The 220,687-nt window shown below is 72.1% G+C and carries 209 protein-coding genes, 1 tRNA gene, 3 pseudogenes and 1 riboswitch (1 of these 214 only partly in view); of the genes and pseudogenes, 108 read left to right on the top strand and 105 right to left on the bottom strand.

The window, feature by feature from the left end:
* Nucleotides 1-396: 396 nt before the first annotated feature.
* Nucleotides 397-807 carry a DUF1801 domain-containing protein gene (locus NMQ01_RS14695; protein ID WP_255184647.1) on the top strand — a complete coding sequence of 137 codons (411 nt, stop codon included), beginning with the start codon at nt 397-399 and terminating at the stop codon, nt 805-807.
* Entirely contained in the window at nt 804-1,367 is a 564-nt protein-coding gene (locus NMQ01_RS14690) for a GNAT family N-acetyltransferase (RefSeq protein ID WP_255184646.1), read from the top strand. The genes NMQ01_RS14695 and NMQ01_RS14690 overlap by 4 nt, the downstream gene beginning before the upstream one ends.
* 13 nt (nt 1,368-1,380) lie before the next feature.
* Here NMQ01_RS14690 and NMQ01_RS14685 read toward each other — a convergent pair whose 3' ends face one another.
* Nucleotides 1,381-2,283 carry a LysR family transcriptional regulator gene (locus NMQ01_RS14685; protein ID WP_255184645.1) on the bottom strand — a complete coding sequence of 301 codons (903 nt, stop codon included), beginning with the start codon at nt 2,281-2,283 and terminating at the stop codon, nt 1,381-1,383.
* 93 nt (nt 2,284-2,376) lie between these two features.
* Here NMQ01_RS14685 and NMQ01_RS14680 point away from each other — a divergent pair, with 93 nt between their 5' ends.
* A complete protein-coding gene (locus NMQ01_RS14680; protein ID WP_255184644.1) occupies nt 2,377-2,616 on the top strand; it encodes a hypothetical protein in 240 nt (79 codons plus the stop codon).
* Between the two features lie 280 nt (nt 2,617-2,896).
* Here NMQ01_RS14680 and ppdK read toward each other — a convergent pair whose 3' ends face one another.
* The 3 genes from ppdK to NMQ01_RS14665 all read right to left on the bottom strand — a co-directional run bounded on the left by ppdK (nt 2,897) and on the right by NMQ01_RS14665 (nt 7,470).
* A complete protein-coding gene (ppdK, locus tag NMQ01_RS14675) occupies nt 2,897-5,596 on the bottom strand; it encodes a pyruvate, phosphate dikinase (protein ID WP_255186384.1) in 2,700 nt (899 codons plus the stop codon).
* A 129-nt stretch (nt 5,597-5,725) separates the two neighbouring features.
* Nucleotides 5,726-6,238 carry a GNAT family N-acetyltransferase gene (locus NMQ01_RS14670; RefSeq protein WP_255184643.1) on the bottom strand — a complete coding sequence of 171 codons (513 nt, stop codon included), beginning with the start codon at nt 6,236-6,238 and terminating at the stop codon, nt 5,726-5,728.
* 74 nt (nt 6,239-6,312) lie between these two features.
* Nucleotides 6,313-7,470 (bottom strand): MFS transporter, encoded by a 1,158-nt coding sequence (locus NMQ01_RS14665; protein ID WP_255184642.1) that lies wholly within the window; start codon nt 7,468-7,470, stop codon nt 6,313-6,315.
* A 153-nt stretch (nt 7,471-7,623) separates the two neighbouring features.
* Between NMQ01_RS14665 and NMQ01_RS14660 the strand changes: the two genes are divergently transcribed.
* From NMQ01_RS14660 to NMQ01_RS14640, 5 genes are all read left to right on the top strand, one after another.
* On the top strand, nt 7,624-10,146 hold the full coding sequence (locus NMQ01_RS14660; RefSeq protein WP_255184641.1) for an MMPL family transporter: 2,523 nt from the start codon (nt 7,624-7,626) through the stop codon (nt 10,144-10,146).
* 11 nt (nt 10,147-10,157) lie between these two features.
* Nucleotides 10,158-10,634 carry an SRPBCC family protein gene (locus NMQ01_RS14655; protein ID WP_255184640.1) on the top strand — a complete coding sequence of 159 codons (477 nt, stop codon included), beginning with the start codon at nt 10,158-10,160 and terminating at the stop codon, nt 10,632-10,634.
* 502 nt (nt 10,635-11,136) lie between these two features.
* Nucleotides 11,137-11,919 carry a hypothetical protein gene (locus tag NMQ01_RS14650; protein WP_255184639.1) on the top strand — a complete coding sequence of 261 codons (783 nt, stop codon included), beginning with the start codon at nt 11,137-11,139 and terminating at the stop codon, nt 11,917-11,919.
* Nucleotides 11,920-12,033: 114 nt separating this feature from the next.
* Nucleotides 12,034-12,843 carry a crotonase/enoyl-CoA hydratase family protein gene (locus tag NMQ01_RS14645; RefSeq protein ID WP_255184638.1) on the top strand — a complete coding sequence of 270 codons (810 nt, stop codon included), beginning with the start codon at nt 12,034-12,036 and terminating at the stop codon, nt 12,841-12,843.
* A complete protein-coding gene (locus tag NMQ01_RS14640; protein ID WP_255184637.1) occupies nt 12,840-13,934 on the top strand; it encodes an N-acetyltransferase in 1,095 nt (364 codons plus the stop codon). The genes NMQ01_RS14645 and NMQ01_RS14640 overlap by 4 nt, the downstream gene beginning before the upstream one ends.
* Before the next feature lie 105 nt (nt 13,935-14,039).
* Here the strand turns inward: NMQ01_RS14640 and NMQ01_RS14635 are convergent, their stop codons facing one another.
* Complete coding sequence (locus NMQ01_RS14635) at nt 14,040-15,338, bottom strand: trans-acting enoyl reductase family protein (protein WP_255184636.1); 1,299 nt, start codon at nt 15,336-15,338, stop codon at nt 14,040-14,042.
* 138 nt (nt 15,339-15,476) lie between these two features.
* Between NMQ01_RS14635 and NMQ01_RS14630 the strand changes: the two genes are divergently transcribed.
* From NMQ01_RS14630 to NMQ01_RS14615, 4 genes are all read left to right on the top strand, one after another.
* Nucleotides 15,477-15,707: a hypothetical protein gene (locus NMQ01_RS14630; RefSeq protein ID WP_255184635.1), complete on the top strand. Its 231-nt coding sequence runs from the start codon at nt 15,477-15,479 to the stop codon at nt 15,705-15,707.
* Nucleotides 15,708-16,943, top strand: coding sequence for a cupin domain-containing protein (locus tag NMQ01_RS14625; protein ID WP_255184634.1), 1,236 nt, complete (start codon nt 15,708-15,710; stop codon nt 16,941-16,943).
* 10 nt (nt 16,944-16,953) lie between these two features.
* Nucleotides 16,954-17,847, top strand: coding sequence for a sucrase ferredoxin (locus tag NMQ01_RS14620; RefSeq protein WP_255184633.1), 894 nt, complete (start codon nt 16,954-16,956; stop codon nt 17,845-17,847).
* A gap of 73 nt (nt 17,848-17,920) precedes the next feature.
* Nucleotides 17,921-19,378 (top strand): glyceraldehyde-3-phosphate dehydrogenase, encoded by a 1,458-nt coding sequence (locus NMQ01_RS14615; RefSeq protein WP_255184632.1) that lies wholly within the window; start codon nt 17,921-17,923, stop codon nt 19,376-19,378.
* A gap of 27 nt (nt 19,379-19,405) precedes the next feature.
* Here the strand turns inward: NMQ01_RS14615 and NMQ01_RS14610 are convergent, their stop codons facing one another.
* A complete protein-coding gene (locus NMQ01_RS14610) occupies nt 19,406-20,920 on the bottom strand; it encodes a metallophosphoesterase (RefSeq protein ID WP_255184631.1) in 1,515 nt (504 codons plus the stop codon).
* Between the two features lie 72 nt (nt 20,921-20,992).
* Between NMQ01_RS14610 and NMQ01_RS14605 the strand changes: the two genes are divergently transcribed.
* From NMQ01_RS14605 to NMQ01_RS14590, 4 genes are all read left to right on the top strand, one after another.
* Nucleotides 20,993-22,657: an FAD-binding dehydrogenase gene (locus tag NMQ01_RS14605; RefSeq protein ID WP_255184630.1), complete on the top strand. Its 1,665-nt coding sequence runs from the start codon at nt 20,993-20,995 to the stop codon at nt 22,655-22,657.
* Nucleotides 22,658-22,724: 67 nt separating this feature from the next.
* A complete protein-coding gene (locus tag NMQ01_RS14600; RefSeq protein ID WP_255184629.1) occupies nt 22,725-25,757 on the top strand; it encodes an FtsX-like permease family protein in 3,033 nt (1,010 codons plus the stop codon).
* Complete coding sequence (locus tag NMQ01_RS14595) at nt 25,754-26,590, top strand: ABC transporter ATP-binding protein (RefSeq protein WP_255184628.1); 837 nt, start codon at nt 25,754-25,756, stop codon at nt 26,588-26,590. Before NMQ01_RS14600 ends, NMQ01_RS14595 begins: the two co-directional genes overlap by 4 nt.
* Nucleotides 26,587-27,306: an ABC transporter ATP-binding protein gene (locus NMQ01_RS14590; protein ID WP_255184627.1), complete on the top strand. Its 720-nt coding sequence runs from the start codon at nt 26,587-26,589 to the stop codon at nt 27,304-27,306. Before NMQ01_RS14595 ends, NMQ01_RS14590 begins: the two co-directional genes overlap by 4 nt.
* Nucleotides 27,307-27,402: 96 nt before the next feature.
* Here the strand turns inward: NMQ01_RS14590 and NMQ01_RS14585 are convergent, their stop codons facing one another.
* Nucleotides 27,403-28,380, bottom strand: coding sequence for an NAD(P)H-quinone oxidoreductase (locus NMQ01_RS14585; protein WP_255184626.1), 978 nt, complete (start codon nt 28,378-28,380; stop codon nt 27,403-27,405).
* On the bottom strand, nt 28,380-28,667 hold the full coding sequence (locus NMQ01_RS14580) for a DUF4235 domain-containing protein (RefSeq protein ID WP_255186383.1): 288 nt from the start codon (nt 28,665-28,667) through the stop codon (nt 28,380-28,382). The genes NMQ01_RS14585 and NMQ01_RS14580 overlap by 1 nt, the downstream gene beginning before the upstream one ends.
* A 132-nt stretch (nt 28,668-28,799) precedes the next feature.
* Nucleotides 28,800-28,902: riboswitch (TPP riboswitch) on the top strand.
* 76 nt (nt 28,903-28,978) lie between these two features.
* On the opposite strand from NMQ01_RS14580, the gene NMQ01_RS14575 reads away from it, so the two are divergent.
* Nucleotides 28,979-29,623 (top strand): ECF transporter S component, encoded by a 645-nt coding sequence (locus NMQ01_RS14575; protein ID WP_255184625.1) that lies wholly within the window; start codon nt 28,979-28,981, stop codon nt 29,621-29,623.
* Between the two features lie 8 nt (nt 29,624-29,631).
* Entirely contained in the window at nt 29,632-31,929 is a 2,298-nt protein-coding gene (locus NMQ01_RS14570; RefSeq protein ID WP_255184624.1) for an ATP-binding cassette domain-containing protein, read from the top strand.
* A 7-nt stretch (nt 31,930-31,936) separates the two neighbouring features.
* Here NMQ01_RS14570 and NMQ01_RS14565 read toward each other — a convergent pair whose 3' ends face one another.
* The 12 genes from NMQ01_RS14565 to NMQ01_RS14510 all read right to left on the bottom strand — a co-directional run bounded on the left by NMQ01_RS14565 (nt 31,937) and on the right by NMQ01_RS14510 (nt 43,466).
* Complete coding sequence (locus tag NMQ01_RS14565) at nt 31,937-32,527, bottom strand: hypothetical protein (RefSeq protein ID WP_255184623.1); 591 nt, start codon at nt 32,525-32,527, stop codon at nt 31,937-31,939.
* Nucleotides 32,524-33,450 carry a hypothetical protein gene (locus NMQ01_RS14560; protein WP_255184622.1) on the bottom strand — a complete coding sequence of 309 codons (927 nt, stop codon included), beginning with the start codon at nt 33,448-33,450 and terminating at the stop codon, nt 32,524-32,526. Before NMQ01_RS14560 ends, NMQ01_RS14565 begins: the two co-directional genes overlap by 4 nt.
* Before the next feature lie 13 nt (nt 33,451-33,463).
* Entirely contained in the window at nt 33,464-36,694 is a 3,231-nt protein-coding gene (locus tag NMQ01_RS14555; RefSeq protein WP_255184621.1) for a LysM peptidoglycan-binding domain-containing protein, read from the bottom strand.
* The gene (locus NMQ01_RS14550) at nt 36,660-37,157 is read right to left on the bottom strand and encodes a pilus assembly protein TadG-related protein (RefSeq protein WP_255184620.1); all 498 of its coding nucleotides are present in this window, start codon (nt 37,155-37,157) and stop codon (nt 36,660-36,662) included. The genes NMQ01_RS14555 and NMQ01_RS14550 overlap by 35 nt, the downstream gene beginning before the upstream one ends.
* Nucleotides 37,157-37,633: a TadE family protein gene (locus NMQ01_RS14545; RefSeq protein WP_255184619.1), complete on the bottom strand. Its 477-nt coding sequence runs from the start codon at nt 37,631-37,633 to the stop codon at nt 37,157-37,159. The genes NMQ01_RS14550 and NMQ01_RS14545 overlap by 1 nt, the downstream gene beginning before the upstream one ends.
* Nucleotides 37,634-37,635: 2 nt before the next feature.
* Nucleotides 37,636-38,094: a TadE/TadG family type IV pilus assembly protein gene (locus NMQ01_RS14540; RefSeq protein ID WP_255184618.1), complete on the bottom strand. Its 459-nt coding sequence runs from the start codon at nt 38,092-38,094 to the stop codon at nt 37,636-37,638.
* On the bottom strand, nt 38,094-38,312 hold the full coding sequence (locus tag NMQ01_RS14535; protein WP_255184617.1) for a hypothetical protein: 219 nt from the start codon (nt 38,310-38,312) through the stop codon (nt 38,094-38,096). Before NMQ01_RS14535 ends, NMQ01_RS14540 begins: the two co-directional genes overlap by 1 nt.
* A 157-nt stretch (nt 38,313-38,469) precedes the next feature.
* Nucleotides 38,470-39,381, bottom strand: a complete 912-nt coding sequence (locus NMQ01_RS14530) for a type II secretion system F family protein (protein WP_255184616.1) — start codon at nt 39,379-39,381, stop codon at nt 38,470-38,472.
* A complete protein-coding gene (locus NMQ01_RS14525; RefSeq protein ID WP_255184615.1) occupies nt 39,378-40,259 on the bottom strand; it encodes a type II secretion system F family protein in 882 nt (293 codons plus the stop codon). Before NMQ01_RS14525 ends, NMQ01_RS14530 begins: the two co-directional genes overlap by 4 nt.
* On the bottom strand, nt 40,256-41,899 hold the full coding sequence (locus NMQ01_RS14520) for a CpaF family protein (protein ID WP_255184614.1): 1,644 nt from the start codon (nt 41,897-41,899) through the stop codon (nt 40,256-40,258). The genes NMQ01_RS14525 and NMQ01_RS14520 overlap by 4 nt, the downstream gene beginning before the upstream one ends.
* Nucleotides 41,896-42,702: a hypothetical protein gene (locus NMQ01_RS14515; protein WP_255184613.1), complete on the bottom strand. Its 807-nt coding sequence runs from the start codon at nt 42,700-42,702 to the stop codon at nt 41,896-41,898. Before NMQ01_RS14515 ends, NMQ01_RS14520 begins: the two co-directional genes overlap by 4 nt.
* Nucleotides 42,702-43,466 (bottom strand): SAF domain-containing protein, encoded by a 765-nt coding sequence (locus NMQ01_RS14510; protein ID WP_255184612.1) that lies wholly within the window; start codon nt 43,464-43,466, stop codon nt 42,702-42,704. Before NMQ01_RS14510 ends, NMQ01_RS14515 begins: the two co-directional genes overlap by 1 nt.
* A gap of 128 nt (nt 43,467-43,594) precedes the next feature.
* Between NMQ01_RS14510 and NMQ01_RS14505 the strand changes: the two genes are divergently transcribed.
* The gene (locus NMQ01_RS14505) at nt 43,595-44,086 is read left to right on the top strand and encodes a flavodoxin family protein (protein ID WP_255184611.1); all 492 of its coding nucleotides are present in this window, start codon (nt 43,595-43,597) and stop codon (nt 44,084-44,086) included.
* 60 nt (nt 44,087-44,146) lie between these two features.
* On the opposite strand, the gene NMQ01_RS14500 is transcribed toward NMQ01_RS14505, so the two are convergent.
* Genes NMQ01_RS14500 through NMQ01_RS14490 form a run of 3 tightly spaced genes read right to left on the bottom strand, consistent with a single transcriptional unit; the run spans nt 44,147 to nt 46,024 of the window.
* The gene (locus tag NMQ01_RS14500; RefSeq protein WP_255184610.1) at nt 44,147-44,629 is read right to left on the bottom strand and encodes a hypothetical protein; all 483 of its coding nucleotides are present in this window, start codon (nt 44,627-44,629) and stop codon (nt 44,147-44,149) included.
* Nucleotides 44,630-44,670: 41 nt separating this feature from the next.
* Nucleotides 44,671-45,420: a hypothetical protein gene (locus NMQ01_RS14495; RefSeq protein ID WP_255184609.1), complete on the bottom strand. Its 750-nt coding sequence runs from the start codon at nt 45,418-45,420 to the stop codon at nt 44,671-44,673.
* A 13-nt stretch (nt 45,421-45,433) separates the two neighbouring features.
* Nucleotides 45,434-46,024: a DinB family protein gene (locus NMQ01_RS14490; RefSeq protein WP_255184608.1), complete on the bottom strand. Its 591-nt coding sequence runs from the start codon at nt 46,022-46,024 to the stop codon at nt 45,434-45,436.
* A 274-nt stretch (nt 46,025-46,298) separates the two neighbouring features.
* On the opposite strand from NMQ01_RS14490, the gene NMQ01_RS14485 reads away from it, so the two are divergent.
* Genes NMQ01_RS14485 through NMQ01_RS14470 form a run of 4 tightly spaced genes read left to right on the top strand, consistent with a single transcriptional unit; the run spans nt 46,299 to nt 49,458 of the window.
* Nucleotides 46,299-47,003, top strand: coding sequence for a DUF1361 domain-containing protein (locus NMQ01_RS14485; protein ID WP_255184607.1), 705 nt, complete (start codon nt 46,299-46,301; stop codon nt 47,001-47,003).
* Complete coding sequence (locus NMQ01_RS14480; RefSeq protein ID WP_255184606.1) at nt 47,000-48,205, top strand: MFS transporter; 1,206 nt, start codon at nt 47,000-47,002, stop codon at nt 48,203-48,205. The genes NMQ01_RS14485 and NMQ01_RS14480 overlap by 4 nt, the downstream gene beginning before the upstream one ends.
* Complete coding sequence (locus NMQ01_RS14475) at nt 48,202-48,924, top strand: DsbA family oxidoreductase (protein WP_255184605.1); 723 nt, start codon at nt 48,202-48,204, stop codon at nt 48,922-48,924. Before NMQ01_RS14480 ends, NMQ01_RS14475 begins: the two co-directional genes overlap by 4 nt.
* A 30-nt stretch (nt 48,925-48,954) precedes the next feature.
* Complete coding sequence (locus tag NMQ01_RS14470; protein WP_255184604.1) at nt 48,955-49,458, top strand: DUF664 domain-containing protein; 504 nt, start codon at nt 48,955-48,957, stop codon at nt 49,456-49,458.
* Here the strand turns inward: NMQ01_RS14470 and NMQ01_RS14465 are convergent.
* Nucleotides 49,448-50,152 carry an NUDIX domain-containing protein gene (locus NMQ01_RS14465; protein WP_255184603.1) on the bottom strand — a complete coding sequence of 235 codons (705 nt, stop codon included), beginning with the start codon at nt 50,150-50,152 and terminating at the stop codon, nt 49,448-49,450. The two genes, NMQ01_RS14470 and NMQ01_RS14465, sit on opposite strands and share 11 nt — an antisense overlap.
* Before the next feature lie 92 nt (nt 50,153-50,244).
* On the opposite strand from NMQ01_RS14465, the gene NMQ01_RS14460 reads away from it, so the two are divergent.
* From NMQ01_RS14460 to NMQ01_RS16000, 4 genes and pseudogenes are all read left to right on the top strand, one after another.
* The gene (locus NMQ01_RS14460) at nt 50,245-51,285 is read left to right on the top strand and encodes an SPFH domain-containing protein (RefSeq protein WP_255184602.1); all 1,041 of its coding nucleotides are present in this window, start codon (nt 50,245-50,247) and stop codon (nt 51,283-51,285) included.
* 3 nt (nt 51,286-51,288) lie between these two features.
* Nucleotides 51,289-52,179 carry a hypothetical protein gene (locus tag NMQ01_RS14455; protein WP_255184601.1) on the top strand — a complete coding sequence of 297 codons (891 nt, stop codon included), beginning with the start codon at nt 51,289-51,291 and terminating at the stop codon, nt 52,177-52,179.
* Nucleotides 52,176-52,619 carry a hypothetical protein gene (locus NMQ01_RS14450; RefSeq protein ID WP_255184600.1) on the top strand — a complete coding sequence of 148 codons (444 nt, stop codon included), beginning with the start codon at nt 52,176-52,178 and terminating at the stop codon, nt 52,617-52,619. Before NMQ01_RS14455 ends, NMQ01_RS14450 begins: the two co-directional genes overlap by 4 nt.
* A 238-nt stretch (nt 52,620-52,857) precedes the next feature.
* Nucleotides 52,858-53,052, top strand: a pseudogene (locus NMQ01_RS16000) (hypothetical protein); the annotation flags it as partial.
* 91 nt (nt 53,053-53,143) lie between these two features.
* Here the strand turns inward: NMQ01_RS16000 and hrpB are convergent.
* From hrpB to NMQ01_RS14425, 4 genes are read right to left on the bottom strand one after another with little or no spacing between them, the layout of a single operon-like run.
* Entirely contained in the window at nt 53,144-55,708 is a 2,565-nt protein-coding gene (hrpB, locus tag NMQ01_RS14440; RefSeq protein WP_255184598.1) for an ATP-dependent helicase HrpB, read from the bottom strand.
* 31 nt (nt 55,709-55,739) lie between these two features.
* Nucleotides 55,740-56,285: a GNAT family N-acetyltransferase gene (locus NMQ01_RS14435; protein ID WP_255184597.1), complete on the bottom strand. Its 546-nt coding sequence runs from the start codon at nt 56,283-56,285 to the stop codon at nt 55,740-55,742.
* A 46-nt stretch (nt 56,286-56,331) separates the two neighbouring features.
* Entirely contained in the window at nt 56,332-56,880 is a 549-nt protein-coding gene (locus tag NMQ01_RS14430) for a DUF1697 domain-containing protein (RefSeq protein WP_255184596.1), read from the bottom strand.
* Entirely contained in the window at nt 56,877-57,686 is an 810-nt protein-coding gene (locus NMQ01_RS14425; RefSeq protein ID WP_255184595.1) for an SDR family NAD(P)-dependent oxidoreductase, read from the bottom strand. The genes NMQ01_RS14430 and NMQ01_RS14425 overlap by 4 nt, the downstream gene beginning before the upstream one ends.
* 122 nt (nt 57,687-57,808) lie before the next feature.
* Between NMQ01_RS14425 and NMQ01_RS14420 the strand changes: the two genes are divergently transcribed.
* Genes NMQ01_RS14420 through narI form a run of 5 tightly spaced genes read left to right on the top strand, consistent with a single transcriptional unit; the run spans nt 57,809 to nt 65,985 of the window.
* Nucleotides 57,809-59,056 (top strand): MFS transporter, encoded by a 1,248-nt coding sequence (locus NMQ01_RS14420; RefSeq protein WP_255184594.1) that lies wholly within the window; start codon nt 57,809-57,811, stop codon nt 59,054-59,056.
* 39 nt (nt 59,057-59,095) lie between these two features.
* Nucleotides 59,096-62,812, top strand: a complete 3,717-nt coding sequence (locus NMQ01_RS14415; RefSeq protein WP_255184593.1) for a nitrate reductase subunit alpha — start codon at nt 59,096-59,098, stop codon at nt 62,810-62,812.
* A gap of 1 nt (nt 62,813) precedes the next feature.
* Complete coding sequence (gene narH / locus NMQ01_RS14410) at nt 62,814-64,493, top strand: nitrate reductase subunit beta (RefSeq protein ID WP_255184592.1); 1,680 nt, start codon at nt 62,814-62,816, stop codon at nt 64,491-64,493.
* On the top strand, nt 64,493-65,242 hold the full coding sequence (gene narJ / locus NMQ01_RS14405; protein WP_255184591.1) for a nitrate reductase molybdenum cofactor assembly chaperone: 750 nt from the start codon (nt 64,493-64,495) through the stop codon (nt 65,240-65,242). The genes narH and narJ overlap by 1 nt, the downstream gene beginning before the upstream one ends.
* Nucleotides 65,239-65,985, top strand: a complete 747-nt coding sequence (narI, locus tag NMQ01_RS14400) for a respiratory nitrate reductase subunit gamma (protein WP_255184590.1) — start codon at nt 65,239-65,241, stop codon at nt 65,983-65,985. The genes narJ and narI overlap by 4 nt, the downstream gene beginning before the upstream one ends.
* A gap of 46 nt (nt 65,986-66,031) precedes the next feature.
* On the opposite strand, the gene NMQ01_RS14395 is transcribed toward narI, so the two are convergent.
* Entirely contained in the window at nt 66,032-66,520 is a 489-nt protein-coding gene (locus NMQ01_RS14395; RefSeq protein ID WP_255184589.1) for a hypothetical protein, read from the bottom strand.
* A 134-nt stretch (nt 66,521-66,654) separates the two neighbouring features.
* Nucleotides 66,655-67,188: a GNAT family N-acetyltransferase gene (locus NMQ01_RS14390; RefSeq protein ID WP_255184588.1), complete on the bottom strand. Its 534-nt coding sequence runs from the start codon at nt 67,186-67,188 to the stop codon at nt 66,655-66,657.
* A 27-nt stretch (nt 67,189-67,215) separates the two neighbouring features.
* Between NMQ01_RS14390 and NMQ01_RS14385 the strand changes: the two genes are divergently transcribed.
* The 5 genes from NMQ01_RS14385 (at nt 67,216) to NMQ01_RS14365 (ending at nt 71,180) form a co-directional block, all read left to right on the top strand.
* A complete protein-coding gene (locus NMQ01_RS14385) occupies nt 67,216-67,956 on the top strand; it encodes a VOC family protein (RefSeq protein WP_255184587.1) in 741 nt (246 codons plus the stop codon).
* A 43-nt stretch (nt 67,957-67,999) separates the two neighbouring features.
* Nucleotides 68,000-68,716, top strand: a complete 717-nt coding sequence (locus NMQ01_RS14380; RefSeq protein WP_255184586.1) for a hypothetical protein — start codon at nt 68,000-68,002, stop codon at nt 68,714-68,716.
* A 72-nt stretch (nt 68,717-68,788) separates the two neighbouring features.
* Nucleotides 68,789-70,084 (top strand): MFS transporter, encoded by a 1,296-nt coding sequence (locus NMQ01_RS14375; protein WP_255184585.1) that lies wholly within the window; start codon nt 68,789-68,791, stop codon nt 70,082-70,084.
* A 32-nt stretch (nt 70,085-70,116) separates the two neighbouring features.
* A complete protein-coding gene (locus NMQ01_RS14370; protein WP_255184584.1) occupies nt 70,117-70,584 on the top strand; it encodes a PaaI family thioesterase in 468 nt (155 codons plus the stop codon).
* Entirely contained in the window at nt 70,584-71,180 is a 597-nt protein-coding gene (locus NMQ01_RS14365; RefSeq protein ID WP_255184583.1) for an ATP-binding protein, read from the top strand. The genes NMQ01_RS14370 and NMQ01_RS14365 overlap by 1 nt, the downstream gene beginning before the upstream one ends.
* 133 nt (nt 71,181-71,313) lie before the next feature.
* On the opposite strand, the gene NMQ01_RS14360 is transcribed toward NMQ01_RS14365, so the two are convergent.
* The 4 genes from NMQ01_RS14360 to NMQ01_RS14345 form a co-directional block, all read right to left on the bottom strand.
* Complete coding sequence (locus tag NMQ01_RS14360) at nt 71,314-71,904, bottom strand: mismatch-specific DNA-glycosylase (protein WP_255184582.1); 591 nt, start codon at nt 71,902-71,904, stop codon at nt 71,314-71,316.
* A 145-nt stretch (nt 71,905-72,049) separates the two neighbouring features.
* Nucleotides 72,050-74,299, bottom strand: a complete 2,250-nt coding sequence (locus tag NMQ01_RS14355) for a cation-translocating P-type ATPase (protein WP_255184581.1) — start codon at nt 74,297-74,299, stop codon at nt 72,050-72,052.
* Nucleotides 74,289-75,275, bottom strand: a complete 987-nt coding sequence (locus NMQ01_RS14350) for a heavy-metal-associated domain-containing protein (protein WP_255184580.1) — start codon at nt 75,273-75,275, stop codon at nt 74,289-74,291. The genes NMQ01_RS14355 and NMQ01_RS14350 overlap by 11 nt, the downstream gene beginning before the upstream one ends.
* A 2-nt stretch (nt 75,276-75,277) precedes the next feature.
* On the bottom strand, nt 75,278-75,487 hold the full coding sequence (locus tag NMQ01_RS14345) for a heavy-metal-associated domain-containing protein (RefSeq protein ID WP_255184579.1): 210 nt from the start codon (nt 75,485-75,487) through the stop codon (nt 75,278-75,280).
* A gap of 199 nt (nt 75,488-75,686) precedes the next feature.
* Between NMQ01_RS14345 and NMQ01_RS14340 the strand changes: the two genes are divergently transcribed.
* Nucleotides 75,687-76,178: a GNAT family N-acetyltransferase gene (locus NMQ01_RS14340; RefSeq protein WP_255184578.1), complete on the top strand. Its 492-nt coding sequence runs from the start codon at nt 75,687-75,689 to the stop codon at nt 76,176-76,178.
* Nucleotides 76,179-76,187: 9 nt separating this feature from the next.
* On the opposite strand, the gene NMQ01_RS14335 is transcribed toward NMQ01_RS14340, so the two are convergent.
* Complete coding sequence (locus NMQ01_RS14335; RefSeq protein WP_255184577.1) at nt 76,188-76,808, bottom strand: TetR/AcrR family transcriptional regulator; 621 nt, start codon at nt 76,806-76,808, stop codon at nt 76,188-76,190.
* A gap of 90 nt (nt 76,809-76,898) precedes the next feature.
* On the opposite strand from NMQ01_RS14335, the gene NMQ01_RS14330 reads away from it, so the two are divergent.
* Genes NMQ01_RS14330 through NMQ01_RS14320 form a run of 3 tightly spaced genes read left to right on the top strand, consistent with a single transcriptional unit; the run spans nt 76,899 to nt 80,529 of the window.
* Nucleotides 76,899-77,792: an alpha/beta fold hydrolase gene (locus NMQ01_RS14330; RefSeq protein WP_255184576.1), complete on the top strand. Its 894-nt coding sequence runs from the start codon at nt 76,899-76,901 to the stop codon at nt 77,790-77,792.
* Nucleotides 77,789-78,790, top strand: a complete 1,002-nt coding sequence (locus NMQ01_RS14325) for a VOC family protein (protein ID WP_255184575.1) — start codon at nt 77,789-77,791, stop codon at nt 78,788-78,790. The genes NMQ01_RS14330 and NMQ01_RS14325 overlap by 4 nt, the downstream gene beginning before the upstream one ends.
* A complete protein-coding gene (locus tag NMQ01_RS14320; RefSeq protein ID WP_255184574.1) occupies nt 78,787-80,529 on the top strand; it encodes an FAD-dependent monooxygenase in 1,743 nt (580 codons plus the stop codon). The genes NMQ01_RS14325 and NMQ01_RS14320 overlap by 4 nt, the downstream gene beginning before the upstream one ends.
* 653 nt (nt 80,530-81,182) lie before the next feature.
* Here NMQ01_RS14320 and NMQ01_RS14315 read toward each other — a convergent pair.
* Nucleotides 81,183-81,806, bottom strand: a complete 624-nt coding sequence (locus NMQ01_RS14315; protein ID WP_255184573.1) for a papain-like cysteine protease family protein — start codon at nt 81,804-81,806, stop codon at nt 81,183-81,185.
* 178 nt (nt 81,807-81,984) lie between these two features.
* Between NMQ01_RS14315 and NMQ01_RS14310 the strand changes: the two genes are divergently transcribed.
* Entirely contained in the window at nt 81,985-82,863 is an 879-nt protein-coding gene (locus NMQ01_RS14310; RefSeq protein ID WP_255184572.1) for a helix-turn-helix domain-containing protein, read from the top strand.
* A 112-nt stretch (nt 82,864-82,975) separates the two neighbouring features.
* Here NMQ01_RS14310 and NMQ01_RS14305 read toward each other — a convergent pair whose 3' ends face one another.
* A complete protein-coding gene (locus NMQ01_RS14305; protein ID WP_255184571.1) occupies nt 82,976-83,383 on the bottom strand; it encodes a TrkA family potassium uptake protein in 408 nt (135 codons plus the stop codon).
* The gene (locus NMQ01_RS14300; RefSeq protein WP_255184570.1) at nt 83,376-84,740 is read right to left on the bottom strand and encodes a TrkH family potassium uptake protein; all 1,365 of its coding nucleotides are present in this window, start codon (nt 84,738-84,740) and stop codon (nt 83,376-83,378) included. The genes NMQ01_RS14305 and NMQ01_RS14300 overlap by 8 nt, the downstream gene beginning before the upstream one ends.
* A 101-nt stretch (nt 84,741-84,841) precedes the next feature.
* On the opposite strand from NMQ01_RS14300, the gene NMQ01_RS14295 reads away from it, so the two are divergent.
* A complete protein-coding gene (locus NMQ01_RS14295; protein ID WP_255184569.1) occupies nt 84,842-85,552 on the top strand; it encodes a spermidine synthase in 711 nt (236 codons plus the stop codon).
* Between the two features lie 4 nt (nt 85,553-85,556).
* Here NMQ01_RS14295 and NMQ01_RS14290 read toward each other — a convergent pair whose 3' ends face one another.
* Both NMQ01_RS14290 and NMQ01_RS14285 read right to left on the bottom strand, forming a co-directional pair.
* Complete coding sequence (locus NMQ01_RS14290) at nt 85,557-85,835, bottom strand: type II toxin-antitoxin system RelE/ParE family toxin (RefSeq protein ID WP_255184568.1); 279 nt, start codon at nt 85,833-85,835, stop codon at nt 85,557-85,559.
* The gene (locus tag NMQ01_RS14285; protein WP_255184567.1) at nt 85,832-86,098 is read right to left on the bottom strand and encodes a type II toxin-antitoxin system Phd/YefM family antitoxin; all 267 of its coding nucleotides are present in this window, start codon (nt 86,096-86,098) and stop codon (nt 85,832-85,834) included. The genes NMQ01_RS14290 and NMQ01_RS14285 overlap by 4 nt, the downstream gene beginning before the upstream one ends.
* Before the next feature lie 63 nt (nt 86,099-86,161).
* Here NMQ01_RS14285 and NMQ01_RS14280 point away from each other — a divergent pair, with 63 nt between their 5' ends.
* Complete coding sequence (locus NMQ01_RS14280) at nt 86,162-86,743, top strand: TIGR03086 family metal-binding protein (RefSeq protein WP_255184566.1); 582 nt, start codon at nt 86,162-86,164, stop codon at nt 86,741-86,743.
* Nucleotides 86,744-86,750: 7 nt separating this feature from the next.
* On the opposite strand, the gene NMQ01_RS14275 is transcribed toward NMQ01_RS14280, so the two are convergent.
* Entirely contained in the window at nt 86,751-87,107 is a 357-nt protein-coding gene (locus NMQ01_RS14275) for a hypothetical protein (protein WP_255184565.1), read from the bottom strand.
* 345 nt (nt 87,108-87,452) lie between these two features.
* Between NMQ01_RS14275 and dnaK the strand changes: the two genes are divergently transcribed.
* The 4 genes from dnaK (at nt 87,453) to NMQ01_RS14255 (ending at nt 91,564) form a co-directional block, all read left to right on the top strand.
* Nucleotides 87,453-89,339, top strand: coding sequence for a molecular chaperone DnaK (gene dnaK, locus NMQ01_RS14270; protein WP_255184564.1), 1,887 nt, complete (start codon nt 87,453-87,455; stop codon nt 89,337-89,339).
* Nucleotides 89,336-90,013 carry a nucleotide exchange factor GrpE gene (locus NMQ01_RS14265; RefSeq protein ID WP_255184563.1) on the top strand — a complete coding sequence of 226 codons (678 nt, stop codon included), beginning with the start codon at nt 89,336-89,338 and terminating at the stop codon, nt 90,011-90,013. Before dnaK ends, NMQ01_RS14265 begins: the two co-directional genes overlap by 4 nt.
* Nucleotides 90,014-90,037: 24 nt before the next feature.
* Nucleotides 90,038-91,060, top strand: a complete 1,023-nt coding sequence (locus NMQ01_RS14260) for a DnaJ C-terminal domain-containing protein (protein ID WP_255184562.1) — start codon at nt 90,038-90,040, stop codon at nt 91,058-91,060.
* Nucleotides 91,061-91,126: 66 nt separating this feature from the next.
* Entirely contained in the window at nt 91,127-91,564 is a 438-nt protein-coding gene (locus tag NMQ01_RS14255) for a heat shock protein transcriptional repressor HspR (RefSeq protein WP_303708391.1), read from the top strand.
* Nucleotides 91,565-91,675: 111 nt separating this feature from the next.
* Here the strand turns inward: NMQ01_RS14255 and NMQ01_RS14250 are convergent, their stop codons facing one another.
* Nucleotides 91,676-92,515 (bottom strand): SGNH/GDSL hydrolase family protein, encoded by an 840-nt coding sequence (locus tag NMQ01_RS14250; RefSeq protein ID WP_255184560.1) that lies wholly within the window; start codon nt 92,513-92,515, stop codon nt 91,676-91,678.
* A 200-nt stretch (nt 92,516-92,715) separates the two neighbouring features.
* On the opposite strand from NMQ01_RS14250, the gene NMQ01_RS14245 reads away from it, so the two are divergent.
* Together NMQ01_RS14245 and NMQ01_RS14240 are read left to right on the top strand one after the other, a co-directional pair.
* Nucleotides 92,716-93,207, top strand: coding sequence for a hypothetical protein (locus NMQ01_RS14245; RefSeq protein ID WP_255184559.1), 492 nt, complete (start codon nt 92,716-92,718; stop codon nt 93,205-93,207).
* Between the two features lie 32 nt (nt 93,208-93,239).
* Nucleotides 93,240-93,818: a maleylpyruvate isomerase family mycothiol-dependent enzyme gene (locus tag NMQ01_RS14240; protein ID WP_255184558.1), complete on the top strand. Its 579-nt coding sequence runs from the start codon at nt 93,240-93,242 to the stop codon at nt 93,816-93,818.
* Nucleotides 93,819-94,002: 184 nt separating this feature from the next.
* On the opposite strand, the gene NMQ01_RS14235 is transcribed toward NMQ01_RS14240, so the two are convergent.
* Nucleotides 94,003-95,205: a cysteine desulfurase-like protein gene (locus tag NMQ01_RS14235; protein ID WP_255184557.1), complete on the bottom strand. Its 1,203-nt coding sequence runs from the start codon at nt 95,203-95,205 to the stop codon at nt 94,003-94,005.
* Nucleotides 95,206-95,246: 41 nt separating this feature from the next.
* Nucleotides 95,247-95,708, bottom strand: coding sequence for an SRPBCC family protein (locus NMQ01_RS14230; RefSeq protein ID WP_255184556.1), 462 nt, complete (start codon nt 95,706-95,708; stop codon nt 95,247-95,249).
* Nucleotides 95,709-95,771: 63 nt separating this feature from the next.
* On the opposite strand from NMQ01_RS14230, the gene NMQ01_RS14225 reads away from it, so the two are divergent.
* From NMQ01_RS14225 to NMQ01_RS14195, 7 genes are all read left to right on the top strand, one after another.
* Nucleotides 95,772-96,038, top strand: coding sequence for a ribonuclease E inhibitor RraB (locus tag NMQ01_RS14225; RefSeq protein WP_255184555.1), 267 nt, complete (start codon nt 95,772-95,774; stop codon nt 96,036-96,038).
* 161 nt (nt 96,039-96,199) lie between these two features.
* Nucleotides 96,200-97,702, top strand: a complete 1,503-nt coding sequence (locus NMQ01_RS14220) for an LCP family protein (RefSeq protein WP_255184554.1) — start codon at nt 96,200-96,202, stop codon at nt 97,700-97,702.
* A gap of 479 nt (nt 97,703-98,181) precedes the next feature.
* Nucleotides 98,182-100,755: an ATP-dependent chaperone ClpB gene (clpB, locus tag NMQ01_RS14215; protein WP_255184553.1), complete on the top strand. Its 2,574-nt coding sequence runs from the start codon at nt 98,182-98,184 to the stop codon at nt 100,753-100,755.
* 134 nt (nt 100,756-100,889) lie between these two features.
* On the top strand, nt 100,890-101,912 hold the full coding sequence (locus NMQ01_RS14210; protein WP_255184552.1) for an NAD(P)/FAD-dependent oxidoreductase: 1,023 nt from the start codon (nt 100,890-100,892) through the stop codon (nt 101,910-101,912).
* Nucleotides 101,913-101,921: 9 nt separating this feature from the next.
* Entirely contained in the window at nt 101,922-102,338 is a 417-nt protein-coding gene (locus NMQ01_RS14205) for a hypothetical protein (RefSeq protein ID WP_255184551.1), read from the top strand.
* Between the two features lie 75 nt (nt 102,339-102,413).
* Nucleotides 102,414-103,106 carry an LppX_LprAFG lipoprotein gene (locus tag NMQ01_RS14200; protein ID WP_255184550.1) on the top strand — a complete coding sequence of 231 codons (693 nt, stop codon included), beginning with the start codon at nt 102,414-102,416 and terminating at the stop codon, nt 103,104-103,106.
* 1 nt (nt 103,107) lies between these two features.
* Complete coding sequence (locus NMQ01_RS14195; RefSeq protein WP_255184549.1) at nt 103,108-104,817, top strand: MFS transporter; 1,710 nt, start codon at nt 103,108-103,110, stop codon at nt 104,815-104,817.
* On the opposite strand, the gene NMQ01_RS14190 is transcribed toward NMQ01_RS14195, so the two are convergent.
* A complete protein-coding gene (locus NMQ01_RS14190) occupies nt 104,779-105,660 on the bottom strand; it encodes an alpha/beta fold hydrolase (protein WP_255184548.1) in 882 nt (293 codons plus the stop codon). The genes NMQ01_RS14195 and NMQ01_RS14190 overlap by 39 nt on opposite strands.
* Nucleotides 105,657-106,490 carry an exodeoxyribonuclease III gene (locus NMQ01_RS14185; RefSeq protein WP_255184547.1) on the bottom strand — a complete coding sequence of 278 codons (834 nt, stop codon included), beginning with the start codon at nt 106,488-106,490 and terminating at the stop codon, nt 105,657-105,659. The genes NMQ01_RS14190 and NMQ01_RS14185 overlap by 4 nt, the downstream gene beginning before the upstream one ends.
* A gap of 40 nt (nt 106,491-106,530) precedes the next feature.
* On the opposite strand from NMQ01_RS14185, the gene NMQ01_RS14180 reads away from it, so the two are divergent.
* The 3 genes from NMQ01_RS14180 to NMQ01_RS14170 all read left to right on the top strand — a co-directional run bounded on the left by NMQ01_RS14180 (nt 106,531) and on the right by NMQ01_RS14170 (nt 108,585).
* Nucleotides 106,531-107,001, top strand: coding sequence for an SRPBCC family protein (locus tag NMQ01_RS14180; protein ID WP_255184546.1), 471 nt, complete (start codon nt 106,531-106,533; stop codon nt 106,999-107,001).
* A gap of 70 nt (nt 107,002-107,071) precedes the next feature.
* Entirely contained in the window at nt 107,072-107,818 is a 747-nt protein-coding gene (locus NMQ01_RS14175; RefSeq protein WP_255184545.1) for a dienelactone hydrolase family protein, read from the top strand.
* Nucleotides 107,815-108,585: an SDR family oxidoreductase gene (locus NMQ01_RS14170; protein WP_255184544.1), complete on the top strand. Its 771-nt coding sequence runs from the start codon at nt 107,815-107,817 to the stop codon at nt 108,583-108,585. Before NMQ01_RS14175 ends, NMQ01_RS14170 begins: the two co-directional genes overlap by 4 nt.
* A gap of 103 nt (nt 108,586-108,688) precedes the next feature.
* Here NMQ01_RS14170 and NMQ01_RS14165 read toward each other — a convergent pair whose 3' ends face one another.
* Complete coding sequence (locus NMQ01_RS14165; protein ID WP_255186402.1) at nt 108,689-108,823, bottom strand: hypothetical protein; 135 nt, start codon at nt 108,821-108,823, stop codon at nt 108,689-108,691.
* A 65-nt stretch (nt 108,824-108,888) separates the two neighbouring features.
* Nucleotides 108,889-109,146 (bottom strand): annotated as a pseudogene (locus NMQ01_RS14160) (hemerythrin domain-containing protein); the annotation flags it as partial.
* A 122-nt stretch (nt 109,147-109,268) separates the two neighbouring features.
* Between NMQ01_RS14160 and pyrE the strand changes: the two are divergent.
* From pyrE to NMQ01_RS14135, 5 genes are all read left to right on the top strand, one after another.
* On the top strand, nt 109,269-109,823 hold the full coding sequence (gene pyrE, locus NMQ01_RS14155) for an orotate phosphoribosyltransferase (protein WP_255184543.1): 555 nt from the start codon (nt 109,269-109,271) through the stop codon (nt 109,821-109,823).
* A gap of 84 nt (nt 109,824-109,907) precedes the next feature.
* The gene (locus NMQ01_RS14150; protein WP_255184542.1) at nt 109,908-110,774 is read left to right on the top strand and encodes a siderophore-interacting protein; all 867 of its coding nucleotides are present in this window, start codon (nt 109,908-109,910) and stop codon (nt 110,772-110,774) included.
* Between the two features lie 106 nt (nt 110,775-110,880).
* The gene (locus NMQ01_RS14145) at nt 110,881-111,672 is read left to right on the top strand and encodes an HAD family hydrolase (protein ID WP_255184541.1); all 792 of its coding nucleotides are present in this window, start codon (nt 110,881-110,883) and stop codon (nt 111,670-111,672) included.
* Between the two features lie 30 nt (nt 111,673-111,702).
* Nucleotides 111,703-112,524, top strand: coding sequence for a DUF1206 domain-containing protein (locus NMQ01_RS14140; RefSeq protein ID WP_255184540.1), 822 nt, complete (start codon nt 111,703-111,705; stop codon nt 112,522-112,524).
* 304 nt (nt 112,525-112,828) lie between these two features.
* Nucleotides 112,829-114,505 (top strand): ABC-F family ATP-binding cassette domain-containing protein, encoded by a 1,677-nt coding sequence (locus tag NMQ01_RS14135; RefSeq protein ID WP_255184539.1) that lies wholly within the window; start codon nt 112,829-112,831, stop codon nt 114,503-114,505.
* Nucleotides 114,506-114,543: 38 nt separating this feature from the next.
* Here NMQ01_RS14135 and NMQ01_RS14130 read toward each other — a convergent pair whose 3' ends face one another.
* Complete coding sequence (locus tag NMQ01_RS14130) at nt 114,544-115,209, bottom strand: phosphatase PAP2 family protein (RefSeq protein WP_255184538.1); 666 nt, start codon at nt 115,207-115,209, stop codon at nt 114,544-114,546.
* Between the two features lie 30 nt (nt 115,210-115,239).
* Between NMQ01_RS14130 and NMQ01_RS14125 the strand changes: the two genes are divergently transcribed.
* The 6 genes from NMQ01_RS14125 to NMQ01_RS14100 all read left to right on the top strand — a co-directional run bounded on the left by NMQ01_RS14125 (nt 115,240) and on the right by NMQ01_RS14100 (nt 121,021).
* Entirely contained in the window at nt 115,240-116,049 is an 810-nt protein-coding gene (locus NMQ01_RS14125) for an RNA methyltransferase (RefSeq protein WP_255184537.1), read from the top strand.
* A gap of 92 nt (nt 116,050-116,141) precedes the next feature.
* Nucleotides 116,142-116,783: a VOC family protein gene (locus tag NMQ01_RS14120; protein WP_255184536.1), complete on the top strand. Its 642-nt coding sequence runs from the start codon at nt 116,142-116,144 to the stop codon at nt 116,781-116,783.
* Between the two features lie 10 nt (nt 116,784-116,793).
* Complete coding sequence (locus tag NMQ01_RS14115; RefSeq protein ID WP_255184535.1) at nt 116,794-118,104, top strand: sensor histidine kinase; 1,311 nt, start codon at nt 116,794-116,796, stop codon at nt 118,102-118,104.
* The gene (locus tag NMQ01_RS14110; RefSeq protein ID WP_255184534.1) at nt 118,101-118,790 is read left to right on the top strand and encodes a response regulator transcription factor; all 690 of its coding nucleotides are present in this window, start codon (nt 118,101-118,103) and stop codon (nt 118,788-118,790) included. Before NMQ01_RS14115 ends, NMQ01_RS14110 begins: the two co-directional genes overlap by 4 nt.
* A 90-nt stretch (nt 118,791-118,880) precedes the next feature.
* Entirely contained in the window at nt 118,881-119,798 is a 918-nt protein-coding gene (locus tag NMQ01_RS14105) for an ABC transporter ATP-binding protein (RefSeq protein ID WP_255184533.1), read from the top strand.
* Nucleotides 119,795-121,021, top strand: coding sequence for an ABC transporter permease (locus NMQ01_RS14100; RefSeq protein WP_255184532.1), 1,227 nt, complete (start codon nt 119,795-119,797; stop codon nt 121,019-121,021). Before NMQ01_RS14105 ends, NMQ01_RS14100 begins: the two co-directional genes overlap by 4 nt.
* Nucleotides 121,022-121,477: 456 nt before the next feature.
* On the opposite strand, the gene NMQ01_RS14095 is transcribed toward NMQ01_RS14100, so the two are convergent.
* The 5 genes from NMQ01_RS14095 to NMQ01_RS14075 form a co-directional block, all read right to left on the bottom strand.
* Nucleotides 121,478-123,685: a cation-translocating P-type ATPase gene (locus NMQ01_RS14095; RefSeq protein ID WP_255184531.1), complete on the bottom strand. Its 2,208-nt coding sequence runs from the start codon at nt 123,683-123,685 to the stop codon at nt 121,478-121,480.
* 61 nt (nt 123,686-123,746) lie between these two features.
* The gene (locus tag NMQ01_RS14090; RefSeq protein WP_072625692.1) at nt 123,747-124,028 is read right to left on the bottom strand and encodes a metal-sensitive transcriptional regulator; all 282 of its coding nucleotides are present in this window, start codon (nt 124,026-124,028) and stop codon (nt 123,747-123,749) included.
* 67 nt (nt 124,029-124,095) lie between these two features.
* The gene (ilvA, locus tag NMQ01_RS14085) at nt 124,096-125,346 is read right to left on the bottom strand and encodes a threonine ammonia-lyase IlvA (RefSeq protein ID WP_255184530.1); all 1,251 of its coding nucleotides are present in this window, start codon (nt 125,344-125,346) and stop codon (nt 124,096-124,098) included.
* A 193-nt stretch (nt 125,347-125,539) separates the two neighbouring features.
* Complete coding sequence (locus NMQ01_RS14080; protein WP_255184529.1) at nt 125,540-125,914, bottom strand: DUF779 domain-containing protein; 375 nt, start codon at nt 125,912-125,914, stop codon at nt 125,540-125,542.
* A 29-nt stretch (nt 125,915-125,943) separates the two neighbouring features.
* Entirely contained in the window at nt 125,944-127,467 is a 1,524-nt protein-coding gene (locus NMQ01_RS14075) for an aldehyde dehydrogenase family protein (protein WP_255184528.1), read from the bottom strand.
* A 170-nt stretch (nt 127,468-127,637) separates the two neighbouring features.
* On the opposite strand from NMQ01_RS14075, the gene NMQ01_RS14070 reads away from it, so the two are divergent.
* Genes NMQ01_RS14070 through NMQ01_RS14060 form a run of 3 tightly spaced genes read left to right on the top strand, consistent with a single transcriptional unit; the run spans nt 127,638 to nt 130,941 of the window.
* Nucleotides 127,638-128,879, top strand: a complete 1,242-nt coding sequence (locus NMQ01_RS14070; protein ID WP_255184527.1) for an iron-containing alcohol dehydrogenase — start codon at nt 127,638-127,640, stop codon at nt 128,877-128,879.
* The gene (locus NMQ01_RS14065; protein ID WP_255184526.1) at nt 128,876-130,276 is read left to right on the top strand and encodes a sensor histidine kinase; all 1,401 of its coding nucleotides are present in this window, start codon (nt 128,876-128,878) and stop codon (nt 130,274-130,276) included. The genes NMQ01_RS14070 and NMQ01_RS14065 overlap by 4 nt, the downstream gene beginning before the upstream one ends.
* Nucleotides 130,273-130,941, top strand: coding sequence for a response regulator transcription factor (locus NMQ01_RS14060; RefSeq protein WP_255184525.1), 669 nt, complete (start codon nt 130,273-130,275; stop codon nt 130,939-130,941). The genes NMQ01_RS14065 and NMQ01_RS14060 overlap by 4 nt, the downstream gene beginning before the upstream one ends.
* Nucleotides 130,942-130,951: 10 nt before the next feature.
* Here the strand turns inward: NMQ01_RS14060 and mftM are convergent, their stop codons facing one another.
* The 13 genes from mftM to NMQ01_RS13995 form a co-directional block, all read right to left on the bottom strand.
* The gene (gene mftM / locus NMQ01_RS14055) at nt 130,952-131,869 is read right to left on the bottom strand and encodes a mycofactocin oligosaccharide methyltransferase MftM (RefSeq protein ID WP_255184524.1); all 918 of its coding nucleotides are present in this window, start codon (nt 131,867-131,869) and stop codon (nt 130,952-130,954) included.
* The gene (locus NMQ01_RS14050; protein WP_255184523.1) at nt 131,866-133,395 is read right to left on the bottom strand and encodes a VWA domain-containing protein; all 1,530 of its coding nucleotides are present in this window, start codon (nt 133,393-133,395) and stop codon (nt 131,866-131,868) included. The genes mftM and NMQ01_RS14050 overlap by 4 nt, the downstream gene beginning before the upstream one ends.
* Before the next feature lie 13 nt (nt 133,396-133,408).
* The gene (locus NMQ01_RS14045; RefSeq protein ID WP_255184522.1) at nt 133,409-134,599 is read right to left on the bottom strand and encodes a MoxR family ATPase; all 1,191 of its coding nucleotides are present in this window, start codon (nt 134,597-134,599) and stop codon (nt 133,409-133,411) included.
* A 99-nt stretch (nt 134,600-134,698) separates the two neighbouring features.
* Entirely contained in the window at nt 134,699-135,991 is a 1,293-nt protein-coding gene (gene mdo, locus NMQ01_RS14040) for an NDMA-dependent methanol dehydrogenase (protein WP_255184521.1), read from the bottom strand.
* 200 nt (nt 135,992-136,191) lie between these two features.
* A complete protein-coding gene (mftF, locus tag NMQ01_RS14035; RefSeq protein ID WP_255184520.1) occupies nt 136,192-137,577 on the bottom strand; it encodes a mycofactocin biosynthesis glycosyltransferase MftF in 1,386 nt (461 codons plus the stop codon).
* Nucleotides 137,574-138,359: a mycofactocin-coupled SDR family oxidoreductase gene (locus tag NMQ01_RS14030; protein WP_084449795.1), complete on the bottom strand. Its 786-nt coding sequence runs from the start codon at nt 138,357-138,359 to the stop codon at nt 137,574-137,576. The genes mftF and NMQ01_RS14030 overlap by 4 nt, the downstream gene beginning before the upstream one ends.
* Nucleotides 138,356-139,069 carry a mycofactocin biosynthesis peptidyl-dipeptidase MftE gene (gene mftE / locus NMQ01_RS14025; RefSeq protein ID WP_255184519.1) on the bottom strand — a complete coding sequence of 238 codons (714 nt, stop codon included), beginning with the start codon at nt 139,067-139,069 and terminating at the stop codon, nt 138,356-138,358. Before mftE ends, NMQ01_RS14030 begins: the two co-directional genes overlap by 4 nt.
* 5 nt (nt 139,070-139,074) lie before the next feature.
* Nucleotides 139,075-140,325, bottom strand: a complete 1,251-nt coding sequence (gene mftD, locus NMQ01_RS14020; protein WP_084449797.1) for a pre-mycofactocin synthase MftD — start codon at nt 140,323-140,325, stop codon at nt 139,075-139,077.
* 13 nt (nt 140,326-140,338) lie between these two features.
* Nucleotides 140,339-141,601 carry a mycofactocin radical SAM maturase gene (mftC, locus tag NMQ01_RS14015; protein ID WP_068328741.1) on the bottom strand — a complete coding sequence of 421 codons (1,263 nt, stop codon included), beginning with the start codon at nt 141,599-141,601 and terminating at the stop codon, nt 140,339-140,341.
* A gap of 9 nt (nt 141,602-141,610) precedes the next feature.
* On the bottom strand, nt 141,611-141,871 hold the full coding sequence (gene mftB, locus NMQ01_RS14010) for a mycofactocin biosynthesis chaperone MftB (RefSeq protein ID WP_223277665.1): 261 nt from the start codon (nt 141,869-141,871) through the stop codon (nt 141,611-141,613).
* A 58-nt stretch (nt 141,872-141,929) separates the two neighbouring features.
* The gene (gene mftA / locus NMQ01_RS14005; protein ID WP_082807721.1) at nt 141,930-142,037 is read right to left on the bottom strand and encodes a mycofactocin precursor MftA; all 108 of its coding nucleotides are present in this window, start codon (nt 142,035-142,037) and stop codon (nt 141,930-141,932) included.
* A 115-nt stretch (nt 142,038-142,152) separates the two neighbouring features.
* The gene (gene pgm / locus NMQ01_RS14000; protein ID WP_255184518.1) at nt 142,153-143,811 is read right to left on the bottom strand and encodes a phosphoglucomutase (alpha-D-glucose-1,6-bisphosphate-dependent); all 1,659 of its coding nucleotides are present in this window, start codon (nt 143,809-143,811) and stop codon (nt 142,153-142,155) included.
* Between the two features lie 102 nt (nt 143,812-143,913).
* On the bottom strand, nt 143,914-145,125 hold the full coding sequence (locus NMQ01_RS13995; protein ID WP_255184517.1) for a transcriptional regulator: 1,212 nt from the start codon (nt 145,123-145,125) through the stop codon (nt 143,914-143,916).
* A 58-nt stretch (nt 145,126-145,183) separates the two neighbouring features.
* Here NMQ01_RS13995 and NMQ01_RS13990 point away from each other — a divergent pair, with 58 nt between their 5' ends.
* Nucleotides 145,184-145,726: a YbaK/EbsC family protein gene (locus NMQ01_RS13990; protein WP_255184516.1), complete on the top strand. Its 543-nt coding sequence runs from the start codon at nt 145,184-145,186 to the stop codon at nt 145,724-145,726.
* 30 nt (nt 145,727-145,756) lie between these two features.
* On the opposite strand, the gene NMQ01_RS13985 is transcribed toward NMQ01_RS13990, so the two are convergent.
* The 3 genes from NMQ01_RS13985 to arsM are packed head-to-tail and all read right to left on the bottom strand — an operon-like array spanning nt 145,757 to nt 148,064.
* Nucleotides 145,757-146,149: an arsenate reductase ArsC gene (locus NMQ01_RS13985; RefSeq protein WP_255184515.1), complete on the bottom strand. Its 393-nt coding sequence runs from the start codon at nt 146,147-146,149 to the stop codon at nt 145,757-145,759.
* On the bottom strand, nt 146,146-147,228 hold the full coding sequence (gene arsB / locus NMQ01_RS13980) for an ACR3 family arsenite efflux transporter (protein WP_255184514.1): 1,083 nt from the start codon (nt 147,226-147,228) through the stop codon (nt 146,146-146,148). The genes NMQ01_RS13985 and arsB overlap by 4 nt, the downstream gene beginning before the upstream one ends.
* Nucleotides 147,225-148,064: an arsenite methyltransferase gene (gene arsM, locus NMQ01_RS13975; RefSeq protein WP_255184513.1), complete on the bottom strand. Its 840-nt coding sequence runs from the start codon at nt 148,062-148,064 to the stop codon at nt 147,225-147,227. The genes arsB and arsM overlap by 4 nt, the downstream gene beginning before the upstream one ends.
* A gap of 83 nt (nt 148,065-148,147) precedes the next feature.
* Here arsM and NMQ01_RS13970 point away from each other — a divergent pair, with 83 nt between their 5' ends.
* The 5 genes from NMQ01_RS13970 to NMQ01_RS13950 all read left to right on the top strand — a co-directional run bounded on the left by NMQ01_RS13970 (nt 148,148) and on the right by NMQ01_RS13950 (nt 154,052).
* A complete protein-coding gene (locus NMQ01_RS13970) occupies nt 148,148-148,498 on the top strand; it encodes a helix-turn-helix transcriptional regulator (protein WP_084449803.1) in 351 nt (116 codons plus the stop codon).
* Between the two features lie 56 nt (nt 148,499-148,554).
* Nucleotides 148,555-149,409, top strand: a complete 855-nt coding sequence (locus NMQ01_RS13965; protein WP_255184512.1) for a transglutaminase family protein — start codon at nt 148,555-148,557, stop codon at nt 149,407-149,409.
* Between the two features lie 144 nt (nt 149,410-149,553).
* Complete coding sequence (locus tag NMQ01_RS13960; protein WP_255184511.1) at nt 149,554-150,624, top strand: SGNH/GDSL hydrolase family protein; 1,071 nt, start codon at nt 149,554-149,556, stop codon at nt 150,622-150,624.
* 96 nt (nt 150,625-150,720) lie between these two features.
* Complete coding sequence (locus tag NMQ01_RS13955; RefSeq protein ID WP_255184510.1) at nt 150,721-151,794, top strand: SGNH/GDSL hydrolase family protein; 1,074 nt, start codon at nt 150,721-150,723, stop codon at nt 151,792-151,794.
* Nucleotides 151,795-151,937: 143 nt separating this feature from the next.
* Nucleotides 151,938-154,052, top strand: a complete 2,115-nt coding sequence (locus NMQ01_RS13950) for an MMPL family transporter (protein WP_255184509.1) — start codon at nt 151,938-151,940, stop codon at nt 154,050-154,052.
* A 253-nt stretch (nt 154,053-154,305) separates the two neighbouring features.
* Here the strand turns inward: NMQ01_RS13950 and purB are convergent, their stop codons facing one another.
* On the bottom strand, nt 154,306-155,715 hold the full coding sequence (gene purB / locus NMQ01_RS13945; RefSeq protein ID WP_255184508.1) for an adenylosuccinate lyase: 1,410 nt from the start codon (nt 155,713-155,715) through the stop codon (nt 154,306-154,308).
* 232 nt (nt 155,716-155,947) lie between these two features.
* Between purB and NMQ01_RS15920 the strand changes: the two genes are divergently transcribed.
* A complete protein-coding gene (locus tag NMQ01_RS15920; protein WP_303707925.1) occupies nt 155,948-156,607 on the top strand; it encodes a transglycosylase family protein in 660 nt (219 codons plus the stop codon).
* Nucleotides 156,608-156,727: 120 nt separating this feature from the next.
* On the opposite strand, the gene NMQ01_RS13935 is transcribed toward NMQ01_RS15920, so the two are convergent.
* From NMQ01_RS13935 to NMQ01_RS13915, 5 genes are all read right to left on the bottom strand, one after another.
* Complete coding sequence (locus NMQ01_RS13935) at nt 156,728-157,234, bottom strand: low molecular weight protein-tyrosine-phosphatase (RefSeq protein ID WP_255184507.1); 507 nt, start codon at nt 157,232-157,234, stop codon at nt 156,728-156,730.
* Between the two features lie 23 nt (nt 157,235-157,257).
* Entirely contained in the window at nt 157,258-158,295 is a 1,038-nt protein-coding gene (locus NMQ01_RS13930) for a 2-dehydropantoate 2-reductase (protein WP_255184506.1), read from the bottom strand.
* A gap of 168 nt (nt 158,296-158,463) precedes the next feature.
* Nucleotides 158,464-160,818, bottom strand: a complete 2,355-nt coding sequence (locus NMQ01_RS13925; RefSeq protein WP_255184505.1) for an MMPL family transporter — start codon at nt 160,816-160,818, stop codon at nt 158,464-158,466.
* Between the two features lie 86 nt (nt 160,819-160,904).
* Nucleotides 160,905-161,489: a TetR/AcrR family transcriptional regulator gene (locus NMQ01_RS13920; protein ID WP_255184504.1), complete on the bottom strand. Its 585-nt coding sequence runs from the start codon at nt 161,487-161,489 to the stop codon at nt 160,905-160,907.
* A 130-nt stretch (nt 161,490-161,619) separates the two neighbouring features.
* Nucleotides 161,620-162,159: an NADPH-dependent FMN reductase gene (locus NMQ01_RS13915; protein ID WP_255184503.1), complete on the bottom strand. Its 540-nt coding sequence runs from the start codon at nt 162,157-162,159 to the stop codon at nt 161,620-161,622.
* A gap of 97 nt (nt 162,160-162,256) precedes the next feature.
* Here NMQ01_RS13915 and NMQ01_RS13910 point away from each other — a divergent pair, with 97 nt between their 5' ends.
* A complete protein-coding gene (locus NMQ01_RS13910; RefSeq protein WP_255184502.1) occupies nt 162,257-162,733 on the top strand; it encodes a MarR family winged helix-turn-helix transcriptional regulator in 477 nt (158 codons plus the stop codon).
* A gap of 23 nt (nt 162,734-162,756) precedes the next feature.
* On the opposite strand, the gene NMQ01_RS13905 is transcribed toward NMQ01_RS13910, so the two are convergent.
* A complete protein-coding gene (locus NMQ01_RS13905) occupies nt 162,757-163,029 on the bottom strand; it encodes a hypothetical protein (protein ID WP_255184501.1) in 273 nt (90 codons plus the stop codon).
* A 174-nt stretch (nt 163,030-163,203) separates the two neighbouring features.
* Here NMQ01_RS13905 and NMQ01_RS13900 point away from each other — a divergent pair, with 174 nt between their 5' ends.
* Nucleotides 163,204-164,025: a L,D-transpeptidase family protein gene (locus NMQ01_RS13900; RefSeq protein ID WP_255184500.1), complete on the top strand. Its 822-nt coding sequence runs from the start codon at nt 163,204-163,206 to the stop codon at nt 164,023-164,025.
* A gap of 46 nt (nt 164,026-164,071) precedes the next feature.
* Here the strand turns inward: NMQ01_RS13900 and NMQ01_RS13895 are convergent, their stop codons facing one another.
* Nucleotides 164,072-164,464, bottom strand: coding sequence for a hypothetical protein (locus NMQ01_RS13895; protein ID WP_255184499.1), 393 nt, complete (start codon nt 164,462-164,464; stop codon nt 164,072-164,074).
* A complete protein-coding gene (locus NMQ01_RS13890; protein ID WP_255184498.1) occupies nt 164,457-165,182 on the bottom strand; it encodes an AIM24 family protein in 726 nt (241 codons plus the stop codon). The genes NMQ01_RS13895 and NMQ01_RS13890 overlap by 8 nt, the downstream gene beginning before the upstream one ends.
* Nucleotides 165,183-165,314: 132 nt before the next feature.
* On the opposite strand from NMQ01_RS13890, the gene NMQ01_RS13885 reads away from it, so the two are divergent.
* Complete coding sequence (locus NMQ01_RS13885) at nt 165,315-165,800, top strand: hypothetical protein (protein ID WP_255184497.1); 486 nt, start codon at nt 165,315-165,317, stop codon at nt 165,798-165,800.
* A gap of 75 nt (nt 165,801-165,875) precedes the next feature.
* On the opposite strand, the gene NMQ01_RS13880 is transcribed toward NMQ01_RS13885, so the two are convergent.
* The 9 genes from NMQ01_RS13880 to NMQ01_RS13840 all read right to left on the bottom strand — a co-directional run bounded on the left by NMQ01_RS13880 (nt 165,876) and on the right by NMQ01_RS13840 (nt 177,508).
* Nucleotides 165,876-166,721, bottom strand: a complete 846-nt coding sequence (locus NMQ01_RS13880) for a M56 family metallopeptidase (protein WP_255184496.1) — start codon at nt 166,719-166,721, stop codon at nt 165,876-165,878.
* Nucleotides 166,718-167,146, bottom strand: coding sequence for a BlaI/MecI/CopY family transcriptional regulator (locus NMQ01_RS13875; RefSeq protein ID WP_255184495.1), 429 nt, complete (start codon nt 167,144-167,146; stop codon nt 166,718-166,720). Before NMQ01_RS13875 ends, NMQ01_RS13880 begins: the two co-directional genes overlap by 4 nt.
* Complete coding sequence (gene cydC / locus NMQ01_RS13870; protein WP_255184494.1) at nt 167,121-168,902, bottom strand: thiol reductant ABC exporter subunit CydC; 1,782 nt, start codon at nt 168,900-168,902, stop codon at nt 167,121-167,123. The genes NMQ01_RS13875 and cydC overlap by 26 nt, the downstream gene beginning before the upstream one ends.
* Nucleotides 168,899-170,548, bottom strand: a complete 1,650-nt coding sequence (gene cydD / locus NMQ01_RS13865; RefSeq protein ID WP_255184493.1) for a thiol reductant ABC exporter subunit CydD — start codon at nt 170,546-170,548, stop codon at nt 168,899-168,901. The genes cydC and cydD overlap by 4 nt, the downstream gene beginning before the upstream one ends.
* Before the next feature lie 2 nt (nt 170,549-170,550).
* Nucleotides 170,551-171,603: a cytochrome d ubiquinol oxidase subunit II gene (cydB, locus tag NMQ01_RS13860; RefSeq protein ID WP_255184492.1), complete on the bottom strand. Its 1,053-nt coding sequence runs from the start codon at nt 171,601-171,603 to the stop codon at nt 170,551-170,553.
* Nucleotides 171,604-171,617: 14 nt separating this feature from the next.
* Nucleotides 171,618-173,057 (bottom strand): cytochrome ubiquinol oxidase subunit I, encoded by a 1,440-nt coding sequence (locus tag NMQ01_RS13855; RefSeq protein ID WP_255184491.1) that lies wholly within the window; start codon nt 173,055-173,057, stop codon nt 171,618-171,620.
* A 169-nt stretch (nt 173,058-173,226) separates the two neighbouring features.
* On the bottom strand, nt 173,227-174,804 hold the full coding sequence (locus NMQ01_RS13850; protein ID WP_255184490.1) for an alkaline phosphatase: 1,578 nt from the start codon (nt 174,802-174,804) through the stop codon (nt 173,227-173,229).
* 184 nt (nt 174,805-174,988) lie between these two features.
* Nucleotides 174,989-176,260, bottom strand: coding sequence for an MFS transporter (locus NMQ01_RS13845; protein WP_255184489.1), 1,272 nt, complete (start codon nt 176,258-176,260; stop codon nt 174,989-174,991).
* Between the two features lie 9 nt (nt 176,261-176,269).
* Entirely contained in the window at nt 176,270-177,508 is a 1,239-nt protein-coding gene (locus tag NMQ01_RS13840; protein ID WP_255184488.1) for a GAF domain-containing protein, read from the bottom strand.
* A 127-nt stretch (nt 177,509-177,635) separates the two neighbouring features.
* On the opposite strand from NMQ01_RS13840, the gene NMQ01_RS13835 reads away from it, so the two are divergent.
* On the top strand, nt 177,636-179,450 hold the full coding sequence (locus NMQ01_RS13835) for an NAD(P)/FAD-dependent oxidoreductase (RefSeq protein ID WP_255186382.1): 1,815 nt from the start codon (nt 177,636-177,638) through the stop codon (nt 179,448-179,450).
* Nucleotides 179,451-179,469: 19 nt separating this feature from the next.
* Here the strand turns inward: NMQ01_RS13835 and NMQ01_RS13830 are convergent, their stop codons facing one another.
* The 4 genes from NMQ01_RS13830 to NMQ01_RS13815 all read right to left on the bottom strand — a co-directional run bounded on the left by NMQ01_RS13830 (nt 179,470) and on the right by NMQ01_RS13815 (nt 184,071).
* Nucleotides 179,470-180,276 (bottom strand): amino acid ABC transporter ATP-binding protein, encoded by an 807-nt coding sequence (locus NMQ01_RS13830; RefSeq protein WP_255184487.1) that lies wholly within the window; start codon nt 180,274-180,276, stop codon nt 179,470-179,472.
* Nucleotides 180,273-181,289, bottom strand: a complete 1,017-nt coding sequence (locus tag NMQ01_RS13825; RefSeq protein WP_255184486.1) for an amino acid ABC transporter permease — start codon at nt 181,287-181,289, stop codon at nt 180,273-180,275. The genes NMQ01_RS13830 and NMQ01_RS13825 overlap by 4 nt, the downstream gene beginning before the upstream one ends.
* Complete coding sequence (locus tag NMQ01_RS13820; protein ID WP_255184485.1) at nt 181,289-182,179, bottom strand: ABC transporter substrate-binding protein; 891 nt, start codon at nt 182,177-182,179, stop codon at nt 181,289-181,291. Before NMQ01_RS13820 ends, NMQ01_RS13825 begins: the two co-directional genes overlap by 1 nt.
* A gap of 122 nt (nt 182,180-182,301) precedes the next feature.
* Complete coding sequence (locus tag NMQ01_RS13815) at nt 182,302-184,071, bottom strand: substrate-binding and VWA domain-containing protein (protein WP_255184484.1); 1,770 nt, start codon at nt 184,069-184,071, stop codon at nt 182,302-182,304.
* A gap of 128 nt (nt 184,072-184,199) precedes the next feature.
* Between NMQ01_RS13815 and NMQ01_RS13810 the strand changes: the two genes are divergently transcribed.
* Nucleotides 184,200-184,598 (top strand): phage holin family protein, encoded by a 399-nt coding sequence (locus NMQ01_RS13810; RefSeq protein WP_255184483.1) that lies wholly within the window; start codon nt 184,200-184,202, stop codon nt 184,596-184,598.
* Between the two features lie 148 nt (nt 184,599-184,746).
* Nucleotides 184,747-185,820, top strand: coding sequence for a histidinol-phosphate transaminase (gene hisC / locus NMQ01_RS13805; protein WP_255184482.1), 1,074 nt, complete (start codon nt 184,747-184,749; stop codon nt 185,818-185,820).
* A 146-nt stretch (nt 185,821-185,966) separates the two neighbouring features.
* Here hisC and NMQ01_RS13800 read toward each other — a convergent pair whose 3' ends face one another.
* The gene (locus NMQ01_RS13800; RefSeq protein ID WP_255184481.1) at nt 185,967-186,905 is read right to left on the bottom strand and encodes an endonuclease domain-containing protein; all 939 of its coding nucleotides are present in this window, start codon (nt 186,903-186,905) and stop codon (nt 185,967-185,969) included.
* Nucleotides 186,906-187,246: 341 nt separating this feature from the next.
* Between NMQ01_RS13800 and pdhA the strand changes: the two genes are divergently transcribed.
* From pdhA to NMQ01_RS13785, 3 genes are read left to right on the top strand one after another with little or no spacing between them, the layout of a single operon-like run.
* Nucleotides 187,247-188,488: a pyruvate dehydrogenase (acetyl-transferring) E1 component subunit alpha gene (gene pdhA / locus NMQ01_RS13795; RefSeq protein WP_255184480.1), complete on the top strand. Its 1,242-nt coding sequence runs from the start codon at nt 187,247-187,249 to the stop codon at nt 188,486-188,488.
* Nucleotides 188,485-189,474 (top strand): alpha-ketoacid dehydrogenase subunit beta, encoded by a 990-nt coding sequence (locus NMQ01_RS13790; RefSeq protein ID WP_072625654.1) that lies wholly within the window; start codon nt 188,485-188,487, stop codon nt 189,472-189,474. Before pdhA ends, NMQ01_RS13790 begins: the two co-directional genes overlap by 4 nt.
* 11 nt (nt 189,475-189,485) lie before the next feature.
* Nucleotides 189,486-190,865: a dihydrolipoamide acetyltransferase family protein gene (locus tag NMQ01_RS13785; protein WP_255184479.1), complete on the top strand. Its 1,380-nt coding sequence runs from the start codon at nt 189,486-189,488 to the stop codon at nt 190,863-190,865.
* 72 nt (nt 190,866-190,937) lie between these two features.
* Here the strand turns inward: NMQ01_RS13785 and NMQ01_RS13780 are convergent, their stop codons facing one another.
* Nucleotides 190,938-192,914, bottom strand: a complete 1,977-nt coding sequence (locus NMQ01_RS13780) for an FG-GAP-like repeat-containing protein (RefSeq protein ID WP_255184478.1) — start codon at nt 192,912-192,914, stop codon at nt 190,938-190,940.
* Between the two features lie 95 nt (nt 192,915-193,009).
* Complete coding sequence (locus NMQ01_RS13775) at nt 193,010-193,453, bottom strand: MarR family winged helix-turn-helix transcriptional regulator (RefSeq protein ID WP_255184477.1); 444 nt, start codon at nt 193,451-193,453, stop codon at nt 193,010-193,012.
* A gap of 76 nt (nt 193,454-193,529) precedes the next feature.
* Here NMQ01_RS13775 and NMQ01_RS13770 point away from each other — a divergent pair, with 76 nt between their 5' ends.
* A complete protein-coding gene (locus tag NMQ01_RS13770; protein WP_255184476.1) occupies nt 193,530-195,536 on the top strand; it encodes a cytochrome c oxidase assembly protein in 2,007 nt (668 codons plus the stop codon).
* A gap of 20 nt (nt 195,537-195,556) precedes the next feature.
* Here NMQ01_RS13770 and NMQ01_RS13765 read toward each other — a convergent pair whose 3' ends face one another.
* The gene (locus NMQ01_RS13765; protein ID WP_255184475.1) at nt 195,557-196,309 is read right to left on the bottom strand and encodes a hypothetical protein; all 753 of its coding nucleotides are present in this window, start codon (nt 196,307-196,309) and stop codon (nt 195,557-195,559) included.
* 134 nt (nt 196,310-196,443) lie between these two features.
* On the opposite strand from NMQ01_RS13765, the gene NMQ01_RS13760 reads away from it, so the two are divergent.
* Complete coding sequence (locus tag NMQ01_RS13760) at nt 196,444-196,644, top strand: hypothetical protein (protein WP_255184474.1); 201 nt, start codon at nt 196,444-196,446, stop codon at nt 196,642-196,644.
* A gap of 23 nt (nt 196,645-196,667) precedes the next feature.
* Nucleotides 196,668-196,871, top strand: coding sequence for a DUF6458 family protein (locus NMQ01_RS13755; protein WP_255184473.1), 204 nt, complete (start codon nt 196,668-196,670; stop codon nt 196,869-196,871).
* An 87-nt stretch (nt 196,872-196,958) separates the two neighbouring features.
* Here the strand turns inward: NMQ01_RS13755 and NMQ01_RS13750 are convergent, their stop codons facing one another.
* Nucleotides 196,959-198,830 (bottom strand): acyl-CoA dehydrogenase, encoded by a 1,872-nt coding sequence (locus NMQ01_RS13750; RefSeq protein ID WP_255184472.1) that lies wholly within the window; start codon nt 198,828-198,830, stop codon nt 196,959-196,961.
* Between the two features lie 205 nt (nt 198,831-199,035).
* Nucleotides 199,036-199,899, bottom strand: coding sequence for a hypothetical protein (locus tag NMQ01_RS13745; RefSeq protein ID WP_255184471.1), 864 nt, complete (start codon nt 199,897-199,899; stop codon nt 199,036-199,038).
* Between the two features lie 109 nt (nt 199,900-200,008).
* On the opposite strand from NMQ01_RS13745, the gene NMQ01_RS13740 reads away from it, so the two are divergent.
* Nucleotides 200,009-200,079: transfer RNA gene (locus tag NMQ01_RS13740), tRNA-Gly, on the top strand.
* Nucleotides 200,080-200,263: 184 nt separating this feature from the next.
* Here the strand turns inward: NMQ01_RS13740 and NMQ01_RS13735 are convergent.
* Nucleotides 200,264-200,803, bottom strand: coding sequence for a hypothetical protein (locus NMQ01_RS13735; protein WP_255184470.1), 540 nt, complete (start codon nt 200,801-200,803; stop codon nt 200,264-200,266).
* Between the two features lie 340 nt (nt 200,804-201,143).
* Here NMQ01_RS13735 and NMQ01_RS15995 point away from each other — a divergent pair.
* From NMQ01_RS15995 to NMQ01_RS13715, 5 genes and pseudogenes are all read left to right on the top strand, one after another.
* Nucleotides 201,144-201,233 (top strand): annotated as a pseudogene (locus NMQ01_RS15995) (hypothetical protein); the annotation flags it as partial.
* A 59-nt stretch (nt 201,234-201,292) separates the two neighbouring features.
* Nucleotides 201,293-201,664, top strand: coding sequence for an RNA polymerase sigma factor (locus tag NMQ01_RS13730; RefSeq protein WP_255184469.1), 372 nt, complete (start codon nt 201,293-201,295; stop codon nt 201,662-201,664).
* The gene (locus tag NMQ01_RS13725) at nt 201,654-202,358 is read left to right on the top strand and encodes a hypothetical protein (protein WP_255184468.1); all 705 of its coding nucleotides are present in this window, start codon (nt 201,654-201,656) and stop codon (nt 202,356-202,358) included. The genes NMQ01_RS13730 and NMQ01_RS13725 overlap by 11 nt, the downstream gene beginning before the upstream one ends.
* A gap of 26 nt (nt 202,359-202,384) precedes the next feature.
* Nucleotides 202,385-202,960: a dCTP deaminase gene (gene dcd, locus NMQ01_RS13720; RefSeq protein ID WP_255184467.1), complete on the top strand. Its 576-nt coding sequence runs from the start codon at nt 202,385-202,387 to the stop codon at nt 202,958-202,960.
* Between the two features lie 74 nt (nt 202,961-203,034).
* Nucleotides 203,035-204,501, top strand: coding sequence for an amidase (locus NMQ01_RS13715; RefSeq protein WP_255184466.1), 1,467 nt, complete (start codon nt 203,035-203,037; stop codon nt 204,499-204,501).
* On the opposite strand, the gene NMQ01_RS13710 is transcribed toward NMQ01_RS13715, so the two are convergent.
* Complete coding sequence (locus NMQ01_RS13710; protein ID WP_255184465.1) at nt 204,502-205,467, bottom strand: endonuclease/exonuclease/phosphatase family protein; 966 nt, start codon at nt 205,465-205,467, stop codon at nt 204,502-204,504.
* Between the two features lie 131 nt (nt 205,468-205,598).
* Here NMQ01_RS13710 and NMQ01_RS13705 point away from each other — a divergent pair, with 131 nt between their 5' ends.
* Both NMQ01_RS13705 and NMQ01_RS13700 read left to right on the top strand, forming a co-directional pair.
* On the top strand, nt 205,599-206,177 hold the full coding sequence (locus NMQ01_RS13705) for an RNA polymerase sigma factor (protein WP_255184464.1): 579 nt from the start codon (nt 205,599-205,601) through the stop codon (nt 206,175-206,177).
* Nucleotides 206,174-206,872, top strand: a complete 699-nt coding sequence (locus tag NMQ01_RS13700) for a hypothetical protein (RefSeq protein ID WP_255184463.1) — start codon at nt 206,174-206,176, stop codon at nt 206,870-206,872. Before NMQ01_RS13705 ends, NMQ01_RS13700 begins: the two co-directional genes overlap by 4 nt.
* Before the next feature lie 31 nt (nt 206,873-206,903).
* Here the strand turns inward: NMQ01_RS13700 and NMQ01_RS13695 are convergent, their stop codons facing one another.
* From NMQ01_RS13695 to NMQ01_RS13680, 4 genes are read right to left on the bottom strand one after another with little or no spacing between them, the layout of a single operon-like run.
* Nucleotides 206,904-207,998: an ABC transporter ATP-binding protein gene (locus tag NMQ01_RS13695; RefSeq protein WP_255184462.1), complete on the bottom strand. Its 1,095-nt coding sequence runs from the start codon at nt 207,996-207,998 to the stop codon at nt 206,904-206,906.
* Between the two features lie 8 nt (nt 207,999-208,006).
* Nucleotides 208,007-208,858: a sugar ABC transporter permease gene (locus NMQ01_RS13690; protein ID WP_255184461.1), complete on the bottom strand. Its 852-nt coding sequence runs from the start codon at nt 208,856-208,858 to the stop codon at nt 208,007-208,009.
* On the bottom strand, nt 208,855-209,862 hold the full coding sequence (locus tag NMQ01_RS13685) for a carbohydrate ABC transporter permease (protein ID WP_223277659.1): 1,008 nt from the start codon (nt 209,860-209,862) through the stop codon (nt 208,855-208,857). Before NMQ01_RS13685 ends, NMQ01_RS13690 begins: the two co-directional genes overlap by 4 nt.
* Complete coding sequence (locus tag NMQ01_RS13680; RefSeq protein WP_255184460.1) at nt 209,859-211,166, bottom strand: extracellular solute-binding protein; 1,308 nt, start codon at nt 211,164-211,166, stop codon at nt 209,859-209,861. The genes NMQ01_RS13685 and NMQ01_RS13680 overlap by 4 nt, the downstream gene beginning before the upstream one ends.
* A 105-nt stretch (nt 211,167-211,271) precedes the next feature.
* On the opposite strand from NMQ01_RS13680, the gene NMQ01_RS13675 reads away from it, so the two are divergent.
* From NMQ01_RS13675 to NMQ01_RS13645, 7 genes are all read left to right on the top strand, one after another.
* Entirely contained in the window at nt 211,272-212,306 is a 1,035-nt protein-coding gene (locus NMQ01_RS13675) for a LacI family DNA-binding transcriptional regulator (RefSeq protein WP_255184459.1), read from the top strand.
* 44 nt (nt 212,307-212,350) lie between these two features.
* Complete coding sequence (locus tag NMQ01_RS13670) at nt 212,351-213,385, top strand: 3-hydroxyisobutyryl-CoA hydrolase (protein WP_255184458.1); 1,035 nt, start codon at nt 212,351-212,353, stop codon at nt 213,383-213,385.
* Nucleotides 213,386-213,438: 53 nt separating this feature from the next.
* Nucleotides 213,439-214,557, top strand: coding sequence for an ABC transporter ATP-binding protein (locus NMQ01_RS13665; protein ID WP_255184457.1), 1,119 nt, complete (start codon nt 213,439-213,441; stop codon nt 214,555-214,557).
* Nucleotides 214,554-215,204, top strand: a complete 651-nt coding sequence (locus NMQ01_RS13660; protein WP_084449863.1) for an ABC transporter permease — start codon at nt 214,554-214,556, stop codon at nt 215,202-215,204. Before NMQ01_RS13665 ends, NMQ01_RS13660 begins: the two co-directional genes overlap by 4 nt.
* Nucleotides 215,201-215,929 carry an ABC transporter permease gene (locus tag NMQ01_RS13655; RefSeq protein WP_255184456.1) on the top strand — a complete coding sequence of 243 codons (729 nt, stop codon included), beginning with the start codon at nt 215,201-215,203 and terminating at the stop codon, nt 215,927-215,929. Before NMQ01_RS13660 ends, NMQ01_RS13655 begins: the two co-directional genes overlap by 4 nt.
* Nucleotides 215,926-216,861, top strand: coding sequence for an ABC transporter substrate-binding protein (locus tag NMQ01_RS13650; RefSeq protein ID WP_255184455.1), 936 nt, complete (start codon nt 215,926-215,928; stop codon nt 216,859-216,861). The genes NMQ01_RS13655 and NMQ01_RS13650 overlap by 4 nt, the downstream gene beginning before the upstream one ends.
* Before the next feature lie 106 nt (nt 216,862-216,967).
* Complete coding sequence (locus tag NMQ01_RS13645) at nt 216,968-217,372, top strand: DoxX family protein (RefSeq protein WP_255184454.1); 405 nt, start codon at nt 216,968-216,970, stop codon at nt 217,370-217,372.
* A gap of 233 nt (nt 217,373-217,605) precedes the next feature.
* Here the strand turns inward: NMQ01_RS13645 and NMQ01_RS15990 are convergent, their stop codons facing one another.
* Nucleotides 217,606-220,687: the 3' portion of a (Fe-S)-binding protein gene (locus tag NMQ01_RS15990; RefSeq protein WP_369694816.1), read on the bottom strand. It continues 839 nt past the right edge of the window; the window shows 3,082 of its 3,921 coding nt (coding positions 840-3,921); the start codon falls outside the window, past its right edge; it ends in the stop codon at nt 217,606-217,608.

Raw genomic sequence — 220,687 nt, 5'->3', positions numbered from 1 at the left:
CCTCGGCTTGCTCAAGGAGGCGCGCGGACCACGCACGGAGTGCACTGGCAGCGGACGTCAAGGCGGTGACGGATGCGGACCACTCGGATTGGAAGGTCGCTTGGTCCGTACCGGACCAGTGCGAGTTGAGAACGTCGGCCATTGCTGACCCCTGACGACTCAACGTCGTGATCTTCTCGCACTCTTCGCCGAGCGATGCCGCAATGTCGTGCAGTCGCTCGACGTCGGCTCCATGTGTCGCCTGTGGCACGTAACCCCCCTAGGTTTGGCTCCCAACCCTAGGGCACGTGGCGAGGTCCGTCTCGGAGTCCTGACTTGGGGCTGTGCCAGCCCCGGCCGCGGGTGCGTGCGCTCGCGTCCCTCAGTGACGGCCTCCAACCGGACTAGCCTCGGTCCATGGCCAGCGACCGCAAGACGAAGCCCACCGACACCTCCCCCGACGAGGTGCTCGGCGCCGTGGCCGACGAGCGCCGCCGCACGGACGCGCAGGCCGCGCTCGACCTCATGCGCGAGGTCTCCGGGGCCGAGCCGGTCGTGTGGGGGCCGTCGATGATCGGCTTCGGCACCCAGCCCTACACGACGGCCGACGGCAAGGAGCACGAGTGGTTCCGCATCGGCCTCGCCCCGCGCAAGGCAGCGCTCACGCTCTACGGACTGACCTTCTACGGGTCCAACGAGGACCTGCTCGACCGCCTCGGCACGCACACCACCGGCAAGGGCTGCGTCTACATCAAGCGTCTGCAGGACGTCGACGCCGACGTCCTGCGCGAGCTCGTCGAGCGGTCCTGGGCGGGGTCCGGCGAGTGAAGGTCGCCGACCTTGCCTGGCCACGACAGGCCGGGCCACTCTCCCTTCGCCCACCGACACCCGACGACATCGCGCAGGCACTCACCTGGCGGAACAGCCCCGAGGTCACGCGGTGGCTGCTGCTGACGACCGTCGACCCGCAGACGTACACGCGCAGCTGGCTCGAGGACGACCCCGACAGCCTCGGCGTGGCCGCACACGTCGACGGTCAGCTCGTGGGGACCGGCTCACTGTCCATCGGGGACGCCATGGGCCAGGTCCACGCCGGTCAGGACATCTGGAGCCGGGCCCAGGGCAGCCTCGGCTACACCATCGACCCCGCGCACGCCGGTCGCGGCCACGGCACACACCTGGCGCGCGGCCTGCTGTCGATCGCCTTCGACGAGCTCGGGCTGCACCGGGTGACGGCCGGCTGCTTCGCCGACAACACCCCGTCGTGGCGGGTCATGGAGCGCATCGGCATGCGCAGGGAGCAGCACGGCGTCAAGGACTCGTGGCACGCCGAGCTCGGCTGGGTCGACGGCTACACCTACGGGATCCTGCGCGAGGAGTGGCCCTGAGCCGAAGGGGGCGTCACCGCCGCCGGGCAGAGGCGGCGGCGATCTGCTGCAGCAGGTCGACGGCGAGCTTCGCCGCCTCGTTGGACCGGGCCACGGGCGCGGTGAGCGCGACGATGTCACGCACCGGGTTGGGGTTGGTCAGGCGCAGGCGGCGCACCGACTTGGGGATCGAGCGGCTGGCGAGGTCGGGCAGGACCGTGATGCCCACACCCGCCGCGACGAAGGCCGTCGCCGTGTAGTGGTCCTGCGCCTCGACGGTGTAGCGGGGCCGGAACCCCGCTGCGCGACAAGCCCGGTCGACCATGTCCTGGGTGATGCCGGCGGAGATGTCGTTGCTGATCCACGGGCTGTCGGCGAGCTCGGCCATCTCGACGCGGCGCCGGCCGGCGAGCTTGTGGTCGGCCGGCACGAGCGCGACGAAGTGGTCGGTCATCAGGGGAGTGACGAGGTGGCCGGCCCGGACCGAGGTGGTGGGGTCGGCGGGCACGACGTCGATGTCGACGATCGGCGCCTCGCCGCGCGGGTAGCCCTCGGTGAGGACCATCTGCAGCGTCAGCTCGGGCATCTTCGCCTGCAGGCGCTTGGCCAGCTGCGGCATCCACCGATAGCCCGCCGAGGCGAAGTACCCGATCGCCAGCGAGCCGGTGCTCCCTTCGCGCAGGTCGTCGACGACGGCATCGACCCGCTTGAGCTCCGTCATGAGCTGCTCGGACTCCGCTGCGAGCGTGTGGGCCGCCGGTGTGGGCTCGATCCCGCGCCCGTGGCGGGTGAAGAGTGTGAGCCCGGTCTCCTTCTGCAGCGCGGCGATCTGCTGGCTCACCGCCGACGGTGAGTAGCCGAGGTGCCCGGCGGCGGCGTTGACCGAGCCGGAGGCCATGACGGACAAGAAGGTCCGGAGTCGGTGGGCGTCGACCATGCCCGGAAGAGTAGCCGATGATGAAGCAAACCTGCATGATCTGCCACAAAACTGCATTGGTCACGGATAGTTGACGCTGACATCATTGTGGCCATGGAGAAGCTCTGGATGACCTACATCAACGCCCTTCGTCCCGCCGCCAACCGCCACTGGGGTGCCGGCCCGGACTCCGACCACACCCGCATGGCCGCCGAGCTGGCCGCCATGTCCCAGGACGAGACCCGTACGTCCAAGCAGGACCTCATCTCCTCGGCCACGTCGGCGCCGGGCTACCACGCGCCCTACGACAACCGGATGAGCGACCGCTTCCACCCGGTCCTCTCCACGCGCTGAGCGCGACCGTCCGGGGGCGAATCCAGCCCGGACGTGACGAAGGCCCCGCACCATGTGGTGCGGGGCCTTCGTCGTGCCCGGACGAGGTACTGACGCCCATGCGTCATGAAGGTTGTGTGTTGAACCGGTAGCCCTGGAAGCCGGCAGCAGTCCAAGGGGCCCGCCGGCTCCCGGGGCTACCGGTTCAATACCGGGCCAGCATGACGAAGGGCGGGACCCCCTCGTCGGGAGTCCCGCCCTGTGCGGTCTCGAGGCCCGGACGTGCCCGGACGAGGTCCGGTCAGCGGGTGCCGACGTCGTCGGTGAGCACGACCGCGCGGCCGGCCTCCAGGCGCGCCACCGGGACGCGGAAGGGGGAGCAGCTCACGTAGTCGAGGCCGGCCTCGTTGAAGAAGTGGATCGACTCCGGGTCGCCACCGTGCTCGCCGCAGACACCGGTCTTCAGGCCCGGCTGCGTGCTCCGGCCCTTGTCGACACCGATCCGCACGAGCTCGCCGACGCCGAGCGCGTCGAGGGTCTCGAAGGGGGAGATCGTCAGGACGCCGTTCTCCAGGTACTTCGGGAAGAAGGCCGTCTCCACGTCGTCGCGGGAGAAGCCCCACGTCGTCTGGGTCAGGTCGTTGGTGCCGAAGGAGAAGAAGTCGGCGGTCTGCGCGATGCGGTTGGCCGTGAGGGCCGCGCGCGGCAGCTCGATCATGCAGCCGATCGGCAGGTCGATCGACTGGTTGTGCGCCTCGGCGACCTCGGCGATGATCTCCTCCGCCTGGGCCCGGACGATGACGAGCTCACGGTTGGAGCCGATGAGCGGGACCATGATCTCCGGCTGGGGGTCCTTGCCCTCCTCACGCAACCGCACGACGGCCTCGGCGATGGCGCGGATCTGCAGGCCGAAGAGGCCGGGGATCTTCAGCCCGAGGCGCACGCCGCGCAGGCCGAGCATCGGGTTGGACTCGTGGATCGCCCGCACCGCGTCGCGCAGCGCGCGCGCCCGCTCGACCTCGGGGCCACCCTCGCCGCGCTCCTCCGCCAGGGCGACCTCGACGGTCAGGTCGGTGAGGTCGGGGAGGAACTCGTGCAGCGGCGGGTCGATGAGCCGGATCGTCGTCGGCAGCCCGTCCATCGCGGAGAGCAGCTGGGCGAAGTCCTCGATCTGCGCCGGCAGCAGCTCGGCGAGGGCGGCATCGCGCTCCTCGTCGGTTTCCGCGAGGACGACCCGCTCGATCTGCTGGCGCCGCTCGCCGAGGAACTGGTGCTCGGTGCGGCACAGGCCGATCCCCTCGGCGCCGCGGTCGCGGGCGCGCTGGGCGTCCTCGCCGGTGTCGGCGTTGGCGCGCACCTTGAGCCGGCGACGGGCGTCGGCGTGGGTGAGCAGCCGGTCGACGGCCTCGATGAGCTCGGTCGTCTCCTGACCGTCGGAGATCGCCCGGGCGGCCTCGATGCCCTCGGAGATGTAGGTCATCACGGGGGAGTCGACGACGTGGACGTCGCCGAGGAAGACCTCGCCGGTCTTGCCGTCGATGGCGATCGTGTCGCCCTCGCGCACGACGTGCTCGCCGACCCGGATCTCCTTGCTCGCCACGTCGACGACGAGGTCCTCGGCGCCGACGACGGCGCACTTGCCCATGCCGCGGGCGACAACGGCCGCGTGCGAGGTCTTGCCACCGCGCGCGGTGAGGATGCCCGCGGCGGCGATCATGCCGGGCAGGTCCTCGGGGGAGGTCTCGCGACGCACGAGGATCACCGAGCTGCCCTCGGCCTGCTTGGCCTCGGCGCTCGCGTTGTCGAAGGCCACGGCGCCCACGGCCGCGCCGGGGGAGGCGCCCATGCCGGTCGCGATGAGGGTGCGCTCGGCCTCGCGGTCGAACTGCGGGAAGAGCAGCTGGCTCAGCTGCTCGCCGGTGACCCGCTCGAGCGCCTCGTCCATCGTGATCAGGGCCTCGTCGACGAGCTGGGTCGCGATGCGGAAGGCGGCACCGGCGGTGCGCTTGCCGACGCGGGTCTGCAGCATCCACAGCTTGCCGCGCTCGATGGTGAACTCGATGTCGCACAGGTCGCGGTAGTGCGTCTCGAGCCGGCGCATCGCGGCGCGCAGCTCCTTGTAGGCCTCGGGGTCGCGCTGCTCGAGGTCGGTGAGCGCGAGCGTGTTGCGGATGCCGGCGACGACGTCCTCGCCCTGCGCATTGGGCAGGTAGTCGCCGTAGACGCCGGAGTGCCCGGAGGAAGGGTCGCGGGTGAAGCACACGCCCGTGCCCGAGGTCTCGCCGAGGTTGCCGAAGACCATCGCCTGCACGTTGACCGCGGTGCCGAGGTCGTCGGCGATGCGCTCGCGGCGGCGGTAGAGCTGGGCGCGCTCGGTGTTCCAGCTGCGGAAGACCGCCTCGATCGCCATGTCGACCTGGCGACGCGGCGTCTGCGGGAAGGGGTTGCCCGTCTCGTCGAGCACGATCTGCTTGAACTCCGCGACGACCTCCTTGAGGTGGTCGGCGGTCAGGTCGACGTCCGCCTGGACCCCGGCCTGCTCCTTGTGCGCGTCGAGCACGTCGCTGAAGCGCTCGGAGTCGATGTCGAGCACCGTCTTGCCGAACATCTGGATGAGGCGCCGGTAGGAGTCCCACGCGAAGCGCTCGTCGCCGGCGAAGGAGGCCAGCGAGTGCACGGTGTCGTCGTTGAGCCCGACGTTGAGCACCGTCTCCATCATCCCGGGCATGGAGAACTTCGCCCCGGAGCGCACGGAGAGCAGCAGCGGCTCCTCGGAGTCGCCGAGGGTGCGGCCGATGAGGTCCTCGACGTCACGCAGTCGCTGGGTCACCTCGACGCGCACCTCCGGGGGCACCCGCCCCTCGGAGAGGTAGGCGCGGCAGGCCTCGGTGGTGATCGTGAATCCGGGCGGGACCGGCAGGCCCAGCTTGACCATCTCGGCGAGGTTGGCCCCCTTGCCGCCGAGCAGATCCTTCTGGTCGCGATCGCCCTCGCTGAACATGTGGACGTACTGAATCACCGGGTGCCTCCCAAATGCGTGCGTGGAACCCGCCCACTATGGCAGGCGTGACCCGGATCTCCACGTCCGGTTCCACGTGGCCGGACGGGCGGGGGCGAAGGGGGAGTCCGCTCAGTCGTCGTCGCGACCGAGCGCCTCGAGAGCGTCGCCGTCGAGCCGGTAGGTCAGCCACTCGTCCTGCGGCGTCGCGTCGAGCGAGTCGTAGAAGGCGATCGACGGTGCATTCCACCGCAGCACGGACCACTCCAGCCGCTTGTACCCGCGCTCGCGGCACTCCTGCGCGAGGGTCTCGAGCAGCGCCTTGCCCAGGCCCGACCCGCGGTGCCGCGGCTCGACGTAGAGGTCCTCGAGGTGGATACCGTGCCGACCGGTCCAGGTGGAAAAGGTGAGGAACCACAGCGCCATCCCGACGACCTGACGGTCCCGCCCTTCGCCCGCCTCGGCGACGTGGCACCAGGCCATCGGCGTCGCGCCCTTGCCCGTGGGGAAGAGCGCGGCGCGGAAGTCGTCCTCCGTGGCGACGGCCGCGTCCGGCTCCTTCTCGTACGTCGCCAGGTCCTTGACCAGACGGATCAGGTCGGGCAGGTCCTCCGGTGTGGCCGGGCGGATGTCGGGGTGCGCCATGGGGCCGACGATATGCCCTCCGGTCCCTGAGGGGCTTGCGCAGCAAGCGTCTCGAAGGGGCGAAGGGTGCAGGGTCAGTCCAGCGTCGTGCGACCGCGGTGGATGCGAAGGGAGATCAGCAGCGTCACGAGGCCGGCGAGGGACAGGCCGGCGCCGACGAGCGAGGGCGCCTGCCACCCCCATCCAGCGGCGAGGACGAGTCCACCGAGCCAGGCGCCGAGGGCGTTGGCGACGTTGAGGGCGGCGTGATTGCCGGCGGCGCCGAGGGTGCGGGCGCGTCCGGCGACCTCCATGAGCCGCAGCTGGAGGGCGAGGACGAAGGCCGAGACGGAGATGCACACGAGGAGCAGGACGACGCCGGCCGGGATCGCCCAGTTGGCGGCCCAGGCGAAGAGGGCGAGGCTGGCCCCGGTCGCGATCGTCGACCCGACGAGCGTGCGCAGCACCGACAGGTCGACGAGCCGCCCGGCGATCATCGTGCCGAGCAGGCCACCGACGCCGTAGACGAAGAGGTAGATCGGCACCGCGTCGGCGGGCAGGCCGGTCTGGTTGCGCAGGATCGGTGAGATGTAGGAGTACATCGCAAAGACGCCGCCGAAGCCGATCGACCCGACGAGCAGTGTGAGCCAGACCTGCGAGTCGGCGAAGGCGGACAGCTCGCTGCGCACGTCGGCCTCTGTGTCGGCGGGCTGGTGCGGGACGACGATGCTGACGAGCACGGCGGTGAGGACACCGATCGCGGCGACGAGCCAGTACGCGGAGCGCCAGCCGGCCTGCTGGCCCAGCCAGGTCGCGAGTGGGACGCCGGCGACGTTGGCGATGGGGATGCCGAGCATGATCCGGCTGACCGCCCAGCCGCCGCGCCCCGGCGCGACGATGTCGAAGGCGACGATCGAGGCGATGCCGAAGAAGGCGCCGTGCGGGATGCCGGCGACGAGCCGGGCGAGCATGAGCAGCGGGTAGCTCGTGGCGACCGCGCTCAGGGCGTTGCCCACGGCGAAGAGGACCATGAGCGCGACCAGCAGCTCACGGCGGGGGAGCCGGTTGCCGAAGATCGCGATCGTCGGTGCGCCGACGACGACGCCGAGCGCGTACGCCGAGATTGTGTGCCCGGCCTGTGGGATCGTTGTCCCGATGCCCCCGGCGATCTCCGGGAGCAGTCCCATCGTCACGAACTCGGTGACGCCGATGCCGACGCCCCCGAGCACCAGGGCGGCGAGGGCTGTCCCCACCCGACCATCGGTGGACGATCGTGCAACCGGGGGCGGCGAAGGGGGATTCACCGATCCATTCTCTCCCACCGTTTGACCTCTCAACGACATTGCCTCTACATTTGTAGATGACTGTTCTACGGACGTAGAAGACTCGATCAGGAGATCACTCGCATGGCACTTCGCCTCTACCGCCTCGGCCGCTGGTGCGCCACCCACGCCAAGAGCGTGCTCGCGGCCTGGCTCGTCGTCCTCGTACTGGCCGGATCCGGCGCCGCCGCCTTCGGTCGCCCCCTGACCAACGAGGTGTCGGTGCCCGGGAGCGAGTTCGAGGAGGTGCTGGACAACCTGCAGACCGAGATCCCCGACGCAGCAGGCGGCTTCGGCACGGTGGTGCTCCACACCGAGGACGGCGCATTCACCTCCGAGCAGCGCACGGCGATCGACAAGGTCTACGGCGAGTGGGAGGACCAGCCGAGCGTCAAGCGGGTCATCAACCCCTTCGACAACCAGCGGACCCTCGACGACTCGCGCACCGACCTGACGGACGCGAAGAAGGACCTCGACAAGGGCCAGAAGGACCTCGACAAGGCCTGGGTCAAGATCTCCAAGGCCCAGGGCCAGCTCGACTACGGCAACGCGTGGATCGACTACTTCGAGAAGAACGACCCCGACAGCCCGCACCTCGCCGAGATCCGCCAGCAGGTCAAGGACGGCGAGAAGAAGATGGCCAAGGCCAAGAAGGACTACGCCAAGGGGGAGCGCAAGCTCAAGGCCGGCCGGACCCAGTACGACGCCGGCACGATCGTCGCCCACGGGGCCGCGGACACACGATTTGTCACCGATGACGGCTACGCGCTGACCCAGATCCAGTTTGACACCAACACCAACTCCGTCGACCCCGAGGTCAAGGAGGCGATCGTCGAGATCGGGAAGCAGCTCGACGACGTCGGGATCCAGACGGAGTACAGCGTCGAGATCACCCAGGAGAACACCCTCGTCGGTCCCGGTGAGGTCGTCGGCCTGGTCATCGCTGCCATCGTGCTCACCCTCGCCCTCGGCTCGCTCATCGCTGCCGGACTGCCGATCTCCGGTGCCCTCCTCGGCGTCGGCGTCGGCCTCGCCGGGGCCATGACCGCGACGCACTTCTTCGACATGCACGCGATGACCCCGGCGCTCGCGCTCATGCTCGGCCTCGCCGTCGGCATCGACTACGCGCTCTTCATCGTCAACCGGCACCGCATCCAGCTGCTCGACGGGCGCGAGATGACCGACTCCATCGCGCACGCCGTCGGCACCGCGGGCAGCGCCGTCGTCGTCGCCGGCACGACCGTCGCCATCGCGCTCACCGCACTCGTCATCACCCCCGTGCCGCTCCTCGGCCAGATGGGACTCGTCGCCGCCGCGACCGTCGTCGTCGCCGTGTGCGTCGCCCTGACGCTCACCCCGGCCCTGCTCCACGTCGTCGGCCGCCGGGTCATCTCGAAGCGCGCGTGGGCCAAGCATGCCGCCCGGCCCGACACCGACCAGGTCTTCGGGTCGCGCTACGTCGACGGCGTGACGAAGCGCCCCGCGCTCGTCGTGCTCGCTGTCATCGCCCTGTGCGGGATCATCGCGGTGCCGGCGCTCTCCCTTCGCCTCGGGCTGCCGGACGGGTCGAGTGAGCCGCTTGAGTCCACCGCCCACCAGACCTACGTCGAGGTCGAGGACAACTTCGGCGCCGGGGCCAACGGTCCGATCATCGCCGTCGCAACCCTCGACGAGCCGGCGAAGGACACGGACGCGGTCCTCGTCGAGCAGAGCCACCTCGTCAAGGAGCTGCGCAGCGTCGACGGCGTCAAGGCGGTCATCCCCTTCGGGGTCAGTGACGACCGGACCACGCTCGCCTTCCAGGTCGTCACCGTAGGCGGCCCGGCGGACAAGGAGACGAGCGACACCGTCCGCCTCCTCAAGGCGAGCGCCGGACCGATCGGCACGGCGACGCACTCCGAGATCGGCCTCACCGGCCAGACCGTCGCCAACATCGAGATCTCCGAGCAGCTCGCCGCCGCGCTTCCTCCCTACCTGGCGATCGTCATCGGGCTCTCGCTCGTCCTGCTCACCATCGTCTTCCGCAGCATCCTCGTGCCGCTCGTCGCGACCGCCGGCTTCCTGCTGTCCGTCGCCGCGTCCTTCGGTGCCGCCGTCGCGGTCTACCAGTGGGGCTGGCTCGGCTCGATCCTCGGTGTCGACACCCCCGGGCCGATGCTCAGCTTCATGCCGATCATGCTCATCGGCGTCCTCTTCGGCCTGGCGATGGACTACCAGATGTTCCTCGTGTCCGGGATGAAGGAGGCGCACGCCCACGGCGCCGACGCCCGCGCTGCGGTGCGGCACGGCTTCACCCACGGCGCCAAGGTCGTGCTCGCCGCGGCCCTGATCATGGCGGCGGTCTTCGCGGGCTTCATCTTCGCCCACCTGACGATGATCCGGCCGATCGGCTTTGCGCTCGCCGTCGGAGTCCTCGTCGACGCGCTCCTCGTGCGGATGACCCTCACTCCTGCGGTGATGCACCTGCTCGGTGAGGGCGCCTGGTGGATGCCCCGCTGGCTCGACCGGATCCTGCCGGACCTCGACGTCGAGGGCACCGCCCTGGAGCAGGGTCCGGTGACGAAGGGGGAGACCTCGGCCACAGCGGAGCCCGTCAGCGGCTCATAGGGTCGGGTCGCATGACGACGACGCAGAACGCCCCGCTCCTGGAGTCCACGACCGACATCGATGCCACGCCCGAGCAGGTCTGGGCGGTCATCACCGATCCGCGAGCCCTCGCCGGACTGTCCGATCAGGTGGTGCGCACCCACGTCGTGGGTACGGCCCCCGTCGGGCTCGGCACGCGCACGATCAACATCAACCGTCGCGGTCCGCTGCTCTGGCCGACCCGCGCCAAGGTCGTGCGCTTCGAGCGCGCGCGCGACTACGCCTTCCGGGTCAAGGACAACGCGACGATCTGGTCCTTCGAGCTCGCGCCCTCGGCCGCGGGTGGCACGACCGTGACCCACCGCCGCGAGGCCCCGCAGGGCACGACGCAGATCTCGCGCACCCTGCAGGACAAGGTGCTCGGTGGCGTCTCCGACTTCGACCGCGAGATGGAGGCGGGCATGGCCGTCACCCTGCGCCGGCTCAAGGAGCTGCTCGAGGCGCGCTGAGGTGCGTCCCTCCGGCTGAGGTGCGTCCCTCCGGGCGACGGGGGACGACTGCTGGCCTCCGGACGAAGGGGGGCGGCTGCGCCCGCCGAAGTCCTTCGTTCTCCTCTTCGCCGGCGGTTGTCGTGCCTGACTTCGGCTTGATGTGCGCAGCCATCCCCCTTCGTCCTGCGGCTCCCTTGGCCCTCCGCCCACCGACGCCCCCTCTCGGACAAAGACACAGCGCGTGTTCGCTCACGCGCTGTGTCTTTGACTCGAGGCAGCCTCCCTTCGCCCGATGAGGCGCCCGGGGGCCAGCCCCCGGGTCGGATGGGTACTTCTCCCCATCGACCGGTTCCCAGCACATCCATAGGTTTGTCGGTGTCGGAAGGGCACAGGGGACGCCACCCCCGACACCGGTCCGGAGCCTGCAGGGGGGTTCCGGACCGACGCGAAGGGCGGAACTCGACAGGGGGAGTTCCGCCCTTCGCCGCGTCGTGCGCACCGGCTGTGCCACGATTGGCTCATGTCCACACCAGCAGGGGGTCCGAGCGGCCCGAACGTCCCTCCGCCCCCGGGCGGTTCCTTCGGCCAGACCCAGCCGCCCTCCGGGCAGTTCGGGCAGGGCCAGCCCGGCCAGGGCTACGGCGGCGGCCCCGGTGGTCCTGCTGGTCCCGGTGGCCCCGGCCAGCCCTACGGCATGTCCGGTGGCCCGGGTGAGCCGCCGAAGAAGAGCCGCAGCAAGGGCCTGATCGCCGCCATCGCCGGCGTCATCGCCCTCGTCGTGGTCCTGTGCTGCATCGGTGGCTTCGTCATCGCCAACCGTGACGACGACGAGTCGAGCTCGTCGACCACGACGAGCGAGTCGACCAGCGAGAGCAGCACCGAGTCCTCGACCACGGAGCCGACCTCCGAGACGACGAGCGAGCCGACCACCTCGTCGACGAGCGAGCCGACCTCCGAGACCTCGTCCTCCTCCACCGCCGGTGGCGGCACCGCTGAGTTCCCCGAGGAGTTCGACGGCTGGAAGCGTGGCACGACGAGCGACAACAGCGGCCAGCAGACGGCCGTCTACACCAAGGGCTCGGACACGATCTCCGTCGTCATCGGCGAGGGCGTCAAGCCGGCCGACTTCGAGGCCATCTGGGACGGCGACGAAAAGGTCGGCGACAACCACTGCGGCAAGCTCTCCTCGACGACGCAGTGCGCCGGCGAGGCGGGTGGCACGACCTACCTGGTGACCTCGGCGACGTCGAAGTCCGCCTCGGAGGTCTCGGGCATCCTCGACCAGCTCCTCAAGGCGGTCTGACCCGGGAGCACCCCGCCCACGCGGCGGCGCACCCGCGTCCCCGCCACGACCGGAAGGGTCCCGTCCTCGGACGGGGCCCTTCCGTCGTCCCCGGACCCACCTAGTCTTGGGGCCATGCCCCGGCACATCACGACGACCATCCAGGACGGCATCGGACACGTGCGCCTGTCCCGGCCCGACAAGCTCAACGCGCTGACGCTCGACATGCTCGACGACCTCGCCGCGGCGGCCCACGGGCTGCGCTCCGACCGACGGCTGCGGGCCGTCGTCGTCTCGGGGGAGGGGGACTCCTTCTGCGCCGGGCTCGACTTCGGCTCGGCGATGAAGAAGCCGTCGGCGATCGCGTCGCGCTTCGTCCCGCGGCCGTGGCGGGGGACCAACACCTTCCAGGAGGCGCCGTGGGCGCTGCGCCGCCTGCCCGTGCCGGTCATCGCGGCCGTGAGCGGGCACTGCCTCGGTGGCGGGCTGCAGATCGCGCTTGCTGCCGACTTCCGCATCACCCATCCCGAGGCGACGTGGTCGGTGCTCGAGGGCCGCTGGGGGATCATCCCCGACATGTCCGGCGTGCAGGCCCTCTCGGAGCTCGTCGGCATCGACGTGGCGAAGAAGCTGACGATGACCGCCGACAAGATCTCGGGGACCCGGGCGCACGAGCTCGGGCTCGCGACCGAGGTCGCCGCCGACCCCGTGGCCGCGGCCACCGAGCTCGCGCAGCAGCTGGCGACCCGTTCGCCGGACGCGCTCGCCGCGACCAAGCGGCTCTTCGACGGCACGTGGAACCGCAGCCCGCGCTACACCTTCGCCCGTGAGCGAAGGGAGCAGCTGCCCCTGCTCTTCGGGCCCAACGCCGCTCGGGCACGAGCGGCCAATGCCCGCAAGGAGTCCCCCGACTTCCTGCCCCGTCAGCGACGGATGGTCCCGTGAGCGGCGGCCCCCGCAACCAGACCGGCTTCCTCCCGATCGTCCCGGAGGACCTGCCCGAGGGCTGGACGACCCGGGTGCCCGACGAGACCGACGTCGACGAGCTCATCGCGCTCGTCTCGTCGGCCAAGCGGGCGGTCGACGGCTCCGGTGCCGTCGAGGCCGAGCTCGTCGCCGGCGAGGCCGTCGGTGAGGGCTCGTGGACCCGTCGTCAGGTCGTCGTCGCTGATCCGCAGGGTGCGATCCGGGTGTGGGCCCGGGTGCACGACCGGGCGGCCGGCCGGTCCAACGTCGACCTGACCGCTGACCCGGCGCTCGGTCGCGAGGACGGTCAGGCGCTCGCGGCCTCGCTGCTCGCCTGGGCCGAGGCGGTCGCGCTGCGCATCTCCCGCGGGCGCGGGCTCGGAGGCACCCGGCTCGACGTGTCGGTGCACGAGGACGACGACCGCCTGCGCAGCATGCTCGAGCCGGCCGGCTTCACCCGCGCGCGTCGGTGGCTGCAGATGAGCCGGCCCATCGGTCCCGGCGACGCCGAGCTCGCCGAGACCCGCGAGGGCGTCGTCGTGCGCCAGGTCGCGCGCCGCGAGGACGGCACCCCGGTCGCGGCGGACCTGCAGGCGGTCTACCGGATGATCGAGGAGTCCTTCGCCGACCACTTCAACTCCTATCGCGAGTCCTTCCCGGAGTTCCTCTCGCGGCTGCGCGAGGCGCCCGGCCACCGGTGGGACCACTGGTGGATCGCCGACATCGAGATCGAGGGCCAGTGGGTGCCCGGCGGCGCCGTGGCCGCAGCGGTGCTGCCCGAGGACGCCGACGGCCACGAGGGCACCTACATCGACTACATCGGCGTCCACCGCCTGGCCCGCGGTCGCGGGGTGGCCAAGTCGCTGCTCCACGCCGTCATCGCCGACACCGCTCGCCGCGGCCGCAACCGCGTCTCGCTCGAGGTCGACGCCGACAGCCCGACCGGCGCCGACGGGATCTATGCGTCGATGGGCTGGGTCACCCGCTATCGCACCGAGTCCTGGCACCGCGACGTGCGCGCCGAGGGCACCGACGCCCCCGTGCCGCAGGCCCGCCTCGACGAGTCCTGACCTTCCCCCCTTCGCACGACCTGAGGCCGCATTGCCCAACGGCAATGCGGCCTCAGGTCGCCGCCCTGCTGCATTGCCCTTGGGCAATGCGGAGTCCGGGGAGCGTCAGGCGTCGATGCGCCGGGTCTCGATGGTGAAGTCCTGCGCCCGCAGGCGCTCGATGAGCGGGGCGGCCATCGCGACCGCGGGGGTGAGCACGCCCCCTTCGCTCGTCAGGTCGTCCTGGGCGAGGCACAGCGCGGCCTGGCCGAGCATGATCGCCGTGCCGTTGTAGCCGGGGTCGGCCTTGGCCGCGACCGTCGTCGCGTACTGCGCGCCACCGGTCGTGGAGGCGACGACCTCCATCGTGAAGCGCCCGTTGACCCGCGTCTGCTCGTCCGGACCCTCGCCCGGCTCGGGCAGGAAGCGGTCGACGACCCGACGGGTCGGCGCGAAGGACAGGCCAGCGACGAGACCGAGCAGGCCGGCGGTCATGCCGGTGGCGGCGAAGGGGGACTTCGCGCGGCTGCCGAAGTCGGTCACCTCGTGGTAGCGGAAGGCACGGCCGTAGGCCCAGCCGAGCAGGGCATTGCTCCGGCGCACGATGCGCGTGTTGTACGACGCCATGATGAAGGGGCCGGTCCAGTGACCGTCGGCGGTGCGGCGCACCGGCAGCCGGGAGCCGACCTTGCCGAGCGCCGAGCGCACCCGCGAGTGCTCGGTGGTCGTCGGGGCGATCTCGGCCCGGTCGGCGCTCGTCGGCTCGGCGGCGCGGTCGGGGCTCAGGCCGTAGGGGTCGTTGATGACGCGTCGGTCCTCGACGGACTCGCGCGCGGCGATCGTCTGCCGGCGCATCGAGTCGATCGTGCCGCCGGAGAGGCCGCCGCGCAGGCGGCGCACGAAGAGCACCGTGTCGGTCAGCTCGCCGGCGCCCTCCTCGCGGGCGACCCGGGCCGTCTCCCAGACGCCGATGTCCGAGGGGATCGAGTCGAAGCCGCACGAGTGGACGACCCGGGCGCCGGAGCGCTGGGCCACCTCGTGGAAGGCCTCGGCGGAGTCACGGACGAAGAGCACCTCGCCGGTGAGGTCGGCGTAGTGCGTGCCGGCGACGGCGCAGGCCTTGACGAGCTCGCGCCCGTAGGCGGCATAGGGGCCGACCGTGGTCACGAGGACGCGCGTGCGGGCGGCGAGGTCCGCGCAGGCGGCGGGGTCGGAGACGTCGACGACGACCCGCGGCCACGTGGCGGCGGCGTCACCGAGCTCGGCGGCGAGGGCGTCGAGCTTGTCCCGCGAGCGTCCGGCGAGGGCGACGCGCAGGCCGTCGGGGGCGTGGTCGCGCAGGTGCGCCGCGGTGAGTCGACCGACGAAGCCGGTGGCTCCGACAAGCACGACGTCGAGGTCGCGGGCAGCGGTGGGTGCAGTCATGAATCGACACTAACCCGTTGTGCCTCAACCTGTTTCATGTTCAACCGACTCGCCCCCTTCCCTTGCGGGGCGCTCTCCGATAGACAGGGAGCCCGGGGACGATGCCGTCCCTCCTCTCGACTGTGAAGGAGTAGCACCATGACGCAGCCTCCGAACGAGACCCCTGACCTGCCCGAGGAGGCCATCGGCGGCGTGCCCGTCGAGGCCCCGACCGCCGGTGACGGCGGTGCGGACGGCGCCGCTGGTGACGGTGGCGCGGACGGAGCCGCTGGTGACGGTGGCGCGGACGGAGCCGCTGGTGACGGTGGCGCGGACGGAGCCGCTGGCGACGGCGCTGCCGGTGACGGTGGCGCCGACGGCGGAGCCTGAGTGACCGACGCCCACGAGGCCGGTGCACCCGCGCGGTGCACCGGCCTCGCCCGCGTCACCGACCTCGGCCCCGAGGAGCTCGAGCGCTCCTGGGGTCGAGAGCCCCGGCACGTGACCGCGGCGGCGCTGCCGACCCCCTTCGACGACCTGCTGACGACCCGTGACGTCGACGACCTGCTCTCGCGTCGTGGCCTGCGCACTCCCTTCCTGCGCGTGGCCCGTGACGGGCACACGCTCGCTGACGCCGACTTCACCCGCGGCGGTGGCGTCGGCGCGGGCGTGACCGACCAGCTCGACGACACCGCGCTGCTGCGCCTCTTCGCCGAGGGGCACACCCTCGTCCTGCAGGGCCTGCACCGCACCCACCCGCCGGTGCTCGAGCTCGCCCAGGACCTCGCCGCCGACCTCGGCCACCCCGTGCAGGTCAATGCCTATGTCACCCCGCCGAGCAGCCGCGGCTTCGCCGCCCACTACGACGTGCACGACGTCTTCGTCCTGCAGACCGCGGGGGAGAAGCGCTGGCGCCTGCACGCCCCCGTCCAGCCGCACCCGCTGCGTGACCAGCCGTGGCAGGACCGGCGCCCGGCCGTCGAGCAGGCGGCCACCGGCGAGCCGCACCTCGAGGTCACGCTTCGGCCCGGCGACGTGCTCTACGTGCCCCGTGGCTGGCTGCACTCGGCGACCGCCCTCGGCGGCGTGAGCACGCACCTGACCGTCGGCATCCACGTGTGGCACCGCGGACACCTCGCCGAGGCCGTTTTCGACGCCGCGCGAAGGGGGCTGGCTGCGCAGGAGTCGCAGCGCACCTCCCTTCGCCCCGGGGTGGACGTCGCCGACCCCGAGGCCATCGCCGACGACCTCGCCGCCGTCCGCGAGGCGCTGCTGCAGGCCGTCGCCGACGTCGACGCGAGCGCCGTCGCCGCACGGCTCGCCGCCCGCCAGCGCGCGGCCCAGCGGCCGGGGCCGGTGAGCCCGGTCGGGACCGTCGAGGCCCTCGCCGACGGGCTCGACGACCTCCCCATCGCGCCCCGCGCCCACCTGCAGGCTTCGCTCGAGACCGGCGCCGAGGGCGCGGTCCTCGTCAGCCGGGCCGGGCGGCTGCCCCTCACCGACGACGACGCGGCGGCGGTGACGGCCTGGCTCGCCGGCGCGGTGCCCGCCGTGCTCGACCCCGACCTCGCCCGGCGGCTCGTCGTCGCCGGGGTGGCGGTGCCCGCCGCCGAGCGCCCCGCGTAGGGTCGCGAGCGTGAGCACGACCCCCTCCGCGAGGCCCACCCGGTGCTCGCTCGCTGCCCTCGAGCGCGGCGACGTGCCGGTCGGCACCGCCGTGCCCGCGCGCTACTGGATGCTCGTCGGTCACCCCGGCCCGTGGCCGGCCAAGCCGATCGCGGCGCCCGACATCGCCGACGTCCGCGCGGACCTCGACGCGGCCCTGGGGCGCTTCGGTGCCCGGCTCCAGCTCATCCGCCGGCACGGCCGGCTCGAGGGCGACCAGGTCGATGCCGAGGGGCTGCAGCAGGTCTTCCTCGTCGACGTGTGGCGCGGGCTCGTCGGCCGCGCCCGCTGGGAGCGGCCCGAGGACCTCGTCGCGCTCGCGGGGCGCTTCGACGACCTGCCCGACCCGACGAGCGAACCGCTCTTCCTCGTGTGCGCCCACGGGCGCAAGGACGTCTGCTGCGCGGTCGAGGGGCGGGTCGTCGCCGCGGTCCTCGACGACGCCCTGCCCGGTGCCGTCTGGGAGACGACCCACCTCGGCGGCGACCGCTTCGCCGGCAACGTCGTGATCCTCCCTGAGGGGTCGATGTACGGCCGGCTCACCGGCGACACCGCGCCCCGGGTCGTCCTCGACCACCTCGACGGTCGGGTCGACCTCGACCGCTGGCGTGGCCGCTGCTCCTGGCACCCGGCGGCGCAGGCCGCGGCCCACGACCTGCTGCGCACCGACCCCTCCGTGCGCCTGCCCGACCTCGCACCGCCGCGCCTCGAGGCCGCCGGCGAGGACGCCTGGCTGGTCCACCTCGACCACGGTGGGCGGTCCTCCCTTCGTCATGTCGTGCGCACGATGAGCGCGCCCCACCAGCTCACCTGCGGAGGGGCGCCCAAGGTGCAGGCGCTCTTCGACGTGACGACCCCGGGCTGACCGGTGTGAGATCTGTCGTCGCAGGCCGGTGCGAGGCTCGTCCCCGAGGCGTCAGCGGCTACGATCTGGGCCCATGACGACGACGCCGCAGACGAGCAACGCAGCCGACGACCACCTCTCCGAGTGGGCCGACCGCCAGGCCAAGGCGGAGGCGATGATCCCCGTCGTGGGCCGCCTCTACCGCGAGTTCGGGGTCGTGACCTCGATCCACGGCCGCGCCCTCCTCGGCCAGTCCTCGACCGACGTGCTCAAGGCGCACCGCTTCGCCCGTCGCGTCGACATCGAGCTGACCGTCGACGACACCCTGCCGATGCTCGAGGCGCTCACCGCCCTCCAGCCCGGCCCGGCCTCCATCGACGTCGCCCGCCTGCACCGCCGCCGCCTCGAGGCCGGCGATGGCGTCGCGCTCGAGGACTTCCTGCGCTCCGAGCTCGCTGACGTCGTCGGCAAGCACGGCGAGGGCGAGCTGCCGAGCACCGACGTCGTCCTCTACGGCTTCGGCCGCATCGGCCGCCTGCTCGCGCGCATCCTCATCGAGCACGCCGGCACCGGTCACGGCCTGCGCCTGCGCGCCATCGTCGTGCGCAAGGGCGCCGACAACGACCTGTCCAAGCGCGCCAGCCTGCTGCGCCGCGACTCGGTCCACGGCTCCTTCGCCGGCACGATCACCGTCGACGAGGAGGCCAGCACCATCCTCGCCAACGGCACCCTCATCCAGGTCATCTACTCCGACGACCCGTCGAGCGTCGACTACACGCAGTACGGCATCAACGACGCGATCGTCGTCGACAACACCGGCAAGTGGCGTGACGAGGAGGGCCTGTCCAAGCACCTCGCCTGCCCCGGCGTCTCCCGCGTGCTGCTCACCGCCCCGGGCAAGGGAGGCCTGCCCAACATCGTCAGCGGCATCAACGACGCGATGATCGGCGACAGCAAGGTCGTCACCGCCGCCTCGTGCACGACCAATGCGATCGTCCCGGCGCTCAAGGTCGTCAACGACGAGTACGGCGTCGTCGGTGGCCACATCGAGACGGTCCACTCCTTCACCAACGACCAGAACCTCATCGACAACTTCCACAAGGGCGAGCGGCGTGGCCGCTCGGCGGCGCTCAACATGGTGCTGACCGAGACCGGCGCCGCCAAGGCCGTGGCCAAGGCGCTGCCCGAGCTCGAGGGCAAGCTCACCGGCAACTCGGTGCGGGTGCCCACCCCCGACGTGTCGATGGCGATCCTCAACCTCACGCTGGAGAAGAGCGTCGAGCGCGAGGAGCTCAACGACTTCCTGCGTCAGGCCTCGCTCTACGGCGACCTGCACAAGCAGCTCGACTACATTGACAGCCCCGAGGTCGTCTCGACCGACTTCGTCGGCAACCGTCACGCCGGCATCGTCGACGGCCGCGCGACGATCACCTCGGGCGACCGGGTCGTCCTCTACGTCTGGTACGACAACGAGTTCGGCTACTCCTGCCAGGTCGTGCGCGTGCTCGAGGAGATGGCGCAGGTCCACCCGCCGGCCTTCCCGGCAGTCTGATCGAGGCGAGCGACGGTCCGTCCCCGGCTACGGCCGAAGGGGGCGGACCGTCGCCTTGTCCCCGCCGCAGGTGCGCCCCTCCTCGGGGGCGTCGACGATCCGGGCGGCGTTGAGCACGGAGAGCGAGTCGAAGCTCGGCCGCCCCTCGATGACCGAGCGGTACTCGTAGCGGGTCAGGCGCTGGGCCCGGCACCGGTCGTCGAAGGTCAGCACGTCGAAGCTGCTCGGCTGCCCGACGAGCTCGGCATCGGGACCGCCGACGAAGTGCGAGAGGGTGCCGCCGCCGGTGAAGGTGCCGACCTGCAGCCGGTTGCCGCTCACCTGCGGCACGTGCCCGTGGCCGTGGACGCGCAGCCGGCCGGGAGCGTCGTCGAGCGCGGGCTCCTCGTGGGAGACGGTGATGTCCGGCGCCTCGGTCTCGCCGAGGGCCTCGACCCACCGGTCGCGCGCCGCGACCTGCTCGTCGGTGCTGCCGTCGTCGGCGTCGCCGTAGTAGCGCGGGTCGTTGAAGCCCGCGATCCGCAGGCCGCCGACCTCGATCTCCTGGTACTCGCCCGAGCCCGGCTCGAGGAGCGTCACGCCGTCGGTGCCGGCGAGGTCGTCGAGCAGCTGGGTGTCGTCGACAGCGCTGCGGTCGTGGTTGCCGGAGACGAAGACATAGGGGACCCCGAGCGAGGAGATCGACCGGTAGAGGTTGCTCAGCCCGGCCTCCTGCACCCGACCGAAGTTGATCAGGTCGCCGGAGTCGATGACGACGTCGATGTCCTGCTCGCGCACGATCGTGCGCATGAGCGCGTACTGGTTGGAGGCGTGCACGTCGGAGACGAGCAGCACCTTGAGCGCGGCGGAGTCGTCCTCGGCCTCGGGTGCGTACTCCTGCTGCATCGCCGTCGACAGCGCGAGGAGGTTGCGCAGGTAGGGCGTGGCCTGGTCGGCCCGCTGCTCGACGTCGTCGAGGAGGTCGCGGTTGGCGATGGCCAGCTGGAGCAGCCCGCTCGAGCGCAGCTCGACGAGCCGGTCGGGGTCGTAGGTGCGCCAGGCCGACAGGCCCAGGGTCGACAGGGTGACCGCGGTGACGAGGCTCGCGCCGACGACGGTCCGGCGGTGCGGGAGCGTGCGACGGCGCAGCCGGACCACGCCGAGGCACAGGAGCAGACCGAGCACGCCACCGGCGGCGAAGCGCAGCCCGACCCCGGTCGCGGCGTCGGTGATGACCCGGGTGCGCTCCTGCGGGCTGACGTCGAGGCTCGCGGCGTCGAGGTTGCCCGAGGCGACGAGCTCGGTGATCGAGGGCTTGACCCGCGGCGAGACCCGCACGCCGGGGGCGATGCCGGCGAACTGCGCGGACACGCTGCCGACGACCGTGTCGGTGCCGATGTGGGACCGGTCCGTCCAGCTCGGGGACAGGCGCACGTCGGCGGCGTAGTAGTCCGTCTCGACGGTCACGGGCCACAGCGAGGCGGTGACGAGCCCACCGGTGACGACCGCGGCGACGAGCGCCAGGGTCGCGGCGACGAGGCGCAGGCGAGCGGTCCAGGACATGCGGCCCACTGTAGGCAGAAGCCACCTGAACCCCAGTTGCTACTGACGAGTAATGCGGTCTAGGGTCACCCCATGGATGCTGATGCCATCGTCGTGGGCCACGGGCTGGCCGGACTCGTCGCGACCGCGGAGCTGGCGGATGCCGGCCGCAAGGTCCTCCTCGTCGACCAGGAGAGCGTCGCCAACATCGGCGGTCAGGCGCACTGGTCCTTCGGTGGCCTCTTCTTCGTCGACAGCCCCGAGCAGCGCCGCATGGGCATCAAGGACTCGGCCGAGCTGGCCCACGGTGACTGGATGAACACCGCCGGCTTCGACCGCGAGGAGGACCACTGGCCGCGGCAGTGGGCGCAGGCCTACCTCGACTTCGCGGGCGGGGAGAAGCGGGCCTGGCTGCACGAGCAGGGCATGCGCTGGTTCCCCATCGTCGGCTGGGCCGAGCGCGGAGACGGCTCGGCCCACGGCCACGGCAACTCCGTGCCCCGCTTCCACATCACGTGGGGGACCGGTCCCGGTGTTGCGGCTCCCTTCGTCCGCAGGGTCGAGGAGGCCCGTGAGCGCGGACTGGTGACCTATGCCCACCGGCACCGCGTGGACGAGATCATCGTCGAAGGGGGTGCCGTCACCGGTGTCCGTGGGGTCGAGCTCGCGCCCGACGACGCCGAGCGTGGCGTGGCGACCAACCGCGACAGCATCGGTGGCTTCGAGCTGCGGGCCCCCGTCGTCCTCGTCGCCTCGGGCGGCATCGGCGGCAACCACGACCTCGTGCGCGCCAACTGGCCCGAGCGCCTCGGCACCCCGCCGAAGCACATGGTGACCGGCGTGCCGGCGCACGTCGACGGCCGGATGATCGCCATCACCGAGGCCGCCGGCGGCAACCTCATCAACCGCGACCGGATGTGGCACTACGTCGAAGGGATCCGCAACTGGGACCCCATCTGGGCCGGCCACGGCATCCGGATCCTGCCCGGGCCGAGCTCGATGTGGCTCGACGCCGAGGGCACCCGGCTGCCGGCCCCGCTCATGCCTGGCTACGACACCCTCGGCACGCTGGAGCACCTGCGTGCCACCGGTCACGACCACTCGTGGTTCGTCACCAACCGGTCGGTCGCGGGCAAGGAGTTCGCCCTCTCCGGCTCGGAGCAGAACGAGGACCTCACCGGCAAGGACGTCGCCGGGGTCCTGCGCAAGCGCTCGCTCGCCGACGTCACGCCGTCGATGCAGGCCTTCCTCGACAAGGGCGCCGACTTCGTCCTGGCCGACACCGTCGAGGAGCTCGTCGCGAAGATGAACGAGCTCGTCGAGGAGGGCGAGCCGCGGCTCGACGTCGCCCACGTCAAGCGGCAGCTCGACGAGCGCGACGCCCAGCTCGACAACCCCTATGGCAAGGACGCGCAGATCGCCGCGATGCGGGTCGCCCGCTCCTACCGCGGCGACAAGATCTCCAAGCGCGCCTACCCGCCGCACAAGCTGCAGGACCCGAAGAAGGGTCCGCTCGTCGGCGTCAAGCTGCACGTCCTCTCCCGCAAGACGCTCGGTGGCTTCGAGACCGACCTGTCCTCGCGGGTCCTCGGTCACGACGGCGCGCCGGTGCCGGGCCTCTACGCCGCCGGCGAGGCGGCCGGCTTCGGCGGTGGCGGCCTGCACGGCTACCGCGCCCTCGAGGGGACCTTCCTCGGTGGCTGCATCTTCTCCGGGCGCACGGCCGGTCGGGCGATGGCGCAGGAGATCGGCGACTGATCCGGCCTTCACTGGCCCACACCGAGGCGTAGGGTGACGGCGGTCACGACAGAAGGGGGACCGCTGCATGTGGGCAGCGTTGCGGTACCGCAGGGGGCAGGTCATCGCGCTTGTCCTCGTCTCCGCCCTCGTGACGACCTGTGCGGTCTTCGCGCCCGTCTTCGCGCGGAGCATCGACCAGGGGCTGCTGCGGGTGCACCTCACCGAGGCCGACCCGGCGACGACGGCCACGACGATGACCCGTCCGCGCACCTCGACCGAGCGCACCCTCATGCCGCAGACCCTCGCCGACGAGGTGCCCGCCGGCCTGCAGGCCGTCTCGGGCGAGCCCATCACCGGGCTGCGCTACGCGACCAACCTCAGCCCGGCGAAGGGCCGCAAGGCCTCGCCGGCCCTGCTGCGCACCCGCTCCGGCCTGTGCGACCACGTCGAGATCGAGGGGCGCTGCCCGCAGCAGGGCGGTGAGGTCGTCGTCTCCGCGGCGGACGCCAAGGCCTGGGGGTGGAGGCAGGGCACCGAGCTGCTCATCCCGCAGGCGAAGTACTCGCGCTTCGACCCCGACGAGCCCGACGTGCCGCTCGAGGTCGTCGGCATCTACTCCGTGCCCGACGAGGACGCCGACTACTGGCTGGGCAACCGGCCGGACGGCAAGTCCGGCGTCCCGCACCCCGACCTCGACAACCTCCCGGGGCTCGACGACCTCTTCACCGTCGACGCGACCTTCGCCGACGCACTGCCGACTGCCTCCGTCAGCGTCGACCTGCCGCTCGACACCTCCAAGGCCACCCTCGACTCGCTGCCCCGTGCTGCGGCCGCCGTCGAGGATCTCGGCGAGGAGCACCCCGAGATCACCGTGAGCGACTCCGCCGGGACGATCGTCTCCGGCATCGAGACCGGACGCTCGCAGACCGCGGTCATCGTCCCCTTCGTCATGGTGCAGCTGGCGCTGCTGTCGGTGCTCGTGCTCTTCCTCGTCGCCCAGTCCGCCGTCGACCAGCGGCGCCACGACGTCGCCCTCGCCCGGCTGCGCGGACGCTCACGCTCGGGCGCCCGGCGACTGCTGCTCGGCGAGCTCGTCGTGCCGGTCCTGCTCGGACTGCCCCTCGGCGTCGTCGCCGCCATGCTGCTCGCCCTCGGGGTGCGGGCGCTCATGCTGCCGGGGGGCATCCCCTTCGAGATCCCGCTCGCGGTCGTCCCGTGGACGCTCGGGGCGCTGCTGCTGTCGGTGCTCGCCGTGCACCTCGCCTCGCGACCCGTGCTGCGCGAGCCGGTCAACGACCTGCTGCGCTCGGTGCGGCCGACCGGTGCGGGTGGCTCCGCCGTCGTCGAGATCGTCGTCGTGGTCCTCGCTGCCGTCGGGGTCGTCGGGCTCGCGACCGGCGCGCTCAGCGGGCCGGCCGCCCTCGCCACCCCGACCCTGCTCGCCATCGCCGTCGGCGTGCTCGCCGCCCGCCTCGTGCCGTGGCTCGCCGCCCGCCGGGCGACCTCGGCGATGCGTCGGGGACGCGTCGCCGCGGCCATCGCCGGGCACGGCATCGGCCGCCGCCCGGCGGCCCGACGGGTCCTCGTCGTCACGACCGTGGCCACCGCGGTCGCCGTCTTCGGGGCCAATGCGGTCGTCGTCGCCGATCGCAACCGGCTCGCCCGCGCCGAGCTGGAGACCGGCTCCCCTGCCGTGCTGTCGGTGGACTCGCCCACCGCGCCGGCGCTCCTCGACGCCGCGACCACCCTCGACGAGCACGACATCGATGCCGCGCCCGTGGCCCTCATCCGGCCCAAGGCCGACACCGCCGGCGCGACGATGGCGGTCGACCCCGAGGCGCTCGTGCGCGTCGCCCACCCCGAGGCCGTGAGCGGTCTCGACGTCGACGCCCTGGCCCTGCCCGAGCAGGAGCCCGTCCGGCTGCCGGCCGGCGACGTGACCGCGCGGGTGACCTGGGACCTGCGCGGGCTCGGCGACGCCGAACCCCCGACGCTCCTGCTCGACATGACGACCCGCGAGGGGGATGCCCGCTCGGCGGAGATCGCGACCCTCGGGCCCAAGGGCACGGGCCAGGTCACGGTCGACTCCCCGCTCTTCTGCTCGGCGGGCTGCCGCCTCGCCGGCATCCGGGTCGGGACCTCGGGCGTCACCGGCAGCAGTGTGCGCGGCACGGTCACCGTCACCGACCTGTCCGTCGCCGGCCGCCCGCTGCCCGTGGGCAGCCAGAGCACGTGGGAGGACGAGAAGGCCGGTGACGGCACCGGCCTGACCCTCACGGCGAAGGGGAAGTCCCTCACCCTCGGGGTCGCAGCCGCCGACGGCGCCGACGTCGCCGCCCACGTCACCGACGTGCCGCGACCGGTGCCCGCGATCGTCTCGGGAGAGGTCGCGGAGAAGGGCGACACGGTGCAGGTGCTCGACGTCGCCGGCGGTCAGACCGACGTCGTCGCCGCCCAGCACGTCGCGGCGCTGCCGGCCGCGACCGACGCCGGGGTGCTCGTCTCCCTTCGCGCCCTGGCGCGGGTGACGGGCGAGCTCGACACCACCCGCACCGACCGCGAGCTGTGGCTCGCCGACGCGTCGCCGGGCACCCTCGAGCGGGCGCAGGAGGTGCTCGCCGACGAGGGCGTCGCCGTGCGCTCGGTGCGCACGACCGAGCAGGCCGACCGGGTCTTCGACCAGTCGGCGTCCGGGTGGGGGCTGCAGCTCGCGCTCATCGGTGGGGCGCTCGCCGTCGTCCTCGCGGCGCTCGTCCTGCTCATCCTTGCCGTCACCGGCTGGCGGGCTACCGTGCGCGACCTCGCCGCCCTGCGGGTCAGCGGTGTGGCGGCGAAGGACATCGGTCGCGCCCTGCGCACCGAGCACCTGACGAGCGTCGCCGTCGGTGTCCTCCTCGGCGCCCTGTGCGCGCTCGCCGGATCGTGGATCGCGCTGCCGGCGCTGCCGCTCTTCACCTCGCGCGCAGCGGTGCCCGCGCTCGACCACTCGCCCGCCTGGGTCGCGGTGCTGGCCGCGACGGTCGGGGTCGCCGTCGTCCTGCTCGTCGTCGCCCTGCTGCTCGCGGCCGGCGTGCGCCGTCGGGTCACCCTCTCGGCCGCGAGGGGGGAGCCGACGTGACCGGTCTGCCGCTGCGCACCCACGGGCTCGTGCACATCTACCGCGCCGAGGGGCACGACGTCGCCGCCCTCTCGGGCGTCGACCTCACCGTCGCGGCGGGCGAGCGCATCGCGCTGCTCGGGCCGAGCGGTGCGGGCAAGTCGACGCTCCTCGCACTCTTCGGCGGCCTGCTGCGCCCGAGCGCCGGCCGCATCCACGTCGGCGACCACGAGCTGTCGGTGATGTCCGAGGCGCAGGTCGACGCCTTCCGCGCGCAGGAGGTCGGCATCGTCCTGCAGGGCGCCGCGCGCAACCACCTGCCGTGGCTGTCGGTGCGGGGCAACATCGACTTCGCCCAGCGCTCGGCCCGCCGCTCAGGGCGCACCGTGCCCGAGGTCGACGACCTGCTCGAGCTGCTCGGGCTCACCGACGTCGCCGACGCCCCGCTCGACGGGCTCACCCCGGGCGCCCTCCAGCTCGCCGCACTCGCGGTCGCGCTCGCCTCCGGGCCGGGGCTGCTCCTCGGCGACGAGCCGACGAGCCAGCTCGACCACGACTCCCGCGACGTCGTCCTCGAGGCCATGGCCGAGGTCGGGCGCACCCTCGGCACGACGATCGTCGTCGTCACCCACGACCCCGACGTGGCCGCAGCATTTCCCCGGACCGTGACGATCCGCGACGGGCGGGTCGGTGGCGAGGGGCGCAGCGGCGAGGAGTACTCCGTCGTCGCCGCCGACGGGTCGCTGCCGCTGCCCCCGCCGGCGCTCGACGCCTTCCCGCCCGGCACCCTCGTGCGCGTCCACCGGGCGGACGACGGCACCTGGCAGCTGATCACCGACGAGGAGGGCGCATGAGCCCGGGCAGCCCCGCCACGACCAACGCCCCGGACCGGACCGGAGGGGTCCTCGTCCTCGACGACGTGAGCGTCCGCTACGGAGAGGTCGTCGCGGTCGACGGCGCGAGTGCCACCGCCCGCCCGGGAGAGGTCACCGCCGTCACCGGTCACTCCGGGGCGGGCAAGACCTCGCTGCTGTGGGCGGTCGGCGGGCTGCTCGCGCCGGGGCAGGCGAGCGGCTCGATCACACTGGGGGACACCGCGATCGGCGAGGAGGCGACCTCGCGCGCCGCGGGTGCCGTGCTCATCCCGCAGGGCAGCGCCCTCGCCGAGGTCCTCACCGCCCGCGACAACGTCGCGGTGCCACTCGTCGCAGCCGGTGTGCCCGGCGGGGACGCGCTCGCCCAGGCCGACCACGCGCTCGCCTCCGTCGGGCTCGACGAGCACGGCGACCACCTCGCCGAGGAGCTCTCCGGCGGTCAGCGGCAGCGCGTGGCCGTGGCTCGGGGACTGGCGCTGGCCTCCCTTCGCCTGGGGGCGGGGGCGGCGGTGCTGCTCGCCGACGAACCCACCTCCGAGCTCGACCACGACACCCGCGAGCGGGTCGTGGTGCTGCTCGAGGACCTCGCCCGCCGTGGCGCGACGGTGCTCCTGGCGACGCACGACCCCGAGGTCGCCGAGATCGCCCCCGCCCGCTGGCACCTCGACGACGGCCGCCTCACCCCGACCCCCTGACTCTGCAGGACCCTAGGGTTTTGCAGGGTTGGGGCCGGGCAACTCTGCAGGACCCTAGGGTTTTGCAGGGTTGGGGGGCCGGGCGAAGGGGGTGGCTCAGGCGGTGAGCAGGATCTTGCCGATGTGACCGCTCGCCTCGAGCTCGCGGTGGGCGTCGGCGGCGCGCTCGAGCGGGTAGGTGCCCTGGACGATCGGGCGCACGGCACCGTCCTCGACCAGCGGCCACACGTGCTCGCGGACCGCGGCGACGATCGCCGCCTTTTCCGCAGCGGGGCGGGCCCGCAGCGAGGTCGCGATGACCGCGGCGCGCTTGCTCAGCAGCTTGCCGAGGTCGAGCTCGCCCTTGCGGCCGCCCATGAGGCCGATGACGACGAGCCGGCCCGACGTCGCCAGCAGGTCGACATTGCGGGGCAGGTACTTGGCGCCCATGAGGTCGAGGACGACGTCGGCCCCGTGACCGTCGGTCGCCGCGCGCACCTCCTCGACGAAGTCCTGCTCTCGGTAGTTGACGAGGATCTGCGCGCCGAGGTCGCGGCAGACGTCGAGCTTGTCCTGCGAGCCGGCAGTCACCGCCACCCGCGCTCCGGCGGCCGTGGCGAGCTGGATCGCCATCGTGCCGATGCCCGACGACCCGCCGTGGACGAGGAAGACCTCGCCGGGCTGGAGGTTGGCCGTCATGAAGACGTTGGACCAGACCGTGCACGCGACCTCGGGCAACCCCGCGGCCTCGGTGAGGCTCACTCCCTTCGGCACGGGGAGGAGCTGTGCCGCAGGCACCCGGACCTGCTCCGCATAGCCGCCACCGTCGACGAGGGCGCAGACCTCGTCGCCCACGGACCAGCCCTCGACACCGGGACCGACCTCGCGGATCGTGCCCGAGACCTCGAGGCCCGGCAGTGGCGAGGCGCCCGCGGGCGGCGGGTAGTGCCCGAGCCGCTGCATGACGTCGGCGCGGTTGACCCCGGCGGCCACCATGTCGACGACGACGTCGCCCGGGCCGGCCGTGGGGGCCTCGACCTCGGTGACCTGCAGGACGTCGGCGTCACCGGGCTCGGTGATGGAGACGCCGCGCATCAGGAGACCTTGTCCAGCTCTCCCTGGACGGACTGCATGGCCTCGGGCAGGTGACCCGCGGACTTCTTGTAGAAGCTCGCCGCCTGGCGCGTGGCCATGGTGCGGGCCAGGCCCATCGCCAGACCGGCGAGGGCGGCGAAGGCGATGGCCTCGCCGATGGGGTTCTCGGGGTTGTTGGGGTCGATCGTCTCGCCCTTGCCGAGGCGCGACCACGCGATGGAGATGACCTTGTTGGCGACGATGCCGGCGATGATCGCCGAGCCGGTGCCCAGCACCTTCCAGACCATGTTGCCCACGAGACGTCCTTTCGTACACACACGCTGCGGAGGTGGCGACGGTCGCCGCCACCCGGTACGTCTCCAACCCTGCCACAGGACGGGCACGGCGGACCGCCCGTCCACCCGCGCGGCTATGCTGGCCGGGCACGACAGGGGAGCGCAGCAGCGCTGAGAGTGCGGGTGACCGCAGACCCTCGTACCTGATCCGGCTAGCACCGGCGTAGGGAGTCGAGTCTCAGGGAACGTCGTCGACGCACGGCCCGTGGCCGGGTGACGGCGCCGATCCCTCCCTGTGGAACCCACACAGGAGAAGCATCAGCATGACCACCACCAAGACGCCGGCCGCGTCCCGCGCCGGCACCGTCCTCGCGACCCGCCCCCTCATGGGCTGGCGCACCGTCGACCTGCTGACCGTCGCCTTCCTCGGCGTGGCCTTCGGCGTCGCCTACTGGGGCTACAACCTCGTCTACGCCGGGCCGCTCTCGGTCGTCGGCTCCGCCTTCCAGCCCGCGATGGGCCTCGTCGTCGGCTTCTGGTTCATCGCCGGCGTCGTCGGTGGGCTCGTCGTGCGCCGCCCCGGCGCGGCCGTCGCGTGCGAGCTCATCGCCGCGGTCGTCTCGGCGCTCTTCGGCAACCAGTGGGGCGCGACGACGATCCTCTCCGGCCTCGCGCAGGGCATCGGCGCCGAGCTCGCCTTCGCGATCTTCGCCTACAAGGCCTTCGGCCCGGCCGTCGCGCTGCTCGCCGGCGCCCTGTCCGCCCCGCTGGAGTGGGTCTACGAGATCGTCTGGTACTTCGCCGACTGGACCTGGACGTGGAAGCTCGCCTACCTGCCGCTCATGGTCGTCTCCGGCATCGTCATCGCCGGCCTCGGCGGCTGGGCCCTCACCCGGGCGCTCGCCGCGGCGGGTGCGCTCAACCCCTTCCCCCCGGGGCAGGAGCAGCTCGAGCGCAGGGCCGTCTGATCCCAGCGGTGTCGGAGGTCGAAGGGGGTGCCCGTGGCGCCGTCGAGGTCCACGGGCTGACCTGGCGTCCCGCAGGTCGGCGGGAGCCGGTCCTCACGGACGTCGACCTGAGCCTGCGGCCCGGCGAGCGGGTGCTGCTCGTGGGGCCGAGCGGGTCGGGCAAGTCGACCCTGCTCCGGGCCCTCGCGGGCCTGCTGCTCACCGTCGACTCCGGCGACCTCGCCGGTGAGGTCACCGTCGACGGCGTGGCGCCCGGCGAGCGGGCGGGTGCGGTCGGGCTCCTCCTCCAGGAACCCGGGTCGGGCACCGTGGCGGCGACGGTCGGTCGCGACGTGGCCTTCGGGCTGGAAAACGTGGGCCGGCCCCCCGCCGAGATGCAGACCGTCGTCGCGTCGTGCCTCGACGCCGTCGGCCTGGGCCACCTGCCCCTCGACACGCCGACCCACGCCCTGTCGGGCGGCCAGACCCAGCGACTCGCGCTCGCCGGGGCCCTCGCCCTGCGGCCGGGGCTGCTCCTGCTCGACGAGCCGACGGCGATGCTCGACGCCGACAGCGCCGCGCAGGTGCGCGATGCCGTCGTCACCGCGGCGGCCGGGCTGACGACGGTCGTCGTCGAGCACCGCCTCGAGCCCTGGCTCGAGCACGTCGACCGGGTGCTCGTGCTCGGCCGCGACGGGCGCATCCGCCACGACGGTGACCCGCGGAGGGTCCTCGCCGAGCACGGCGAGAGCCTGGCGGCCGACGGCATCTGGGTGCCGGGCGTGCCGGCTCCTGAGCCGCTCGACGTCGACCTCGGTCCCCTGGCCTGCCCCGTTGCGCCCGCGCGCGGCGCACTCGCGCCCGACGCTCCCGCGCGCGGCGCACTCGCGCCCGGCGCGCCGGTGCTCACCGCCGAGCCATTGCGGGTCGAGCGGCGGCGCAACCACCTCGACGGGCGCAGCGAGCTGACGACCGCGCTCGTCACGCAGGCCCCGCTGACCGTCGCCGCGGGCCGGGCCACGGCGCTCGTCGGACCCAGCGGTGGGGGCAAGAGCACGTGGCTGGCCACGATGGCTGGACTGGTGCCCCCTTCGTCGGGGCGGGTGGTGGTCGGCGACGACGCGGGAGCCGACGCTCCCGAGGTGGCGGACCTGCCGGCCGACGAGGTGGCGCAGCTGCTCGGCTGGGTGCCGCAGTGGAGCTCGAGCGCGCTGCTCGCTCGCACGGTCCTCGACGAGGTCCTGCTCACCGGCCGCACCCTCGGCACGGCCGACGAGGGCGCGGCCCGGCACCTGCTCGACGTGCTCGGCCTGGCGCACCTCGAGCGCGCCGACCCGCAGACCCTCTCTGGCGGCGAGCAGCGCCGCCTCGCCGTCGCCGCGGCCCTCGCGCACGGCCCGGCTGCCGTCCTGGCCGACGAACCGACCGTCGGCCAGGACCGGGGCACCTGGGCGGCCGTCGCCGGCCTGCTCGCCGCCCACCGTGCCCGGGGCGGCGGCGTCGTCGCCGCAACCCACGACCCCGACCTCGTGGCCCTCGTCGACGAGGTCCGCACGGTCCGGCGCCCTCGGGTCGACCCACCCCCGCCGGCCCCTCGTGCGGTGCTCTCCGCGTGCGGCCCGCTCTCGCTCTTCGCCGCGGCCGTCGTCCCGATGGTCGCCGCGGTCCTCTCGCCGGGCTGGCAGGTCTCGCTCGTCGTCCTCGCCCTGCTCGCCGTCGGCGCCGTCGTCGGCCTGTCGACGCTGCCCGGCACCGGACCAGGCTGGACCACCGCGCGTCGCTGGCGGGGGCTGGCCCTGCGGCTCGTGCCTGCCCTCGTCGGCGCCCTCGGCGTGGGCTGGTCGACGTGGCTGCTCGGCACCCACGACGTCGAGGTCGCCGTCTCGGCGGCGCTGCGGCTGCTCGTCATCGTCGTGCCGTCGGCGATCCTGCTCGGCTTCGTCGACCCGGACGACCTCGCCGACCACCTCGGTCAGCGGCTGCACCTGCCCGCTCGACCGGTCGTGGCGCTCGGCGCCGCCCTGCAGCGGGTCCAGTCCTTCGGTGCAGCGTGGTCCGAGGTGGGCTGGGCGCGGCGGCTGCGGGGCCAGGGCGTGACCTGGCGGCGGCCGGCCGGGGTCGTGGCGCACCTGTGGGCGTCGACCTTCGGCATGCTGCTGCGCTCGCTCGGCATGGCCGCGACGCTCGCCGTCGCGATGGACGCGCGGGGCTTCGCCTCGGCCGGTCGGCGCACCTGGGCCGAGCCCGCGCCCTGGCGACGGGCGGACACGCTCGTCGTGCTGGCCTCGCTCGTCACCGTCGTCGTGGTGCTGCTCGCGCGCCGGTGACGACCGGTCAGCAGTGCCCCTTGACCTCCTGGGTCCACGAGACCATCCACGAGTCGGGGTTGGGGTAGCTGTCGTTGCTCACGTGGAACTTCATCGGCCGGGGCCCCCGGCCCTTCGAGCCGGCGACCGTGCCGCCGCTCTCCTTGACGAGGCTCGTCCCGCTCTCGTCGAGGCAGGCGCGCATCTCGACGAAGGGGGAGATCGCCACGCCGTTCTTCGGCTTCGGCTCGAGCTCCATCTTCGTCACCTGGAGCTCGCCGACGATCTCGGTCGTGCCCTCGCGGCGCTGACCCTTGATGTCGAGGCGTCCGGCCTCCGCGATGAGCGCAGAGGAGGCGCGCCCCTCGGCGAAGCCGATGGACGCCGTGCTCCGATAGCTCTCGGGCGAGGCGAGGATCGTGTTGCGCCCGTCGACCCACTGGCCGACGCGGGTGCGGGCGCCCTCGGTGGCCGCCTCGTCGGGGTCGGTCGTGGTGGTCTGGCGCTGGTCGACGAGGTCGGGGGTGAGCCCGCCGTCGTCGTCACCGCCGCACCCGGAGAGCACGAGCGCCGCGACCGCGGCGAGGGCGAGCGGGGTGACCCGGGACGCTCGGGTCACTTGTTGACCACCTGATTCTCCCCGATGCGGATCCACAGCGACTGCTTGAACTCGATGTTCTGCTCGCCGGGACCGTTGGCGTCGACGTAGGTGATGTGCCAGTAGGTCGTGATGAAGACGCGGTAGTTGCCCGGCTTCTTGTACTTGTGCCCGCACTCGGGGGTGCGGTCACGCATCCACGGTGCGAAGGGCGGGCTCTTCTGGCAGACGACCGTCGAGCCGTCACCCATCTGCCACTTCACGTGGGTCACGCCGGCCTTGACCCAGTAGGGCGTGCCCTCGGCCTCGGCCTGGATCGGGCCCCACTGCGTGCGCCACATCGTCCGCGGCCACATCCACACCCACAGGCCGACCGGCGCCATGCGCGAGCCGGTCCACTCCTGGCCGACAGCGATGGGGTTGGGCGCGAGACCGGGGTACATCGCCCGGAACTTGGTGCCGACGGCGGTCTCGAGGTCGGCGATGAGGTCGTCGGGGTTGCTCGTGCGAGGGGGCGTCTCGGACCAGAACGGGTCCTTGAGGATGAGCGTCGTGCCGTCGGAGTCGAAGCCCGTGCACTGGTAGAGCTTGCCCTTGGGTCGCCACTCCGGGTCGTCCGGCGTGGGCTGGTCGGAGGCCTCGATGATGTAGCACTGGCGCTCGTTGCTCCACGAGCCCGCCACCGCGTTGTCGCACGGCACGCGCTCGTAGTCGGGCGCGCCGAGGTTGCACGGCGGGCGCGTCGGGCCCTTGCCCCCGCCGCCCTTGCCGTCGCCCTTCTCCCCGCCGAAGACGATGCGGCAGCGGGCGCTGAGGTTGAAGTTCTCGCAGATGTCGGCCTCGCTGCGCGGCGCCGTGGCGAGCGAGGCGACGAGCACGAGCGCCGTCACACCGAGCACGGCGACGACGCGCTCCCACGGGAGCAGTCGGGTCAGGGTCGTCATCGGCGGGCCTCCATCAGACGGCGTGGTGGGTGGTCGTCGGGGTCTGCGACCTGGTGAGCTCCGGCAGGCTCGCGAGCAGCTCGCGGGATGCGGGCTCGAGGTCGCGGTCGGCGAGTCGGCCGCAGTCGGCGAGGCCGACCGCAGCAGCGTCGCGGGCGTCGGCGTCGCCGATCTCGTGGGTGGCGAGGACCTGCAGGCGCCACAGGGCCTCGACACCGGGCTCGACGGTCAGGCCGACGACCGTCGCGTCGTAGGCCGCGGCCCAGCGCCCCTCCATGAGGCGGCGGCGGGCGAGCTCGGTGGCGGCGGTGGTGATCGCGAAGATCATCTGCGCGCGCAGCGCCTGCGCCCACACGTAGTGGCGGGGGTGGACCCCGGCGAAGGGGCGCCCGCGCACCAGGCCGAGGGCCTGCTCGAGGTGCTCGGTGCCGGCGTGCGAGGGGTCGGCGGGCACGAGGCCCTGCCAGAGCCGCCAGTCGCTCGTGATACCGCGGGCCGCGTCGAGGCCACCGGCCGGGGTCTCCTCCGGCCCGAGCCACGCGCCGAGCCCGGCGAGCGAACGGTCACGCACGCGGGAGTGGTCGTGCATCGCGCGGTTGGGCCACATCGCGTCGTCGATCTCGGTGGCGGTGGCGTGCGGGTGCGTGCTGACGTAGGCCGCGAGCTCGGTGAGGCGCATGCGGTGGGCTGCGGCGACCTCGCCGACGTTGTCGATGTCGACCGGGCCGAGCAGGCGCAGCACGGGCTCGTCGGTGGGTGCGGCGAGCTCGCGCACCCGCTCGGGGAAGGCGATGACCGGCGGCAGCGGCGTGCCCGGCGTCGGGGTGATCTGGTTGGAGAGCCACCCGGGTGTCGTGCCGAGCGAGGTGAGGTCGAGGCCGGCGGTGCGGCGCACCGTCGCGACGTCCTCCCCGGGCTCGAAGGGGGTCTGCCCCGCCGGGGTGTTGACCGGCGTGTTCCAGCGGACCGGGGTGGGGTCGGTCGCCTCGTCGGCCACCTGCGAACGACGGATCGTGGGCGCGTCGTCGACGAGGTCGTCGGCCGGGTCGAGGGTGACCTCGGCGGCGGTCGGGACCCCTGCGAGCGCTGCCGCGTCGGGCTCGCCCGCGGCAGGTGCCCACACGTCCTCGGCCGGGGCGAGCAGGTCGAAGAGGAAGCCGATGCGGGCGGCGTCGGCGCTCGTCAGCCGCTCCGGCCGCACCTGCAGGTAGGCGGGGGAGAGGACCGCGGCGTCGGTGTCGTCGGCAATCGTCAGGGCATCGGCGCCGTCGGCGACCGAGCTCGCGGCGTGGGCGAGCGCGACACGCGGTGAGGAGGCGACCGCCTTGTCGAGGCGCCGCCGGTCGCGGGCGTCGAGCTCGCCGCTGACGACGATGACCTCACGGGCAGTCGGGTCGATCTGCACCTGCACCGAGAGGGTGTAGGCCGCCATGTCGGGCACCGAGCGCACCCGCGGGGAGTCGATCGCCCGGGTGAGCTCGGGGTGCCCGCCGATGACGGTCACGGTCGTCGCGTCGGCCCAGGGGGCGGAGGCGAGCGAGAGGGTCATCGCCGCGAGGGTGTCGCGGGTGCGGGCCGGGTCGCCCACGACGGCGAAGGTGCGCACGTCGGCGAGGTTGACGAGCACGTGCGCCTCCTCGTCGTCCTGCCCGATGGCGACGAGGGCGGGGAAGGGCGCCGGCTCGGTGACGAGCATCTGCGGGTCGAGCGTCATGGCGCGGTCCACGGCGAGGGTCCACAGCCGGGGGTCGGCGGTGGAGGTCCAGGGCGCGGGCAGCCGCATCGGGTCGGCGAGCTGGACGTCGAGCTGCTGGCGACCGATCCGCACCGAGCGCAGACCGGGCAGCGCGCGGCCGGCCTCACGGGCGGCGACGGAGATGTGCCGCAGGGCGATGTCGACGGTGTCGACCGTGTGGACGTCGGCGACGAGCGCGAGCTCGCGCTCGAGGTCGGTGACCGCCTCGTCGGTGGGGCGGGTCAGGCGGGCAGCGCGCCGGCGGCGGGCCCGCTCGACGAGGGTCAGCAGGCCGGCGGCGGTGATGCCGGACAGCCCGAGGACCGTGCTGCCCCACTCGTCGGCCGGGTCGCCGACGAGCACCGGGTCGGCGGAGCCCTCCTCGGCGCTCGCGGTCGATGCGGCTGCCCCGGCGGTGCCGGAAGCCGCCCCGGAGACGGCCGGGGTCTGCGCGCTGGCCGGCTGGTCGGCGGGAGCCTGGTCCGCAGGGGTCGTGCCGAAGGGGGTGGACGCCCCGTGCGCGGCGTCGGCCGCGGTCTGGGCGGTGCCGGGAGTGGCGCTCGGGGTGTCGGCGGCGGTCTCGTCGCCCGGCAGCTGGAGCTGCCAGCCGGGCCGGATGAGGTCGGGGTCGGTGAGCCGGTCGCCGTCGGGCTGCTCGGCGGATCCGGTCTCGGCGACGATCTCGGTGTAGCGGCTGCCGTCGCCGAGCTCGTCCTCGGCGATCTCCCACAGCGTGTCGCCCTGCTCGACGGTGTGCGTGCCGCCGGGCATGGCGTCGTCGGCGGAGTCATCGGCACCCGTCGCGTCGCCGGGCAGCTGGAGCTGCTGGCCGGGGGCGATCCAGTGCGAGGCCGGGATCGAGTCGCGGTTGAGGTCGAGGATCTCGGTGTAGCGGGTGCCGTCACCGAGGCGCTGCTCGGCGATCGACCACAGGCTCTCGCCCTGGGCGACCTCGTGGGTGAGCGTGGGGGCGTCCTGCTGGTCGGCGCTCGTGTGGTCCGCCCGGTCGGCTGAGTGCGCGGCGACTGCGTCGGCCGCTGCGGCGGCGGAGACGCCACCGGTGACGGCGGTGGTCGTCGCGAGATCGGTGGACCCGGTGGTCGCGGCCTGGGCGGTGCCGGCCCAGGTGGCGACCGTCGGGACGGTGATGAAGAGCAGCGCGGCGGTGCCGACGACGTAGCGGGCGATGCCCTGGGGCAGCGAGAGTCCGGGCAGCTGGGGCACGTCGGTGCCGAGCAGCCGGGCGCCGACCTCGATGACGATCGAGGCGGCGATGAAGAACCACGCGAGCCACGCGGCGTAGCGGAAGATGACGAGCAGTGCGGTGCCGTCGTCGGGGGAGGTGACGGCGTCCCAGATCTCGGCGGGCGTGGCCCACTGGTCCGGGATCGGCCCCGCGCCGATGTGCAGCAGGAGCCACGGGACGCCGACGAGGAGTGCGACGATCCCGAGGAGGGCGATCAGCCCTCGCGCCCTACCAGCCGCTGCACGTGCCGTAGCTGCCCTCATCGGCGTCGTACTCCCGTCCGTCTGCGTTGGTCCGGTACTGGTAGGCCGAGCCGGTGCCCTCGATCTCGCGAGGGCCGACGCCGATCATCCCGAGGAAGATCGGGTCGTAGGTCAGGCTCGTGCGCACGTTGACCGTGTGCCCGTCGGACCCGACCGTGACCTCCTTGAGCGATGCGCCGCTCGGGCTGGCCTCGAGGAAGCGCTGCGCGGCCTGGCGGGCGCGCGGCAGGTAGATGACGACCTCGGACCCCTTGATCGCGCAGCCGGTCTCGATCTGCTGGCCGGCGAAGCGGGCGGTCTCGTCCGCGAGGTCGTTGGCCTGCTGCATGGCGCGGACCTGGCCGCCACCGTCGACGACGAGACCGACGAGCGGCACGACGGCGAAGACGGCGGAGACGAAGTAGGTGCTCAGCGAGCCGCGCTCGTCGCGCAGGCGCCGGATGCGGGAGCGGAGGGCGGACATCAGCGCTCCCGGTAGGTGTCGACGGGGCTGGCCGCGGTCGCGGTGACGGTGTGACCGCCGCCGATGCCCGGGAGCGCGAGGTCGCCGAGGGGGACCTCGCAGCTGACGGTCGCGTTGACGATCTGGTCGGCGACGCCGGGGTCGGTCTGCTTGCCCGAGGCGTCGAGCTGGACGTCGAGGTTGCGGCAGGTCATGTCCTGCTCGGCGAGGAAGGCCCGGGCGGCGCTCAGGCCACGGTCGCGGGAGTCGGCGCCGCGCTCGAGCGAGGCGGCGCGAGCAGCCTCGCCAGCCGCCGACTGGATGCTCTGCTGGGCGATCGCGATGCGGCCACCCATGACGAGCATGGCGATGAGCAGGCCGAAGGCCGGGGCGAGGATGACCATCTCGATGCTCGCCGAGCCGCGCTCGCCGAGCAGCCGTCCCCGGGCGTCGAGGCGTGGGCGCCGGACGGCGAGGAGGCGCCGTGGAACCGTCATCATCAGTCGCCCTGCCCCTCGGTGCCCCGCACGATGAAGTCCTCGGGCGCGGTGAACTCCTCGATGTTGCGCGTCGCTGACATCGACACCGTGGGGTCCCAGCCGGGCACGAGCGACATCGTCGTCCCGGTGACCTGCACGGTGACCGTGCCTGCGGTGGGATCACGACGGACGGCGACGTCGGGGTCCTCGAGCAGCCCGGAACCGCCGGCGCGCGAGGCGAAGTCGATGGCGGAGGTGCGCCCCTGGGCGTCGGTGCCCTTGAAGCCCGCAGCATCACGGGCGCCCTCCTGCGCGGAGGCCAGGGCCACGGTGCGGCCCTGGTAGTAGACCGCGCCCTGGACGGCGAGGAAGAGCAGGCTCAGGGCCAGGGGCAGGAGCACGACCATCTCCATGGACAGCGCACCGCGGTCGGAGCGCCAGCGCCCCGACCTCGTGTGCAGCCCCTGCGACCCCCGCATCAGGGAGCCTTGATCTCCTGCGACTTGCTGCTGACGAAGGTGCGGATCGCGCCGATGACGATGACCGCGATGGCGATGACGGCGACGGCCCACAGCACCTGCTCGATGGTCACCGAACCGCGCTCGTCGCGCGCACGGGAGATCGTGTCGGCCTGGTCGCCGAAGTAGTTGCTGACGTGAGCGCCCAGCACCTGCAGGGCGGCGTAGAACTGGATCATGACTGGGATGCTCCCGAAGACGAGGGTGATCCCGGGAGGCGGGTGGTCCCCCCGGACGAGCGACAGGCTATCGAAGGCGGCCCCGTAGCGCTAAGGGGAGGACTGCCCTCCGGCCCGGGCCACCGGGTGTTCACCCGCCGATCCGGGGCGAGCGCCCTCAGGCGCCGATGATCTGCAGCACCGACGGCGTGACGAGGATCGCCATGAAGATCAGTCCGAGGGCTGACATCGGGATCGACATCCGCTCACCGGTGGCATTGGCCTCGGCGAGTGCGGAGTTGAGCTCCGCGGTGCGCATGCTCTGCGAGCGCGAGCGCAGGGTCTGGTAGACCTGCGCCCCCTCCTCGCCGGACAGCCGCATGATGTCGGCGAGGTCGGCGAGCTCGGGCAGGCCGAGCTCGTCGGAGAGCTTGCGCAGGGCGTCCCACGGCGGCAGCCCCGACCAGCGGGAGCGGGAGAGCTCCTCGGCCAGCCGGCGGAAGACCCAGGAGTCGCCGATGTTGGCGGCGATCTCCATGGCCTGGCGCGGCCCCGAGCCGGAATTGCGCTCGAGCGCGACGAGGTCGATGTAGGACGCCAGGGCCCGGCCGAACTCCTTCCGGGCCGCCTTGGCGTCGTCCTTGACGTTGTAGTCCGGCAGGAAGAACATGCCGACCGCGCCGGCGACGGCGAGCACCGGCGTGAAGATCCACGGCAGCCCCAGCCCGAAGAAGGATGCGACCAGCATGAGGAGCACCGGCATGATCGCGCCGAGGATGGCGAAGACGACCTTCTCACCGTAGAAGCGGTGCACCGGGATGCGCATGAGCGCCAGCTCCCGGTAGGGCGGGGCGCCGAGCGAGTCGAGCGGCAGGGCCCGCATGGCCCAGCGGCCGAGTCGGTCGGTGCTGTCACCGCTTGCGTCGAGGTCGCCCTCCTCCTCTGGCCGGGCGAGCGACCGGTCGGGGGAGAGCCGGTCGAGGGCGGTCGCGAGGTCGACCTGCGCCGGGCGGAAGCGCCAGACGAGCATCGACAGGCCGAGCCCGATGAGCGCCCCGGCGATGAGAGCGAGCTGCAGGGAGGTGGTCATCGGCGCGCCTCCTCGGCGACCTCGTTGCCGATGAAGCGGGGCAGCTTCTTGCCCTTGGCCATCGACTTCATCCAGATGAGTGCGCCGACGTAGGCGGCGAGCAGCGCGGCGAGGATGAGCTGGCCGACGCCGGTGCGGTAGGGCTCGAACATCGTCGAGAAGAAGAAGAGGAAGAAGAGCACGACGAGCGTGATGATCGTGACCCAGCGGGCGGTGGCCCGCGGCTTGGCCCGGTCGGCCTCGATCATCCGTCGGGCGCGCACGTCCTCACCGACGGAGACGGCGACGGACTCCAGGACGCTCGCGAGGCCGGCGCCGCGGCGCTGGGCGCCGAGGAGCAGGTTGGCCGCGAGCAGGTCGCCGGTCGAGTCGTCGAGGTCGTCGGCGAAGGAGCGCAGGGCCTCGGCCGTGGGCCAGCGGGCCCGCAGCCGCGCCGCGAGCAGGTTGACCTCCGGCTGGATCTCCTTCGGGGCCGAGCGAAGGGTGGCGACGATCGCCTGCTCGAGGCCGACGCCGACGGTGAGCACGCCGGCGAGCGAGCGGGTCCACTCCTCCATGGCCTCGAGCCGCTCGATGCTCGCCTCGGCGTCGCCGGCGCTGAGCAGCCAGGGCAGGCCGATGATCGCCGCGGGGATGAGCACGATCATGATGACCCAGCCGGTGAAGAGGGCGAAGACGACACCTCCGATGACCCCGAGGATCACCAGCTGCCGGGTGCGGCGGGGGAGCTTGTCCCACCAGCCGTCGCGGTCACCCGCAGCGAGGCGCACCTTGGTGCGGCGGGTCGCCGCCGGGACCCTGCGCATGCCCTCGACGAAGGTGATGACGGCCAGGACGAGGATCCCGCCGAGGAGGGCGCCGCCCATCCAGGGGCTCACGGCGCCGCCCGGGCGAAGTAGCCGTCGAGGTCGAAGCCCCAGCGCTCGAGGGAGCGGTAGTCGTCGGGCAGGATGCCCGGGATCGGGGGCCCGCCCTGCGGGTTGGGCTGGAAGACGTGCGTCGTCGCCGGCCCGTCCTCGCCGGGGTGGATCGCGATGATCTCGCTGACATAGCGCTCGCGACGGGCCTCGCCGTCGGAGGTGGGCGCCGTGTCGAGCTGCAGCTGGACGATGACGTCGATGTGCTCGGCGACGGCCCGCTCGGCGTAGGCCTCGGTGACGTGGGAGCCGGCCTCCATGGCACAGGTGATGAGCTTGCGGATCGCGCCGACAGCATTGGCCGAGTGGGTCGTGCTGATCGAGCCGGAGCCGGACTGCATCGCCTTGATCATGGCGAGCACCTCGCGCCCGCGGACCTCACCGACGATCTGGCGGGAGAGGTTGAACCGGAAGGAGTCGTAGAGCAGGTCGTCGAGCGGGATCTCGCCGGCCTGACGGCCGTCGGCGCCCACCTCGCCGGAGCCCGGGCGGGACTCCCACGCGACGATGCGGCGGTGCTTCTCCGGCAGCTCGTGCAGGTGCAGCTCGTACTCGGTCTCGAAGGTGCCGATGCGCTCCCACGGGTCGAGCTCGGCGCACAGCGCGCGGACCATGGTCGTCTTGCCGGCGCCCTGGGCGCCGGCGACGACGATGCTCTTCTTCGCCTTGACCGCGGCCCGCAGGAAGGAGACCGCGACGGCGTCGAGCATGCCGCGCTCGGACAGCTCCTCGAGCGTGATCTCCCGCAGCCGGTGGCGTCGGATGACCATCGAGGGCCGCGGGGTGACCCACGCGGTCGCGGCGAGGCGCGCGCCGCCGTCGAGGCGCATGTGCAGCCGGGGCTGGGCCTCGGAGAAGGGGCGCGCGTTGACCTCGGAGCGGCTGGCGAGGAAGACGAGGAAGTCGATGAGCTCCTGGTCGCTCTCGGCGACGGCCGGGCCGGGACGCAGGGTGCCGTCGGTGTACTCGAGGAGCACCTGGTCGCACCCGGTGATCTCGATGTTCTCGACCTGCTCGTCGTCGACGAGCGGCTGCAGCCGGCCGAGGCCGAAGAGTGCGTCGAAGACGGCCTGCCCGATGCGGTCCTGCTCGTCCATCGACCACGCACGGCGGCCGACGGCGAGGTTGTTGGCCGCCGTGGTCTGCAGCAGCTCGACGATGATCGAGCGGCCGAGCTCGCGCTGCTGGTGCGGCTCGAGGTGCGAGCGGTCCTGCAGCGCGCCGGTGAGCATCTCCGAGGCCTGGGTGCGCAGCTCGGCGACCTGGGTCCAGTCGATGCTCGTGTCGTGGGCGATGTCGCCGCTCAGCCGCTGGGCCGCGACCGTCGTGAAGCCGGACCCCTCGGAGAAGGACGGCGGGGCCGGGGTCTGCTGCGCGGGCGGGGCCGGCGGCGGGCTCGGGGGCCCCGCGCCCCACGTGGGCGGCGGCGGGGTCTGGGTCGGTGCCGCGTAGCGGTCGTGGGGAGAGACGCTGCCGGCGCCCGCGGCGAGACGCTGCGAGACGTCGTCGCGGGGCTGGGTCTGGTCGGGCAGGTCGTCGTCCTGCGCGAAGAGCGGCAGCGACGTCGGGTCGAAGGGGGCGCCCCCTGAGGAGTCGCTCACGGCTGTCCAGCCTCCTGGGTGGCGCGGTGGGTCTGGGTGCCCAGGCGCTCACGGTTGTTGGCGATCAGGCCCTGCGAGGAGCTGACGGTCGCGCGCAGGGCGCGGTTGAGCGGGCCCCCGGCGAAGCTCTTCTTCGGGCGGCGGCCGGCGTAGTAGACCTCGGCCGACTCCGGGTCCCAGGGCAGCTCGGCGACGACGGGCAGGCCGAGTACCGAGCGGATCTCGCGCGCGGAGTAAGGCCGTCCGGGGCCGACGAGGAGCACGCCGAGCTGGTGCGCGGCGCCGACGGAGGTCAGCTGGTCGCGCAGGCTGCGGGCCCATGCCCGCGCACCGGAGACAGCCGGCAGGTCGCTGCGCACGACGAGCAGGGACAGGTCGCTGCCGCGCACGAGCGGCATCGGGGACTGCTCCAGGCCGAGGCGGCCGGCGTCGACGACGACGTCGACCCCGCGCTGCTCCATGCCGCGCAGGACGCCCGACAGCGGCTCCCAGAGGTTGCGCATCGAGGGGGCCTGCTGGTGCGAACGGATCCCGGGGACGAACTCGACCGTCGAGCCGGGCAGGGTCATCGACACGGTGGCGATGGCCTGGCCGAGGTTGCCGACGCGGTTGGCCACGGCGAGGTCGAGCAGGCCGCGGTCGTGGGCGGTCTGGCCCTGCAGGTAGCCGGCGAGGATCGAGGAGGACCCGGTCGGGTCGGCGTCGACGAGCATGACGTGGCGCTGCCAGGCCAGGGCCATGCCGAGGGCGGAGACGGTGACCCCCGGGGACCCGGAGGCGGAGAAGAGGGTGACGACCGCCATCAGTTGCTCGTGCTGCTCTCGGAGGTCGGGGTCGACGAGTCGCCCTCGCCCGACGGCGTGAGCGGGACGTCGCCCTCCTCGGTGTCGCCGACGACGACGAGCGAGGCCTCCTGGCGCGCGGCCGAGGCCGCGACCTTCGGGCCGTTGCCGCTGTCCACCTGCACGTCGACGAGCTTCGTCGAGCCGTCGTCGGAGAGCTTGACCGCCGAGACCTCGCCCGCGACCTTCTCCGGCTGGGCGCCGACCTCGGCACTCGCGGGCACGAGGACGACCTGGACCGACTGGCCGACCCGCAGCTCACCGCTCACGCCCTGGCCCGGCGTGAGGGCCAGACCCACGATCGAGTAGCCCTCCTTGGGGCTGATCTCGGCCGCGATGGAGTCCTGGGTGACGATCGACCCCTTCGCCATGTCGTTCGTCGCATAGGTGCCGACGACCGCCCGGCGCTGGTCCCACCGGATCGGCGAGACGTTGGTGTCCTTGCGCATCTGGGTGCGGGCGAGGTCCTGCTCGGTGATGCGGTCGCCCCGCTCGATGCCGGACGAGACGGCGATGTAGTCGTCGGTGCCGGAGAAGGTCGACAGGAGGAAGGCGCCGAGCAGCGCACCGAGCGCGGTGAGCAGCACCGACACGGCGACGAGCATCGGCCGGCGCCGCAACTTGGGCGGCTCCGGAGCAGCACCGGGCGTCGGGGTGCTCTCGCCCTTGCGCTTGCGGCGGGAGGTCTGCTCGTCCGGCGGCGGCTCGGCGGTGGGGGCGGTCATGGGTGCTACTCCCTGTGCGTCGTACCCGAAGGGGTGCGCTCGTGCAGACGCTCCCCGATGTCCGGGGATCAGGCTAAGGCACGCCGGCCCTTCGGTCGCGATCAGGTGCCTCGGGGCAGGATGGGGACATGGCACGTCTTCTCGTCGTCCACCACAGCCCGACCCGCTCCACGCAGGCGCTGCTCGAGGCAGCGCTGGCCGGGGCGAGGCATCCCGACATCGCCGGCGTGGACGTCGACGTGGTCCCGGCGCTCGAGGCCACCGCCGACGACGTCCTCGCCGCCGACGGCTACCTGCTGGGCACGCCGGCCAACTTCGGCTACATGTCGGGCGCCCTCAAGCACTTCTTCGACTCGACCTTCCTGCAGGTCGGGGGCGCCCTCGACGACTCCGGCGGCGCCGGCGACCCGGGCGGCGGCACGACCGCCAAGCGGCCCTACGGCCTGTGGGTCCACGGTCGCTACGACGTCACCGGTGCCGTGCGGGCCGTGACCTCGATCGTCCAGGCCCTCGACTGGCGGCAGTCGGCGCCGGTCCTCGAGGTCGTCGGCGACGTCGACGACGCCGCGCTCGAGTCGGCGACCGAGCTCGGCGGCACCCTCGCGGCTCTGCTCACCTGACCCGGGCACGACGAAGGGGGTCCCGCCGACGGGCGGGACCCCCTTCGCGCTGCCGGGCGATCAGGCGTGGCGGGCGCTGTAGCGGCTGTGCCGCGCGGTGTAGCGCGAGTTGGCGCGGCGCAGGGCGACGGCGCCGGCGACGACGCAGAGGGTCCAGACGCCGAGGGCGATCCAGCCGGCGAGCCAGGTCGCGGCCGCACCGATGAGGACGACGGCGGTGAGCACGCAGGCGACGGCGATGAGGTTGCGACGGATCGCGGCGACCGACTCCGGGCTGGCGTGGCGGTGGCGCAGGTTGTGGCCGACCGGCGCCGCGGCGGGCTCCGGGGTGGCCTCGGGGGCCTCCTCGACCGGGGCGACGGTGGTGGCGCCGGGGGCGGCGGCCTCCTCGACGGCGTCACGGAAGGCCAGTCGCGGGATGGCTGCGGTGTCGACCTCGTCGTCGTTGGTCGCCAGCATGGCCTCGAGGTCCTCCGCCTGGATCGCCCACGTGGGCAGATCGGTGGGGGCAGTGCGGTCGGAGGTGGTGCGTGCCGTGCTCATGGGCCCATGATCCCGCGCCGTAGCAGGGATCTAGCGCAAATTCATCGCGCCCGGCGTGTCTCGAGGTCGGTGATGATGTGAGTCACACTCGTCACACGGGCCTCAGCAGTCGTCGTCCGGTCGCGCGCGGCGACGAGCTCGGAGCGCAGCCGCGACTCGTCGAGGCGGGCTGCCGAGAGCTCGCGCTCGGCCTCGCGCAGGTCGTCGCGGGCCTGCGTCAGGGCACGCTCCGTCTCGTCGGGGGCGGTCGGCTCCTCCGGGGCGTCGTCGGGCAGTGGCGGCAGCAGGCGAAGGGGGGTCGCCACCGCGTCGTCGAGCTCGACCTCGCCGAATCCTGCGTACGACAGCGGCCGCAGCAGGCTGCCCGAGCGCAGCGCCCGGCCGCTCTGCTCGTCGGCGAGGGCGGCGACCGCCGTCGCCTCGACCTCGTCGGCGCCGGTGGGGGACAGGCGCGCCCCGGCGGCTTCGGCGCACCGCCCGGCCGCCGCGACGAGGGCGTCGATGGCCGCCCGGCGCTCGGGACGGGCGGCGGCGAGGGCGGCGCCGTCGCCCCGGGACTGGGCCGTGCGCATGCGCTCGCCGAGGGCCGTCAGGTCCGCGACGACCTGGGGCTCGTCACGGGCGACGCGGTTGAGCAGCCAGGCCGACTGGGTGGGCTTGCGCAGGGCCTTGACCTGCGCGGCCAGGTCCGGGTCGTCCCCCTTCGCCGTCTGGACCAGCCGGGTGCGGGTCGCGACGAAGTCGGCCGGGGCCACCCCGTAGAGCTCGTACACCGCCGCCGTGAGGTCCATGGTGACGATCCTGTCAGGAGGTGCGCGTGGCCTCGGCGATGCGGGTGAGGCGCGCGACGTAGTCGGCCCAGCGCTGCTCGTCCCAGCCGGGGAGGTTGTTGCCCTCGGAGCGCAGGCCCACCGAGCCGTCGAGCTGCTCGCGCAGGATGTCGGCGTGGCCGGCGTGACGGGCCTCGTCGAGGGCCATGTGGGCGATGATCTGCCCGAGCGTCACGGTGCTGCGCTCCTCGGGCCACCACGCCACCCGGCCCTCGGCGTCGAGAGGGAGGGCCTCGATCGTCGCGTCGGCGTGGTCGAAGCAGGCCTGGCACCACGCGAGCACGTCGGCCATCGACTCGCCCTCGGTGGCGAACATGTCCTCGTTGTCGTCGGGGTCGACCCCCTCGACCTCCCACGGCAGGACGAGCTCGCTCGACCGACCGAAGGTCTCGCCGAAGTAGCCCAGCTCGCACGCCGCGGAGTGCTTGAGCAGGCCGAGCAGGTTGGTCCCCGTCGGCGTCCGCGGCCGCCGCGCCTCGTACTCGTCGAGCCCGTCGAGCTTGAGCAGCAGCGCCGCTCGCTGCGTCTTGAGCATGTCGTGCAGGACGGTCTTGAGGTCGGCCATGAGTCGAGTCTGGCACCCAGGGCCGACACGGAGGCGGGCGAAGCGGTCGCTCCCGGTGGCTCCCGGCGGGGAGGCCCGGCGCGCTGCCGAAGTCCTTCGTCGTCGTGTGGTCGCCTTGTCGTTCCCGACTTCGACTTGACGCTGCGCCGGACCTCCCCGCCGTCCGCTGGGGTGCAGCGCGCCCACCCTCCTCGTCGGGAGCGGCCCGCCCAGGTCAGCCGGCCTAGGGAAAGTGTCCAGCGTCTCCCAAGGTGCCCGGCCTACGGTGCATCGAATGGCACACATCTCGCACCCCGCGCGCTGGCTGACGGGGCTGACCCTGCTCCTGCTCGCCGGCACCGCCGTGGCGGCCGGACTGCAGAACGTGCGCGCCGACCGCGCCGGCGCCCCGGTCTTCGCGTTCCTCTTCTGGAACCTCTTCCTCGCGTGGGTGCCCTACCTCGTCGCGCTCGCCCTCGTGGGGCTCGACCGGCTCCGGGCGCCCGGCTGGCTGCTGGCCGGTGTGGGTGTCGTGTGGCTGCTCTTCCTGCCCAATGCGCCCTACATCCTCACCGACTTCATCCACGTCGGGGCGATCCCCGGTGCTCCGCAGTGGTTCGACGTGCTGCTCATCGGGTCCTTCGCCGCGACCGGGCTGCTCCTCGGGCTGGCCTCCCTGCTGCTCGTCCACCACGTCGTCGCGCGTCGCCTCGGCGCGGTCGCCGGGTGGGTGCTCGCCGTCGGCTCGCTCGCCCTGTCGTCGATCGGCGTCTACCTCGGGCGCTTCCCGCGCTTCAACTCCTGGGACGTGCTCACCAACCCGCACGGCCTCGTCGAGGTCGTCGGCTACCGGCTCGCCGACCCGCTGGGCAACCCCTTCCTCGTGCAGTTCGCCCTCGCGATGACCGCCGGCCTGCTCGTCTCCTACCTCGCGACGTGGGCCGTCGGGCAGGCCCTCGCCGAGGGCCGTCGGCGCGGGGTGGCACAGTACGGCGGGTGAGCACCCCGGCAGCGTCGACCGCCCAGCGGGCGAGCATCCCGATCGAGATCAAGGTCCTCGTCGTCGCGGCCTTCGTCATCGCCGTCGGCTTCGGCCTGATCTCGCCGGTCCTGCCGCAGTTCGCGCGCAGCTTCGACGTCGGGGTGACGGCCGCGTCCGTCATCGTCTCGGCCTTCGCCTTCTTCCGGCTGCTCTTCGCCCCCGCCGGCGGCTCGCTCGTCGCACGGCTCGGTGAGCGGCCCGTCTACATCACCGGTCTGGTCATCGTCGCGCTGTCGACGGGCGCCTCGGCCTTCGCCCAGAGCTACTGGCAGCTGCTCGTCTTCCGCTCCCTCGGTGGCATCGGCTCGACGATGTTCACCGTCTCGGCGATGGCGCTGCTCGTGCGGCTGGCGCCGCCCCTGATCCGTGGCCGGGTCTCCTCGATGTACGGCAGCGCCTTCCTCATCGGTGGCGTCATCGGACCGGTGATCGGCGGTGCCCTCGGCGAGCTCGGGATGCGCGTCCCCTTCGTCGTCTACGGCGTCGCGCTGCTCATCGCCGCGGCCCTCGTCGCGGTCATGCTGCGGGGAACCCCCCTTCGCGCCGACCCGACGCAGGGTGCCCTGCCACCGATGACCGTCGCCGAGGCGGTGCAGGACAGCGCCTACCGGTCGGCGATGGTGTCCGCCTTCGCCAACGGCTGGACCAACTTCGGGGTGCGCGTGGCGATCCTGCCGCTCTTCGCCGTCGCGGTCGTCGGCGAGACGTGGGCGGCGGGTGTCGTGCTCGCGGCCGGGGCTGCCGCCACGGCCGTGACCCTGCAGTTCTCCGGCCGGGTCGCCGACACCCTCGGCCGACGCCGACCGATCCTCGTCGGGCTGGTGCTCAGCGCGGTCGGCATGGGGGCGATGGGTCTGGCCGGTGGCCTCGTCGCGATCATCGCCCTCACGACGGTGCTGTCCGTCGGCGCCGGGCTGCTCAACCCCGCGCAGCAGGCGACCGTCGCCGACGTCGTCGGCAACGGCCGGTCCGGGGGCAAGGTCCTCGCGGCCTTCCAGATGTGCCAGGACGCCGGCGGCATCGGCGGTCCCGTCGTCATCGGGGCGGTCGCGGACCTGTGGGGCTGGCAGTGGGCCTTCGCCCTGAGCGGGCTCGTCTCGGCGCTCGCGATCCTCCCGTGGCTGCAGGCCCGCGAGACCCTCATGACCGACCCGGGATGATTCCCGCCGCGGGCAGCGTTGCCGGGAGCATGCAGATCGACATCTGGTCCGACATCGCCTGCCCGTGGTGCTACATCGGCAAGCGCCGTCTCGAGACCGCCCTCGCCGACCACCCGCAGCGCGACGACCTCCAGGTCACCTGGCACAGCTACCAGCTCGACCCGACGCTGCCGGAGCACTACGAGGGCACCGAGGCCGACTACCTCGCCTCGCGCAAGGGGATGCCCGTCGAGCAGGTGCGCGAGATGTTCGGCCACGTCGCCGAGCAGGCCGCCGGTGAGGGGCTGGCCTACGACTTCGACCGGCTCGTCGTCGCCAACTCCGCCCGCGCCCACGAGCTGCTCCACCTGGCCAAGGACCGTGGGCTGGGTGACGAGGTCAAGGAGGCGCTGCTCTCGGGTCACTTCGAGCACGGGATGAACATCGGCGACGTCGACTCCCTCGTGCGCGTCGGCGTCGACGCCGGTCTGGACGAAGGGGAGGTCCGCTCGGCCCTCGCGGACGGCCGCTACAAGGCCGCGGTCGCGGCCGACATCGACATGGCTCGCCAGATCGGGGTGACGGGCGTCCCCTTCGTCGTCGTCGACATGAAGTACGCCGTCTCCGGCGCCCAGCCACCTGAGCTCTTCCGCGAGGTCGTCGACAAGGCGCTCGCCGAGCGGACCCCGGCCGTGCAGGTCGTGCAGTCCGGGGACGTCTGCGGGCCCGACGGCTGCTGAGCGCCGCGACCCGGGCGTAGCGTCGGGGGCATGACTCCTGCACAGTTGCTCATCGACTGCTTCGGCCGGGTGCGCGAGAGCGCGCTGGCCGCCATCGACGGTCTGACCGAGGAGGAGCTGACGCACCGCGTCACGCCCGATGCCAACTCGATCGCGTGGCTGGTCTGGCACGCCTACCGGGTTCAGGACGACCATGTGTCCGACGTCGCCGGTCTCCAGCAGGTCTGGGCCGCACGGGGTTTCATCGAGTTCTTCGACCTCGACCTCGACGAGGACGACACCGGCTACGGGCACACGAGTGCGCAGGTGGGCAAGGTCGTCGCCAGCGCCGAGCTGCTCGCCCGCTACGTCGAGGCCGTGCACGACCAGACGGTGACGTGGGTTGCCGGGCTGCACGAGGCCGACCTCGACCGCGTCGTCGACACCTCGTGGGATCCGCCGGTCACGCTCGGGGTGCGGCTCGTGAGCGTCGTCGACGACGACACCCAGCACGTCGGGCAGGCGGCCTACCTCAGGGGCCTGCTCACCGCGTGATCGGTGGGTTGAGCTGCTCCACCGGACCCCGGCGGTAGAGCCGCGCGGGGCGCCCGGGCTCGGCGCTCGACGTGCGTCCGGTCTCCTCGAGGAAGCCGGGCGTCTTGGTCACCTTGCGGTGGAAGTTGCGCGGGTCGAGCCGCTCTCCCCACACGGCCTCGTAGACCTCGCGGAGCTGGCTCACCGTGAACTCCGGAGGGCAGAAGGCCGCCCCCAGCGAGCTGTACTCGAGCTTGGCGCGGGCCCGCTCGACGGCGTCGCGCAGGATCACCTCATGGTCGAAGGCCAGGGCCTGCGACAGGGCCTCGGCGACCGGCCACCACCGGGCCTCGGCCGCATCGGTCCCCGCCTCGGGGGTGCCCGCGTCGGGGGTCAGCGCGAGGTGCGCGACGGTCACGGTGCGGCCCCGCGGGTCGCGGTCAGGGGCTCCGTAGGTCGCCAGCTGCTCCAGGTGGACCCCGGCCAACCCGGTCTCTTCGGCGAGCTCGCGCTCGGCGGCGGCGAGGAGGTCCTCCTCGAGCCGCACGTAGCCCCCGGGCAGCGCCCAGTCGCCGGCGAAGGCCGTCCCCTCGGGGGCGGCGCCGTCGTCGCCAGCGGCGGGTTCCCCCCTTCGCACGAGCAGGACCTGCAGCTGCGCCGACCGGACGGTGAGGATCGCCAGGTCCACGGTGACGGCCATCGGGGAGGGGTGCATGGCGCCAGCCTAGCGTCTTTATCGTCAATTTGACACATTGCCGGATGGGCCAATATCGTCAAACTGACGCAAACAACCCGAGGAGGCGCGTCATGGCCACCATCACCGGCTACCCCTTCATCACCCACCTGCGGACCCCCGCGACGACCTACGTCCAGCACCTCGCCCACGGCGACCTCAAGCACGAGGGGGTCGGGGCCTCCTTCTGGTTCCGCCGGCTGCCCGCCGTGCTCAGCGAGGTGCCCGTCGACGACCGGGAGCAGCCCGTGCTCGTCAAGGTGCGCGCGAGCGACCTGCAGGAGGTCAACGTGCCCGGCGTCGTCACCTACCGGATCGCCCAGCCCGCGACCGCCGCCGAGCGCGTGGACTTCGGCATCGACGTCCGCAGCGGCATCTGGCTCGCCCGTCCCCTCGAGGTCGTCGGCGCGACCGTCCACGGAGCGGCCGCCGACGCGGTGACGGCCGCGCTCACCGGGCGCCCGCTGGCCCAGATCCTCATGAGCGACCCGGCGCAGCTCGCGGCGCAGGTCAGGGAGCGCCTCGTCGCCGACCCCAGGCTGGCCGACGTCGGCATCGCTGTCGTGGGTATTCGCTTCGACGTGCTGCGCGCCGACCCGGACGTCGAGCGTGCCCTCCAGCTGCCCTCGCGCGAGCAGATCCAGCAGGAGGCCGACAAGGCGACCTTCGAGCGGCGGGCGGTCGCCGTCGAGCGGGAGGCGGCGATCGGGGACAACGAGCTGACCAACCAGATCGAGCTCGCCCGGCGGCAGGAGGAGCTCATCGCCCAGCGCGGTGCCAACGCGGTGCGCGAGGCCCGGGACACGGCGGATGCCGACCGGGTCGCGGTCGCCGCGGAGGGGGAGCGGACGACGGCCCTGGCCCGGGCGAGCGCCGAGGCCACGCAGGCCATGGGCGTCGCCGAGGCCGAGGCCCGGCAGGCGATGGGCGCGGCCGACGCAGAGGCCGAGCGGGCCCGCCTGGCAGCCCACGCGGGCGTGGCGCCCGAGGTCCTCATGGCCATGGCGATGGCGGAGCTCGCGCGCAACCTGCCGCAGATCGACCAGCTGGTCCTGACGCCCGATGTCGTGAGCAGCGTGCTCGCCCGCCTCGCCGGTCAGACCGGGGAGGGCTGAGCGGTGGCCACGCCCCGGGTCGTCGTCGCCCACCGGGCGAGCGAGTACGAGGAGCTCATCGCCCGGCACGGCACGCGCGGTCAGGTCGGCTTCGTCCTCGGCACCCGTGGGCGCGACCTCGCCGAGGTCGACGCAGGCCACGAGGCGCTGCACGCCGCCCTGGCCACCGTCGCCGCGGCGATCCCGGCCGACTGGCGGCGGGCCCGGGTGGAGCGGGCCGACCTGGCCCGCTTCGTCATGGAGCCGGGCGACATCGTCGTCGCCGTCGGGCCCGACGGCCTCGTCGCCAACCTCGCGAAGTACCTCGACGGACAGCCGGTCATCGGCGTCGACCCGCGGGTCGGTGTCAACGCCGGCGTCCTCGTGACGCACCGGGCGTCCGACGTGGCCGGCCTGCTGACCGCCGTGGCACGGGGCGCGGCCCGTACCCTCGACCGGACGATGGTCGAGGCCGTGGCCGACGACGGCCAGCGGCTGCTGGCGCTCAACGAGATCTTCGTCGGGCAGGCCGGTCACCAGTCGGCGCGCTACACCCTCACGGTCGGTGGCCGGCGCGAGCGGCAGTCGTCCTCGGGCGTCATCGTGGGCACCGGGACCGGCTCGACGGGTTGGTGCGCCTCGCTGCAGCGGATCCAGGCGCCGGGGATGGACCTGCCGGAGGCGACGTCGCCGCGGCTGACCTGGTTCGTCCGTGAGCCGTGGCCCTCGCCGAGCACCGGCGCCGAACTCGTCGCCGGTGCACTCGCGCCGGACGCGGCCCTCGAGCTCGGCGTCGAGTCCGAGGGGCTCGTTGTCTTCGGCGACGGGATGGAGGAGGACCGCCTCACCCTCGGCTGGGGGCAGCGCGTGATCGTGCGTCGGGCGCCGGAGGTGCTGCGTACTGTGGTCGCGTGAGCGAGTTCTGCACCAGGGTCGAGACCGAGACGTCTCCCGAGGAGACGTGGCGACGGCTGTGGGACCTCGATCGGCACACGGCCGTCATCCCGCTGACGACGGTGACGCCCCACCCGCCGGCGACCCGGCTGGGGGCGGGCGTCGGCTTCACCGGCAGGACCGCGCTGGGGTCGCTCGGCTTCGACGACGTCATGCGGGTCGTCGAGTGGTCGCCCCCGTCCGACGCAGCTAGCGGCCGTGCGGTCGTCGACAAGGTCGGCCGGGTCGTCGGCGGCCGGATCGAGGTGACGGTCGCCTCCCTTCGTCACGGCTCGCGCGTCACCTGGCGCCAGACGGTGCGTCTGCCCTGGCTGCCGCGACCGCTGCGGTGGATCGAAGCGCTCGCTGCCCGGGTCATGGCGCCCGGTTATCGGCGGGCGATCCGGACCTTGCTGGCGTGAGCCGACCGGCCGGTGGCGAGCACAAGAGGTCGTCCTGGTGCATGTCGCGCCGTTCGCCAAGGGATATGGGCCCATTCCGCTACCGGTTGTGCACGGCCTGGCCGCAGGCGAGCGGGACGTTGCTGGCGTGAGCCCGCCGGGCCGGTGACGATGGCGGCATGGGAGCGACGCTGAGGATCGAGATCTTCCCTGCGGACATCGACGTGCCGTGGGCTTCTACGAATAGTTGGGCTTCGAGGTGCTCGGCCGCAAGGACGACCCGCCCTATGCCTCGGTCGGGCGGGACGAGGTGCGGATCGGGATGGTCGAGTCGCCGGCCCGCCCGGCGGAGCACCTGCACGTGCCGAGCGGGACCGAGATCGTGCTCGTCGTCGACGACGTGCAGGCCGAGCGTGACCGGCTCGTGGCCGCGGGCATCGATCTCGCCGAGGACCTCACGGATCGTCCGTGGGGGCTGACCGACGTCCGGGTGCACGAGCCCGACGGGTACTACCTGGATCACCGACCGTCGCTGACGCCGAAGCTCAGGTCCGGCGCTTCGTGCGGGCCGTCGCCGGGGCGGTCCACGGGTCCTCCGGCCACGGGTGCTTGGGGTAGCGGCCGCGCATCTCGGCGCGCACCTGGGCGTAGGGCCCGGACCAGAAGGACGCGAGGTCGTCGGTCACGGCGAGCGGGCGACGGGCGGGGGAGAGCAGGTGGAAGAGCACCGGCACCCTCCCGTCGACGAGTCGAGGCGTCTCGGCGAGGCCGAAGCACTCCTGCAGCTTGACCGCGAGCACCGGTGCGGCAGAGGGCTCGTCGTGCGGCGGCCAGGTGATGGCTGCCGTCGACCCGCTGGGGACGGGCAGGCGCTCGGGGGCGAGCTCGTCGAGCCGGGTCGCCTCGGGCCACGGGAGCAGGCGACGCAGCGGGTCGGTCAGGTCGAGGCGGGCGAAGGGAGTGCCCGTCGCCACGCGCTGCAGTTCGGGTCCGAGCCACTCGTCGAGCCGCGCGGCCAGTGCCTCGTCGGACACGTCGGGCCACGGGTCGCCGAGGTGGTGGTGGAGCGCGGCGAGGCGTCGACGGAGGGTGACTGCGGTGGGCGACCAGGTGAGCAGATCGAGGCCGCGGGTGGCGAGGGCGCGACGCACGGCGTCGGCCCCGGTCTCGGGGTCCGGCCGGACCGGCGTGGAGGAGAGCTCGATGGCGCCGAGGGCGTCGACCTCGCGGGCCGTCACCCTCCCCTTCGCGGCGCCTGCCTCGCCTGCGCCCAGGTCGGCGCGGACCTCGCGGACCCGCAGCCCGGAGCCCGCGGTCTCCGCCTCGTCCCGGGTCAGGGCCGCGGCGAGCCGGATCACGGCGCCGGTGCCGGCCGCGACGCGCCCGTCGGCACGGGCGACGTCGGCGACGACGAGCCACTCGTGGTGGCGCATCGGGCTGCCGGAGGGCAGGGCCGCTCGAGTGCCCGAGGCGAGGAGATAGGTGGGGCCGTCGCCGACGCGGCGCGCGATCCGGCCGGGGTGGGCGAGGGCGGTGACCAGTCCGGCGCCGGAGACGTGCCGGTCGCCGGCACGGGCACCGCTGCCGGGGCGTTCGTCCCCGTCGGTGGGGACCAGCCGCGCGAGACGGTCGGCCTCGCGGCGCCAGCGGCTGGCGTCGCGGGAGCGCCCGGAGCGCAGGTCGGCGAGCAGCCGGTCGAGGTCGCCGTCGTCGCTGCGCAGGTCGTCGGCGAGGGTCGCGACGACTTCGGCCGCCGCGGTGGCGCCGACGAGGTCGGCGCCGTCGAGCAGGGCGCGGGCGAGCCGTGGGTCGGCGGGGATGCGCGTCGCGGCGAGCCCGTCGTCGGTGATCCGTCCGTCGTCGTCGACGAGGCCGAGCCCGCGCAGGGCGGTCTCGGCCGCGGCGATGCCGGCCGCCGGGGGTGGTGACAGCAGCGCCATGCCCTCGCCGCGGGGCGAGCCCCAGGCCGCGAGGGTCAGGGCCGTCTCGGTGAGGTCGGCCGTCGTGATCTGCGGGGTCACGTGCTCGGGTGCGCGCGACCACGCCGACTCCTCGACGAGTCGCACGGCGCGGCCGGGGCCCAGGCGCGCGGCCCGGCCGGCGCGCTGGGTCATCGAGGCCCGGGAGGCCTGCACCGTGACGAGGCCGGACATGTCGCGGGCGGCGTCGCGGCGGGGTTCGCGGGAGAGGGCCGCGTCGACGACCAGGCGCACGCCGGGGACGGTCAGCGAGGACTCGGCGAGATCGGTGGAGACGACGATGCGGCCACCGGTTGGGGAGGGGCTGCCGCCGATCGCGAGGTCCTGCTCGCGCGGGGAGAGGCGACCGTGGAGCGGGAGGACCTCGGCGCCGGGGACGAGACGGGCGAGCAGCTCGACGACGCGGTCGACCTCGCGGGCTCCCGGGACGAAGACGAGGGTGTGGTGGTCGAGGTCGTGCTCCTGTGCGGTCACCCGCGCGACGTGCTCGAGGAAGTCCCGGGTGACGCCCCGAGCATCGGTCCGCGGGCCGGGCGCCGGCTCCCAGAGCACCTCGAGCGGGTGCGGCGCGCCCTCGCTGTCGACGAGCGGAGCCGGATCGTCGTCGTCGCCCAGCAGCGTGGCGATGCCCGGCGCGTCGAGGGTGGCCGACATCGCGACGACGGGCAGCTCGCGCAGCTGACGGACCTCGGCGAGCATGCCGAGCAGCAGGTCGGTGTCGAGGGCGCGCTCGTGGACCTCGTCGAGGACGACGGCCGCGGTGCCGGTCAGCTCGGGGTCGGCGAGGAGGCGGCGCACGAGCACCCCCGGCGTCACGAACTCCAGCCGCGTGCGCGGCCCGACCCGTCGCTCGCCGCGCACCGTGTGGCCGACGAGGTCGCCGAGCTCGGTCCCGGTGAGGTGCGCGAGGCGCCGCGCCGCAGCACGCACGGTGACCCGTCGCGGCCCGGTGACGACGACCCGACCCTCGACGCAGTCGGCGACGAGCGGGGGAGCGAGCGTCGTCTTGCCAGACCCGGGCGGGGCCTGGACGACCGCGACCCCACGGGTGGTCACCGCCCTGCGCAGCGCGTCGAGCGCCTCGGCGAAGGGGAGTCCCTCGCCGATCGCGCGCAGGTCGAGGTCGGTCATGGCGTCGAGCCTCGCACGAGCAGGACCGGGGTCAGCGCTCGAGGACGAAGAGCCGCGTCGTCGTCTCGTAGTAGCGGTCCGTCAGACCCCCGTCACGCATGCCGAGGCGCCGGGCGACCCGCTGCGAGGGCGCGTTGTCCGGGTGGGTGACGGCGACGACGCGAGGGAGCGCGGTGGCGTGCTCGAGTACGCGTGTAGCGGCCTCGGTCGCGATGCCGCGACCCCACACGTCGGGGTGCAGGTGCCAGCCGATCTCGACCTCGGGGCTGTCGAGCGCGAGGTCGGGGTCGCGCGGGTCCGCCGCGAGGGGCGAGCCGGTGATGGGGATCGGCTTGAGCAGCAGCGTCCCGACGAAGCGCTCCTCGAGGTCGATCGCCCAGATGCCCTGCGGCGGCGGGTAGGGCACGTCGCGGCGACGCGGGATCGAGGCGCGTGCCTCGGCGACGTCGGTCATCGGCTGCCCGTCGCCGATCCAGCGCTGCACCTCGGGTCGCGAGTGCAGGTCGAAGAGCGCGTCGGCGTCGTCGTCGCGGAAGGTCCGCAGGGTCAGCCGGTCGGTCGTCAGCGTCTCGGGCACGTCGTCGATCCTCGCACCGCGCGGCGCCACGCGCCCGCCCCTGCGCTCAGAGCGACTCGAGCTTGCGCACGATCCGCTGCACGGTGAGCCAGGTCCGGGTGGTGATGCTCTTGCCGTAGGTCCGGTCGAGCCAGGTCATGAAGTCCGGCGTCTTGCCCGGAACGCTGTTGTCGATGACGGCGAGGAAGGCTCGAGCCGGCGCGTCGAATCCGACGACGCGCACCTTCGGGTCCGGGTCGTCGGGGATCTCGGTGGGTGCCAGCTCGCCGTCCTTGAGGAAGGTCGTCACGAGATAGGTCCCGCGCCCGTGCGTCAGTCCGTCGAAGGGGTCGCGCTCGAGCAGCGCCCGCAGCTCCTCCAGGGAGCGGATGATCGTGCCGCCGCCGATGCCGAGCTGGTCGACGAGTGCGGCCTGGATTCGCCGCTCGAGCTGGGGCACATCGGTCTCGTCGGTCTCGAAGACGATGTTGCCGCTCGCGAGCACCGACCCGACGCGCCGCAGCCCCAACCCTTCGTGGACCGCCCGCAGCTCTGCGTTGGAGTTGTGGGGCAGCGCCGGCGCGATCCCGCGCAGCAGGGCGACGTAGCGGGTCATGGCCGCAGGTGCGAGGCGCCGTTGAGGTCGAGCGTCGCCCCGGACGCCCACTGCGCGTCGGGCGAGGCGAGCCAGACCACGGCCGAGGCCACCTCCTCCGGTCGCCCCACGCGGCCGAAGGGGGAGTCCGCCCGGATCGCTTCTCCCGCAGGGGAGTCGAGCCGGTCGGCCACCCGCTCGGTGTCGATGAAGCCCGGTGCCACGGTCGCGACCGCGATGCCGTGCGGGGCGAGCGCGACCGCGAGCGAGGCGTCCATCGAGTGCAGCGCCGCTTTGGATGCGGCGTAGGCCGGGTACTCCGGCTCGCCGCGGTGGACTCCGCGCGTGCCGATGGTGATGACCCGCCCCGGCAGCCCGAGCTCGACGAGCCGCCGGGTCATCGCGTGCGTGACCATCGCCGTGCCGATCGTGTTGATCCGCAGGTAGTCCTCCCAGCTGCGTTGCCACGCAAGGGGATCCGTCGTCGCGGGCGGGTGGGCGAGCGCGGGGGTGGTCGCGATGCCCGCGTTGTTGACGAGCACCGTGACCGGCGCGCCGAGGGCTTCCTCGGCGGCCGCCGGCAGGCCCGCTGCCTGCTCCGCGTCGCCGAGGTCGGCGACGACGAGGGCGTGTCCGTCGCCGGGGAGGGAGGCGAGGGTCGCCTCCCCCTTCGAGGCTCCTTCGTCGCGCCTCAGGACACCGCCTTCGTCCACGGCGGTGTGCACGTGGACCGCGACGCGCTCGCCCTGCTCGGCGAAGGCGGTGGCGACGGCCCGGCCGATCCCGCGGGCGGCGCCGGTGACGAGGACGGCGCGCGGATCGCTCATGCGGTCAGTCTGCCCGACCTCGGGTCGAAGCGGTGACCCCCGGGAGTTCACAAGGCGGACAAACTACGACAGTCTGTCGTTGACGCAGTCCATCGGAGCACTACTGGTCAGGTGAGGGCACCATGCACGAGCCACGAGTCACTCCCCACCCCGTCGCGGAGCAGGGGCCGGACCCGAGCACGGCCCGGCGCATGCTCCTCCTGGCGACGATCGGGTTCGCCCTCTGCTTCTGGGCCTGGGCGCTGCTGTCCCCGCTGGCGGTCACCTTGCGCGAGGAGCTCGGGCTGTCCTCGTTCGAGCAGTCGCTCGTCGTCGCGACACCGGTCATCGTCGGCTCGCTCGGTCGCATCCCCGTGGGCGCGCTGACCGACAAGCTCGGCGCCCGGCTGATGTTCCCCGCGGTCTCCGCGCTGACGATCCTCCCGGTGCTCTTCCTCGCCTTCTTCGGCGACTCCCTGACCGCCCTGCTCGTCGGCGGCTTCTTCCTCGGCATCGGCGGCACGGCCTTCGCCGTCGGGGTCCCCTTCGTCAACACCTGGCACCCGCCGGCCCAGCGGGGCGCCGCGCTCGGCATCTTCGGCATGGGGACCGGGGGCACGGCGATCGCGGCCTTCACGACGCTGCAGCTGTCCGACGCCTTCGGGCGGCCGGCCCCCTTCGTCCTCGTCGCCGTCCTGCTCGCCCTGTACGCCGTCGCCGCGTGGTCCCTCCTGCGGCCCCCGCCGGGGCCCGGGGGCCACGCCGGCGGCGGCAACTGGCTCGGCGCGGCCGTGCGCACCCTCGCCCAGCCGGTGGCGATCAAGCTCGCCCTGCTGTACGCCATCTCCTTCGGTGGCTTCGTCGCCTTCAGCGTCTACCTGCCGACCTACCTCGTCAACAACTTCGGCATGGCGACCGGGGCGGCCTCGTTGCGGACCGCCGGCTTCGTCGTCGTGTCCGTGCTCGCCCGGCCCGTCGGCGGCTGGTTGTGCGACCGCCTGCCCAAGACCACGGTCCTGTCCGGCCTGCTCGTCGCGACCGGTCTCCTCGCCGGCCTGGCCGCGCTCGTCGGCGGTGGCAACGTCGACCTCGGCCTCGAGCCGGTCGGCACGATCGCCTTCCTGGGCATGGCCGCGGGGCTGGGCGCAGCTGCGGGAGCCGTCTTCGCCCTCGTCGCCGCCCTCGTCGAGCCGTCCCGGGTCGGCTCGGTCACCGGCGTGGTCGGTGCGGCAGGTGGCCTCGGCGGCTTCGTCCCGCCGCTGCTCATGGGCGTGATCTACGACGCCTACGGCAGCTACACCGCCGGACTGCTGGCCCTGGCCGTCGTCGCCGTGGCCGGCGGCCTCTACACCGTCGTCGGATTTCGCACAGAGCTCGCCGACCACCACTGACCACCCGACCCCCGACGCCGCAGAACAGGAGAGCACACCATGAGTGAGCGCACCGACCACCGTCCGGGACTCGACGGGAGGCTCAGCGAGGCGCTGGTGGGGACCAGTCGCTTCTTCACCCGGGGGGAGGTCTCCGACGACAAGCGGTCGGTGCACGTCGAAGGTGGCCGCGCGGGCGATGCCTTCTACCGCGACCGGTGGAGCCACGACAAGGTCGTCCGCTCGACCCATGGGGTCAACTGCACCGGCTCGTGCAGCTGGAAGGTCTACGTCAAGGACGGGATCATCACCTGGGAGGCGCAGCAGACCGACTACCCCTCGACCGGCGCCGACAAGCCGGAGTACGAGCCCCGGGGGTGCCCGCGTGGCGCGGCCTTCTCCTGGTACACCTACAGCCCCACGCGGGTCCGCTACCCCTACGTGCGCGGGGTTCTGCTCGAGATGTTCCGCGAGGCCAAGGCGCAGTACGGCGACTCGGTGGTGGCCTGGGCCTCGATCGTCCAGGACGAGGACAAGCGCAGGACATACATGTCGGCCCGCGGCAAGGGTGGCCTCGTGCGCGCCTCGTGGGAAGAGGCCGTCGACCTCATCTCGGCGGCGCACGTCTACACCGTCAAGCGCTACGGACCGGACCGCATCGCCGGCTTCTCCCCGATCCCGGCGATGTCGCCTGTCTCCTACAGCTCCGGTTCTCGCTTCCACGAGCTCATCGGCGCCCCGATGCTCTCCTTCTACGACTGGTACGCCGACCTGCCCAATGCCTCGCCCCAGATGTTCGGAGACCAGACCGATGTGCCCGAGTCGGGTGACTGGTGGGACGCCGGTTACCTCATCATGTGGGGCTCCAATGTCCCGCTGACGCGGACCCCTGACGCGCACTGGATGACCGAGGCGCGCTATCGGGGGCAGAAGGTCATCGCGGTGGCTCCCGACTACGCCGAGAACGTGAAGTTCGCCGACGAGTGGGTCGCCGCTGACCCCGGCACCGACGGTGCGCTGGCCATGGGCATGGGCCACGTCCTGCTCAAGGAGTACTTCGTCGACCAGGAGGTCCCCTTCTTCGCCGAGTACAACAAGCGCTTCACCGACCTGCCCTACCTCGTCACCCTCGATCCGGTCGAAGGGGGCGAGGGCGCCGCTGGTGCATACCGAACGGGCAAGTTCCTCACCGCCGGCGACATCGAGGGACACCCCGAGAGCACGAGCGAAAACGCCGTGTGGAAGCCAGCGGTCCTGGACCGCGTCACCGATGCCGTCGCGATCCCCAACGGGTCGATCGGACACCGCTTCGGTGACGAGGGAGTCGGCCGCTGGAACCTCGACCTCGGTGACATCGACCCGGTCCTGACGCTCCACGGCGACTCGGGCGAGGCCGTCGAGGTCGAGCTCCCGCGGTTCGACAATGTCGAGGGCCACCAGCGCACGGAGCGGCGCGGCGTCCCGGTCCGTCGGGTCGGCGGACGCCTCGTGACGACGGTCCTCGACCTCATGCTCGCGCACTACGGGGTGGCCCGGGACGGGCTCCCCGGTCAGTGGCCCACCGGCTACGAGGACCCGTCCGTGCCCGCCACCCCGGCCTGGGCGGCGGAGATCTGCGGGGCTCCGGCCGAACAGATCATCAGGATCGCCCGCGAGTGGGCGCAAAATGCCATCGACACCGACGGCCGCGGCATGATCCTCATGGGGGCGGGCACCAACCACTGGTACCACTCCGACCAGATCTACCGGGCGATGCTCGTGCTCACGACGATCACCGGGTGCCAAGGCCGCAACGGTGGCGGCTGGGCGCACTACGTCGGGCAGGAAAAGGTCCGCCCGATCATGGGCTTCCAGCACCTCGCCTTCGCGCTCGACTGGGTGCGACCGCCGCGGCACATGAACCAGACCGCGTACTGGTACGTCAACACCTCCCAGTACCGCTACGACACCTTCGACGCCGATGGCATCAACGGCGCGACCGGGGCCTTCGCCGGGCGCACGACGATGGACCTGCTCGCGCAGTCGGCGCGACTCGGCTGGGCGCCCTCCTACCCCCAGTTCGACCGCTCGTCGCTCCAGGTGGCCGACGAGGCGGCCGAGGCCGGGATGGCCGCCGGTGACTACGTGGCCGCCCAGCTCAAGGCGGGCTCGATGCAGTTCGCCATCGAGGACCCGGAGAACCCGGAGAACTTCCCCCGGATCCTCTCGCTGTGGCGGGCCAATCTCTTCGGCTCGTCCGCCAAGGGCAACGAGTACTTCCTCCGGCACCTGCTGGGGACCGACAACGCCGTCAAGGCGACGGAGGCCGCCGAGGGAGTGCGCCCCCAGGACGTGCGGTGGGCCGACAAGGCACCGGAGGGCAAGCTCGATCTGGTCCTCACGCTCGACTTCCGGATGACGAGCTCCACGCTCCTGTCCGATGTCGTGCTGCCGGCCGCGACCTGGTACGAGAAGCACGACATCAACACGACCGACATGCACCCCTTCGTGCACAGCTTCAACCCCGCGATCTCCCCACCGTGGCAGTCCAAGACCGACTGGGAGGCGTGGAAGGCGATCGCCAAGCGGTTCTCCGAGCTGGCGGTCGACCATCTCGGCACCCGCAAGGACGTCGTGACCAAGCCGCTGTGGCACGACACCCCCGAGGCGATGGCGACGGTCCACGGGCGGGTCCTGGACTGGAAGCACGGTGAGTGCGAGCCGGTGCCCGGCAAGACCCTGCCGGTCATTGTCGAGGTCGAGCGGGACTACACGGCGATCTACGACAAGATGACCGCCGTCGGCCCCCTTCTCGAGAAGGTCGGGATGCTGACGAAGGGCGTGAAGTACGACCCCTCCCGGGAGGTCGACGAGTTGCGCCACCTCAACGGCACCGTCCACGGCGGGGTGGCTAACGGCCAGCCCAAGCTGGAGACCGACGTCCACGTCGCCGAGGGCATCCTGCGCTTCTCGGGCACGACGAACGGGCATCTGGCGACCGAGGGCTTCAAGTTCCTCGAGAAGCGCACCGGCACGCAGCTGCACGACCTCGCGTCGGAGCACGAGGGCAAGCACATCACGTTCGCTGACACGCAGGTGGCGCCGGTCCCGGTCATCACCTCGCCCGAGTGGTCGGGCAGCGAGTCCGGGGGCAGGCGCTACGCCCCCTTCACGATCAACATCGAGCGGTCCAAGCCCTTCCACACGCTCACCGGGCGACAGCAGTTCTACGTCGATCACGACTGGATGCTCGGGATGGGGGAGGGGCTGCCGACCTATCGACCACCGCTCAACATGGCGACGCTCTTCGGTGAGCGCCCGATCGGGGAGCAGACCGAGCTGGGTGTCTCGGTTCGATATTTGACCCCTCACAACAAGTGGTCGATCCACTCCGAGTACCAGGACAACCTCTTCATGCTCTCGCTGTCGCGAGGCGGTCAGGCGATCTGGATGTCGGACCGGGACGCCGAAAAGATCGGGGTCAAGGACAACGACTGGATCGAGGCGGTCAACCGCAACGGTGTCGTCGCCTGTCGCGCGATCGTCAGCCACCGCATGCCGGAGGGCACGGTCTACATGCACCACGCGCAGGACCGCCTGATCGATGTGCCCCTGACGGAGACGGACAAGAAGCGCGGCGGGATCCACAACAGCCTGACGCGGATCCTCGTCAAGCCGAGTCACATCATCGGTGGCTACGCGCAGCTGTCCTACTTCTTCAACTACATCGGACCGACGGGCAACAACCGGGACGAAGTCACGATGATCCGCAAGCGGACGGCGAAGGTGGAGTTCTGACATGCGCGTCATGGCACAGATGGCGATGGTCATGAACCTCGACAAGTGCATCGGGTGTCACACCTGCTCGGTCACGTGCAAGCAGGCGTGGACCAACCGGCAGGGCACCGAGTACGTCTGGTTCAACAATGTCGAGACCCGGCCCGGTCTGGGCTACCCACGCGGCTACGAGGACCAGGAGAAGTGGCAGGGCGGCTGGGAGGTCGGCGCCAACGGCCGACTCAAGCTGCGCGCGGGTGGGCGGTTGAAGAAGCTGCTCAACATCTTCTCCAACCCGATCATGCCGAGCCTGAGCGACTACTACGAGCCGTGGACCTACGACTACGAGACGCTGCTCAAGGCGCCGGCCCAGGCGACCTTCCCCGTCGCCCGGCCGCACTCGCTCATCACGGGCAAGCAGATCAACGTCGAGTGGTCGGCCAACTGGGACGACGACCTCGGTGGCTCCCAGGAGCACGCGATCAAGGACCCGATGCTCAAGGGCATCGAGGACAAGGTGAAGTTCGAGTTCGAGCAGACCTTCATGTTCTACCTGCCGCGGATCTGCGAGCACTGCCTCAACCCCAGCTGCGCCGCCTCCTGTCCGTCCGGCGCGATCTACAAGCGCGAAGAGGACGGGATCGTCCTCGTCGACCAGGACCAGTGCCGTGGTTGGCGCATGTGCGTCACGGGCTGCCCGTACAAGAAGGTCTACTTCAACCACAAGACCGGCAAGGCCGAGAAGTGCACCTTCTGCTACCCGCGCATCGAGGTCGGCATCCCGACCGTCTGCGCCGAGACCTGCGTCGGCCGGCTGCGCTACATCGGCCTCATGCTCTACGACGCCGACAAGGTGCTCGAGGCGGCATCGGTCGAGGACGACCGCGACCTCTACGAGGCCCAGCGTGACGTCTTCCTCGACCCGCGCGACCCGGCGGTCGCGCACGCCGCCGAGCAGGCGGGCATCCCGGGGGACTGGATCGACGCGGCCAAGCGGTCCCCCGTCCTGCGCCTGATCCAGGACTACAAGGTGGCGCTGCCCCTGCACCCGGAGTACCGCACCATGCCGATGGTCTGGTATATCCCGCCGCTGTCGCCGGTCGTCGACGTCATCCAGGAGACCGGCCACGACGCGGAGGACAAGGACAACCTCTTCGCCGCGATCGACACCCTGCGCATCCCCGTCGAGTACCTAGCCAACCTCTTCACCGCCGGCGACCCCGGACCGGTCGACGACGTGCTGCGCAAGCTCGCCGCGATGCGCTCGTACATGCGCGACATCAACCTCGGCCGCGACCCGCAGGCGTCGATCGCCGAGTCCGTGGGCATGTCGGAGGAGGACCTCTACGAGATGTTCCGCCTCCTCGCGATCGCCAAGTACGCCGACCGCTATGTCATCCCCACCGCACACGGTGAGGACGCCCACGCCCTGGAGGAGCTCGCGACCGACTGCGCGGTGAGCGGCTACGACGACGAGCTGCTCGAGACCTCCGGTCCCTTCGGCGAGGGCTCTGGCCGAGGCAACCTCACCCCGGTGGCGGTGGAGAACTTCAAGATGCTCCAGCAGCGCCAGACCCAGGAGTCCCTGACCGGCGACAGCGCCACAAAGGGGCGGGTCAACCTGCTCAACTGGGACGGCCACGGCATGCCCCCGGGGATGTTCCCCGAGCGCTCCGACCAGGACGCCGAAGGGGGGCGCTGATGCTCCTGTGGAAGCGTCACCGTCGCTCGGGGCAGCGCCTCGACGCCGGCGCACAGGCCGACGCCTGGCAGCTGTGCTCGGTGCTGCTCGACTACCCGCGCGCCGACCTGCCCGATCGGCTGCCGATGCTGCGCGAGGTCAGTGCGGCGCTACCGGCAGGGGTCGGTGACCCGCTGCGGCGCTTCCTCGACCACGTGGCGGGGACCTCCCTTCGCGCACTGCAGACGGACTACGTCGACACTTTTGACGTGACCCGCAAGTGCGCGCTGCACCTCACGTACTTCCTGCACGGCGACACCCGCAACCGGGGCGTCGCGCTCGTGCGCTTCAAGCAGCTCTACCGGTCGCACGGGGTGGAGCTGTCCGAGGACGGGGACGCCGGTGGGGAACTGCCGGACTACCTGCCGGTGGTCCTCGAGTTCGGCGCCACCGTCGACCCGGACGCCGCGTGGAAGCTGCTCAACGACCACCGGGTCGGCATCGAGCTGCTGCGCCGGGCCCTCGAGCGACGCGACTCGCCGTGGTCCGACGTCGTCGACGCCCTGCGAGCGACCCTGCCCGCCCTCGATGGTGACGACGAGATCGCCCTGGCCAAGCTCATCACGCAGGGACCACCCAAGGAGACGGTCGGTCTTGACGACGATTCAGTCAATGCCCCCTTCGCCCTCGACCCGGCACTGCAGGCGATCCACGAACCGCCGCCACCCCAGTCCCTTGGCCACACGATCCCTGTAGGAGCCCCGCGATGAGCACCTTTCTCTGGGTGATCTTCCCGTACATCTGCCTGGCGATCTTCGTCGTCGGGCACGTGTGGCGGTACCGCTACGACAAGTTCGGCTGGACCACCCGCAGCAGCCAGCTCTACGAGTCGAAGCTGCTGCGGATCGGCAGCCCGCTCTTCCACTTCGGCATCCTCGGCGTCGTCGTCGGGCACTTCCTCGGGCTCGTGGTCCCGATGAGTCTCACCGAGCGCCTGGGTGTCAGCCAGGAGCTCTACCACTTCGTCGCGCTCGCCGGCGGCATCCCCGCGGGTGTGGCCGCACTCGTCGGGCTGGCGATCCTCGTCTACCGGCGGCGCACCGTCGGCCCGGTCTTCTCCGCGACGACGGTCAACGACAAGGTGATGTACCTCGTGCTCGCCGCCGTCATCGTGCTCGGCATCTGGAACACCATCGCCGGGTCGATGCTCAACCTCGGCATCGCCGGTGACCACTACAACTACCGCGAGGGCGTCTCACCGTGGTTCCGCTCGATCTTCTGGTTCCAGCCCGACCCGCAGCTCATGGCCGGCGCACCCCTGGGCTTCCAGCTGCACGCCGTGCTCGCCTTCGTGCTCTTCGCGATGTGGCCCTTCACCCGACTGGTGCACGTCTTCTCGGCGCCGCTCGGCTACTTCGTCCGGCCGTACATCGTCTACCGCAGTCGTGACGACCGTCCGGGTGCCTCGCCCGGGACCCGGCCGCAGAAGCGAGGTTGGGAAAAGGTCGGCTGACCGCTCACCCCCGTTGGTCGAGGGCTCACCCCCGGTGGTCGAGGGCTCACCCCCGGTGGTCGATGAGGTGCGAGGCCGCCCGCGGCCGAGCCTCGAGACCGGGCCCACCCGACCCCGACCGTCGTCGCGCGTACCCCGCGACGGCGACGAGCGTCAGCGGGCCGAAGAGCATCATCGGCGCGTAGGCCCAGACCATGATCGCCAGGGGGACACCTTCGAGGGTGCTCTGGTCGGGGCGTTGGCCGGCCAGCACACCGGCCCACAGCGAGATCGTGAAGAGCCAGGTCATGACGGCCCCGCCGACCGTGCCGAGCACGACCGGCAGCCAGCGGTTGATGTCGACGCCGACGAAGCGCTCACCCCACGGGCGCACGAGGCCCACGACGAGGACGGCCGCGAGGACCTGGGCGATCGACAGACCGAGGACGTAGCCCCCTTCGCCCTCGTGGAGGGCCTGCAACTGCTCGGTGCCGGGGAGCCACCCGGCCATCATCATCAGGCGCCACACCGCGGACGGGACGGCGCACGCGAGCACCCCCCATGCCGCTGCTCGTGCCCATGCCTGCGGTTCCCGTCTCTGCCATCCCTGTGTCATGGCTCCAGCCTTGCGAGGCGGACTCGTCGGGGCCATGCAGGCACCGGCCGGGACGAAGGGGGGTCTGCCCCCGTTCAGGAGCCCGTCGGCAGGACCATCGCGACGACGTCGGGGGCGTCGGCGTCGAGCCACGCGGGGCGGGTGCGGCCGACCTCTCGCCAGCCGGTGCGGCGGTAGAGGTCGACGGCCGAGCCGGTGGGGATGACGTCGAGGCACGGGGCCAGTTCGTGCGCGGCGAGGTGGTCGAGGGCGGTGCGCATGAGGGCGGCGCCGACGCCCCGGCCGCGCACGTGGGTCGCGGTGAAGTACACGCCGATCTCGGCGAGCCGGTCGGCCGGCAGGCCGTGGCCGGCCATCCACAGGCGGGACAGCGCCGGCTCCAGGCTCACCTCGGGGTCGCGGACCGGCAGCACCGCGACGTGGCCGACGGGTTCGTCGAAGAGGAGGGCGGTCCACGTCGCCAGTGCGCCGGACCGGGCCACGAAGTCCTCCGGCGCCATCGGCAGGGGCTCGCGGTGCGGGTAGCCGGACGCGGCCTGCTGCTCGACGAGGGCGCGACCCAGCGCAGGCAGGTCGGCGTCGGTGCGGGGGCGGATGACGAGAGGCACGGGACCATCTTGCGGCACGCTGGGTCCATGGTCTCCGACGGTCCTTGGATCCAGCTCTTCATCGATGTCCCGCGCGAGACGTGGGAGAGGTCGGTGGACTTCTGGACGGCCGCGACCGGGTGGGCGGCGAGCGAGCCTCGAGGCGAGCGCGGGCAGTTCGTCACGCTCGTGCCGGCCGACGGCCCGGGGTGGGTCAAGCTCCAGGCGGTCGACGGTCCGCCACGGCTGCATCTCGACCTCGACGACCCGGACCGCGCCGGCGCGACGCGGCGCTCGGTCTGCCTTGGGGCGAGTCCCCAGTGGGAGTACGAGGGCGTGCCGGTGATGCGCTCGCCGGGTGGGCTGTTCTTCTGCCACACCGTCGAGGCGCCGGGGCGGATCGACCGGGGTGACCCCCTTCGCGTCCTCGACCAGGTGTGCATCGACATCCCCGCCCGGCTCTGGGAGTCCGAGACCGCCTTCTGGGCCGAGCTGCTGCAGCGGCCGCTGACGAAGGGGAGGGAGCCCGAGTTCGCCTTCCTCGACGGCGGGGCCGCCCTGCGCGTCCTCCTCCAGCGGCTCGACGACGAGTCCGGTGAGGTCCGGGCCCACCCGGACTTCGCCGTCGCGGACCGCGAGGCCGAGACCCGACGGCACGTCGCGCTCGGCGCCGACGTCGAGGGGGTCTTCCCGTGGTGGACCGTCCTGCGCGCACCCGACGGGCACGTCTACTGCCTCACCGAGCGCGACCCGGCGACCGGGCGCGTGCGACGAGCACCGTCGTCCTGACCTCGAGGAGCCTCGACGGGCCGGGCGGGGGATGATCATCGGCATGGTGGACACCTCGGGGGACGACCTGCCCTACATCTCGGGCATGCGCCTGCGCAGCCGGGTGCTCCTCGTCGTGCTGACCTGGGCGGTGCTGCTCGGCGCGAGCGCGGCCCTGGTCTTCCCCGGGCTCGACGTGGGGGTCCTTGACGTCAACCCGCTCGCCGTCGTGCTCGGGGGCGTGTGGCTCGTGCTGCTCGTCGCCCTGCTCATCCAGGTGAGCCACCGCTGGCGGCCCTTCGTCATCGGCATCATCTTCATGGCCCTCGTCCTCCTGCCCGGGTTCGTCACGATGGGGGTCCTGTCGGGGTACGGCCAGTTCGCGATGCAGCGGAGCGAGGCGACGGTCGTCGAGGCGCGCAGTCGGGGGAGTCAGCCACCGTCGGTGCTCTTCGAGCTCGAGGACGGCAGTCGGGAGCGTGGCTACAGCACGGCGATGAGCTCGAGGCCCCACTCCAGCTACATCGTGCCCGCGCCCGGCACTCGGGCGACCGTCCTCACCGACCCGGCGGGGGTGCTGCCGCCGCGCACCGCCGGCGCGGAAGAGGCGACCGACGCGGGTCGGGTCGAGGGCGTCGCGCTGACCCTCCCTTCGCTCGTCGGCCTCGCCCTGCTGGCGGTCGCGACCGTGTCCGTCCTCACCCGGCGGGAGAGCTTCGTGACCCGGACCGCACGCGAGGAGGAGGCCCGACGCGTGGCCGGGCGGCAGACCGGGACCTGAGCAGGGCTCCTCAGGAGTCGGTGGCGTGGGCTAGGCTGCTCGAGCAAACTTTCTTGAGCGAAGTGAGACCCGATGACCGAGCCGGCCACCTCGACGCCTCACCGCATCCACCCCGCGTGGTGGGTCGCGGCCGTCGCCTTCCTCGCGCTGCTCGGCGCGGCCGGCTTCCGTGCGGCCCCGGGCGCGCTCATGGTGCCGCTCCACGAGGAGTTCGGCTGGTCGATGAGCACGATGTCGCTCTCGGTCGGGATCAACCTCCTGCTCTACGGTCTCGTCGCCCCCTTCGCCGCGGCCCTGATGGACCGCTTCGGCATGCGGCAGGTCATCGCCGGCGCGCTCACCCTCGTCGCGCTCGGCGCCGGCGGCAGCACGCTCATGACGGCGTCGTGGCAGCTGCACATCTTCTGGGGCGTGCTCATCGGGACCGGTACCGGCTCGATGGCCCTCGTGCTCGCCGCGACCGTCGCCAACCGGTGGTTCGTGGCGCGAAGGGGGTTGGTCATGGGCGTCCTCACCGCCGGCTCCGCCACGGGGCAGCTGATCTTCCTGCCGCCGGTCGCGGCCCTGGCGGAGGACGTCGGTTGGCGACCCGCCTCGCTCGTCATCGCGGTCGCAGCACTCGCCGTCGCGCCCATCGCCTGGCTCGTCATGCGGGACCACCCGCACGACCGGGGCGTCCTCCCCTTCGGCGCTGATCCGCAGACCTGGGTCCCGCCGGAAGAGGTGACCGGCGGCGCGATGGGGCGGGCGATCGACGGGCTGCGCTTCGCGGTGCGGCACAAGGCCTTCTGGGCGCTCGCGCTCGCCTTCGCGATCTGCGGCGCGACGACCAACGGACTCATCGGCATCCACTTCATCCCGTCGGCGCACGACCACGGCATGTCGCAGACGACAGCTGCCGGACTGCTGGCGCTCGTCGGCATCTTCGACATCGTCGGGACCATCGCCTCGGGGTGGCTCACCGACGTCTTCGACCCACGCTGGCTGCTCGTCGCCTACTACTTCTTCCGCGGGGTGGGGCTGCTCGTGCTGCCGCTGCTCCTGTCGGACGCCGTGCACCCGAGCATGCTGCTCTTCATCATCGTCTACGGCCTGGACTGGGTGGCGACCGTGCCGCCGACCGCCGCGCTGTGCCGGGAGATCTTCGGCGAGCAGGGGACGATCGTCTTCGGCTGGGTCTTCGCCGCGCACCAGATCGGGGCGGCGCTCGCGGCCTTCGGGGCCGGGGTCATCCGCGACACCTTCGGCGCCTACACGTGGGCGTGGTGGGGCGGGGCGATGCTCTGCGTCATCGCCTCCGTGCTGTCCTTCGCCGTGCGGCGCGAGCCGGTCGTCGAGCCCCAGCGGGAGCGGATGGCCGTCGGCTGACCGGCGCGCAGGGGTGGGGCTAGCGTGCGGACATGAGCACCGCCTTCCAGGACACCTACCCCGACGACGTCGCGCACTGCTACGGGTGCGGCACGCAGAACCCCGCCGGCCACCAGCTGAAGTCGCACTGGGACGGCGAGGAGACCGTCGCGCGCTTCACCCCGCGGCCCGAGCACACGGCGATGCCCGGCTACGTCTACGGCGGGCTCATCGCCTCGCTCGTCGACTGCCACGGCACGGGCAGCGCCGCCGCCGCAGGGCACCGCGCGCAGGGTCGCGAGATGGGCACCGAGCCGGCGCTGCGCTACGTCACCGCCTCGCTGCACGTCGACTACCTCGCGCCGACGCCGATGGGCGTCGAGCTCGAGCTGCGGGGTGTCATCGAGGAGGTCACCGAGCGCAAGGTCGTCGTCGCCGAGACCGTGCGCGCCGGGGAGACCCTCGTGGCGAAGGGGAAGGTCGTCGCCGTGCTCATGCCCGCCGGGATGGCCCAGGGCTGATGTCGCGTGACACCTGGCGCGTGACGACGCACGACTGGTCGCGCGAGGTGGACGCCGAGCACCTGGTCGAGGCGCGGCGGGTGGCGGCGTCCCTTGGTGACGCGCTCGCCCTGCACCTCGCGCTCGAGGTCATCGCCTATGCCGACGACGAGGGGCAGGCCATGCGTCGCAGAGGTGTGGTGAGGGTCGTCGTGCAGGGCGACCTGGTCGAGGTCGACGACGACGGTCGGGGCACCGACACCCGGCGTGACGAGACGGGGCAGGTCGTGCGCAAGCCGGTCATGGCGACCCGCGATGTCCGGTTCTTCGACGCCCCGGACGCTCCGCGCCTGCCGGACGGGCTGCCGCGACGGGGGATGAGCATCGTCTCCGCCAGCTCGCCCCTCCTGCGGCACACCAACCGCCGGTCGGAGGGGGCGTGGACCCAGGCCTACCGCCACGGCGTGCCGGACTCGGACCTGCGGGAGGTCGAGGACCGTCAGCGCCCGGGGACGACCGTGGCCTTCGTGCTCCCGCCCGGTGGTCGACTCGACGCAGACCGGCTGCGCGAGCTGGCGGGCGGCTTCGCGCACGTCGACGTGACGGTGACGGACTGACGAGCGGCATGTCGTCCTGCAGTTCGCCGGCTGCGCGGGGTGTGTGGCCCGGAATTCTGGGGGCGGCGCTGTCGGGGCGGGGCGAACTGCAGGACGACGCGCTGCTGGCTGCTCAGTCGAGGTGGCCGGCGGCTCAGTCGAGGAGGCCGGCGGCGCGGGCGGGCTCGGCGTAGGCGACGGCCAGCGAGTCGACCGTCTCGTGGGCGTTGAGCCCGCTCGGGTTGGGCGCGACCCACAGCCGGGCGCCCTCGACGGGCTCGGGCTGCTCGCCGGTCTGCGCCTTGCGCACCCCGAAGGCCTGTCGGTAGGCGGTGATCCCGGCGACGGCGACGACTGCCGGGCGGGTGCTGGCGATGGTGGCCAGCAGGCGCTCGCCGCCCTCGCGCAGCTCTTCGGCCGTGAGCTCGTCGGCGCGGGCGGTGGCCCGGCGCACGAGGTTGGTGATGCCGATGCCGCGCTCGCGCAGGTGCTCGCGGTCCTCGTCGGTCATGCCCGCGGCGGGGTCGACGGCGCGGGTGAGGATGCCTGCTCGCAGCAGGGCCGGGTAGAAGCGGTTGCCCGGGTGCGCGAAGTGGGTCTGCGTCGCCGCGGTCCACAGCCCGGGGTTGATCCCGACGAAGAGCAGCCGCAGCTCCTGGCCGCGGCCCGGCAGGAGGTCGGGGACCTCGGCGTCGCGGAAGGACTCCAGCTCGGCACGGGTGAAGCTGCGGCGGGCACTCGGCATGCCCGTCACCCTAGATCGGGCCCGGGTTGATGTATGCGGGTGAGTCCCAGCGCACCCACATACATCAACCCAGGGCAGGGGGCGCGGGTCGATGTATTCGGGTGAGTCCCAGCGCACCCACATACAGCGACCCGGCGAAGGGGGCTCAGGCGCTCGCGCGGAAGGCCCGCAGCCGCAGGCTGTTGCTCACGACGAAGACGCTGGACAGGGCCATCGCGGCACCGGCGAGCATCGGGTTGAGCAGCCCGAGCGCCGCGAGCGGGATCGCCGCGGTGTTGTAGGCGAAGGCCCAGAAGAGGTTGGCCTTGATCGTGCCGAGCGTCTTGCGCGAGAGGCGGATCGCGTCGACCGCAGCCCGCAGGTCCCCTCGCACGAGGGTGATGTCGGCGGCCTCGATCGCCACGTCGGTGCCCGTGCCCATCGCCAGGCCGAGGTCGGCCTGCGCGAGCGCGGGTGCGTCGTTGACGCCGTCGCCGACCATGGCGACGACCTTGCCCTCGCCCTGCAGGCGCGTGACGACGTCGACCTTGTCGGCGGGCATGACCTCGGCGATGACCTCGTCGATGCCGACCTCGGCGGCGACCTGCTCGGCGACCGCGCGGTTGTCCCCGGTGAGCAGGACGGGGGTGAGGCCGAGCTTCTTCAGCCCGGCGATGGCCTCGGCGCTCGTCGGCTTGACCGTGTCGGAGACGACGAGCACGCCGCGGGCCTGCCCGTCCCAGCCGACGGCGATCGCCGTGCGGCCCTCGGCCTCGGCGGCCGCCTTGGCCGCGGCCAGCTCGTCGTCGAGCGTCATCGACCAGTCGGCGAGCAGCGTCTCGCGGCCGGCGACGACGGCGTGGCCGTCGACGACACCGGTGACCCCCTGGCCCTGCACGTTGTCGAAGCCCTCGACGCCCGGCAGGTCGCCGACCTCGGCGGCGGCTCCCTTCGCGATGGCCTGGGCGATGGGGTGCTCCGAGGCGTGCTCGAGGGCACCGGCCAACCGGAGGAGATCGGTGCGGTCGACCCCCTTCGCCGGGACGGAGTCGACGAGGGTCATGGCGCCGGAGGTGACCGTGCCGGTCTTGTCGAGGACGATCGTGTCGACCGTGCGCGTGGACTCCAGGACCTCGGGGCCCTTGATGAGCACGCCCATCTGCGCGCCGCGACCCGTGCCGACGAGCAGGGCGGTGGGCGTCGCCAGGCCGAGCGCGCACGGGCAGGCGATGATGAGGACCGCGACGGCCGCGGTGAAGGCTGCGCTCACGGGGAAGCCCGCGCCGAGCCAGGCGCCGAGCGTCGCGACGGCGATCGTGATGGCGACGGGGACGAAGACCCCCGAGACCGTGTCGGCGAGGCGCTGCACCTCGGCCTTGCCGGACTGCGCGTCCTCGACGAGCCGGGCCATCTGCGCCAGCTGCGTGTCGGAGCCGACCCGGGTGGCGCGCACGACGAGCCGGCCGCCCTCGTTGACTGTCGCGCCGGTCACGGCATCGCCCTCGCCGACCTCGACCGGGACGGACTCGCCGGTGAGCATCGAGGCGTCGATCGCGCTCGTGCCCGAGGTGATGACGCCGTCGGTCGCGACCTTCTCACCCGGCCGCACGACGAACTCGTCGCCGACCGACAGCTCCTCGACCGGGATGCGCACCTCGGCGCCACCGCGCAGGACGGCGACCTCCTTGGCGCCCAGCTCGAGCAGGGCGCGCAGGGCGTCGCCGGCGCGCCGCTTGGACCGCTTCTCGAAGTAGCGCCCCATGAGGATGAAGGTGATGACACCCGCCGCGACCTCGAGGTAGATGCTGCCGAGGCCGTCGGTGCGCGAGATCGTCAGCTCGAAGGCGTGCGTCATCCCGCGGTCGCCGGCGGTGCCGAAGAAGAGGGCGACGACCGACCACAGCCAGGCCGACAGCGTGCCGACGGAGATGAGCGTGTCCATCGTCGCGGCGCCGTGGCGCAGGTTGGTCCACGTCGCGCGGTGGAAGGGCCAGCCGGCCCAGAAGACGACCGGCGTCGCCAGCACGAGCGAGGCGAAGCCCCAGTAGTCGAACTGCAGGGCCGGGACCATCGCCAGCAGGATGACCGGGACGGCGAGCACGGCCGAGCCGATGAGTCGCTGGCGCAGGGCGGTCAGCTCACGGTCCTGCGGCGCCTCCTCCTCGGACGAAGGGGGCTCCGCCGCCGGGAGCGTCGCGGTGTAGCCGGTCTGCTCGACGACCGTGATGAGGTCCTGCGGGTCGGTGCCGAAGGGGGCGGTGACGGTCGCCTTCTCCGTCGCGTAGTTGACGCTCGCGGTGACGTCGTCGAGCTTGTTGAGCTTGCGCTCGATGCGGTTGGCGCACGACGCGCAGGTCATGCCGCCGATCTGCAGCTCGACGGTCGAGGTGGTGACCGGGTCCGTCTCAGTGGTCATGGTCGGTGCCTCCGTGCGAGGTGCTGGGGGTGGCGGTGCTGCCCTCGGGGCTGCTGCCCGCCGTGTCGAGGACGAGCGGTGCGGTGTGCACCTGACCGTCGACCTTGACGTCGAGGTAGAGCAGGTAGCGCCCGGGCGTCGGGGCCGTGGTGACGAAGTCGATCTCGGGACCGCCGGGCTCGGCGGCCGTGGGCGCCTCGCCCTCGGGGTGGACGTGGAGGTAGGCCAGGTCGCCCTCGCGCAGGGCGACGAGGTGGCCGGCGGCGCCGAGGTAGGGCTCGATCGTCGTCACGGGCTCGCCGTCGCGCTCGACCCGCAGGGTCAGGCGCGACTCCTCGCCGGGCACGAGGTCGCCCTCGACGCTGACGTCGAGGCCGTCGACGCTCGCGGAGCGGGTCGGCTGCGACGCGGTGGGGGTGACGTCGCCGGCGACGTCGACGGTGGAGGTGAGGGTCACCCCTTCGTCGGCGTCGGACGGGGTGGTGTCGGCGTAGAGGCGGTAGGTGCCCGCCGCCTGCCAGGTCCACGGCAGCGACCACGTGCCGTCGGCGGCGCGCTGCGGATGGACGTGGCGGAAGTGCTGGCCGTCGCTGCGCACGACGATCAGGTGCAGCTCCTCCTCGTGCTCGACGGAGTAGTCGGTGACCGGGTCGCCGTCGGCGTCGGTGACCGTCAGCTCGAGGCGGCCGCGCTCGTCGACCTCGGTCGGGGCGGAGACGCCGGTGAGGCGGTAGCCGTCCTGCTCCAGCGACAGGCCCGCGGGTGCGGCGGCGCCGTCGTGGGCGGAGTGCTCGTCGTCGGCGTCACCGGTGCCGTCGTCCGAAGGGGAGGCGTGCTCGCCGCCGTGGGTGGTGCTCTCCTGCGCCCAGCCCCGCGCGGTCTCCTCGGGAACGACCGTGCGGGCCGTGACCGCGGCGAGCGCGAAGACGACCGCGAGGACGAGACCGAAGAGACCGAGACGGGTCGGGGCGTTCATCGTCAGGCCTTGGCGGCCGTGTAGCCGGCCTCGGTGACGGCGGCGATGACGGCCGCGTCGTCGACGTCACCGGAGACGACGAGCTTGCCGGTCGCGGAGCTCACGTCGACGACCTCGGCGCCGGGGATCTCGCTGACCTCTTCGCGGACGGACATCTCGCAGTGGCCGCAGGTCATGCCGGTCACCTGGTACTCGGTGGTGGTCGCGCTCATCGTGGGTTCCTCTCTTCGGTGTACCTCTAGGGGGTATCTGACAGGCCAACCATATACCCCCCAGAGGTATTCCACCAGCGCGGGCGCGTGAGGTGGTCATCGGGCCACGAGGGCGCCCGTCGAGCCGCTCGGCGGAGGTGATGATGTCGTTGTCGACGTACCCCCCGCTGAGCGGTCGCTCACTGGCACGATGCCCCGGGTGATCACCGTGCGCAGGGCCCAGGCCGAGGACTCCGTGGTCCTCGGGGGGATCGACCTGGCGACGTGGACCACGCGCAGCTCTGCCGTCTCGCCTCCCCTGCGCTACTCCGGCTACCACTTCTTGGGCGACCGCACCCGCCCGCGCGACGTGCTCGTCGCCGAGTCGGGCGATGTCCAGAGCGGGTTCGTCCGCTTCCTCGGGCTGGCGCACTTCCCGCCGACCCGGGCGCACGTCCTCGAGATCACCGGTCTCGCCGTCGACCCGCACTACCAGCGCCGCGGAGTGGGGCGACGCCTCGTCGAGGCCGCGGTCGAGGAGGCCCGGCAGCGCGGCGCGCGCAAGGTCGTGCTGCGCGTCCTGGGCACCAACGAGCGCGCGCGCAGCCTCTTCGAGCGGTGCGGCTTCGAGATCGAGGCCTTCCTGCGCGAGGAGTACCTCATCGACGGGCGCTACATCGACGAGGTGTGGATGGCCCGTCGGATCGACTGACCCGCGGCGTCAGTCGCGGGCGTAGCCGCCCAGGCCGCCCCAGAGGAAGTCCGCGTAGTGCTCGACGACCTCCCCGCGGGTGAGCGACGGCTCGGCCAGCCACCAGTGGCCGAGGCGCTCGGCGACGCCCGACATCGCGTGCGCGGCGGCGGTGATGCGAGCCGGCGGGATGTCGGGGCGGGCGAGCTGGGCCAGCAGTCCCCGGATCATCTCGATCGTCTCGAAGCGTTGTGCCGCAAGGGTTTCCTCGAACTCCACGGGCAGCACGGCGCTGCTCGCGAAGAGCAGCTTCCATCGGCCGGGACTGTCCTCGAGCACCGAGTAGAAGGCGTCGCCGACCCGCACGAGCTGCTCGCGCGCCGGCAGCTCGGGGTCGATCGCCGCGACCATGACCGCCTCGTACTCGCGCCGCGCCCGCTCGAGGACCGCGAGGTAGACGCCCTCCTTCGTCCCGAAGTGGCGGTAGGGGACCGGCCGGGTCACGCCGGCGCTGCGCGCGACGTCCTCCATCGAGGTCGCGGAGTAGCCGCGTGAGACGAAGAGGTCCTCGGCGACGTCGAGCAGCTGGTCGCGGCGCTGCGCGGAGGGCATGCGGGCGGTCGTCGTGGGGCCCGGCTCGTCGGCGCTCATGCGGTCACTCTATGGCCCTTCATCTTTGCTGCGTACGCGGTGTAACATCGCCTCAAGTTACAACGTGTAACACCAGCGAAGGGAGTCCCCGTGACCGCCGCAGCAGCCAGCCCCTCGGCCGCCCAGCGCACGCACCGCACCGTCCGCGTCGGTGCCCGCGACATCCACCTCACCGAGGCCGGTCCCGCCGACGGCACCCCCGTGGTGATGCTCCACGGCGGTGGCCCGGGCGCGACGGGGGAGTCCAACTACACGCGCAACATCGACGCCCTCGCCGCTGTCGGCCTGCGCGTCGTCGTCCCCGACATGCCCGGCTACGGCGGCTCCAGCAAGCACCTCGACCACGCCGACCCCTTCGGCGACCTCGCCGCCTTCACCCGGCAGCTCGTCGACGCGCTCGACCTGGGCAGCGCCCACCTCGTCGGCAACTCCTACGGCGGGGCCGCCGCCCTTCGCCTGGCCCTCGACCGCCCCGACAAGGTCGGCTCGCTGCTCCTCATGGGCCCCGGCGGCATCGGCACGACCCGAGCCCTGCCGACCCCGGGACTCAACGCGCTGCTCTCCTACTACTCCGACGAGGGCCCGACCCGCGACAAGCTCGCGAGCTTCATCCGTGACTTCCTCGTCTTCGACGGGGCGAGCATCCCCGACGAGCTCATCGACCTGCGCCACGCGGCCAGCCTCGACCCCGAGGTCGTCGCCGACCCGCCGCTACGTCGCCCCGACCCCGGCCCGGCCGCCCTGCGCACCCTCGTCCGGATGGACCTGTCCCGCGACCGCCGGCTCGCCGAGTGCCAGGTGCCGACACTCGTCGTCTGGGGCACGGAGGACAAGGTCAACCGGCCGAGCGGCGGGCCGCGTCTGGCCCGCACGATGCCGCGCTGCGACCTCGTCATGTGGTCGCGCACCGGTCACTGGGCGCAGTGGGAGCAGGCCGAGCGCTTCAACGCCCTGGCGATCGAGCACATCCGGAGGCACGCATGAGCACCGACGTCTTCGGCCGCGTCCACCTCGGCTACACCGTCCTCGAGACGCAGCGCTTCACCGACTGGCGGCGCTTCGGCGCCGACGCGATCGGGCTGCACGTCGACGAGCTGACCCGCGAGACGATGCGCTTCCGCCTCGACGACCACGAGTGCCGCTTCCTGCTGCAGCGTGGTCCCGCCGAGGACGTCACCGCGGTCGGCTGGCTCGTCGACGACCACGAGACATTCGACGCGATCCTCGCCCGGGTGACCGCAGCCGGCCTGCCGGTCGAGGAGGGCACCGACGAGGAGTGCGCCCTGCGCGGCGTCGAGCGGCTGTGGCGCTTCCCCGGGCCGAAGGGGGTCGCCACCGAGATCTTCACGACCCCCCTTCGCGCGACGGCACCGCTGCAGATGCAGATCTCGCAGTTCGTCACCGGAGACTCCGGCATGGGGCACCTGGCGATCACGACGAAGGACGCGCCGGCCCTGCACCGTTACTACGCAAGGGTCTTCGATGCCCGACTCACCGACTACATCGACGAGACGATCAGCGGGCTGACCCTGAAGATCCGCTTCCTGAGGGTCAACGAGCGGCACCACTCGATCGCCGTGGCCAACCTGCGGGGGCTGCCGCTCGACCCGGTGCGCACGAGCATCCAGCACCTCAACACGCAGGTCGCGACGCTCGACGACCTGCTCGCGTCCCACGGGCGGGTGACCGACCTCGGCTTCCGCATGGTGTGGGACGTCGGCCAGCACACCAACGACCGCGAGCTGTCCTACTACTGCCAGACGCCGTCGGGCTTCGAGTGGGAGGTCGGGTGGAACCCGGTCCTCATCACCCCCGAGGTCGAGGCGACCTGGGAGCCGACGACGCACCAGGGCATCTCGATCTGGGGTCACACCCCGGTCGGCGAGACCGTCCTGACGAAGCTCGGCCAGTTCCGCCAGGCGTTCGCCAGCGCCCGCGAGCAGGAGATCACCGTCCCCGAGCTGAGTGGAGGCGCGCGATGAGCGACGCGCAGATCATCGTCTCCGGTGCCGGCCCCGTCGGCACCTGCCTGGCCATCGACGCCGCGATGCGCGGCGCGCAGGTCATCGTCCTCGAGGCCCGGGCCGCCGACGACCCGCCGGACGCGAAGTGCAACACCATCGCCGCCCGCACGATGGAGACCTTCCGCCGCTTCGGCATCGCCGACCGGGTGCGGGGCGCGGGCCTGACCGACGACTACCCGACCGACACGGTCTACGCGACGAGCCTGTCCGGGCCCGAGCTGACGCGCATCACCATGCCGTCGCGGGCCGAGCGCTCGCAGCCCGGATTCCACGACAGCGACTGGCCGACGCCGGAGCCGATGGTCCGCGAGTCGCAGCTGTGGCTCGAGCCGATCCTGCGCGAGCGTCTGCTGTCGCTGCCGGGCGTGCGGTTCATGCCCCGCACCGAGCTCGTCTCCTTCACCCAGGACGAAGGGGGCGTGACCGTCACCTGTCGTGACCTGGACGCGGGTGAGGACCGGGACCTGCGGGCGGACTACCTCGTCGGCTGCGACGGCGGGTCGAGCCGGGTGCGCAAGGCGATCGGTGCCCGCCTCGTCGGCGACGCCGAGATCGGGCGCACCCGCACGAGCCTCATCCGCTCGTCCGCGGTCAAGGACCTCTTCGTCGACCGACGGCCGGCGTGGATGACGTGGGTCGTCAACCACAAGGTCCGGGGCAATGTCGTCGCCATCGACGGCGAGGACCTGTGGCTCGTGCACCGGGCCCTGCCCGCCGGGGAGAGCGACTTCGACGTCCTCGACCCCGACCAGTCGATCCGTGACGTCCTCGGGGTCGGGGCGGACTTCCCCTTCGACGTGGTCCGGCAGGAGGACTGGGTCGCGCGCCGACTCGTCGCCGACCGCTTCCGCGATCGGCGGGTCTTCGTCGCCGGCGACGCGGCGCACCTCTGGGTGCCCTTCGCGGGCTACGGGATGAATGCGGGGATCGCCGACGCCGTGCACCTGTCGTGGCTGCTGTGCGCGGTGGTCGACGGCTGGGCCGACCCCGCGATCATCGACGCCTACGAGGCCGAGAGGCAGCCGATCACGGAGCAGGTCTCGCGGTTTGCCATGAGCAAGGTCGAGGAAAATCTCGCGGCGATGTCGGGCCGCTCCGTGCCACCCGTCATCGCCTCGCCCGGCCTCGTCGGCCGGCTGCTGCGCCGGCGTCTGGGGCGGCGGCTCTTCGACATCAACCTGCCGCAGATGTCTCCCGAGGGGCTGAACTTCGGCTACTACTACGCCGACTCGCCGATCATCGTGGGTGATGGCGAAGAGGCGCCGGCCTACGACATGGGCTCGCACACGCCCTCGACGGTGCCGGGGTGTCGCCTGCCGCACCTCGAGGTCGACGGAACGAGCATCCTCGACCGGCTCGGCCCGGCCTACACGCTGCTGCGGCTGGACCCGACGGTCGAGGCCGGCCCGCTGCTCGACTCGGTGCTGCCCGTCGAGCTCGTCGACACGCCGTGGCCGAGCGACCCGGCCTTCGGCCACGCGCTGCTGCTCGTGCGCACCCCCGTCGCATTTCCTTCAGCAGATGCGAAGAGGGAGGGGCTGGGCTCAGGTGTGCGACCGCCGACGACGGACGAGCAGGCCGGCTGCGAGCAGCCCGATCCCGCCGATGCCGGCGAGCACCCCGGACCGTGGAGGCGCGTCGTCCCCGGGAGTGGTCACCGGGGCCGACGCGGGCTCGAATCCCCCTGCGGCGCCTGACTCGTCGTAGTCGCTGCCCGGCAGCTTGTCGGCATAGCGCTCGTGGACGACCTGCTGGTAGTCCTCGAGGCTCATCCCGCCGCCGACGACCTTGCGTGCTTCGCCGTTGAGCGGGCGGACCCGGTCGTTGGTCACCGCGTACCAGGCACCGACCTGCGGCTCGCTGAGCAGCGCGGCGGACCCGGCCCGGCGGGCCATGCTCGCCTCGACGTCGCCGGTCGCGGCGTTGACGGCTCGCCAGGCACCTCCCTTCGTCCGGGTGGTCCACACCGAGACGAGCTGCTCGTCGACCCGGGCCGTCGTCGCGACGTAGCCGAGGTCGCCGACCGGGCCGGTGCCCTCGGCGACGAAGTCGCGGGCGAGCACGTGCACCTCGGTGGTGGTGCCGGCGACGACGCGGGGGGTGGCCCCGCCCGCCGCCGGCACGCGACCGGCGCCGGTGTGTGGCGCGGTCTGCCCCCGCTCGAGCGTGGCGACGCGTCGGGCCAGGTCCAGGCCCGGGTCGCTGCCGGCCGCCCGGGTCGCGGCCGCTCGGTCCGCGGCGCGCAGGGGGGTGGGCTCGGAGCCGTCGGCGTGCGCGGCCGGGACCCCGAGGGTGAGGAGGACGCCTGCAGCGGCGCCGGCGGTCATCAGGCGGACGAAGGGGGTCATCGTCAGGCTCCGATCCGCGAGAGCGAGTGCGTCCACGAGAAGTTCCAGTTGTCGAGGTAGTAGGAGTACGCGCCGACGTTGAGCCGCTGGCTGCTCGGCCACGGGTCGTACCACTCGATCGTCGAGTCGCTCGGGCGATAACCGCTGATGACCATCATGTGGCCGCCGCCGGAGCTCCACTGGATGCGCGTGAGGACGGGGCGGTTGCCCTGGATCTCCGACGAGATGCCGGAGTAGCTCAGGCGCCCGTTGATGTAGCTGCCGGGGCGGATCCCGAGGGCGGAGAAGGCCTGCTGGTCGTTGGCCAGGGTGGCCTGCGAGTTGGGGCACTGGGTGCCGGTCGAGCGGCCGAAGGCGAGGTTGCAGAAGGTGTTCTGGTTGACCGAGCGCCCGGCGTAGGCGGCGATCGTGCCGCCGGTCGCGGCCCAGCACCAGTTGGACTGCTCCTGGGCCTGAGGGCTGATCGGCAGGGCGACCGCGCCGTCGTCGTAGTGGATGGGTCCGGTGGCCGATGGAGCGGCGGTCAGGGCCGAGGCCGGGGTGGCCGCGGCGGTCATGGAGAGGGCGACGGCGGCGGCGCTCAGCGTGGCGAGCGGTGCCGCGAGGGTGTGGCGGGGGCGGTGCACGGGTCCTCCTCGGGGAGAAATGCGTGGCGAGTGCCGCAACACTAGGGACGGCGGGGCCCCTCGGCAGGGCGAGCGTCACCGCCCGTGATGGTGTGAAATCCCTTCACGGGCAAGGCTCCCGAGGCCCCGCGGGAGGCACGCCCCCGTGGCGTGAAGATTCACGGTCAGAGGAGACGACGTGGAGAGTGGTCGAGTCGCATTCGGTGAGGCCCTGCGTGTCGCGGTGGCCAACCGCGGCCTGTCGCTCGGGCGGGTGCAGGCGCACCTCGGCGCCGCCGGGCACCCGGTCGCGCTGAGCACGCTGAGCCAGTGGCAGCACGGGCGAAGGGTGCCCGCCTCCCCCCGGTCCTTCGCCGTCGTCGACGAGCTCGAGCGGGTGCTGCGGGTGCCGGCGGGCACGCTGCGGGCCCTGCTCGACGAGGACGCGTCGGCGGGCCGCGCGTCGTGCGCCCCGGTCGTCTCCTACGACGAGGCCTTCGGCCGGCTCGTCGAGCAGCTCGACCCGTCGCGCCGCCGGGCCCTCGTCCCGCTCGGTGCCCACGACCGCCTGCAGATCGACGCGAAGGGGGCGATGGTCCAGCGGCGCACGACGATGACGATGCGCGCGGTCTCCGGGACCGACCGCCACGTCGTCGCGCACGGCGTCGAGACCTGTGGCGACGTCGACCTGGTGACGGTGAGCGCGCTCGGTGGGTGCCGGCTGGGGCGGGTGCTGCGCGACCGCGAGGCGGAGGTGGTCGCCGTCGAGATCCACTTCGACCGGTGGCTCGCGCCGGGGGACACCGTCGTCTACGACGTGCAGATCGACGACGCCAACTCCCTTGTCTCCGAGGGCTACTACCGCTGGTCGGCCCAGGAGACCGCGCTCTTGGTCACCGAGGTCTCCTTCGACCGGGCCCAGCTGCCGACGCGGGTCGACGCCTTCCACCGGGCCCACGCCGACGGCCCCGACCTGCGCTCGCACGAGCTGGCCCTCGAGCACGGCGACCGGGTGCACCTCGCCCAGCTCGACGCCGCCGTCGGCGTCCACGGGATCCGGTGGGAGTTCGCCGGCTAGCCCCGCCCCCTTCGCATCGCCCAACGGCAATGCACGCCGTGGTGCGCATTGCCCAACGGCAATGCAGACCCCCTTCGTATCTCCTCAAGGAGATGCGAAGGGGGGAGGGGTGTCAGCGGTGGAGGATCTCGCTCGCCATGGCCAGGCCGGCCTCGTGCTCGGGCTGGATGATCCGGCTGACCCCGAGGCGGGTGAGGGCCTCGACGTGCTGACGCGAGCCGGCCTTGGCCCAGATCTCGCGGACGCCGAGCTCGTTGAGCGCGGTGGCGGTCATGAGCGAGGCGGCGACGTGGGTCATGCCGAGGACGACGAGGGTGTCGGGGCGGATGTCGAGCTGCCGCAGGGTCTCCTCGTCGCGGGCCTCGGCGATCGCGAGGTGGTCGATCCGGTCGGCGAGGGCGTCGACCGCGGCCTCGTCGACGTCGACGCCGAGGACCTCGCGCCCCTCCTCGACGAGACGCAGGGCGAGGGCGGAGCCGAACCGGCCGAGCCCGATGACGGCGACGTCGTACCTAGCCAACGAGGATCCTCTCCTCCGGGACCTCGAAGCGCCGAGGTCGGTTGCGCAGCGCCAGGGCGGCGCCGAGGGTGATCGGCCCGAGCCGGCCGAGGAACATCATCGCCACGAGGATCAGCTGCCCGGCCGGCGGGATGTCAGCGGTGATGCCGGTGGACATCCCGACGGTGCCGAAGGCCGAGATCGCCTCGAAGAGCACGACGTCGAGGCGGAAGGGGGTGAGGACGAGCAGCGCGCCGGTCGAGGCGGCGACGAGGCCGGTGCCGAGCAGGGCGACGGTGAGCGCCTGGCGCAGGTTGGCGGGGGAGAGGCGGCGGGTGAGCACGCGCACGGTCGGCTCGCCGCGCAGCTCGGCCCAGATGACGAAGCCGAGGATGGCGAAGGTCGCGACCTTGATGCCGCCGGCGGTGCCGGCGCTGCCGCCGCCGACGAACATCAGACCGTCGAGCAGGAGCAGGCTCTCCTGGCGCACGGCCCCGATGTCGACGCTGTTGAAGCCAGCGGTGCGGGCGACGACGGACTGGAAGGCGGCGGCGAGGATCTTGCCGCCCGTGCCCATCGGGCCGAGGGTGCGCTCGTTGTCCCACTCGACGACGGCGAAGAGCAGGGTGCCGACGACCCACAGCACGACCGAGCCCCAGATGGTGATCGTCGCGTGGATCGTCCACCGGCGATAGGGCTCGCGCCAGTGCTTGAAGAGCTCCCACCAGACGGGGAAGCCGAGACCGCCGACCATCACGGAGATCATGAGCGGCAGGCACATCCACGGGTCCTGCGCCCACTGGACCGCGCTGTCCGGCAGCAGGCCGAAGCCGGCGTTGTTGAAGGCAGAGACGGAGTGGAAGACGCCCGAGTAGATCGCCTCGCCCCATCCGTCGTGGTAGGCGATCCGCAGCCGGACGGCGAGGACCACGGCGGACACGAGCTCGACGGCGAGGGTGAAGCGCAGCACGCCGACGAGCACCTGGCCGGGCGTGCGCTGGGTGAGCGAGCGGGCCTCCGCCCCGGTGAGCACCCCTGCGGGAGCGCTGAGTCGGCGTCCGATGAGCATGACGAGCAGGGTCGCCACGGACATGACGCCGAGTCCGCCGATCTGGATGAGCGCGAGGATGACGAGCTCGCCGAAGGTCGACCAGTGGCCGCCGGTGTCGACCGTGACGAGCCCGGTGACGCAGGTGGCCGAGGTGGCGGTGAAGAGTGCGGTCAGCGCGTCGGTCGACTCCCGGCTCTCGGCCGCGAAGGGGGTCATGAGCACGAGCGTGCCGAGCGCGATCGTCGCCGCGAAGCCCAGCATGACCGTGCGGGCCGGGTTCGCCACGAGACGGTTCAGCAGATGTGCGCTCGGCGCGTCCTGACCCACGCCGCAGGACGCTACTCCTCCTCGGCGCAGACGTCGCTCTCCCGGTCCATGAGGACGTCGCGCAGCGACCGTCTCGAAGGGCGTCAGGGCAGACTGGGCGGATGCGCCGCTTCGAAGAGCTCGCCTGGAGCGAGACCCCCAGGGGTGAGATCAGCCTGCGCCGGCGGATCGAGCCGACGCTCAAGGTCGACGTCTACGAGGTCAAGCTCGGCGACGAGTTCCTCATGTCGAGCCTCTTCACGGTCGCCGAGATCGAGCTGGCCCGCCTCGGTCTGGCCAGGGCGAAGGGGGAGGACCAGCTCGACGTCGTCGTCGGCGGCCTGGGCCTGGGGTGCACCGCCAAGGCGGCGTTGGAGGACCCGCGAGTGCGCTCGGTGCTCGTCGTCGACGCCATGCCCGAGGTCATCGACTGGCACGAGCGCGAGCTGCTGCCGGACGCGCCCGCCGTCGTGCGCGACGAGCGCACCCGCCTGCTCCTCGGCAACTTCTTCGAGCTCGCGGCGTCCGAGCAGGGCTTCGACCCGAACGAGCCCGGCCGGCTGCACGACGCCGTGCTCCTCGACATCGACCACACGCCGCACCACCTGCTCCACCCCGACCACGCCCCCTTCTACTCCGTCGAGGGTCTGCGGCGGCTGCGGGCGCACCTGCGTCCGGGCGGCGTCTTCGCCATGTGGTCCGACGACCCGCCGGACGCCGACTTCTGCGCGCTGCTCGAGCAGGTCTTCGACGAGGTCGAGGCGCACGTCGTCGCCTTCGACAACTTCCTCACCGGCGGGCAGTCGAGCAACACCGTCTACGTCGCGGTCTGAGTCGTCAGCCGGGTCGGTAGACGTCCCGGCGGTGGTCGATCCGCAGGACGAGGACCTCCTGAGCCGAGTCGTTGATCCGGTACAGGACCCGATAGGTGCCACGTCGTGCGGAGTGGATGCCGGCCAGGTCCGCGCGGAGCGGCTTCCCCACCCTCCGGGGGTGGGCGATCAGGGCGCCGGTGATGAACTCGATGACGGCGGCCGTGACGCTCTCGGGCAGGTCGTCGCGGATGGCACGTGCCGCAGGTGGTGCGACGACCAGCTCGTAGGTCGCATCGCTCATGGACGCAGCGCGCGGACCGCCTCGACGCCGCGCACGACGTCGCCGCTGCGGTAGGCCGCGTCCGCCTCGCGGATGTCCGCCAACGCGTCCGCGTCACTGAGGACAGCGAGGGTCTCCTCGAGCTCGGACAGGTCGTCGGGACTGATGACGACGGCGACCGCGCGGCCGTTGCGGGTCACCGTCACCCGCTCGTGCTCGCGCTCGACACGGTCCACCACATCACTGAAGTGGTTGCGGACCTCGCGGAGCGGCTCGATGCTCATGCACACAATTGTGGCGCGCTGGAGGTGTGGCGGCAAGGGGGTGGTCGGAGGAGGGTGGAGGCCATGAGCGACCTCATCGACCTCACCCCGTCGACCCAGGCCATGACCGACCTCGTCTCCGGCACACGCGACGACCAGCTCGACGCCTCCACCCCGATCGGCATGACGGTGGCGCAGGTCCTCGGCCACGTCCACGACCTGGCCGGCGCCTTCCGCGATGCCGCGACGAAGGGGGAGTCCCTCGCCGCATCGTCCCCGCCGGACCCGGCCGCCTCCGCGCTGCCCGACGACTGGCGCGAGGTGATCCCCCTTCTCCTGACGGAGCTGGCCTCGGCCTGGCAGGACCCGGCCGCCTGGGAGGGCATGACCCGGGCGGGCGGGCTCGACATGCCCGGCGACGTGGCCGGCGCCGTCGCGCTCGACGAGCTCGTCCTGCACGCCTGGGACCTGGCGAAGGGGACGGGGCAGGCCTTCGAGCCCGACCCCGCGGCGCTGGACGCGGCCGAGGGATTCTGCGCCCAGATCCCCGACGAGTCGGAGGCGCGGCAGGGGCTCTTCGGGCCGAGGGTCGCTGTGCCGCAGGGCTCCTCGCAGCTCGACCGGGTGCTGGGACTCGCCGGTCGCGACCCCGCCTGGCGGGTCTGAGGGAGGGTCAGGCTCCGAGTCGCCGAGCGAGGGCGTAGCCGGCTCCACACACGAGCAGGGCGCTGGCGACGAGGGCCGGCACCCGGCGGGCCGGGAGCCGCTCGTCGCACCGGGACCGCATCGCCTGCGTCGACTGGCTCGAGAGCATCGACGCGGTGCTCTGCGCCGACAGCGCCGACCCCAGGCTCTGCCACGACAGCAGGGAGCCGATCGACATCGACGAGCCGGCCGAGAGGAAGGAGCAGAAGGACCCGATGCTCCCGATCGAGAGCGCCGAGCCGACGCTGCCCACCGAGAGGACCGATGCGTCGGAGCCGATCGACAGGACCGAGTTGCGCGAGGCGATGGACAGGTAGCTCGTCATCGTCACAGTGTGGCGTCCCTTCGGGAACGGGCGCGGGGCGCCCGCCCACGCGGAACGTGGGACCCACTCAGGGATCGGGGCAGGGGCCTGGCCGGGAAGGCTGCGGATGACCGGGACAACCGGACGTGGCCAGATCAGGACTTCCCGGCCAGACGGGCCCTCTCAGGCACGAAGGGCGATGCGGGCGGGGTGGGAATGAACCCCCTTCGCTCGTAGTTGAGTCGAGTGAACTCAACTTTTGGGCCACGGATTTGCGCAGGTCGCGGACTGGCTCCTAAGTTGAGCGACAGCAACTCAACTCGTGTCGGGGTGACCACCTCGACCACCCGAACAAAGGAGCGCCTCATGGCCCGTGCCGTTGGCATCGACCTCGGAACCACCAACTCTGCCGTCGCCGTCCTCGAGGGTGGCGAGCCCACGATCATCGCGAACGCCGAGGGCGGTCGCACCACCCCGTCCGTCGTCGCCTTCTCCAAGGGCGGCGAGGTCCTCGTCGGCGACATCGCCAAGCGTCAGGCGGTCACCAACGCCGACCGCACCCTCCGCTCCGTCAAGCGCCACATGGGCACCGACTGGACGACCGAGGACATCGACGGCAAGAAGTACACCGCCCAGGAGATCAGCGCCCGCACGCTGCAGAAGCTCAAGCGCGACGCCGAGTCCTACCTCGGTGAGGACGTCACCGACGCGGTCATCACCGTCCCCGCCTACTTCGACGACGCCGAGCGCCAGGCCACCAAGGAGGCCGGCGAGATCGCGGGCCTCAACGTCCTGCGCATCGTCAACGAGCCCACCGCGGCCGCCCTGGCCTACGGCCTCGACAAGGGCAAGGAGGACGAGCTCATCCTCGTCTTCGACCTCGGTGGCGGCACCTTCGACGTCTCCCTGCTCGAGGTCGGCAAGGACCCCGAGGACGGCTTCTCCACCATCCAGGTCCGCGCGACCTCCGGTGACAACCAGCTCGGTGGTGACGACTGGGACGAGCGGATCGTCAAGCACCTGCTCACCCAGGTGAAGAACAACACCGGCGTCGACCTCTCCGGCGACAAGATCGCCATGCAGCGTCTGCGCGACGCGGCGGAGCAGGCGAAGAAGGAGCTCTCCTCCTCGTCGACCACGTCGATCAACCTGCAGTACCTGTCCATGGGCGAGAACGGCCCCATCCACCTCGACGAGTCGCTCTCCCGCGCGAACTTCGAGCAGATGACCAAGGACCTGCTCGACCGGACCAAGACCCCCTTCGAGAACGTCATCAAGGACGCGGGCGTCCAGCTCTCCGACATCGACCACGTGGTCCTCGTCGGTGGCTCCACCCGCATGCCGGCCGTCAGCTCGCTGGTCAAGGAGCTCACCGGCGGCAAGGAGCCCAACAAGGGCGTCAACCCGGACGAGGTCGTCGCGCTCGGCGCGGCCCTGCAGGCCGGTGTCCTCAAGGGCGAGCGCAAGGACGTCCTGCTCATCGACGTCACGCCGCTCTCCCTCGGCATCGAGACCAAGGGTGGCCTCTTCACCAAGCTCATCGAGCGCAACACCGCCATCCCGACGAAGCGCTCCGAGGTCTTCTCCACCGCCGAGGACAACCAGCCCTCCGTGCTGATCCAGGTCTTCCAGGGTGAGCGCGAGATCGCGCAGCAGAACAAGAACCTCGGCACCTTCGAGCTCTCCGGCATCGCGCCGGCGCCGCGCGGCGTGCCGCAGGTCGAGGTCACCTTCGACATCGACGCCAACGGCATCGTCCACGTGACGGCGAAGGACCGGGGCACCGGCCAGGAGCAGAAGATCACCATCTCCGGCGGCTCCGCGCTGTCGAAGGAGGAGATCGAGCGCATGGTCAAGGAGGCCGAGGCCCACGCCGACGAGGACAAGGCCCGCCGCGAGGAGACCGAGGCCCGCAACAACGCGGAGAACCTCGTCTACTCCACGGACAAGTTCCTCTCCGAGTCCGGTGACAAGCTGACCGACGAGCAGCGCAAGCCCGTCGACGACGCCCTCGCCGACCTCAAGGAGGCCCTCAAGCCGGAGTCCGGCGTGAGCGCCGAGGAGCTGACCAAGAAGGTCGACACCCTCAACGAGGAGTCGCAGAAGATGGGCGCCGCCCTCTACGCGGCCTCCGCGGAGCAGGGCGAGGGCGAGGCCCCCGGTGGCGACGCCGGTGCCGAGCAGCCCGCCCCCGAGGGTGACGACGACATCGTCGACGCCGAGGTCGTCGACGACGACGAGGAGAAGAAGTGACCGACCCCAACCAGCCGATCGACCCCGAGGTGACCGCTGACGCCCAGGCGCGGCCGGCCACCGACCAGGGGGCCGAGGAGCAGGTCGTCGAGGCCGAGGTGGTCGACGAGGACGCAGCCGCCGCTGCGCCCGAGTCGGCCACCCCGGCCGACGGGGCCACCGGCGCCGACGAGGCCACCCCGGCCCCGGGCGAAGGGGAGGCCGCCGGCGACGCCGAGGTCCACCCCGACACGGCCCGCGCCGACCAGCTCCAGGACGACTACCTGCGCCTGCAGGCCGAGTACGTCAACTACAAGCGGCGCGTCGACCGGGACCTCCCGGTGCACAAGACCCGCGCCGCCCACGACGTGCTCGAGTCGCTCCTGCCGGTCCTCGACGAGATCCACCTCGCCGAGCAGCACGGCGACCTGCCGGAGGGCAGCCCCTTCCGCGCGATCGCCGACAAGCTCGAGCAGGTCCTCACCAAGCAGGGGCTGGAGCGCGTGGGCGTCAAGGGCGAGGTCTTCGACCCCAACGTGCACGAGGCCCTCATGCACGGCGCCTGGGACGCGTCCGACCCGGAGCTGCCGAGCGACGCGACGGCCACGACGGTCGTCACCGTGCTCCAGCCCGGCTACCGCGCCGGCGAGCGCGTCCTGCGCGCCGCCCGCGTCGCGGTCGCCGACCCGTCGTAACCCCACCACCCGAGAGGAGGAGACATGGCCAGTCAGGACTGGTTGGACAAGGACTTCTACGCGGTCCTCGGCGTCGCCAAGGACGCTGACACCGCGGAGATCAAGAAGGCCTACCGCAAGCTCGCCAAGCAGTACCACCCCGACCGCAATGCCGGGGACGACGCCGCCGAGCAGAAGTTCAAGGACGTCGGTGAGGCGCACGCCGTGCTCTCCGACCCCAAGGAGCGGCAGGAGTATGACGCCATCCGCTCGATGGCCGGCGGCGGTGCGCGATTCACCGCCGGCGGCCCGGGCGGGGGCGCGGGCTTCGAGGACATCTTCTCCGCCTTCGGCGGGGGAGGGGGCGGCTCGCGGATGCGCTACAGCACCGGCGGCGGCTCCCCCTTCGCCGGGGGCGGGGCGGGCGAACCCGACCTCGAGGACATCCTGTCGATGTTCGGCGGGGGCGGCGGCGCCGGCTTCGGTGGGCAGGGTGCGGGCTTCCGCGCCCCGCGCGGCCCGGTCAAGGGCCAGGACCTGACGGCCCGCACCGAGCTGTCCTTCCGCGACGCGGCCGAGGGGCGCACCATCGCCCTGACCGTCAACGGCGAGAAGGTCAACGCCAAGATCCCCGCGGGGGTCAAGGACGGCCAGAAGATCCGCCTACGCGGCAAGGGCGGTCACGGCGACCAGGGCTCGCCCCGCGGTGACCTCATCCTCACCGTGTCGGTGGGCAAGCACCCGGTCTACGGACGCGACGGCGACAACCTGACCCTCGACCTGCCGGTGACCTTCGCCGAGGCCGCCCTCGGTGCCACGGTCGCTGTGCCGACCCTCGACGGGTCGCAGGTCAAGGTCAGGATCGCGCCGGGGACCCCGAGCGGCCGCGTCCTGCGGCTCAAGGGTCGTGGCATCGCGACGAAGGGGGCCACCGGCGATCTGCTCGCCAAGGTCCAGATCATCGTGCCGACCGAGCTCAGCGAGGCCGAGCGCGAGGCCGTCGAGGTCCTGCGCGATGCCCGCACCGACGACCCACGCGCCGCGCTGGTCGCCGCCGCGAGCGCCTGACCGCGACGCACTGGTGACGAACGACGATGACGACAGGAGGTGGGCGTGGTGGCACGGATCTCCGGCATGAGCGGTGACGACCGCACGCCCGTCTTCGTCATCTCCGTCGCCGCCGAGCTCGCCGGCATGCACGCGCAGACGCTGCGCCAGTACGACCGGATCGGGCTCGTCACCCCCTCGCGCACCCGGGGCGGCGGTCGGCGCTACAGCGCCGCCGACGTCTCCCGGCTGCGCGAGGTGCAGCGCCTCTCCCAGGAGGAGGGCGTCTCGCTCGCCGCGATCCAGCGGATCTTCGACCTCGAGCACCAGGTCGAGGCGCTGCGCGCCCGGGTCGCCGAGCTCGACGACGAGCTCGACGCCGCGCGCGAGCAGCTCGGGCAGGGCCGGCGCTTCTTCGCGGTCGGCTCGCAGGGGGACATCGTCGCCCTGCGTCACGGGCAGCGCCCGCGGCAGCAGACCGGCGGGCAGGCGCTCGTCGTCTGGCAGCCGCGCGGCCGCGCCTGACCCCGCGCCCTCGACGTCCGGCCCCAACTGCGCAAAACCCTAGGGTCTTGCGCAGTTCCGGCCCCCTAACTCTGCAAAACCCTAGGGTCGTGCAGAGTTTGGGCGCGGGTTTCAGACCTGCTCGAGCGCCTCGCCCCACGCCTTCAGGCGCCGCTCGACGGCGGCCTGCTCGGCGGCCAGCCGCTTCAGGCCATCGGCCGGGTGGATCGGGTCCGGCCACTTGGGGCGCGTGGTGTCCCCTTCGTACTCCCCGCGCAGGCGGCGGCGCACGAGCGGAACGACCTCGCCACGGACGAACCTCGCCTCCGCCTCGATCGCCGCGCGCCAGCCCGAGGGCTCGTTGGGCACGAAGTTGCTCAGCTTGAGCGTGTGCCGCACCCCGATCCGCTCCGCGACGGCCGCCGCCATGCGCTTGTGACCCGGCCGCGACATGTGGATCCGGTCCATGGCCCACAGCGCCCGCTGGTCGTACTCACCCATCCTCGCCTGGTCGACGAGCGTCGCGTCGTGCGTCGCCGCGAGGTCGCGGATCGCGGAGTTGAAGGCCTCGACCCGCCGCACGAGCGGCTTGAGCAGGCCGGAGGCCTGCGGGACGAAGGTCGTGAAGACGACGATCTCGGCGCCGGTGTCGACGAGCCGCCGCAGCGCGGCCTCGTAGCGGGTCGCGATGCCGTCGACGTCGGCACGCAGCGAGAGCAGGTCGTTGCCCCCGGCAGCGAAGGAGATGTGCGTCGGCTGCATGGCGATCGCGAGGTCGAGCTGGTCGGCGACGACCTGGTCGAGGAACTTGCTGCGGATCGCGAGGTTGGCATAGCGCCACGCGGGGTCGGCCCGGCCGAGCTGACGGGCGAACCGGTCCGCCCAGCCCCGCACCTGGTTGGGGTAGTGGACGTGCGGGTCGCCCACGCCCTCGGTGAAGGAGTCGCCGACCGCGACGAAGAGCCCACTCATGTCGTGGTCATGTCACCCGGTCGATGGACTCGGGGGCAAGGGGGTTGGCCGAGCGTTCGCCGACGCGCCACCGGCCGTCACCACGAGGACGAAGGGGGTTCACGTCGCCTGCCGTGGGCAGCCCTCCCCATGGACGTCGTGCTTGCCGCACGGGCAGGGTGCTGCTGTCCAGGTCGTCGACATCGAGGGGCGTGGCACCCGTGAGGCAGGAAGTCCGGCTCTTCCGCACGCAGACGGGGCTCGTCGTGGCCTCGGTCTCCTTCGTACCGCAGCGAGGGTTCTTCATGGACGGATGGACCACGGTCCTGCCCGAGGATGCCTGGAGCGCGGCCGAGGTGGGCGAGGCCGTCCTCGCCGGCCTGGAGCACGGGGGCACGATCACCTTCGAGGACCTCCCTCCGCTCGGTGGCACCGGGGCGACGCCGGCCTCCCTCGCCCTGGGCTACGAGACCGAAAATGCCCTGCTCGCCGCCGGCGCGGCGCACGTGGTCGTCTGGATCAAGAAGGGCACCTGGTGGGTGACCCCGATGGTCAACGAAGGGGCCGGTCGGGGCTGGGCCGGTCACGCCGACGCGCCCGCCGTCAGCCACGAGGGCGAGCACTGGCCCGCGGAGGACCTCGGGGCGAGCGTCAACGCCGCTCTCGACACCGTCGTCGCCATCCGGCTCGCCCTCGACGGCGCCGCGGGGTGACGGCTGTCACCCGGGGGTGGGAGGGTGAACGCATGCCACTTCCCCAGGACGCCGCCTCGGTCTTCGACCGCAAGAACACCCCGCTCATGCGGCTCGTCGACGCCACCGACCCGCGGGCCCTCGCCGGCCCCAGCCCGTGCGAGGGGTGGTCGGGCCTCGACGTCGTGCAGCACCTCATCGACACGCAGCGCGACTTCCTGCTCAAGGCGGGCGCCGACCTGCCCGACCCGGCCCCGACCGTCGCCGCGCTCGGGCCCGCGACCGCGTGGCGCACCCACGCCGAGGGCGTCGCCCGCCAGCTCGCCGACGACACCCTCGCGGAGCGGCCCTACGAGACCCCCTTCGGCCCGACGACCGTGGGCGCCGCCTTCGACCGCTTCTACGGCTTCGACCTGCTCGTCCACCGCTGGGACATCGGTGCGTCCGCGGGCGTCCCCGTCGAGCTGACCGACCGCGAGCTCGACCAGGTCGAGGAGGCGATCGCCGGCTTCGGCGAGCACATCCGAGGCGCCGGCGTCTGCGGCCCCGCCGTCGAGGTCGGCCCCGACGCTTCGCGTCAGGACCGGGTCATCGGCCTGACCGGCCGCGACCCGCGCGCCCACGCTGGCTGAGGAGGCCGCCCGCGGCCGTCTCGAAGCCCCTTGCCGCAGCGCCGCTTCCAACCGGCGAGCAGCCGGCGGCCTGTCGGCGTTGATGTCACCTGGTCTCCCGGAGAGGGGCAACCAGGTGACACCAACGACGCCGGGTGGTGCCAACGCTGCCGGGGTCGCGGTCGGGCGAAGGGAGCGACCCGGGTCAGGCGAGCGCCTCGCCCAGCCCGGTGAGCAGCCGGTCGACGTCTGAGTCATCGGTGTACGGCGCGACGCCGACCCGGATCCCGGAGTCGACGTCGAGGCCGAGCGCGCGGAAGGGCTCGTGCGCGTAGAAGGTGCCGGCCGGCGCGAGCACGTCCGCCGCGGCGAGCTGTGCGGCGACGGCACGGGCGTCACCACCCGGCAGGGTGAAGAAGAGCGTCGGGGTGCGCTCGGCGGCCCGCGAGTGGAGCACGACCCGGTCGCCGAGGTCGGCGAGCGCCGCCTCGATCCGCTGGCGCAGCCGGGTCTCGTGCGCGTGGACGAGGTCGTGCGCGGCAGCGAGCCGCTCCCGGCGTGACGGTCCCTGCGGTGCCAGTGACGCGATGACGTCGACCGCCGCGGTGGCGCCCGCCATGATCTCGTAGGGCAGCGTCCCGAGCTCGAATCGCTCCGGCACGGCATCGGTCGAGGGCAGCAGCTTGTCGGGCCGGAGGCCGTGCAGGAGAGCTGGATCCGCCGCCAGCGCCGCGCAGTGCGGGCCGAAGAACTTGTACGGCGAGCACACGAAGAGGTCGGCGCCGAGCGCCGCGACGTCGATGTGTGCGTGCGCCGTCAGGTGCACGCCGTCGACGTGCACGAGCGCCCCGACCGCGTGCGCCCGCTCCGCGATGCGGGCCACCGGCGGACGAGTGCCGAGCAGGTTGGACGCACCCGTCACCGCGACGAGGCGCGTGCGCTCGGTGACGATCTCGTCGAGGTCGGTGAGGTCCAGCTCGGCCGTCGCGGGGTCGAGCCGAAGCCACCGCACGCTCGCCCCGACGGCCTCGGCGGCCTGCACCCACGGCCGCACGTTGCAGTCGTGGTCGAGCTCGGTGACGACGACCTCGTCACCCGGCCCCCACCCCTTCGCCAGCGCCCGTGAGATGTCGTAGGTGAGCTGGGTGGCGCTGCGGCCGTAGACGATCCCGTCGGGTGAGGCCCCGAGCAGGTCAGCCATCGCGGAGCGAAATGCGGCGATGGCCGCTTCGGCGTTGCGCTCGCTCGCCACGGAGGAGCCGCGGTTGGACAGCGGTCCGGTGAGCGTCGCGGCGATCGCCTCGCCGACCTCGGCGGGTGTCTGGGTGCCGCCCGGCCCGTCGAAGTGGGCGATGCCGGAGCGAAGGGAGGGGAAGCGGGCGCGGAGTGCGGCGACGTCGACGGACATGTCGTGATCATGCCCACCGACGCCGCCGCCGGGGAAGGGGGTCAGCTCACCGCGGCCGCGAGGCGCGCCAGCGAGTCCTCGAGCTGCGACTCCTTGACGAGCGGGAAGCCGACCTTGTCCAGCAGGGCCTGGTCGGTGACGCCGCTCCAGTCGTAGGTGTGGGTGACGATGGTGCTGTCCGAGCCCTGCGGCTCCAGCTCCCACAGCCACTCCCACCCGGGCGGCTCGGTGCCGGCGGGCGCGGTCTTCCAGCCGACCATCTTGTGGGTGTCGTAGGCGGTGACGTGGTTGTCCGTCTGGTACTCGCCGCCCATGTGGTCGCCGGACATGTTCATCGTGAAGACGTCGCCGACGGCCTGGATCCGATCGGTCTTCTCGTCCGAGCGGACGAAGCCGGAGCCGTCGAGCTCGGCGTGCCGTTCGGGGTTGGTGAGCACCTCGAAGACGTCCTTGGCGGGCGCGTCGATGGTGCGCTGGACAGTGATCTTCTGCTCTTGTGCCATGCCGTCGACGACACCACGCGCGCCGTCCGATGTCCACCCCTGTGGTCGTGACAGGCTGGTGACATGTCCGAGCACCTGATGGTCTTCCCCGACCGTGACGACGCCGATCGCATCGCCGAGGACCTGCGCGACGAGGGCTTCACCGAGGTCCGCGTCGTGCGTGAGGCCCTCGCCGGTGAGGACGACAGCGAGGACCACGAGTGGGCCGTCCACGTGACCGAGGAGATGGTCGCCGACGAGTCCGGGGCGGTCGCCAATGGGCTGCGTGAGCGCTTCGCCAAGCTCGCCGAGGACCACGACGGCTGGTACGACCCGGAGCCGCGCGCCTGATCCTGCCGGCTCCCCTTCGCGCTGGCGCCGGGCGAAGGGAGAAGGATCCCGCACGATTTTCGGCGACGCGCCCGCCCTGTGTCACGATACGGTGACGAACTTGCCCACGGACGGTCCTGCCCCACGGAGTCCACGGGTCCCCGACAACCGGAGGTTGCCCCGTGGCATCTGGGTCTGAGCCCGTCGGGCGCCACCGCGCCCTCGGCGAGCGTGGCATGGCCTCGCGCCGCAACGCCCGCCAGACGCGTCGCTTCTACACGCTGACGGCCGCCAGCACGATCATCCCGGGGCTGGGTCTGATCCACACCCGGCGCCGCACCGGCATCGCCCTGGTCGCGGGCTTCTTCCTCACGATCCTCGCCGTCTGCGCGTGGGGTCTGGCGAAGGGGGTGACCTCCTCGGTCATCAGCGTCGGCGTCAGCCGCAGCGCCCTGATGGTCCTCATCCCGGTCATCCTCGTCGGCGCCCTCGTGTGGATCTGGGGCATCGTCGCCACCGCCCGCGACAACATGCCCGAGGGCAGCCACGGCCGGCCGAAGGTCGCGATGGTCGTCTTCGCCGCGCTCGCGGCCCTGCTGATCTTCGCCCCCGCCGCGCAGTCGGTGCGCTATGCCGTCATCCAGCGCTCGCTCATCGGCTCGGTCTTCGACCAGCTGCGCCCCGCCGGCGCGGCCGCGCCGGGCGATGGTGACGACCCGTGGGCCGGCACCGACCGGGTCAACGTCATGCTCGTCGGCTCCGACGCGGGCGAGGACCGCGACGGCATCCGCCCCGACTCCGTCATGGTCGCGAGCGTCGACACGCAGACCGGCGAGACCGTGCTCTTCGGCATCCCGCGCAACCTGCAGAACATCCCCTTCTCCGAGGACAACCCGCTGTCGGAGCAGTACCCCGAGGGGTTCAACTGCGGCGACCAGTGCCTCATGGAGTACGTCTGGACCCTCGGTCGGGACAACGCCGAGCTCTTCCCCGGCGACGACAACCCCGGCCTGACCGTCACGAAGGATGCTGCCTCGCAGATCCTCGGCCTCGACATCGACTACACCACCGTCATCGACCTGCAGGGCTTCACCCAGCTCGTCGACGCGATGGGCGGCGTGACGATCGACGTCAAGGAGCGGGTGTGCATCGGCTGCAAGATCGAGGGCGGCGTCGTCGTCGGCACGACCGGCTACATCGAGCCGGGCGTGCAGAAGCTCGACGGCTACCACGCCCTCTGGTACTCGCGCTCCCGGGCCGAGTCGAGTGACGGTGACTTCTCGCGGATGCGCCGCCAGCGCTGCATGGTGGGCGCGCTGCTCAACCAGGTGAACCCGACCTCGATGCTCGTGCGCTACCCCAAGCTCGCGAAGACGCTCGAGGACAACGTCAAGGTCGACATCCCGCAGCAGGACCTCAAGGCGTGGTCCGAGCTCGTCCTGCGGATCCAGGACGGCGGCAAGATCAAGTCGCTGCCCCTGACCAACAAGAACATCGACGTCAACAACCCCGACTACGTCGAGATCCACGAGATGGTCCAGGACGCGATCAACCCGCCGCCCCCGGCGCCCAAGACGAAGACCTCGACCACGCCCTCGAGCACCCCGTCGACCTCGACGACCGAGCCCTCGTCCACCTCGACGACCAACGGCGACGAGCTCAGCGACATCACCGCCACCTGCTGACCCCGAGACTCTGCATTGCCCAACGGCAATGCACTCTCTCGATGTCAAGGCTTTGCGGACCGGTCGGCTGCAGGCGCCTCCGGACGAAGGGGGACGGCTGCGCCCGCCGAAGTCCTTCGACTCGTGGGCGCGTCGCGTTGTCGTGCCTGACTTCGGCTTGATGTGCGCAGCCATCCCCCTTCGGCCTGCGGCTCCCGGGCGTCGCCGTGGCGCCAACCGGGTCAGCGGACGGTGAGGAGGGTTGGCGTGGCGTCAAGCCGAAGTCGAGAACGACAACTCGGCCACACGACAACGAAGGACTTCGGCAGCGCGCCGACCCTCCTCGCCGGGAGCGGGGTGGGGCACGGCCGTCCCCCTTCGTCCGGAGGCGGGAGCGGGTGGGGCGATAGAATTGCGCGGCGACAGAGTTGAGCGGAATAGACTCAACTCTGGGGAGGTTGGTCAGAGCAGAGACCACCCGCCAGCAGTAGAGGAGACCCATGGACTTCCAGCCCACCACCAAGGTGGCCGAGGCGCTCGCCCTGGCCCAGCGTTCGGCCCAGACCGAGGGGCACCCCGAGGTCACGCCCGACCACCTCGTGAGCGCCCTCGTGCAGCTCGACACCCCGCAGTGCGACACCCTCCTGCAGGCCGCCGGGACCGGCGCGGGCCACGTCCTCGCGCAGGCCGACGCGGCCGTTCGGGCGCTGCCGACCACGAGTGGTGCGGCGAGCTCCCCTTCGCTCGGACGCAGCCTGCTCGCCGTGCTCCAGCAGGGCGACACCCTCATGCGGGCGAAGGGGGACACCCACCTCGCCCTCGACCTGCTCCTGCTCGCCCTCGCCGAGACCGGCCACCTCGCGGCCGTCGAGAAGCGCGGCGCCCGTGACATGGAGACGAAGATCGACGAGCTGCGCGGCGGCCGCCGGGTCACCTCCGAGACGCCCGCCGACGGCGGCGAGTCGCTGGCGCAGTACGGCACCGACCTCACCCAGGCGGCGCGCGACGGCAAGCTCGACCCGGTCATCGGCCGCGACGCCGAGATCCGTCGGGTCGTCCAGGTGCTCTCCCGCCGCACGAAGAACAACCCCGTCCTCATCGGCGAGCCCGGCGTCGGCAAGACCGCCGTCGTCGAGGGGCTGGCCCAGCGCATCGTCGACGGCGACGTGCCCGAGTCGCTGCGCGACAAGCGGCTCGTGAGCCTCGACCTCGGCGCGATGGTCGCCGGCGCGAAGTACCGCGGCGAGTTCGAGGAGCGGCTCAAGGCGGTGCTCGAGGAGATCAAGGCGAGCGAAGGGGAGGTCGTCACCTTCATCGACGAGCTCCACACGGTCGTCGGTGCCGGCGCGTCCGGCGAGGGCGCCATGGACGCGGGCAACATGCTCAAGCCGATGCTCGCCCGTGGCGAGCTGCGGCTCGTGGGTGCGACGACGCTCGACGAGTTCCGCGAGCACATCGAGAAGGACCCGGCGCTCGAGCGCCGCTTCCAGCAGGTCTTCGTCGGTGAGCCGAGCGTCGAGGACACGATCGCGATCCTGCGCGGCCTCAAGGAGCGCTACGAGGCGCACCACAAGGTCGAGATCGAGGACACCGCGCTCGTCGCGGCGGCCTCGCTGTCCGACCGCTACATCACCGGCCGGCAGTTGCCCGACAAGGCGATCGACCTCGTCGACGAGGCAGCGTCGCGACTGCGCATGGAGATCGACTCCAGCCCGGTCGAGATCGACGAGCTGCGCCGTGCCGTCGACCGGCTGAAGATGGAGGAGCTGCACCTGGCCAAGGAGTCGGACGCAGCCTCCGTCGACCGGCTCGAGCGGCTGCGCGCCGACCTCGCCGACAAGTCCGAGGAGCTCGCCGCGCTCACCGCGCGGTGGGAGGCGGAGAAGTCCGGCCTCAACCGGGTCGGTGACCTCAAGGCGCGCGTCGACGAGCTGCGCACGCAGGCCGACCGGCTGCAGCGCGAGGGCGACTACGAGGGCGCGTCCAAGTTGCTCTACGGCGACATCCCCGCCGCCGAGCAGGAGCTGGCCGCTGCCCAGGCGCAGGAGTCCGAGGTCGAGTCGAGCGAGGGCTCGCCGATGGTCAAGGACCGCGTCGGCAGCGACGACATCGCCGAGGTCATCTCGGCCTGGACCGGCATCCCCGCCGGCCGGCTGCTGCAGGGCGAGAGCGAAAAGCTGCTGAGCATGGAGTCGATCATCGGCTCGCGGCTCATCGGCCAGACCGACGCCGTGCGCGCCGTCTCCGACGCGGTGCGACGCTCGCGGGCCGGCATCGCCGACCCTGACCGGCCGACCGGGTCCTTCCTCTTCCTCGGCCCGACGGGTGTCGGCAAGACCGAGCTGGCGAAGTCGCTGGCCGACTTCCTCTTCGACGACGAGCGCGCGATGGTGCGCATCGACATGTCGGAGTACGCCGAGCGGCACGCGGTCGCGCGTCTCATCGGTGCGCCTCCCGGCTATGTCGGCTACGAGGAGGGTGGCCAGCTCACCGAGGCGGTGCGCCGGCGTCCCTACTCCGTCGTGCTGCTCGACGAGGTGGAGAAGGCGCACCCGGAGACCTTCGACATCCTCCTGCAGGTGCTCGACGACGGGCGCCTGACGGACGGGCAGGGCCGCACGGTCGACTTCCGCAACGTCATCCTCGTGATGACCTCCAACCTCGGCAGCCAGTTCCTCACGGACCCGCTGCTCGAAGGGGAGGCCCGGCGCGAGTCGGTCATGGGCGTCGTGCGGCAGGCCTTCAAGCCGGAGTTCCTCAACCGGCTCGACGAGGTCGTCATCTTCGATGCGCTGAGCCGTGACGAGCTCGGCCACATCGTCGAGCTGCAGGTGCACGAGCTCGCCGGCCGCCTCGCCGACCGGCGGATCGACCTCGAGGTCACCCCGGCCGCCCGCGAGTGGCTCGCCGAGAGCGGCTACGACCCGGCCTACGGTGCCCGCCCGCTGCGCCGCCTGGTGCAGCGCGAGATCGGTGACCGGCTGGCCACCGCCCTGCTCGCCGGCGACGTGCGCGACGGCTCGACCGTCGTCGTCGACCGCGACGAGGAGGGCGGCGGACTCTCCCTTCGCTGAACCGGCCCCCGCAACTGTGCAAAACCCTGGGGTCTTGCACAGTTGCGGGAAGGCAACCCTGCACAACCCTGCAAGACCCTAGGGTTGTGCAGGGTTGTCGGCAGGGGACGCTGCCCGGCTGGCAGGCTGGGGGCGTGCGAGCTCGCGAACACGTCCTCGTCGTCGGTGGCGGCATCGCCGGTCTGGCCCTCGCCGCCGCCCTCGACCCCCGCCGGGTCCACGTGACCCTCGTCGAGGAACGGCCCGAGCGGGCCGGCGCCGGCACCGTCCTCGCCCTGTGGCGCGGGGGCCGCGATGCCCTCGACGCGATCGGTGTCGGCGAGTCGACCCGCCGGACCTCCCTGCCGGTCACCCGGGGCGCCCTGCGCCGCTCCGACGGCCGGCCGATCCACGAGCTGCGGTCGGCCGGGCACGGTGCGCCGCGTCTGTGGTTCGTCCCACGCCCGGATCTCGTGGTGGCGCTCGAGGCGGCGATCCCCCCTTCGGTCACCCGGCTCACCGAGCTGGTCACCGACCCTCGGGCCCTGGCCAGCAGCACCGGTGCCGACCTCGTCGTCGGCGCCGACGGCGTGCGCTCGGCCGTGCGCCAGCACACGTGGGCCGGGTCGGCGCCCGTCGTCACCGACTGGATCGCGCTGCGCGGTCACCTGCCGGGCCCACCCGTCACGACCGCCACCGAGTGGTGGGGGCGCGGCGGGCTCTTCGGGGTGACGCCCGGCCCGCAGGGCGCAGCGTGGTTCGCCGCCGTGCGCGGCGACCACCGGGGCGTCAAGGTCGATCGCGACGACGCCGTCGCCCTGGTCCGCGGTCGTCTCGCCAACTGGGACAGGCGTGTCGGCGAGGTCCTCGCGGCCGTCGGTGACGCAGCCGACGCCCAGCGCGTCCTGCTCGCCCCGCCGCTGCGGACCCCGGTCGACGACGCCCTCGTCGTCATCGGCGACGCGGCCCACGCCATGGGCCCCAACCTCGGGCGCGGGGCCAACGAGGCGCTCGCTGACGCCGTGGCGCTGGCCGACGCGGTCCACCGCCACGGGACGAAGGGAGCGCCCCGCGCCTTCGCCCGTCGTCGCCACCTGCGCGGTCAGGTGCTGCGGGCGGCCTCCCTGCCCGCGCTCCGGGTGGCGACGAGCCGGCTCTGGGGGGCCGGCGCTGCGTAGTCTGCTCCCGTGCCCCTGCCACTCATGGACGTCCGTCACCGAGACGACCTCGACGAGCTGCTCACCGACGACATCAGTCGTGCGCACTGGGGGCTGACGGTCGCGGCCGCCCTGCTCTTCCGCCTTGCCGGACTGGGTCCCCGGGTGACGAGCGCGGTGCTGCTGGTCCTCATCGCGCTCGCTGCGCTGGTGGTCTGGCAGCGCCTGGAGCGGCGACGACAGATGCCGTGGCGCGACTATGTGTCCGGCATCGTCATGCGGCAGAAGGCGCTCACGGCGTGGGCGGTCACCGTGGTCGGCGTCGTCGCCAGCTATGTGATCGCCGTTGCTCTCGGGGCCGGGCCGTGGACCACGATCGCCGGCTGTGGCCTGCTCCTCGGGGCAGTCCTCGCGTGGATCGCCTACATGAACAACGAACGCGACTGACGGACGCCTCTCGTCCACGTGACCCATCCCTCCTGATGCTCGATCGACGGCCACCCAGCGGTTAGGTTGGCGGCCATGCGACGACGCTCCCTCCTTGCCGCCGTGCCCCTCGTGCTCACCCTGACCGCGGGGTGCTCGGCCTTCGAGGAGGCGACCCCGCCCAAGGAAGCCCTCGACGCGGCCCGCACGACCTTTGTCGACTCGGGGACGGTGGCCTTCGACCTGAAGTCCTCGGCGATCCCCAAGGGGCGCAACGGCGTCTCGGCGGCCAACGGCTCGGGCATCGTCGACACGACGACCCCGAAGTTCCAGGGCCAGGTCACCGGCGTCATCGACGGCGCCTCCGCGGGCGTCGAGATCATCGCCATCGACGACAAGACGTGGATGTCCTTCTTCACCAAGGACTTCAACCCCGTGGACATGAAGGACCTCGGCGCCCCCAACCCCGCCGAGTTCTTCCGCACCGGCAGCGGTGTCGACCAGATCCTCGAGCACACCGAGGGCGCCAAGGCGGGCGAGAAGACCCGCGACGGTGACACCGTGCTGCAGGAGTACACCGGCACCGTGCCCAAGGCCGACATCGAACGGCTCTTCGGGCTCGCCGAGGGGGGCGAGGACTTCGACGTCACCTACGGCATCGAGCCCGACAGCGGCGAGCTGCGGCAGGTCGAGATCACCGGTGACTTCTACAAGGAGTCGGAGACGACCTACACGCTCGAGCTCTCGGACTACGGCAAGGACGTCGAGATCACCAAGCCCTCCTCCTGACGTGACGACGCCCGTCACCACCGCCGCCCGCACCAACCCGCGGGTCCTGCTCGCCCTCGCCTCCACCGCGGTCGCGCTCGCCGCGGCCGACACCTATGTCGTCGTGCTCGCGCTCACCGACATGATGAGCGGCGTCGGCCTGGGCCTGGACAACCTCCAGCGTGCAGCGCCGATCATCTCCGGCTTCCTGCTCGGCTACATCGCGGTCCTGCCGCTCATCGGCCGACTCGCCGACCTCGTCTCCCGGTCGCGCATCCTCCTCGGCTGCCTCGTCGTCTTCGTCGTCGGCTCGGGCATCACCGCCCTGGCCGTCGACCTCGACATCCTCGTCGCCGGCCGCATCGTCCAGGGCGTCGGCGGCGGCGGGCTCGTGCCCGCCACGCTCGCCCTCGTCGCCGACCTGTGGCCGCCGGGACGAAGGGGGATGCCGCTCGGTGTCGTCGGCGCGGTCCAGGAGCTCGGCTCGGTGCTCGGCCCGCTCCTCGGCGCGGCGGTCCTGCTCGTCGCCGACTGGCGGGCGATCTTCTGGCTCAACGTCGTGCTCGGCGTGCTGCTGTGGGTGGCCATCGCGGCTGTGACCCGCAGCGCGAAGGGGGAGACTCGCCCCCTTCGTCCTCGGCTGGTGACCACGGGGCTGGGGGTCGTCACGGTCGGCCTGCTCTGGCTCACCCTCGCCGCGCCGCGGGCGCTGGCGACCGACGTCTACCTCGGGCTGCCCTTCGTCCCCTTCGCCGGGGACAGCCGGCTGGCCACGCCCATCGGGCTCGTGACCCTCGCGCTCGCGCTGCTCGTCGGGGTGCTCACGGTGCGCAGCTGGTGGCCGCCGCTGCGCGAGAGCGACCTGCCCGGCGCGCTCCTGCTCGGCACCGCCCTGGGCTGCGTCGTGCTGACCTTCAGCTCCGCCGATCCCGAGAGCGAGGTCGTCGGGCCGCTCGGCTACGCCCTGCTGCCCGTGGCCGTCGTCGCGCTGCTGCTCTACGTCTGGCGCCACCGCACCGCGCCCTCGCCGCTCGTGCCGCGCGGCACGGTGCGCGGCCGCACCGGCTGGGCACTGGCGATCTCGCTGCTCGTCGGCGTCGCGCTCGTCGCGGTCGTCGTCGACGTCCCGCTCTTCTCCCGGCTGACGACCGACGGGACGCAGACCGACGCGGCGATGGAGCTGGTGAAGTTCCTCGTCGCCGTGCCCGTCGGGGCGCTCGTCGGCGGATGGGTGCTGCGGTGGGTCGGCGACGGCCTGTCCGCCGGCGTCGGGCTGGCCCTGGCCGCCGTCGGTCTGCTCGTCATGTCTGGCTGGGGGCACGACTCGCTCGCCCAGGTCTCCGCGACGGTGACGCTCGCGGTCGTCGGCTTCGGCCTGGGCATGGCGCTCGCGCCGGTCAACGACGCCGCGCTCGCCGACGCCCCGCAGCACGCGCACGGCACGGCGAGCAGCCTCGTCGTCGTCAGCCGGATGGTGGGGATGGTCGTCGGCCTCGCCCTGCTCACCGGGGTCGGCCTGCACCGCTACTACGAGGCGGTCGACGCCCTGCCGCGCGAGCAGCAGACCGACGCGCAGGCGCTGCTCGACGCGGCGCTGCTGCAGGTGCACACCGTCTTCATCGGCGCAGCGGGCTCCGCCGCGCTCGGCGCGCTGCTCGCCCTGGTCTGCCTGGGCGTGCGGCGCCGCGAGGGCTCAGGCTCGATCGCTCGCAGCTGGGGCGTCGAGGAGTAGCTCGATCTTGTCGGCGACGAGCCGCGGCGCCTCGTAGGTGATCATGTGGCCGACCCGGGGCACCGACCAGAAGTCGGCACCGGGGATCCCCGCGGCCAGCCGCCGACCTGCGGAGACGGGCGTCAGCCGGTCGCGGGCGCCGGTGAGCACGACCGTGCGGACCCCGGCGAAGGGGGCGAGGTGGTCGCGGAAGTCGAGCTCACCGATCGCGCGGTGCCAGTCGGCGACGACATTTGCCCGGGTGCGGCTCGTCAGCCGACCGGTCGCGCGCACGGCCTGCGGGTCGGGGTCGGTGCCGAAGAGGTTGGCCGCGGTGAGGCGCGGGGTCGTCGGCAGGCCGCGGGTGCCCGCGGGGAGACGGCCGAGCACGGCCATGGCGATGCCCTCGCCGGGGATCGGGCGCCGAGTGCCGAGCCACGAGGCCGTGCCGACGAGCGCGGCGCCGCGCACCCGCTCGGCGAAGAGCTCGGGCGCGACCTGTGCGAGCGCCATGACGGTCATGCCGCCCATCGAGTGACCTCCGAGGACGACATCACCCTCGGGAGCCGTCTCGGCGATGACCTCGCGCAGGGTGGCGCCGAGGTCGAGCAGGCTGACCTGCCGGTCGTGGCCGGGCGTGGAGAGCCCGTGCCCGGGTTGGTCGTAGGTGATGACCCGCAGGTGCGGGCGCCGGGCCTGCAGCTCCGCGACGACCCGGTCCCAGGTCTCGGCGGCGAGGCACCAGCCGTGGGCGAGGACGAGGGTCGGGCCCTCGGCGGTGCCGGCAGGAGCCGCGTGCTCACGGACCGCGATGCGGGCTCCGTCCGGGGCGAGGACCGTGCTCAGGCGCGGGTCGGCACTCACCGGGCGGGGCCCCCTTCGACCGGCTTGTCCACGGCCGCGCCGTCGTCACCGTCGAGACCGACGATGACCGGCGCGTGGTCGCTCGCGCCCTTGCCCTTGCGCTCCTCGCGGTCGATCGCCGCGCCGCTCACCCGCTCGGCGAAGGACGCCGACCCGAGGACGAAGTCGATGCGCATGCCGCGGCGCTTGGGGAAGGCGAGCTGCTGGTAGTCCCAGTAGGTGTAGGTGCCGGGGCCGGGGGCGTGCGGGCGCACGACGTCGGTGAAGCCCGCGTCGAGGAAGGCGTGGAAGGCGGCCCGCTCCGGCGGGGAGACGTGGGTCTTGTCGGCGAAGTACTCCATCGACCACACGTCCTCGTCCTGGGGCGCGACGTTCCAGTCGCCGCAGAGGGCGACGGGGGTGCCGTCGGCGGCCCACTCGACGGCGCGGTCACGCAGCCGGGCCAGCCACTCGAGCTTGTAGGCCATGTGCGGGTCGTCGAGGGTGCGGCCGTTGGGCACGTAGAGGGACCAGACCCGCACGCCGCCACAGGTCGCGCCGATCGAGCGTGCCTCGGGGGCCACCGGATCGCCGAAGCCGGGGTCGCCGTCGAAGCCGATCGCCACGTCCTCGAGCCCGACCCGGGAGAGGATCGCCACGCCGTTCCACTGGTTGATGCCGTGGTGGGCCACCTCGTAGCCGAGGTCGCGGAAGCGGTCGAAGGGGAACTGCTCCTCCTTCGCCTTCGTCTCCTGGATGGCGAGCACGTCGACATCGCTGCGCTGCAGCCAGGCCTCGACGCGGTCGACGCGGGAGCGGATGGAGTTGACGTTCCAGGTCGCGATACGCACGGGCGCCACCCTAGCCATGGGTGGTGACAGGATCTGACCCATGGCCGACTTCGAGCTGTCCCGGTCGACGCACGTCGACGCCGACCCGGAGACCGTGCGCGCTCTCCTCGACGACTTCCGCGAGTGGGTGCACTGGTCGCCGTGGGAGGGCGTCGACCCCGACCTGCGGCGCACCTACTCCGGCCCGGAGCGCGGTGTCGGCGCCACCTATGAGTGGGCGGGCAACAAGCAGGCCGGCGAAGGGAGGATGCGCATCACCTCGTCGGACCCCGCCGCGGTGGTGCTGGACCTCGACTTCCTCAAGCCCTTCAAGGCCTCCAACGTCACGCGCTTCGACCTCGTGCCGAGCGGCGGTGCGGGGACCGGCGGTGGCACCGACGTCTCGTGGACGATGACCGGTCGCCGCGGTGCGGTGATGAGCCTCATGGGCCGACTCTTCTTCGACAAGGCCATCGGCAAGGACTTCGACAAGGGGCTCGCCGCGCTCAAGGCGACGGCCGAGGCGCGCTGAGCCGGCCCCCTTCGTCCTGCGATCGGGGTGGGGCTGGCCACGGCGAAGGGGGGTCGTTAGCGTGCGGAGCATGCGCCCCTTCATCGAGATCCCGGCGGCGGACGGGACGGCCGAGGCCGTCGTCGCCCGGCCCGACGACCAGCCGCACCCCGGCGTCCTGCTGTGCATCGACGCGCTCGGGCTGCGGGCCCGCATCGAGGAGATGGCCGACCGCATCGCGTCGTGGGGCTGCATCGTCCTCGCGCCCAACACGATGTACCGCTCCGGCACGGCCGCGGAGACGACACCCCGCACCGACCTGCGGATCCCCGAGGAGCGGGCCGCCTACGGCGCGGTCGCCGCGCCCTATCTCGCCGCGCTCGACGGGCCGGCGATGGAGCGGGACACCCCGCACTACGTGGCGGCGCTGCGGGCGCTCGACGGCGTGACCGACGGGCCGATCGGCGTCACCGGCTACTGCATGGGTGCGAAGTTCTCGACCCGCGTCGCCGGCCTCGAGCCGAGCGTCGCGGCGTGCGGCGGCTTCCACGGTGCGCGCCTGGCCACCGACGAACCGGACAGCCCGCACCTGCGACTCGCCTCTGCCACAGCGGAGTTCGTCTACGGGCACGCCGACAAGGACCAGTCGATGCCGCCCGAGAGCGTCGCGCTGCTCGACCGCACGCTCGCCGAGCACGGGCTCACCGCGACGACCGCCGTCTACCCCGACGCCCCGCACGGCTACACGATGACCGACACCGCGAGCCACCAGCAGGCCGGCGAGGACCGGCACTGGCGCGAGCTGCGCGAGCTCTTCGACCGGACCCTGGTCGCATGAGCACGGCACTGGTCACCGGCGCGACCGCCGGCATCGGGCGCGAGTTCGCCGAGCAGCTCGCGGCGCAGGGGGCCGACCTCGTCCTCGTCGCCCGAGACGAGGCCCGGCTCGCGGCGGTGGCCGGCGAGCTCTCGGGACGGCACGGTGTGGCCGTCGACATCCTGCCGGCCGACCTGTCCGACCGGGCGCAGCTCGAGCGGGTCGCCGAGCGGCTGCGTGACGCGTCGCGACCGGTCGACCTGCTCGTCAACAACGCCGGGTATTCGCTCAACTCGCGCTTCGTCGACAGCGCCGTCGAGGCCGAGGAGCAGCTGCTCGACGTGCTCGTGCGCGCCGTGCTCGTCCTCAGCCACGAGGCGGCGACCGCGATGGTTGGGCGGGGGAGCGGGCGGATCATCAACGTCTCGTCGGTCGCCGGCCTGAGCGCGAGCGGCACCTATGCCGCGGCGAAGTCCTATGTCACGACCTTCACCGAGTCCCTCTCCGGGCAGCTCGCCGGCACCGGGGTGCAGGTCATGGCGCTGCTGCCGGGCTACGTGCGCACCGAGTTCCACGAGCGGGCGGGCATCGACAAGGGCGAGCGGTCGGGGCCCTTCTGGCTCGACGCCGGCGACCTCGTGCGCCAGGCCCTCGCCGACTCCGAGCGCGGACGGGTCGTCTCTGTGCCCAGCGCGCAGTACAAGGCGATCGTCGCCGTGGCCCGCCACCTGCCGCGCGCCATCGTGCGCAACCCGCGCATCACGGCGCTGCACCGCAAGCCGGACTGACCTCCCCTTCGCCGGAGACCGCAGTGACGGGGCCCAGCCCAACCCTGCAAAACCCTAGGGTTTTGCGTTCTGAACTTCGCAGAACCCTAGGGTTGTGCAGAGTTCAGAGGGGGCCGAGGACGGCGGCGGGGTCGGTCGGGAGGTCGAGCGTCTCGAGGACCTCGAGCAGCGCCCGCTCCTCGAAGCGGAAGTGCGACTCCATGATCGCGCCGAGCCCCTCGACGTGCGAGCGCACCACGTCGGGTGGGCGTCGCGGTCGAGCGCCGCCTCGAGCCCGCCGATGAGGTGACTCATCATCGAGTGGTCCTGGGTGAGCTTGCGCAGCGTCTCGGCGAGCTCGGGGTGCGCGGCGGCGACCGCGGGGAAGAGGTGACGGTCCTCCCCTTCGTGATGGCGGGTGAGGGCCGTGCAGAACCCGCGGCAGTACAGCAGCAGGTCACGGGCGGCGGCGGGGTCGGTCCCGGCCGTGCGCACGAGCTCGAGGGCCTCGCGGAGGCGGCGGTGGACCGCCCGCAGCTCGTGTGCCCAGGCGATGATCCGGATGTGCTCGCCCTCAGTCATGCGAGGGCGAAGGGTGGGGTGCGCGCATCGCGCGTCCTCCTTCGGGTGCGGCGCCTCCATGCTTGGCACGGTCTGCCACCGGCACGCGACGCTGGCGCCAACGTAGTCCATAGACTGCGGGCGTGACTGACATCGCCGCCGACCGCGCCCGCCTGCTCGAGATCGTCAAGGACAAGGCCATCGTCCACGGACGCGTGACCCTCTCCTCCGGCAAGGAGGCCGACTACTACGTCGACCTGCGCCGCATCACCCTCGACGGCGAGGCCTCCCCGCTCGTCGGCCGCGTCATGCTCGACCTGGTCTCCGACCTGGACTTCGATGCCGTCGGCGGGCTGACCCTCGGCGCCGACCCGGTCGCCACGTCGATGCTCCACGCCACCGCGGCGAAGGGGGAGCGGCTGGACGCCTTCGTGGTGCGCAAGGCGGGCAAGGCGCACGGCCTGCAGCAGCGCATCGAGGGCCCGTCGATCTCCGGTCGCCGCGTCCTGATCGTCGAGGACACCTCGACGACGGGCAACTCGCCGCTCGAGGCCGCCAATGCCGCCCGCGAGGCGGGCGCCGAGGTCGTCGCCGTCGCGACGATCGCCGACCGGGCGACCGGTGCGGCGGAGAAGTTCGCCGAGGCGGGCCTCGAGTACCGCCACGTCTTCGGGCTCGAGGAGCTCGGGCTCGCCTGAGCCGGCACGTCGGTCCGGTCTGGGGAAAGCAGGCCGAAGAGGTTAGGCTCTCCTAAGTCAGTCGATTCCGGCACCAGGAGAGTCATGAAGATCGCCGAGCTCAAGGACCGCGTCGTCCTCGGCGCCGCCCGCGCCTACGCGCGCCGCACGATGGCCGACTACGCGGAGCGTCCGGAGGAGTCGCAGTTCACCGTCACGGTGTCGCGGGTCGTCGACCTCAACCCGGTCATGCGTCGGATCACCCTGAGTGCGCCGGAGCTGACCCGCTACGAGCTGCTCGGCCCCGACGAGTACTTCGGCCTGCTCATGCCCGGCGCCGACGGCCGGCTGCACCTGCCCGACCCCGAGCGGACCAATGTGCGCACCGCCATCGCCGACATGCCCGAGAGCGAGCAGCCGGGCCTGCGCTGGTACACCGTGCGCGCGCTGCGTCGTGACGAAGGGGAGCTCGACGTCGACATCGTCACCCACGGTGACTCCGGGCCGGGTTCGGCGTGGGCGACGACGGCCGCCGTGGGCGACACCGCCGGCTTCCGCTCCGGTGGCGCGCTGTACTCGACGTGGGACGCGCCCCGTCAGCTGATCGTGGCGGACGAGACGGCCGTGCCTGCGCTGCTCGCGATCCTCGAGGAGCGCTTCCGCCGGGGCCTGCCGGGTCTCGGCGAGGGCATCGAGGCGCATGTCGAGGTCGGCTCCCGCGTGGTGCTCGACGGGCTCGACCTCCCGGCTGCGGTGACCGTCCACGAGCGCGGCGACGCCGCGCCGGGCACCGCCGTGCTCGCCGCCCTCGCGACCGCCCCGGACCTGACCGCCGACCTGGACTACGCGTGGCTGTGCGGGGAGTCGGGGCTGGCGACCTCCCTTCGGCGTCACCTCGTGCAGGAGGTCGGAATGGACAAGCGGGCCATCACCTTCTCGGGCTACTGGAAGCTCGGCGCCGCCCGCGGCTGACCCCGCCCACCTGACAGCCCTTCGAGACGGTCGCTTCGCGACCGCCCACGCGGAGCGTGGGACCCACTCAGGGACCGGAAGGGGCACGGCAGATAGCGTGGCGACCATGGAGCCGCACCTCGTCGCCCTGGATGTCGACGGCACGATCGTCACCCACGCCGGAGAGCTCGGGGAGCGCACGCGCGACGCGATCCGCGCAGTCTCCGACGCCGGCCACGAGATCGTCATCTCGACGGGCCGATCGGTCGTCGCGACCCTGCCGGTCCTGCGGGCGCTCGATCTCAGCCACGGGTTCGCCGTGTGCTCCAACGGCGCCGTGACCGTGCGGCTCGACCCGACGGCCCCCGACGGGTACCTCGTCGAGGAGACGGTGACCTTCGACCCGCGGCAGGCGCTGACGCTCGTCATGGAGCACGCGCCGCACATCCTCGTCGCGGTCGAGGAGGTCGGCGTCGGCTTCAAGGTCGCCCGGCCCTACCCCGAGGGCGTGCTGCAGGGCGAGCAGGTCGTCGTCCCCTTCGAGGAGCTCGTCGCCCGGCCGACCACCCGTGTGAGCTTCCACGACCCCGAGGGCCAGAGCGAGGACTTCCTCGAGCTCGTCGAGCGGATCGGGCTGCACGGCGTGAGCTATGCCGTCGGCTACACCGCGTGGCTCGACCTCGCCCCCGAGGGCGTGTCGAAGGGCTCGGCCCTCGAGCTCGTCCGGCGCAAGCTCGGCATCGAGCCCTCGTGCACCTTCGCCGCCGGGGACCAGCGCAACGACCTCGAGATGCTCCGCTGGGCCGCCCGCGGCGTCGCCATGGGAGGTGCCCCGCCGGAGGTCGTCGCGGCCGCCGACGAGACGACCGGGTCGGTCGACGACGACGGTCTCGCAGACGCCCTCGCTCCGCTCCACTGAGGAGGGCCCCGGCGGGGGCATCATGTCCCCGTGAGCCACTCTCCTGATCTCGGCGACGCCCATGACGCCGCCACCGATGCCGCCCGCAAGGTCGGCGACCACCCCGCCCTCGAGACGCTGGCCCGCGTCGGTTTCGTCGTCTCGGGGCTCCTGCACATCGTCCTCGGGTGGACCGCCGGTCGGGTCGGCTGGGGCGGCGGTGGCCAGGCCGACCAGTCCGGCGCGCTGGCGACCCTCGCGAGCAACCCCGCGGGCACCGTCCTCATGTGGGTCATCGTCGTCGGGCTCGCCGCTCTCGTGCTGTGGCAGCTGACCGTCGCGGTCGGTCCCAGCGTCGGCGAGAGCGGTGCGGCCGACCGGGTGAAGGCCGTCGGCAAGGCGCTCGTCTACGCCGCGATCGCCTGGACCGCAGCGCAGTTCGCCGTCGGCTCCGGCTCGTCGTCCTCCTCGGAGCAGTCCTCCCAGGACGTCACCGCGACCCTGATGAAGGCGCCCGCCGGCCAGGTCCTCGTCGGTGCGGTGGGTGTCGCGGTCATCGCCGTCGGCGGCTACCACGTCTACAAGGGCGTGACCCGCACGTTCCTCGACGACCTCGAGGAGCACCCCGGGCGCCTCGCGACGGTGGCCGGCATGGTCGGCTACCCGGCGAAGGGAGGCGTCCTCGCCCTCGTCGGTGCCTTCTTCGTCATCGCCGCCGTCCAGCACCAGTCCTCGGAGGCCGACGGTCTCGACGGCGCCCTGAAGTCCCTGCGCGACGAGCCCTTCGGCCCCGCGCTGCTCACCGTCGTCGCGGCCGGTCTCGTGGCCTTCGGCCTCTACTGCTTCGCCAGGGCACGTCACCAGCGGATCTGACCTCCCCTTCGTCCCCGGAACTCTGCAAGACCCTAGGGTTGTGCAGAGTTTGGCGGCCGTGACCGTGCAGGACCCTAGGGTTGTGCAGAGCTGGGTTCGGCAAAACCGGTTGCCGGGGCGAAGGGGGAGTCCCTACCCTTGTCGGGTCCGACCGGTCGGTGACAGCGCCCGGTCCCCCCGACCAGAGGTGATGACCCGCCTGATGCGGCACCAGATCTCCCGCGACTGACCAGCGCGACCGACCGCGGCCCACGCACCGCGAGTCCCGTCGGCGTGCGCTCGCCGCCACGGCAGGAGATCACCCATGTCAGCACCCACCACCGGGGCCGACGCCCTCGTCACCCTCACCCACCTCACCCTCGACTGGCCCGACGGCACCCGTGCCCTCGACGACGTCAGCGGGTCCTTCGGCCACGGCCGCACCGGCCTCGTCGGGCGCAACGGCTCCGGCAAGACGACCCTGCTGCGCCTCATGGCCGGCGAGCTCGCCCCGACCTCCGGCGCCGTGCACGTCGCGGGCACGGTCGCCACGCTGCCGCAGCAGCTCGGCCTCGACACCACGCGCACCGCGGCCGAGGCGCTCGGCATCGCGCCCGTGCTGGCGGCGATCGGCGCCATCGAGGCCGGGTCGCTCGACCAGGCGAACTTTGATGTGGCAGAAGGCCGCTGGGGCATAGAGGCCGAGGCCATGTCGACGCTCGCCGCCCTCGGCCTGCCCGCAGGGCCCGACCTGCTCGACCGTCGGCTCGGCACGCTCTCGGGAGGTGAGGTCGTCACCGTCGGGCTCGCCGCCCTCCAGCTGCAGCGGGCCGATGTCGCGCTGCTCGACGAGCCGACGAACAACCTCGACGGGGCCGCCCGCGACCGGCTGGTCGCGGCGATCGACGCCTGGCCGACGCAGCGGTCGCTCGTCGTCGTCAGCCACGACACCGAGCTTCTCGAGCACGTCGACCGCATCGTCGAGGTGCACGGGCGGGAGCTGCGGAGCTTCGACGGGCCGTGGTCGGTCTACCGCGCGGCGATCGACGCCGAGCAGCAGGCGGCCGCCGACGCCGTGCAGGCCGCAGAGCAGGACCTGCGTCGGCAGAAGCGCGATCGCATCGAGGCCGAGCTCAAGCTCGCGGGCCGGCAGCGCATCGCCGACCGCGACTACGCGAGCAAGCGGGCGCCGAAGATCGTCATGAAGACGTGGGGCATGCAGGCGGAGAAGTCCGCCGCCAAACACCGCGACATCCACGACGACCGGCTGCAGCGGGCCGAGTCCTCGCTCGCCGACGCCGAGGCACGGGTCCGCGAGGACCGGTCGGTGCGCATCGAGCTGCCCGCGACGCGGGTGCCGGCAGGGCGCACCGTGCTCACCCTGCAGCCCGTCGCGCCCGACGCGGCGGTGCCTGGAGCAGGTGCGGGGGACCCCCTTCGTCCCGTCGTGGTCCGCGGGCCGGAGCGAATCGCCCTGACCGGGCCCAACGGCGCCGGCAAGACCACCCTGCTGCGAGAAGTCCTCGGCCTGCCCGTGGCGGTGGAGCCGGTGGCGAGGTGCGTCGGGCGCATCGACGAGGTCGGTCACCTGCCGCAGCGGATCGAGCTCGACGACGAGCTGACGATCCTCGAGACGGTCCGGGCGGCTGCGCCGACGGTGCCGCCGCAGCAGGTGCGGGCGTCGTTGGCGCGCTTCCTCTTCCGGGGCGCGCTCGCGGAGCGGCGGGTCGCGGGCCTGTCCGGCGGCGAACGCTTCCGCGTGGCGCTGGCCAGCGTGCTGCTCGCGGACCCGGCGCCGCAGCTCGTCGTGCTCGACGAACCGACCAACAGTCTCGACGTCGACAGCGTCGACCAGCTCGTCGACGCCCTCGCCGCCTACGAGGGCGCGCTGCTCGTCGTCAGCCACGACGAGGACTTCCTGGGCCGGCTCGGCCTCACTCGCCGCTGGGCGATCCGCGACGGCCGGCTCGCCGACGTCGCCCCTGACCCTGCAGGACCCTAGGGTTTTGCAGAGTTAGGGGCTGTCAAATCTGCAAGACCCTAGGGTTTTGCAGAGTTGGGGCGAAGGGGGAGGCAGGCCAGGGCGAGGGTCGCGGCGGCAGCGCCGAAGCCCAGCCCCATGGCGACGTCGGTGACGTAGTGGACGCCGAGCAGGATCCGGTCGGCGGCGGTGAGGATGACGGCGAGCAGCGCGAGCAGCGCTGTGCCCCAGCGGATCCAGGCCCGCTCGGCGGCCCGGGCGAGGGCGATGAGCAGCACCGCGCCGAGCGCGATGTTGGTCGCGTGCCCGCTCGGATAGCTGAAGCTGCCGACCTCGAGCACCGCCTGCGCCGGTCGTGGTCGCTCGACGATCTCCTTGGCCACCGCACCGAGCGCCCACCCGACGAGGCCGATCGCCATGACGACCACCCCGGCCCGGGCGGTGATCCGGCGCCGCAGCACGAGTGCGCCGGCGGCGATCGCCACGATCGGGTGCACCACCCACGGTCCGCTGAGGTCGGACCACACGCGCGCCGCCTCGGCCAGGCCGTCGTGGTCGGCGAGCAGGGCGACGGCCCGGGAGGCACTCCCTTCGTCCAGCTCGCGCAGCGCCGACGAGGGGATGATCACCCACTCGCCCAGCGCCGCGACGAGCAGCATGACGGCGACCATCGCGGCCACCGCCACGACGACGCGAAGGGGGGACACGTGGCGGTCGGTCGGCATCCAGCGATTGTGCGGCATGCTGGACCCGCCATGTCCGATCTCGTCATCACCTCGCCGGCCAACCAGCGCCTCAAGGACCTCGTGACCCTGCGTCGCCGTCGCGCCCGCGAGACCACCGGGACCACCCTCGTCGAGGGGCTCGAGGAGACCACCCTCGCGCTCGACGCCGGTGTCCGCCCCTTCACGGTCTTCCACTGCCCCGAGCTCATGCTCGACCCCGACGTCGGGGCGGCGCTCGTCGAGCGCGCCCGCGGCCTCGGGGCCGAGGTCGTCGAGCTCGGGCGCACCGCCTTCGACAAGGTCGCCTACCGCGAGGGGCCCGACGGCATCCTCGCCAAGGTGCCCACCCCCGGGCTGGGCCTCGACGAGGTCGACCTGCCGGACGACGCCCTCGTCCTGCTGTGCGAAGGGGTGGAGAAGCCGGGCAACCTCGGCGCCATGCTGCGCACCGCCGACGCGGCGGGTGTCGCGCTCGTGCTCTCGGCCGACCCGGTGACCGACTGGGGCAACCCCAACGTCATCCGCTCGAGCAAGGGCACGGTGTTTTCGGTGCCGGTCGCGGCCGCGAGCACCGACGAGGCGTGGGCCTGGCTCGCCGAGCACGGGGTCGCGGTCGTCGCGACGACCCCCGACACCGACGTCGAGCACACCGACGCCGATCTCACCGGTGCCGTGGCCGTCGCGGTCGGCTCGGAGAAGTACGGCCTGACCGACGCCGCGCTCGCGCGGGCCCAGCACCGCGTACGGATCCCCATGGTGGGACAGGCGAACTCGCTCAACGTCGCCACCTCGGCGGCGATCGTCGTCTACGAGGCCGTGCGCCAGCGGCGGGCCGGCTGACGCGGCCCGGGCCGCCCCCCTTCGGCACGCTCGTCGCACCCCCGTGCCACCCCGATTACGGGGCGGGCGCTGCCCTGTGCCACGATGCCTGCATGCGCGTTGACCACGTCTCCTATGCTGCAGACCAGTCCGGTGTCAAGGCCACGGCCGAGCGCCTCGGCGATGCCCTGGGCGTCACTCCCGTCGACGGGGGCATCCACCCGCGCTTCGGCACGCGCAACATGATCCTGCCGCTCGCCCACGAGCGCTACGTCGAGATCGTCGAGGTCCTCGACCACCCCAGCTCCGACAAGGCCCCCTTCGGCCAGGTCGTGCGCGCCCGCTCCGAGGCCGGCGGCGGCTGGATGGGCTGGGTCATCCGGGTCGACGACGAGATCGAGAAGGTCGAGGAGCGCCTCGACCGCAAGGCCGTCGACGGCAACCGTCGCCTCTCCGACGGTCGCGAGTTCCTCTGGAAGCAGATCGGCATCAAGGGCACCCTCGCCGACCCGCAGCTGCCCTTCTTCGTCAAGTGGGGCGAGGGCTCGCCGCACCCGTCGCAGGAGGCGTCGACCGACGTCACCATCGCCTCGCTCATGATCGCCGGCGACCCGGCCCGCGTCACCGACTGGCTCGGTGGGCGCACGCCGGAGGAGACCTCGTCGGTCATCACCTTCGACTTCGTCGCGCCGCACGGCACGCCCGGCCTGATGTCGGTCACCTTCAACACCCCGGGTGGCCCGGTCACCCTCTGACCGGCACCCCATGGCCTGGTCGGAGCGCGTCGGCGACTTCTTCGCCCTCGACGACGACTGGGTCCGTCCCGGCGGCACGATCAGCCGCGGGGACCTCCTCTTCACCCTCGCGGTCGTCGCGGCCTCGCTCTTCGTCCTCGAGCTGATGCGCGCGCTCGGCGGGCTCGTCGAGATCGACGCCCCGCGGTGGCAGCAGTGGCTCTACACCGCGGTGCCCGCGCTCTTCCTGCTCACCCGGCGACGCTTCCCGCTCGCCACCGTCATCGGCGGCTCCGTCGCCTACTGGGCGATCTCGACGCTCGAGCCGCTCATGGCGAGCCTGCTGTCGACGCAGATCGCCTACTTCCTCGTCGTCCTCGGTGGCGTCGCGTGGGCGAGGAACCGTCGCGCGATGGCCCTCGTCTACTCGGTGATCATCTTCGCGATGGGTCTCTGGCTGATCTGGGGGATCGCCGTCGGCCAGGTCCTCGGCGACATGGTGGAGGCGAGCGACCCCGACGCGTGGGTCCCGGCGACCGTCGCCGCCCCGCTCATGCTCGGGGCCATCAACGTCCTGTACTTCGGCGGGGCCGTCCTCGGCGGGCAGGTCGCCTGGCGATCCGCACGGCAGCGGGCGCACCTCGAGCAGCAGACCGTCACGATCAGCGAGCAGACCGAGCAGCTGCGCGAGGCGGCCGTCATCGACGAACGTCTGCGCATCGCCCGCGAGCTGCACGACGTCGTCGCCCACCACGTCTCCGGGATCGGGGTGCAGGCGGCCGCGGCCCGTCGGGTCATGGACCGTGACCCCGAGGCGGCGAAGGGGGCGCTCGCCCGGATCGAGGGTGGCAGCCGCGACGCCGTCACGCAGATGCGTGGGCTCCTCGGCACGCTGCGGATGCGAGAGTCCCCGGCCGCCGCGGACGGCCACGCCCCGGAGCCGACGCTCGGCGACATCGCCGAGATGGCGCAGGCCCGCAGCGGGTCGGGTCTGACCGTGGTCCACGAGGTCGTCGAGGCCCGCGATGGTGACGTCGACGCCGTGCCGGCATCGATCGGGCACTCCCTCTACCGCACCGCCCAGGAGGCGCTGACCAATGTCACGAAGCACTCGACCGCCCGCACCGCGCGCGTGACCGTGCGCGTCGACGGCGAGCACGCCGAGGTCGAGGTCACCGACGACGGCCGGCCGCTCCCGGGCACCTCCGGCACCGGCATGGGCCAGCTCGGTATCCGCGAGCGGGTCCAGTCGCACCACGGGAGCGTCGAGATCGGGCCGCGACCGCTGGGTGGCTATCGGGTCCGGGCGCGGATCCCCCTTCGCTCCGAGGGTGCGCGATGAGCTTGCCTCCGCCCGCAGGGGGCGGGACCGGCGGGCGGCTGCGGGTGCTGCTCGTCGACGACCAGCCGATCATCCGGTCGGGCTTCGCGATGATGCTCTCGGTCGAGGACGACCTCGAGGTCGTCGGTGAGGCGTCCGACGGGCGGCAGGCGGTCGAGATGGCGCGGGAGCAGCGGCCCGATGTCATCGTCATGGACGTGCAGATGCCGGTCATGGACGGCATCGCCGCAACCCGGGAGATCGTCGCCGCCGGGCTCGGGCGGGTCATCATCCTGACGACCTTCGACGCCGACAGCTACCTCTTCGACGCGCTGGAGGCCGGGGCGAGCGGGTTCCTGCTCAAGAACGCCGAGGCCGACCAGCTCGTCGACGCCCTGCGCGCCGTCGGGCACGGGCACGCGCTGCTCGCCCCCGAGGTGACCCAGCGGGTCATCGCGCAGATGACGGCGCCCGCCGCCGGTGGCGGGCCGGGCCGGCACGCCGACCTGCTCGGCCAGCTCACCGAGCGTGAGCTCGAGGTGCTGCGCCTCATCGGCGCCGGCCGCTCCAACTCCGAGATCGCCGCCGACCTCGTCATCGGCGCCGCGACGGTCAAGACGCACGTGTCGAGCATCTTCGCCAAGCTGCAGGTGCGGGATCGCGTCGGCGCGGTGATCCTCGCGCACGAGGCGGGCATCGCGGGCTGAGCGCTCCACCCGTGGGGGGAGACCCCCTTCGTCCCAAGATCATCCCCGTGGCTGATCTGCTGACGCGCCGTGCTCCCTAGCGTTGGGGGCATGGACAGGACACCGCAGACGATCACAGTGGAGGGGCTGACGCGACGGTTCGGTGACTTCACCGCCGTCGACCACGTCGACTTCACGGTGCCGCAGGGGCAGATGACCGGGTTCGTCGGGGGCAACGGCGCCGGCAAGACGACGACGATGCGCATGATCATGGGCGTCCTCACGATCTCCGAGGGGCGGGTCCTCTGGGGCGACCGGCCGATCACCGCCGCCGACCAGCGCACCATCGGCTACATGCCGGAGGAGCGCGGGCTCTACCCGAAGCAGAAGGTCGCCGACCAGCTGATCTACCTCGGCCAGCTGCGCGGCCTGAGCGCCCGGCGCTCGCGGGAGTCGGTCATGACCCTCCTCGAGCGCCTCGGCCTCGGCGAGCGCACCGACGACACCGTCGAGTCGCTCTCGCTCGGCAACCAGCAGCGGGTGCAGATCGCCGCCGCGCTGATGATCGAGCCGGCGGCGCTCATCCTCGACGAGCCCTTCTCCGGCCTCGACCCCGACGCCGTGGACTCGATGGCCGATCTGCTGCGCGAGCACACGGCGCGCGGGGTGCCCGTGCTCTTCTCCAGCCACCAGCTCGACCTCGTCGACCGGCTGTGCGACCAGCTCGTCATCCTCGCGAAGGGGACGGTGCGCGCCACCGGCACGCCCACCGAGCTGCGGGGTGGCGCCCCGCGCCGGCACAAGCTCGTCGCGGTGCGTGACGCCGGCTGGGTGCGTGACGTCGCCGGGGTCACCGCGCTCGACGTGGACGGCCCGACGGCCATCCTCGACCTCTCGGCCGACGCCGAGGCCGAGCGCCAGCGGGTGCTCGGCGAGGTCCTCGCCGAAGGGCTGCGCCGAGGGGGCGTCACGGAGCTGACGCCGATCGTGCCGCCGCTGTCCGAGGTCTACCGGGAGGTGACGGCATGAGCACCGTGACGACCTCCCCTTCGCCCACCTCGACGGGGTCGGGCACCGAGTCCACCTCGACCCGCAGCGCCTGGGCCCTCGTCGCCCAGCGTGAGCTGTCGGTGCGGCTGCGGGACAAGACCTTCATCGGGTCGACCCTGCTGTCGCTCGTCATCCTCGTCGCGGTCTTCGGATTCCAGGCGTGGAATGCCAACAAGGAGGTCACCTACGAGCTCGCCGTCACCACCCAGTCGCAGCAGATGGGGGAGTCGATCGTCGCGGCCGCTCCCGACATCGACGACAAGGTGACGATCACGCTCGTCGACGTCGACGACGCGCAGGCCGCCAGGGCCGCCGTCATGGACGAGTCCGCCGACGCCTGGCTGCACCCCGCCGACGACGGCTGGGAGCTCGTCGGTCGCTCGGAGGTCAGCGCTGGGCTGCGGGACATCGCCACCGAGACGGTGAGCAGCACCGTGCTCGCCGCCAATGCCGAGAAGGCCGGCACCGACGTCGCCACCCTCCAACAGGGGACCGCCGTCACGACCGACATCCTCGATGGTGACGCCGAGCAGCAGGGCATCGCCAAGGCGGTGGGCTTCGGCATGGCGATCCTCTTCTACATGTCCGCGGTGATCTTCGGGATGTACCTCGCCATGAGCGTCACCGAGGAGAAGCAGTCGCGCATCGTCGAGATCATCGCGACGTCGATCCCGCTGCGGCACCTGCTCTTCGGCAAGCTCATCGCGGCCGTCGTGCTCGCGGTGGCCCAGCTGCTGCTCTACGCGGCCGTGGCGGTCGTCGGGGTGAGCTTCACCGACTGGGGCGACATGCTGCCGAGCTTCACGAGCGGGCTGGCGTGGTTCGTCGTCTTCTTCATCGCGGGCTTCACGATGATCGCCGCGCTCTACGCGGTGGCCGGTGCGCTCGCCTCGCGTCAGGAGGACATCCAGTCGACGTCGATGCCCGTGACGATGCTGCTGATGTTCATGTTCTTCGGCGCGATGTTTGCCACCGGCCGCGTCGTCGAGGTCCTCGCGTGGATCCCGCCCTTCTCGGCGGTCCTGCAGCCGATGCGCCTGGTGTCGGGCGAGTCGCAGTGGTGGCAGGCCCTGATCAGCCTGGGGATCCTCGCGGTGGCCACCGCCGGCGTCATCCTCGTCGCCGAGCGCATCTACCGCCGCGCCCTGATGCAGACGGGCGGCAAGCTCACCTACAAGGAGGCGTGGAACGCCGAGCTGTGAGCACCCGCCGTCGGCGCCGCAGCGCGGCGCCGACGGCCCCGAACTCGATCGGCCGGGCACCCTGTCAGGGGTGGTGCCCGGCCGATCGTCTGCCCGCGGGCGGGCGGCGTTGCGCGGGACCCCGGGGGCGCGGGGGAGTGACGACGCCGTTGCTCCGTACTTTGGGCCGGGAGTGGTGGCCGGGTGACGGGGGGTGGGGAGCGCCGGAACGGGCTACGCCGTTGCTCCGTACTTTGGGCCGGGAGTGGTGGCCGGGTGACGGGGGGTTGGGGAGCCTCGGGACGGGCTACGCCGCTGCTCCGTACGGCGAGTCAGGGTTCGCGCGGCTCGTACTCCGGAGCAGCGGCGCATGGGCCCGACTGGGCCGCCAGTCCCGCACCTCGTGGGCTGGCTCGTACTTTGGAGCAGCGGCGTATGGGCCCGGCTGGTCCGCAGCCCGGCACCTCGTGCGCAGGCTCAGTCCGAGATCGAGCGGCGCAGGCGAAGGGAGTTGAGCACGACGAGGATCGAGCTCAGGGCCATGGCGGCGCCGGCGATCATCGGGTTGAGCAGCCCGGCCATCGCCAGCGGGATCGCCACGATGTTGTAGCCGAAGGCCCAGCCGAGGTTCTGCTTGATGGTCGCGAGCGTCTCTCGGGAGAGCTGCATGGCGCGGGGGACCGATTCGAGGTCGGCGTGCACGAGGACGATGTCGGCCGACTCCATCGCGACGTCGGTGCCGGTACCCATCGCCATGCCGAGGTCGGCCTTGACGATCGCGGCGGCGTCGTTGACCCCGTCGCCGACCATGGCCACGACCCGCCCCTGCTCCTGCAGGTCGGCGATGACGTCGTGCTTGTCCTGCGGCCGCACGTCCGCGACGACGTGCTCGGGCTCGATGCCGACCTGGGCCGCGATGGTCGTCGCGTTGTGCTCGTTGTCGCCGCTGAGCAGCCACACCTCGAGCCCCTCGGCCCGCAGCGCGCGGATCGCTTCGCCAGAGGTCTCGCGGATCTCGTCGGCCACCGTCAGCGCTCCGCGGGCGATGCCGTCCCAGCCGACGAAGACCGTCGTGCCGGGACGTTCGAGGGTCGCGAGCTCGGCCGGCACCTCGTCGAAGAGGTCGGCGCGCCCGACGGTGACCCGCGTGTTCTTGATCGTCGCCACGGCGCCCGACCCGGGCAGCGCCTCGAAGTCACGGATCGCCGGGATCTTGATGCCCTTGTCCTGGGCCCGACGCACGATGGCCCGGGCGATCGGGTGCTCGCTGCCCGTCTCGACGGCCGCGGCAGCGGTCAGCACGGCCGCCGGGTGCAGCCCCGGCGCGGCGGCGAGGTCGGTGACTTGGGCGACGCCGGTCGTGATCGTGCCGGTCTTGTCGAGCACGAGAGTGTCGACGCTGCGCGTGTCCTCGAGCACCTGGGCGCCCTTGATGAGCACCCCGCGCTGCGCGCCGCGGCTCGTGCCGACGAGCAGTGCCATTGGCGTCGCGAGGCCGAGCGCGCAGGGGCAGGCGATGATCAGGACCGAGACGGCGACACCGAGGGCGGTGGTCGCCGAGCCCGAGCCGACCCACCACCCGACGAAGGTGAGCAGCGCGAGCCCGAGGACGACCGGCACGAAGACCGCGGAGACCCGGTCGGCCAGCCGCTGGACGTCGGCCTTGCCCGTCTGGGCCTGCTCGACCAGCCGCACGATCTGCGCATAGGTCGTGTCCGCCCCGACAGCGGTCGCCTCGACGACGAGCCGCCCGGAGGTGTTGACCGTGCCGGCGTCGACGTGGTCGCCGGAGCGTACGTCGACCGGCACCGACTCGCCGGTGACGAGTGAGGTGTCGATGGAGCTCGACCCGTCGATGACGCGACCGTCGGTGGCGACCTTCTCACCCGGGCGCACGATGAAGTGGTCGCCCACCTGCAGCTCGTCGAGGGGCAGGATCACCTCGGTCGTCGCCCGGCTGCGGGAGTCGATCCGCTGGACGGCGACCCCCTTCGACCCGAGGTCCATGAGCTCGGTGAGGGCGGAGCGCCCCTCGTCGCGGCTGCGGGCCTCCAGCCAGCGCCCGATGAGCAGGAAGGCGGTGATGACCGCCGCGGTCTCGAAGTAGTAGTGCCCGTCGGCCCCGGCGCCCGTGAGGAGGGTGACCGTCGACCACAGGTAGGCGGCGCTCACGCCGAGGCTGACGAGGGTGTCCATCGTCGAGGCGAGCTGGCGCGCGTTGAGGTATGCGGCCTTGTGGAAGGGCCATGCCGCCCACGCGACGACCGGCGTGGCGAGCAGCCACTGGATCCACGGGTTGGCGGCGAAGTCCCAGGGACCCATCGCGAGCACGAGGACGACGAGGGCCAGTCCGCCGGCGACCACCGCGCGCCGCTTGAGGTCGTCGCGTTCGACCGGGGTGTGCGTCGGGGGAGTGAGGCGCGACTCGCGCTCGAGGACCGAGGCGCCGTAGCCGGAGGCCTCGACGGTCTTGATGAGCTCGTCCACCGGGACGTCGGCCGGGTGGGTCACGTTCGCCCGCTCGGTGGCGAGGTTGACCGTGGCCGTGACGCCGTCGATCTTGCCGAGGTTGCGCTCGATGCGGGCGCTGCACGACGCGCAGGTCATGCCGGTGATCGCCAGGTCGACGCTGCGGTCGGACGCCTCGGGCTCGGCGACGGGGTCGGACGCGGTGGTGGTGCTCATGCGGCTCATTGTCCCGGGTCGGGTCTGGAGGGTCAGGGAGGCGAAGGGGGCGCGTCGCCGCTCAGGAGCGGACGAGGCGGGCGATGGCGGCGCTGGCCTCGGCCACCTTCTCGGCTGCGGCCTCGTCGGACTCCTTCGCGGCGTCGACGACGCAGTGCCCGACGTGGTCCTCGAGCAGGCCCAGGCTCACGGCCTGCAGCGCCTTGGTTGCCGCCGACACCTGGGTGAGGATGTCGATGCAGTAGGTGTCCTCCTCGACCATCCGCGAGATGCCGCGGATCTGCCCCTCGACGCGGCGCAGCCGCTTGAGGTAGTCGTCCTTGCTGCCGCTGTAGCCGGCCATGTGATCCTCCTGGGGGTCGTGCACTGGCCAACAGGATACCCCCCGGGGGGTATTCCGCCGAAGGCCCTCAGCCGATGAAGCGGAAGAGCGGGCTGCCCGGGTCGACCCGCTCGATCGTGAGTGGCGAGGTCTCCATGCGGGCGAGCAGCGGCAGCAGGTCGCGGGGGTGGCCGAGCTCGAGGCCGACGAGCGCTGGCCCGGTCTCCCGGTTGCTCCGCTTGACGTACTCGAAGTAGGCGATGTCGTCGTCCGGCCCGAGCACCTCGTCGAGGAAGCGCCGCAGCGCGCCCGGCTCCTGCGGGAAGTCGACGAGGAAGTAGTGCTTGCGGCCCTCGTGGATGAGCGCCCGCTCGACGATCTCGGCGTAGCGCGAGACGTCGTTGTTGCCGCCCGAGACGACGGCGACGACGGTCGACCCGGGCGTGATGTCGAGGTCGGCGAGGACCGTGGTCGCCATGGCACCGGCGGGCTCGGCGATGATCCCGTCGGTCTGGTACATCGCGAGCATCTCGACGCAGATCGCGCCCTCGGCGACGGACGTCAGCTCGGTGCCGGTGGCGTCGACCGCCGCGTGGGTCAGGTCGCCGACCCGCCGCACCGCCGCCCCGTCGACGAAGGGGGAGACCGTCTCGAGGTCGACCGGAGCCCCGGCGGCCAGGGCGGCGGCCATCGAGGCGGCGTCCTCGGGCTCGACCCCGACGAGCCGCGTGCTCGAGGAGTGGGCCGCCATCCACGTCGCCATCCCGCCGAGCAGCCCGCCCCCGCCGACGGGCACGGTGACGAGGTCGGGGGTGCGGCCGAGCTGGCGGGCGATCTCGACGGCGACCGTGCCCTGACCGGCCATGGTGTCGAGGGCGTCGAAGGCCGGCACGACGACAGCACCGGACTCCGCAGCGTCTGCCGCGGCTGCGCGTGCTGCGTCGTCGTAGACCTCACCGGTGACGATGACGTCGACCATGTCGCCGCCGAGGGTTGCGACGCGGTCGCGCTTCTGCCGAGGAGTGTTGCGCGGCAGGTAGATCCGCGCCTTGACGCCGAGGCGCTGGCCGGCGAAGGCGACCCCCTGGGCGTGGTTGCCCGCGGAGGCGGCGACGACTCCCTTCGCGCGCTGCTCCTCGCTGAGGTGGGCGATGAGGGTGAAGGCGCCTCGCAACTTGTAGGACCGCACCGGCTGCAGGTCCTCGCGCTTGAGCCAGACGTCGGCGCCGGTCGCGGCCGACAGGCGCTCGCTGCGGTGCAGCGGGGTCGGCGGCAGGACATCGGCGAGCAGGGCTGCCGCCTCGTCGACGGCGGCAGCGGTGAGAAGCGGGGCGGTCACCTGCCCACCGTAGTCGCGCCCGGTCGCCCCGGCCCGGCCCGTCTCACCCGCCCCGTCCACACCGGTGGTCGAGGTGTGAGGAGCTCTGCGACGAGCCTCGAGACCTGGTGCGCGGTCTCGAGGGCCTCGCTGGCGCTCGGCCACCTCGACCCACGGTGGCTGAGGTGCGAGCGCCAGCGAGCCGCGAAGCCCGCTACAGCAGGTCGAACTCCCGCAGCTCGTCCTCGGTCATCAGGCGCGACCGGATGAGGAAGCGCACGCCCTCGGGTGCCTCGACCGAGAAGCCGGAACCGCGCCCCGGGACGACGTCGACCGTGAGGTGGGTGTGCTTCCAGTACTCGTACTGCGACACGCTCATCCAGAACTCGATCGGGGTGAAGCCCTCGCCGGTGAGCGTGCCGAGGTTGATGTCGGCCTCGCTGGTCAGGAAGTCCCCCGCCGGGTAGCACATCGGCGACGACCCGTCGCAGCAGCCGCCGCTCTGGTGAAACATCAGCGGGCCGTGGCGCTGCTCGAGCTTCGCGAGCAGCGCTCCTGCCTCGTCGGTGAGGTCGACGCGTGCACCCATGGCGGGGGACTCCCTTCGGTCCGGCTCGATCAGAAGAAGCCGAGCTTGTTCTGGTCGTAGCTGACGAGCAGGTTCTTCGTCTGCTGGTAGTGCTCGAGCATCATCTTGTGGTTCTCGCGCCCGATGCCCGACTGCTTGTAGCCACCGAAGGCCGCGTGGGCCGGGTACTGGTGGTAGCAGTTGGTCCACACGCGACCGGCCTGGATCCCGCGCCCCATGGCGAAGGTCGTGTGTGCGCTGCGCGACCAGACGCCGGCGCCGAGGCCGTAGAGGGTGTCGTTGGCGATCTGCAGCGCCTCGGCCTCGTCGGCGAAGGAGGTCAGCGAGACGACCGGTCCGAAGATCTCCTCCTGGAAGATCCGCATCGAGTTCTTGCCCTCGAAGACCGTCGGCGCGATGTAGTAGCCGCCGGACAGGTCGCCGCCGAGGTCGACCGACTCGCCACCGGTGAGCACCTTGGCGCCCTCCTCGCGGCCGATCGCCAGGTAGCTCTTGATCTTCTCGAACTGGTCGTTGCTCGCCTGGGCGCCCATCGTCGTCTCGGTGTCGAGCGGGTTGCCCTGCGTGATCGCCTCGACGCGCTTGACGGCGTCGCCGACGAACTGCTCGTACATGCCCTGCTGCACGAGCGCGCGGGAGGGGCAGGTGCAGATCTCGCCCTGGTTGAGGGCGAACATCGTGAAGCCCTCGAGCGCCTTGTCGTAGAAGGCGTCCTGCTCGGCCGCGACGTCGTCGAAGAAGACGTTGGGCGACTTGCCGCCGAGCTCGAGGGTGACGGGGATGATGTTCTGGCTGGCGTACTGCATGATCAGCCGGCCGGTGGTCGTCTCGCCGGTGAAGGCGATCTTGGCGATGCGGGGACTGGAGGCGAGCGGCTTGCCGGCCTCGACGCCGAAGCCGTTGACGACGTTGAGCACGCCCGGGGGCAGCAGGTCGGCGATGAGCTCGACGACCTTGAGGATCGACCACGGGGTCTGCTCGGCCGGCTTGAGGACGATGCAGTTGCCGGCGGCCAGCGCCGGGGCGATCTTCCACACGCCCATGAGGATCGGGAAGTTCCACGGGATGATCTGACCGACGACGCCGAGAGGCTCGTGGAAGTGGTACGCCATCGTGTTGTGGTCGATCTCCGAGATGCTGCCTTCCTGGGCACGGATCGCGCCGGCGAAGTAGCGGAAGTGGTCGACCGCGAGCGGGATGTCGGCGGCGAGCGTCTCGCGCACGGCCTTGCCGTTGTCCCAGGTCTCGATGACCGCGATGTCCTCGAGGTTGGCCTCGATGGTGTCGGCGATCTTGAGCAGGATGTTGGAGCGGTCGGTGGTCGAGGTGCGGCCCCACGCGTCCTTGGCGGCGTGCGCGGCGTCCAGCGCCTTGTCGATGTCCTCGGCGGTGCTACGGGCGACCCGGGTGAAGACCTGACCGGTCACCGGGGTGATGTTGTCGAAGTACTCGCCGTTCACCGGGGCGACCCACTCGCCACCGATGAAGTTGTCGTACTGCTCCTTGACCTCGATGGTCGAGTCCGAGCTGCCGGGCGGGCTGTAGACGGCCATGTCTGCCTCCTGGGGTCAATCGACGACGCACCGTTGCGAAGTCGTCCTGGGCCGACCGTAGGACGGGGGAGGTTGGTCGAAGGTTGGTCGCGTGCGCACCCACCTACCCGATCGGGTAGGTCTGCTCCGTCGACCTACCGTGCACCCCGACGTGGGGCTACGGTGACCGGATGAGACCGGGAGGGATCACGTCGACGACGACGAGCCGACACCGACACGCGGACCCGGAGTCCGCGTCCGAGGTGACCGGTCCGTCCGACGGCCCCTTCCTCCTGAAGTTCCACGCCCCGGAGATCCTCTTCGGCCCCGGCTCGCTCGACGAATCCGGCCGTGCCGCAGCGCGATTGGGCGCGCAGCGTCCATTCGTCGTCTCGGACCCGGGCATCGTCGAGGCGGGCTGGGTCGACGAGCTCGTCCTGCTCCTCCGGGCCGAGGGTCTCCAGCCGACGGTGTGGACCTCGGTGACTCCCAACCCCAAGGACCACGAGATCGCCGCCGCCTACGAGCGCTACCTCGAGGTGGGTGGTGACGTCATCGTCGCCATCGGAGGGGGTTCCTGTGCCGACGCGGCGAAGGGGGTCGCGGTCCTTGCGGGCAACGGCGGCGACATCCGCGACTATGCGGGTATCGACAAGGTCGACGCGCCGATCCCGCCGGTGCTCATCATCCCGAGCACCTCGGGCACGGGCGCCGACGTCTCGCAGTTCTGCATCGTCACCGACACCGACCGCCGGGTGAAGCTGACGATCATGGGCCGCGCCCTCGTCCCGGACATCTCGATCACCGACCCGCGGCTGCTCACGACGATGCCCGAGGACCTCAACGCCGCGACCGGTCTCGACGCGCTGACCCATGCCGTCGAGTCGTACGTCTCCCGGGCGCACAACCCGATCGCCGACGGTCAGGCGCTGAGCGCCGTGGGGCTCGTCTGCGGCCACCTGCGCGAGACGATGGACCACCCCCTCGACCTCGGGGCACGGGGCAAGATGGCGCAGGCGAGCCTGCAGGCCGGCATGGCCTTCACCAACGCGATCCTCGGCGCGACGCACGCGATGAGCCACCAGGTCGGCGGCCTCCTCGACGCACCCCACGGGGTGATCAACGGCGTGCTGCTGCCGCACGTCATCCGCTACAACGCCCGTGCGGCGCCCGACCGCTTCGTCGGGCTGGCGCGCTCGGCCGGGCTGACCGTCGGCGACGTGCCGGGCGACGAGGCCGCCGAGCTGCTCGCCGACCACGTGCGCCGGCTGGCCGACGACGTCGGCGTCCCGCGGGGCCTGCGCGACCTCGGCGTGCGGGAGGAGGACCTCGACTCCCTCTCGGCGACCACCCTGGAGGACGCCTGCCTGACGACCAACCCGCGGGCGGCCGACCAGGACGACATCCGGGCGCTCTTCCGGGGCGCGCTGTGAGCACCCCGCGGTCGGCCCCCGACCTCGAGGCGCTCACCGGTGTCCGCTCGGGCAAGGGGTCCTACTACCGCGCCTACGTCCGCTCCGACGAGCGCACCCAGCGGGCCGTGCGGGCGATGGACTCGATCTCCCGGGCGCTCGTGCGCACCCACGAGGGTCCGCGAGGACTCCTCGAAGAGGTCGTGCGCGCGGCGGCGTCCCACCTCGAGGCGCAGTGGATGATCCTCGCGATCGCCGACGGCCGGCTCATCGGGGCCCGGCCCCGCGTCCTCGCCCTGGCGAAGGGGGAGACCACCCCCGTCGACGACGAGGAGCAGCTGCCGCCGATGGTGCGCCGCGAGCTGGGCGCGATCCGTGCGGGTCTCGCGGTGCGCACGGCCGACGAGGGGCCGTGGGTGCGGGTGCCGGTCGTGCTCGCCGGGATCCCCGTCGGCGCGCTCGCCGGGCTGCACGGCCTGGCCGCGGACCCCGAGCCCGGCGACCTCGCGGTGCTGCGGATCCTCGCCAACCAGGCCGCCGTCTCGCTGCACACGTCGGAGCAGTATCTCGAGGGCCAGCGCCAGCACCGCCGGGCGCAGAGCCTCTACGACGAGGTGCAGGCGCAGGCCCGCGACCTCGACCAGCGCACCCACGAGCTGCACCGCCTCGAAAAGAGGCTCGAGTTGGCCCGGCAGCGCGAGCTCATCGACACCGAGCGCGGCCGGATCGCCCGCGAGCTGCACGACTCGGTGACGCAGTACGTCCTCTCGGCCGGCATGGCGGTCGAGATCGCGCGGGGCGAGGTCGAGGCACGGTCGGGGACCGCCGACCCGATGCACGAGCAGCTCGTCATCGCCAAGGACCTCACCCAGCAGGCCGTGAGCCAGCTGCGCCGGGCGATCTACGCGCTGAGCCGCTCCCAGGGCGAGACCCTCGCCTCGCTGCCCGACCTCGTCCGCGAGGTCGCCGAGCACCACCGCAGCCACCTGCAGGTCAAGGTCCGCGTCGCGGGCGAGGCCGTGCCGCTGGGCGTCGACGCCGAGCACGACATCGCCCGGGCGGTCGGCGAGGCGATGTTCAACGTCGCGCTCCACGCGCAGGCGACGCGGGCGGTGGTGCGCCTGCACTACCGGCCCGACGAGGTCGTCGCGTCGGTGGCCGACGACGGCTGCGGCGACCCGGTCGTGCTCGGGCGGCTGCTGCGCGTCGAGCGTCGCAGCACCGACGGCAGCCACCGCGGCCTGGCCAACATCGAGGCGCGGGTGGCCGACCTCGGCGGGCGGGTGCGGTTCCGCCGCGCCCGCATCGGGGGAGTGCGGGTCGAGATCCGGGTGCCCGTCCCGTCGGACGGCGAGCGGCACAGCCTCATCGAGCAGCTCGCGCAGGGTGACCGGACCGGTGAGAGGGGACGAGCATGACGACAGCGACGAGCACCACCGACGAGGACGAGATCCGGCTGCTCCTCGTCGACGACCACGCCATCGTGCGCCAGGGCCTGCGCTCGGTGCTCCAGCGCGAGGAGGGCATCCGGGTCGTCGGCGAGGCCGAGGACGCGCCCCGGGCCAAGGAGCTCGTGGCCGAGCTCTCCCCGCAGATGGTCTGCCTCGACCTCAAGCTCTCGACCTCCTCCGACAGCGAGGGCATCGCCCTGTGCGAGGAGCTCACGACGCTCCACCCCGACATCGCGGTGCTCGTGCTGACGACCTTCCTCGACGAGCGGCTCGTGCTACGGGCGATCCGGGCCGGCGCGCGGGGCTACGTCGTCAAGGACGTCGACACCTCGGGCCTCGTCCGGGCGATCCGTGACGTGAGCCGCGGGGGCAGCGCCTTCGATGCCCGGTCGGCGGCCGCGATGGTCCGCGGGCTGCACGGGGCGGAGGAGGAGCAGCCCAAGGAGCTGACGAGCCGCGAGCTCGAGGTCCTGCGGCTGCTCGCGTCGGGCCTGTCCAACAGCAAGATCGGCGCCGAGCTCTTCATCTCCGAGACGACCGCGAAGTTCCACGTCGGCAACATCCTGCGCAAGCTCGGCGTCTCGCGCCGGGCCGAGGCCGTGTACGCGGCCTCCAAGGCCGGCCTGCTCTGATCCCCTTCGCTCAGGCGAGGTCGAGCACGAGCCAGCCCCCGTGGTGCTCCTCGACGGCGAAGGGGAGGCCGGTGCGCAGGCCGTAGGCGGCCAGGTCCTCGCGGGTGAGGGTGCGCACGTGACCCCACAGCTCCTCGGGCTCGTCCTCGTAGGGAACGGCGATGACGACGCGGCGGCGGGCAAGGCGGACCGCCTCGGTGACGACCCGCCAGCCGTGCTGCGGCTCGAGGTGCTCGAGCAGGTGGAGCGCGACGACGGTGTCGGCGCACCCGTCGGGCAGCGGCACGTGGGCGGCGTCCGCGGTGAGCGCCTCCACCGGCGTGCCGAGTTGCGCCGAGACCTGCTCGAGCAGGCGGATCGACCCTGCGGAGACGTCGATGGCCGTCACCTCGCGGGTCCCGGCCTGGCGCAGGGAGAAGAAGCCGAAGCACGAGCCCAGCTCGACGACCGAGTCGCCGACGAGCACCTCCTCGGCGCGCGCGTAGACGGGGGCGTATCCGGCGACCGCGCCGTGCATCCCCGCGGAGGGCGAGTCGGCGAGGTCGGTCGCGGCCTCGATCGTGCGCAGGCTCGTGCGGTAGAAGTGCTCCCACGCGCTCAGCGGGTCGTCGGCAGACGTCAGGACGATGCCCGTCATGATCCGCTCGAAGGCGTCGGCGCCGCGCAGCCACCCGGGGCCGAAGATCTCCCGGGAGAGCAGCTCCGCGAGACCGGCGTGCACCTCCTCGAGGGGGACGCGGTGCGCGATGGCGACCCGGCCCCCTTCGTGGCTGATGTCGAAGTGCTCGGTCCGCACGGTCCGCAGGGTGCGCCGCGGCAGCTCGCCGTCGGTGCGCACGACCCGGACGAGGTCGTCGACGTAGGCGGGCCGCCCGGGGGCGAGCGGGTCGATGGGCCGCGGCTCGGCGCTCGCGACGACGGGGATCACGTCCCCGCCCCCACGGTCGCGGCGGACACGCGCTCGAGCCCGCCGAGGCTGCGCACCACCTGCACGCGGTCGCACGACTCGGCGTAGAGGGGCAGGTCGCAGCTGCCGAGGCCCCACGAGTAGCGCGGCTCGGGCGTGAGCCAGATGACCGAGCGCACCCGCCGGGCGATCTCCTCGAAGACCTCGATCCGCGGGTCGTTGCCGTTGTTGCGCCCGTCGCCGAGGACGATGACCGTCGTGCGCCGGTTGAGCGCGCCGCCGTACTGCTCGAGGAAGGCCTCGAAGGCGGACCCGAAGTCGGAGTCGGCGTCGACGTCGAGCACCCCACCCGCGGGCAGGCCGGACATGACGAGCGACAGCGCCTCCTCGACGGGGTGGTCGGCGAAGAGGTCGGTGATCTCGACGCAGTCCTGGACGAAGGCGAAGGAGCGCACCTTGGCCGCGACGGACTGCAGCGAGTGGACGAGGTGGAGCATGAAGCGCGAGGTCTGCCGCACCGACAGCGAGACGTCGCACAGCACGAGCAGCCGCGGCCGGTCCTCGACCTTGCTCACCGTGACGGGGCGGAAGGGCACGCCGTCGTAGCGCATGTTGCGGCGCATCGTCAGCCGGCCGTCGATCGTCCCGCGGGCCGCGGTGTGCCGCCGGGGGCGGGGCGCGCCGTGCAGCGAGCGCAGCAGCCGGCGGATCGAGTCCTCGAGCGCGGCCCGGTCGGCCTCGTCGACGGTCTCGGCCTGGGCCGCCTCGATCTCGCGCATCTCCAGCTCGGCCTCGCGGGCCATGAGCTCCTCGAGGAACCCCTTGAGCCGCTCGGGCAGCGCGTCGAGGAAGGGCTGCAGCGCCTCGCGCAGCGCCGCCATCTCCGGTCCCTCGTCCTCGTCGCCCTCGGGCAGGTCGGAGGACTCGTCGAGCCACGCGAGCAGGGCCATCTCCTGCGCGACGCTCAGCTCGGCGTCGACCTGCATGCCCGGCCGGCGGGCGAGATCGCCGGGCGCCCCCGGGTTGTGCAGCCGCGAGGTGCTGATCTGCACGCGCGCGGCCTCGTCGGGGCCGGCCTGGGTCCCGTCGGACAGGACGATCTCGTCGGTGAGGTTGGCCATGTCGAGGCGGTTGGCCTCCTGGTGCAGGTTGTACTGCTGCGCCATGTCCTCGGGCCGGAAGAAGTCGTGCAGGTCGACCGGCTTGCCGTGCGAGTGACCGTCCTGAGGCATGTCGCCCGGCTCCTCCGACAGGGAGAACTCGGTGAGCTCGCCGTCGTCGGAGAGGTCGTCGTGGCTGTGCCCGTGCTCGGGGTCCTGGGTGAGCACCGGCCGCAGCGAGAAGAAGCGGTCGAAGGTCTCGTCGAAGACCGGCATGTCCCGGCGGTCCTTGATGAGGCTGACCGCGAGGGCGGCCCGGAGGACCTCGCGGTCCTCCAGGACGCCCGGCTGCGCGGCGGCTTTCAGCCCGTCGATGGCCTCGGCGACGCTCGCCGGGACACCGCGCAGCCGCAGGATCCGCACGAAGCGGTGGAGGGTGGTCTCCATCGTCGCTCCCTCCTCACAGGGGGCGCTTGCGCGCGCCCCGACCGGCGAAGGAGCGGTCGCCCTGACCCGGTGTCACCTTGCGGGAGGTCCCGAGACCCCCGGGTGCTCCGTAGTAGTCGGTGTCGTGGCGGCCGGGGGCGTCCTTCGCCTTGCGGGCCTCGCGCCCGTCGACGTCGTCGTCCCCGTGGTCGGAGCCGTGGGGATGAGGGTGGTCGTGCGTGTGGTCGTGCCCGTGCCCGTGGTCGTGCCCCTCGGGGACGACGGCATTGGGGTCGACGAGCTTGGGCAGCGCCTCGCCGGCACGGCGCAGGTCGCGGTCGTACTTGACGACGACGCTCAGCGTGTCCGACAGCAGGGTCGCGTCGAGCTCGTCGACCCCGAGGACGGCGAGCGTGCGCGCCCAGTCGATGGTCTCGGAGATGCTCGGCGCCTTGCGCAGCTCGAGCTCGCGCAGGCCGCGGACGATCTCGACGAGGCGCGCGGCGAGCGCGTCCTGCAGCCCGGTCTCCTTGGAGCGCAGGATGTCCAGCTCGCGCTCGGGGCTCGGGTAGTCGAGGAAGAGGTGCAGGCAGCGGCGCTTGAGCGCGGCCGACAGGTCGCGGGTGTTGTTGGAGGTCAGCACGACGAGCGGCAGGTGCGTCGCCTCGATCGTCCCGATCTCGGGGATGGAGATCTGGAACTCGGAGAGCAGCTCGAGCAGGACCGCCTCGAGGGCCTCGTCGGCGCGGTCGACCTCGTCGATGAGCAGCACGACGGGCTCCTCGCTCGTGATCGCCTCGAGGAGCGGGCGGGCGGCGAGGAAGCGCTCGGAGAAGAAGATGCTGTCGTGCGCCGAGATCCGGTCGACGGCCTCGGTGAGGTCGGCGGCGTCGGAGACGATCTGCCCGATCTTCTCCCGCAGGATCTGCGTGTAGAGCAGCTGCTTGCCGTAGTCCCACTCGTAGAGGGCCTTCGACTCGTCCTGGCCCTCGTAGCACTGCAGGCGGATGAGGCGGCGTCCGGTCACCTCGGCGAGGCTCTGGGCCAGCTGCGTCTTGCCCACGCCGGCCGGCCCCTCGAGGAGGACCGGCTTCTCCAGGCGGGTCTGGAGGAAGACGGTGGTCGCGAGCTTGCGGTCGGCGAGGTACCCGTGCTCGCGGAACTTCTCGATGGTGTCCTCGACGCTCGCGAGGGCGGGCACGGCGTCCGTCGTGGTGGTGGACATGGCGCTCCTGTCGGTGGTTCGTCCGGGGGTGCGGCGGTCCCCCTTCGTCCTCCTACCCGGTGGGGACGAAGGGGGACCGCCGCGGCGTGGTGAGGTGCGTCAGCTGATGAGGTCGTCGAGGTCACCGGTCATGCAGTGCTCGACGACGGGGCGCACGGTCTCGAAGGTGCACTCCTTGGCGTTGCCCGGGGTGCAGGCGTCGCCGAGGACGTGGTTGGTGATGCGGTCGACGTCCGCGGCGTCACCCTTGATCTCCGGGGAGTTCTTGTAGTACTCCGTCGGCCCGGTGCCCAGGCGGTTCTTGGAGTAGCTGTCCTGGGTGACGTCGACGAAGCGCTCGGGGATGCCCACGTCGCGCAGCAGCCGGATCGACGCCTCGAGCGCGGCGTCGGCGGCCTGCACCTTGGTCATGCCGTGGGTGTCGATGCCCATGGCCTCCGCGATGTCGGCGAAGCGGCCGTAGCAGGCGGGCATGTTGAAGGCCCACACGCGCGGCAGGGCGATGGCGTTGTTGAGCCCGTGGTGCGTGTCGTAGAAGGCGCTCACCGCGTGGCTGATCGAGTGGATGATGCCGAGGCCACCGGAGTTGAAGGCCTGGGCGGCGATGTACTGGGCGTACATCATGCCCTCGCGGCCCTTGAGGTCCTGACCGTTCCAGACCGCCTCGCGCAGGTTCTCGGAGGTGAGCTTGATGGCGCGGATCGCGTTGCCGAGCGAGGGCTCGAAGTTCAGCCGCGAGACGTAGGGCTCGGAGGCGTGCGCGAGGACGTCGAACCCGCACTGGGCGGTGTAGTCGATCGGGCAGTCGTAGTAGAGCACCGGGTCGTCGACGGCGAGGCTGGCGACGGACGCGTCGTCGAAGGCGACGTACTTGTGGGGGTTGTCCGGGTCGGTCGTCGTGTCGGTGATGACGTAGGCCCACGAGGTCTCGGAGCCGGTGCCGGCCGTGGTGGAGACCGCGATGTGCGGCGGGTTCTTCGGGTTCTCGGACATGTTGAAGCCCTCGAACTCGTTGACATTGCGACCGTCGTGCGCGACGGAGATGCGCGCGCCCTTGCAGGCGTCGTGCGCGGAGCCGCCGCCGATGGAGACGAAGGAGTCGCAGGCGTTTTCCTGGTACAGCGCCACGGAGTCCATGACGTTGTAGTCCTTGGGGTTGGACTCGACCTTGTCGTAGACGACGACCTCGAGGCCGTGGTACCTCATCGACTCGACGATGTTCTTGACGATGTCCGTGCCGCGCAGGCCGGTCGTCATGACGAGCGTCTTGCGGAAGCCGAGCTTGAGGGCCTCCGGACCGATCATCTCCCAGGCGCCGGGACCCATCATGGCGCGCGGGAAGGGGTGGAACTCCTTGATCGGGAATGGCTTGAGCAGATCATCAACCTGCATGGCGGGTCTCCTTTGACCGGGGGTGAGTTGCTCTCGGAACCTAGGGCGGCGGTGCACCGGCCGGACAGTCCAGAGTCCAGATCCCCACCCCCGTGGCAGGTGCCCACCTGCCCGATCGGGCAGGGCCCTGCAGAGCGCCCGGACGTGGGTCATCGCCCCGCGGTGCCGGCTCGGCTCGTGGGGCGAAGGGAGGGCCGCCGTCAGCCGCCGGGACGGCGGGGCAGGAGGGCTCCGAGGGACCGGGCTCGCGCGGCGCCGACCCAGAGGCCGGCGCCGTAGGCGAGGTCGTCGAGGCGGCGGCTGATCGGGTCGTAGGTCGCCTCGGGGTGGTCGGTCCGGGCGACGACGACGTCGACGAGCAGCGAGGTGACGAGGGCTCGACGCACGGTGCTGCTGCGGGTCGCGGCGACGGCGGCGAGCGGCCACCAGTGGCGCAGCAGCAGCGCGGTCTCCTGCCGGACGGCCCAGCCCAGGCCCTGGGCGCCGAGGCGCACGGCGAGCTCGCGCCGCTGCGGCCCCTCGGGCAGTCGTCGGTCGAGCGAGCGCACGCCCCAGAGCAGGCCGAAGCCGGCCACGGGCAGCGACCAGCGGCGGCGGGCGAGCACGGCCGCGGCGGTGACGGCCATCGTCGCGGACATGACGGCGGGGGCGCCCTTGCGCCCGTGGCGGGCGGCGAGGCCGGCGCCGCCGGTGCCGTAGAGGAACTTGCGGCCGAGCCAGCCGCCGACGGTGGCGCGGGTGTCGTGCCAGGCGATCTCGTCGGGGTCGTAGCGCACGGTCTGGCCGGCGTCGACGAGCCGCCAGACGAGGTCGACGTCCTCGCCGACGCGCATGTCCTCGGCAAATCCGCCGGCGGCGCGCAGCCGGTCGACGCGGGCCACGAGGCAGGCGCTGGGCAGCCACCCGACGGCGGCCCCCGGCCGCACCGAGCAGGCGCGGCGCCCGAGGGCGAGCGAGGAGACCTGCTCGTCGTAGCGCTCGAACCACGCGGGGTCGTCGGCGCGGGCCCGGCTGCGCACGAGGGGCCCGACGAGCGCTACCTGGTCGTCGGCGAAGTGTCGGGCCAGCCGGCGCAGCATCGCAGCGTCGGCCTGGACGTCGGAGTCGACGAGCGCGACGAAGGGGGTCTCCACCGCGAGAACGCCGGCGTTGCGGGCCCCGGCGGGGCCGAGGTTGACGGGCAGGGAGATGACCCGCGCGCCGTGGTCGGCGGCGACCCGGGCGACCGCGTCGGGGTCGTGCGATGCATCGTCGACGACGATGCAGCGCAACCCGTCGAGGGCGTCGAGGGCTCGTGCGAGCTGCTCGGGCCGGTCGCGGATCGGGATGACGACGGTGATCTCCGACGGGTCGGGGCCGGCGCCGTGGAGCACGGGGTCGGCGAGGTTGCCGTCGACGAGGCGGGCGACGAGGGGCTCGTCGGCGGGGCCGCGCACGACGAGGCGACCGTCGACGACGCGCTCGCGGGCGGCGGCGCCCAGGCGCACGGCCCGCAGCGGGGAGCCGCCGACGAGCAGGCCGTCGTCGTAGGCCCGCACGTCGTGGCGGATCAGGGCCTCGTAGCCGGGGGCAAACCGGGCGGTCATCCGCTGAACCCCCCGTCGGCGGCGACGACGCCGCCGTTGAGCGCGGCTCCGGCGGGGGAGCAGCACAGGCTCACGGTGGCGGCGATCTCGTCGGGGTCGAGGGGGCGGCGGAGCAGCTGGTGCTCGGCGAGGTGCTCGCTCGTCGTGCCGTAGAGGGCGGCCGTCGCCGCGAGCATCGGGGTGTCGGTGCCGCCGGGGCTCACGGCGACGGCGGTGACGCCGGTGCCGACGAGGTCGGCGGCGAGCCCGCGCACCATGCCGACGACGGCGTGCTTGGCGGCGTTGTAGGCGGCGAGGTGGAAGAGGCCGCGCCCTCCGGCCGCGGAGGCGATGGCGACGAACCGGCCGCCCGAGGGGTCCGGCCCAGCGAGCATCGCGGGGACGGCGGCGGCCGCGGTGTGCCAGACGCCGAGCGCGTCGACCTGCCAGAGCAGGTCGAGCTGGTCGGTCGGTGTCTCCCAGAGGGGTTGGCCTCCGGCGACGATCCCGGCGGCGGCGACCGCGGCGTCGAGCCGCCCCCACCGCTCGACGGCGTCGACGACCGCGTCGGCCACGGCCGCGGGGTCGCGCACGTCGGCGACCCGGGTGACGACCCGGCCGCCGGCTCGCGGGTCGGCGGCGACCGACTCGAGGTCGTCGACCGTCGGCATCGGGTAGGGGTGGGCGGTGGGGCCGGCGCACGCGTCGAGCGCGAGGACGTCGTAGCCCTCCTCCGCGAGACGAAGGGCGGTCGCCGCCCCCATGCCGCGGGCGGCCCCGGTGACGAGCGCGACCCGGTTCATGACGACGGTTCCACCGTGGGCTCCAGGGCCTGCTCGACGACGTCGTCGACCATCGCGGTGAGGACCGAATTACCCTCGGCGGCGCTCGCTCCGGTCGGGTCGCCGAGCACGCCGTTGGGCGAGACGGCGATGACCCCACCGGACATCATCGCGGGCAGGATCTCGGCGAGGGGCCGGCAGTCGCCGGGCTCGGCGCGGTCGAGACGGACGGACTCGGGGCGCAGGTGGAGCAGAAGCGAGGTCTCGGTCCGCCCGGCGTGCAGGTCCACGCTCTCGGTGGCGCACGCGGCCCAGTCGACGTCGTGGCCCTCGTCGACGAGCTGCCCCACGGCGGCGGTCAGCGCCTGGCTGTTGCCGCCGTGCCCGTTGACGAGCAGCACCCGTGGGGCCCAGGTGCGGGCCGAGCGGACGAGCTCGACGACGACCTGGCGCAGGACTTCGGTGCCGATCGAGATGGTCCCGGGGAAGTGCTGGTGCTCGCCGCTCGACCCGAGCGCGACGACGGGCGCGACCCACGCCGTCGTCCCCGCGGCGGTGAGCCGCTCGGCCACGCCCTGGGCGACGGCGGTGGCGATGAGCGCGTCGGTGTCGAGCGGCAGGTGCGGGCCGTGCTGCTCGAGCGACCCGACCGGCACGACGAGGAGGTCCACCCCTTCGGCCTCCGCGGAGGCAAGGTGGGCCAGCTCGCGCGGCCGGTCGGGGGAGGGCATGCCCGTCAGCGCGTCGTCGCGGCCGCGGGCACACCGAGCTCGCGGTGGAAACCCTCGGGGACGAGCAGGTGCTCGGGGCCCAGCTCGGCGACGGAGGAGAGGGCGAGGCCGCGCAGCGCGGAGTCGACGCCGCCGTTGAGCAGGTCGAGGACGTTTTCCACCCCGGCCTGGCCGTTGGCGGCGAGCCCCCAGAGGTAGGCCCGGCCGATGAGGACGGCCTTGGCGCCGAGGGCGAGGGCCTTGACGACGTCGGAGCCGCGGCGGATGCCGCCGTCCATGACGACGTCGACCTGGTGGCCAACCCGCTGTGAGATCGGGTGGACCATGCGGATCGCGGCGGGGGTGCCGTCGAGGTTGTTGCCTCCGTGGTTGGACACCGAGATGCCGGCGACACCGACGTCGACCGCGCGCAGTGCGTCGTCGACGCGGGAGACGCCCTTGAGGACGAAGGGGGTGCCGCTGATCTGCGACCACTGCTCCCGCATCCACGCGACGTCCTGCCAGGAGGGCGGCGGCGTGGTCATCCACTCGTAGTAGGCACCGAAGAAGGTCGGCGCCTCCCCTCCGGGCGGGGTGAGGTTGGGCGCGGTGAGGTCGGGCAGCTTGCCGGTGTCGATGAACTGGCGGCCGAAGTCGACGAGCCAGCGAGGCTTCGTCGCGACCTGCGGGGCGAGCCGGATCATCGCCTTGAGGTCGACCTTCTCGGGGATCTCCGGGCTGCCCCAGTCACGGCCGATGGAGAAGGACCAGTCGAGGGTGGCGATGAGGCCCTTGGCGCCGGCCTCGTGGGCGCGGGTCATCCGCTGGATCATCGTGTCGCGGTCGCCGGTCCAGTACATCTGGAAGAAGGTCGTCGCTCCGGTGTCGCAGACCTCCTCGACGGACTTCGAGGCGAAGTTGGACAGGCCCATGATCGTGCCGCGGGCCGCGGCGGCCCGGGCGACGGCGACCTCGCCGTCGGGGTGGACCGCCTGGACGCCGGTGGGGCTGATGATGACCGGCGAGCCGATCTGCTGGCCGAAGACGGTCGTCGACTGGTCACGCTCGGGCTGCTGGCCGACGACGTGCGGAGCCAAGCCGATCTCGGCGAAGGCGCTCTGGTTGTCGTCGCGACTCTGGCCGCGCTCCGACCCGGCGACGAGTGCGCCGTAGACGGGAGCGGGCAGCTTTTTGCGGGCGCGCTCCTGGGCGACGGCGACGGACTCGAACCAGGGGTTCTGCTTCCAGGGGTTGGTGAGCCACTCGGGCTTGTTCATCGTCTCGTCCTCGTCATCGAGGGTCGAAGCCAGCGAGCGGGCTCTCGGCGCACGGCGAGACCGGACGCGGCGGGGCAGCGGTCTCCCCTTCGGGCCGGCGGCGCATGAGCTTGAGCATCACGGGCTCGTTGCGGGTGGGGTTGGCCTTGGAGTGGTCCTGGCTGGCGGCGGGCACGGTGCGCTCGCCCGAGAGGGCGGACTCGCCGTAGCCCTGGACGCACTCCGGGTCGGGGCCGTCGAGCGGCAGGCCGGTGAAGAACTTCGCGGCCATGCAGCCGCCGCGGCAGCTGTCGAAGTGGGCGCACTTCGAGCAGGCGCCACCGGTCTGAGGGGAGCGCAGCTCGCGGAAGAGCTCGGAGTCGCGCCACACCCCGCCGAAGCCGCCGTCGGTGAGCAGGTTCCCGGCGTGGAACTGGTCGTGGATCGCGAAGGGGCACGCGTAGACGTCACCGACGGGGTCGATGAGGCAGACGACGCGGCCGGCGCCGCAGAGGTTGAGCCCGGGCAGGGACTCGCCGAAGGCCGCAAGGTGGAAGAAGGAGTCGCCGGTGAGCACGTCCTCTCCGTGAGCCATGAGCCAGTCGTAGAGCACCCGCTGCTGCTCCGGCAACGGGTGCAGTTCGTCCCACACGTCGGCGCCGCGGCCCGAGGGACGCAGCCGGGTCAGGCGCAGCGTGGCGCCGTAGCGGTCGGCGATGGCCTTGAAGTCGTCGAGCTGGCTGATGTTCTGTCGGGTGCAGACGACGGAGATCTTGGCGTCACCGAACCCGGCGGCCTGCAGGTTGTCGAGGGCACGCAGCGCCATGTCGTAGGAGCCGGGGCCGCGGACGTAGTCGTTGACCTCGGCGGTCGCGCCGTCGAGGGAGATCTGTACGTCGACGTAGTCGGTCGCGGCGAGGAAGGCCGCGCGCTCGGGGGTGATCCGGGCGCCGTTCGTCGAGAACTTCACGCCCACGTCGTGGGCGACCGCGTACTCGAGCAGCTCCCAGAAGTCGGGGCGGATCGTCGGCTCACCACCGCCGATGTTGACGTAGAAGACCTGCATCCGCTGCAACTCGTCGATGACGGCCTTGCACTGCTCGGTGCTCAACTCGCGCGGGTCTCGCCGACCCGAGCTGGAGAGGCAGTGGGCGCACTCGAGGTTGCAGGCGTAGGTCAGCTCCCAGGTCAGGCAGATCGGGGCGTCGAGGCCGAACTCGAACTGCTCGACGAGCGTGCCGCCCTCGGGGCGGGCTGGTGCCTGCCGGGCCGCGGGTCGGTCGGTGGTGAGGGTCATGCTGGCTCCTCAGGAGTCGGTGCGTGGGCGGATCATGCCGTTGGCGGCAAGACCCTGCAGCGCACGCAGGTACCCGTCGTGCTGCTCCTGCGGGATGCCCTCGGCGACCAGGGTGCTCTGCACGTCCGGGTGGTCGGCGAGGTGCTCCACGACGCGGACGAGCTCCGGTCGCTTGAGGAAGGACAGCTTGCGGTTGTGGAAGTTGTAGGCCAGGGCCCCGAAGGGTTCGGGGCGAAGCGCCACGGATGCCGACAGCTCCCAGGGCCGCATCAGCATCCGTGGCGTTTCCGCGTTCATCGCGATCATCGATCTCTGGTCGAGGCGCGGATCAGTAGACGCCGCACATGCCGTCGATGGAGACCTCTTCCACGAGGTCATCGGCGACTGCGTCGACCTGAGCGTCTTGCTCGAGACCGTCGTGCTGCTCGTCTGCCATGGTGTTGTCCTTCCGACGTCGCTGTCTGGTTCGGCCCAAGTTAGTGACGTGAGAGGACGGCCGTAACTGCCCTAACGGGTAGTCCGTGGCCTGCCCGGGTCGGTCAGGCGGGTGGTCAGGCGCCGCCCAGTGCCGCGTCCACGATGGCCCTGGCGTCCGCCTGCACCTGCGCCAGGTGCTCGGGCCCGCGGAAGGACTCGGCGTAGATCTTGTAGACGTCCTCGGTGCCCGACGGGCGGGCGGCGCACCACGCCGACTCGGTGGTGACCTTGAGCCCACCGATGGCCGCGCCGTTGCCGGGGGCCTCGGTGACCTTGGCCGTGATCGCCTCTCCTGCAAGGGAGTCCGCGGAGACAGCGGCCGGGGTGAGGGCCTTGAGGGCAGCCTTCTGCTCACGGGTCGCGGGCGCGTCGACGCGGGCGTAGGCGGGCTCGCCGTGCCGCGCGACGAGGTCGGCGTAGTGCTCGCTGGGAGAGCGACCGGTGGTCGCGAGGATCTCGGAGGCGAGCAGCGCGAGGATGATCCCGTCCTTGTCGGTCGTCCACACCGACCCGTCGTGCCGCAGGAAGCTCGCCCCCGCCGACTCCTCGCCACCGAAGCCGACCGACCCGTCGAGCAGCCCGGGGACGAACCACTTGAAGCCGACCGGCACCTCCCACAGGTCCATCCCGAGGTCCGCGGCGACCCGGTCGATCATCGAGCTCGACACGAGCGTCTTGCCGATCCGCCGGCTCGACCAGCCCGGCCGCGCCCCGCCGTGCAGGTACTGGATCGCCACCGCGAGGTAGTGGTTGGGGTTCATCAGCCCGACGTCGGGGGTGACGATGCCGTGCCGGTCGGAGTCCGCGTCGTTGCCGGTCGCGATGTCGTACCGATCCCGTTGAGCGACAAGGCTGGCCATGGCCGCAGGGGAGCTGCAGTCCATCCGGATCTTGCCGTCCTTGTCGAGGGTCATGAAGCGCCACGTCGGGTCGACGAGCGGGTTGACCACCGTCAGGTCGAGGCCGTGGCGCTCGCCGATCTCGCCCCAGTAGTGCACGGCCGCGCCGCCCATCGGGTCGGCGCCGATCCGCACGCCGGCGTCCCGGATCCGTTGCAGGTCAACGACGCTCGGCAGATCGGTGACATAGGCGGCGAGGTAGTCGTGATCGGTCGCGGCGGCCCGGGCCCGGGCGAAGGGGGTCCGCCGCACCTGCCGCAGGCCGTCACGCAGGTGCGCGTTGGCCGCGTCGGCGATGGCGCTTGTGACGTCGGTGTCGGCGGGGCCACCGTGCGGCGGGTTGTACTTGAAGCCGCCGTCGCTCGGGGGGTTGTGCGAAGGGGTGACGACGATGCCGTCGGCGAGGCCGCCCCCCTTCGCCGTGAGGTCCTTGCCCCGGTTGGCGGTGAGGATCGCGTGCGAGATCGCCGGGGTCGGGGTGTAGCCGTCGCGGGAGTCGACGAGGACGGTGACGCCGCCGGCGACGAGGACCTCGAGGGCGGTGGTCCACGCCGGCTCGGAGAGGGCGTGGGTGTCGCGGCCGAGGAAGAGCGGGCCGTCGATGCCGGCTGCGCGGCGGTGGTCGACGATCGCCTGGGTGGTGGCGAGGATGTGGGCTTCGTTGAAGGACGCGGTCAGCGAGGAGCCCCGGTGCCCGCTCGTGCCGAAGGCGACCTGCTGGTCGACGTCCTCAGGGTCGGGCTGCACGGCGTAGTAGGCGGTGACGACGTGGCTGACGTCGATGAGGTCCTCGGGGAGGGCGGGCTGGCCCGCTCGGTCGGCGGCTGCGCTCATGCCCCGACGCTATCGCCCTCCCCGCTGGCTGAGGTGCGAGCGCCATTCCCCTCCCCGCTCCCTGAGGAGCTTGCGCAGCAAGCGTCTCGAAGGGAGACCTCCTCAGGGCCCGGAGATCGCCGCCAACCGCGCGGTGAGCGGCGCCGTGGCCGGGTGGCGGGCCTCGCCGAGCTCGTCGAGCGCCCGCTGGAGCACCTCGGCGTCGGCGACGACCTCGCTGTAGGCGAGCACGGCCGAGGGATCGGGGTCGGTGAGCAGGCACTCGCGGACGGCGACGGCGAGGTAGTCGGCGGTCTCGGTGAGCAGCGGCGAGCTGGTCCCGGGGACGAGGTCGCCGCCGTAGGCGTCGACGGCGGCGCGGGCATCGCTGCGACGCACCGCCGCTCGCACCGCGTCGACATCGCTCGTCACGGGCAGGTCGAGCCGATAGGGCCGGGAGGCCAGGCGGCCGCCGAGGGCGGAGCGCAGCTGGCTGACCTCGGACTTCAGGGTGCTCGTCGACACCCGCTCGTCGCCGTAGAGGTGGGCGTGCAGCTCGCCGAGCGAGAGCCCGTCGGGGTGCAGCGCGAGGATCGCGAGGATCTCGACCTGGCGGCGGGTGAGCAGCAGGCGCGATCCGTCGAGGTGGACCTCGCTCGCGCCGAGCAACCGCAGGTGCAGCCCCTGGTGCGCGGGCACGGTCAGCGTCGAGGCGAGGGACGAGGCGGGGATCGCGGTCTCGAGCAGCCGGGCGAGCGCCTGCGCGGTCGCGGCGCCGATCGGGTGGCTGCGGTCCCACGTCGTCGACAGGTCGAGGACCCCGAGCTGGGCGCCGGTCCCCGGGTCGTGCACGGGCGCGGCCCAGCAGACCCAGCTGTGCACGATCGGGGCGTAGTGCTCGGCGGCGAAGACCGTCGAGACGGAGTCGGTGCGCAGCGCGAGGTTGAGCGCATTGGTCCCGACGCTGCCCTCGTCCCACCGGCCGCCGGCGACGAAGTTGACCTGCTCGGCGGCGCTGCGCATGACCCGCCCGCCATAGGTCCACAGAATCCGGGTCTGGGGGTCGGTGACCGCGACGACGAGGTCGCCGTCCTCGGCAGCGGAGCGCAGCGCGCCCTCGAGCCGGGCGACCGCGGCCGACAGCGGTGACTCCGCGAAGAGGCTGGCGGTCTCCCCTTCGTCCGCCAGCGGAGCGGCCTCGACGGTCGCAGGCAGGTGCTCCGCGGACCGGCGCCACGACGACAGGATCTCGGGGCGCACCTGCTCGGGCGCGCTGCCCTCGCGCCAGTGCTCCCAGGCGCGCTCCAGCGTGCGTCGCCGACCCGACTCCACCATCGGCCACCTCCTCGTGGTCCCCGGTCAGGGTAGGCCGGGCGGGGCCTAGAGTCGAGGGATGAGCACCGCAGCCGGCACCCTGACCTGGACTCCGGCGGCCGAGCGCACGGATCTGCTCGCCGCGCCCGTCGCCGCCGCGATCGCGGCCGTCCCCTCGGCCCGCGTGGCCGAGATCGACCCCGGGCTGGCGGACACCGCCGACTTCTGCGAGGCCTATGCGTCGCCGCCGCAGTTCTCCGCCAACTGCGTCGTCGTCGCGGGGCGAAGGGGAGGGGAGACCCGGCATGCCGCGGTCCTCGTCCTCGCGACGGACCGGGCGGACATCAACGGCGTCGTGCGCCGGCACGTCGACGCGCGCAAGATCTCTTTCGCCCCGATGGGCGAGGCGGTGGAGATCACCGGCATGGAGTACGGCGGCATCACCCCCGTGGGGCTGCCCGAGGCGTGGCCGGTCCTCGTCGACGAGGCGGTCGTCGCTGCCGACGAGGTCGTCATCGGGTCGGGGGTGCGCGGCTCCAAGCTGCTCGTCGACGCCGCCGAGCTCGCGGCGCTGTCGAGTGCCGAGGTCCTCGCCCTGGCGCTCCCCGCCCCCGCTGGCTGAGGTGCGAGCGCCAGCGAGCCTCGAAGCCACCTACCCGAGCGACTCGAGCAGCTCCCGTACCCGGCCCTTGATCTCGTCGCGGATCGGCCGCACCGCCTCGACGCCCTGCCCGGCGGGGTCGTCGAGCTGCCAGTCCTCGTAGCGCTTGCCGGGGAAGATCGGGCAGGCGTCGCCGCACCCCATCGTGATGACGACGTCGCTGGCCTGCACGGCGTCGGTGGTCAGCACCTTGGGCCGCTCGGTGGACAGGTCGATGCCCTCCTCGAGCATCGCTGCGTGGACGGCGGGGTTGATCGAGTCGGCGGGCGCGGAGCCGGCGGAGCGCACCTCGACGGCACCTCGGGACAGGGCCCGTGTGTAGGCCGCGGCCATCTGCGAGCGGCCGGCGTTGTGCACGCAGACATAGAGGACGGAGGCGGTCATCGGGACTCCTGCAGGGACGAAGGGGAGGGGAGACGTCGGCGCAGGGCGAGGCTGACGTAGACGAGGCCGACGAGGACGGGGACCTCGATGAGCGGGCCGACGACGCCGGCGAGGGCCTGGCCGCTCGTCGCGCCGAAGGTCGCGATGGCGACGGCGATGGCCAGCTCGAAGTTGTTGCCCGCCGCGGTGAAGGCGAGCGTCGTCGTGCGCTCGTAGCCCATGCCGAGCGCCCGCCCGAGCAGATAGCCCGCGCCCCACATGAGGGCGAAGTAGGCGAGCAGCGGCAGCGCGATCCGGGCGACGTCTAGGGGCCGTGAGGTGATCGCCTCGCCCTGCAGGGCGAAGAGGACGACGATCGTGAAGAGCAACCCGTAGAGGGCCCACGGCCCGACCTTCGGCAGGAAGGTCTGCTCGTACTCCCTTCGCCCCCAACGGCGCTCGCCGATGCGTCGGGAGAGGTAACCGGCGAGCAGGGGGATGCCGAGGAAGATCATCACGGACTTCGCGATCTGCCAGGCGGAGACGTCGAGGTCGGCCTGCTCGAGGCCGAGCCAGCCGGGTAGGACCGACAGGTAGAACCAGCCGAGCCCGGCGAAGGCGACGACCTGGAAGAGCGAGTTGAGCGCCACGAGGACGGCGGCGGCGTCGCGGTCGCCGCAGGCCAGGTCGTTCCAGATGATGACCATGGCGATGCAGCGGGCGAGCCCGACGATGATCAGGCCGGTGCGGTACTCCGGCAGGTCGGGGAGGAGCAGCCAGGCGAGGGCGAACATCAGCGCCGGCCCGACGACCCAGTTGAGCAGCAGCGAGGACCCGAGCAGCCGCCGGTCGCTCGTCACGGTGTCGAGCCGGTCGTAGCGGACCTTGGCCAGCACCGGGTACATCATCACGAGCAGGCCGAGGGCGATCGGCAGTGAGATCCCGTCGACCTCGATGGCGCTCAGCAGGTCACCGAGGCCGGGGACGAGCCGGCCGAGGAGGAGTCCGGCGACCATGGCCAGCCCGATCCACGCCGGCAGCCACCGGTCGAGGGTCGACAGGCGGGCGGGCGCCTGCGCTGGTGCGGTGTCGACGCTCACTGCGGGGCGGCCTTGCTCGCGCGGACGAAGGCGCTGGCGAAGGACCCGTCGAGGGCGTCGACGACCTGCTCGAGCGTCCAGCCCTGCGGCAGTTGCCCGTCGAGCAGGTCGGCCAGGCGCACGAGCTCGGCCCGGTCGTAGGTGCGCGTCACCTCGACGGAGGCCTCCTCGAAGCCTGCGGCAGTGAGGTGCTCGACGTAGTCGACGTCGAGCAGGGCCCCCGAGATGCAGCCCGTCCACAGCCCGACGATGCCGGTGAGCTGGGCGGGGAGCTCGCGCAGCAGCACGATGTCGGCGACGGCGAAGCGTCCGCCCGGCCGCAGCACGCGGTGCGCCTCACGGATCACGGCGTCCTTGTCCGCGCTGAGGTTGATGACGCAGTTGGAGATGACGACGTCGACGCTCGCGTCATCGAGCGGGATGGCCTCGATCCGGCCACGGACGAAGCGCGCATTGGCGATGCCGGCCTCGGCCTGGTTGCGGCGGGCGAGCTCGAGCATCTCGTCAGTCATGTCGAGCCCGGTCGCGGTGCCGGTGGGGCCGACGCGGCGCGCGGAGAGCAGCACGTCGAGACCGCCGCCGGAGCCCAGGTCGAGGACGTCCTCGCCGGGGGAGAGGTCGGCGAGGGCCGTCGGGTTGCCGCACCCGAGCGAGGCTGCGAGTGCCGCGTCCGAAGGGGAGTCCGTCCCCTCGTAGAGACCGACGGTGATCGGGTCGGGTTCGCCCCCGGGGCTGGACCCGCTGCAGCACGGGCTGGCGTCTCCCGTGAGGTGGGACCGGGCGGCAGCGGCATAGCGCTCGCGCACGGCGTCGCGGGTGGGGGTCGTGGGGATCACGAGAAGCTCCTGCTTCGATGGATGTCGAATCAACTGCCGTGGCCAGCATGGCCCGTTGATTTGAGATATGTCAAGATAAGCCCGTGAGCATCCTCGAGTCGGTCCCCGGTGAGCAGGCCGTGACCTGCTGCGGGCTGGCGACCTCGCCCGTCACCGAGGCCGACGCGGCCCGTCTGGCGCCGGTCTTCAAGGCGCTCGGCGACCCGGTCCGGCTGCGCATGGTCTCGATGATCGCCGCGCAGCCCGAGCTGTGCGTCTGCGAGATCACCCCGGCCTTCGACCTGTCGTCGGGCACGATCTCGCACCACCTCAAGCTGCTGCGCGAGGCCGGGCTCGTCGACTGCGAGCGCCGCGGCACCTTCGTCTACTACTGGATCAACCCCGAGGCCCTCGGCGCCCTGTCGACCCTGCTCGCGGTCGCCCCTGCCGGCTGAGCCCCCCCGCCCCCTTCGCTTTGACGCCAGCCGCCCCGGCGCGGTCCCATGGGTCCATGACCGACCTCGCGATCGTCGACGCCGACCCCACGCCGCTCACCGCCACCGTGGGGACCAAGTTCGCCTACGGCACGACCGGAGTCCGCGAGGCGCTCCTCTCCTTCGCCGTGTCCGCTGCGCACGACATCCTCGAGGAGGAGATCCTCATCCACGCGGGTGGCAAGCAGGTCGAGGCGCGAGAGCTTGCCGGCAACCACGGCACTCGGCTGCACGTCGTCGACGAGGTGGGCGACGGCTGGCTAGAGGTGACCTATCGCGCGGTTGTCGACATCACCAGGCCGACGGGTGACCAGGTGGGGCGTGAGATCGACTTCGACCGCTGGGTCTTCACCCGCCCGAGCCGCTACGCCGAGTCGGATCGACTGGCGCCCATGGCTGCTCGGCTCTTCCCGAGCCAGTCCGGGATCGAGCGGGTCAATGCCGTCGGCGAGTGGGTCAACACGCACATGGCCTACATCTCCGGGTCGAGCCGGGGCACCGACGGCGCCGTCGACTCGATCCTCCAGGCCTCGGGAGTGTGCCGCGACTTCGCGCACGTCGTCGTCGCCCTGCTGCGGGCGCTCGGCACCCCCGCGCGGCTCGTCTCGGTCTACGCCCCGGGGCTGCAGCCGATGGACTTCCACGCCGTGGCCGAGGCCTGGGTCGACGACGCGTGGCACATCGTCGACGCGACCCGACTGGCCCCCCGCGAGGCGATGGTCCGCATCGCCACCGGCCGCGACGCGGCCGACACCGCCTTCCTCACCACGCGCGGTGGCCGTACGACCTTCAACCGTCAGGTCGTCACCGCCACGCTCACCGAGGGCCGGCTCCCGCAGGAGGACCCCTCAGCGCTCGTGCGCCTGGCCTGAGCCCAGGCCTCCGGGCGAAGGGGGCCCGCCTGCGCCTTCCCGCATCCCGAGACGCCGCGCGCCTCGTCATGCACGTCACCCGAGCCGTAGTTACCGTCGAGTAACTGCTGGTCGTCGACGACCGGCTCAGCCCGGGAGGAAGTCATGCGCGTTCGCGCTCTGTCCGTCGTCACCGCCGTCGCCGCCGTGGTGGCCACCGTCGGAGCGAGCCCCTCGAACGCCGTCCCCGGCGGCTCGGTCGAGTCGCCGCAGCACTTCGTCCAGCTCGGCGACTCCTTCTCCTCGGGCAATGGCGCGGGCAGCTACGTGGAGAAGACCTGCTGGCGCTCGCCGAACAACTACGGCGCCCGGGTCGCCCAGCTCAAGGGCGCGACCTACACCAATGCGGCATGCAGCGGCGGTGTGACCGCTGACATCCTCGAGCCGCGCGATCTCGGCTCTCCCTCGTGGCGCACGCGCACCTATCGGATCCCGGCGGGCGCGGTCGACGCCCGAGCCCAGTGGCTGGCGAAGGCGAAGGCCGACCAGTTCTGCGGCACCCCGGCCCAGTCGGACTTCTCCTACGTCTACACCATCAGCTCGAGCGCGTCGGCCGGCGACCTCTACACCGCGACGGTCCGCTGCCAGCTGCAGGCCGCACCGCAGATCAACGCGGTCGACCGTTCGACGGACGCCGTCTTCGTCACCACGGGCGGCAACGACGTGGGCTTCACCTCGATCGTCATCGACTGCCTCGTGCTGCGCGCGGCGGGAAGCTGCAAGGCGCGCATCGACGCGGCGAACGCCCAGCTGACGTCGCTGAAGCAGGAGACCAAGGAGACACTGCAGGCGGTCCACGACCGCTCCGGCGGGCGTGCGCACGTCTACCTGCTGGGCTACCCGCACCTGATCAACACCGACAACTTCCGCCTGGGCTCGACCTATGACGCAGGGAATGAGCTCTCGCGGATGCAGCTGCGCGGCGACACCCTGCAGCGGGCGGCGATGACGGAGCTGTCCCGGGCCAACGGTGGCCGGGGTGGGTTCACCTTCGTCGACGTCAAGCGTGACTGGGGTGGCTACACGCACGGGATCGACCCGCACGTCGTCGCGGACAACAGCGATGCCTGGCTCGTCCCGGTCCTCTCGCCGGGGCGCGAGCTCAAGGAGTTCGTCCACCCGACCGCCGCGGGTTGGGGTGCGAGCGCGCTGGCGCTTGCCGACGCGATGCGCTGAGTCGCTGGGGGCGGGCTCTAGCCACTGCCGGCCCGCCCCGGCGATTACTCTCGAGTCACCAGCCGCTCGACGGGGAGCGGCCACCAGGAGGTCACCATGCGCCGACGTCGTCGCACCCTGTCCATCGCCACCGCTCTCGCCGCCCTCGCGGCGGGCATCGGGACGGCCCTCCCGGCCGGTGCGGCGCCCCCTTCGCCCGACTACGTCGTGCTCGGTGACTCATACTCGGCCGGCAACGGCGCGGGCACCTACACCGAGCGCACCTGCTGGCGCTCGCCCGACAACTACGCGGCCAAGGTGGCCGCGCAGGACGGTGCGAACCTGACCAATGCCGCGTGCAGCGGTGGCGTCGTCGCCGACATCACGCAGCCGCGCGCCCTGGGGTCCCCCTTTGTGCGGACGGCGACCTACGAGGTGAGCGGCACGGCGGCCGTCCAGCAGCGCAAGTGGCTGCAGCGGGCCGAGGCCGACGCCCTGTGCGGCACGCCCGCCCAGCCGGACTGGTACTACGAGCAGACCGTCACGAGCAGCGCACCGACGGGCCGGCAGCTCACCGCGACGGTCAGCTGCCAGCTGACGGCCGCGCCCCAGGTCGAGTCGGTGACCCCGCAGACCGATGCGGTCTTCCTGACCGTCGGCGGCAACGACATCGGCTTCAGCACGATCGTCCTGCAGTGCATGGTGCTGCGCTCCCCGAGCGGCTGCCGCACGACGATGGACGCGGCCAACGCGACCCTGCCCGCGCTGAAGGACGACACGGCCGAGGCGCTCGCCGCGATCCGGGAGAAGTCGCGGGGCAATGCGCACGTCTACCTCCTCGGCTACCCCCACCTGCTCAACACCGACAGCTACGGCATCCCCGAGGCCGCACCGACCTACGATGCCGGCGCCGCGCTCGACGAGCTGCAGCGCCGCGGCGACGAGCTCCAGCGCGAAGGGGTCGCCGAGCTCGACGCGAGCGCGAAGGGTCGGGGTGGGTTCACCTTCGTCGACGTCAAGCCCGCGTGGGGCGGCATGGCGCACGGGCTCGACCCGCGCTCCGTCCCAGACAACACCCAGGCCTGGCTCGTGCCCGTCCTCGCCCCCGGGCGTGAGCTGCCCGAGTGGGTGCACCCGACGGTCGAGGGCTACACCGCCTCGGCGTCGGCGCTGAGCGCGGCCATGCGCTGAGGCGCGCCGCAGCCGCCCTTGCGCCTCCGCTCCGAACCCTGCAAAACCCTAGGGTCTTGCAGGGTTCGGAGCGCAGGACCCTGGGGTTTTGCAGGGTTGGGCCGACCGTAGAGTTGTGTCCAATGTTCGTCTAAGGTTTGGGCATGTCCTCCCTCTCGCGCCCCAGCGTGCTGCCCCGCCTCCTCGCCGGCCTCGTCATCGTGCTCTGGTTCGCCGTGGGGGCGGTGGGCGGGCCGCTCGTCGGCCAGCTGTCGAGCGTGCAGGACAACGACCAGGCCTCCTTCCTCCCGCAGTCCGCCGAGTCGACCCGCGTGGCCGAGCAGCTCCCGGACTTCGAGGCCGATTCCACGCTGCCGCTCATCGTGGCCGTGGAGGCCGAGGGTGGGCTGAGGCGTGACCAGCTCGCCGAGCTCGGCGACTGGGCCGAGCGGCTGCCGCGTCAGCAGCTGGACTCCGCGCCGGGGACGGTGGCGGACTACCTTGCCGCCCAACGGATCCCGGTGATCCCGTCGGAGGACGGCGACGCGGCGATCGTCGTCCTCAGCCTCGACGCAGCGGCCGTCGAGGAGACCGTCGACGAGACGAGCATCTCCGACCTGCTCGTCGACGACCTGCGGGGCAGCCTGGCCCCGGACGTCGACAAGGCCACGGTGGCGGTGACCGGCCCGGCGGGCTTCGCCGCCGACCTCGGCGAGGCCTTCGCCGGCATCGACGGGCTGCTGCTCCTCGTCACCCTCGCCGTCGTGCTCGTCATCCTGCTCGTCGTCTACCGCAGCCCGGTCCTCCCCTTCGTCGTGCTCCTCACGAGCATCTTCGGGCTCGCGCTCGCGGCACTGCTCATCCACCCGATGGCCGCCGCCGACTGGATCCAGCTCTCGGGCCAGAGCCAGGGCATCCTCTTCATCCTCGTCGTCGGCGCCGCGACCGACTACTCGCTGCTGCTCGTCGCGCGCTACCGCGAGGAGCTGCACGCGGCCGACCCGCTGCCGGCCCTGCGCATCGCGTGGCGCCAGACCCTGGGGCCGGTCGCGGCCAGTGGCGGCACCGTCATCGCGGGCCTGCTCTGCCTGCTCTTGTCCGACCTCGGCAACATCGCCGGCCTCGGGCCGGTCGGTGCCCTCGGCATCGCCGGGGCGATGACCGCCTCGCTCACCCTGCTCCCCGCGGCCCTCGCGCTGCTGGGCCGGGCCGCCTTCTGGCCGTCCGTGCCCCGACGCGGCACGCGCCCGCAGCACCGGCTCTGGTCCGGTGTGGCGCGTCGCGTGACGTCCCGTCCCCGCATCACCTGGGTCGTGACGACCGCCGTGCTGCTCGTCGCCGCGGCTGCGGCGCTCACCTTCCCGACCCAGGGCATCACGCAGGCACAGTTCTTCACGACCGACGTTGAGTCCGTCGACGGTCAGCGCGTCCTCGACCGGCACTTCGACGGGGGAGACCAGCGGCCCGTCCAGGTCGTCGTCCCCGACGCGGCCGTCCGCGAGGCGAAGGGGGTCCTCGCCGACCACGACGACGTCTCGGGGCAGATCCGCTCGCAGGAGTCGACGACGGGGTCGGGGTCGACCCTGCTCTCGGCAACCCTGACCGTCGGGTCCGAGTCGCCCGAGGCGCGCGACGTCGTCCGCGACCTGCGCGCCGGGCTCCACGACGTCGACCCCGACATCATCGTCGGGGGCGCGACCGCGACCGCGGTCGACACCGACGACGCGAGCATCCGCGACTACCGCGTCGTCGTGCCCGCGATCCTGCTCGTCGTCACCCTCGTGCTCATGGCCCTGCTGCGGTCGGTCGCGGCGGCGGTGCTGCTCGTCGTGGTCAACGTGCTGACCTTCGCCGCGACCCTCGGGGTCTCGGCGGTGCTCTTCACCCGCGTCCTCGACCAGCCGGGCGCCGACCCCTCGACACCCGTGCTCGGGTTCGTCTTCCTCGTCGCCCTCGCTGTCGACTACTCGATCTTCCTCATGACGCGTGCGCGGGAGGAGTCGCTGCACGTCGGGACCCGCCGTGGGGTGCGCCGGGCCGTCGCGGTCACGGGCGGGGTCATCACCAGCGCCGGCGTCGTCCTCGCCGCGACCTTCTCCGCCCTGTGGGTGATCCCGCTGCTCTTCCTCGCGCAGATCGCCTTCATCGTCGCCTTCGGCGTGCTGCTCGACACCCTCGTCACCCGCTCGGTCCTCGTGCCGGCGCTCGCCACCGACCTGGGCAACCGCATCTGGTGGCCCGGGTCCGGGCGGATGGCCGACGACGAGGAGAGGGGCTGAGGGTTCTCGCCGGCCCGCCCGCAGCGTCGTGACTCGCGGGTATGACGACCACTCGCCACGCGTGACGGCGGCCGGCTCCCGTCGTACCGGGGCTCTTCGCCCTTCGCTGGAGCCGTAGTGGTCGTCGTACCCGGGGGTCACCACGGCCCGCGCCCCAGGGTCCGCGCGGACACGCACACACCCTGCAGGACCCCAGGGTCCTGCAGGGTGTGGTGGTGGGCCCCGCCGTGTGGGTGCGTCGGGAGAGAGCAGCTCAGTCGAGCAGGTCGACCAGCTGCGGTGCGATGCCGATGTAGGTCGCCGGGGTCATCGCCGCGACCCGCTCCTCGACCTCGGCCGGCAGGCCGAGCCCGCGGACGAACTCGACGAGCTCGGGCTGGCCGATGCGCTGACCGCGGGTGAGCTCCTTGAGCCGCTCGTAGGGCTCCTCCATGCCGGGCACGCCCTGCGCGCCGAGGGCCCGCATGACCGACTGGATCGGCTCGCCGAGCACCTCCCAGTTGCCGTCGAGGTCGGCGGCCATGGCCTCGGGCACGGCGTCGAGCCCGGCGAGGCCGCGGCCGGCGTTGTCGATCGCGAGCAGCGAGTGGCCCAGGGCGGTGCCGATGTTGCGCTGCATCGAGCTGTCGGTGAGGTCGCGCTGCAGGCGCGAGGTGACGAGCGTGGAGGCGAGCACGTCGAGGAGCGCATTGCTCACCTCGAGGTTGGCCTCCGCATTTTCGAAGCGGATCGGGTTGACCTTGTGCGGCATCGTGCTCGACCCGACGGTGCCCTGACCGCGGACCTGGGCGAAGTAGCCCATCGAGATGTAGGTCCACACGTCGGTGCACAGGTTGTGCAGCACGCGGTTGAAGCGGGCGATGTCGGCGTAGACCTCGGCCTGCCAGTCGTGCGACTCGATCTGCGTCGTCAGGGGGTTCCACGTCAGGCCGAGGCCCTCGACGAAGGTGCGCGAGATCTCCAGCCAGTCGGCCTCGGGCACGGCGGCCAGGTGGGCGCCGAAGGTGCCGGTCGCGCCGTTGATCTTGCCGAGGTACTCGTCGTGCTGGATCCGCCGCAGCTGGCGCATCAGGCGGTGCGCGAGGACGGCGAGCTCCTTGCCCATCGTCGTCGGGGTCGCCGGCTGGCCGTGGGTGTGCGAGAGGAGCGGCACGTCGCGCAGGTCGACGGCCATCGCCGCGACGGCCTCGGCGAGGTCGGCGGCGCGCGGCAGCCAGACCTCCTCGACGGCCCCCTGGACCATGAGGGCGTAGGCGAGGTTGTTGATGTCCTCGCTCGTGCAGCAGAAGTGGATGAGCTCCGACAGGCCGGCGTCCTCGGGAGCCGGCGCGATCTTGCGCAGGCGCTCCTTGAGGAAGTACTCGACGGCCTTGACGTCGTGCTGGGTGACCTTCTCGGTCGCGCCGAGCTCGGCGATGTCCTCGGGGCCGAAGTCCTCGACGACCTGCCGCAGCGCCGCCTGCTCGTCCTCGGTGAGGGCGCGCACACCGGGCACGACCTGCTGCGAGGTCAGGTGGATGAGCCACTCCACCTCCACGTGCACCCGCATGCGGTTGAGCGCGGGCTCGCTCAGGTGGTCGATGAGGGGCGAGACGGCGGGCCGGTAGCGGCCGTCGAGCGCGCCGAGGGCGATCTGGGGCGTGGCGTCAGCGAGGCTCTGCATGACCCCCATCCTCCCAGAGGCGAAGGGGGTGCCCGTCACCTCGACCAGGGGCCGGGCACCCCCCTTCGTCACCCCGGGCGGAGCCGTTACCGATTTGAGATCTTCCCCCCGTCTGTGTCTACGGTGTGCGACGGCCCGGCGGGCACCGTCCGCCGGCACGACCGATGCGGTCACCTGATCGCTCGTGGCCCTCGACGGGGCCGCGTCCCGAGACGAGGAGGAGTCATCACCAATGGCCACCACCCGTCACAGCACCACCCGCCGCGCCGCCCAGGCGCTCGCCGCCGCCGGCCTGCTGACCGTGGCCGGCACCGGCACCGCCATGGCCGCCCAGGGCCCCAACGCCGGGCACGCCAGCGAGCAGGCCCAGCCCGCCGGTGAGGCGCACGGCCACACCGGCCTGCCCTCCACGCAGGGCCAGGGCGCGGAGCACGCGTCCGACCAGGCCCTCGAGCACGCCTCCGACAACAGCGCGCTGCTGCGCGAGGCACCCGCCGAGGAGACCCCGGTCGAGGAGGCACCCGTCGAGGAGGCTCCGGTCGAGACCGTCGACACGACGACGGACACGACCGCCGACACCACTACGACCGACACCACGACGGACACCGACGGCACGACCGCCGGCAGCTACCCGTCCGTGTGGGACGCGGTCGCCGAGTGCGAGTCCGGCGGTGACTGGAGCATCAACACCGGCAACGGCTACTACGGCGGGCTGCAGTTCAGCCCCGACACGTGGCTGGCCTACGGCGGCGACCAGTACGCCGCGACGGCCGACCAGGCCACGCCGGAGCAGCAGGTCGAGATCGCGCAGAAGGTCCTCGCCGAGCAGGGCCCGGGCGCCTGGCCCGTGTGCTCGGTCAAGGCGGGTCTGACCGCGACCAACGGTGCCTGAGCAGCACCGGCCCGGCGCCTGACGAGCGCCGCACACACGTGGCGGGCGTCGACTCTTCAGGGGAGTCGGCGCCCGTCGCCCATGTCTGCGTGCCGCCCTTCGAGGCTCCTGCGTCGCACCTCAGGGAGCGTCGCCCAGCTGGCCGCGGACGTGCTCGACGATGCCGTCGACCGCTGCCGAGATCTCCTCGTAGGTGCGGTCGAAGTCGCTGTCGTCGCCGTACCAGGGGTCGTCGATCGCCAGGTCGTCGCCCTTGAGCCCCGCGGGGTCGAAGGCGCGGATCATCCGGATGCCGTCCTTGGCGGCGCGATCGCCCGCGAGCCGGCGCAGCACTGTGTAGTGGCCGTGGTCGGCGGCGAGCACGAGGTCGACCTCGTCGAACCATCGCTTGTCGAAGACCCGGGCGCGGTGCCCGGAGTAGTCGCCGGTGTGACCGTGGCGGTGCATCGCGGCGATGGTGCGCGGGTCGGCGGGGTTGCCCTTCTCCCACGCGGTGGTGCCGGCCGAGTCGACGAGGACCCGCTCGCCCAGACCCGCCTGCTCGAGGGCCTCACGCAGCAGCCACTCGGCCATGGGGGAGCGGCAGATGTTGCCCGTGCACACGACGGTGACGCGGTAGGGGTCCATGGCGGCATCCTCTCCGGCGGGGGTCACAGGCCCACCGCCCGGCGCAGCTGCGCGCCCGTCCAGCGGTGCCGGTCCGGTCCGGCGGCCTCGGCCTCGCGGACGAGGTCGACGATGCGTGCGGACACCGGCGCGGCGGCGCCGTGGTCGGCACCGAGCTGGACGACGAAGCCCTGCAGCTCGTCGATCTCGGTGGGTCGCCCGGCGTCGAGGTCGTCGGCCATCGACGAGCGCGCCGTCGGCGCGACCTTGAGCGTGGCGCGGGCGAGGTTGGTGAAGACGGGGGTCGGCGAGCGCAGCAGCGTCGGCATCGCGGCGGCGGGCAGCGGCGTCATGCGCTTGGGCGTCACGCCGACGCGGCGGGCGAGGGTGAGCGCCTCGTCCTGGCAGGCGGCGAGGACGTGCCGGCAGTCGCGATCGCGCAGCTCGACGGCCAGGGGCAGCCCGGTGAGCGCGTTGACCGCGTTGTTGAGGTTGAGCAGCAGCTTGCCGAAGAGCACCGCCCGCATGTCGGGGTCGACCTCGACCCGCAGCCCGCCGCCCTGCGCGACCCGGACGAAGGGGTCGATCCGCGGGTGGTCCTTGGCCACAGGTCGGCCCGAGGTCGTCTGGGTCCAGTGCGCGTCAGCGGTGCGCACGACGTTGAAGGGCACCATGCCGGAGAGCACGAGCGGCCGTGAGGCCCGACTCGGGAAGGCGCCGGCGAGCGCCTCGTCGATCGCGCTCGCATTGCGCAGGCCGTTCTGGAAGGAGATGACGACCGAGTCGTGCTGCAGGTAGGGCGCGATCTGCTGGGTGGCCGCCGTCAGGGCGACGGTCTTCGTCGTCAGCAGGACGTAGTCGGCGCCGACGACGGCGCTCGGCTCCGTGGCCAGAGTGAGCGACTGCGGCGGGACGGTGCGGGTGCGGCCGGCGAGGTCGGTGACCGTGAGTCCCTCGCGCCCGATGGCATCGACGAGGGCCGGTCGGCCGACGAGCGTGACGTCGGCGGCCGCAGCGAGCCACCCCGCCAGGTAGCACCCGATGCTGCCGGCCCCCATGACGGCCACCTTCGTGCGCTTCACGTCGTCACTCCTTGCCCGGACGGGTCCGGCTCCGGGCCGGTGTGGCCCGATCCTAGTCACCGTGCATGTGTGACCCCGGGAGGGAGGGCGAGCTTCCCGGTCAGGCAGCATGCCGACGGCCCGTGCCCCCGGTGGTGCGGGGGCACGGGCCGACGGGCGAAGGGGGGATCAGCCCGCCGTGACGAGGTCTCCCGAGCCGCGGCCGTGCCGGCCGCCGGCGTTGTCGTCGTCGCCGTCCCGACCGGAGGTCTCACCGGTCGCGGTGTGCTGGGTGAGGGCCTCCCCTTCGACGTCGACGTTGGGCAGGATCCGGTCCAGCCAGCGCGGCATGGCCCAGGCCCGGTCGCCCATGAGGTACATGAGCGCGGGGATGAGGACCATGCGCACGACGAAGGCGTCGAGCAGGACGGCCGCCGCGAGCGCGAAGCCCATCGACTTGATGAGGTTGTCGGGCTGCAGCATGAAGGCGGCGAAGACCGAGATCATGATGAGCGCGGCCGCGGTGACGACCCGGGCGCCGTGGCGGAAGCCGTCGACGACGGCCTCGCGGGCGGTGTCCCCGTGGACGTAGGCCTCCCGCATCCGGGTGACGAGGAAGACCTGGTAGTCCATCGCCAGCCCGAAGACGATGCCGATCATGAGGATCGGCAGGAAGCTCACGAGCGGGGCGCCGTCGACGAGACCGAAGGTGCCCTCCTGGAAGATCAGCACCGTGGCGCCGAGCGTCGCGAGCGTCGACAGGATGAAGCCGAGCGTCGCCGTGAGCGGCACGAGCACCGAGCGGAAGACGAGCATGAGCAGGACGAAGGCGAGCCCGACGACGACGGCGAGGTAGGGGATGAGCGCACCCTGCAGCTTCGTCGACACGTCGGTCTGGATCGCGGTGAGCCCGGTGACGCCGATCGTCGTGCCGGTGGTGCTCTCGACCTGGCCCTGGCCGGCCCGGATGTCGCCGAGCAGGTCCTCGGTCGCGGGGTCGGTGGCACCGGTCGTCGGGGTGACGAGGACCTGGGCTCCGGTGCCCTCCTTGTTCATCGCCATCACCTGCGCGTTGGCGACACCGTCGAAGCCGCTCAGCCACTCGACGACCTTGCCGTAGGCGGCCGGCGCCTGCCGCGGCTCGTCGACCTCGCGGGCGTCGACGACGACGATCATCCGGGCCTCCTGGCCGGCGCCGAAGCCGTCGGTGATGAGGTCGGCGGCGCGCCGCTGCGGGGTGTCGGCCGCGGCGGTGGAGTCGGTCGGCAGGGTCAGGTGCAGGTCCTTGGCCGGGATCGCCAGGGCGCCGAGCGCGAGGACGGCGACCAGGGCCGCGAGGACCGGGCGGGCGCCGATGGCGCGCGCCCAGCGGGTGCCGCCGTTGTCGACGTGCTGGCCCTCGTCGACCGCCTTGTCCTTGCGGAGCTGACCGGCGAAGGCACGTCGGCCGAGGGCGCCGAGGATCGCCGGCAGCAGGGTGAGCGCGACGAGCACGGCGACGAGGACGGTGCCGGCGGCCGCCAGGCCCATCGCGGTGAGGAAGGGGATCTGGACGACGGCGAGCGCGGCGAGCGCGATGATCACCGTCAGGCCGGCGAAGACGACGGCGGAGCCGGCGCGGCCCACGGCCAGGCCGATCGCGTGGCTGCGGTCGTCGGTGTGCCGCAGCTCGGTGCGGTAGCGGCTGAGGATGAAGAGGGCGTAGTCGATGCCGACGGCGAGGCCGAGCATCGAGGCGAGGATCGGGGTCGTCGTGCCGAGGTCGAAGAAGGCGGTCGCGGCGGTGATGCCGAGGATGCCGGTGCCGACGCCGACGAGTGCGGTGATGATCGGCAGGCCGGCGGCGACGAGCGAGCCGAAGGTGAGCACGAGGACGAGCAGCGCGACGGCGATGCCGATGAGCTCGCTCGTCATGCCCATCTCGGGCATGCCCTGCATGCCGGTGCCGGTGACCTCGACGGTCAGGCCGGAGTCGCGGGCGTGGTCGACCGCGGCGGTGACGTCGTCACGGGTGCTCTGCTCGACGTCGGTGACGGTGTCGACGTCGAAGGTCCACTGGATCAGCCCGGTGCGGCCGTCCTCCGTCAGCGGGGAGACCGCCGCGGCATTGGCCTGGGCGACGGCCTCCGGCTGGCCGGACTTCTCGGCCTGCTGGAGCAGCTGCTGCTCGACCCCCTTCGCCGCGGTGACGGGGTTGACGAACTGGTCCGCCGACCCGACCTGCGGCACGTCGCGCAGCTCGGTGAGCAGGTCGTCGACGGCGGCGGAGTTCGCCGGGTCCGAGAGCTTTTCGCCCGCGGGCGCCTGGACGACGACCGTGCCGGTGGCCTGGTCGAAGGCGTCCTGGGTCTGCGGGAAGAGCTCCTGCTGCAGGGTCTGTGCCTGCTCGGACTCGATGCCGGGGATGGAGAACTTGTCGCTCATCGGCTGCGACAGCGTCGACGCGGCGCCGCCGATGGCGACGAGCACGACGAGCCAGCCGATGAGGAAGGCCGGCCAGCGTCGGTGCGCCAGCCGTCCGAGACGGTAGAGGGCGTGGGCCATGGGATGCCTTTCGAGGGGCGTGGGTGGGTGACCGCGTCGTCGGGGCCGGAGGCGCGGAGTCGGTGAGGACGGGGGGCGAAGGGAGGTCACGCCGGGTCGGCGAGGATCTCCCGGGCGATGGTGAGGTTGGTGCGGGCCCGGTCGGAGAGCGGGCCGAGCGAGGGCGTGGCGAGGCACTCGACCACCGAGTGCTGCACGACGCCGCCGACGATCGCCAGCGCCATGCGGGCCCGGGAGTCGTCGGCGTCCTCACGCTCGGACAGGTGGGTCACGAGCTGCTCGGTGAGCTCCTCGACGTGCGCCTTGACCCGGACGAAGAGCTCCGGATTGCGCTCGATGACGTCGTGGAGCTGCTGGTAGTCGGCCGTGGTGCCGGTGTCGGCGCCGAGGCAGTCGAGGACGACGGTGAGCACGTCGTCGACGAGGTGCCCGGTCGGCCCGCCGGCTCGCAGGGTCTGCGCCTGCTCGTCGGTGAGGACCGGGAGCATGCCGAGCACGGCCTCCTCCTTGGAGGAGACGTGGTTGAAGAGCGTGCGTCGGGAGACCCCGACGGCCTGCGCGAGGTCGTCGAGGGTGAAGCCGGAGTACCCGCACCCCACCGAGAGTCGTTGTGCCGCAGCGATGATCGCCGCGCGGCGGTCGCTCCTGGGGGTGGTTGCACTTTCGGTCACGAAGTGCAGTCTTGCACTCTCGTCCTCTTCGTGCAAAACCCTCCTGCGCCCTACCGTTCGCTGTCCGTGGGCTACAGCGAAGGGGGTCGACCTCCGACTGGAGGCCGACCCCCTTCGGGTCGGGCGTGGGTCAGGCGGCGACGGGCGTGGCGAGGCGCGCGACGAGGGCCTGGAGCTGGCTGTCGGCGTCGCCGTCGACGAGTCGGCCGTCGGCGAAGGCCTCGTAGGAGGCGCCGATGCCGAAGGTGTCCTCGACGACCTGCGCGCCGGCGATCTGCAGGGTGCGGACGGCGTCCTTGCGGGCCCACTCGGCACCGTAGGGGGCGCCCGAGGCGGCGAGGACGATGGCCTGCTTGCCGTGGATGCTCGCGGCCTCGCGGGGGCGGGAGGCCCAGTCGATGGTGTTCTTGACGACGCTCGAGAGCGTGCCGTTGTACTCGGGGGTGACGACGATGAGGGCGTCGGCGGCGGTCACGGCCTCGCGCAGCTCGGTCGCGACCTGCGGGACGCGGCCCTCGACGTCGAGGTCCTCGGAGTAGTGGGGCAGGTCGGCGCCGCTGTTGAAGAAGGTCGCGGTCGCGCCCTCGGGCAGGTGGGCGACGGCGGCCTCGGCGAGGGTGCGGTTGGTCGAGCCGTCGCGGAGCGAGCCGAGCAGGACGAGGACGTTCATGGGGACTCCAGGGGGGAGGTTTGGTCAAGTGCTTGACCATGGTGGGCGTCCGCCACGATCAAAGTCAAGTCCTTGACCAATGGCTTACCATGGGCTCATGACTCCCGACCTGTCCTCCCCGCTGGCCGGCCCGTGCGCCGGTGGCGACGGGCAGCCGCCGCTCGTCAACCTCATCGCCCGCGCGCAGGCGGCCTTCATCGCCGACTTCGAGGCGCGGCTGCGCGCCTCCGAGATCGAGGGCCTGTCCCTCGCGCACTCGACCAATGTCCTGCGCCACCTCGGCGAGGGCCCGCGCCGAGCCCGCGAGATCGTCGACCGCTGCGGCGTGACGAAGCAGGCGGTCAGTCAGCAGATCGCCCACCTCGAGCGCAACGGCTACGTCGCCGTCGGTCGCGACGACGAGGACCAGCGGGCACGCATCGTCAGCCTCACGGCGAAGGGGGAATGTGCCCAGGCGGTCGTCCACCGCCTCTTCGGCGAGGTCGAGCAGGAGTGGGCCGAGCGCATCGGCCAGGCGCAGGTCGCCTCCCTTCGCCAGGCCCTCACCGACCTGCTGGGCGACGCGAGCTGCTGACCGCCCCCGCGGTCAGGGCCGGGTCAGGCGCCGGCGAGGGTGCCGGTCGACTCGCCGTGCTTCTTGCAGGTCGCGGTCCAGGTGTCGCCCGCCCGCTCCACCGTGAGGGTGCGTCGACAGGTCGTGCAGTAGGTCGGGCCGTGGGCGTCGAGCTCCGTGCGGCAGCGGACGTGGTTGCCCTTGTTGGCGGACTTGCCGCAGTGGCCGCAGTAGGTGACCGCGACGACAGGGGGGATGGCGCCGAGGGTGTCGGGGTCGCTCCACCCGGAGTCGCCGGCGGTGGGGAGGTCACTCATGGCACCGATTGTGTCCCATGCCTCACCACGACCCCTCACCAGACCCCTCGTGCATCGCGCCGGTCACGTGTCGGTCACGTCCCGGACACCACGCAACCGTCTCGGTCCCCGGTGCGTCCATCATGACGAGACCGGGCGCAGGGGGCGTCCGGCCGCACAGCAGGGGATGGACCTATGACTCACGCACGCGCAGCGCTCGTGGCGCTGCTCGCCGGGGCGACTCTCGCCGGCTGCGGCACCCAGGTGGCGCAGCAGCCGATCACCGTCACGGCGCCGGTCGACCGGCCGACGTCCTCGTCGAGTACGACGTCGCCGAGCACCACCTCGTCGAGCACGTCCACGACGAGCGCGCCGTCGAGCACGTCGCCCACGAGCACGGCAGGGGCGAAGGGGGACGCGAGCGACCCCCTTCGTCCGGGGGACCGCGGACCGCAGGTGCGCCGGCTGCAGCGCGACCTCACCGAGGCCGGCTACTGGAACGGCCGCGCCGACGGCACCTACGGGCACCTCACCGAGCAGGCCGTCCTCGCGCTGCAGAAGTCCGCCGGTCTGGGGCGCGACGGTATCGCCGGCCGCAAGACCCTCGACGCCCTGGCCTCCGGCACCCTGCCGCCGCTGCCGAAGGGGGCGGCCGACCGCATCGAGATCGACCTCGAGCGGCAGGTGCTGCTCGTCGTGCGCGGCGGCTCGATCCGCTACGTCATCAACACGAGCACCGCCTCGGGAGAGACCTACATGTCGCACGGACGACCGGCGGTCGCGGTGACGCCGACGGGGACCTTCACCGTCGGCCGCACGCACCGCGGCAACGAGGTCGCGCCGCTCGGCACGCTCTACAGCCCGCGCTACTTCTACGGCGGCTATGCCGTCCACGGTGCCGCGTCGATCCCCGGCTACCCCGCCTCGCACGGGTGCGCGCGGGTGAGCAATGCGGCGATGGACCTCATCTGGAGCGAGGACCTCATGCCGGTCGGGTCGACCGTCATCGTGCGTTGAGCGCACCAACTGCACAGAACCCTAGGGTTTTGCCCAGATAGTGCGCTCAGCGCGCGTCGTGGAAGACCTCGTCGGGGTAGGTCGCCGCCATCCCCGCGTCGTTGCGCAGGGTCACCTCGCCGTCGCCGAACTCCACCTCCACCTCGCCGGAGAGCGGCCAGGGGTGCGGCTCGTAGCGCACGCCGCCGGTGTGGCGGTAGTAGAACTCCACGAGGTGCTCGTCGGACGCGACGATGTTGACGTTGTCGCGCTCGCGGACGCACCGCTCGCGCACGGTGGCCGTCGGGTCGTCAGTGAGCTCCTCGCACCACTCCCGCGTCTGCCCGCCGACGAGCACGGACTCGGCGAGGCCGACGGCGCCGACCACGAGCAGCAGGCCGGCGGCGCCGGCGGCACATCCGCCGAGCGCCGCCGGCCAGCGCCGCTCGCGGTCAGCCACCGAGCAGGTCGCTCAGCCCGCCGCCTCCGCCGCCGGAGCTCTGGTGACCCCCGTCGGTCACCGACTCCGCGGGCTGGACGAGGACGTACCCCTGCCCGCCGAAGGCCATCTGGAAGGTCTCGCCGGTGCCCCCGCGGACCATCGACTTCAGGCCGCCGGTGTCGACCTTGATGTCCATCCGGACGCCACCGGTCCACATGACGACGGCCTGCGCGTCGCCGAAGGTCGGGGCGCTCGCGACGTCGAGGGCGACGGGCTCTCCCTTCGTCGTGAGGGCGACGTAGCCGCTGCCGCGGAGGGTGACGTTGTAGAGGCCGCCGGTCATCGCGGCGCCGCGCGCCTGGATCCGGTGGATGTCCCACTCGATGGAGGCGCTGAAGGCGAGGATGTTGTTGCCGTTGACCGAGATCATGTCGTTCTCGAGGTAGATCACCTGGATCTCCTGGGCCTCGTTGGCGACGAAGAGCTCGCCCTGGCCGGAGCAGGTCATCATCTTGACGCCCTCGCCCGTGGCGGCCTGCTTGAGGAACTTGCCGACGCCGCCCGAGCCCTTGTTCTCGAAGCGGATGTCGCCCTGGTAGGCGACCATCGAGCCGGTCCGCGCCATGACCGGGCCGTGGCCCATCTGGATCTTGAGCAGCTTCTTGTTCTGCAGTGCGAACTGGTCGGTGGACGACTCCTCGCGGAAGTCGTGGAACAAAGATCCGTGGATCGGCATGACGGTGTCTTCCTGGTCCGGGGCGTCCCCTGCGGCGCCTCTCGTCGGCAACTGTAGAGCGAAAGGCGCCGGCCCTCTAGGGTGTTGACCCCCTGCAGGCCCTGGTGCCTCCCCCCTACGCAAGGACGGTCGATGAGCTTCTTCGAGCGAGCACGCGCCGGCTACGACAACCTCGCCGGACGGGCGGACTCCGCCTTCGACCAGGCGACGTCGAGCCGGGAGCTCGGCGACATCGACCAGCACTACCGCGACCTCGGGGTCCTCGCCTATCTCGCGGCGACCGGCCGCCCCGTCGACGCCGGCACGCAGCAGCGCCTGGTCGAGGTGCTGCAGGCGCTCGAGCAGCGCGGTGCGATCCGCGACTTCGAGCTGCGCACGAGCGGTGGTGCGCCGGCCGGTGTCCCGCCGGCACCGGAGCGCGAAGGGGGGTCCGACGGCATCCCGCAGCCCCCGCCGGAGCGGGCCGGCCGGCACGGCGACTTCCTGAGCCAGCCGCGGGGGAGCGTCCCTCCGCCCCCGCCGCCCTCGCACCCGACGACGGGTGGCACGTGGGGTCCGCCCCAGGTCGACGAGACCGGCCCGGCCCGCTGGCGGCCGGTGCGCCCCGACCAGGACTAGTCCGGCCTGCAAGGACCTGAGCCCAACTCTGCAAAACCCTAGGGTCCTGCAGGGTTGGCGGCCCGGGTCAGGCGCTCAGACGCCGACCATCACTGCGAGCACGGGCGGCGTGACGAAGGCCGCCACGCAGATGCCGTAGAGCACCCAGGTCTGCCACGGGGCCGGGTCGTCGGCGGCGAGCAGCCGGATCCGAGCAGCAGCCGCACCGGCGCCGGGGGAGGCGCCGGGCGTCAGGTCGCTGCCGGCGGCCTCGGCGAGGGAGACGAGCGCGTGACCGAGCGCGACCTCGCCGACCTCCTCGCGAGCCGCCCTGTCGGCGAGCACCTCGACGAGCAGGGCGACCTCGCGCAGCGCGGCGTCGGTGCGCAGCAGTCGAGGGGTCGCGGTGTGCAGCACGGTGAAGAACTCGAGCACGAGGTCGTGCCGCCAGCGCAGGTGCGCCTCCTCGTGGGCGACGACGGCGGCGAGCTGGTCGTCGGGCAGCGCCTGCGCGGCCTCGGTGAGCACCAGGCGTGAGCCGGCGCCCGGGAGGCAGTAGGCCGAGGGGCGTTGCGAGGGCAGCACCCGGGTGTGGTCGCCCTCGTGCCGGCCGACGAGGTCGACGAGCTGCCGGTGCTGGGCGCGCGCGGCGCGGATGCGGGTGCCGACGTCGTGCCCGTTGACCAGCAGGCGCACGAGGACGCCGAGCCCGGCGACGGCGGCGACGACGAGGACGACGATCTCGGGGGTGGACCAGAGCGGCCCGTGGTGCACGAGCGCCAGTGGTGCCGCGGTGAGCAGGCAGAGCACGGCGGAGAGGGAGAGCGACTGCCAGACGAGGAGTGCAGCGCGGGGGCTGGTGCGCAGCCGCTCGATCCGCGCGAGCAGGCGCGGAGCGGTGAGGAGCGCCGCTGCGCAGAGCAGCAGCAGGGCAGCGATCACCCGTGCGAGTCTGCCGCACCCCGGCCGCGGCGCCGTCGTGGCCGGTCGCCGCGTGCCTCCACCTCGGCCATCGCCTCGCGCACGGCGGCCAGGTCGTCGGCGCTCGCCTCCGACAGGAAGTGCAGGATCGCCGCCTGCCGCTCCCGGTCGCTCAGGTCGTGCAGCGGGCTGCGCATGGCCTCCGCGGTGAGCGACTCCCGGCTGGCGGCCGGGCGGTAGCGCCAGGCGCGCCCGTCGCGCTCGCGGGCGGTCACCCCCTTCGCCTCGAGGCGGGAGAGGACCGTCATGACGGTCGTGTAGGCGAGATCCCGGCCGGTGAGGCGCGCGAGGACCTCGCGGACGGTGAGGCCGGTGTCGACGTCGGCGCCCCAGAGGACGTCCATGATCGCCTGCTCGAGGTCACCGAGGGATGCATTCCTGGCCACGGGTGGCTCCTTCCCTGGCGATGGTGATGGTGCGGTCCATGCGGTCGAGGCCGACACCGTGGTGGGTCACCATGATCACCGACCGGTCGCCGGCGTGCTGCAGCAGGTCCGCGATGACGGCGTCGGCGGTCGGGTGGTCGAGGTGGGCGACGGGCTCGTCGAGCAGGATGACCGGCCGCCCGCTGGCGATGGCGCGGGCGATCGACAGCCGCGCCCGCTCCCCGCCGGAGATGCCGCGACCCGTGGTGCCGAGCCGGGTGTCGAGGCCGTCTGCGAGGCCGTCGAGCCACCAGCCGAGACCGGCCCGACGAAGGGAGTCGACGAGCGCCTCGTCGTCCGCCTCGGGTGCGGCGAGCGCCAGGTTGGCCCGCAGGGTGCCGGCGAAGACGTGCGGCTCGTCGTCGACGATCGCCATGAGCGCCCGCACGTCGTCGAGGGGCGCGGTCGTGGCATCGGTGCCGTCGACGGTGTAGCTGCCGGTCGTCGGGTCGAGGTGGCGGGCGAGCACGGCGAGCAGAGTCGACTTGCCGCTGCCGTTGGGCCCGGTGATGGCGATGTGCTCGCCCGGCTCGACGGTAAGGTCGACCGGCCCGAGGTCGGTGCGGCCGTCGACCCAGCCCGCGGTCAGCCCGCGCAGCTCGATCCGCGGCGCCCGCGGGGCCCGGGGCGCCCGCGGCTCCCCGCGCGACCCAGAACCCTGCAAGACCCTAGGGTTTTGCAGAGTTGACGGCCCAGAACCCTGCAAGACCCTAGGGTTTTGCAGGGTTGGCGGCGGCACGACGGCCGGCTCCTGGTCGAGCAGCTCGTCGAGCCGGGCGGCGCAGGCGCGGGCCCGGGCGAGGGCACGGGTGGCATCGGTGAGCACGCCGAGGGCTTCACCCGTGGCGACGGGGGCGAGGACGAGCAGGGCTCGCACGGGGGTGTCCGCGCCGGAGGTGCTTGCGAGGGCGGCGGCGGCCAGGGTGGCGAGGCTGGTGATGACGAGCACCGCTGCGGCAGAGAGCGATCGGCCCCGCGACTGGCGGGCGACGCTCTCCCGCAGCTCGGCGTGGGCCGCGCGCAGCCAGCCAGCGGCGGTCTCGGTGCCGCCGACGACGCGCAGCTCGTCGGCCTGCCCGACGGTCAGCTGCGCGACCCGGGCGACCTCGGCGCGGGCGGCGAGCACCTGCGTCTGGGAGCGCGACTCGAGCCGGTCGGCGACCACGGCCACCCCGGCGACGGCGAGGAGCATCGCGGCGAGCACGAGCCCGACCCGCGGGTCGACGAGGGCGGTGAGGGCGGCGGCGAGAACCCCGGCGAGCAGGGCCGACAGGGCCGGTACGGTGACCCGCACCGAGGCCTCGACGACGTCGGTCAGGTCGTCGACGACGCCGGTGAGCACCTCGGCCCGACCGCGCCGGCCCAGTCGCGCGGGCGTGAGCGGGATGAGCGCGGCATAGGTGCTCGTCCGCGCGTCGGCGAGGTCGGCGAGCGCGGTGTCGTGGCTGCGCAGCCGCTCCCAGTAGCGGAAGACCGGCCGCGCCAGGCCGAAGGTGCGGACCGCGACGATCGCCGTGAGCAGCAGCATGATCTGCGGCCGCTGGTCGGCGCGGACGATGAGCCACCCGGACGTCGTCGTCAGGGCGATGCCGGCGGCGGTGGCGACCCCACCGAGCAGCCCGGCGACGACGAGCCCGCGGCTCAGGTGCAGCAGGCGGCCGGCAGCGGGTCGACGGGTGTCCGCGACCGATGGCGAAGGGGGAGTGCATCGGGTCATCGGGCCACCTCCGGCTGGCGCAGGGCGACGTGCTCGTCGGCGCGGGCGACGAGGTCGGGCTGGTGGGTCACGGCGATGACCGTGCGCTCCTTCGCGAGCCGGGCGATGACCTCGCCGAGGGTGGCGACGGAGTCGGCGTCGACGTGCGCGGTGACCTCGTCGAGCAGCAGCACGGGTGCGGGGGAGAGGATCGCGCGGGCGAGCACGAGTCGGGCGCGCTGCCCGGCTGACAGCCCAAAGCCGTCATCGCCGATCCGGGTCTCGAGCCCGTCGGGCAGCCCGGCGACGACGCCGTCCAGGCCGACCTCGCGCAGCACCCGCCACAGGTCCGCGGACTCCTGCGGGCCACCGATGGTCAGGTTGTCGCGCAGCGTGCCCGCGCCGAGGAAGGGGCGCTGCGTCACCATGTGCACCGGTCCGGCGACGACCTCGCCGCGGTCGGCGGTGCGGGTGCCGGCGATGACCTCGAGCAGCGTCGTCTTGCCGCACCCAGAGGGCCCGGTGACGACGGTGAGGCCGCGACCGGCGACGAGGTCGACACCGGTGAGGGTCGCCCCCTTCGCCCCGGGGTGGGTGTAGTCGACGCCCGTGACCGAGACGACCTCGCCCGTCGCAGACCCGCCGCCCGAACTCTGCAAAACCCTAGGGTCCTGCGAAGTTGTGGGGCTCGAACTCTGCAAAACCCTAGGGTTTTGCGAAGTTGTGGGGTCAGAGGGTGCCAGCTCGGCGAGGATCTCGTCGAGGGCGGCGGCACCGTCGGCGGCGGCGTGGAACTCCGTGCCGACCCGACGAATCGGCCAGTAGGCCTCGGGTGCGAGGAGGATCGCCGTGAGCCCGACGAGCAGGTCCATCGACCCGTGCGTCAGGCGCAGGCCGACGACGACGGCGACGATCGCCACCGAGATCGTCGCGAGCAGCTCGAGCGCCGCGGCGGACATGAAGGCCAGCCGCAGCGTGCGCATCGTCGCCCGCCGGTGCCGCTGACTCACCTCGGCGATCGTCGCGGTCTGCCGCTCGGCGCGCCCGTAGGCGACGAGCGTCGGCAGCCCGCGCACGACGTCGAGGAAGTGCCCCGACAGGTCGGCGAGCGCACCCCACCGGCGCTCCGTGTCGGCCTGCGTCGTCGCACCGATGAGCGCCGCGAAGAGCGGCAGCAGCCACACCGTGCCGACGACGATCGCCGCGCTCGGCCAGTCGACGACGACGAGGCAGGCGATGGCGAGGGCCGGCACGACGGCGGCACCGACGAGGGCGGGCAGGTACCTCGCGACATAGGGCTCGACGGTGCTCGTGCCCTGCACCGCGAGCGTCAACGCCCCTGTGCGCGAAGGGAGTCCACGCTCACCACGCGCAGCCCAGGCCGCGAGCAGCTGCTCCCGCAGTCCGGTCGCCACCGCGGCGCCGGCCCGCGCCGCGACGGTCTCCGACAGGGCCCCGAGCAGGGCGCGGGCGGCGAAGAGCCCACCCGTCCACGCCAGCGGTGCGAGCAGGTCAGACCCACGCACGACCGCGACGACGAGGGACGCGAGGGCGAAGGCCGTCGCGATCGTCGCGATGCCCTGCGCGATGCCGATGGCTGCCAGGGCGGCGACCGGCCGGCGGGTCGCCGGGACCGCCCGCAGCAGGCGTGGGTCGAAGGGCCGCATCGTCAGTGCGCCCCCGCGCCCGCCGGCTCGTGCTCGGGCATGTGCTCGACCCGCAGCCGCCGCCGGAAGACCCAGTAGGTCCACACCGTGTAGCCGATCATGATCGGGGTGAAGACCACCGCCGCCCAGGTCATGATCTCCAGGGTCATCGGCGAGCTCGCGGCGGCCTCGAGGGTGAGGTCGGGGCTGTCGCCGCGGCCGTTGATCGCATTGGGCGCCAGCATGACGAAGTAGCTGACGACGGTCAGGCCGATCGTCACGGAGGTGCCGACGAAGGCCCAGCCCTCCCTCCCCTTCGCATTGGCCGCGATCGCGGCGAGCAGGGCCACCGCGGCGACGCCGGAGACGACCCACGAGACGGCGGTGCCGCGCTGCGCGCCGAGCCACACGAAGAGCGCGACGGCGAGCACCGCCGTGACGAGGCCACCGCGGGTGGCGACCGAGCGCGCCTGCTGGCGGATCGGGCCGTCGGTCTTGAGCGCGAGGAAGTGCGCGCCGTGGGTGAGGCAGGCGGCGACGACGGTGAGCCCGCCGAGGACCGCGACCGGCGTGAAGAGGCTGAGCATGGTGCCGTCGAACTCCGTGTAGGCGGTGCTGCCCATCGTGTGCTCGGTCATCGGCAGGCCGGCGACGAGGTTGGTCAGGGCCACACCGACGACGAAGGGGGCGATGTAGGAGCCGGCGACGATGGCCAGGTCCCAGCGGCGCACCCACTCACGGTCGTGCCGCTTGTGCCGGTACTCCAGCCCCATGTTGCGCAGGATGAGCGTGACGAGCAGGAGCAGCAGGGCGAGGTACATGCCGGAGAACATCGTCGCGTACCAGTGCGGGAAGGCCGCGAAGGTCGCGCCGCCGGCGGTGAGCAGCCACACCTCGTTGCCGTCCCAGTGGGGGCCGATGGTCGTGAGCATCGTGCGTCGCCGCGTCTCCTGCTGCTCCCCACCCTTGTCGAGCACGGGCAGGAGCATGCCGACACCGAAGTCGAATCCCTCGGTGACGAGGTAGCCGGTCCACAGGACGGCCAGCAGGACGAACCAGATGGTGATGAGATCCATGTCAGTGCTCCCGGTCAGTAGGCGAACTCGAGCGGCTCGTCGTCCTCGACGAGGCGTGGCTGCTCGAAGGGCTCGGCGCCCGCGCGGATGTAGGAGAGGAGGAGTCGGACCTCGACGACGGCCAGGCCTCCGTAGAGCAGGGTGAAGACGATCATCGACGTCCACACGTCAGAGGCGCCGACCGAAGGGGAGACGGCCGTGTGCGTGGCCATCTCGCCGAAGACGACCCACGGCTGGCGGCCGACCTCGGTGAAGATCCAGCCGAAGCTGTGCCCGAGGACGGTCGCGAGGGGGGTGAGCACGATGATGGGGAAGACCCACCGCTGCATCGGCACCCGGTCCTTGCGCGTGGCCCACAGGACCCAGGCCCCGACGGCCATGGCGAAGAACCCGGTGGCCATCATCAGGCGGAAGTTCCAGTAGGTCATGGCGATCGGTGGGACGTAGGTGTCGGCCTGCGTCAGCTCGTCGTCGCCGAAGCTCGCCCGGTAGTCGGCCTCGAGGTCGGCGATGCCGCGGACCTCCCCGTCGAAGCTCCCGGTGCCGAGGAAGGAGAGCAGGCAGGGGATCTCGATGACGTGCGTGGGGTCCTCGCCGCCGAGGCCGGCGACGGTCAGCACGGAGAAGGGAGCGCACTGGCCCTCGGGCGGGGTGTCGTAAAGGGCCTCTGCCGCAGCCATCTTCATCGGCTGGACCTCGGTCATCACCTTGCCCTGGAGGTCACCGCTGATGGCCACACCCAGACCGGAGACGAGGACGACGACCGCACCGAGGCGGGCCGCGTGTCGGTACATCCTGCGATCGGTGTCGGGTCCCCCCTTCGTCACGGTCTGGCGCAGCTTGTGCAGCCCGACGGCCAGGACCAGGGCGCCACCGACGAGGTAGCAGGCGGTGATGACGTGGGGGAAGGCGACGAGCTGGACCTCGTTGGTGAGGATCGCGACGAAGTCGGCCATCTCGGCGCGACCGGTCTCGGGGTTGATCCGGTAGCCGACGGGGTGCTGCATGAAGGAGTTGGCCGCGAGGATGAAGTAGGCCGACAGCAGGGTGCCGATGTGCACGATCCACATGCAGGCCGCGTGCAGCCGCTCGGGGATGCGGCCCCAGCCGAAGATCCACAGGCCGAGGAAGGTCGACTCGAGGAAGAAGGCGAGCAGCGCCTCGAGGGCCAGCGGCGCGCCGAAGATGTCACCGACGAAGCGGCTGTAGGTGCTCCAGTTCATGCCGAACTGGAACTCCTGGACGATGCCGGTGACCAGGCCGAGGGCGAAGTTGATCGTGAAGAGCTTGCCGAGGAACTTCGCCATCCGCAGGTGGGACTCGTCCCGCGTGCGGATCCACCGCGAGTGGTACCAGGCGACGATCGCGGAGAGCCCGATCGTGATCGGCACGAAGAAGAAGTGGTAGACGGTGGTGATCGCGAACTGCCACCGCGCGAGGTCGAGGACGTCCATCCCGGTTCCTTCTACTACGTCGATGAGTACGACATGACGTAGTAGATGCTACACCCGCCTGCTGCCCCGTTGGTCGAGGTGCGAAAAAGGAGCCTCGAGACCATGAACGCACGAAGGGAGACCCCGCCGCGTGATCTGCGGCGGGGCCTCCCTTCGTCCTCCTCGCGGGTCACCCCACGCGCTGCAGCCCCCGCTGCCCGTCCGCGACCTCGAAGCTCGCCTGCGTGTAGGCGGCACCACCGCGCGTCGTCACCCGGTCGACCGAGCGGAAGTCCGCGCGCATCCCCGCCGGCGTCACCGTCGTGCGCACGTAGCCGCGCTGGTCGCCGGAGAACTTCAGGTGCGGGTTCCACGCCATGATCGGGTCCGACCACGTGGCATTGCCGTTGCCGCCCGAGGTGATCGACGAGGCGACGAGCTCGGTGCCGACGACGGGGGAGTCGGGGTCGGCGTAGTCGGTCCTGATGTCGGCGGCCCAGTGCTTGTGGACGTCACCGGTGAGGACGACGGGGTTGCGCACACCGGCGTCCACCCACGCGCGGGTGACGCGGTCGCGCGAGCCGACGTAGCCGTCCCACGCGTCGTTGCTCGTGTGGAGCAGGTCCTGCTCGACCTTGCCGTCGCGCTGCGCGAAGAAGACCTGCTGGCCGAGGAAGTCCCAGCGAGCACCGCTGCGGGAGAGTCCCTCTCGCAGCCACTGCTCCTGCGCGGCGCCGGTGATCGTGCGGCTCGGGTCGAGTGCCGCCTCGCAGTTGGTGTCCCAGCCGTCGTCGCACGCCTGGTCGTCGCGGTACTGCCGCGTGTCGAGCATGTGGAAGCTCGCCAGCCGGCCCCAGCCGAGGCGCCGGTAGATCTGCATGTCGGAGCCGCGGGGGATCGAGGAGCGGCGCAGCGGCATGTTCTCGTAGTAGGCGCGGAAGGCATTGGCCCGCCGGGCGAGGAAGCGCTCGGGGGTGTCGTTCCACTCCGGCGCCTTGGTGTCCTGGGGGACGCCGCCGGCCCAGTTGTTGTCGACCTCGTGGTCGTCCCAGACGACGAGCCACGGGGCGATGGCGTGGGCGGTCTGCAGGTCGGGGTCGGTCTTGTACTGCGCGTGCCGCAGGCGGTAGCCCTCGAGGGTCACGGTCTCGTCGCCCGCGTGGACCCGCGGCGCGGCCGGGTTGGTGGTGCCCTTGCCCTCGTACTGGTAGTCGCCGAGGTGGAGCACGAGATCCGGCACGTCGTCGGCGAGGTAGCGATAGGCGGTGAAGAATCCCGCCTCCCAGTTGGCGCAGCTGGCCGCGGACATCGCGAGCGATGCCGGCATCTCGTCGCGCCGCGGTGCGGTGCGGGTGCGGCCGACAGGGCTGAGGTGGCCGTCGACGCGGAAGCGGTACCAGTACTCGCGGCCGGACCGCAGGCCCTCGACCTCGACGTGCACGCTGTGCGCGTCGGCGGCCCGAGCGGGGACCGCGCCGCGGGCGACGGGACGGTGCATCCGATCGTTGTCGGCGACCTCCCACTGCACCGTGATGTCGCGGCCCGGCATGCCGCCCTTGCCGTCGGGGGCGAGCGGGTCGACCGCCAGCCGGGTCCACAGGACGACGCCGGTCGGGGTCGGATCACCCGAGGCGACACCCAGGGCGAAGGGGGAGGTCCGCACCGGTCCCGCAGCGGTGAGGGTGCTGGCGGAGGCGGGCGTGGCGATGATCGTGGCGGTGCCGGCGGCGAGACCACCGGCGAGGACGTGGCGACGGCTGAGGGTCATGGGCCGCAGCCTGTCGTCGTCGGGTGAACCCGTCCGCCGACTTGGGTGAACCCGCCTGCCCCGCAGCGTGGTCCGTGCATGAAGGTCCGGTCAGCCTTTGGTCAGCCTTCTCCCCGACGCTGGTCGAGGTGCGGCCCCCTTCGCTGGTCGAGGTGCGAGCTTGCGAGCCTCGAGACCACCGGCGTCAGCCCCGCGGCACCCGGTACCTCGCGAAGGCCGGCACGAGCGCCGAGGCGAGCAGCGTCAGGACGATGACGAGCAGGCCGCCGACGATGGTCGTCGTGGCCGCGCCGATCTGCCCGGCGACGAGCCCGTGGAGCACGTCGGCAACGCGAGGGCCGCCGGCGACGACGACGATGAAGACACCCTGCAGGCGACCGCGCATCGCGTCGGTGGCCGAGCTCTGCAGCATCGTCGAGCGGAAGGCCGCGGAGGCGACGTCGGCAGCACCGCCGGCCGCGAAGAAGACGACGGCGACGGCGAGCCAGAGGCCGGCCGACCCGTCGGCGAGGGCGACCGCGGTGCCGAAGCCGGTGATCGCGCCACCCCACACGAGGATCGCGACGACGACGGCCAAGCCCTGCCGCTCCACCCGCGAGACCCACCCGGACATCACCCCGCCGAGGAAGGCGCCGGCGGGCATGGCGGCGAAGAGCACCGCGAAGGCCAGCCCACCGTCGACCGGCCCGCCGAAGTCGAGGTGCGCCATCTCGGGGATGAGCGCTCGCGGCATGCCGAAGATCATCGCGATGAGGTCGACGACGAAGGACATGAGCAGCACCGGGTGCCCGGCGAGGTAGACGAACCCGTCGAGCACCGAGCGCAGCCCCGGGGTCGACCCGGCGACAGCCTCGACCGGCAGCGGCGGCAGCGAGATGACCGCCCACAGGGTCGCGAAGAGGCAGATCGTGTCGGCGAGGTAGAGCCAGGAGAAGCCGAGCACGGGGATGAGCGCGCCACCGACGAGCGGGCCGGCGATGGCACCGCCGGTGAAGACCGTCATGTTGAGCGTGTTGGCCGAAGGGAGCAGCTCGGCCGGCACGATGCGTGGCAGGACCGCCGACCGGGTCGGCTGGTTGACCGCGAAGAAGGCCTGCTGCAGGGAAAAGATTGCGAGCAGCAGCCAGACATTGGTGTTGCCGAGCGCGGCCTGCACGAAGAACAGGGCCGAGGTGATGATCAGGCCCCACGTCGTCACGGTGAGGATCCGACGCCGGTCGAAGTGATCGGCCAGTGACCCGCCGTAGAGGCCGAAGACGACGAGGGGCACCAGCCCGAAGATCCCGGTCAGCCCGACGTAGGCACTCGAGCCGGTCATCGAGTAGATCTGCGCGGGCACGGTGACGATGGTCAGCTGCGCCCCGATGACGGTGACGATCTGCGCGGTGAAGAGCCGACGGTACGCCGGGACCTGCAGTGGGCGGGTGTCGGCCAGCAGGCCCCGGAGGCGACGCACCGCGTCACCCTACGCCCGCGCCAGAGCCCCCCGCGCACGCATGACGACGGGGGCGCTGGCTCCGGGCAGCAACTGCGTCCCGCTCGGCGGCCACCGGACCTCGAGGTCGACGGTCGGGGCGACTCGGTAGGGGCGCGCGAGCAGCAGCCCGCCGAGCACCCGCCGCAGCCGGGACATCTCGGCGCGGACCGTGACGACCCTGCTCGGGTCGGCGAAGACCTCGTCGGCGAGGGCCGCGGCGGTCAGCCCCGTGTCGCCCGCGCCGACGAGCGCGAGGAGAAGCTCGGCGTGGCGGGGCGTGAGCCGCCGCGTCCACGCGCCGGACTCGGCGACCACCTCGATGCTCGGCTCGGCGGTGAGGTCGAGCACGGCCCGCGGCGCGAGCGGGCCCTCGGCGGGCCCGCCGCGCAGGAGCCAGCCGCCGGGCAACGGCTCGACGACGACGTCGCCGAGCCCGGCGAGGTGGACGACGCCGGGCTGGAGGTCGTCGGGAAGGGCGACCCGCCGCTGGGTCAGCAGGCCGGAGGTCGCGGCGACGTGCCCGGCGCGGTCGACGACGGCGGCAGGGCTGCTGACGCGGGTGAGGACGTGGCCCGACCCGGTGCGCAGCTCCTCGAGGGAGCGGCGGTGCCGCTCGAGCAGCTCCATCGAGGCGAGCCGGGAGGCCATGGCCGCGGTCGCGAGCACGCTCGGGTGCATCGCCGTGCGCGGACCGCTGATGTCGACGACCCCGACGACCTCGTCGGTCCACGGGTCGCGCAGCGGAGCGGCGGAGCACCCCCACCGGGCGTGTGACTCGACGAAGTGCTCCGAGCCCTGGATGTGCACCGGTTCGCCGAGGACGAGGGCGGTGCCGATGGCATTGGTCCCGACATTGCCCTCGGTCCACTCGGAGCCGGGGACGAAGCCGAGGTCGTCGGCGAAGCGGCGCACCCCGGGGCGGCCCATCCGCCACAGCACGTGCCCGTCGGCGTCGGTGACGACGACGAGGTGGCCGCCGTCGACGACCGACTGGAGGTAGGGGGTGAGCTCGGAGGTGATGCGGTCGAGCCCGTGGTGGGTGCGGCGGCGCTGCACCTCGGCCTCATCGAGGGGCGCGATGCGGGGCCGTCCGCCGGGGTCGACCCCCGCGGCGCTCACCCTTCGCCACGACGCGATGACGTCCGCGCGGCCGGGGGGATCGCCCTTCGAGCACGCGCCGAGGTGGGCGTCGCGCTGCCGCGCACGCTCCCGCTCGCTCGGTTCCATGGCTCGCTCCTCACCCGACGGCGGAGGGGAGCGGGAGGGATGCAACGTCATGCAACCCTGTCGCCCGGCGCCGCTGCCGGAGTTGTGTGGGTCACGGTACAACGCAAAGGAGCGGATCGTGACCCAGATGACCGAGCAGCAGACGACGACGGCGACCGAGCGGGCAACGGCCTGGTTCGGTGCCCTCGAGGCGGCCCTCACGGCGCAGGACGTGGCGGCGGCCGCAGATCTCTTCGCCACCGAGAGCTATTGGCGAGATCTCGTCGCCTTCTCGTGGAACCTCGTCACCGTAGAGCACCGGGAGGGGGTGAGCGAGCTGCTCGAGAGCACGGCGCGTGCGACCGCGGCTCGCAGCTTCGCCCTCTCCGAGGAGGCGACCGAGGAGGACGGGGTGATCACCGCCTGGTTCACCTTCGAGACCGCGGTCGGCCGCGGCCGCGGGCTCGCCCGGCTCGTCACCGAGGACGGCGAGGACCGCGCCTGGACCTTCCTCACCACCCTCTACGAGCTCAAGGGCCACGAGGAGCCGCGCGGCGAGTACCGGCCGAAGGGGGCCGAGCACGGCGTCGACCCACAGCGCCTCAGCTGGAAGGAGAAGCGCGAGGCCGAGGACGCGGCGATGGGCGTGAGCACCCAGCCCTACGTCCTCGTCGTCGGCGGCGGACAGGGCGGCATCGCCCTCGGCGCCCGGCTGCGCCAGCTCGGGGTGCCCTCGCTCGTGCTCGACCGCAACGAGCGACCCGGCGACCAGTGGCGGCAGCGCTACAAGTCCCTCTGCCTGCACGACCCGGTCTGGTACGACCACCTGCCGTACCTGAAGTTCCCCGACAACTGGCCGGTCTTCGCCCCCAAGGACAAGATCGGCGACTGGCTGGAGAGCTACACGAAGATCATGGAGGTGCCCTACTGGGGCTCCACGACGGTCAAGAGCGCCAGCTACGACGAGGCGAAGGGGGAGTGGACCGTCGAGATCGACCGCGACGGTCAGGCGATGACCCTCCGGCCGACGCAGCTCGTCCTCGCGACCGGCATGTCGGGCAAGCCCAACGTGCCGACCGTGCCCGGTCAGGACATCTTCCGCGGCGAGCAGCACCATTCGTCGCAGCACACGGGACCGGACCGGTACACCGGCAAGAAGGTCGTCGTCATCGGGTCCAACAACTCCGCCTTCGACATCTGCGGCGCGCTGTGGGAGCACGGAGCCGACGTGACGATGGTGCAGCGCTCGTCGACGCACATCGTCAAGAGCGCGAGTCTCATGGAGATCGGTCTCGGTGACCTCTACTCCGAGCGGGCGCTCGCGGCGGGGATGACGACGGAGAAGGCCGACCTCGTCTTCGCGTCACTGCCCTACCGGATCATGCACGAGTTCCAGATCCCGCTCTACGACAAGATGAAGCAGGTCGACGCCGACTTCTACGCGCGGCTCGAGGCGGCCGGCTTCGACCTCGACTTCGGTGACGACGGCTCGGGGCTCTTCCTCAAGTACCTGCGGCGCGGGTCCGGCTACTACATCGACGTCGGCGCGGCCGAGCTCGTCGCCGACGGCAGCGTCAAGCTCGTCAAGGGCCAGCTCGACCACCTCACCGAGGACGCGGTGGTCCTCGCCGACGGCACCGAGCTCGAGGCCGACCTCGTCGTCTACGCGACGGGCTACGGCTCGATGAACGGCTGGGCTGCCGACCTCATCAGCCAGGAGGTCGCGGACAAGGTCGGCAAAGTCTGGGGTCTCGGCTCGGACACGACCAAGGACCCGGGCCCCTGGGAGGGCGAGCAGCGCAACATGTGGAAGCCGACGCAGCAGGAGAACCTGTGGTTCCACGGCGGCAACCTGCACCAGTCGCGGCACTACTCGCTCTACCTCGCCCTGCAGCTCAAGGCCCGGCACGTCGGGCTCGACACCCCGGTCCACGCCCTGGCGCCGGTCCACCACCTCGGGTGAGCCTCGCCGAGGCGGTTGCTCACCCCAGGTCGGCGACCGCCTCGGCAACCTTCTCGTGCTCGGCACGCAGCCGCCGCAGGAAGTCCTTGGTCCGCGCGTGCTGCGGGTTGCTGATGACCTCGCTCGGGGTGCCCTGCTCGACGACGACCCCGCCGTCCATGAAGACGACCCGGTCGGCGACGTCGCGAGCGAAGGCCATCTCGTGGGTGACGACGATCATCGTCATGCCCTGGCCGGCGAGGTCGCGCATGACCTCGAGGACCTCGCCGACGAGCTCGGGGTCGAGGGCCGAGGTCGGCTCGTCGAAGAGCATGAGCTTGGGCTTCATCGCGAGGGCCCGGGCGATGGCGACCCGCTGCTGCTGCCCACCGGAGAGCTGACCGGGGTATGCGCTCGACTTGTCACCGAGACCCACCTTGTCGAGCAGCTCGAGCGCCTCGGCGCGGACCTCTCCCTTCGCACGACGCTGCACGCGCACCGGAGCCTCCATGACGTTCTCGAGGGCCGTCATGTGGGGGAAGAGGTTGAACCGCTGGAAGACCATGCCGATCTCGCGGCGCTGGGCGGCGATCTCCTTGTCCTTCAGGCGGTGCAGGCGCTCGCCCTTGACCTTGTAGCCCATGAGGTCGCCGTCGACGAAGATTCGCCCGGCCTGGATGTCCTCGAGCTGGTTGATGCACCGCAGGAAGGTCGTCTTGCCCGAGCCGGAGGGCCCGAGCAGGCAGACGACCTCGCCGGGGGAGACCTCCATGTCGATGCCCTTGAGCACCTCGTTGCTGCCGTAGGACTTGCGCACCTGCACCGCGCGCACGAGTGGCTGGCTCACTTGCCGCCTCCGATCGTCAGGCCCATGAGGCGGGTGCGGGTGGTCTCGGTCCTGATCTGGGTGCGCGTGTTGCCGTAGCCGCGACCGAAGTGCCGCTCGAGGAAGTACTGCCCGACCATGAGGACCGACGTGATGATCAGGTACCAGAGGCAGGCGGCCATGAGCGTCGGCATGATCTTCAGCGTCCGGTTGCCGATGGCCTGCGCCTGGAAGAAGAGCTCGGTGCTCAGCGGCAGCGCCATGAGCAGCGAGGTGTCCTTGAGCATCGCGATCGTCTCGTTGCCCGTCGGCGGGATGATGACGCGCATCGCTTGCGGCAGGATGACGCGCCGCATCGACAGGCTCGGCTTCATGCCGAGCGCGGCGGCGGCCTCACGCTGGCCCTCGTCGACCGACATGATGCCGGCGCGGGCGATCTCGGCCATGTAGGCGGCCTCCGACAGGCCCATGGCGATGATGCCCCAGATGAGCGAGCTGCTGATCTGGTTGACGTTGAAGGTGAAGAGCGTCAGGTCGCTGCTCAGGCCCAGCCAGCCGGCGAGCTGCTGGCTGAAGGGGAAGGGCCCGATGTCGAAGCGCGGGTAGAGGTATCCGATGCCCGTGCCGAAGAGGACGACGAGCACCAGGCGCGGGATCCCGCGGAAGAACCAGGTGTAGAGGAAGCCGACGAACTTCAGCACCGGGTTGTCGGAGAGCCTCATGACGCCGATGACGATGCCGAGGGTGACGCCGATGACCATGGACCCGATCGTCGCGAGGATCGTGCCCTTGAGCAGTCCCTCGAGGACCGGGGAGTAGTTCATCACCTGGAAGGCGAAGGGCCAGTCCCACCGCGGGTTCGTGACGAAGCTGCTGATGATCATCGCGAAGATCACCGCGATGACCACGAGCGCCACCCACCGGCCGGGGTGACGGACCGGGACGGCGTCGATGGGGCCGGCCTCCTCGGACACGGGGGCGGTCCCCCCTTCGCCTGCCGAAGGGGGGACCGCCGCGCTGCTCGTGCCGGACATCAGGGGTTGACGGAGAACTCGTCGATGCCGCCGGACTCGTTGCCCCAGTCCTTGAGGATCTGCTCGTAGGTGCCGTCCTTCTTCATGGACTCGAAGGCGGCGGCGATGGCCTCGCCGAACTCCTTCTGGTCCTTCGGGACGACGATGCCGTAGGGGGCCGAGTCGTAGATGTCACCGAGGGCCTCGAGCTCCTCGCCCTGCTGCTTGACGGCGTAGAGGCTGATCGGGGAGTCGGCCGCCATGGCCTCGGTCTTGCCGGAGACGAGGCTCGCGGTCACCTTGGACTGCTCCTGCTCGACGACGATCTTGATCTTGTCGTCGCACTTCTTGTTGAGCGCCTCGAGCTCGTCGAACTGGACGGTGCCCTTCTGCACGCCGACGGTCGCGCCGCACGGGTCCTTGGGGTCGACCTTGCCCGGGTTGCCCTTGGCGGTGACCCACTGGGTGCCGGCGTCGAAGTAGCTGATCATGTTGACCTGCTTCTTGCGCTCGTCGTTGATCGTGAAGGAGCTGACCGCGACGTCGTACTTGTCGGAGCTGACGCCGAGGATCAGCGAGTCGAAGGAGGCGTTCTTCCACGACGTCTTCAGGCCCATCTTGGCGGCGGCGGCGTCGAAGAGCTCGACGTCCATGCCCTCGACGGTCTTGCCGTCGTCACCGAGGAACTCGTTGGGCGCGTAGGAGGCGTCGGAGCCGATGTTGAGCGTGCCCTTGCTCTTGACGTCCTCGGGCACGAGCTTCGCGACGGCGTCGTCGACCTTGACCTCCTTGGCCGAGGTCTCGCCACCCCCGCCGGCGTCGGTCCCGTCGAGCGAGTCCGACCCGCACGCGGTCAGGGCGCCCGCACCGAGGGCGAGCGAGGCGAAGAGAGCGACGTGTGCACGGCGCATGGTGTGTCCTCCAGATGCAGTGGGGCACGTGGGGATGTGCCCGGTTGTCGGGCCATGGTGCCACCGTGCCGGTCGCGGCGGGGACACCCCCGCCGCGACCTTCACCGTGTCGTGACCGCTGCTCAGTCGCGCGTGCGCGCGAGCAGCGCCTGGACGAAGACGCGCTCGATGTCGTCGGGGGTCTCGGCGATGTAGCTGGTGCCGCCGGTCTCGTCGGCGATCTTCTGCAGGGCCGTCGGGTCGGCCTCGCCCATGCCGATCGTCACGACGCGCACGGGGCGCTTCGGGTCGTAGCTCTCGTCGAGCTTCTTGAGCAGCTGGTTGAGCGCGAGCCCGCCGTTGGGGTCGTCATTCTCCCCGTCGGTGAAGACGACGATCGAGTTGACGTAGTCGGGGTCGTAGTCCTTGACCATCTGCTGGTGGGCGGCCCAGATCGAGTCGTAGAGCGCGGTGTCGCCCTCGATGAGCTTGTCCGAGCCGTTGATGAGCCGGAGCAGCCGGTCGCGGTGGCTGCCCGTGCCGACGGCGGCGTCCAGTCGCTTGACCGGGGCGATCTCCTCGTAGTCCTTGCCCTTGGCCCGATCGCTGCTGAAGGCCCATGCGCCGACCTGGCTGCCCGCGGGGAGCATCTCGGCGCCCTGGAGCAGCGCTCCCTTCGTCACGTCCCAGCGCGTCTGGCCAGGCGTCGGGCTGTCCCATTTCATCGAGCCGGAGGCGTCGATGAGGGCGAGCATCCGCATGTCCGTGCGCATGACGTCCCACTGCTCGACGGCGGCGATCCGCTCGTTGCGGTCGAGTGGCGAGAGCGCGGTGAGCTTCGCCGGGGCCTTGCCGTCGATCTTCGGCCCGCCGCCACCCTTGGAGTCGCGGAAGCCGGCGTCGGTGAGGGCCTGGCGCACCTCGAGCGAGCCGAGCTCCTTGCGGGCGCTCTCGGCGGCCTTGAGGTCGTCGCCGGCGAGGGTCGGGTTGGTGATCCACGGGTAGTCGAGCGTCAGCGTGCCCTTGTCCGGCATCACGGCGCGAAGGGGGGTGGCGTCGCCGTTGTCCGTGTTCCACGCGGCGATCTGCTGCTCCGAGGCCGGGAAGGGCTGGCTCTTCGCCGGGTCGTTGGCGTAGCCGTCGAAGAGCTGGGGGAGCGAGCTCGCGGCGAAGCGCGACATGAAGATCAGCCGCTTGCCGGTGTCGAGGCCGATCTTGCCCGGCTGGCCGATGCGGCTGGCGTGGTACGCAAGGCGGCTGGCGGTGTCGGAGTCGGGGTTGGCCATCCGCAGCCCGCCGTCCTGGTTGACGAGGTTGGCCCAGGAGCTGAAGCTGCTCACCGCGTCCTTCTGCTCCCGGCTCGACGCGAGGACGACGGGGGAGGAGGCGATCGAGCTGCCCTCGAGCCACTGACCGGTCGTCTTCGTCGGGTCGACCGCGTCGATCCAGGTCGAGCTGTCGGGGACCCAGATGTCCGGGCCGTTGCCGTCGTTGATGTTCTTCGCCGCGTCGGCGGCGGAGGTCGACGAGATGTCGAAGTTGGCGCAGGAGTCGCTCTCGCGCACCTTGGCCAGGGCGTCCTCGAGCGCATCGGCGATCTCGGGGGTGGCCGCCACGGTCAGCGGGTCGCCCTCGCAGGCGGTGTCGTCACCGCCGCCACCGAGGGCCGCCCAGGCGCCGCCGCCGCAGAGGGCGAGGACGAGCAGGATCGCGACCGGAACCAGCCAGCGACGCTTGCTCGACTCCTGCTCACGTCGCGACCGGCGCGAAGGTGCGGGGCCTGCGGCAGCCGCGGCCGCCCCCTTCGACCTCGCCGCGGAGCCGGTCCGCTCGCTCGCGGAGGTCGCGCGCGAGGTCTCCTGCTCGTCGTCGTCCCACAGGTCGTGTCGTCGTCCCGGGCGTCCGTCGCTCATCCGTGCTGTCCTCCATCGCCGATACTCCGTCGCTACCGGCCGGTCAAGTATGGACCACGGGTGACCTCGGGTGGCCCGGCGCGGACCGTCACGTGCCCACGATCACGTCGGGCTGCCATGCTGGGGCCATGACCAACTTCCTGATCCGGACCGGTGTCAACGCCGTGGCGCTGTGGGTCTGCGCGTGGCTCATCGACGGCATCCACCTCGCCGACGGCAGCGCGACCTTCGCCTCGAAGTTCGCCACGATCGTCCTCGTCGCCCTGATCTTCGGTGTCGTCAACGCGATCGTGAAGCCGATCGCCAAGGTGCTCGCCTTCCCCGCGATCGTCCTGACGCTGGGCCTGTTCACCTTCGTCGTCAACGCCTTCCTCCTGCAGCTGACCGAGTGGATCGCCTCGCCGCTGGGCCTCGACTTCGAGATCACGAAGTTCTGGTGGGACGCGGTCATCGGCGCCCTCGTCATCACCATCGTCTCGATGATCCTCAACTGGGTGCTGCCGGAGAAGGAGGACCTCGACCGCTGACCCAGAGCCTCTGCAGCCCAGCTCTGCGCCCCGACACTCTGCAAGACCCTAGGGTCCTGCAGAGTTCCGGCCTTCCAACCCTGCAAGACCCTAGGGTCCTGCAGGGCTGTGGCGTCCCGTGGAGAGGCGGGCCACTAGGGTGCCGGGCATGACGTCACCCCGGCTGCGCTCCGCCCTCGACCAGGTCCCCGCCTACGTGGCCGGCAAGCCGCCCGCCCCGCGTGACGGAGTGACGGTCTACAAGGTCTCTTCCAACGAGAATCCGTACCCTCCCCTCCCTTCGGTCGTCGACGTCATCACGCAGGCCGCCGCCGGGGTCAACCGCTACCCCGACATGGGGGTCACGGCCCTCACCGACGCCCTCGCCGCGCACCTCGACGTGCCGCGCGAGCAGATCGCGACCGGTACCGGGTCGGTGGGCGTGCTCGCGCAGATCATCCAGTCGACGTGCGACCCGGGTGACGAGGTCGTCTACGCGTGGCGCTCCTTCGAGGCCTACCCGATCGTCGTCGCCATCGCCGGCGCCGTGTCGGTCCAGGTGCCGCTGACCGCCGACCAGCGCCACGACCTCGACGCGATGGCCGCCGCGATCACCGACCGCACCCGCGTCGTGCTCGTGTGCACCCCCAACAACCCGACCGGTCCGTCGGTGACCCACGCGGAGCTCGAAGCCTTCATCGCCAAGGTGCCGCGTGACGTCCTCGTCGTCGTCGACGAGGCCTATCTCGAGTTCGTGGAGGGCGAAGGGGAGGTCGACGGGCTCTCCCTGCGTCGCGAGCACGGCAACGTCATGCTCCTGCGCACCTTTTCCAAGGCCTACGGCCTCGCCGGGCTGCGCGTCGGCTACGCCGTCGCGCCGGAGCCGGTGGCCGAGGCGCTGCGCAAGACCGCGACCCCCTTCGGCGTCAACCTGCTCGCCCAGGCCGCGGCGGTCGCCTCGCTCGAGGCGAAGGACGAGCTCGACGTGCGGGTCAAGGAGATCGTCGCCGAGCGCGAGCGGGTCCTCGCCGCCCTCGCCGAGGCCGGCTGGCAGATGACCCCGAGTCAGGCCAACTTCGTGTGGTTCCCGCTCGGCGAGCGCACGGCCGACTTCGTCGCCGCCTGCACGGAGGCCGGCCTGTCCGTGCGCCCCTACGGCACCGACGGCGTGCGGGTGACCATCGGCGAGCCCGAGGCCAACGACCGCCTGATCGCGGTGGCCCGGGCCTTCGGCCCGGCCTGACCTGCCACCTACCCCTGGCCCGCAACTTCGCAAGACCCTAGGGTCCTGCGCAGTTGACGGCCCCAGAACCCTGCAAAACCCTAGGGTCTTGCAGGGTTCTGTCATGCCGGGTCGTGGTCGGCGGTGGACCGGCGGCGAAGGGGAGATCAGCGCGCGTCGGCGATGGCGACAGCGTCGGCGATCCGTCGCAGGAGCGTCGAAGGATCGTCCAGGTCGGCCCAGCCCAGTCGCACGAAGACCCACCCTTCGGCCTCGAGTGCTGCCTGCCGAGCCAGCTGGTCCTCCATCACCTCGGGACCGGTGTACTTGCCCTCGCCGTCGAACTCGATGGCGACCTTGTGCTCACGCAGCGCGAAGTCGAGCCGAAAGTTGCGGCCGCGCGCGCTCACCCGCAGTTGGGGCTCGAAGTCCCACGGCCCTTCGCGCAGGATCATCGCGGTCAAGGTCTCGCCGGGTGACTCGTGCTTGCCATCGACGATTTCGAGGGCGGTGCGGGCCCGGGCAATCCCACGGAAGCCGTGTCGAGCCGCCAGTGCCTGTTGGATCTGCTCGGAGGTGCACACCTCGTGGCGGACCGCGTGGTCGGCGGCGACGAGGGCCGCGGACGTGGCCCCGGACAGCGCCGTCCCGACGATCGCGCTCGCGAGGTCGACGACGGGGACGCTCGTGCCCACGAGCGGCACGTGGACGGCCAGCCGCTGCGCCCCCTTCGTCGCGTGCTCGCTGACGCGCACACCCTGCCGGGTTCGGCCGTGGCCGACCCCCTCGGTGGCGATCTCGACGGTGGACAGGTCACACCTGGCGAGCGGCAGCCCGTGGACCAGGGCGGCGGACATGCCGGACGCCACCGCGGTGCCGCCGAGGAGGCGCAGGTTGGCGACCGTCCTGAGGACGTGGAGCTCTTCCTCCGAGGCGTCGACGAGGCAGGAGTACCACCCGCGGGCGACCCGCAAGACGAGCTGGCGCCGGGCCAAGATCGCCAGGTCGTGCCCGGACAGGCGCGCTTCGCGAGCTTCTCTGCTGGTGAAGAGCGGCAGGTCACGCAGGGCGGAGATGTCTCGGTGGCGAGCAGGAGGTCCGGGCATGCCCCCACCGTGGCCGAGCGGCGGCACCCGGCGCCGCCGTTATCCACAGGCCAGGCATCAACCCTGCAAAACCCTAGGGTCCTGCGGAGTTGGAGTGGCTCAACCCTGCAAGACCCTAGGGTTTTGCGGAGTTGGGATGGGCTGGTTCCGGGGGGCGGTGACGAGGGCGGCGCAGTGGGTCGGAGCCGGTTTGGGCGTCCACCTGCTGAGACGCTAGGTTGGCCCCAGCCAGTGAACTGTGGTTCGGGTCACAAGCCCACCGCAGCCGTTCGGGGCGTCGCAGCCGACGCCCTCGGGGCCGCGGCCGGGTGACCCCCGGGCCGGGCCGAAGGGAGCACATCGTGAGCGACAACGACGTCGCCGGCCAGGCCGGCACCCGAGGACACGTGGCAGGGGCCTTCGAGCCCTCGCCGGAGATGGGGCCGAAGCCGCCATCGCAGATCAGCGGGCACTTCTCCGACGACAACCCCGAGATGGTGCAGTTCGTCGACGCCGAGGGCACCCGCCTCGAGACCAATGCGACCAACGCGCCCTACGCCCAGATCGTCGAGGACATGACGAGCGAGGACGCGCGCACGATCTACCGCGACCTCGTCCTCGTCCGCCGCATCGACGCCGAGGGCTTCGCCCTCCAGCGCCAGGGCGAGCTCGGCCTGTGGCCGAGCCTCTTCGGCCAGGAGGCCGCGCAGGTCGGCGCCGGCCGCGCGCTGCGCCCCCACGACTACGCCTTCCCGGGCTACCGCGAGCACGGTGTCGCGTGGTGCCGGGGCGTCGACCCGGTGAGCCTCTTCGGGATGTTCCGCGGGGTCAACCACGGCGGGTGGGACTCCAACGAGAACAACTTCCACCTCTACACGATCGTCATCGGCAACCAGATGCTCCACGCGGTCGGCTACGCCATGGGCATCACGGCCGACGGTGCGATGGGCACCGGCGACCCCGAGCGCGACAGCGCGGTCATGGCCTTCACCGGCGACGGCGGCACCAGCCAGGGCGACTTCAACGAGGCCCTCGTCTTCGCCGCGGTGACCAATGCCCCGGTCGTCTTCTTCGTCCAGAACAACCAGTGGGCGATCTCCGAGCCCAACGACAAGCAGTTCATCATCCCGCCCTACCAGCGTGCCCGAGGCTTCGGCTTCCCCGGCGTGCTCGTCGACGGCAACGACCCGCTTGCGACCTATGCCGTCGCCAAGGACGCGCTCGACAAGGCGCGCAGCGGCCAGGGCCCGACGCTCATCGAGGCCTACACCTACCGGATGGGCGCGCACACGACCTCCGACGACCCGACGAAGTACCGCAGCGACGCCGAGGTCGAGATCTGGAAGCACAAGGACCCGATCAAGCGCATGCGCGGCTTCATGACCGAGCGCGGTCACGCTGACCAGGCCTTCTTCGACGCCGTCGACGTCGAGGCCGGTGAGGTCGCCGAGCGCATCCGCAAGGCCTGCCAGGAGATGCCCGACCCGGAGCTGCCGACGATGTTCGACCACCAGTACACCGAGCCCCACCCCGTCGTCGACGCCGAGCGCGAGGAGTTCCTCGCCTACCACGCCGGCTTCGCCGAGGAAGGAGACCCCCGATGAGCGGCCAGCGCCTCTCCCTCGCCAAGGGCCTCAACGCCGGCCTGCGCAAGGCCATGGACAAGGACCCCAAGGTCGTCCTCATGGGTGAGGACGTCGGCAAGCTCGGCGGCGTCTTCCGCATCACCGAGGGCCTGCAGAAGGACTTCGGCGAGCACCGTGTCCTCGACACCCCGCTCGCGGAGTCGGGCATCGTCGGCACCGCCGTCGGCCTGGCCCTGCGCGGCTACCGGCCCGTCGTCGAGATCCAGTTCGACGGCTTCGTCTACCCGGCCTTCGACCAGATCGTCAGCCAGGTCGCCAAGATGCACGCCCGATCCCTCGGTCACCTCAAGGTGCCGATGGTCATCCGCATCCCCTGCGGTGGTGGCATCGGTGCCGTCGAGCACCACAGCGAGTCCAACGAGGCCTACTTCGCGCACACCGCCGGCCTGCGGGTCGTCTCGTGCAGCAATGCGGCCGACGCCTACTGGATGATCCAGCAGGCGATCGAGACCGACGACCCGGTGATCTTCTTCGAGCCCAAGCGTCGCTACCACGAGCGCGGCGAGACCGAGATCGACGAAGGGGGCGCCCCTGACCTCGGTCTCTACGACGCCCGCGTGGTCCGGGAGGGTCGTGACGCGACCCTCCTGTGCTACGGCCCGATGGTCAAGACCTGCCTGCAGGCGGCCGAGGCCGCGCGCGAGGAGGGCCGCGACCTCGAGGTCGTCGACCTGCGCTCGCTCAGCCCGCTCGACCTGCCGACGATCACCGACTCGGTGAAGAAGACCGGTCGCGCCGTCATCGTCCACGAGGCGCAGACCTTCGCCGGGCTCGGCGCGGAGATCGCCGCCCGGGTCCAGGAGGAGTGCTTCTACCACCTCGAGGCGCCCGTGCTGCGGGTCGGCGGCTACAACATCCCCTACCCGCCCAGCCGCTTCGAGGAGGAGTTCCTCCCGACCCTCGACCGGGTCCTCGACGCCGTCGACCGCTCGCTCGCGCACTGACAGGAGTCACTGTGGCCGTCAAGAAGTTCAACCTGCCCGACCCCGGCGAGGGCCTCACCGAGGCCGAGGTGACGACCTGGAAGGTCAAGGTCGGCGACACCGTCGCCGTCAACGACATCGTCATCGAGGTCGAGACCGCGAAGTCGCTCGTCGAGCTGCCCATCCCCTTCGCCGGCACCGTCGTCGAGCTGCTCGTCGCCGAAGGCGACACCGTCGACGTCGGCGCCCCGATCATCACCGTCGAGGTCGCCGGCTCCGACCCGGAGCCGGCCGCCCCGGCCGGCGGCGAGGCCGAGGAGGCCTCCGGGCCCAACCTCGTCGGCTACGGCGCCAAGGCGGGCAGCACCCGTCGGCGTGCCCGCAAGGGCGGTGCCGACGTGGCCCCCGCTCCGGCGGCCCCCGCCCCCGCGCCCGCTCCGGCCGCCCCCGCGGCACCCCCGGTCCCTGAGGAGGCGCGCCAGCGCCGTCTCGAAGGGTCGGCCCCGGCCCAGCCGCTCACGGGCGCGCAGACCCGCGCCCTGGCCAAGCCGCCGGTGCGCAAGCTGGCCAAGGACCTCGGCGTCGACCTGCAGTCCGTGGCCCCCACGGGCGAAGGGGGGATCGTCACCCGGGCGGACGTCGAGGGCGCGGCCTCGGGGAGTGGTCTCGAGGCTCGTTCCTCGCACCTCGACCAGCGCGAAGAGGTGCGCGTGCCGATCAAGGGCGTGCGCAAGGCGACGGCGGAGGCGATGGTCGCCTCGGCCTTCACCGCACCGCACGTCACCGAGTTCGTCACCGCCGACGTCACCGCGATGATGGAGCTGGTCGACCGGCTCAAGCGGGACCGGGCCTTCGCCGACGTCAAGGTCACGCCGCTGCTGCTCGTCGCCAAGGCCTTCTGCCTCGCCCTGCGACGGCACCGCGAGGCCAACGCGAGCTGGGACCAGGGCGCGCAGGAGATCGTGCTGCACCCGCAGGTCAACCTCGGCATCGCCGCGGCCACCCCGCGCGGGCTGCTCGTGCCCAACATCAAGGCCGCCGACCAGCTCTCGCTGCACGACCTGGCCGGTGCCCTCGGCGACCTCGTCGCCACGGCGCGCGACGGGCGCACCCAGCCCGCCGACCTGTCCGGTGGCACGGCGACGATCACCAACGTCGGCGTCTTCGGCGTCGACACCGGCACCCCGATCCTCAACCCCGGCGAGGCGGCGATCCTCGCCTTCGGTGCCGTGCGGCGCATGCCGTGGGTCGTCACCGCGGCCGACGGCAGCGAGTCGATCGAGCCGCGCTGGGTCACCCAGCTCGCGCTCTCCTTCGACCACCGGCTGATCGACGGTGAGCTCGGCTCCAAGCTGCTCGCCGACGTCGCGGCCCTGCTCCACGACCCCGGCACCGCCTTCCTCTGGGCCTGAGGGCACCCCCTTCGACATGCCTGTGGGGCTGCCCCTCCGAGAGGAGGGACAGCCCCACAGGCGCGTCCGGGGTCAGAAGACCATCGGCAGTCCGCCGAGGTACTCCGCCAGGGTGCGGTAGCCGTTGCCCATGCCACCGCCGGTGGCGCCGTACATCAGGCGGCCGGCACCGGAGGAGGTGACGGCGACGATGTCGTCCTGCTTCGTCGAGGAGGCGTTGACGTCGCCGGGGGAGGCGACGAAGCGATAGGTGTTCCAGCCGGTGCTCGTCGCGCTCGTCTGCTTCCAGCTCGTGCCCGTCGAGGTCCAGGTGCGCATCCGGCCGCCGCTGGAGACGCCTCGCATGTCGTCCTTGCCGTCCCCGTTGACGTCGTTCACGAGCATGATGTTGGAGTAGTAGACGGCCGGGCGGCCCATCGCGCGCACCCGTCGCAGGTTGCCCTTGTCGGTCACGTCGTAGAGGTCGACGTAGCCGCCGACCTTGCGCACGAGGATGTCGAGCCGGCCGTTGCCGTCGACGTCCCCGCCGGCCGCGATGTCGGTGTAGGAGCCCCAGCCGGTGCCGATCGTCGACAGGGTGCCGAGGGCCCCGCTGCTCGTCGTGCGCATCAGCTGCAGGCGACCGTCGCCGCGACGCACGAGGACGTCGGCGCGACCGTCGCGGTTGACGTCGCCGGCGCTGCCGATCCACGTGGCGTCCGAGAGGCCGGACTTGACGACCTTCTTGGCGCCGACGTTGGTGCCGCTGCTCTTCATGACGTAGACCCGGCCGCTCGCCGACAGGCCCCACAGGTCGGCCTTGCCGTCGCCGTCCCAGTCACCGCGCATCGCGCGCTTCGGGGTGGGCGTGGGGGTCGTCGAGTCGACGAGCTTGCTGCGGTTCTTCCACACGATCCGCGAGACGCCCTCGATCGTCGAGACCTGGGTGCTCATCGCGCCCGGGTTGTCGTGGGTGAGCACGGCGATCGTGTAGTCGGGCGCATAGGACTTGACCCAGCCGATGGAGTTGACGTGCCAGCCGTCGGTGCGCGGCAGCCAGCCGTTCTTCAGCGCGACCGTCCCGGCCGGCGGGCCGGCGGTCACGCCCCAGTCCTGGCTGGAGTTGATCTGGCGCATCAGGCTCAGGCCGTACATCCGGTTGGTCGCGCTGAGCACCGAGGAGGTGCGCGCGTAGTGCTCCATCAGCCTGGCCTGGTCGGCGGCGGTCGTGCTCGTCAGGCCCCAGTGGTTGTAGGGGTCGGCGACGGTGCCGCTCATGCCGAGCCGGTCGGCGCTGCTGTCGATGGCGGCGCGGCCGCCGATGTGGTTGAAGAGCGCCGTCGTCGCGTCGTTGTCGCTGTTGCGGATCATCGGCGAGATCTTCGACTTCTCCCAGCTCGAGAGGGCGCGCCCCTCGGCCTGGGCCTTCATCATCACGGCCGACATGATCTGCACCTTGACGATGCTCGCCGTGACATTGCGCGAGGAGACCTTGGTGTAGGTCCAGGACGTGTTCTTGCCCGGCAGGCGCACGGCCACACCCACGGCGCCCGGCCGCGAGGCGAGGTAGGTGCGCAGCTCGGACTCGAAGGGCAGCGCCGCAGCCGTCGACTGGGCGTCACTCTGCGCGGCGGCGGACTTCGCGGCCGCGGTCGTCGTCGTGTCGACCTCGACGGTGAAGGTCAGCCGGCCGCTCACCTCGCCGTTCGTCGGCGCCTTGACCGCCTGGACGGCCGGCAGGACCTGCGAGATGTCGTCGGCCGTGGTCGTCTCGTCGGCGGTGCACACGGCCCCCTGACCGGTGGGCGCGACCTCGACCTGGTGACCGCTCGCGTCCTCGCCGGTGAACCCGGGGCGGCCGACGACGGTCAGCGGCCCGCGGGTGATCTCGGCGGTGCCGCCGGAGGCGAGCTCGCCGGTGACGGTGACGGTGTCGGCACCGATCCCGTCGCAGATGACGTCGATGCCCGTGCTGGTGGGTGCCGCGGGCGCGGCGCCGGCGGACGTGCCGACGAGTGCCCCCGACGTGGTCAGGACGAGCGCGGTGAGTACTGCTCGGCGGTGCGACATGGTGGGTCCCCCCGGTCTGTGGCCAGTGACATCGGTCATCCTGACAGACGCCCCAGCGGCCCGCAGGGTTGCCTCCGGCAGGGGACGAAGGGGGGTCAGCCCCGGTGGCGCGGGTCGTCGGCCACGGCATCGCAGAAGCGGTCGACGTAGCCGATGAAGGCCGCGATGTCCTGCTCGCTCCAGTCGGCGAGCAGCTCGGCGAACCAGGCCTCGCGGTGCTTGACGAGGTCGTCGAGCAGGGCGACGCCCTCGTCGGTGAGAGCGACGAGCTGGGCGCGACCGTCCTCGGGGTCGGGGACCTTGTGCAGCAGGCCGAGCGCGGTCAGGTGGCTCACCTGACGACTCACGGTCGAGGCGTCGGAGAGGTTGCGCTCGGCGATGTCGCCGACCCGGCTCGGGGACTCGCGCACGGCGACGAGGACCGAGTGGTGGCTCGGCTCGACCGCGGGGTGCACCCGCGGGGCCCGGGCTCGGGTGGCGTGCAGCATCCTCATCATGCGGATGACGCTGGTGCTCAGCTCGGTGGACGACGTGGTCACGGGCACTCCCTTCGATCGTTGTCCCTGACAGGACGCGATGCGGTGGTCCCCGGACTCGTTGCCTAGATTAGAGGGCATGTCTGCACGCCCGGGCGCCACCCGCACCACATCCCTCCCGCTCGGGGTCCTCGGCGTCGTCTCGGTGGTGGTCGTCGTCGCGGCGACGGCCTTCGGCGGCGGGGCCGCGCCGCTCGAGCTCGGCGACCCCGGCGCCTTTGTCCGGTGGGCGCTGCCCGTGCTGCGCGTCGTCCACGACGCGGCGGCGGCGGTGACCGTCGGCGCCCTCGTGCTTGCCGCCTTCCTCGTGCCGGAGACGACCCGCACGTCGCGGCGCGACAGCCTCGCCCGGCTGGCCGGTGGTGCGGCGATCGTGTGGTTCCTCGCCGGCATCGGCCGGATGCTCTGCGACTTCGCCTCGCTCGCGGGGCTCCCGCTCAGCGCGCCGACCTACCTGTCGCAGCTGCTCGCCTTCGTCTGGGAGCTCGACTCGACCCGCACCGCCGTCATCTCCTCGGCGATCGTCGGTGTCGTCGCGGTCGGCGCGCCGCTCGCCCGGAGCAAGGGCGCGCTCGCCTGGCTCTCCGCCGGCTCGGTCCTCGCCCTCCTGCCGCTGGCCCTCGCCGGCCACTCCGCCGCGAGTCTCGACCACATGAGCGGGGTCAACGCGCTGGCCTTCCACCTCGTCTCCGCGACCGTCTGGGTCGGCGGGCTCGTCGCGCTCCTCGTCATCCGCCCCGCGCTCGGCCAGCACCTCGCCGTGACCACGCGGCGCTACTCGAGCATCGCGGGCTGGTGCTACGCACTGCTCGTCGGCTCCGGCGTGCTCGCCACCTGGGTCAACATCGGCGGCCTGTCAGGGCTCGCCTCGCGCTACGGCGTGCTGCTCCTGCTCAAGGCGCTCGCGGTGGTCCTGCTCGGCATCGCCGGCTGGTGGCACCGCCACCGGGTCATCGCCGCCCTGGAGGCCGGTGCGGGGTCCAGCGCCTCGACCTCCGGTGCCCCGACCGGGGGCGGCGCCTTCGTCCGTCTGGCCGTCGGCGAGGTCATCGTCATGGCCACGGCGATGGGTCTGGGTGTTGCCGTCGGCCGCACGCCGACGCCCGAGTCGGCGCAGCTCGCACCGGGCAACTCGATCGTCTACGACCTGTCGGGCTACCCCGACCCGGGGGCGCCGACCTCGACGAGCTGGATCGCCTCGTGGCAGACCGACTGGCTGTGGCTGGCCGTCGCGGTCATCGCGGTCGTCGTCTACGTGCGGTGGGCCCTGCGCCTGCGCGCCCGGGGGGACCACTGGTCGGTGCTGCGCACGATCAGCTGGGTCCTCGGCTGGGCGGTCTTCGTCTACTTCACCTCGGGCGGCCCGGCCGTCTACGGCAAGATCCTCTTTTCCTGGCACATGGTCGAGCACATGGGTGTCGCGATGATCGCGCCGCTGCTGCTCGTGCCCGGCGCCCCGATCACCCTCGCGCTGCGCGCGCTGCCGGCGCGCCGGGACAAGACCCTCGGTCCGCGCGAGGTCATCCTCGCGACGGTCCACTCGAGCTGTCTGCGGGTGCTGGCCAACCCCGCCGTCGCGGCGTCGCTCTTCTTCTTCAGCCTGGCGATCTTCTACTACAGCCCGCTCTTCGAGCTGGCGATGGTCACCCACACCGGGCACGTGCTGATGATGCTGCACTTCCTGCTGACCGGGTACATGTTCACGTGGGTGCTCATCGGCATCGACCCGGGCCCGAAGCGCTGGTCGCCGCTCGCGCTGCTCGTCGTCCTCTTCGCGACGATCAGCTTCCACGCCTTCTTCGGGGTGATCCTCACCCAGTCCACCGAGCTGCTCGCCCCGGGCTTCTTCGGACGGCTCGACCTGCCGTGGATGACCGACCCGGTCGCCGACCAGCGCACCGGAGGCGCCATCGCGTGGGGCGTCGGCGAGGCCCCGACCCTCGTGCTCGCCGTGGCCGTCGCCTGGCAGTGGATGCGCAGCGACGACCGCGAGTCGCGCCGTCGTGACCGGGCTGCCGACCGGGACGGCGACGCCGAGCTCGAGGCCTACAACCGGCACCTCGCCCAGCTCGGTCGCGAGGACTGAGCGATGGGCCGAAGGGGAGGTCAGCCGCAGCTGGTCCACTCGCCGGTCGCGCTCTTGGCGGCCCAGCCGTTGGAGTTGCCCTTGTAGATGGCGCGATAGCGGTAGCAGGCGCTCGGCTTCACCGAGGTGTTCCAGTTGTAGTAGCCGAGGCTGTTGGTCCGCGTCGAGCCGGCGTCGAACCAGTAGGAGCCGTAGGCCTGCCGCGCCTGGATGTAGACGCTCACGCCCTTGAGCGGGCGGATCGGGTTGCTCCACAGCTGGGTGACCCGGCCGGTGACCTTGCTGCCGCCGTTGCTCGTCGCCTTGAGCTTGACGCTCGTGCGCACCTTGGTCCCGGGCTTGGCCGTCTGGCGCTCCCAGTTGCTCTGCTTGTAGCTGTACCAGGCATTGCCCGCGTAGACCGCGCGATAGGTCTTGGACCGGTCGGCCGTGAGGCGCACGAGGAAGGCGCCGTTGGAGTTGCTCTCCGGGGTGGCGACGGTGCGCCACGTCGTCGAGCCGACGTTGCGGGCCTGGATCGAGATGCGCCGGCCGGTGAGCGGCCGGTAGGTCGAGGCGTCGAAGACCTCGCCGACGGTCGTCAGGCTCTCGTTGGTCCCGCTCCACAGCGGCTCCACGGTGAGGTTGAGACCGACGTCGCGCTTCGCGGTCGCCGCGGTGTCGGCAGCCGGCGCCGCGGTCGGGGCGGCGGTGCTGCTCGCTGCGGGGGCGAGCGAGACGGTCAGGGCAGTGGTGGCGGTGAGGATCATCGCGCGGCGGGTGCTCGGGCGCATGGGGACTCCAGGGGCGAGGCGGTGACATCCATCAGTGACGGGTGGTGCGGGTGTGACGCGTGGCGTCACCTCCGAGTGTGCCCCGTCCCCGGCGCTAGTCTGGGCTGAAACGCCGATCGAAGGGAGTGGGCCCCATGGGTGGCGAAGCCCTGTTCTGGATCTTCATCGTGGTCTTCAGCCTGCTCATGCTCGTGGGCTTCTACCTCGTCGACCGACCCCGTCGCCGCCGCGACGTGCCGACCCGCCTGTCGGTCCGCACCGACCCGGCGGACCCTCGCGGCCGGCACCAGCCGGCCGAGCGGGTCGACATCACCGAGACCGACAGCCGGCTCTGAGCCGGGGACAAGGAGAAACGCACATGTACATCGGAGCCGGCATCTTCCTGCTGCTCGTGGGTCTGGTCATCGTCTTCGCCTACAACGGCGACATGTCCATCGCGGGTCTGGACCTCAACGCCATCGGCTGGATCGCCATCGCCCTGGGCGCCCTGGCGATCATCCTCAGCTTCCTCTTCACCAACCGCCGTCGCGAGACGGTCGTGCGCGACGACCGTCGCTACTGACCGCCCCGGACACGCCCGAAGGGGGCTTCCCGCCAGCTGGCGGGAAGCCCCCTTCGGTCTGGTGGGGTCTCCTGGGGGAGAGGTGACTCAGAAGGCCGTCTCGGGCACGTCCATCAGGGTGTTGTCCGTGGCCTCCGCGATGGCGCGCTCGCCGGCGAGAAGCGGCAGGACGTTCTTGGCGAAGAAGCTCGCCGCGGCGACCTTGCCCGTGTAGAAGTCCTTGTCCTTGCCCTCCGCGCCGGCCTCGAGGGCCTCGGTGGCGACGGCGGCCTGGCGCAGCAGCAGCCAGCCGACGACGAGGTCACCGGCACCGAGCAGCAGACGCGAGGTGTTCTGGCCGACCTTGTAGATGTTGGTGACGTCAGAGCCCTCCTGCTTGGGGTCGGAGGCCATGAGCGCCTGGAACATCGCGCCGAGGATGCCCTGGACGTTCTCCAGGCCCTGGCCGAGCAGCTCGCGCTCGTGCTTGAGCGCGCCGCCCTGCGCGTCGACGTCCTGGGCGAACTCCTGGATCTGCATCGCGATGTGACCCAGCGCCTGGCCGTTGTCACGCACGATCTTGCGGAAGAAGAAGTCCTGGCCCTGGATGGCCGTCGTGCCCTCGTAGAGGGTGTCGATCTTCGCGTCGCGGACGTACTGCTCGATCGGGTACTCCTGCAGGAAGCCGGAGCCACCGAAGGTCTGCAGCGACTCGGTGCCGAGGAGGGTCCATGCCCGCTCGGAGCCCAGGCCCTTGACGATCGGCAGGAGCAGGTCGTTGACCCGGTTGGCCATCGCGGCGGGGGAGTCGTCGGCGATCGCCTCGCTGCCCGTGGCGAGCTGCTCGAGGTCGACGGTGTCCTGCTGGCTCGAGGTGAGCGTGACGAGCGCTCGCAGGCCCTCGGCGTAGGCCTTCTGCAGCATGAGGCTGCGGCGCACGTCGGGGTGGTGGGTGATCGTCACGCGCGGGGCGTCCTTGGCCGGCGTCGTCAGGTCGGCGCCCTGGACGCGCTCCTTGGCGTACTCGAGCGCGTTGAGGTAGCCGGTCGAGAGGGTGGCGATGGCCTTGGTGCCGACCATCATCCGGGCGTTCTCGATGACGCGGAACATCTGCGCGATGCCGTCGTGGACGTCGCCGAAGAGGGTGCCGACGGCGGCGTGCTTCTCGCCGAAGGTGACCTCGCAGGTCGTCGAGACCTTCAGGCCCATCTTCTTCTCGACGTTGGTGACGTAGACGCCGTTGCGCTCGCCGAGCTCGCCGGTCTCGAGGTCGACCGCGTACTTGGTGAGGATGAAGAGGCTCAGGCCCTTGGTGCCCGGGCCGGCGCCCTCGGGGCGGGCGAGGACGAAGTGGACGACGTTGTCGGTCATGTCCGACTCGGCCGAGGTGATGAAGCGCTTGACGCCCTCGATGTTCCAGGTGCCGTCACCGTTGTCGGTGGCCTTGGTCCGGCCGGCCCCGACGTCGGAACCGGCGTCGGGCTCGGTGAGCACCATGGTGCAGTGCCAGCCCTTCTCCGCGATCCACTTCGCGAGCTTCTTCTGCTCGTCGTTGCCGAGCAGGAAGAGCAGCTTGGCGAAGGAGTAGCTCGCGCCGAACATGCCGATGGCCGGGTTGGCGCCGAGGACGAGCTCGTTCATCGCCCAGCGCAGCGACGGGGGAGCGACGGTGCCGTCGAGCTCCTCGGGCAGGTCGAGCGACCAGAAGCCGGCGTCCTGGAAGGCCTTGTAGGACTTCTTGAAGGACTCGGGCATCGCCACGGACGAGGTCTCGGGGTCGAAGACCGGGGGGTTGCGGTCGGCGTCGGCGAAGGACTCGGCGAGCTCGTTCTCGGCCAGACGCGCGTACTCCTTGAGCATCTCGCGCGCGGTGTCGGCGTCGACCGCCTCGTAGGGGCCCTGGCCCAGGACCTCGTCGCGACCGAAGACCTCGAAGAGGTTGAACTCGATGTCGCGCAGGTTGCTCTTGTAGTGACCCATGCAGGCGTCTCCTGGTCGTGTCGTGCGCCGGGCCTGCCCGACGCTGGGGACAAGACAGTAAGCAAGCGCTTACTGTGCGTTCGGTTCATCCTCTCCCCGGTGCGCTTGCTGGGGCAAGCGAACGGCAGGTGACCTGACGCACAACGCAGCTCACCCACCTTCGTCATGACGAAGGTGGGTGAGCTCACCTGCCGAGGTGGCCGGCTCAGCGCACGGAGTCGTGCCAGGCCAGGGCCGCGTCGAGCTGGTCGCGCATCTGGGCCGGCCGCGGCGGCGAGTGCCCCTGCGCGAAGTCGTCGAAGACGAGGGAGAAGCGGGGCCCGTCGGCGGCGTCGGGGTCGACGCCCGCTGCGCGCAGGAAGGGCTGCACGTGGTCCTCGAGGTGCCCCGGGTCGCCGCTGTTGTGCACGAGACGCACGAAGGCGTCGGGCTGGTCCGGTCCGGCCGCCCACCGGTGGGTGAGGTCGACGCGGTCGCGGTGCGCGGCCTCGACCGAGTCCATGTCGGCGTGCTCGGGGAAGAGCCGGGTGCGGAAGATCTTCACCGGCATGTGCTCGTAGCGGGAGACGCGGGTCTGCGGGGAGAAGGAGACCGCGAGCGACGCCGGCGTTCGGGCCGCGAGGGCCAGCGAGGCGTAGCCGCCACCGCTGCTGCCGGTGAAGACGGTGCGGGCCGTGCCGAGGCGACCGGCGAGCGCGGCGACCTCGTCGGCGAGGCGCGCGGTGACGTCGTGCTCCTGTGGCCCGATGTACCAGGCCAGCGGGATCGCCTGGTCGACCGCGAGCGACGGGTCGGAGACGAAGAGGAGGTTCTCGGGGCGGTCGCGCAGCGTGCGCAGCCACTCGAAGCGCGGCAGGGTCGTGTCCTTGCGCACGAGGGCGCCGTGGAGCACGACGACCAGGTCGGGGTGGTCGCGCCGCAGCAGGAGGGTCTCGACCGTCAGTCGCGGGTCGTCCGGGTGGGTCAGCCGGGTCAGCTGCCGCTCTCCGGCCTCCGGCAGCGGCGCCTCGGCGAAGCTCGCGGCCTCGACGATCGGCGCCTCGGTGCGCTCGTCCCACTCGGTGCTCATCCGGTCATCCAAACATCCCGCGGGGCCTCGGTGCACCCACGACGACGAAGGGGGAGTCGGTGCCGGCGAGCCGCTGACCGTGGGTTAGCATGTCGCCTGCGCCTCGCGCGCCGGTGTAGCTCAATGGTAGAGCGCCAGCTTCCCAAGCTGGACACGCGGGTTCGATTCCCGTCACCGGCTCGGACAGCCCTCGGCCGCAACACCTGCCCGGTGTCGCGGCCGAGGGCTTTGTGCGCGCGAGGGGCTGGGTTGATGTATCTGGGTGCGCTGGAGGTCACCCACATACATCGACCGGCGAAGGGGAGGGCTAGGCATGACGAAGGGCCGCACCGGGTGGGTGCGGCCCTCGTCGGTGGTGCTGGCGTCAGGCGGCCGGGACCTGGGTGACGTTCTCGAAGGAGACGTCACCGGGCTTGGCGTTCGTCGCGGACACGGTCGTGGTGAGGGTGAAGCCGATGCTGCTGTCGAGGATCAGGGTCTGCCCGGCGGGGGACTTGTAACTCCCGCCGTCCGGGGCGATCGTGACCTGACCGAGCTGGGTGCCCGGGGCGAGCATGAGGGTGACGACCGAGGTCCCCTCGCCAGAGATCGTCGCGCCTACCGCGAGGTTCTCGATGGGCTGGCCGAAGACCTGGACGTCATTGATCTTCTGGCCGTCACTCGCCGAGAAGACGACAGTGATGCCCTCGATGGTCTCCGTGCCGGTGTTGATGAACTCGGTGGCCGAGATGTCGATCTGGGTGGCCGAGATGCGGTTGCCGCTGCCGGGCACCGACGTCGACAGGTCGTGCGGCGCGGTCGTCGACGCCGCGAGCGAGGGGGCCGCGGCGGCGATGGTGACGACGGGGGCGGACCAGGCCGCTCCCTTGACGATGGTGCGACGGCTGGGCGTCTGCGGGGTCATACGGGTTCCCTCCCATTGGTGGTCGGCCCGGGGAGGGCGAAACGCTCCGTTGCGCTCTCGTGATCGGCCGTGATCGCTGAGGACATTACCGTTACTTTGCAGTAACCGGGGGAAAAGGCGTGGAGAGTTTCCAGAGGTTCAGTCATCCGTCAGCCAAAGTGCCCTGAGTCGATGTATCCGGGTGCGCTGGGGGTCACCCATCGACATCGACCGACGAAGGGGGCGTGAACCCCCCTTCGCCCTGCGGGCAAGTACAGGTGTGAGCACACTGGGGACGCAGACAGGGAGGGCGCCGATGGGGCAGGTCAGGGCGCTGTGACGGCCGCCGAGCATCGGGGGAGTGCCGATCGACGAGGTCTTCGACCGGCACCACGCCGACGTCTACCGCTACCTCGCCCGGCGGGTGCCGGCCGACGTCGCGGAGGACCTGGCGAGCGAGACCTTCGTGCAGGCGGTCGCGAGGGGTCACACCTTCGACCCGGAGCGAGGGTGCTGCGCGGCTGGATCTTCGGCATCGCGAGCAACCTGCTCTCCCGGCACCACCGCGAGGAGGTCCGCGCCTATCGGGCCTGGGCCCGCACCGGCGTCGACCCGCTGGCGACCGCCGGCGACGAGACCGACCGGGCCATCGACCGCGTCGACTCGCAGTCGAGCCGCCCGGCGCTCGTCACCGCCCTCGCCGACCTCTCCGACGGTGACCGCGACGTGCTGCTGCTCGTCGCCCACGCGGAGCTCACCTATGCGGAGGTCGCCCAGGCCCTCGACCTGCCGGTCGGGACCGTGCGCTCCCGCCTCCACCGCGCCCGCCGCATCGTGCGGGCCGCGCTCGACGACACCAGGGGGACCCGAGATGACCACTGACGACATCGGCCTGCTCGACGGGCCCGAGATGGACGCGCTGCGCGAGCTGCGGGCCGACGTGCCCGGGCCCACCGCGACGCAGCGGCAGGCAGCGTGGGAGCGCGTGCAGGGGGCCCGCTCCCACGCCGAGCCCCGGGGGAGGAGGGGCGGCCGCGTGTGGCTGCTCGCCGGCGCGGCCGCCGCCGTCGTCGCCGGGGGAGTCGTGGTCGCCACGAGTGGTCCCGACCCGGCGCCGCCGGCGAGCACCTCCGACCAGAGCTCCTCGGCCGCCCCGACCAACCTCAACCCCAACCCCACCCCCTTCGCCACGGGCAAGGCGTGGGAGCCGTCGAACCCGACTGAGCGCAAGATCATCGAGACCTACCGTGACGACCACGTCCACCTGCTCCCCGACGGCGGCGTGCGCATCGACATCCCGCCGAAGATGAACTGGGAGGCGATGACCAAGGCGACGAATGCCGAGGGCATACCGGTCCGCTTCTGGGCGGTCTCGGGGACGCGGAACGTCTGGGAGATCGGGGCGACGATGACCATCGACCCCGAGGACGGCGTCGACATGGCGGCGGAGCCGGGGGAGCCCTATCCGTCGGACGGCGTCACCTTCGAGCGCTCGGGGGGTACGGACTCTCCGGTGACGGCCGTCGTCTTCGACCACGTCCCGACCGAGCCGGTCGACATCAACTTCACCCAGTGAGGCCGGCGGCGCTCTAGGGTCGGACCATGCTGCTCTCCGACAGGGACATCCGCGCCGAGATCGACGGTGGCCGGGTCGTCCTCGACCCCTGGGACCCGACGATGGTCCAGCCGAGCAGCGTCGACGTGCGGCTGGACAAGTTCTTCCGGCTCTTCGACAACCACAAATACCCCGTCATCGACCCGGCGGCCGACCAGCCCGAGCTGACCCGGCTCATCGAGGTCGAGCCCGACGAGGGCTTTGTGCTGCACCCCGGCGAGTTCGTCCTCGGCTCCACGCTCGAGACGGTGACCCTGCCCGACGACCTCGCCGCCCGCGTCGAGGGCAAGTCCTCGCTCGGTCGCCTCGGCCTGCTGACCCACGCGACGGCCGGCTTCGTCGACCCCGGGTTCTCCGGTCACGTGACGCTCGAGCTGAGCAATGTCGCGACCCTGCCGATCCGCCTGTGGCCGGGCATGAAGATCGGCCAGCTCTGCTTCTTCCGCCTCTCGTCGCCGGCCGAGCACCCCTACGGCTCCGCGCCCTACGGATCGCACTACCAGGGGCAGCGGGGGCCGACCGCGAGCCGGTCCTTCGCCAACTTCCACCGGACCGAGGTCTGACCCGGCGTCCCAGCAGGCGGACGGGCGAAGGGAGTCCGCCGCACGTGTCGTGACCCGCAAGTAACCTCGGGCCCATGAGCACCGACACCCACCGCATCGCCCCCCACGACGAGGTCCGCGAGGACCACGAGTCCCGCCGGGTGTCGGCCTATCGCGACGACGCGCTCGGCTCGCTCGACGCGACGGGTGTCGCCGAGGAGATCCGGGCCGGGCGGATCAGCGCGGTCGAGGCCGTCGAGGCCGCGATCGCCCGCGTCGCCGCGGTCGACGGGCAGCTCGGCGCGACGACGGTCCTCGACTCCGACCGGGCCCGTCGCCGGGCCGCCGCACTCCGACCGGGGGCGGGCGCCCCCTTCGCCGGGGTGCCGACCGCCTTCAAGGACAACGTGCACGTCGCGGGCCTGCCGATGCGCATGGGCTCGGACGCGCTGCCGGACCGGCCGGCGACCGACGACGGCGCCTTCGTCCGGCAGTACCTGTCCACCGGCGTGGTGCCGGTCGCGACGACGACCTGTCCTCCCTTCGGCTGGACGGCGACGACCGAGCGGCCGGGCGGGCGCGTCACGCGCAACCCCTGGGGCACGGGCTACTCGTCCGGCGGGTCCTCCGGTGGCGCGGCCGCGCTCGTCGCCTCCGGTGCCCTGCCCATCGCCCACGGCAACGACGGTGGTGGCTCGGTCCGCATCCCCGCCGCGGCCTGCGGCCTTGTGGGGCTCAAGGTGAGCCGCGGTCGCCTGCTCGGTGACCCGACGACCGACCAGACCCCGGTCCCGATCGTCGTCAACGGCGTGCTCACCCGGACGGTCCGCGACACCGCGCGATTCCTCGCGGCGGCCGAGGACCACCAACGGGCCCGCAAGCTGCCGCGCGTCGGCCTCGTCGAGGGCCCGGCCGACCGCCGCCTGCGCGTCGGCATGATGATCGACTCGCCGCTCGTCCAGGCGACCGACTCGCAGACCCGCGAAGCCGTCGAGGGCGTCGGGCGCCTGCTCGACGGCCTCGGTCACGACGTCGACGACGTCGACGTGCCGGTGCCGGCCTTCTTCAAGACCGACTTCGAGGACTACTGGGGGCTGCTCGCCCTCGCCTCGGCGAAGCAGGGGCGCCGCCTCTACGGCGACGGCTTCGACGCCGAGCGGCTCGACCCCTTCACCCGCGGCCTCGCGGCGCGAGCGAAGAAGCGCCTGCACCGCGCCCCGCTCTACCTCGCCCGCCTCGCCGCCGTCGGCCCCGCGTCGCAGCGCCTCTTCCCGGACGTCGACGTCATCCTCACGCCGACCCTGACGCACACAACCCCGCGCATCGGCTACCTCTCCGGCGACCTCGACTTCGAGACGCACTTCGAGCGGCTGCCGCAGTACGTCGGCTTCACCCCGCTGCACAACGTGAGCGGTCAGCCGTCGATCTCGCTGCCGTTGGGACGCACCGACGACGGTCGGCCCATCGGCGTCATGCTCTCGGCCCGCACCGGGCAGGAGCGGCTGCTGCTCGAACTGGCCTTCGAGCTGGAGGCCGCGGCCCCCTTCGCCACGCTCGGCTGATCAGGGCAGCGCGACCGTCGCGGTCAGCGCGCGGTGGTCGCTGCCGCGCTCGCGGGTGACCTCGAGCGCGGTGCACGCGGCCCCGCGGGTCGTCACGTGGTCGATCGGCACCGGCCCGTAGGCGGCTCCGCGCGTCCGCCCCCACGTGCCGGGGAACCCGGACCCGAGCTGAGCGGTGCAGTCCCGCAAGCCTGTTCGCTTCACCCACCGCCGGTAGGCGACCGCGCTGGGCGGTGCGTTGAGGTCGCCGAGGACGATGACCGGACCGTCACTCCCTTCGGCCGCCAGACGAAGGGAGTCCAGCCCCTCGCCCCAGCGGTCGGCCGCGAGGAAGGCGGGGTTCTGCAGGCGCGTGCCGACGACGGTGACTTCCGTGCCACCCCGGCGCAGCCGCAGTGCACTTCCGGGCTGCCGACCGGCGAGCGGGGTGGACGAGGCGACCGTCCACGGGCTGCGCACCCAGACGTCGACGTCGGTCCCGATGTAGTCGTCGTGGTCGCTGGCGGCGAGCCGCCACTGCGGGCCGAGGGCGCGATCCAGGCCATCGGTGCGTCCGGGGTCCCACTCCTGCAGGGCGAGCACGTCGGCGCCGTCGGCGAGGTCGACGAGCTCCGCGTCGGTTGGGCCCGCCCACGCCGTGTTGAGCGTCGCGACCGTGATCGTCGGCCCGTCCTCGGCCGCGGGCCGCGGGTCGGCGACGACGTGGTCGAGCAGCGGTGCCTGGCTGAGCAGCAGGGCGGCGACGAGGGCGAGCCGCCACCAGCGCAGGTGGCGCCACGACACGAGCGCGGCCACCAGGGCGACCCCGACGACGACGGGCAGGGCGGCGGCGATGACGACCCCGATGCTCGTGCGGCCACCGCGCAGGTACATGGCGGCGACGGCGAGCACGCACAGGACGAGGACGCCGAAGCCGGCCCACGCCAGCAGCGTCCTCCAGCGTCTCCCCGCCCGGTGCTCCGTCATCGCGAGCCCAGTGTGCCAGCCGGTCGCGGCCCGTCGAGCGGGGGCGGGAACCGATCCGCGACGTGCGGGGAAGAACAGGTGTGAGCGCGACGGAGAGCACCATGGCGACATGGGCGACGAAGGGAGCAGTGATGACCGGGCATGAGGCCGCGCAGGGGGCGACCTCGCGCCCGGTCACGCTGCTCGACGTCTTCGACCAGCACTACCGGGACGTCCACGGGTACCTCGCGCGACGGGTGGACGCCCACACGGCCGAGGACTTCGCGAGCGAGACCTTCGTCCGCGCGCTGGAGCACAGCGACCGCTTCGACCCGACGAAGGGAGGTCATCGCGCCTGGCTCTTCGGCATCGCGACCAACCTCCTCGCCAAGCACCGGCGCAGCGAGGTTCGCGGCTACCGGGCCCACGCGCGACTCGGTGCGGACCCGCTCGTCGAGGGGTACACCGGCCTCGGCGACATCGACGCCCGGGTCGATGCGCAGGCCCGCGGGCGGGCCCTCGCCGGCGCGCTGGCCGACCTGCGCGACGACGAGCGTGACGTGCTGCTGCTCGTCGCCCACGCCCAGATGAGCTACGCGGAGGTGGCGGAGGCGCTCAACCTGCCCATCGGCACCGTGCGCTCACGGCTGCACCGGGCACGCGCCCGGGTCCGCGCGGAGCTCACCGACCACGACGGCACCGACCACGACACCGAGGGGGGTCACCCATGAGCAGGGATGTGCTCGAGCACGACGAGATCAACCACGACGACCACGACCTCGTGGCGGTGCAGGGCCACCGCGCCGACCTGACCGGCGTCGACGACACGCAGGTGGCCGCGGCCCGCGAGCGGCTCGCCGCGCTGGACGGTGCCGACCGACCGCTGGGGTCCGCGACCGGATCCGGCCGCGGCAGGACGGGGCGACCCCTGCGGCTGATCGCCGGACTGGCGGCGGCCGGGGTCGCGGCCTCCCTCGTCGGGGTCGCCCTGTGGGCCGCGTCCGACGGCGGGCCCAGCGGGCCCGTGACGGTGCCGGCCGCGCCTGCCTCGACGTCCACGTCGACGACAACCCGGTCGACGTCCAAGGCCACGCCGGTGGTTCCCGCGCCCGAGGGGCTCTTCGCCGAGGGGCAGCCGCTGCACTGCATGGCCCTGCACGACGAGCCGCTCGGCGAGGTCGCCCGCAAGCTCGCGACGACCGACCTCAAGGTCGTCTACACGCTCCCGGAGACCGACTCCGCGTCCGGCAAGCGGGAGCGGTGGACCCAGGCGCGGGCCGCGGCCGACACGACGATGAAGGTCTCGGAGGTCATGGAGCGGGACTCCTCCACCATCGAGGTCTACTTCTGGTCCAAGGACAACCCGGACTTCCAGCCGCAGCTGCTGAAGGACGACTTCGACCGACGCTGTCCCGCCCCGCGCTGACCTCCGAGCCGGTCCGGGCCGCTCGATCGGGTCAGGAGGGCAGCGCCTCGCCCGTGCTCGCGGAGAAGAGGTGCAGCCGGTCCTGCTGGATCCGCAGGTGGACCAGGCTGCCCTTCTCCGGGACGCTGCGCGGCGGGACCTTGGCGACGAGGTGCGGCGCGTGGAGCTCGCCGCCCACGAGGTTGCCGTAGAGGAAGGCCTCGGAGCCCAGCTCCTCGGCGACGAGCACCTCGATGGCCAGCGCGCCCTCGGTGCCCTGGCTCACCACCTCGACGGCCTCGGGGCGGAAGCCGAGCACGACCTCGTCCTCGGTGAGGGCCGCGATGGTCGCGCGGGACAGCGGGACCCTGGCGCCTCCCACGACCGCCGCGCCGTCGGTGACGCGGAAGGTCCCGAGGTTCATCGCCGGGGACCCGATGAAGCCGGCGACGAAGGCATTGGTCGGACGGTCGTAGAGCTCGAGCGGCGAGGCCGCCTGCTGCAGGACGCCGTCCTTGAGCACCGCGACGCGGTCGCCCATCGTCATCGCCTCGACCTGGTCGTGCGTGACGTAGACGGTCGTGACGCCGAGGCGCTGCTGGAGCGCCGCGATCTGCGTGCGGGTCTGGACGCGAAGCTTGGCGTCGAGGTTCGACAGCGGCTCGTCCATGAGGAAGACCTGCGGCTCGCGGACGATCGCCCGGCCCATCGCGACGCGCTGGCGCTGACCGCCGGAGAGGGCGGCCGGCTTGCGGTCGAGCAGGGGCTCGAGGTCGAGCACCTTTGCGGCCTCGGCGACGCGCGAGCGGATCTCGGACTTCGACACGCGAGCGATCTTCAGGGCGAAGCCCATGTTCTCCCCGACGGTGAGGTGCGGGTAGAGCGCATAGCTCTGGAAGACCATGGCGATGTCGCGGTCCTTCGGCGGCAGGTGCGTCACGTCCCGACCACCGACGTGGATCGAGCCGGAGGTCACGTCCTCGAGCCCGGCGAGCATGCGCAGGCTCGTGGACTTGCCGCACCCGGAGGGGCCGACGAGGACGAGGAACTCACCGGGGTCGATGTCGAGGCTGAGAGCGTCGACGGCGGGCGTGGTCGAGCCGGGGTAGACCCGGCTGGCGGAGTCGAAGAGGACGGGGGTGGACATCGGGGCTCCTATCCCTTGGTCCCACCAGCGGTGAGGCCGGCGACAAGGTGTTTCTGGGCGAAGTAGAAGACGAGCGACGCGGGGACCATGATGAGCACCGCTCCAGCGGTGAGCAGGTCCCACTGCGGGTTGTACTGCGGCACGAACTGCTGGAGCCCCGCACCGAGGGTCAGCTTCGAGTCGCTCAGCGTGAAGGCGATGGCGTAGGCCACCTCGCCCCACGCGGTGAGGAAGGTGTAGAAGGCGGTCACGGCCAGCCCCGGCCTGGCGAGCGGCAGGACGACGTGCCAGAAGGTCGCGAAGGGGCCCAGGCCGTCGAGAGCCGCTGCCTCGTCGAGGTCGCGGGGGATCGTGTCGAAGTACCCCCGGAGCATCCAGGTGCAGAAGGGGACGGCGACCGAGCAGTAGGCGATGACGAGCGACAGCTTGGTGTCGATGAGCCCGAGGTTGGCCATGATCGTGTAGATCGGCACGATGAGAATCGCGACGGGGAACATCTGCGTCACGAGGAAGAGCCACATGAGCCCGCGCTTGCCGGGGAAGTTGAAGCGGCTCAACGCGTACCCGGCGGTGGCGGACATCGCCATGCCGAAGACCATCGTCAGCCCGGCCACGACGATCGAGTTGAGGAACCACGTCGGGAAGCTCGTCTCGACGAGCACGCGGCGGTAGTTGTCGAGGCTCGGCTGGTCGAAGAGGGTGATCCGGCTCGACTGGATGGCGCTCCTCGGCTTGAGCGAGGACAGGAAGACCCAGACGACGGGGAAGAGCGCGATGACGGTGGCGGTGATGAGGGTGGCGTGCAGCGCGATCGATGCACCGACGCTCCGCTGCCCGCGACCGCGGGGACGACGACTCACCAGACCTCTCCCTTCTTGCTGAGGATGCGGCGGTAGATGCCGGCGTAGACGATGAGCATCGAGAGGATGAGCACGCCATAGGTCGCCGCGAGCGAGTAGTTGCGCAGGCCCTCGAAGGCCGCGCGGAAGGCCCCGGTCACGAGGATCTCGGTCTCGCCGGCGGGCTCTCCACCGGTGACGAAGAAGATGATCGGGAACATGTTGAAGGTCCAGATGGTGCCGAGCAGGACGACCGTCGAGCTGACGGGTCGCAGGCCGGGCAGGGTCACGTGGCGGAAGCGCTGCCACGGCGTGGCTCCGTCCATCTCGGCCGCCTCGTAGAGGTCGGCGGGGATGGACTGCAGCCCGCCGAGCAGGGCGACCATCATGAAGGGGACACCGAGCCAGACATTGGTGACGATGGCGGCGAACATCGCGGTCCAGCGGTGGTTGAACCAGTCCACGGGGTCGAGCCCGACGCCGCTCAGCGTGGAGTTGATGATCCCGAAGCGCGGGTTGAAGAGGAACTTCCACGCGAAGGCGCTGACGAAGGCGGGCACGGCCCACGGGACGATGAGCAGCACGCGGTAGAGCGAGCGCCCGCGGAAGTTGCGGTTGAGCAGGACGGCGAGACCGAGCCCGACGAGGTAGTGCAGGGCGACGCACGAGGCGGTCCACACGACGGTGTTGACGAAGAGCATCCAGAAGTTGCCCTGGCCGCCGGTGAGGAGCTCGACGTAGTTGTGCAGACCGACCCAGTGCGCCCCGTCAGGGTTGTCGACGCACTCCTGGCCGCCGCCGAGCGTCTTCGTGCAGACGACGTCGCGGTTGTTGGACTCGTTGAGGTTCGTGAAGGACTGGTAGATGCCCTGCAGCAGCGGGGCGATGACGAGCACCCCGAGAACGAGGACGGTGGGCAGGACCATCGCCCACGCGTACCAGTGCTTGTCGAGGAGCTGACGGACCCGGCCCCGAGGGGCGGAGCCCGACTCGAGGTCGGGCTCCGCGGTGATCGACGAGGTCACGGCAGCTCGTACTCCGGGACGACGTCGGACTTGTACGTCTTCGCCGTCGCGTCGAGCGTGCTCGAGACGTCGTCGCCCTTGACGAGGGTCTTCGTCGCCATCGCGTCGAGCGGCGTGAAGAAGAGGCCGCCCTCGGGGATCCACGGGCGGGGCTTGGAGACCTTGAGCGGCTCCTCCCATGCCGTCACCTGCGCGTTGTCCTTGACGAGCTCGTAGGCCTTCTCGCTCGTCGGCAGCAGGCCGAGCTCGTCGGCGATGTAGGCCTGCGACTCCGGCGAGCTCATGTACTCGATGAAGGCGGTGGCCGCGTCGGCCTTCTTCTCGTCCAGGCCCGAGTAGACGACGTAGTTGTGACCGCCCACGGGGGAGCCGGCCCCCTTCGAGCCAGCCGGGACCGGGGCGATGCCGAGGTTCTTCGTGCCTCCGAAGCCCGGGTCCTTGGCGATGTTCGCGACCTCCCACGGACCGTTCATGATCATCCCGACCTTGCCCTCCTTGAAGAGGGTCATCATCGTCCCGTAGGCGTCGTTGGCGTCCGGCTTCGGCGCCGCGCCGGAGTCGATGAGGTCGACGGCGGTCTTGATGCCCGCCTTGTTCTCGTCCGACCCCACGAGGATCTGCTGCTTCTTCTCGTCGACGAGGTCACCCCCTTCGCCGTACATGAAGGGGAGCACGAAGTACCCGGCGCTGTTGAGGTAGATGCCGTCGACACCGGCCTTGTCCTTGAGCTTCTTCGAGGCCTCCTCGACCTCCTGCCAGGTGGTCGGGGGCTTGTTGATGCCCGCCTCCTTGAAGAGCTTCTTGTTGTACATGAGGCCGAGCGTGTCGGTGACCTGCGGGACGCCGTAGGTCTTGCCCTTGTAGACGTTCGAGGACAGCGGCGTCTCGAGGAAGTCCTTGTCCTCGAGCAGGGAGGTGCCGTCGAGGGCGTAGAGGTGGCCGGCGGCGGCGAACTCCGGGACCCAGGCGACCTCGGCCCGCATGACGTCCGGTGCGCCCTCCCCGGCCTCGGCCGCGGTCTTGAACTTGTTCTGCGCGTCGGCGAAGGGGACGGACTGGTACTTGATCTTGACGTTCGGGTACTTCTTGTTGAAGCGCTTGATGAGGTCCTTGAAGACCGGCGCCTCGTTGGTGGGGTCTGAGGTGTCCCACCACGTCAGCTCGGCCTTGAGCGTGGCCGGGTCGACCTCGGCCTGGCTCTTCGACGACGAGTCGCTCCCGCTGGTGCCGCTCCCACCGCAGGCGGTGAGGGCGAGGGCGAGAGCGCCGGCAGCAGCGGTGATGCCGGGCAACGAACGACGCATGGCGTGCTCCTTGGAGAGGTGGCGAAGGGTGAACCCGTGAAGGGCGTATCGGAACATAGCAATGTCTTGCATGATTTGGAAGACCTTGCGCAAATCGTGAAAGAGATGTTCGATGCACCCATGGGCACCCTGTCGAACATCGCCGCTCAGGCCGGCGTCAGCGAGGCAACCGTCAGTCGCGTGCTCAACGACAAGTCGGGGGTGAGCGAGTCGTCGCGGCAGTCGGTGCTCACCGCGCTCGACATCCTCGGCTTCGAGCGGCCGGCCAAGCTGCGTCGCAGGAGCGGTGGCCTCGTCGGGCTCGTCGTCCCGGAGCTCGACAACCCGGTCTTCCCCGCCTTCGCCCAGGTCATCGAGGACGGCCTCGCCCGGCGCCGGTACACGCCCGTGCTCTGCACCCAGTCGCCCGGCGGCATCTCGGAGGACGAGTACGTCGAGTCGCTCCTCGACCACGGCGTCGCCGGCATCATCTTCGTCTCGGGGCGGCACGCGGACACGACGGCCGACCACGAGCGCTACCGCAGCCTCGTCGCGCGCGGGATGCCCGTCGCCTTCATCAACGGCTTCGTCGACGACATCGACGTCCCCTTCTTCTCGACCGACGACGAGGACGCGATGGCGCTCGCGGTCGCGCACCTCGCGCAGCTCGGGCACCGTCGCATCGGGCTCGCTACGGGGCCGCGGCGCTTCGTGCCCTCGATCCGCAAGCTCGCCGGCTTCACCAGCGCTCTGCAGCGGCACCTCGGACTGTCCGCGGAGGAGGCCTCCGAGTGGGTCGACGAGGGACTCTTCACCGTCGAGGGCGGCGCCGCCGCCGCCCGGAGCCTCGTCGAGCGCGGCGCCACCGGGCTCGTGTGCGCCTCCGACCTCATGGCGATCGGCGCCATCCGCGAGGTGCGCGACATGGGCCTCTCGGTCCCCGAGGACGTCTCGGTCGTCGGCTTCGACGACTCGACGATGGTCGGCTTCCTCGACCCTCCGCTCACGACCGTCCGGCAACCGGTCCAGGGGCTCGGCGCGGCGGCGATCGCCGCCCTCTCCGACGCGATCGTTGGCGAGCCGATCCCGGCCAAGGAGTACATGTTCAAGCCCGAGCTCGTCGTCCGGGCGTCCACCGCGGCCGCGCCGGCCAGGAGCTGACCCGGTCGAGATCGACCGGGCGGGCCTGTGCCAAGGTTTCGCCCATGTCTGACTTCGCTCCCGGGCCCACCGGCACCGACGAGGTGCTCTTCGCCGTCGAGGGGTCCCTCGGCAGGGTGCTGCTCAACCGCCCTCGGGCCATCAACTCGCTGACCCGCGACATGGTGCGCGCGATGTCCGAGCGGCTCGTGGCGTGGGCCGACGACGACGCCGTCGCCGCGGTCTCCCTCGAGGGCGCGGGCGAGCGCGGGCTGTGTGCGGGCGGCGACGTGCGCCAGGTGCGGGAGGCGCACCTCGCGGGCACCAGTGGGGGAGTGGACTTCTGGGCCGACGAGTACTCGCTCGACGCGCAGATCGCCGAGTACCCCAAGCCCGTCATCGCCGTCATGGACGGCATCGTCATGGGCGGCGGGCTCGGCATCTCGATGTTTGCCACGGCGCGCTGGGCCACCGAGCGGTCGCGGATCGCGATGCCCGAGACCGTCATCGGCTTCTTCCCCGACGTCGCCGCGACCTACCGGCTCTCGCGCGCCCCGGGCGAGACGGGCACGCACGTCGCGCTCACCGGCACGACCGTGACGGGCGCCGACGCCGTCCACCTCGGCCTCGCCGACGCCGTCGTCGACTCCGCCCGTGTACCCGAGCTGCTCGCGGCCGTCGCTGCCGGTGGCCCGGTCGAGCCGGTCCCCTCCGGTGCGACGAAGGGGGACGGCTCGGCGATCCGCTCCGCCCAGCCGTGGATCGACGAGTGCTATGCCGGCGACGACGCCGCGGCCGTCGTCGAGCGACTCCGCGCGCACCCGGACCCGGCGGCCCGTGCTGCCGGTGAGGAGATCTCCCTTCGCTCCCCGCTGTCGGTGGCCGTGACGCTGGAGGCGCTGCGCCGGGCCGCCGACGCGGGCTCCGTGCGCGAGGTGCTCGCGACGGACACCGTCATCGCCCGCGGGATGCTCGCCCGGCCCGACTTCAGCGAAGGGGTGCGCGCCCAGCTCGTCGACCGCGACCGGCAGCCGCGGTGGGAGCACGCGTCCGTCGCGGAGGTGCCGCGCTCCCAGGTGCTGGACGTCTTCTCGGGTTAAGTTTGTCCCGTCCGTAGGATGATCTCCTACACGATCGATGGGACTGGTGCCGGATGATTCGGCTGGACGGCGTGACCAAGCAGTACCCCGACGGCACGGTCGCCGTCGACGACCTGAGCCTCACCGCGCCGGACCGGGCGATCACCGTCCTCGTCGGCCCCTCCGGGTGCGGCAAGACCACCACCCTGCGGATGATCAACCGAATGATCGAGCCGACCGCGGGGTCGGTGACGATCGACGGCCAGGACGTCCTGGCGATGGACGCCGCGCAGCTGCGCCGGGGCATCGGCTACGTCATCCAGCACGGTGGCCTCTTCCCGCACCACACGGTCGAGCGCAATGTCGCGGCCGTCCCGCTCCTGCTCGGCACCGCGAAGAAGACCGCGATCTCCCGGGCCCGTGAGCTGCTCGAGCTCGTCGGTCTCGACCCGGCCCTCGGCCGGCGCTACCCCAGCCAGTTGTCGGGCGGCCAGCAGCAGCGCGTCGGGGTCGCCCGCGCGCTCGCCGCCGACCCGCCGGTGATGCTCATGGACGAACCCTTCAGCGCCGTCGACCCCGTGGTCCGCGAGCAGCTGCAGGACGAGTTCCTGCGGCTGCAGGGCGAGCTCGGCAAGACGATCGTCATGGTCACCCACGACATCGACGAGGCGATCAAGCTCGGCGACCACGTCGCCGTGCTGCGTGTCGGTGGGCGGATCGCCCAGCTGGCCCGACCGCACGAGCTGCTCGCCCACCCGGCCGACGGCTTCGTCGCCGACTTCCTGGGACGCGACCGCGGGTACCGCGCGCTGGGCTTCGAGCGGGCGAGCATCCCGCTGCACGACGAGCCGACCGTGGCGCTGGGCTCGGGTGTCGGCGACGCGGCCGCCCGCGCCGGCAGCGACGGGTGGGTGCTCGTCGTCGACGACCGACGCCACCCCCAGGGCTGGGCGCGACCGGCCGACCTCGGTGACGGGGTGGTCGACGAGACCTCGCTCGCCCTGGGTGGCACGCTCGCCCGGGTCGACGGGCCACTGCGCGCCGCCCTCGACGCGGCGTTGTCCTCGCCGAGCCGCCGCGGGGTCGTCGTCGACGGCGACGGTGCCCTCGCCGGCACCTGCCGGGCCACCGAGGTCCTCTCCGTCATCGAGGCCCAGGAGCGGCCCCATGACCCGGGCGGCGCGACACCATGAGCTGGATCCTCGACCACCTCGACGACGTCCTCGCGCTCACCCTGCGGCACACGTGGCTCGCCGGTTTACCCCTGCTGCTCGGCCTGCTCGTCGCGCTGCCTCTCGGCTGGCTGGCGCACCGCAGCCCACGCCTGCGTGGTGGCGTCATCGTCGCGGCGGGGCTGCTCTACACCGTGCCGTCGTTGGCGCTCTTCGTCCTCATGCCGCTCGTGCTGGGCACCGGCATCCTCGACCCGATCAATGTCGTCGTCGCCATGACGATCTACACCGTCGCGCTGCTCGTGCGCTCGGTCGTCGACGGTCTGGGCTCGGTGCCCGAGGAGGTCGAGCGGTCGGCGACGGCGATGGGCTACACGCCGGTGCGCCGGTTCTTCGGCGTCGAGCTGCCCCTCGCCGTGCCGGTCATCGCGGCCGGCCTGCGGGTCGCGGCGGTGAGCAATGTCTCGATCGTCTCGATCGCCTCGCTCATCGGCGTCAGCCAGCTCGGTGACCTGCTCGTCGACGGCTACAACCGGGCGATCGGCGGCGAGCTGCTCGCCGGCATCGCCGGGTGCATCCTGCTCGCCCTCGTCCTCGACATCGCGATCCGGCTCCTCGAGCGTGCGCTCACCCCGTGGCGGCGGGCGCGGGAGGGGAGCGCGGCATGATCAGGTCCATCCTCGAGTGGCTGACGAGTGCCGACGCGTGGTCGGGAGCCGACGGGATCCTCGCGCGGCTGCTCGAGCACGTGGGCTACACCTTGCTCGTGCTCGTCATCGCCGCGGCCATCGCCATCCCCGTCGGCCTGTGGATCGGGCACTCCGGCCGTGGCCGGTGGCTCGTCACCGCGGCCAACGCCCTGCGCGCCGTGCCGACCCTCGGCCTGCTCTTCGCCCTCACCCTCGTCCTGCTGCCCCGACTGCCGGGCGACGCCGCCTTCCTCGTCCCGAGCGTCATCGTCCTCGTGCTCCTGGCGATCCCCGCGATCCTCTCCGGCACCTACGCCGGGGTCGAAGCCGTCGACCCCGCCGCCCGCGACGCCGCCCGCGGCATCGGCATGACCGGCAGCCAGGTGCTGTGGAAGGTCGAGCTGCCCATCGCCCTGCCCCTGCTCCTGTCCGGCCTGCGGGCCGCGGTGCTCCAGGTTGTCGCCACGGCGACCGTCGCCGCCTACGTCGGCCTGGGCGGCCTTGGCCGCTTCCTCATCGACGGGCTGGCCACACAGGACTACGCGATGACCGCCGGCGGCGCGATCCTCGTGGCCCTCCTCGCGCTGGCGCTGGACGCCCCCTTCGCCCTGCTGGGGCGCCTGATCGTCTCGCCGGGACTCACCGGCCGCACCCGCTCCCTTCGACCCGACACCCGCACCATCACCGCTGGAGGAACCCCATGACTCCGACCATCCGCGTCCCGCGACGCGCCCGCGTCGTCGCCCTCTCCCTGACCATGGTCGGTGCCCTCGGGCTCTCCGCCTGCGGTGGCGGCGGTGACCCGCTCTCGAGCTCGTCGTCGAGCGAAGGGGGTGGCTCCGGCGGCATCGTCGTCGGCTCGGCCGACTTCTCGGAGTCGATCCTGCTCGCCAACATCTACGCCGGCGCGCTGAAGGCCGTCGGCGTCGACGCCTCGACCAAGACGGGCATCGGCTCCCGCGAGGTCTACCTCAAGGCGCTGGAGGAGGGGTCGGTCGACGTCGTGCCCGAGTACACCGGCAACCTCGCGCTCTACTACGACAAGTCCTTCGCCGAGACCGACCCGGACAAGACCTACGACGGTCTCAAGGAGGTCCTGCCCAAGGGGCTGACGGTCCTCGAGAAGTCCGCGGCCGAGGACAACGACTCGATCGTCGTCACCCAGGAGACGGCCGAGTCCAAGAGCCTGAAGACCCTCGACGACCTGACGAAGGTCGCCGGCGAGATGACCCTCGGTGCGCCGTCGGAGTTCAAGACCCGTGCCCAGGGCATCCCGGGCCTGAAGAAGACGTACGACATCGAGTTCAAGAGCTTCCGCCCGCTCAAGCCGGGGCAGGCGACCAACGGTGCGCTGAAGAACGGCCAGATCGATGCGGCCAACATCTTCAGCACCGACCCGGCGATCGTCGAGAACGACTTCGTCGTCCTCGAGGACACGAAGAAGCTCTTCGGCAGCCAGAACGTCGTGCCGCTCGTGCGCGAGGACTCGAAGGAGCAGGTCGCCGAGACCCTCGACGAGGTCTCGTCGAAGCTGACGACCGAAAAGCTGCAGGAGCTGCTCAAGCGCACCGACATCGACAAGGAGGACCCGGACAAGGTGGCCGCGGACTTCCTCAAGGAGGAGGGGCTCGACTGACCGGGCAACTGTGGCCGAGGTCACATGTGGGCCCGGGAAGAAGTCGGCGCTGCTGACGCTTGAGACCTTCGATAGTTAAACAAACAACTAATTCGGAGGTTCCCCCGTGGACATCATCGTCCTCATCGCCCGCATCCTGTTCGCCGCGATCTTCGTCGCGTCCGGCATCGGCCACCTGACCCAGACCGAGGCGATGGCGGGCTACGCCAAGTCCGTGGGCGTCCCGGCGGCCAAGCTGAGCGTCATCGTCTCCGGCGTGCTCATGGTCGTCGGCTCCCTCTCGATCATCCTCGGCGTCTGGGGCGACCTCGGCTCGTTGATGATCCTCGTCGCGGTCGCGCCGATCGCCTTCCTCGTGCACCAGTTCTGGAAGGCCGACGGTGAGGCCCGCATGAACGAGCAGATCCAGTTCAACAAGACCCTCTCGCTGGCCGGTGGCGCCCTCGCGCTCTTCGCGCTCTTCGCCCTGGTCCCCGAGCTCGGCCTGACGATCACCGGTCCGCTGCTCTGAGCGACCCTCGTCTGACGTCGGCCCCGGTCACTCGGCCGGGGCCGACGCATGTCCGGTGGGGATGGGGCGCCGGGCGGGTGTGCCTGACGGCGTTGATGTCACGTGGTTGCCCCTCTCCGGGCAGCCAGGTGACACCAACGACGCCGGGTCAGGACGGCGTCCGGCCCGCACCATGACGAAGGGGCTGCGCACCGTGGTGCGCAGCCCCCTCCGTCTGGTGGGGAGTCCCGAGGTCACTCCCAGGAGGGGTTGGCGTTCTTCTTCGCCAGTTCCGACAGGTGGTCGCTGTCGCCTGCGGGCGCAGGTGCAGCCTCGGTTGCCTCCGGCGCCGCGGCCGGCTCCTCGGCGACCGGCTCGGTGACCTCGGCGGAGGGAGCGGATTCCTCCGCCTCCGCCGGAGCCTCGGACACCGGCTCCTCAGTCGAAGCCTCGGCCTCGCTGGAGGGAGCCTCGGCCTCGCTGGAGGGAGCCTCGGTCTCGGCGGCCGTGGCGGCCGCGGCCGGGGCGGCGGCGAAGCCGGTCTCCCAGGAGGGGGCGGCGTTCTTGGCGGCGAGGTCGCTGTCACCAGTGGCTGCCGGGCTGGCAGCTGCGGCGGGCGCGGTCTCGGCCCGGGGGGCGGACTCCTTGGCGACCGGCTCGGTGACCTCGGCGGAGGGAGCGGACTCCTCGGCCGGTGCCTCCTGCGCCGGAGCCTCGGTCACCGTCTCCTCGGCGACGGGGGCCTGGGCCTCGGCAGCGACGGGGGCCTGGGCCTCGGCAGCGGCGGGGGCCGCAGCCGGAGCGCCGGTCTCCCAGGAGGGGGCCGCGTTCTTGGCGGCGAGGTCGCTGTCGCCGGAGGCTGCCGGGCTGGCAGCTGCGGCGGTCTCGGACTCCGCTGCCTCGGCCTGGGGGGCGGGCTCCTCGGCCGGAGCCTCCTGCTGCGCCGGAGCCTCGGTCACCGTCTCCTCGGCGGCGGGCGTCTCGGCCTCGGCAGCGGCGGGGGCCGCAGCCGAAGCGCCGGTCTCCCACGACGGGGTGGCGTTCTTGGCGGCGAGCGAGCCGTCCGCAGCGGGCGCAGAGGTGGCCTCGGCGGCAGGCGCCTCAGCCGGGGCCTCGTCGCCCTTCGCCTCGTCAGCCGCGGTGTTCGCAGCCGGCGCGGCTGCAGCCGAACCCGTCTCCCACGAGGGGGCCGCGTTCTTCTCGGCAGCCGAGCCGGTCTCCCACGAGGGTGCGGCGTTCTTGTCCGCAGCGGTGGCCTCGGCGGCGGGCGCCTCGGTCTTCGCCTCCTCGGCGGCCGGCGCGGTGGCACCGGTCTCCCAGGACGGGGCGGCGTTCTTCTCGGCAGCCGAGCCGGTCTCCCACGAGGGTGCGGCGTTCTTGTCCGCAGCGCTGGCGTCGGCGGCGGGCGCCTCGGCCTTCGGCTCCTCGGCGGCCGGCGCGGCAGCACCGGTCTCCCAGGACGGGGCCGCGTTCTTCTCGGCAGCCGAGCCGGTCTCCCACGAGGGAGCCGCGTTCTTGTCCGCAGCCGAGCCGGTCTCCCACGAAGGAGCCGCGTTCTTGTCCGCAGCCGAGGTAGCGGCGGCCGCGGTGCCCGCGGCAGCAGCAGCGCCACCAGCGGCGGCGCCCGTCTCCCACGAGGGTGCGGCGTTCTTGTCCGCGGCGGTGGCCTCGGTGGCAGGCGCCTCGGTCTTCGTCTCCTCGTCACCCGGAGCCTGCGCCCCCTTCGCCTCGGCCGGGGCCTGCGTGGCCTCCGCCGTCGGGGCGGCCTCGGTGGACTCCTCGGTCTCGGCGGCGGCAGGCGCGGCCTTCGCCGGGGCCGGAGCGGCCTCCTTGACCGACGCGAGCAGCATCTGCGCGACGTCGACGACCTCGATGTCCTCGGAGGCACCCTCGGACTGCTTGGCCGTGAGGCCGTCGCTCAGCATGACGCGGCAGAAGGGGCAGCCCACGGCGATCCGGTCGGCGCCGGTCGCGATGGCCTCCTCGGTGCGGTTGAGGTTGATGCGGGAGCCGAGCTGCTCCTCCATCCACATGCGGGCACCACCGGCGCCACAGCAGAAGGACTTCTCCTTCGACCGCTCCATCTCCTTGAGCTCGACACCCGGCAGGGCCGAGATGAGCTCACGCGGCGGGGCGTAGACGTTGTTGTGGCGACCCAGGTAGCAGGGGTCGTGGTAGGTCACGGACGGAGCCGAGGAGGCGACGTCCTTGTTGCTCGACTTGCGCGGACCCTCCGGGCGGTTGACCGGGACGATCTTCTTCTCGCGGACGAGACGGTTGAGCAGCTGCGTGTGGTGCAGCACCTCGTACTTGCCGCCGAGCTGCGGGTACTCGTTCTTGATCGTGTTGAAGCAGTGCGCGCAGGTGACGACGATCTTCGTCGCGCCGAGCTCGTTGAGGGTCTCGACGTTCTGCTCAGCGAGCATCTGGAAGAGGACCTCGTTGCCCGCGCGGCGAGCGGAGTCACCGGTGCAGGTCTCGCCGTTGCCCAGGACGGCGAAGTCCACGCCGGCGTGGTCGAAGAGCTCGGCCACGGCGCGGGTCGTCTTCTTCGCGCGGTCCTCGTAGGCGCCGGCGCAGCCGACCCAGAAGAGGTAGTCGACGTCGTCGGCGGAATCGACGTCCTCGCCGAGCACCTTGACGGCGAAGGGGAGGTCCTTCGCCCAGTCCATGCGCGCCTTGGCGCCCATGCCCCACGGGTTGCCCTTGGACTCGAGCTTCTTGAAGAGGCCGCCGAGCTCGCTCGGGAAGGCCGACTCGATGAGGTTCTGGTAGCGACGCATGTCGACGATGTGGTCGACGTGCTCGATGTCGACGGGGCACTGCTCGACGCAGGCGCCACAGGTGGTGCACGACCACAGGACGTCCTCGTCGATGACCGCGTCGGGGCCGTGCGGGTTGTAGGCCGACAGCGGGTGGTCGATGTCGTAGCCGGTCTGGCCGACGAGGGACATCTCGCCCCAGTTGATCGCGTCCGGCTCGGCCGTCGCGACCGCGCCCTCGGCCTGGCCGGCCTCGGCGCCACCGAAGGCGACGGCACCGTCGGCGGTCTGGCCCTTGGCGGCGCTCGCCGGGGTGTAGACGCCCGAGACGCCCTGCGCCGCAGCGAGGTACGGAGCCTTGGCGTGCGCGTGGTCGCGCAGGGTCATCATGAGCAGCTTGGGGGAGAGGGGCTTCTCGGTGTTCCACGCGGGGCACTGGCTCTGGCAGCGACCGCACTCGGTGCAGGTGCTGAAGTCGAGCAGGCCCTTCCACGTGAAGTCCTCGACCTTGCCGACGCCGAGGGTGGAGTCCTCCTCCATCTCCTCCATGACCTCCATGGAGAAGGGCTTGCCG

It is taken from the genome of Janibacter sp. CX7 (assembly GCF_024362365.1).
GTDB lineage: Bacteria > Actinomycetota > Actinomycetes > Actinomycetales > Dermatophilaceae > Janibacter.
Note: the sequence above shows the minus strand (reverse complement) of the source record. Positions and strands in the feature narration are given on the sequence as shown.

What these genes read in the sequence shown, in the direction of transcription:
- NMQ01_RS14695 (WP_255184647.1), top strand. Translation starts at nt 397, where the DNA reads ATGGCCAGCGACCGCAAGACGAAGCCCACCGACACCTCCCCCGACGAG.
- NMQ01_RS14685 (WP_255184645.1), bottom strand. Translation starts at nt 2,283, where the DNA reads ATGGTCGACGCCCACCGACTCCGGACCTTCTTGTCCGTCATGGCCTCC.
- NMQ01_RS14680 (WP_255184644.1), top strand. Translation starts at nt 2,377, where the DNA reads ATGGAGAAGCTCTGGATGACCTACATCAACGCCCTTCGTCCCGCCGCC.
- ppdK (WP_255186384.1), bottom strand. Translation starts at nt 5,596, where the DNA reads ATGTTCAGCGAGGGCGATCGCGACCAGAAGGATCTGCTCGGCGGCAAG.
- NMQ01_RS14670 (WP_255184643.1), bottom strand. Translation starts at nt 6,238, where the DNA reads ATGGCGCACCCCGACATCCGCCCGGCCACACCGGAGGACCTGCCCGAC.
- NMQ01_RS14660 (WP_255184641.1), top strand. Translation starts at nt 7,624, where the DNA reads ATGGCACTTCGCCTCTACCGCCTCGGCCGCTGGTGCGCCACCCACGCC.
- NMQ01_RS14655 (WP_255184640.1), top strand. Translation starts at nt 10,158, where the DNA reads ATGACGACGACGCAGAACGCCCCGCTCCTGGAGTCCACGACCGACATC.
- NMQ01_RS14650 (WP_255184639.1), top strand. Translation starts at nt 11,137, where the DNA reads ATGTCCACACCAGCAGGGGGTCCGAGCGGCCCGAACGTCCCTCCGCCC.
- NMQ01_RS14645 (WP_255184638.1), top strand. Translation starts at nt 12,034, where the DNA reads ATGCCCCGGCACATCACGACGACCATCCAGGACGGCATCGGACACGTG.
- NMQ01_RS14635 (WP_255184636.1), bottom strand. Translation starts at nt 15,338, where the DNA reads ATGACTGCACCCACCGCTGCCCGCGACCTCGACGTCGTGCTTGTCGGA.
- NMQ01_RS14630 (WP_255184635.1), top strand. Translation starts at nt 15,477, where the DNA reads ATGACGCAGCCTCCGAACGAGACCCCTGACCTGCCCGAGGAGGCCATC.
- NMQ01_RS14615 (WP_255184632.1), top strand. Translation starts at nt 17,921, where the DNA reads ATGACGACGACGCCGCAGACGAGCAACGCAGCCGACGACCACCTCTCC.
- NMQ01_RS14610 (WP_255184631.1), bottom strand. Translation starts at nt 20,920, where the DNA reads ATGTCCTGGACCGCTCGCCTGCGCCTCGTCGCCGCGACCCTGGCGCTC.
- NMQ01_RS14605 (WP_255184630.1), top strand. Translation starts at nt 20,993, where the DNA reads ATGGATGCTGATGCCATCGTCGTGGGCCACGGGCTGGCCGGACTCGTC.
- NMQ01_RS14600 (WP_255184629.1), top strand. Translation starts at nt 22,725, where the DNA reads ATGTGGGCAGCGTTGCGGTACCGCAGGGGGCAGGTCATCGCGCTTGTC.
- NMQ01_RS14590 (WP_255184627.1), top strand. Translation starts at nt 26,587, where the DNA reads ATGAGCCCGGGCAGCCCCGCCACGACCAACGCCCCGGACCGGACCGGA.
- NMQ01_RS14585 (WP_255184626.1), bottom strand. Translation starts at nt 28,380, where the DNA reads ATGCGCGGCGTCTCCATCACCGAGCCCGGTGACGCCGACGTCCTGCAG.
- NMQ01_RS14580 (WP_255186383.1), bottom strand. Translation starts at nt 28,667, where the DNA reads ATGGTCTGGAAGGTGCTGGGCACCGGCTCGGCGATCATCGCCGGCATC.
- NMQ01_RS14575 (WP_255184625.1), top strand. Translation starts at nt 28,979, where the DNA reads ATGACCACCACCAAGACGCCGGCCGCGTCCCGCGCCGGCACCGTCCTC.
- NMQ01_RS14560 (WP_255184622.1), bottom strand. Translation starts at nt 33,450, where the DNA reads ATGACGACCCTGACCCGACTGCTCCCGTGGGAGCGCGTCGTCGCCGTG.
- NMQ01_RS14555 (WP_255184621.1), bottom strand. Translation starts at nt 36,694, where the DNA reads ATGAGGGCAGCTACGGCACGTGCAGCGGCTGGTAGGGCGCGAGGGCTG.
- NMQ01_RS14550 (WP_255184620.1), bottom strand. Translation starts at nt 37,157, where the DNA reads ATGTCCGCCCTCCGCTCCCGCATCCGGCGCCTGCGCGACGAGCGCGGC.
- NMQ01_RS14545 (WP_255184619.1), bottom strand. Translation starts at nt 37,633, where the DNA reads ATGACGGTTCCACGGCGCCTCCTCGCCGTCCGGCGCCCACGCCTCGAC.
- NMQ01_RS14540 (WP_255184618.1), bottom strand. Translation starts at nt 38,094, where the DNA reads ATGCGGGGGTCGCAGGGGCTGCACACGAGGTCGGGGCGCTGGCGCTCC.
- NMQ01_RS14535 (WP_255184617.1), bottom strand. Translation starts at nt 38,312, where the DNA reads ATGATCCAGTTCTACGCCGCCCTGCAGGTGCTGGGCGCTCACGTCAGC.
- NMQ01_RS14530 (WP_255184616.1), bottom strand. Translation starts at nt 39,381, where the DNA reads ATGACCACCTCCCTGCAGCTCGCTCTCATCGCCGGGGCGCTCATCGGG.
- NMQ01_RS14515 (WP_255184613.1), bottom strand. Translation starts at nt 42,702, where the DNA reads ATGGCGGTCGTCACCCTCTTCTCCGCCTCCGGGTCCCCGGGGGTCACC.
- NMQ01_RS14510 (WP_255184612.1), bottom strand. Translation starts at nt 43,466, where the DNA reads ATGACCGCCCCCACCGCCGAGCCGCCGCCGGACGAGCAGACCTCCCGC.
- NMQ01_RS14505 (WP_255184611.1), top strand. Translation starts at nt 43,595, where the DNA reads ATGGCACGTCTTCTCGTCGTCCACCACAGCCCGACCCGCTCCACGCAG.
- NMQ01_RS14500 (WP_255184610.1), bottom strand. Translation starts at nt 44,629, where the DNA reads ATGAGCACGGCACGCACCACCTCCGACCGCACTGCCCCCACCGATCTG.
- NMQ01_RS14495 (WP_255184609.1), bottom strand. Translation starts at nt 45,420, where the DNA reads ATGGACCTCACGGCGGCGGTGTACGAGCTCTACGGGGTGGCCCCGGCC.
- NMQ01_RS14490 (WP_255184608.1), bottom strand. Translation starts at nt 46,024, where the DNA reads ATGGCCGACCTCAAGACCGTCCTGCACGACATGCTCAAGACGCAGCGA.
- NMQ01_RS14485 (WP_255184607.1), top strand. Translation starts at nt 46,299, where the DNA reads ATGGCACACATCTCGCACCCCGCGCGCTGGCTGACGGGGCTGACCCTG.
- NMQ01_RS14475 (WP_255184605.1), top strand. Translation starts at nt 48,202, where the DNA reads ATGATTCCCGCCGCGGGCAGCGTTGCCGGGAGCATGCAGATCGACATC.
- NMQ01_RS14470 (WP_255184604.1), top strand. Translation starts at nt 48,955, where the DNA reads ATGACTCCTGCACAGTTGCTCATCGACTGCTTCGGCCGGGTGCGCGAG.
- NMQ01_RS14465 (WP_255184603.1), bottom strand. Translation starts at nt 50,152, where the DNA reads ATGCACCCCTCCCCGATGGCCGTCACCGTGGACCTGGCGATCCTCACC.
- NMQ01_RS14460 (WP_255184602.1), top strand. Translation starts at nt 50,245, where the DNA reads ATGGCCACCATCACCGGCTACCCCTTCATCACCCACCTGCGGACCCCC.
- hrpB (WP_255184598.1), bottom strand. Translation starts at nt 55,708, where the DNA reads ATGACCGACCTCGACCTGCGCGCGATCGGCGAGGGACTCCCCTTCGCC.
- NMQ01_RS14430 (WP_255184596.1), bottom strand. Translation starts at nt 56,880, where the DNA reads ATGACCCGCTACGTCGCCCTGCTGCGCGGGATCGCGCCGGCGCTGCCC.
- NMQ01_RS14425 (WP_255184595.1), bottom strand. Translation starts at nt 57,686, where the DNA reads ATGAGCGATCCGCGCGCCGTCCTCGTCACCGGCGCCGCCCGCGGGATC.
- NMQ01_RS14420 (WP_255184594.1), top strand. Translation starts at nt 57,809, where the DNA reads ATGCACGAGCCACGAGTCACTCCCCACCCCGTCGCGGAGCAGGGGCCG.
- NMQ01_RS14415 (WP_255184593.1), top strand. Translation starts at nt 59,096, where the DNA reads ATGAGTGAGCGCACCGACCACCGTCCGGGACTCGACGGGAGGCTCAGC.
- narH (WP_255184592.1), top strand. Translation starts at nt 62,814, where the DNA reads ATGCGCGTCATGGCACAGATGGCGATGGTCATGAACCTCGACAAGTGC.
- narJ (WP_255184591.1), top strand. Translation starts at nt 64,493, where the DNA reads ATGCTCCTGTGGAAGCGTCACCGTCGCTCGGGGCAGCGCCTCGACGCC.
- narI (WP_255184590.1), top strand. Translation starts at nt 65,239, where the DNA reads ATGAGCACCTTTCTCTGGGTGATCTTCCCGTACATCTGCCTGGCGATC.
- NMQ01_RS14385 (WP_255184587.1), top strand. Translation starts at nt 67,216, where the DNA reads ATGGTCTCCGACGGTCCTTGGATCCAGCTCTTCATCGATGTCCCGCGC.
- NMQ01_RS14380 (WP_255184586.1), top strand. Translation starts at nt 68,000, where the DNA reads ATGGTGGACACCTCGGGGGACGACCTGCCCTACATCTCGGGCATGCGC.
- NMQ01_RS14375 (WP_255184585.1), top strand. Translation starts at nt 68,789, where the DNA reads ATGACCGAGCCGGCCACCTCGACGCCTCACCGCATCCACCCCGCGTGG.
- NMQ01_RS14370 (WP_255184584.1), top strand. Translation starts at nt 70,117, where the DNA reads ATGAGCACCGCCTTCCAGGACACCTACCCCGACGACGTCGCGCACTGC.
- NMQ01_RS14365 (WP_255184583.1), top strand. Translation starts at nt 70,584, where the DNA reads ATGTCGCGTGACACCTGGCGCGTGACGACGCACGACTGGTCGCGCGAG.
- NMQ01_RS14360 (WP_255184582.1), bottom strand. Translation starts at nt 71,904, where the DNA reads ATGCCGAGTGCCCGCCGCAGCTTCACCCGTGCCGAGCTGGAGTCCTTC.
- NMQ01_RS14355 (WP_255184581.1), bottom strand. Translation starts at nt 74,299, where the DNA reads ATGACCACTGAGACGGACCCGGTCACCACCTCGACCGTCGAGCTGCAG.
- NMQ01_RS14350 (WP_255184580.1), bottom strand. Translation starts at nt 75,275, where the DNA reads ATGAACGCCCCGACCCGTCTCGGTCTCTTCGGTCTCGTCCTCGCGGTC.
- NMQ01_RS14345 (WP_255184579.1), bottom strand. Translation starts at nt 75,487, where the DNA reads ATGAGCGCGACCACCACCGAGTACCAGGTGACCGGCATGACCTGCGGC.
- NMQ01_RS14335 (WP_255184577.1), bottom strand. Translation starts at nt 76,808, where the DNA reads ATGAGCGCCGACGAGCCGGGCCCCACGACGACCGCCCGCATGCCCTCC.
- NMQ01_RS14325 (WP_255184575.1), top strand. Translation starts at nt 77,789, where the DNA reads ATGAGCACCGACGTCTTCGGCCGCGTCCACCTCGGCTACACCGTCCTC.
- NMQ01_RS14320 (WP_255184574.1), top strand. Translation starts at nt 78,787, where the DNA reads ATGAGCGACGCGCAGATCATCGTCTCCGGTGCCGGCCCCGTCGGCACC.
- NMQ01_RS14295 (WP_255184569.1), top strand. Translation starts at nt 84,842, where the DNA reads ATGCGCCGCTTCGAAGAGCTCGCCTGGAGCGAGACCCCCAGGGGTGAG.
- NMQ01_RS14290 (WP_255184568.1), bottom strand. Translation starts at nt 85,835, where the DNA reads ATGAGCGATGCGACCTACGAGCTGGTCGTCGCACCACCTGCGGCACGT.
- NMQ01_RS14285 (WP_255184567.1), bottom strand. Translation starts at nt 86,098, where the DNA reads ATGAGCATCGAGCCGCTCCGCGAGGTCCGCAACCACTTCAGTGATGTG.
- NMQ01_RS14280 (WP_255184566.1), top strand. Translation starts at nt 86,162, where the DNA reads ATGAGCGACCTCATCGACCTCACCCCGTCGACCCAGGCCATGACCGAC.
- NMQ01_RS14275 (WP_255184565.1), bottom strand. Translation starts at nt 87,107, where the DNA reads ATGACGAGCTACCTGTCCATCGCCTCGCGCAACTCGGTCCTGTCGATC.
- dnaK (WP_255184564.1), top strand. Translation starts at nt 87,453, where the DNA reads ATGGCCCGTGCCGTTGGCATCGACCTCGGAACCACCAACTCTGCCGTC.
- NMQ01_RS14260 (WP_255184562.1), top strand. Translation starts at nt 90,038, where the DNA reads ATGGCCAGTCAGGACTGGTTGGACAAGGACTTCTACGCGGTCCTCGGC.
- NMQ01_RS14255 (WP_303708391.1), top strand. Translation starts at nt 91,127, where the DNA reads ATGAGCGGTGACGACCGCACGCCCGTCTTCGTCATCTCCGTCGCCGCC.
- NMQ01_RS14250 (WP_255184560.1), bottom strand. Translation starts at nt 92,515, where the DNA reads ATGAGTGGGCTCTTCGTCGCGGTCGGCGACTCCTTCACCGAGGGCGTG.
- NMQ01_RS14240 (WP_255184558.1), top strand. Translation starts at nt 93,240, where the DNA reads ATGCCACTTCCCCAGGACGCCGCCTCGGTCTTCGACCGCAAGAACACC.
- NMQ01_RS14235 (WP_255184557.1), bottom strand. Translation starts at nt 95,205, where the DNA reads ATGTCCGTCGACGTCGCCGCACTCCGCGCCCGCTTCCCCTCCCTTCGC.
- NMQ01_RS14230 (WP_255184556.1), bottom strand. Translation starts at nt 95,708, where the DNA reads ATGGCACAAGAGCAGAAGATCACTGTCCAGCGCACCATCGACGCGCCC.
- NMQ01_RS14225 (WP_255184555.1), top strand. Translation starts at nt 95,772, where the DNA reads ATGTCCGAGCACCTGATGGTCTTCCCCGACCGTGACGACGCCGATCGC.
- clpB (WP_255184553.1), top strand. Translation starts at nt 98,182, where the DNA reads ATGGACTTCCAGCCCACCACCAAGGTGGCCGAGGCGCTCGCCCTGGCC.
- NMQ01_RS14200 (WP_255184550.1), top strand. Translation starts at nt 102,414, where the DNA reads ATGCGACGACGCTCCCTCCTTGCCGCCGTGCCCCTCGTGCTCACCCTG.
- NMQ01_RS14180 (WP_255184546.1), top strand. Translation starts at nt 106,531, where the DNA reads ATGGCCGACTTCGAGCTGTCCCGGTCGACGCACGTCGACGCCGACCCG.
- NMQ01_RS14175 (WP_255184545.1), top strand. Translation starts at nt 107,072, where the DNA reads ATGCGCCCCTTCATCGAGATCCCGGCGGCGGACGGGACGGCCGAGGCC.
- NMQ01_RS14170 (WP_255184544.1), top strand. Translation starts at nt 107,815, where the DNA reads ATGAGCACGGCACTGGTCACCGGCGCGACCGCCGGCATCGGGCGCGAG.
- NMQ01_RS14150 (WP_255184542.1), top strand. Translation starts at nt 109,908, where the DNA reads ATGAAGATCGCCGAGCTCAAGGACCGCGTCGTCCTCGGCGCCGCCCGC.
- NMQ01_RS14145 (WP_255184541.1), top strand. Translation starts at nt 110,881, where the DNA reads ATGGAGCCGCACCTCGTCGCCCTGGATGTCGACGGCACGATCGTCACC.
- NMQ01_RS14135 (WP_255184539.1), top strand. Translation starts at nt 112,829, where the DNA reads ATGTCAGCACCCACCACCGGGGCCGACGCCCTCGTCACCCTCACCCAC.
- NMQ01_RS14130 (WP_255184538.1), bottom strand. Translation starts at nt 115,209, where the DNA reads ATGCCGACCGACCGCCACGTGTCCCCCCTTCGCGTCGTCGTGGCGGTG.
- NMQ01_RS14125 (WP_255184537.1), top strand. Translation starts at nt 115,240, where the DNA reads ATGTCCGATCTCGTCATCACCTCGCCGGCCAACCAGCGCCTCAAGGAC.
- NMQ01_RS14120 (WP_255184536.1), top strand. Translation starts at nt 116,142, where the DNA reads ATGCGCGTTGACCACGTCTCCTATGCTGCAGACCAGTCCGGTGTCAAG.
- NMQ01_RS14115 (WP_255184535.1), top strand. Translation starts at nt 116,794, where the DNA reads ATGGCCTGGTCGGAGCGCGTCGGCGACTTCTTCGCCCTCGACGACGAC.
- NMQ01_RS14110 (WP_255184534.1), top strand. Translation starts at nt 118,101, where the DNA reads ATGAGCTTGCCTCCGCCCGCAGGGGGCGGGACCGGCGGGCGGCTGCGG.
- NMQ01_RS14105 (WP_255184533.1), top strand. Translation starts at nt 118,881, where the DNA reads ATGGACAGGACACCGCAGACGATCACAGTGGAGGGGCTGACGCGACGG.
- NMQ01_RS14100 (WP_255184532.1), top strand. Translation starts at nt 119,795, where the DNA reads ATGAGCACCGTGACGACCTCCCCTTCGCCCACCTCGACGGGGTCGGGC.
- NMQ01_RS14095 (WP_255184531.1), bottom strand. Translation starts at nt 123,685, where the DNA reads ATGAGCACCACCACCGCGTCCGACCCCGTCGCCGAGCCCGAGGCGTCC.
- NMQ01_RS14090 (WP_072625692.1), bottom strand. Translation starts at nt 124,028, where the DNA reads ATGGCCGGCTACAGCGGCAGCAAGGACGACTACCTCAAGCGGCTGCGC.
- NMQ01_RS14080 (WP_255184529.1), bottom strand. Translation starts at nt 125,914, where the DNA reads ATGGGTGCACGCGTCGACCTCACCGACGAGGCAGGAGCGCTGCTCGCG.
- NMQ01_RS14075 (WP_255184528.1), bottom strand. Translation starts at nt 127,467, where the DNA reads ATGGCCGTCTACAGCCCGCCCGGCAGCTCGGACTCGACCATCGAGGTC.
- NMQ01_RS14070 (WP_255184527.1), top strand. Translation starts at nt 127,638, where the DNA reads ATGAGACCGGGAGGGATCACGTCGACGACGACGAGCCGACACCGACAC.
- NMQ01_RS14060 (WP_255184525.1), top strand. Translation starts at nt 130,273, where the DNA reads ATGACGACAGCGACGAGCACCACCGACGAGGACGAGATCCGGCTGCTC.
- NMQ01_RS14050 (WP_255184523.1), bottom strand. Translation starts at nt 133,395, where the DNA reads ATGGAGACCACCCTCCACCGCTTCGTGCGGATCCTGCGGCTGCGCGGT.
- NMQ01_RS14045 (WP_255184522.1), bottom strand. Translation starts at nt 134,599, where the DNA reads ATGTCCACCACCACGACGGACGCCGTGCCCGCCCTCGCGAGCGTCGAG.
- mdo (WP_255184521.1), bottom strand. Translation starts at nt 135,991, where the DNA reads ATGCAGGTTGATGATCTGCTCAAGCCATTCCCGATCAAGGAGTTCCAC.
- mftF (WP_255184520.1), bottom strand. Translation starts at nt 137,577, where the DNA reads ATGACCGCCCGGTTTGCCCCCGGCTACGAGGCCCTGATCCGCCACGAC.
- NMQ01_RS14030 (WP_084449795.1), bottom strand. Translation starts at nt 138,359, where the DNA reads ATGAACCGGGTCGCGCTCGTCACCGGGGCCGCCCGCGGCATGGGGGCG.
- mftE (WP_255184519.1), bottom strand. Translation starts at nt 139,069, where the DNA reads ATGCCCTCCCCCGACCGGCCGCGCGAGCTGGCCCACCTTGCCTCCGCG.
- mftD (WP_084449797.1), bottom strand. Translation starts at nt 140,325, where the DNA reads ATGAACAAGCCCGAGTGGCTCACCAACCCCTGGAAGCAGAACCCCTGG.
- mftC (WP_068328741.1), bottom strand. Translation starts at nt 141,601, where the DNA reads ATGACCCTCACCACCGACCGACCCGCGGCCCGGCAGGCACCAGCCCGC.
- mftB (WP_223277665.1), bottom strand. Translation starts at nt 141,871, where the DNA reads ATGCGGCCCTGGGAGCTGTCGGCATCCGTGGCGCTTCGCCCCGAACCC.
- mftA (WP_082807721.1), bottom strand. Translation starts at nt 142,037, where the DNA reads ATGGCAGACGAGCAGCACGACGGTCTCGAGCAAGACGCTCAGGTCGAC.
- pgm (WP_255184518.1), bottom strand. Translation starts at nt 143,811, where the DNA reads ATGAGCGCAGCCGCCGACCGAGCGGGCCAGCCCGCCCTCCCCGAGGAC.
- NMQ01_RS13995 (WP_255184517.1), bottom strand. Translation starts at nt 145,125, where the DNA reads ATGGTGGAGTCGGGTCGGCGACGCACGCTGGAGCGCGCCTGGGAGCAC.
- NMQ01_RS13990 (WP_255184516.1), top strand. Translation starts at nt 145,184, where the DNA reads ATGAGCACCGCAGCCGGCACCCTGACCTGGACTCCGGCGGCCGAGCGC.
- NMQ01_RS13985 (WP_255184515.1), bottom strand. Translation starts at nt 146,149, where the DNA reads ATGACCGCCTCCGTCCTCTATGTCTGCGTGCACAACGCCGGCCGCTCG.
- NMQ01_RS13965 (WP_255184512.1), top strand. Translation starts at nt 148,555, where the DNA reads ATGACCGACCTCGCGATCGTCGACGCCGACCCCACGCCGCTCACCGCC.
- NMQ01_RS13960 (WP_255184511.1), top strand. Translation starts at nt 149,554, where the DNA reads ATGCGCGTTCGCGCTCTGTCCGTCGTCACCGCCGTCGCCGCCGTGGTG.
- NMQ01_RS13955 (WP_255184510.1), top strand. Translation starts at nt 150,721, where the DNA reads ATGCGCCGACGTCGTCGCACCCTGTCCATCGCCACCGCTCTCGCCGCC.
- NMQ01_RS13950 (WP_255184509.1), top strand. Translation starts at nt 151,938, where the DNA reads ATGTCCTCCCTCTCGCGCCCCAGCGTGCTGCCCCGCCTCCTCGCCGGC.
- purB (WP_255184508.1), bottom strand. Translation starts at nt 155,715, where the DNA reads ATGCAGAGCCTCGCTGACGCCACGCCCCAGATCGCCCTCGGCGCGCTC.
- NMQ01_RS15920 (WP_303707925.1), top strand. Translation starts at nt 155,948, where the DNA reads ATGGCCACCACCCGTCACAGCACCACCCGCCGCGCCGCCCAGGCGCTC.
- NMQ01_RS13935 (WP_255184507.1), bottom strand. Translation starts at nt 157,234, where the DNA reads ATGGACCCCTACCGCGTCACCGTCGTGTGCACGGGCAACATCTGCCGC.
- NMQ01_RS13925 (WP_255184505.1), bottom strand. Translation starts at nt 160,818, where the DNA reads ATGGCCCACGCCCTCTACCGTCTCGGACGGCTGGCGCACCGACGCTGG.
- NMQ01_RS13915 (WP_255184503.1), bottom strand. Translation starts at nt 162,159, where the DNA reads ATGAACGTCCTCGTCCTGCTCGGCTCGCTCCGCGACGGCTCGACCAAC.
- NMQ01_RS13910 (WP_255184502.1), top strand. Translation starts at nt 162,257, where the DNA reads ATGACTCCCGACCTGTCCTCCCCGCTGGCCGGCCCGTGCGCCGGTGGC.
- NMQ01_RS13905 (WP_255184501.1), bottom strand. Translation starts at nt 163,029, where the DNA reads ATGAGTGACCTCCCCACCGCCGGCGACTCCGGGTGGAGCGACCCCGAC.
- NMQ01_RS13900 (WP_255184500.1), top strand. Translation starts at nt 163,204, where the DNA reads ATGACTCACGCACGCGCAGCGCTCGTGGCGCTGCTCGCCGGGGCGACT.
- NMQ01_RS13890 (WP_255184498.1), bottom strand. Translation starts at nt 165,182, where the DNA reads ATGCCGATCCACGGATCTTTGTTCCACGACTTCCGCGAGGAGTCGTCC.
- NMQ01_RS13885 (WP_255184497.1), top strand. Translation starts at nt 165,315, where the DNA reads ATGAGCTTCTTCGAGCGAGCACGCGCCGGCTACGACAACCTCGCCGGA.
- cydC (WP_255184494.1), bottom strand. Translation starts at nt 168,902, where the DNA reads ATGACCCGATGCACTCCCCCTTCGCCATCGGTCGCGGACACCCGTCGA.
- cydD (WP_255184493.1), bottom strand. Translation starts at nt 170,548, where the DNA reads ATGCGGCCCTTCGACCCACGCCTGCTGCGGGCGGTCCCGGCGACCCGC.
- cydB (WP_255184492.1), bottom strand. Translation starts at nt 171,603, where the DNA reads ATGGATCTCATCACCATCTGGTTCGTCCTGCTGGCCGTCCTGTGGACC.
- NMQ01_RS13855 (WP_255184491.1), bottom strand. Translation starts at nt 173,057, where the DNA reads ATGGACGTCCTCGACCTCGCGCGGTGGCAGTTCGCGATCACCACCGTC.
- NMQ01_RS13850 (WP_255184490.1), bottom strand. Translation starts at nt 174,804, where the DNA reads ATGACCCTCAGCCGTCGCCACGTCCTCGCCGGTGGTCTCGCCGCCGGC.
- NMQ01_RS13840 (WP_255184488.1), bottom strand. Translation starts at nt 177,508, where the DNA reads ATGGAACCGAGCGAGCGGGAGCGTGCGCGGCAGCGCGACGCCCACCTC.
- NMQ01_RS13835 (WP_255186382.1), top strand. Translation starts at nt 177,636, where the DNA reads ATGACCGAGCAGCAGACGACGACGGCGACCGAGCGGGCAACGGCCTGG.
- NMQ01_RS13825 (WP_255184486.1), bottom strand. Translation starts at nt 181,289, where the DNA reads ATGTCCGGCACGAGCAGCGCGGCGGTCCCCCCTTCGGCAGGCGAAGGG.
- NMQ01_RS13820 (WP_255184485.1), bottom strand. Translation starts at nt 182,179, where the DNA reads ATGCGCCGTGCACACGTCGCTCTCTTCGCCTCGCTCGCCCTCGGTGCG.
- NMQ01_RS13815 (WP_255184484.1), bottom strand. Translation starts at nt 184,071, where the DNA reads ATGAGCGACGGACGCCCGGGACGACGACACGACCTGTGGGACGACGAC.
- NMQ01_RS13810 (WP_255184483.1), top strand. Translation starts at nt 184,200, where the DNA reads ATGACCAACTTCCTGATCCGGACCGGTGTCAACGCCGTGGCGCTGTGG.
- hisC (WP_255184482.1), top strand. Translation starts at nt 184,747, where the DNA reads ATGACGTCACCCCGGCTGCGCTCCGCCCTCGACCAGGTCCCCGCCTAC.
- NMQ01_RS13800 (WP_255184481.1), bottom strand. Translation starts at nt 186,905, where the DNA reads ATGCCCGGACCTCCTGCTCGCCACCGAGACATCTCCGCCCTGCGTGAC.
- NMQ01_RS13790 (WP_072625654.1), top strand. Translation starts at nt 188,485, where the DNA reads ATGAGCGGCCAGCGCCTCTCCCTCGCCAAGGGCCTCAACGCCGGCCTG.
- NMQ01_RS13780 (WP_255184478.1), bottom strand. Translation starts at nt 192,914, where the DNA reads ATGTCGCACCGCCGAGCAGTACTCACCGCGCTCGTCCTGACCACGTCG.
- NMQ01_RS13770 (WP_255184476.1), top strand. Translation starts at nt 193,530, where the DNA reads ATGTCTGCACGCCCGGGCGCCACCCGCACCACATCCCTCCCGCTCGGG.
- NMQ01_RS13765 (WP_255184475.1), bottom strand. Translation starts at nt 196,309, where the DNA reads ATGCGCCCGAGCACCCGCCGCGCGATGATCCTCACCGCCACCACTGCC.
- NMQ01_RS13760 (WP_255184474.1), top strand. Translation starts at nt 196,444, where the DNA reads ATGGGTGGCGAAGCCCTGTTCTGGATCTTCATCGTGGTCTTCAGCCTG.
- NMQ01_RS13755 (WP_255184473.1), top strand. Translation starts at nt 196,668, where the DNA reads ATGTACATCGGAGCCGGCATCTTCCTGCTGCTCGTGGGTCTGGTCATC.
- NMQ01_RS13750 (WP_255184472.1), bottom strand. Translation starts at nt 198,830, where the DNA reads ATGGGTCACTACAAGAGCAACCTGCGCGACATCGAGTTCAACCTCTTC.
- NMQ01_RS13745 (WP_255184471.1), bottom strand. Translation starts at nt 199,899, where the DNA reads ATGAGCACCGAGTGGGACGAGCGCACCGAGGCGCCGATCGTCGAGGCC.
- NMQ01_RS13735 (WP_255184470.1), bottom strand. Translation starts at nt 200,803, where the DNA reads ATGACCCCGCAGACGCCCAGCCGTCGCACCATCGTCAAGGGAGCGGCC.
- NMQ01_RS13725 (WP_255184468.1), top strand. Translation starts at nt 201,654, where the DNA reads ATGACCACTGACGACATCGGCCTGCTCGACGGGCCCGAGATGGACGCG.
- dcd (WP_255184467.1), top strand. Translation starts at nt 202,385, where the DNA reads ATGCTGCTCTCCGACAGGGACATCCGCGCCGAGATCGACGGTGGCCGG.
- NMQ01_RS13715 (WP_255184466.1), top strand. Translation starts at nt 203,035, where the DNA reads ATGAGCACCGACACCCACCGCATCGCCCCCCACGACGAGGTCCGCGAG.
- NMQ01_RS13710 (WP_255184465.1), bottom strand. Translation starts at nt 205,467, where the DNA reads ATGACGGAGCACCGGGCGGGGAGACGCTGGAGGACGCTGCTGGCGTGG.
- NMQ01_RS13705 (WP_255184464.1), top strand. Translation starts at nt 205,599, where the DNA reads ATGACCGGGCATGAGGCCGCGCAGGGGGCGACCTCGCGCCCGGTCACG.
- NMQ01_RS13700 (WP_255184463.1), top strand. Translation starts at nt 206,174, where the DNA reads ATGAGCAGGGATGTGCTCGAGCACGACGAGATCAACCACGACGACCAC.
- NMQ01_RS13695 (WP_255184462.1), bottom strand. Translation starts at nt 207,998, where the DNA reads ATGTCCACCCCCGTCCTCTTCGACTCCGCCAGCCGGGTCTACCCCGGC.
- NMQ01_RS13680 (WP_255184460.1), bottom strand. Translation starts at nt 211,166, where the DNA reads ATGCGTCGTTCGTTGCCCGGCATCACCGCTGCTGCCGGCGCTCTCGCC.
- NMQ01_RS13675 (WP_255184459.1), top strand. Translation starts at nt 211,272, where the DNA reads ATGTTCGATGCACCCATGGGCACCCTGTCGAACATCGCCGCTCAGGCC.
- NMQ01_RS13670 (WP_255184458.1), top strand. Translation starts at nt 212,351, where the DNA reads ATGTCTGACTTCGCTCCCGGGCCCACCGGCACCGACGAGGTGCTCTTC.
- NMQ01_RS13665 (WP_255184457.1), top strand. Translation starts at nt 213,439, where the DNA reads ATGATTCGGCTGGACGGCGTGACCAAGCAGTACCCCGACGGCACGGTC.
- NMQ01_RS13660 (WP_084449863.1), top strand. Translation starts at nt 214,554, where the DNA reads ATGAGCTGGATCCTCGACCACCTCGACGACGTCCTCGCGCTCACCCTG.
- NMQ01_RS13655 (WP_255184456.1), top strand. Translation starts at nt 215,201, where the DNA reads ATGATCAGGTCCATCCTCGAGTGGCTGACGAGTGCCGACGCGTGGTCG.
- NMQ01_RS13650 (WP_255184455.1), top strand. Translation starts at nt 215,926, where the DNA reads ATGACTCCGACCATCCGCGTCCCGCGACGCGCCCGCGTCGTCGCCCTC.